The following is a 230,686-nucleotide window of genomic DNA, read 5'->3' as shown; positions in this document are numbered from 1 at the left end:
TTTTAAAGAAGAAAACAGAGCTATTTTATTTGTAAAAGAAGTCACTGAACATACATTAATCTGGGATGGAGATTTCTTGACCAAAGAAAAAGTTACGGCGCTTTCCGGAATTAAAAATGTAAAATGGATACACGAATTTGAAAAAGCCCTACAGCTGTTTGCCTTTGAGGCCGATGCCATTTATCTGGGGCACAACGAGCACATTAAAAGAATAACTTCGGAAATGAATACCCGTCAGGATCGAATGATTCAGTGGTGCAAACAAAAATATCCGTTGCATCACTACGAACGTGTAGCCAAAATAACAAGAGAGCTGCGTCCAATAAAATCAGCAGAAGAAATTGCTTTAATTCAAAAAGCAGTGGTAATAAGTATCGAAGGATTCAAAGCATTGTTAAAAGCAGTAAAACCTAATGTAAAAGAATACGAACTGGAAGCTGAGCTGGCGTACCATTACATCAAAAACGGAGGAAATCGTCATGCCTTCAAACCTATTATCGCTTCGGGTAAGAATGCCTGTGCTTTACATTACAATACCAATGATTCGGTTTGTCAGGACGGCGATATGCTTTTGGTCGATTTTGGGGTTTGTTATGGCAATTATAATTCCGATACTACGCGCTGTCTTCCGGTAAACGGAAAATTTTCTCCTCGTCAGAAAGAAGTTTACCAATCCGTTTTGCACTGTTTGAAAGAAGGATCAAAATTTTTAAAACCGGGTGTTTTATCGAAAGAATACGAATTGCAGATGGCAAGTCTGGTGGAAGCCGAACTGGTAAAATTAGGTTTGATTACTTTGGAAGAAATTGAAGCGCAAGACCCCGAAAATCCTGTGTATAAAAAATACTTCATGCACGGAACGGCTCATTTTTTAGGACTGGATGTTCATGATGTGGGATTGTATTCCAAACCTTTTGAAAAAGGAATGGTGCTTACCTGCGAACCCGGAATTTATATTCGGGAAGAAGGAATTGGCTGCCGACTGGAAAATGATTATTTGTTAACCGAAGACGGAAACATTAATTTATCTGAAGGATTGCCTATTGAAATTGAAGAAATAGAACAGCTATTAAATACTAAATAAACCATGATTAAAAAACACTTCTTACTACTTCTTTTGGTTTGCTCGGGCATTTGGGCTCAAAAGGATATTGATATTAACGAATTAAAGTGGCTGCCCAATTCACATTCGTTTTGGGTAAATTCCGGAAAGGATATTTTGGTATATGATGTGGATAAACTCAATCAGAATACCACTGTTTTAACCCAACAACAGCTCACAACAGCAGGTTTTAACGGAGAAGTAGAAGAATTAGTCTGGAACCAGAATAAAACTAAAGTTCTGGTGTATACCAACTCAAAAAAAGTATGGAGAGCCAATACCAGAGGTGACTATTGGTTTTTTGACTTAACCACCGGAAAAGGAAGAAAATTAGGAGCTAGTTTAGAAGAGTCTTCCTTGATGTTTGCCAAATTTTCTGCGGATAACGAAAATGTAGCTTACGTTTCAAAACACAATATTTACCTTGAAAATCTGGCGTCAGGAAAGATTACCGCTTTAACAACAGATGGAACTGATAAAGTAATCAATGGAACTTTTGACTGGGTTTACGAAGAAGAATTGGCTGCGCGTGACGGATTTCGCTGGAGTCCTGATGGTAAAAGTATTGCTTTTTGGCGTGTAGATGCTTCGGAGACAAAGTTTCACTTAATGATTAACAATACAGCTGCTCTATACCCATTTGTAGTTCCGGTAGAATATCCAAAAGCTGGAGAAAAACCTTCTGCTGTAAAAATTGGAGTTATTGATATCACTTCTTTAAAAACCAACTGGCTTGATATTCCGGGAGAACCGGATAATAATTATTTGGTTCGTATGGAATGGATAGCTAAAAATGAGGTAATGGCCATACAATTGAATCGAAATCAAAATCAGGTTTCGATTTACAATTGCAATACACAATCCGGGAAGGCAACTTTGGTATATCAGGAAAAGTCAGCAGAATGGATTGATGTTTTTGATATTTCCTCTGGCGTGTACGATGGTTTCCCATGTCAGTTTGTAGACAATGGTAAATCTTTTTTATGGAGTTCAGATGCCGATGGCTGGATGCATGTGTACAAAATAAGCCGTGACGGAAAAAAGAAAGAACTGATCACAACCGGAAATTTCGATGCTTATTTTAAAGCCTATAATGACAAGACAAAATCAATTTATTATATCGCAAGTCCAAAAGATGCTACGCAGCGTTATCTGTATGAGACGAATATTAATTCACTTAAAACCAAAAGAATAACTCCGGAAGTATTTGAAGGAACTAATGAATATGAGTTTTCGACAGACGGATCGTACGCTAAACACACCAATTCTAATATCAATCGCGATTTTAATGTACGTTTGGTTTCACTTTCCGATCATAAAAAAATACTGCCAAAAGAGGCTGATGTTTTTGTAAAACCAACACGTGACTTTTCATTAGAGAAATTCAAAGTAGCCACTGTCGACGGAGTTGAAATCGATGGAATCATGGCAAAACCTCTTGATTTTGATCCGACAAAAAAATACCCGGTGTTCTTTTATGTTTATGGAGAGCCAATGGCTTCGGTAGCGAATGACATGCCTTATTTTAATGGATTTATTGATTTGTTGATTCCGAAAGGATACATTGGGATTGCCATGGACAACAGAGGAACTCCGGTTTTGAAAGGAAGAAAATGGAGAAAATCAATCTATAAAAATATTGGAATCATCAACACCCGTGATCAGGCTATGGCGGCCAAAGAAGTACTGAAATGGAACTTTATTGATACGAACAGAGTGGCCATACACGGATGGAGCGGAGGAGGAGCCGTAACTTTGAACCTGATGTTTCAGTACCCTGAAATATACAAAACCGGTGTAGCAATTGCAGCAGTTACTGATCAGCATTTTTACGATAATATTTACACCGAACGTTATATGGGATTGCCGGACGAAAATGAAGCCGCCTACATTCAGGCTTCACCCGTAACACACGCAAAGAACTTAAAAGGAAATTTGCTTTACATTCACGGAACCGGCGATGATAATGTGCACTATAAAAATGCAGAAGTTTTGATTGATGAACTGATAAAATACGACAAAATTTTTAATTTAATGATCTACCCAAATCGTACGCACAGCATTCATGAAGGCGAAGGAACCCGAAAACATTTAGTCGATACTTTTATAAAATTTATTGAAGAAAAGTGTCCTCCGGGAGCGAAATAAAATCATTTTAAAAGCATAAAAAAAGGGAGAATTTCTGAAAAAAGGATTTCTCCCTTTTTTTATGGTCTAAAATCAATTAAAAAAGTATAAAAAGTAAGAAAATAAGCACGTATGTTGCGCGAATTTGAAAGGGTAAGATAATACATGTAAAATATTAAATGTGTAACAAAAGGGTAATATAATAGGTTTTTGCGATAATATATTATCATAAAAATTATCAAAAAAGCAAAACATTTGCCAATACTAATTATAAAACCATTTTATGAAATTCAAGTTTTTTCAAAGAAAAACGGTAGTACTTTTTTTTGTACTGCTAGCACAATTTGCGCTCGCACAGGAGCGGGTTGTATCGGGAATTGTTTCAGATAATGCAGGCTTACCTTTACCGGGTGCGAGTGTATTGATCAAAGGAACAAAAACAGGAGCTCAAACTGATTTTGACGGTAAATATTCTATAAAGACAAGTCAAAATGCTGTTTTAATCTTTAATTATATTGGCATGAAGGCTGTAGAGGTAACCGTTACGGGGAACACTGCCAATGTTTCTTTATCCCCTGCTTCAGAGCAGCTGCAGGAAATTGTCGTTACCGCTCTGGGGTTGAAAAGAGAAAAGAAATCTTTGGGATATGCCACTCAGGAAATTAAAGGAGAAGACCTGACCAAAGTAAACAATGGTAACGTTGCCAATGCGATTTCAGGTAAAATTGCCGGTGTACAAATCAGACGTAACAATAATATTGGAGGTTCAACGAATGTGGTGATTCGTGGTACTACTTCCTTAACTGGAAATAATCAGGCGTTATGGATTGTAGACGGTATTCCGTTGAATAATGACAATACCAATAGTGCCGATCAGAAAAGCGGAGGTAACACAGGAGGATACGATTACGGAAATGCCGCTTCGGATATTAATCCTGACGATATCGAAACGATGAACGTACTGAAAGGAGCTGCAGCTTCTGCTTTGTATGGTTCAAGAGCTTCAAACGGGGTGATCCTTGTAACACTAAAAAAAGGAAGTAAATCTAAAGGAGGTTTAGGCGTAAGTTTTAGCTCCGGAGTAACTGTTGGTGTAGTCGATAAAAAAACATTACCGGAGTATCAAAATCAGTACGGTGGTGGATATGGTGACTTCTATGGCACAGTAGATTTAGGAAGTGGAGTACATCCGTATGCTGCAACCGATGATGCTTCATGGGGACCTAAATTTGATCCTAGTTTGTTAGTGTACAACTGGAGTTCTTTCTACCCTGAATTACCGGGTTACGGAAAAGCTACTCCCTGGACAGCAGTAAAGAAAAATCCAAATGATTTTTATCAAAAGAGTTTAACGTTTATTAATAATATCGCTTTTACCGGATCAGGTGAAAAAGGAGATTTCAGATTTGGTTATACGAACTATAACATGAATCAGGGGATTTTGCCAAACAGTAACAATCGTAAAGACAATTTTAACTTCTCAGGAAGCTATAACATTCTGCCTAAAACTAAAATTTCGGCATCGGCCAATTATTTAAAAGCAAATGCGAAAGGAATGAATGAGACTGGTTATGGTGACGGTGGAAATAACTATCTGAGCAGTATCAGACAATGGTATTCTACAAGTGTAGATTTTCAGGATTTAAAAGATGCTTATGACCTTACAGGAAAAAATACAACTTGGAGTGTTGGAGGACCAAATGATTTAACATTGCAGTTTCATGACAATCCTTATTTTCAAAGATACAACAATTACAATACTTTAGATCGTGATCGTTTTTTCGGAAACTTTGCTTTGAGTACACAAATCACCGATTGGTTTGATGTTACAGGTAAGGGTGCTGTAGATACCTATAGTCAGTTACAGGAAGAGCGCATTGCTGTGGGATCAAAAAGAACACCAAATGCACTTGGACAGTATACCAGATTTGATAAAACGTTCAGAGAGATCAACTTCGATTTGATCATGAATTTTAAAACCAATATTACAGACGGAATTAAGTTCAACGGAATGCTTGGAGCTAATTCAAGACGTTCAGTGAGTAAGTCAATTTTTGCAGCAACAAATGGCGGACTGGTAGTGCCTGGGATTTATGCTTTGAGTAATTCTATTGATAAAATCAACAGCCCTGGTGAGTCAGAAGTAGCTATCGGTACCAACAGTGTTTATGCTAATGCGAGTTTCAATTTTATGGAAACTTATTTCTTAGAGGGAAGTTATCGTGTAGATAAGTCTTCAACGTTACCATCAAGTAATAGTACTTATACGTACCCTTCGATTACAGGAACCTATATCTTTAGTAACCACATTAAAACAAATTGGTTGTCTTTTGGAAAACTTCGTTTGAATTATGCAGAAACAGGTAATGATGCTCCGTTTGCTGTGATTGCAGCAACTTACCCAAAAGGTGATAATTTTGGACCTGACGGAATTCGTTTCTCTACAGAAAACAATAAAAGTAACTCTAATTTAAAAAGTGAGTTGACAAGAGGTGTTGAAGCCGGTATAGAACTTAAATTGTTCAATAATCGTGTAGGTCTTGATTTCTCTTACTACAAAAGTAATACAACCAACCAGATTCTTTCAGTTGAAACACCTACACAAACCGGATACACCAGAGCCTGGATAAACGGAGGAGATGTTCAGAATAAAGGATATGAGGTGACCTTGTCTGTAATTCCGGTAAAAACAGCCAATTTTAGTTGGGAAGCAAAAGTAAACTGGTCTACCAATAAAAATGAAGTAATTTCATTAGGAGGAGCTGACAGAATTTCGTTAGGATCTTTCCAGGGAGTAGGATATGTTGCTGAGGTTGGAAAACCAATTGGACAGTTGATCGGTTCCGGATTTACTTATTTAAACGGAGAAAAAGTAATTCGTTCAAACGGAAGATATTTACAAACGGCCGGAGCAACAATTGGGGATATAAATCCGGATTGGATTGGTGGTTTGAACAACGTAATTACGTATAAAAATTTCTCATTGAACTTTTTGATTGATGTGAAAAAAGGAGGAGACGTTTATTCATTAGACCAACGTTTCGGACATACTACAGGTATTTATGAAAGTACGGTTTCGAACAATCATTTAGGAAATCCACAAAGAAATCCGATCGCAAGCGGCGGAGGGATTCTGTTGTCTGGGGTTAAAGAAGACGGAACTCCAAATGATAAAGTGGTAAGTGTAGAAGGAGCAAATGGATATTCATTTTACAATTCCATGCCGGAACAGCAATATGTTTACGATGCTTCTTATGTGAAATTACGTGAATTAGGATTAAGCTACAGATTGCCATCAAAATTCCTTGCAAAGACTTTTATCACTAATATGATTTTGTCAGTTAATGGAAGCAACTTATGGATCATTCATAAAAATTTACCTTATGCTGATCCGGAAGCGGGACTTTCTTCAGGAAATCTTCAGGGCTTTCAAACCGGAGTTTTGCCTACCTCAAAAGAGTATAACTTTAATATGAAAGTTCAATTCTAAAAACAAAAAAAATGAAAATAGTAAAAACGATATTTTTTGCAGGAGCCATTTTACTTTCGGTAGCCTCTTGTGATAACTTAGAAGATTTAAATCAGGATAAAAAAGCATATACCACCGTTTTGCCGGGGGCGCTCATGACCAATGCGCAGGTAAATTATGCGTTTTTCCTGACCAATGCTTCAGTAAACAGCAATAATTTTAGAGGATATGCTCAATATTGGTCTACCACAACCTATACCGATGAGGTGAACTACAATATGGAAAGAAGAAATTTAGGAAGTTCTCTTTCAACGTTGTTATACAGAGACGTTTTGCAGGATTTGGTAAACGCTCAAAAAGACATAAAGAGCAAAGAAGCTTTAGGAGCTGTTGATACTGCAATTAAGAAAAACAAAATCGCAGTACTTGACGTTCAGATTGTGATGGCATATCAGGCACTTGTAGATTTATTTGGAAACGTGCCTTACAGTGAAGCTTTGGATATTAATCTATATCCTTATCCAAAATACGATGATGCCAAAACCATTTATTTAGATCTGGCTGCCAGATTAGATGCTGCTGTTGCTGCTATGGACAGCAGTAAAGAGAGCTTTGGTAAAGCCGATTTAATTTACAAAGGCGATGTGGCAAAATGGAAAACATTAGCGAATAGTGTGAAATTAAAATTGGGATTACACCTTGCAGACATTGAGCCTGCTAAAGCAAAAGCAATAGTAGAAAGTGCTTACAATTCAGGAGTAATGACCAGTGAAGATCAAACAGCATTGTTCCAGTATTTTTCATCACTTGTAGACATGAATCCGTTGTATGATACTTTGGTAAACGAAAGTCAAACTATCCCGACTGAATATTTTGTGAATCAGTTAAATGGAAAAAATGACCCAAGACGTGATATATTCTTTAATCCAAATTCTAAAAAGCAAGGAAATTATAAAGGAGCTCCTTATGCCAAACAAGTAAGTTATGGTGATTTTTCAAACATGGGATCAAGATTGAAAGAAAAAACAAACCCGGGAGTAATTTTTGATTACACCGAAACCTGTTTCCTTTTGGCAGATGCTGCAAACAGAGGATTTAGCGTAGGAGGAACTTCGGAAGAATATTATAAAAAAGGAATTTTGGCCAGTATGAATTTCTGGGGAGTTGCGAGTGCTGATGCGCAAACTTATTTGAGCAGAACCGATGTTGACTTTGCAACTGCTGCCGGAACGACAAAAGAAAAAATTGCTTACCAGCTTTGGATTGCTTATTACAATAGAGGATTTGAAGCCTGGACAGAATACAGAAGATTAGATTTCCCTGTATTGTTAGCCCCTTCAACTGCTGTTGATGCGGCAAAAGGAAAAGTACCGGTTCGTACTATTTACTCTCTTTTTGATAAAACCTTAAACAAAGAAAATTATGAAGCTGCCTCAGCTGCAATAGGAGGAGATTTAATGACTACAAAAATTTTCTGGGATAAATTTTAATTTGAATTAGTTTTCCTGTTTTTAACCGGGGCCTTTAATTAGGTTCCGGTTTTTTTTTTGTTTAATCCCATTGTCCGACTGAGTGAGGGTCAGGTCCTATTTATTGAATTACATTGTCCGACTGAGCGAAGTCGAAGTGTTTATTGAATCCCATTGTCGGACTGAGTGAGGGTCAGGTCCTATTTATTGAATTACATTGTCCGACTTAGCGAAGCCGAAGTGTTTATTGAATCCCATTGTCGGACTGAGCGAAGTTCAAGTTTTACTTATTGAATACCATTGTCCGACTGAGCGAAGCCGAAGTGTTTATTGAATCCCATTGTCAGACTGAGTGAAGGTCAGGTCTTACTTATTGAATTACATTGTCCGACTGAGCGAAGTCGAAGTCTCGGTTTTGTTTTATTTAAAAAATAATCAATTTTGTTCGCGAATGCTTGATTTATTTGGTTTATTTTTTAATTATGTGTTTTTTTAAAGTTAAAAAGTTGTTAATTATATATTATTTTTAAATAACATAGTATCAGTAAAATAGAAGCTATGCTGGTAAATTTGGTGGCAACAAATTAACCCAAAAAAAATGAAAACAAAACTACTAGTATTAATGCTTGTTTTTTCGATAGGGAAAATGAGCGCGCAGGGACTTCCTTGCCGGACGACAGAAGAAAACGCCAAAGTGTATCGGAATAGCCCCAAATCACTTCAGGAAAAAAAAGATTTTGAAGCCTTTACCAAAACATTTACCCTCCAGCGTAAAAGCAAAACTTCAAAAACAGCAGCAACACCTACTTATGTTATCCCCGTGGTTTTCCATATTTATGGAGACGTTCAAAGCGGAAAAACCATTACCTATGAAAAAATTGTCAATCATTTGGCTCAACTAAATGACGATTTCAATGGCAGGAATGCCGACTACCAAACAGTTGAGCCCTTTTTTCAAGCGAGAAGAGGAACATTAAACATCGAATTTAAACTGGCAAAAAAAGATCCTAATGGCGGATGTACGACAGGAGTTGTTTTCCATGCAGCTAAAAACGGTTACGGAAATGGCGGTGGCTACGATGATCAGATTGCTGCCGATGCCTGGGACAATAAAAAATATATGAACGTTTATATTCAGAACGATTTGTATAACGAAGGAGTTTTTAACAATTCAGGAGTTGCATGGTATCCTGATTCTGGTATGACGGCCAATAATACAGCACGTGTCGTTTTTAATGGAGCTTATCTTTACGACAACTCCTACAGCAAAGAATTTTCAGCAACCCTTACACATGAATTCGGACATTTCTTAAACCTTATTCATACTTTCGAAGGAGGATGCTCCGGCACAGATGAAGTTGCCGACACCCCTGCAGAAGACGGTCAGCACACCTTGGCTTGTACACCGGGAACCAATTGTACAGGAGATAAAGTAAATATAGAAAACTACATGGGGTACAATGGCGCACAAGGCTGTTACAAAATGTACACCCAAGGTCAGATTGACAGAATGCTGGCTGCATTGCAGCATCCGGCAAGGATCACACTCTGGCAGCCTCAAAACTTAATTGACACCGGAGTAAACACGACTGAAAGCAGTTTAGTGGCAACCGGAACTACTTTTAAAGAAGCCATTATCAATGATGGATCTTTTGATACAGCCTCAGTGGTAACTTTAAGCGGAGGAAAAACTTTTGCACTAAGTTCAGGAACTTTGTCAGCCGGAACCCATTTTACACATACTTTTCCAGCCGGAATCACACCGGTTGTTACTGTAAATTCAAATGGTCAGGTGACAGTAACACTTTCAGGAAAAGCGACAAATCACGCGGCAGCGCAAAATACAACTGCCGGAATAACATTTTTACCTGCGGCATTTACAGGAGGAACCACAGGATTGTCTTGTACTGCTTTGTTTTACAATTTAAGATTTACGGATCCTTATGGAATCTTCTTTGTAGACATGCCGGATATTAACATCTCCTCAAATTTAGTCTGGAAGTTTTTTGATATTGCAAAAGGAGACGACACTTCATTCGGAGGTTGGCGTTATGCGGCCAATGCGCTAAAAATTGAAACTTATGGCAAAAGATTAACTTGTGAAAGTGGCAGCCGAAACATTACCTTATTAGCACAAAACACCGCAGTTGGCCCGACAAGTAATATGACCGCTCCGGGAGCATACCCAAATCAATTAGATTTAAGAACAGCGAGTTATACCGCTTGGGATGGAAAATCCGGATATGTAGGTTTTGAATACAAAATCGATGGATTACCTTGCTATGGCTGGTTCAAAATAAGTGTTGCGGCAAATGGAGACGGTTACACCATTTCTGAATATGCCTATAATACACAACCCAATGCACCTATTTATACCGGTGTGACTAACAAAACGGCCGTTGTTCTATCAGAAAGTATACTGTACGAGGCAGAGGCAAATGACGGTGGTGTTACTACGACCAGTACAATTTCGTTATCTACTAACAATGGAACTTTTACAAAAAGCACAGGAACTTTAACAGCCGGAACTGATTATACGATTACAGGAGTTCCTTCAGGATTAACCGCTGTACTGACGCTTCAGGGAAATAGTAAAGTAGTGGTTTCCTTTACCGGAAAAGCAACCGCACATCTACCTGCAAATGATGCTGCTGTGACGATTACCTTTAAAGATGCTGCAATCACTGGAGGAATTGCGACTCTTGATATGTCATCAAAAACAATCAATTTGAAATTTGATGCGCCTTACGGAGTTTTCTATGTAAACAATCCTGATTATGTTGCTTCGGCAGCCCAAACCTGGCAGTATTTTGATTTAGGAATTGGAGATAATACGGAGTATGGAGCATGGCAGTTTGCCGCTGCCGCTTTAAAAGTAGAAACTTATGGCAAAAGACTGGTAGGACCTGCAGGTACACGTAACATTAGTTTAATTACAGAGGGAACTACAATTGGTGCTTCAAGTAATTTTGTAACCCCTGGAGCGGCATATCCGGATCAGTTAGATTTAAGAACGGCAAGTTATACAGCCTGGGACAATCAAACAGGTTATATCGGTTTTGAATATAAAAGCAGAGGGCGTACATGTTATGGCTGGATGCATGTTAAAGTAGAAGCGGGTGGAGTTGGTTATTCTGTTTTAGACTATGCTTACAATACGAAGCCAAACGAATCCATTCAGGCCGGAACTCAGGCACCTGTAACCGTTTTGGCACCTTCAAGTCTGACAGCTACAGTGAACAATACCAGTTTACAAGCACAATTGACATGGGTGAACAACGCAACTAATGCGACAAACATTGTGGTAGAAAGAGCAGGAGCAGATAATGTTTTTGCCGAGATCACAACATTAGCAAGTACAGCGGTTACTTATACCAACACAGGTTTGACAGCCGGAAGTACTTATAAATACAGAGTACGTGCAAAAGCAAACAGCATTTACTCCGCTTATTCTAATGAGGTTACAGCCACTCTTACGGCAGGCTCAGCGTATTGTACTGCTCAGGGGAATAATAATTACGAATACATTAATTCAGTAACTATTGGAAGTTTCACCAATACATCCGGTAAAGATGCAGGCGGCTATGCCAATCTTACTTCTAAAACCGTGACCGTAACTCCGGGAACAGCAACAAGTGTAAGTCTGGCAGCAGGTTTTTCCGGAGGATCTTATTTAGAATATTGGGGAGTGTGGATCGATTACAATAAAAACAATGTTTTTGATGCTTCTGAAAAAGTGATTGACGGAATTTCTTCTACCGGAACAGCCACAGGCAGTTTTACACCGATTGCATTTACCGGAACGACCAGAATGCGTATTGTAATGAAATATTATTCGAACCCGTCAGCTTGTGGAAACATTGGAGATGGTGATGTCGAAGATTATACAGTCGTTGCAGGTACAGCACCTAATCCGACAACTTTGCCGACACCAACAAATATTGGGAATTCAGGAGTGTATTCATCCGGATTTTATGCTTCATGGAATACAGTGGCGAATGCAACAAGTTATGAAGTGCAGTTGAATAATGCTGCTACAGGCTGGACCACTTTCGGAACTTCCACAACCTATTATTTATGGGTTCCGAAACAAGGTACGCAAACCGTTTATCAGTTTAGAGTTAGAGCTAAAAATGCAACTGATGCAAGTAACTGGAGCGCTCCGTTGACCATTGATTTGCAAAACGGAAGTGCAGGAGCAGATCAGACTGATTTTACAAAATCATTTACGATGTATCCTAATCCGGCGTCGGATGTGGTTAATTTCAATTTCGCTAATTTAAACCTGGCGGATACTAAAATCACCATCTACGACAGTACAGGAAATGTTATTGACATTGTAAAAAACACACTTTCTTATCCGGTAAACCGTCTTAGAAAAGGAGTTTATATAGTGGTAGCTACAGATGGAAGCTTCACAGATACTAAAAAGTTATTGGTTAAATAAATAATTTGGTTTGTAAAGAAGAAAAGGGAAACGATATTGTTTCCCTTTTTTTATGCTTTTTTAAATTAAATACAGCTTAATTGATACCAATCCCAAACGGATTATCAATACTGTGCATTGGAGTAGTGAACCATTTTGGACCTTCAGCGGTCATGTAAAAATGATCTTCATGACGAATCCCGAATTGACCCGGAATACAAAGCATAGGTTCGTTGCTTACTACCATTCCTTCTTGCAGAACAGTAGTATTACCTCTTACCAAATACGGATGTTCGTGAATATCTAATCCTGTTCCGTGACCAACGCGATGAGGTAATCCAGGCAATTCGTAATCGGCACTCAAACCGCCTGCAGCAATTACTTTACGTGCGGCATCATCGACCGAACCGCAGGTTGCTCCTAATTGTGCTGCATCAAAAGCGGCTTTTTGTGCAGCCTTTTCTAAATTCCAGATTTTGACGTGTGCTTCCGTTGGGGTTCCGTACACATAAGTTCTGGTGATATCAGACAGGTAACCTTCCAAACGACATCCTGTGTCAATAAGTACAACATCGTTATCTTTTAAATCCTGAGGAGTAGTAACCCCATGAGGATATTGAGAATCATCGGCAAACAATACAATACAAAAGTGAGAGCCTGAAGCAATTCCCGCTTTGATATGTGCCTGATTGATAAAATCGACAACCGTTTCGGCTTTTATACCCGGATGCAAAATACGTGCAGCGGCACGTTGAACCACCATCGTAATTTCTTTGGCTTGTTGGATGATCGCAATTTCATTTGCTGATTTCTGAATGCGACAGCCAGTTGTAACCGGTTGGGAATTTTCGAATTCGTAATTTGGATTGGCTTTTACGATAGCATCAACTAAAAAATAACCGGCAGATTCGTCCAGTGCAATTTTACCGTTGTTTATGCCTTTGGTCTCCAGGATCTTTCCAAATAAAACAGATGGCGATTCGTGTTCTTCCCAGCAATTTAAATGCCCTTCAATTTTCATGAATTTTCTAAAAGTACCTTCCTCAAATTTTGGAACAATATATTCCAGACTGCCGTCTTCAAACAATAAGGCTCCAACCATTCTTTCAGAGGGATTCCATTTGGTTCCGGTAAAATAGTATAGATTGGTTCCTGCGTTCACGAATAAGGACTTAAAACCTGCTGTTTTCATAAGTGACACCGCTTTCTGAATGCGCATTTGATATTCCTCCGGCTGAATGGACTTTACATTCAGGGTCATGTTTTGTATTTTTTCTAATTCTGCAATTGCGTTAGATCCGCCAACTCCAATGGTCATATTTGTTGTTTTAAGGTTAATAGTTTTTTGTTGTTTTTCTGGATTAAAAATAAGCCAATATTTTGGGATAGTGGTATTTTAACTTAAAGTAGATAAAATAGAATAATTTAAGGGTAATATACTATTGGATTCTGGGTTGTAATGCCTGTATTTTTAAAGATCAATTAAAACTTAAAAAATGAAAAGTATACAGCGTTTAGTATTGCTCCTGTGTGTTGTTCTGAGTTCGTATTTTGTGTCAGCGCAGAATAAATCAGATTTGTACCAGAAGCTCACGGTATTGTTTCCAAAAGCCGAAATCACAACGATAGAAAATTTAGAAGGTTATGCAGAGTCATACCAATTGATTTTAGACGAACCTTTAGATCATAAAAATCCGCAAAAAGGAACTTTCAAGCATTATGTTTACCTCTCGCATCTGAATTTTAGTAACCCAATGGTTATTGAAACTCATGGATACAATACCAATAATATCAAAAGTGAGGTGAGTAAACTGTTAAACGCAAATCAGATTGCAGTCGAATACCGCTTTTATGGAAAGTCGCGACCGGAACCGCTTCCATGGGAATATTTAACAAACGATCAGGCTATCGCCGACTACCACAATCTTGTAACAAAACTGAAGCAGTTGTATACAGGAAAATGGATTTCGACCGGAATAAGTAAAGGTGGTGAAACAGCTTTGATTTATAAATCAAAATATCCGGATGATGTGGATGTGGCAATGCCTTATGTGGCACCGTTAATTAATACTCAGGAAGATCCCCGAACAGTAGAGCATACTAAAACAGTGGGGACAGCAGAATGCAGGGCTAAAATTACAGCCTTTCAGAGAGCAGTTTTAGAAAATAGAGAAGCCGTTTTAAAGGAGTTTGAACAATATGCAGAAGAGAAGAAAATGACTTTTGCCGAAGTTCCTTTCGCTGAAGCATTAGAATATGCAGTTTTAGAATTTCCATTTTCTTTTTGGCAATGGGGAGGAAAATGCGAGGCTATTCCGTCAGTAACAGCGAGTCCGAAAGAGCTGTTTGCCTATTTGGATGAGGTTTCAGGTGTAAGAACTTATAATGATAAGATGTATTTTCATTACTTGCCGTCCTATTATCAACATTTAAAAGAATTGGGGTACTATGGATTTGATTTTTCTCCGGTTGCCGATTTGCTTCAGGTGGTAAAGAGTGCTTCCAATGATCGATTTGCACCCAAAGGAGTGGTTATAAAATACAATCCGAAATACATTAGAGAAGTACGAAAATATGTAGAAAATAAAGGCAGCAAAATTTTGTACATCTATGGTGGTTACGACACCTGGTACTCGTGCGCTCCAACACCTGATTCCAAATTAGATGCATTAAAAATGGTTCTTCCCGGGGGGAGCCACACTACGAGAGTGAAGGATTTTCCGGAGAGTGATAAGAAGCGAATCATGGAAACATTATCAAGATGGCTCGACTTAAAAGCACTTAACGATAAGGCCGAAATAAATTAAAAAAAAATAGCCACAGATTTCACGGATTGAAAAGATTTTAAAAATCGGTGTTAATCTGCGGAATCTGTGGCTAAAAAAAATCTTTGCGAACTTTGCGGTTAACTATTAAACCAGTAGTTTTTGTGTTTTCAAATAATCCATAGCAAATTTACCCTCATTAAAAAGTAAATCCAGAACGCTTAAATTGTTGATAAAACCATGTTTGTCATCAAAAACCTGAGTGTACTTTTCAAATGAATTAAGGTCTTTTTTTCCGTTAGCCAAAACCCTGAAATCGGAGATATTTTCTACCTCATGAAAATATTCTGTGGTTTTACCAAACGCTAATTTCATGCGCAGACATTTAGTGGTGATGTCCAGAACTTCCAGATTTAAATCCATTAAAAAAGTGTGCTGCTTTTCAAAAACAGGACGAATATCATCTTCAAAGAACTCAAAAAAAGGAGAACTTCTGTACGCAGCTTCCAATGATTTGAAATGCTGTTTTTGCCAGTCAAATTCATTCTCGATGATAACATCTTTTGTTTTCTGATGACCTGATTTCGAATGTTTAACCGGTATATTTAGTAACTGAATTCCGTTCGGACTATAGATGTAGGTACGGTTTCTGTTAGTTTGTTTCTGAAAATTATCTTCCATTTCAAAAGTAATATTTTCAGATTGTGCCATAACTGCAAAGTGGCTGATCGATGGAAAATAAGTAGGAAGTAATAGAGAGTTCATCTTTAATTGCTTTAAAAGTTTCAGGTTTCAAGTTTCAGGTTGTGAGTGAACCTGAAACTTGAAACCTGAAACAAAAATAACTTTTTTTATTTATGCTTTGTTTTGTTTTCTTTTTTTCCAGAAATATTCTCCAACAAAATAGGCTGCAAGAATAAACAAGAAATACTTAAAGTAAGATTGTGGTTGTCCTTCACCATCAACAGTTGTGAAAACTCTGCTCCAACGAATTTTGTTGATTCCTTTACCGTTAGTATCCCAGCTCATCCAGATGAAAACCGGTTTTCCTACAATATGATTTTCCGGAACGTAACCCCAGTAGCGGCTGTCTTCAGAGTTGTGACGGTTGTCTCCCATCATCCAATAGTAATTCTGCTTAAAAGTATAAGTTGTAGCAGGTTTACCATTAATTAAGAATTTAGAACCATCCAACTGTAAAGTGTTTCCTTCGTAAGTGGTGATGATGTCTTTGTAAAACGGTAATGATTCATTGGTTAAAGCAACTGTTTTCCCTGCTTCCGGAATATAAATCGGACCAAAATTATCCTGATTCCATTTGTTGATGTGCGGGAAAATAGCGTTGTCATTTCCGTGGTCAATTTCTCTTGTAACGGCAGTAATACCAGGCGTATTTTTCAGACGTTCTGCACTTGCCTCAGTCAAAGCTCTGAAATAAAGAGTATCTCTTTTTTCGCTTTTAAATCCTGCTCCATCTGTAATATCAAGTTCTCTTACTAAAGATTCAAAATCAATAGGGATTTTTGGGTCTATGGCTACGGAATAAGAATATTGAGGTTTTGCTCTTTCCGGTAAAACTAATTTTTTTCCGTTAATGAAAACAAATCCGTCTTTAATCGATAAGCTGTCCCCCGGAATACCTACGCATCTTTTTACGTAATTTGATTTTTTATCAATTGGTTTGATAACCCCCGGTCTTCCTTTTGGTTCGTAAAAATAGTGAACCGTATCTACCGGCCAGTTGAAAACGACAATATCAGTTCGTTTTATTTTTTCTAAAGCAGGTAATCTGAAATAAGGCAATTGTGGCCATTTCAAATAGGATCTTTGTTTTACAAACGGAATAGAGTCATGTACCATTGGTAATGCAACCGTAGTCATAGGGACTCTTGGGCCATAATTTACTTTACTTACAAACAGAAAATCCCCAATCAATAAAGATTTTTCTAAAGAGGAAGTAGGAATTGTATAAGGTTGTACTAAATAAGTATGTACCAATGTTGCTACGATAACGGCAAAAAGTAAAGAACTCAGGGTGTCACCTGCTTTATTTTCAGAAGTTAATTTTCGGTCAGCATTGTATACTAGTTTTTGAGTGTAGCTAACATAATAGATATAGAAACCTAAAGTGAAAATTCCTAAAAGAGTATCTAAAGTTGTTTTTTTGCCAAACGTTCTTAAAGTCTCCACCCAAACCACCGGAAACATAATCAGGTTAATAATAGGAATGAAAAGCAATAAAGTCCACCAGGTTGGACGACTGATTATTTTCATTAAAACGATTGAATTGTATACCGGAATCGCAGCTTCCCAGCTTTTTCTTCCGGCAGCCTGATATAATTTCCAGGTTCCGATAAAATGAATAACCTGAACGGCTAAGAAAAATACAAACCAAAGATATAGTGTCATAATATTTTATTTAAAGTTTTAGGTTCGGGACTTAATTTGAAATTTTACCTAAACCTTTCTAACTGTTTATTTTAAATTTAATACGTCTTTCATAGAATAGATTCCCGTTTTTCCGGCAAGCCACTCTGCTGCGATTACCGCTCCAAGAGCAAACCCTTCGCGGTTGTGTGCAGTGTGTTTTAATTCGATGCTGTCTACAGGTGAGTCGTAAGTTACAGTATGGGTTCCTGGTACTTCGCCAATTCTTTTAGCTTCAATATGAATTTCGTTGTTTTTTGCTTCGTCCAGAGTCCAATTGGTGTATTGGCTGTTTTCGATAACTCCTTTGGCTAAAGAAATTGCCGTACCGCTAGGAGCATCCAGTTTTTGTGTATGATGAATTTCTTCCATCGTAACTTTATACGAATCCAGTTGAGACATGATTTTAGCTAAGTATTCGTTCAGTTCGAAGAAAATATTAACCCCTAAACTAAAGTTAGAGCTCGAAATAAAAGCACCCTTCTTTTCGTTGCAAAGCGATATCATTTCGTCATAGTGTTCTAGCCATCCTGTAGTTCCTGAAACCACAGGTACATTAGCATGAAAGCAATTGGAGATATTGTCAACGGCAGCAGTAGGGACGCTGAAATCGATCGCAACATCGGCTGTTGAAAGTCCGTCGTAAGTACTGAATTCGTCTTTTTTCAAAACAATTTCATGACCTCTTTCCAAAGCAATTCGCTCGATTACTTTACCCATTTTTCCGTATCCTAAAAGCGCAATTTTCATTTCGTGTATTTTTTTTAAAATTCAAGTAACCGGAGTTATTTAAAAGTGGTAATTAAAAGTTAGTCCAACATTTGGTTTGAAAGTTACAGCGTCAGGGTAAATTTCCGGGCGCAATGATAATCTTTCGTTTACGTTAAACTGAATCAGTGCAGCGTCAACATTGGCGTCGATAATGTTTAAGGCATAAAAACCAACGACAAATAATAGTGATAAATCTCTGTTTCGCTGATAAAATTTCTGACCGGCAATAAGTCTGCTGTCGTCCAGGAATTTATATTTATCGTCATTGTAGCCTTCCAGTCTTCGTTTGTAGGCTTCGCGATAATCGTGGTATTTTTTGTTGTTGTCAAGATAGAAGTATAAACTCGTACCAATCGCTCCGTAGACCAAAGGGATTTTCCAGTACTTTTTATTGTATGCCTGACCTAAACCCGGTAAAATTGCCGAGTAGAATGCTGCTTTTGCAGGGGTAAGAGGATCGATTTCCTGCAATTTGCTAGTGTCTTTAACAACCAAAACCGTGTCTTTTTTTACCTGAGCAAAAAGAGAAACGGTTCCTATGAGAAAGAACAATAGACTTATGGGGACAATTTTATTCACTATCCGTTTATTAATTTTATTATTCTGTTAAAGTCGGCTTCAGAGTCAAATGGAATGGTGATTTTTCCTTTACCCGTGCCGGCGACTTTTATATCAACTTTCGAACCAAAATAATCGTTGAAAGTGTTTTTTTGTGTTTCTCTAACCACAAAAGAAGATTCTGCTTTAGGTTTTCCTTCTGCTTTTGGTTTTAAACTTTCATGATAGTTTTTTACCAGAGTCTCAGTTTCACGGACAGATAAATTCTGACTTACTATTTTTTGGTAGATATCAGTCTGAATGTCTAAGTCTTCAATATTAATGATTGCTCTACCGTGTCCCATACTGATAAAACCGTCACGGATACCTGTTTGAATGATCGGATCCAGTTTTAAAAGACGTAAATAATTGGCAATTGTAGAGCGTTTTTTTCCAACACGCTCACTCATTTGCTCCTGTGTAAGTTGAATTTCGTCAATCAGACGTTGATAAGAAAGTGCAATTTCAATCGGATCTAAGTCATGACGCTGGATGTTTTCAACCAAAGCCATAACCAATGATTCGTTGTCATTGGCAATACGAATATAGGCAGGAACATGCGTTAAGCCTACTAAAGTCGAAGCACGTAAACGACGCTCTCCTGAGATGAGCTGATATTTGTTGAAATCTAATTTACGAACAGTAATAGGTTGAATTACACCAAGTTCTTTAATAGATGTGGCTAATTCGCGTAACGATTCTTCATTAAAATTGCTTCGGGGCTGAAACGGATTTATTTCGATAGCACTTATTTCAAGCTCAATGATATTTCCAACAACCTTATCAGCATTTTTGTCTTCTACTGATGTAATGTCGTTTTCCGGATCTTTTAATAACGCTGATAATCCTCTTCCTAAGGCTTGTTTTTTAATTGCTTTTGTCATAAAAACTATTTGCTGTTTTTCTTTATAATCTCCTGAGCTAAATTAATGTAATTAACGGCTCCTTTACTGGTTGCGTCATAATTAATGATGCTTTCTCCAAAACTTGGTGCCTCGCTCAGTTTAACATTTCGTTGAATAACGGTATCAAAAACCATATCATTAAAGTGTTTTTGAACTTCTTCTACAACCTGATTAGACAAACGTAATCTTGAATCGTACATGGTTAGTAACAATCCTTCTATGTCAAGATCCGGGTTGTGTATTTTTTGAATACTTTTTATGGTGTTCAATAATTTTCCTAATCCTTCAAGTGCAAAATATTCGCATTGGATTGGGATAACCACAGAATCAGCAGCTGTTAAAGCATTCAGGGTTAATAAACCTAGAGAAGGCGCACAGTCGATAATGATAAAGTCATATTCGTCTTTTACGCTTTCTAACGCTTTTTTAAGCATGTACTCTCTGTTTTCTTTGTCAACCAATTCGATTTCGATGGCAACAAGGTCAATGTGTGCAGGTATTACATCGACATTTGGAGATGTACATTTTAAAACAGCTTCTTTTGGTGTTATACTGTGTTCCAGGATTTGATAAGTTCCGGCTTCAACTGATTCTACGTCAATCCCAAGGCCAGATGTAGCATTGGCTTGTGGATCAGCATCGATCAACAATACTTTCTTTTCTAAAACACCTAATGAGGCTGCAAGATTTACAGATGTTGTAGTCTTTCCAACGCCTCCTTTTTGATTAGCAATCGCAATGATTTTGCCCATTTATTTTCTGAATTTTGAACCGTAAAAATACAATTATTTATGGTTTCTGAAAATCTATTTTGTTAACATTTGTGAATCTTCGGTTAATCGTTGTATGGTGCGTGTTTTCTGGAATTGATTTTAACGATAATGAAAAAACAGGAACGAAATTTCGTTCTATTTTTCGATTTATTTTAGTCTAAAAAGAACAAAATCTTACTTTAGTCAGAAAAAGGGAATTAAAAGTGGGTGTAAATTTTACTGCTCATTTTTCTTTTTCAAAACTTTTACAAGGCTGGTTGTGAAAAATAAAATAGTTGTGGCCCCTAACAAAATACAATGCGAAAAATATTTCTTTCGCATTGGAGGGGATATGTATTTAAATAAAGTGAAATCCCTTCATTAAATAAGTTCAGAACTTACGAGACGATGTGTTAAAATGGAGTATATGTAAAGGACTGAATCGTTGTAATGTTTTAATCTGAGGGTATATTTATATTTTTTTGTGCTAATTGAAAAGTGAAGTGTTTGATATTCTATATTTTGAAGTTATTTTGAAAATAAAAAAACTGATATTTTTAAAATTGTTGTTGGATAAGTAAAAAATAGTTCTATCTTTGCACCCGCTTACGGGGTGTAGCGTAGCCCGGTTATCGCGCCTGCTTTGGGAGCAGGAGGCCGCAGGTTCGAATCCTGCCACCCCGACAAAAGTCTTTTCATTTTTTGGAAAGACTTTTTTTTTGCTTTAAACTGAAATCCTATAGCTAGAACTGTTATCGCGTCCCGATTAGAATCGGGAAGGCTGCAGGTTCGAATCGGGGCACCCCGACAAAAGTCTTTTCATTTTTTGGAAAGACTTTTTTTTTGCTTTAAACTGAAATCCTAATAGCTGAACTGTTATTGCGCCCCGATTAGAATCGGGAAGGCCGCAGGTTCGAATCGGGGCACCCCGAAAAAAGTCTTTTCATTTTTTGGAAAGACTTTTTTTTTGCTTTAAACTGAAATCCTATAGCTAGAACTGTTATCGCGTCCCGATTGGAATCGGGAAGGCCGCAGGTTCGAATCGGGGCACCCCGACAAAAGTCTTTTCATTTTTTGGGAAGACTTTTTTTTTCTTTAAACTGAAATCCTATAGCTGAACTGTTATTGCGCCCCGATTAGAATAGGGAAGTCCGCAGGTTCGAATCGAGGCATCCCGACAAAATTCCTCCCATTTTCTTTGTTTTTCACAAATAAGCATCTCAAGATAGCCGATGCACCAAATCTTTTTCATTACTCGCTTTCCCGTTTATTGCGTGAATCACCCAATTATTACATCTGCAGTTGTGTTTATTGAATTGCGAACTCTTCCTGATTTTTTACTTGTTACTTTGTTTTGTAGCTATTTAATTATTAAATAAATTAAAATGGATTGTCGAAAGTGCCTAAAGTACTAAAAATGACACTGTAAGAAATTTCGATTTAGTTTAAAAACTTAAAAAAAAAACATTTTGATATGAATCGTACTTTTACTTTCTTTTTTCCGAAAAAGCCTTTCTTGGTTTATGTGATCACTTTTTTGTCGGTTTTTCAAACAATGGCGCAGACAGTGCCTACTATGCAAGCTTCAAATCTTGCTTTTACCAATACCACATCAACCGGAACGACATTGAACTGGACAAATGGGAATGGAGGAGGAAGGATTGTATTTATGCGGGAAGGTATAGGTTCTGCTCCTGTACCGGATAATATTTATTTTGCAGAGAATAAGGTTTTCGGTTTAGGAGATCAGATAGGTACAACAGGCTGGTATACCATTGTTAAGATTAATACCGATAATAAGACAGTGATAACCGGTTTGACTCCCGGAAAGACTTATCAGGTAATCGTGATGGAGTTTAATGGCAACCCTGGATATCCTTCCTATTTAACAACAACAAGCACCGGTAATCCCGCAGCAATTACTACGTTGAGTAATGTCGCTACTTTAAGTAATTTAAATCTGAGTGCCGGAGCACTGACTACTGTTTTTCAATCAGAAACCACTGATTACTATGCCAGAGTTCCTAACGAAGTCAGTAGTATAACAGTAACGCCGGTGGCTTCTGATGCCAATGCGAAGATAAAAGTAAATGGGATAGCAGTGACTAGTGGAACACCTTCGCAAGTGATTGGTAATCTGGAAGTAGGTAGTCTTTATGCTAATTCTAATCTTATTACAGTAGAGGTCACAGCTCAGGATGGTACTGTAAAAATATATAGGATTAGAGTTTTTAGACTTTTGCCACAACCGACGATTCAGACCACGGGGCTTACTTTCACCAATACGACATCAACGGGCATTACATTGAACTGGACAAATGGGAATGGAGGGTCAAGAACCGTATTTATGCGGGCGGGTACCAATGCTGATTCTGTTCCGAACCCTAATCCTGTTTCTGAATTGAGAAATGGTAGTTATCAGGGTAACCCTGCTTTTGGTTTGGGAGATCAGATAGGAACAACTGGTTGGTATGTTATTACTCATATCAATGTTGATAACAAGATAATAGTCACTGGATTAACCCCTGGAACAACTTATCAGGTTATGATCATGGAGTATACAGGAAGTTCTTATTATCCTTCCTATTTAACAATAACAAGCACCGGTAATCCCGCAGCAGTTAGTACGTTAAGTAATGTCGCTACTTTAAGTAATTTAAATCTGAGTGCCGGAGTGCTTACTACAGTTTTCTCTTCCGAAACGACAGCTTATACGGCCAAAGTGTCTAGCGGAGCTGGCAGTATAAAAATAACGCCAATTACTACTGATAATCGTGCAACGATAAAAGTAAATGGGGTAGCGGTGACCAGTGGAAATCCTTCTCAGGAAATAAGTTTAGCTACCGGAGCCAGCACAATGATTACTATTGAAGTAACAGCTCAGGATGGCACGGTAAAAAACTATATCATAACAGTCGAAAAAAGTAGTTTAGGAGTGGTTGATAATAAAATTGAAGGTTTTGCGGTTTACCCAAATCCTGTACCACAAGGGAAGTTATACCTGCAAACTAAGCTAATTGCCTTAAAGGATGTAAAAATATTTGACATGTCGGGTAAAATGGTTTTTTCTGTTTCGACTACAAACAGAGAAGTGTTTATTGAAGGTTTGCAAAAAGGTGTTTATATCCTGAAAGTAAATCAGGATGGAGCTGAATCAACCGAGAAACTTATTGTAGAATAAGATTGAGTTTGTTTTTTGAGCTCTGTTTTGTAAGGAAAACAGGTGTCGAATTCTAAATTCCGTATTGGGTTGTATATTTGCACGAGGTAAAATCAATTGGTTTAGCATCCTTAAAAAAGTCTTTTCGGCCCTTTGAAAAGACTTTTTTGTTTTTTACCCGTTTTGTTTTATTGTAGAAAATATTCAAACGGTCTTGTACTTTTTATCAGGAAAAAAAATATTCTTTATTTACTTCTTACTTTTTTGCAACATTACAGCATGTTTGGCGGGTATAGTCTTTAAATTTGTTACTGGCTACCGTCAGTTGCGAAATACAACTATAAGTAGCGTGATTACAACTATAAGGAGCGGTATTTTTAAGGCTTCAGAGAATAGGTCAAACTAATTTTGCGGTATCACAAAAGATAGTATTTATGAAAGCTAACAAAATCGGCAACAAGATTGCCAAAGCACGAAAAGAGCAAAACATGTCTCAGGCGCAACTTGCTCAACTTTTATTTATCAGTCCGCAGGCAGTAGGGAAATGGGAACGTGGAGAATCCTTTCCGGATATTGCTACTTTAGACCGACTTGCAGAAATTTTAAACGTAGATCTTAATTATTTTTCAGAAAATCTTCAATCTTCTGAAAGTACGCCAATTTCTAAGGTAATTAATGATACTAACGTACAGGAACAAAAAGAATTTAAGGAAATGGGTGCTTCTGACAGATCGGAGCGGCCATTATTGATCAATTTTAGTGGCAGTGCCCTTGCAAAAACGGACTTAGCGGGAGTTAGTCTGGTCAACAGAAGATTTGTTGGAAGTGATTTGCGCGACAGCGACTTTTCGAATGCCGATCTAACCGGCAGTGTGTTTAAGGGTAGTGATGTGCGTGAAGCTAATTTTACCGGAGCGAATCTGACAGATTGTACTTTTTCTGCACTTGATCTTTCCAGTGCCAGTTTCATCAAGGCGACTCTCGTGCGCACCGAATTCAGTGCTTCAGAGTTAAGCGGAGTAAAGTTTATGGATGCAGAGCTGGTTGATGTAAAGCTAGCCAGATCTGATCTTCGAAAAATGACCTTTATAGATTGCATCTTTAATGGAGTTGATTTTAAATATTCAGATTTGTCGGGGCTCTGTCTTGACGGACATATTTTTATGGATGTGAACTTCTCTAATGCGGCATTGAATAAAGTTTCGTTTAAAGGAGCGGTTTTTAGAAATGTTTCGTTCCGTCCGACATTTGCATTGACAAACCGATATTACAAGACACTTCAGACCATTTGTTTTGACGGAGCGGTGATGGACAAATTAACTTATGCAGCACTCAAAGGTGTTGGAGTCGATTTGTCGAAGGTAACAACGATCTAGTTTGAAAATTTTAAAATCCGTAAAGTTTGATTGAAGCTTTACGGATTTTATGTACATCTCAATGACTACTTTTCTGTGATTTTAGTCAGCCATTCAAAGTAGATTTTATTGGTTTCTGCGTCAGGATATTCGTGGGTTTTGTCTTCGATTATTCTTCCGATGACAGGAATTCCATTCGATTTTAGTTTTTGTATTAATTCTTCTGCGACCGATACGGGTAAAGCACCATCTTTCTTTCCATGATAAACAATGACAGAAGTTTTTAAAAAGGGAACCAGAAATTTATCCTCCAAAAAATTAGGATGTCCTGCACCCAGCCACTCGTTTGCCAAATCGGGATGGCCTGCAAATACGGCTACTCCTTTATAGAATTCAGGATGTTGATAGTAGGTTCGCAAGGCGCCATAACCTCCCATAGAAAATCCGGCAATAACGATTTTATTTTTATCACCTGAAAAATATAGCAGTACATCTTCAATGGCTTCAATAATGTCATTTTGAGAACTTTCAGAATCATAACAGTTATACGTATCTCTGGCAAACGGAGCAATCTCAATAAAATTACCGCCGCTTCTGGCCTGATTTAAGACGGTTTGTTCATCTTGTCCGCTGCCATGAAGAAAAACCAGTAGAGGGTATTTTTTTTCAGGGTTGTAATCTTGTGGTAATTTTATAGTGTAAGGTTGAAAAGTAGCATCATATTTTGATTGGAAGGCTCTTCGATAAGGTTTTGCAATTCCTTTGTACGGATCACTGCCTTTTAAAAAGGAATTCAATTCCGTTTCAAATTGGAGATATTCTTTCAATACATTTTTTCCGTTTTCGTAGGATTTCAAATTGTTGAAATGCTGTTGGACTTCGTTTGTTTTAAACAACAGGGTATTTAAAGTGCCTTGCTGCAAATGGTAAGGATTTCTGGTAATTTGTGAACGAATGCTGTCGAAGTTAAACTTAGGGAAAATGACAAAATCGTATTGTGCAATTGTATCAGAGGCTGAACGAATGAGAAAATTATAATGACCCGATTTTAGATTATGAGAGTCAAAGGGGACTAATTTATGCTGCAGTTTGTTCTTAAAACTGATCTTTATTTTTTTATCAGGAAATATTTTGGAAGAATCATTTTGGATAGTAACATCAATGGTTTTATTCAGAGCTGTTTTTGCTATTGTTATTAGGTTTAATTGCAGAGGTTCATCAGCCTGAATATTTCTTTTGGCCAGTTGAGCTGTTATAATGGATTGATTTACTTTTTTAGGTTTTTCAAAAGCGATTGGCATGAAATTCCTTTTTGGAATTTCTTCATCCCAGATTCCTTCATCCTTAACAACTGAGTAGCCATTTGCAGCGTTGTTTGGTATGGCTTTTGCGAAATACAGATTATATCCTAATGGGTTAGAAAACCAGGGATGATAAGGGTATACGTCTTTCCATGCCAATAATACCTCAAAACCGCATTTACCCTTATAAGAGATTTCTTCATATCGGGTTTCACGACTTAGTTTTTTACCATGGTTTTGGTTTCGATTGTAGTCCCAGATTCTTTTTCGGGCCCAGTATTTTTTGTCTTTAGAAGGGGAGAAAGCAATGTCATAGTATTCGTCTGTAAGTGAATCATTTTGAGGTTTTGCCAGAAGTAATTTAAAGCCGTCACCATTGATAAAACCTCTATCGCGATAAGTAATACTATCTGCTTTAGTTTCGATATACAAATAAAGATGTGTTGCGGTATATCCCAACAGATAATTTACTTTAGTGGGCGTGACCGCAGGATTGTCAAACTGAAAAAAATGGTTGAATTCCTTTTTTTTAAGATTTAATAGCCTATCGTCCAGCTTTCCGTCAATAACAGGAGTGAAATCCAGAAAGGGTATCTCTTCAGATTTCGAAGATTGTGCCTGCATCAGTTGAAAAATAAACAGCACTAGACATATTAGCTTTTCTTTTGTTGTCATATCCTGAAGGTATAATTTTGTATTAACGGTACGTTTTATAAGAATTTAAGATAGAATAGATTGGTTTGATGTTTGTTAAGGTGTTGAAATGGAATGGTTAAGTTTTTGAAAATGAGCACTATTAGAGGTCAAATATAGTCAAAAGGAAAAAGTCTTCTGTAATTAGAAGCTGGCTTTTTAAAGCAGGAGTATTCTGTTTCCATTTTTAATTTCCCTTCGCAGGTTAAAGCCTCTATTGAGAAATAGTTAAAACTGATTTAATCTGTTCCGTTTTCCAACAATAAAAACTTATTTTTGTGACCATTAATTAATAATACAATCATATTATGTCAGATACAATCGAAAAAATTAAATGCCTTATTATTGGTTCAGGTCCGGCGGGTTATACTGCTGCTATTTATGCTGCCAGAGCAAATATGAATCCGGTTTTATATCAGGGAATGCAGCCAGGGGGTCAATTGACTACAACGAATGAAGTAGAAAATTTCCCGGGTTATGTGGATGGAGTTACCGGGCCGGAAATGATGATTCAATTACAAGAACAAGCAAAACGTTTTGGTGCTGATATCCGCGATGGATGGGCTACTAAAGTTGATTTTTCGGGAGATATTCATAAAGTTTGGATTAACGATACGATCGAATTACACTGTGAGACTGTTATTATTTCTACAGGAGCTTCGGCTAAATATTTAGGACTGCCTTCAGAGCAGCATTATTTACAAATGGGTGGAGGAGTTTCTGCTTGTGCTGTTTGTGATGGATTCTTCTACCGTAATCAGGAAGTGGTTATTGTAGGGGCTGGAGATTCAGCTTGTGAAGAAGCACATTACCTTTCTAAACTTTGTAAAAAAGTAACGATGTTGGTAAGAAGTGAGAAATTCAGAGCTTCAAAAATTATGGAAGAGCGCGTTCGTAAAACTGAAAATATTGAAATTTTAATGAACCATGATACCGTTGAAGTTTTAGGGGATGATAATGTTGTACATGCAATAAAAGCAAAAAACAAAACGACTGGTGAAATTTTCGACATTCCGGCAACCGGATTTTTTGTTGCCATTGGTCACAAACCAAATACAGATATTTTTGCAGATTATATCACACTTGATGAAACCGGTTATATTGTAAATGTTCCGGGAACTTCTAAAACAAATGTAGAAGGTGTTTTCGTAGCCGGAGATGCTGCCGATCACGTATACCGTCAGGCCATTACTGCTGCAGGTACAGGATGTATGGCTGCTCTGGATGCTGAGAGATATCTTGCTGCGAAAGAGTAGGGAGAAGGTTCTAAGAATCTAAGAATCTACCCCTGCAACGGCGTAAAAGGAGTTTCAAGTCTGAAAGTTTCAAGTTGTTGGAACTCTTAAAATAGAAAAAGTCCATTCGTTTTTGCGAATGGACTTTTTGTTTTTGTTTATCAGTTCATCAGCCCGATATATTTTAAAAAGTAAAAACTTTGCGTCTTTGCGTCTTTGCCAGATTAGGCTAGGTGTTCATCATCGCTTTATCAATTCCCTTCATTCCAACCTGAAACCTGAAACCTGAAACCTGAAACCTGAAACTTGAAACTTTAAACTTTAAACTTGAAACTTCTTCAAACCACACAAACTCTACCCCTGCAACGGAGTAGTTGCCTTCGCTTTTACAGGACTTGGTTTCTTGATGAGTTTTGCTTCTTCGCTAAAACGGGTAAGTTCGATTTTTGGGCTTCCAAATAGAGAGATCTCTGACTTATCGCCGGCTGCGATTGCTAAATTGTTCTCCGCCAAAATAGTAGCGACAGAAGAGCCTTCAGTGGTAACGTTAGCCTCTTTTAAAGTAAATTTTATTCCTGTAAAAACAGCGTTATTGTCTAAACGGATTGTTGCTTTTTCGGCGATACCTTCAATAGCGGCAGTTGTTTTTTGGTACAAATCACATTTGAATTTTATGGAAGAAACTAATGTTTTAATCGAAGCGTTTTTGCTTAGCTGTAAGGAAGCATCTTCTGATTTTAAGTTTAGTTCGGTTTTGGATCTGTCATCTGCAAACAAACTGAATTTTTTAGAATTTACGTTGAGCAGTAATTTAGAATAATCGAAGCTATGAAAAGTGATATCGTCTAATTTAAGTTCCTGAATGGCATAGACTACAGCCTCATTTTTGGCAATTACGGTTTTTAATGAACCGGTATAGATAACATGAACAACCAGTTTTTTGAAGATCGTACTTTCTTTGGCAGTATAGAGACGAAGTACTTTTTCTCTTAAATCCGTTCCAATGATTTCATGCAGATTGTCATCGGCTTCAATTCTAATTTCGTTTTTTTCTCCTCGTTCCAGGTAAACTTCCAGATTGTCATCTGCTTCAATGCCATCAAATTCACCAACTTCTTTTACCGAAGTGGTTACAATTTTAGATCCTTTTATTTTTTCTCTTCGCTGGGCAAAAGTTAAGGTCGTAACCAATAATAATAGAAGAAGGGCCGTATTCTTTTTCATTAATTCTAAGATTTGATTTGGACAAATATAAAAAAATCATCCACTTTCGATGAATGATTTTTTTACATTTAACAGATAAATAAGGTTTATCCCTGGCTAATCGTTCCTCCTGAACTTGAAGTTTTTTCAATTGTTTTTGGAGTGATGTCATAATTGACAGTTCCTCCGCTGCTGGCTGAGGCTTTAAGGTTTACAATTGGATGAACATTTACGTCTCCTCCGCTTGAGGCTTCGGCATGAATCTCATTTGCCAATAGTTTACGAGCACTAACACTACCGCCGCTTGAAGCTGAAGCCTGCATTTTTAATGCTTTTCCTTCTAGGCGGATAGAGCTCCCGCTGTCTGAATCACAAGTAATGTTATCCGATTCGATATTCACATCTACAGTTGAAGCACTGGAAGCTTCAATATTAATATCCTGACCCTGAATTAGGCCTTTACTCATAATAGATGCGGCGCTCCAGGCTGCTAATTTATCGATAACAGGCATTTTTACGGTTACCCTTTTTGTGGCAATATCCTGAAAACTATTGTATTTGCATTTGATGTATAGCGTTCCATTTTCCACTTTTGTTGTGATTTCCTGTTGTATGTTATCGTCAGCTTCAACAACAACTTCTGTAGAATCAGATTGGATAATAACAAGATCTATCGCATTGCTAACCGACACTTTTGTAAAATTACCGGATAGGGTTCTTTTTTCAGTAGTAACATTTCCGCTTCCTTTAATAGTATTCACATTAAGGTTACAAGAGGCAAACAATAATGCAGTAACTGCTGCAATAATGAATTTTGTAATATGAATGATTATTTTTATCATGGCCTAGTTAATTTTGATTACAACTCCGTTTTCATCAGTGGTTAATTTTCCTTTGGTTTTCTTTGCGTTTAAAATTTCTTTTCCGTTTACTTCGATGGAAACTCCATTTACGGTATCGTTTTCTATGAAACTTTTTTCGGTCGTATCATCATATTCGTCTCCATACTCATTTTCTTCGGCAGGGCAGTCAAGGCATTTGATTTTTGAACCTTGTACTTTGTAATTGTAGTTACCGCTAAAGTGTAAGTTGAAAAAATCATTGTCAGAATCGTCATAATCTTGTACAGATGAATCCGGCTTGAATAATTGCCCTTCAGGTAAGTATAAATATACATCTACTTCCTGTCCTCTGAATTTGTTTTTTACATCTGTAAGAAAATAATTATCCAAAATTAAGCGATTTCCGTTAAGCTCAAACTTGTAGTTGATTTTTTCTGCTCTTTGTTTGGCATTGATAAACGAGTTTCCTCTGGCTGTTTTTTCAATTTGAATGTAAGGAGTAGCTTCATCTGTAGGTAAAACATGTAAGCGAACATCGTTAGAATAGATTAACTGATTGTTGGCAGAGTCTTGTACAAATTCAAAATCGCTACGGTGGTCCAGATCTTTCGCATAGTAATCATTGTATCTGAATTTTACAAAAAGAGTATCTTTTGGAGTAATGTTGATTGATTTTTTCTCGACCATTTTGTTGTCGTATGAAAGTTCTGTCGCTTGTTTGATTCCGATGCTGATCGCGATAGCAACCGCTATAATCCAAATGGCTAATAAAGTATATTTGGTGATGTTTCCAATGGACTTCAGGTTTGGAGATAACAATTTGAAACCTAAAAGTGTCAAAAAGAAAAATGGAATTCCAACAGCAAAAAACATTAATAAACCAAATGACCAAAGCGGATAATCTGTAAAGTTTCCGGCATCTACAAAGTTTTGCCATGGAAAATCAACAAAAACATTAGTTCCTAAAGTAAAAACTCCAATCAATAACATAATCAAAGTACTGATTCCGGATATGATTAAAATGACTCCTAAAAATTTAGCGAATATTTTGAAAATCGTCATGATAAAGTCTCCAAATGAACTACTTATTCTCTCAGCTCCTGACTTTACCTGGTTTCCCATCGCATCATAATTGGCATTTTTAAATTTATCAGATAAGTTTTCAATTTCTTCACGAACTTTTTTCTCAATGTTTGAGATCGTTACCGGTTCACCAGTCATTTCCAGTTTCTCCGAAGTGGTAACGGCCTCAGGAGTAACAATCCAAAGAACGAAGTAAGCTAAGATTCCGGTTCCAAAACCTGCGAAAACAAATATTAAGAAGATAATTTTGATCCAAACAGCGTCAATTCCAAAATAATGCCCTAAACCGGTTGCTACACCACCAATCATTCCTTTTTCTTTATCACGGTATAATTTTTTGTGTTTTCTTGTTCCGTAATCATTAAAAGACTGACTTGTTTTTTCTTCATCTTCCAGAATATAGTCTTCAGGCTGCCCCATAACGGCAATCACCTCATCAACATCTTTCAGTCCTACAACATGTTTATCGCTTTTTTGTTTCTCAATTAATAATTCTGAGATACGCATTTCGATATCTTTGATGATTTCATCCTGTCCGGACGAGTTGGTAAGAGATCGTTTTATGGCGTCAAAATAGCGTGTCAGTTTTAGATATGCATCTTCATCGATGTGAAAAACCATACCGCCTAAGTTAATATTTACTGTTTTGTTCATGACTTATTGATTTTGATTGGTGATTAGTTTTACGGCGTCAGACAATTCTGTCCAGGTACCGCTAAGTTCGTTTAAAAATGTTTGTCCTATTTCGGTTAATCCATAATATTTCCTTGGTGGTCCAGACGTAGATTCTTCCCATCGATAATTAAGCAAACCGTCGTTTTTCAGCCTAGTCAAAAGTGGGTAAACTGTTCCCTCAACAACTAGTAATTTTGCGTTTTTTAAAGTGTCTAATATTTCTGATGTGTAAGCATCTTTTTCTTTTAATACAGATAGGATGCAAAACTCAAGAACACCTTTGCGCATCTGTGCTTTTGTGTTTTCAATGTTCATAATTTCATTTTGTTTTTTTTTGATTGAACAATTCGTTTTTTGATTGATGATGATTGATGATTGAGATGCCGGTTTGCCCTTCCGGCTCGGGTGATTGATGATTGATTTTTTTAAGGGGTTAAACCCTTTTTAACCTATAACTTTTAATTTTTATGTGAGGCTGAGCGAAGTCGTGGCCTACTTAATAAAAGGAATCGTAATTGGATATTTGTATAATTCTCCGTTTGATGCTTTTATCGAAGCGTAAATCACTAAAAAGAATTCAACAAATTTTAACAATCCAAAAAGCACTACTGCTGTGGCTCCAATAGTCAGCAAACCAATGTTACCCTCGAAGTTGAAATTGCGAATAACATAATTGTCATCATACATTAAAGCTTCAATCGGAATGTTTTGCAAGACTACAGTGATGAAAATCGGGATTGCAATTAAGGCCAAAACCAGAGTGTAAAGCAAAAGACTTAGTTGAAAATTTAAAGTCTGTTTTCCGTGATGGTTTACAAATTCTGATTTGTCTTTGTAACTCGTCCAGATTAATATCGGGAAAATGTAATTCCCAAATGGAATGATGTACTGACTTAAAGTGCTTAAGTGTGTGAACGTTGCAGTGTTCTTTTCTGATGAAGTTTCCATGATGAGTGGTGTTGTTGTTTCCATGATTAAAAGTATATAGTAATTTCTTATGCAAATATATATCTAAAAGACAGTATCTTGTTTTGCATAGTACTAAATATTAACAAAATATTAACAAGTTTAAAATTGTTTGAATGCCTATAAAACGCTGAAAATCATTCGGAGTGCCTGAGTTTATTGGTAGTCCTTGAAAGTATTTTAAATTTATTGTGCGCGCATAGTTTTTTTGTATTTTTACATAAAAAAATAAATACCATGGCATTATCCGTTTCCAAACTCAATAAATTTGTATTATTCAAACTGCCGTCGGCCTACATTTGTGGTGTGCGTGTAAAGGCAATCGACAAAGACAGATGTGTCGTAAGTGTTAAGCACCGATGGATCAATCAAAATCCGTTCAATTCGATGTATTTTGCCGTTCAGGCAATGGCAGCAGAGTTAACTACCGGAGCATTGGTAATCTCTCAGATTCAACAAAGCGGGAAAAAGATTTCGATGTTAGTCGCAAATAATAAAGGGAACTTTACCAAAAAGGCGACAGGAAGGATAACATTTGTTTGTAATGACGGACACTTAATCGCCGATGCAATAAAAGAGACAATCAAAACCGGTGAAGGACAAACCTTCTGGATGAAATCAATTGGAACAGACGAAAGTGGTACTCAGGTTTCAGAAATGGACTTTGAGTGGAGCGTTCGTATTAAATAATTTTTTCGCCAAATTCCGCCAAAGGGAACGCACGAAGTGATTTCGCAAATTATTTTTTGCAAATGTTCAGATATCTGGGAGGAGCAATGATGGCCTTTGATGAAATTTAGAGCTTGGTCAAGGGAATAGAGACAGGCATTTGGTCATGAATTAGTATGCAATTTAAAGTCAAATGATGAATGTCGAATGTAGTTTGTGACAATTGCTTTACGCGTTCCCTTTGGTTGGGGCATATTTTTACACAGAGATTTAACGGATTTCGCAGATTTTTTTCTGTTATCGTTGATCTTAATCGAAATGACGGGAAACAAAAAAAGAGGCTAATAACAGCCTCTTTTTTGTGGAAATTAAGTTTCGTTTATTTTTTAGCGCAACAAGATTTCTTATCTGTTTTTGCAGTATCTGTCTTTGCAGTGTCTGTTTTCGCATTATCCATTTTTTTACAGCAGGATTCTTTTTTAGCTTTTTCTTTTTTTGGAGCTGGTTTAGTGTCTTGAGCCTGAACACCAATTGTAAATAAAGCAACAGCTAAAACGGCAAATAAGTTTTTCATTTTTGTTTAATTTAAGGTTTTACGATTTTGTTTTTTAATTGAAGATAGAAATTCAAATATAGAAAGACTTTCTAAAGTTAACTCTTACGGTTTAGTTAATGTTTTTGTAATAATTCATTTTAAAATGGGGCATAAAGAGAAGGTTATTATAGCGCTTTAATGTTATAAATTTGGATAAAAATAAATACGCCGATTTGTTTAATAATTCAGATTTACTCCAAAACCAACTCCCATATCACTGTCATAATGCGTTGTGATTCCAAAGTTTCTTCCAACGATGTATTTCAAACCGGCCATATACTCCTTATCTGTATTCCACATCAAATTCATACGTAAGCGTCTGGCAAGAGGAATGTCTTTTCGTTCAAACTGAATTCGGACATTTCCATCAGTGAAAACCTCAACTTGTGCCTTTACCAGCATAGGCAAGGTATACTCAATACCGGCGCTTAGAACCGAACGATTGTCTTTGGTATTCTTTTGTCCGAACATATTTTGTTCTTGTTCGTCAATTCCCATTTTTCTGTAACGCCAGTCAAAACCGATGAAAGGCATAAACCATTGCATTTTGCCTATGTAGCGGCCAATATGAGTCTCTGTTTCGAAACCGTTTTTGTTGTTATAACCTAATCTCCATTCGGTACCAATACTCCAACGCGTACTGCTTAAAAGAGCTTCTCCGTCATTTCCGTTAGAGGCAAAGTCATTTTCGGCTCTAAAATGAAACATACGATCGTCCATCTTTAACATCTTATCGGCCATTTTTTTATCGTGAATTAGCGGATTGGGTGCCTGATTCTCATAAGTAAAAATACGTCCCATTCCGGCCATCATGTGGTACAGGATATGACAATGAAAAAACCAGTCTCCTTCGGCATTGGCCTGAAATTCGATGGTATCGGTTTCCATCGGCATAATGTCAATCACATTTTTTAACGGAGAGTAATCGCCATGTTCGTTCAAAATTCTAAAATCATGTCCGTGTAAATGCATGGGGTGACGCATCATTGATCCGTTGTACAATACGATTCGGACATTTTCGCCTTTTTTGATCAGGATTTTATCGGTTTCAGAAATAACTTTATTGTCTAAACTCCAAACATAACGGTTCATATTTCCGGACAACTCAAAGCGTAGTTCTTTTACCGGTGCATCTTTAGGCAGCGTTGTTATGGTTGGTGATTTCAGCATTCCGTAATTCAGAGTAGTAATTCCGGCAACTTCAGTTGTGTCTGTAGCCATGTTCATGCCTTCCATGTTGTGATTGGAGTGATCTTCCATTTTCATAGGCTCGCCACCTCCGGTAATCTCAGGATACATAACGGCATTCATATCCATTTTGTTCAGCGACATTTGCATGCCCATATCGTTCATGTCACCGTTCATTTTCATCATATCATTCATCATTTTCATTCCTTCGAAATATTTTAATTTCGGAAGATGGTTGACAGACTGTTTCGTTCCTGCTCCTAAAAATAATGAAGCTGATCCGGTTCTGTCTTCGGCTGTAGCCAAAAATGCAAAGGATTTTTTATCTTCAGGAATAGTGACCACCACATCATAGGTTTCCGAAACCGATATAATCAAACGGTCGACTTCTACGGGCTCAACATCATTTCCGTCACTCGCTACAACAGTTATTTTTCCACCGCCGTAGGTTAGCCAGAAATAACTAGAAGCGCCTCCGTTTGCAATTCTCAGTCTTACTTTATCGCCTGCTTTAAATTGTGAAAGCTGTTGTTCGTTTTTACCGTTGATCAGAAACTTTTCGTAATAAATATCACTAACGTCCATGGCATTCATACGTTTCCATTCGTTGGTTACCTTTGTTGCAAAGTGACCTTGTTTAATGGCCTCGGCATAACTTTGTGTCGTTCCTTTTTTTATGGCGAACCAATCGTCAGCATTGTGCAGCATTCGCTGTACATTTTCCGGTTTCAGATCCGTCCATTCGCTTAGAATAACGGGAATTGTCGGTAAATCATCGATTCCTTTTCTGATAGTTGGATCGTCTTTCTTTTTATTGATGATAAAAAGACCGTACAAACCAATTTGTTCCTGTAACCCCGAGTGGCTGTGGTACCAATACGTTCCATTTTGAATAATAGGAAAACTGTATTTGTGCGTTGTTCCTGGTTTTATGGGCATTTGGGTTAAGTAAGGAACACCGTCTTCTTTATTCGGTAGAAACAATCCGTGCCAGTGCAGTGCGGTGTTTTCTTTTTTTAAGTCGTTGTGTACGTAAATTTCTGCTATATCTCCTTCCGTAAAAGTCAGAGTGGGCATCGGAATTTGTCCGTTGACCGTAAGAGCTCTTTTTTCTTTTCCGGAAAAATTCACAATAGTGTCCCGGACATGCAGATCGTAACGAACCACTTTTTGCGCTTTTGTACTAAAAGTGATTAAAAAGAGGAGTATAATAGTCTGTAATTTCATATTGATTTTTTTAAGGTTTGGATTTCGTAATCGTAAAGTGTTTACCATTACTAAAACCGAACTTGATTTTTACCTGCGTTATTTGGGGACTTTCGATCTCCATTTCGGTTCAGGTTCCATTGTCGTAATTTTCCCCTCGGTCTGTAAATGTCATTTTTTCAATGTTTTAAGTATTACAATGCAAATTTCCGAAGTAAAGCTTACTTGGGGATTGTACAATTTTGAGAATGATTTGTAAGATTTTAAAAAATATCCAGTCACAAAGCTCGCAAGGGCTTATGTTAAGGGCGTAATCATTTATAGGGGCCGTAATTTTTTTGTCACGCAGATTTTAAAAGATTTTGAACAGATCTTACAGATTATTTAGGAGTAAATTTTTAAAATGTAAATCTGCTCAATCTGCAGAATCTGCGAGAAACAAATTCTTTCAAATTCTTTTAGTTACGGGTTAGAATAAATGAAAATGGATTACAAATTCTAAATATCAATGCGGTTTTTATCCTTCAATTGTTTAAAATCGGTAGGAGTAAAGCCTGTGATTTTCTTGAATTGATTGCTCAAATGTGCTACATTACTATAGTTTAGAGTATCTGCAATCTGACTTAACGACAGTTCATTATAAAGGAGCAGCTCCTTTACTTTTTCTATTTTTTGGCTGATAAAGTATTTTTCAATAGTTGTGTTTTCAATCTCTGAGAATAAATTGCTTAGCGTGCTGTAATCCTGGCTGAGGTTTTTAATTAAGTGATCAGACAAGTTGACTTTGTGGTCGTTGTTTTTAGAATGAATCAGGTCAGCGATGAGCTTTTTTATGCGCTCAACTGTCTTGCTTTTTTTGTCATCAATAAAATCAAAGCCCAGTGTCTGTAAACTTTTGAGCAGTACTTCCTTTTGACTTTTGGAAATAGAGTCCTGTAGTTTGACTTCACCTAATACCACAGAAATTGGATGGAGTCCGAGTTTTTTAAACTCAGACTCCACAACCATTATACATCGTCTGCACACCATGTTTTTGATGCAGAGTGTCATATTTACTTGATCGTTTCTACTACACTTCCGCAAGTTAACATTGACGAACCGTAATAAGGATTTTTAATCGTCTTTTCTTTGCTCAGCCAGTCGGCATCGACCATCGGGCAGTGTTGTTTGTATACCGCCTGATCTGATTTTGACACTTTAATAAGTTCGTAAGTGTTTTTGGAGAGCGATTTGAAAGTTTCGCGCTGTTTTTTAAGATCTGTGGTAGCCGAAATACTTTTAGCGTCAGCCGTTATTTTTTTCATGACTTTCATCCAGGCGTTGTGTTCTTCACTCTTCAATTGGTTCATTTTTATAGCTGTGATGGCATCCAGTAAATCTTTGGCTTTTGCCGAAGTGAGTTTGGCATCGCTTTTAATTAAGGCATCTTTTACCGTAAAATAAGCATCATAAACGGTTTGTAACTGACTTGAATCGGCAACTTCTATTGTTGTAGTTTCTCTTTTTATGGAAGTGGCCAGAATAATATTAGCAGAAAAAGCGACTAAGATTACTATTACTATGGTTAAAATTGATTTTTTCATTGTATCTGATTTTATTAGAGCGTTAAATTCCCTCTAAGTTAAATAATTTAAGATTGTTATTGCCAATTACGGCCTCATAAATAATCTGATGCACAGTGTGTTACTTTTTTTATGAGAAATAAAAGCTTCGTTACAAAGCGTAACTTTGGCTGTCAGAAATACAATTATTTTATTTTTGGGGGTGACCAAATAGAAGTAAAACCATCAGAAATACTGATGTTTTTGTAGTAAGGTATTGTTTTCTCCGGAGAGAAATTGAACAGATTTTTTTCAAATTCAAATTCATTCTTTGTCATTAAGCTGAATTGAAGTCCGGATGGGGTACAGCCCGAATGATCACATTTTCGGTTACAACCGTGTTCATCATTTTTTGAGCCGTTGTCTTTTTTGCAACAGTTTTTTTGAGAAGTATCAGCCGTCTCGTGTTTTGAAACCGCTTTCTTTTCGCAGGAATTTTTCGCGTTCGTTTTTCCGCAGGCATAACCTTCACTTGGCATCAGTAAGAAGCCAAAGGTCATGATTAGAAACACTATGTAAATTTTTCCTGTCAACGAAAATGTTTTAGAATTACAAATTTAGGTATTTTTTTTTTTACTCTTTAGTTTTTTGAAATTCAATACTCACAGTTTTTTATAATCGGTAGGTTTCATGTTTTTCCTTTTTTTAAAGTAATTGGAAAGGTGGCTTTCATCGGTAAAACCAAATTCATGAGCAATTTGTTTAATGGGCAGCTGATTGTTGTGAATTCGCTTTTCGATTAAAGTAGTTCTCAGATTGTGAATGTACTCACGATAGCTTATGGCAAAAGTTCTTTTAAAGTAAGCGCTGAAATAAGTTTGGGCAATATTAAAGTGATCTGCAATAACTTTAATCTGAACCAATTTGGGGTTGTAAATGTTTTGATGAATATAGGTTGCGATTTGTTCGTTGTCAATAGGAGTCGATTTCAGTTGCAGATTCATGCAGCGGATGGTTTCTTTAATCAATCCAAAAATGGAAAGGATCTGATAAAAAACAATTGGCGAGCTCGAAACATCCGTCTTACAATTATAAGCAGTAATGTTTTCGATCGTATTTTTTAAAATGGTTTTACAAGGATCGTCTAGTTTTAAAATGGTTTCCTTCAGCAACTTGTTCCGCATAAAATCCTCCGGAGTGTTCAGCAGTAAATCATCACAAAAAAGATTCCTGTTCGAATCAAAATAGTTGTCAGTAAACTTGATGTAAACAAAACGCGTTCTTTTTTTAATATCGAAATAATGCTCGTCTTCCGGAGAAATCACAAAGAGATCACCAGACTTATAAGGCAATAAGTTGTGGTTAAGATGGTGAATTCCGTTGCCTTTTTTGATGTAAATAATCTCATAATAGGTATGAGTGTGCGGAACATGGGGAAATACGTCATCTTCGAACTCATGAATGACAAGCTTTTCAAACTGATTGAATTTAGGCATAACTTAAATTTACAAGTTTATGTCGTAAATGTACAATTTATTTTCCGCTTAACGGTGTTAAATTTGCAGCATAGAAATTCTATTCCTTTCTATTACAAACAAATGAAAAAAAGTCTTATTGCACTCTCATTAGGAGGTTTGACTATCGGAATTACCGAATTTGTCATGATGGGTTTGCTGCCTGATATTGCTTCAGATATGAAAGTTTCGATTCCGGTTGCCGGATATTTAATCTCTGCTTATGCACTTGGTGTTGTCATTGGTGCGCCTTTATTGGTAATTCTGGGGAGAAATTTTGCACCCAAAAAAATGCTTTTAATTTTGGCTTTGATGCTGACGGTATTTAATGCTCTTTCGATTATTGCCCCTGACTATAATTTTCTATTCGCTTCAAGATTTCTTTCGGGATTACCGCACGGAGCTTTTTTTGGGGTCGGTGCTGTGGTAGCGAGCCGTTTGGCCGATAAGGGCAAAGAAGCTCAGGCGATCGCCATTATGTTTTCGGGTTTGACACTGGCGAATTTAATAGGTGTGCCTATTGGTACTTATATAGGACATAACTTTATCTGGCGTTATACTTTTGTTTTAATTGCCGCTGTTGGTCTGCTAACGTTTTTATTTATTTCGTTATGGATGCCAAATCTGGAAAAGAGCGGAACGGTCAATATGAAAACCCAGTTATTGTTCTTTAAGAAAACAGAAGCCTGGTTAATTATTGGAATTACAGCCATTGGATTCGGAGGTCTTTTTGCATGGATTAGTTATATCGCGCCTCTAATGACAAATGTTTCTAAGTTTGCGCCCGAGGATGTGTCTTATATTTTGATTTTAGCTGGTTTAGGAATGCTGGTGGGCAATTTTGCCGGAGGTAAACTGGCTGATAAATATTCTCCGGCACCTACTGTACTGGCGCTGCTTTTTGTTATGGCAATTGATTTAATTATGGTGTACTTTTTCTCCTTCAATCAATATGTATCTTTGTTTCTGACTTTTTTAACGGGGGCTGTTTCTTTTTCAGTGATTGCTCCAATTCAGATGTTAATGATTAAAACGGCTAAAGATGCTGAGATGATTGCTTCGGCAGCGCTGCAGGGTAGTTTTAATATTGGAAATGCGTTGGGAGCCTTTTTGGGAGGTTTGCCATTGTCTGCAGGGTACAGTTATGCTTCGCCAAATTTAATCGGTTTGGTTATGGCGTTAAGCGGAATGGTTATTACTTTTGCTTTAATGCAGAAACATAAAGGGAATTTGCAGTTGCAAAAAGCGTAAGGATTTTGTAGTAATCTCGAAAGCCTATTGTTGGTAGTCAGATTTAGACGATGGGAGAGAAGCGTAAGCAGTAAAAAGTTAGCTAACGTTAAGGTTTGCAAATTATATTAAAAAAGAGTCTTTGAACTTATCGGGTTCAAAGACTCTTTTTTTTGTCTTTTATTGTTTTTTGATTCCTCCTAAGCAGGGTTGTAGTATGTTGTTTTTCTTTTTAGTAAGAATATGGCGTCTTTACAGGGATAGCTTGACTTCGTACGCGATAATTTTTGTGACAGGAATACTGTTTTTTGTTATTTTTTTTGAAAAAACAACAATTAAAAAAAGCTGGAAAAAGAAGTTGATAATATCGCAAAGAGCCTTCTTGTAATCGATTGTTTTTTTTGTAAAACCACTGTAGTCCGCTAAAAAAATAAAAATATATTTACTATTTATATCGAACTTAAATTGCATTTGTGATATAAAAAGGCGGTTTTATTTTTGGTATGTCATTTATTTTGGGAAATTTTTATGACTTTTAATTTTTTATCTCAAAAAAATATTTAAGTTTGTGTAATCGATTACAACTTTTTTTAAGGCTAAAAAAATGACCTTGTTTGGAAGGTCAAAAACAACTCAAAAAAGAAACTGTTGTCTTAGAAGTGAGGCTTTGATAATCAGTTAAAAAAAGAGGGAACCTAATAAAAACGAAATAACCACTTAGAACAAACAATTAATAACTTAAACAATCAACCATGAATTTTAAAGATTTATTTAACAAAGGAGCAAATTGTTGCTTTGCAGTTGTTTTCTTATTGTGCTTACTGGCCGGCAATCAAATGCAGGCGCAAAGTATTACACTCGAAGGAACCGTTAAGGATGCTGCAGGACTTACATTGCCGGGTGTTAATATATTAGAGAAAGGAACAAAAAACGGAACTTCCTCAGATTTTGACGGACGGTACAAATTAAAATTGACCAATCCCAAAGCAGTTGTAACCTATTCGTTTATAGGTTTTAAAACCAAAGAAGTCAATGCTGCCGGAAAAACGAAAGTTGATGTTGTTTTAATTGAAGATTCAAATGCTTTAAATGAAGTGGTTGTGGTAGGTTACGGTACCGTTAAAAAATCGGATCTGACAGGGGCAGTTTCTTCCATTTCAGGAAATGACCTGAAAAAAGTTCCGGTTTCTAATATAGCCGAAGCTTTAACAGGGAGAATCGCCGGAGTTCAGGTTACTTCAAGCGAAGGTTCACCGGATGCCGATATTAAAATCAGAGTGCGTGGAGGCGGGTCTTTAACACAGGATGCTTCCCCATTAATTATTGTAGATGGTTTTCCGGTAAACAGTATGAATGATATTGCGGCTTCTAATGTTGAATCGATGACGGTTTTGAAAGATGCTTCTTCTACTGCAATCTATGGATCAAGAGGAGCAAACGGGGTTATTATTATTACAACTAAAACCGGTAAAGACGGAAAAATGGCTGTGAGCTATAATATGTTTTACGGAATGAAAACCATGGCCAAAGAAATCGAGGTTCTTCCGGTTGATGATTTTGTAAAATGGCAATACGAATATGCTTTATTGGATCAGACGGATAAAACGATTTTAAGCAATCCAAGTTCCTATACCAAGTATTTTGGCAGCTGGCAGGATCGTGATTTGTATAACGGTTTAAAAGGAACAGATTGGCAAAAGCAGATTTACGGCCGTCGTGGTGAAGTAAATAGCCGTGATTTAGGAATTCGTGGAGGGAATGAAAAGCTTAGTTACAACTTCAACTATGCGTATTACGATGAAAAAGCAATTATGGCAGGTTCGAATTTTAAAAGAAATAACCTCTCATTGGCTTTAAAAAATAAAGCAAGCGAAAAAATAGACCTTGGATTTACAGTACGTTACTCTGATACTGATATAAATGGTGGCGGTGCAAACGATCAGAATCAGGCTTCATCATTAGACAGCCGTTTGCGTCATAGTGTAGGTTATGCGCCTATTCCAATGCCGGGATTAACTACTGATAATGATGATCAGTCTGTGAACAGTTATCTGGTAAATCCATTTTTGGCAATAACAGACAATGACCGTCAGCAGTTCCGAAAAAATTATAATTTATTGGGAAGCTTTGGTTGGAAACTGGCTAAAGATCTAAAATTTCAAAGTGATTTAGGATTGGACAATTCCAACTATTCTGATTATCGTTTTTATGGGTCTTCTACTTATTTTTCAAGTACAGCCAAAATAGGTGCAGGAAAACCAGGTATGGTCATGAGCGATCGTAAAGACGTACGTTTCAGAAATGCCAATACTTTAAACTATGATTTTAAAAATATTTTGGGAGACAATCATCATTTGACGGCACTTTTAGGAGAAGAGATGATTACGACAACTTCAAACACCGTAACCACGACGATTTTAAATTATCCGAAATTTTTTGATTTAGATCAGGCTAAGAAATTAACGACACAGGGAACACCTTTTTCAGTGGACAATTTTTACAGTGCGGATGATAAATTGCTGTCCTTTTTCGGACGTTTAAATTATGATTTCAAAGATCGCTATTTAGTAACAGCTTCTTTTCGTGCGGACGGTTCCAGCAGGTTTTTAGGAAACAACCGTTGGGGGTATTTCCCGGCAGCAGCGGCAGCATGGAAAATTTCTGAGGAGGATTTCCTGAAAAATGCTTCCTGGTTAAACCTTTTAAAGCTAAGACTTAGTTATGGTGAGGCGGGTAACAATAACATTCCTGTTGGGCAAACCGTTCAGAGTTATTTGTCCAGTACAAACGGGTTCATAAACGGTTTTGATAGCTATTGGTCTCCATCGAGTGTTTTGGCAAATCCGGAATTGAAGTGGGAGACTACTGTAACGCAAAATATTGGTCTTGATTTCGGATTTTTCAAAAATCGTCTGAACGGAACTTTTGATGTGTATAAAAATGTTACGAAGGACTTACTGATCGAATTTCCGGTAGGAGGTACAGGTTACAAAACCCAATTTAGAAATATGGGTGAAACACAAAATACCGGTTTTGAAGCAACCCTGAATTTTATAGCCATCGAAAAGAAAAATTATGGTTTGAGCTTTTCTGTGAACGTTGGAATGAACAAAAACCGAATCAACTCTCTTGGAGTAATGGATAATTTTGGCACAAATACCAATTGGGCGTCTACTGATGTTGGGAATGATTATGTGGTAAATGTAGGTTCTCCAATGGGATTAATGTACGGGTATCAAAGCGACGGACGTTATGAAGTTTCAGATTTTGATTATGCAGGAGGAAAGTACACCTTAAAAGCGGGAGTTGTTGATGCAAGCAGTGTAGTAGGTGCTTTACAGCCGGGGATGATGAAGCTGAAAAATACAGATGGTTCTGCTGATAATAAAGTGACAGCATCGGATCAAAAAGTAATAGGAAATTCTAATCCTAAACATACCGGAGGTTTGGTTATTAATGCAAATGCTTACGGTTTTGATCTTTCTGCTGCTTTCAACTGGAGCGTTGGTAATGATATTTACAATGCCAATAAAGCCGAGTTTTCAACAGCAAACCGAAACGGGCAATACAAGAATTTAAGCACCGAGATGGCAGATGGCAAAAGATGGACAAATTTAGATCCTGCTTCGGGACAATTGGTAACAGATCCTACAGCTTTAGAAGCGTTAAATGCCAATACTACAATGTGGTCTCCTTACATGCAAAAATTCATGTTTACAGACTGGGCAGTAGAAGACGGTTCGTTCTTCAGGTTGAATACGCTGACTTTAGGATATAGTACACCGCAAGCCTTAACCTCTAAGCTGGGAGTAAGTAAATTGAGATTCTATTTTACAGCAACGAATGTGTTTGTAATTACAAATTACTCCGGTCCGGATCCTGAAGTGTCAACAAGAAGAAAAACTCCGCTAACACCGGGAGTAGATTATTCGGCTTATCCACGTAGCAGGCAGTTGGTTTTTGGTTTAAACCTTAATTTCTAATTTAAAACGTATCACAAAATGAAATATAAAGTAATAATAGCAGGATTGATAATCTCAGGTTTGTTGACTTCTTGTCAGGATTTCGGAGAGGAATATTTTGATACACCGGCACAGTCAACCTTAGACGAACAACTCATTTTTTCTACTGCCGGATTAGCTCAGGGTGCTGTCGATGGAATAAAAGTCTCGTTTGGAGAAGAGCAATCTTATAGAGGAAGACTTTTGGCTTACCAAGGACTAAATACAGATACAGAATGGCTTTTGACTTCTTCAAGTGATAATGTCAAATCGGATCTGGTAGTTTATGATGCAAAATCGGATAATACAGAAATGAATTCGCCAAAAAATGCCTGGGCCATGATGTATGAAGGAATTGAACGTGCTAATTTGTGTATCAGAGGTCTGCGCAAGTACGGCAATCCATTACCGAATACAGAGATGGGGCAGTTGTTAGGAGAAGCACTGACTTTACGAGCCATTTATTATGCCGATCTGATCAGAAACTGGGGCGATGTTCCAGCCCGTTTTGAACCAGTTTCTACGTCGACAATCTACGTGTCTAAAACAAGTCGTGACGAAATTTACAAACAGTTAATTGCCGATTTAGGCGAAGCTTCAACTTTAGTAGCATGGCCTAATGAAACTGCTGCTACAACAAGCACAGAGCGTATCAACAAGGCTTTTGTAAAAGGTTTAAGAGCCCGTTTGGCTTTGATGTCCAGTGGTTTTCAGCAATATCCGGACGGAGTGAGAAGAAGTACAGATCCTGCACTTTCAGTAGGGACGATGTACAAACTGGCATTAGACGAATGCCGTTCTGTAATTGCCAGTGGTTCTGCACATTTAGAGCCGACTTTTGAAGGTTTATGGAGAAAATACAATCAGGAAAGTACAACAGCAGGAGGAGAATCGCTTTGGGAAATTCCTTTTGCAGCCACACGAGGCAGAGTCCTGTTTACTTTTGCTGTGCGTCATGATGCTTCAGATCAGTTTCAACAGATGGGAACTAATAAAGGCGGCGTAAACGGACCGTTGCCATTTGTTTTTTATGACTACGATCAGGCCGACAGCCGCAGAGATGTTACCTGTGTGCCTTACAAATGGGGAGCTGCGGTAAACGGCAAGTCCAAACAAGAACTTACAGATTTACAAACCTGGTATTTTGGTAAATATCGTTTCGAATGGATGAATCGTATCGTTTCGGCGCCAAATGACGATGGGGTAAATAAAATTTATATGCGTTATGCCGAGGTACTTTTAATGGCTGCTGAAACGGCAAATGAATTAGAAGGCCCGGGATCTGCCGCAGTCTACTTAAAAGAAATCCGCCGCAGAGCGTTTGCTTCGCAAAACCAGGCGGTAAAAGTAGACGCTTATGTAGACGGTCTGACAAGTAAGCAAGCCATGCTAAACGGTATTATTGAAGAGAATAAGTATGAGTTTACCGGAGAAATGGAACGTAAGTTTGCCCTGATTCGCTGGAATTTATTGAAAACAAAATTAGACGAAGCTAAAGTTAAAATGGCCCGTTTGAAAGCGCGCAGTGATGAATATGCCAATGTGCCTTCAACACTTTATTATAAATACAAAGCAGATAATACTACACTTGAGATTTATGGTTTAAACCGTGGAGAAACGCAGGCGCAGGGTACTGATTATACCTCAAAAAGCTGGGATAAACTGGATGACAACAAAATAACCACACTATACAAAGCCGGAGTTAATCCTGATAAAAGACAATTTTGGCCAATCTGGCAAACTTTTATTGACGGAAGTAATGGACAGTTAGCCAATGACTGGGTTTTTGGAAACTAAAAACAATTAACAAATAAGAATTATGAACGCAAAATATATATTTAAAGGACTGCTGGCTATGTTTTTATTGGTAATTGCCGGTTGCGAAAGTTACAATGAAGCAGTGCTGGAGGATATAGGAGCCAATAGAGTATTTTCTCCAATCGAACTAAAAGCGGTAGTGAAAAATCAAACCACGGTCGAACTAAACTGGACTGCTAAGGAAGATGTTGATCATTATACGGTAGAATTCAGTGCTGATGATCCGGATTTCAAAACAATTTACAAAACGGTTAATGTTACCGCAAAAGAACTTCCGGTAAAAGTAGCGTTAGAAGGAGAAACGGTTTATTCGATAAGAGTAAAAGCAGTCAGTGCTTCAGGACTTGCCGATTCGAAATGGTCTGTAACAACAGCAGCAACATTAACGGAGCAAATCTTCTTCCCTGTGCAGCCTGCCGATATCGAAGCAAAACAAGTGACGTTAAGATGGACGCCTAACAGTTCTGTTACCCAAATTACTGCGGGTCCGGGCGGAATTACTCACACGATTACAGCAGCCGAAAAAACGGCCGGTGCAGCGATAGTTACGGGATTTACAGGAGAAACGGCCTATACTGCCACTTTATTTAACGGAACCAAAAAGAGAGGAGTGGTTACTTTTACTACAGGAATTGACATTGGAACAGCCACTTTAGTTAAACCTACGGATGATTTGAATGCAAAAATCGCAGCGGCAGATCCTGATGCAGTATTGGTATTGATGCCGGGAGAATACAATGTTTTTGTTGGTGAAATTATTTTGAATAAATCGATTACGATTAGAGGTCTAAGAAGCGATAATAAACCTTTGCTTCATAATAAGTTTACGCTAAACGCAGGAGCTAAATCCGTTAGTTTAATTGATTTGGATATCAATGGAGACAAAACTCAAAGTGATGCTGTAAAATACAATGAAGTAAGTACTGCTTATGGGGCACTTTTAATTAGTGGTTGTAAGGTTCATGATTTTGTGAAATCGTTTATAACACAAACGGCAACAGGTAGTACTAAAATTGTTTCGGTGACAGTTGAAAATAGTGTCGTTACTAACATATTAACGGTACAGGGTGATTGTATCGATTTTAGAACCTCGCATTTGGGATCGTTAACCCTTAAAAACAGTACTTTTAACAATTGTGCTACAGGTCGCGATTTTATTCGTATTGATAACGCACCTGGCATTACTGGGACGGGTTTAACAACTACAGTATTGGTAGATGCCTGTACCATTTCAAATAAAGCGATGACAGCTTCTAATAGAATTCTGTACGTACGTTTTGCCAGTAATGCTTCAACAATTCGCAACACGCTTTTTGAAACACCATTAGCGATGTATACCAATCAGACCTTAACGACACCACCTACTTTCTTAAATAATAACTATTTTAATTCGGCTGCATTACATACAGCCGGTGTTGCTGCGGTAAAATATGATGCTTCGGGAACTTACGGAACGTTGGATCCTCAGTTTACGAATAGTGCGACAGGAAACTTTACTCTTAAAAATCAAACGTTAATTGATAAAAAAGTAGGAGATCCGCAATGGAGACAGTAATTAGTTTATAAGTTGTTTAAAAAGGAACAGGGATGCAATTGGTTTTGCATCCCTGTTTTTTTGGTATAGAGGAAAAAATTGCCGACCATTTAAATCAAGCTTTTCTAACAAACAGACAAGTGTTGTATACTATACTTTTTTGAATTTATTCTAATTCGACACAATCGAAAATCGCATTCTTGAGAATCTTTTCATTTATTTCGGCCTCACTGTCAATTCTTAAAATATTATCGCAGTCCTCAAGGTCAAAATTCCATATCGCGTTTGGTATCAGTTCATCAAGTAATGCACTTGCGAATTCCAGCTTTGATGGTGTGTCAACAGATGTTTTGAAAACGTAAATCATAATTTGCTTTTTTTAACGGAACAAATTTCAATAAACGTTTTTCAAGTTTATAGGATGCAGGAAGCAATAATTAGGACTTATCAATCAATTTACGATATTGAATAGGAGTGATTCCTTCGTGTTTTTTAAAGAAACGGCTAAAGTAAGAATGATCCTCGTGTCCTACCTGCATGGCGATTTCACTTACAGAAAAGGTAGTTTGGTACAGCAGGTATTTTGCTTCTGTTAAAATGGTCTCATCAATCCATTTGACCGCAGACTTACCGGTTGCCGATTTGACCGATTTGTTTAAATGATTGGGGGTAACATTAAGTAAAGAGGCGTAATAATTTACCTGATGATGCGTCCTGATATTAGCGTAAATGAGTTTTTTGAACTTAGCAAAAATAACAGCTGCGGCTGTATTGCTTTTAGATGTTTTGGGAGCATTTTTATTCATCTCAAAGAACAAAGCCATTAAATAAGACTGAACGATATCAGCATTATCGATTTCAGTTTCAAGATAAGCAGCCTGTAAACGCTTAAAGAGATTCACTATAAAATGGAAGTTGTCCGGAGAGATTATAATTTTTGGATTTCCTCCAATTTTAAGAAAGTCGAAATCATTTAGCATTTCACTGTTGCCATATTTGCCGATCAAAACATCCGGATGAAACTGGCAAATAAAACCAATATGTTTCGTGTTAATATGCTCAATAGAGAAAATCTGCCCGGCCGGAACAATAAGCATTTCATTTGGATTGGTTTGGTATTCTTCGAAACCAACCTTTGCAACATGAACTCCGGAAGTCACAAAAAGTATAGTATGACAACTGTGTTTTGAAGGAGGAACAGCGTAACGAAGCTGCATCATTTCTTCCATTTCCAGACAAAAAAAATGGTCAGAGCTGGATTTAAACAATAAATGCATTGGATTTTCCTGTCCCAGAAATTTTTCACGAAACACTTTCGCGCCATAGGTTTTTATCTCTCCGTTGGCATTGCTTTTCATAATTTAATAATACAGTCTAAAATCAAGTAATTTGCAAAGAGCATAATGTTTTTGATAAAGTTCTTCCACCACTTCAGTAATGTCGTCATTTTCCTGATACAGGCTAAAAAAAGCTTTGTCGATGGTACTACAGCTCGCTATCTTATTATAAGTAGAGCCGTAACCCGAAATCGCCCGTGCACCGGTAATGTCTAAAAAGTACTGCGCTTCTTCGTCGTTTAAATCAAGTACTTTTAAATTGGCAAAATGAATAATTTTTCCTTTCATTTTTCCTTCAAAAAGTTCTGCGATTTCTTCCAGACTATAATAGTAATCATGCAGGCAGATATTGTTGGGGCCGCCTGGCATTACCAAATAAATAATTTCGTAATCTTTAAAATTGTGATCTTCATAAAGTAAAACATTCAGACTTTCTTCTAAGCCTTCAATGGTATCGCAAGTTTTGTAAATACTGGCGATACCCTGATCAATAGCGATTTCTTCCAGGTTTTTTACTACCTGGGTAACAAAATTGTTTTCGATGTCAGGAACACCTTCAAGGCAGAAGATGAATTTTTCGGAATCCATACCAATGTGTGTTTTCGTTCTCACAAAAGTATTTTTAATTGTCGAAGAATTGTTGTCCGAAAGCTATTTTAACGCATTTTTTACATTAAAAAAACAGCGGTATATTCCTGAAAGCAGAAAATCCACTTTTAGTACAACTAAAAATGGATTCCAGGATTGATTTCGTTTTTTTGATTTTTATAAATTTAAATCCAGTTTTGCAATTAAAGCACTAACCGCAAGCACTGGCTGACTAAAGGTGTTTGATTCCAATAGTTTTTGCCACCATTTTTGTTCCTCCTCTGTAAAGGTGTGATTGCTGTTGGTTACTGTTGCTGTTCTTTTGTGTCCGCAGGCCGCACAAAATTTTGCCTGAGGAGTTCGGTAAGGTTTAGAACAACATTCGCAAGGCGGACCGTAAAGATCAATTCGATGATGCATAATAGCATTGGGATTGGTTTCTTTAAATCCGGTTAGTTCTTTATAGTAATTTAGAAGTTCACTGAATCGCTCTGTTCTGGTCATATTACATTTTCCATGTTCAAAGCCATTACGATAGAGTTTAGTTGCAATTTGATATTCTTCTGTATGTAACATAGGAACTTCTGTTTTGCAACGCCAACACCAAAGTTTTTCCATGGTTCGTTTTTTTGGTTTTTATTTTATGGTTAAGTATTATAGTTTTCTTTTTGTGATTTTTATTCTTTTTAATACGCTAAGTTATATCAGTTTTCAGAGAATAACTTACGGTTTCACGTAATTTGGAACAAAAATCGTTTTTTAATAGATTAATTCACTAAGTAGAAATACCTGATTTTAGTTTGGATTTTGAAGTAAGTTTTTGATTTTAGTCTCGTAAAAAGACAGTGTAAGCCTCAGATTAAGGTTTTAGAGAAGTTGTTTTTTGAAGAACAAAAGCTGGAGATTAGAATTTGGATGTTCTGAAGTTGTTTGGAATCTAACAAAAAAACAAAAAAAAGAGAAAATCTCATGGTGTGGAGACTTTCTCTTTTTTAGAAAATAAATTTTCAATGATAAACTAACGATGGTTTATTTTTCCTGCTCCAGATTATCCGCAGCAGAAATCTGATCCAAAATGTTAGTTTGATTAGGTGAAATATAGTTTTTAATCTCAGGATGAGTTTCTTTTTTAAAAAGAAGGTCCAACGCATTGTAAAGTCTTAATAAAACCTCTCTGTCTTCTTTTTCAATCTCTAAAGCCGTGTTGAAATTAAAAACGTAGTTATTCGAATTGCGTACTTCTACTTTTATCGTTTTTGACGTGATTTTAAATTTAACTATATCCATGTTTTTATAAATGATTTAGCTTATAAAATACTATTCTGACCTGTCCGCATACTTTTCTTATAAAAAAGAAGAAGTACAAAGTCTGAAGTCCGCTGTCGTATTGTTTACATTGTTCGAATTTCAGTTGCTTTTTTTTAATTTCCTCATTCTAATTAGCTGGTTAGAGAGGGTGTAAATTTAAATAAAAACCCCTAATCAATTGATGATTAGGGGTTTGTTTTTTGTAGCGAGGACGGGAGTTGAACCCGTGACCTCAGGGTTATGAAACCAAACCCCTTTCCTTCAAAATTATATCGCCCCAGTAAACACAATGCTTTTCACATACGAAAAGTGCAAAAATTAGTATTTATTTTTGTTTATATTGTCGGCTTACATTGCCGGTTTGTTTTTTGTTTAAATGTCTGTTATTTCAATACTTCCAACGATATTGAAAACGTTTTTTTCGCGACCAAAGATCCAGTTTGCATTGACGTTAAATTTTTGGCAAATTGTTTCAATATGGGAAACAGTGAAATGTGCAACGCCTTTTTTAATCTTCGAGATAGTCTGCTGTTTCATTCCAATTACGTCACAAAAATTCCCAATAGTAGATATCACTTTTTGAAAAAGCAGAACATCCATTAACCTCAGAATTCTTTGATCAATTTTATTCATCTTTTTTGCATTATCTGTAAAGTTTCAAGTATTGTTTTAATTGTTCTTCCTTGAGATTCGATTAGATTGAAATGTAATTCTGTATTCGTAGTACTAATGACAAAAGCATCTTGAAGACTTTTTATTCTTTCATCTGTTTCTTTCATAAACTCCAATATTGTTTGATTGAACAATATTAGCTCTTCCATATTTTTACTATCGTTCTCAAGAAATAGAGTGTTTTGTTCATAAGCATATCGAATTACTTTAAGTTCTTCTTCTAGTTTTTCTATCCTTTCAATCATTGTTTTTATGTTATTCCCCCGAAATTTTTATTTAAAGTATCATTAAATCTTTGAATGCGCCAATATCTGTGAAAGTTGAATAAGCAGAACCATCTTTTTGCCCCCCATAATCGTTGCTTGCTATATAAGAAATATTTATCATCCAGGTTGAATCTTTTTCAACAAAAAAGAATGAAATTTTTTTAGGAACGTATGTTCTTCTATTTTTCATCTGGAACATAGTCTTAATGTTGGCTGTAGAAATCATTGAGTTTATTTGTTCTATGGATAATGATGAAAATCGGTTAAAGTCGCTGCCAAATGAAAAACTAGTTAAAACAGGTTTTTCATCTCCATTTAAAACATAAATTTCCTGATTTTTAAATTTTACGTATTCTTCAGTTTTAATAAAATCAGTTTCTTTAAGTACGGTGCTTTCAATATTTTTTGAACTGCTTAAATATTTATACGTGCCGTTTTTATTTAGTTGTACTTTTTTACCACTTTCAGTTGTAGCAATTTCTTGACTGTATATTACAGATGAAGTAATGATAAAAGCTAATAAATAAAATTGTTTCATAGTAAATTGTTTTTTGTCCGAACTTAATTAATATCGAGTTTTGTGTTTTACGGAAATCCGTAACTATCTTCTATTTCTTTTTCTCTGAATATCAACAATATTGAATATTTTGGAAACGTTTCTTAGATCAATATCGAAATCTTCGTAGTAATCATTCAGGGAATGACAAGTAATTATGCCATTTTCTACATCATGTTTGATAATTCGCTTTACACAAATTCCACTGTTTTTGTCAATTATAACAAAATCCCATTTATCAATATGCAGTTTACTTTTCCAGAAGTCTCTTCTCACATTTCGGCACAATAGGATATCTCGCTCTAAATAACTTTCGTGTGTTCCATTATCCATACTATCGCCTTTTACTTCAAAGCACATGTATTCTCCTTTGTGCTCTTTTTCAACGATAAACGGAATTTTAGGTAATTCTTCAATAAATTCTGGGTCATTAAAACCATTCATATAGCCTGCGTATGCGTATTGATTAACTAATGGTACATGCATAACATTAGTTGAAAATAAAAGGTTGTTTGCGTTACTTGTTATGTTTTGTTGGGTAATGTTGTTTCCGTTGTTAGGGTAATTAATTAAAAACTCTTCCAACATCTTTAATGTTGACTTTCTGGGGTTTTGTGAACTACCATTTAGAATTTTATTTATTCCAACCTCTGTTAATAGCGTGTTTTTAGCTATTTCATAGGCTGTTATGTTATGTTTTTTTATTAAATCAATGATCTCTTTTAACTCCATTTTATTTAGAACTATTATAAATTAACAACAAGTTATGTAAAAACTACATAATTAGTTTTGTAAATACATAACAAGTTATGTATATTTGCTCTGTACAAATGACCCGTGCAAATGTACTAAAAAAAGTTCTTTGAAATATTGGAGTTTAAATAATAAATATCTGACGAATAACGGCAGGGCAATGTAGAAAACGATTTACGTGTAAATCGCTAATAGGTGGAACTCCTTTCATACATCTTAAAATGTGGGCGGTGCAAGGATATGTAAGTTTAAACGAATCGCCACGAGGGGCGAAAATACCTGTCACATGCCCTTACAGAGGATGGTCAATCGGATCGATACCGGTTAGGGGGACTAATCTATTCTAAATTTCAGGTGCTGCTGCCTACTACGGATTAGGCCGATATAATGGAGATTAAAAAACACAAAACTAAAATGCGAAAGATATGGCAACAACTAAAAAAGGGAATAAAAAGAAAAGGCTTAAGGATGAAATCTATACTATCATCCGAAACGATATTCCATTACGTAAAAAAATAGCAGATGCACTTATTATTGAAGTGAGTTCTGTTTACGAGGGTGCAAAAAGAAAGTCTCCAAGATTTAGTTTACCTATGGTTTTGGAAATTATCGCGAAGCATACGGGGAAACTGAAAGAGGAATTGACAAATGAATAAACTGATATCAATTGATGATATGATTCTGTTTTTTATTGCTCTTATAATTTTTCTCGGAATTATAAACTTGATCTACTACATCATTAAAAAAATCAATTGGTGATGAAAAAACAAGATCAGATAAGATTCTATAGACGACAGTTAGAATCATCAAAAGAAATGCAGGCACTGGCCATGCAGAACTACAATATAGCTGCACAAATCGAAAGTGAGGCGACTTCTGCTTTAGAGGTGTTGGGAGCATCTTTAGAGCGGACCCGGAAGGGTGAACACAAACTATCTGATAAGGCTCGTATTTCCTTATTAGGTAGTTTGACAAAATGAAAAAGCCACTCTGACAAGTGGCTTTTATTAGAATTTAATAATCGGACCTCGAATCCTAAAATCAAATTAATTATGAGTGCAAATTTAGTACAAAGGTTTTGTAATACCACATTGTCCAATAACAAAACTAAAGAACTTTTAGGCAAGTGTCTAAAAAAAGCATTTGATGAAAGCATAGATGATGCTTTAGAATCTGAAAATATTCTGGGCTTGGCTTGGAAATTTCAAGTGCCACAGTTTGATGAAATGTTTAAAGATCATCAAAATCATTCATATCCACCTTTTACTTGTTAGGATATGGAGTTAAAGAAAAACCAAACCTTCAAAACGCCATCTGGATTGTTTTTGAAGGTAAAGACTATCCGGGAATCTGGTATTCACACACTGGAGCTGGTTGACACTAATGGCCATCCATTGCCAGAAAAACGGAACACATTCGGACATATAATTCAACGTTCAAATCGTCTGTGTACTGTAGAAACTATAAGATCATTTAAAAAAATAACTATCAAAGCAAAATCAAATGAAAACAATTAAAATAAAAGGTATTAACCTGACAAACTTTAAAGGAATATTGAAACTTGCAGTTTCATTTAATCATAATACAAATATTTATGGCGCGAACGGTACCGGAAAATCAACAATTTATGATGCTTTTTTATGGCTGCTTTTCAATAAAAATGCAGAAGAGAAAAAAGATTTCAGTATTAAAAATACAGTTGACACTTCATTGAACAGACAGGACCATGAAGTTGAAGGTTTCTTTGAAATAAATGGAGATTCTATATCTCTTAAAAAAGTATATAAAGAAAAGTGGCAAAAGAAAAAAGGTTCTGAGGTTGCTGAGTACACTGGAAACGAAACTGTTTATTTCTGGAATGAAGTTCCAATGCAGCAGAAAGAGTTTCAAGGAAAAGTTAGCAGCATAATGGATGAAACCATTTTCAAATTAATTACAAATCCTTATGCTCTTAATATAATGAAGTGGCAAGACCGCCGTGGTATTATTACTCAGATGGCGGGAGAGTTTACTGATGAACAAATTGCTGCAGGGAATCCTGAGTACGAAAAGCTTTTAGCTAATCTGACACAAGATAAAACATTGTCAGAATATTTAAAGCAAATCAAAGCTTCCGTTGAAAAGCAGAAAAAAGAATTAAAGGAGATTCCAACGCGGATTGATGAAATATCTAAAACTAAACCGCAAGGATTCGATTTTCAGAATCTTAAAAACTTGCTTGAAGCAAAACAAAACCTACTTGATCAAAAAGAAGTGTTGATTTCAAATAAATCGGAAGCTTTAAATGCAGTCTTACAAAGTAATGAAGGAGCTAAACGTACAGCATCAAATCTTAAATCGGAAATTTCACAGATTGAAACTGAGACAAGATCTAAAGCAAATAACTTGAACAAAGTTGACACTTCTGTTTTGACTGGGTTGGAATCCTCCTTTACAACCAAGAAAGGAGAACTTGCAACAGCTGAAACTGCTTTAATAACAGTGAATGGATTGATTGCTTCTAAGAAATCTGATATTGAAGCATTAGAAATTAAAATGTCAGCTAAGCGAACAGAATGGACAACCGAAAATGCAAAAGAATTAAGCTTTGAAGAAAATTCTTTCTGTTGTCCTACTTGTCAGCGTGCCTTTGAAGAATCGGATATCGAAACAAAAAAGTCTGAAATGATTATTAAATTTCAAAGTGATAAAACAGCAAATCTTGCTGAAATTAATCGTCAAGGAGGACTTCTTAAAACGCAAAAAGAGAATCTTGAATCTGAGTTAGAAGCATTAAAAACCAGATCTTCAAATGGTGAAATTTTAATCACAAATTTAAAAAGTGAAGTTGAAGCAATTGAAGCAAATTTAAATACTGAAAGAGCAAAAGCGAATTCTGCTGTTCCGGTTAATATTGAAGAGGTTTACAATAAATTACTTCTTGATAATGCAATTTACACCAGTAAGAAAACAGAACTTCAGAATGTTGAAGCAACAATTCAAGAAGAGCCAAAAGTTGATGATGCTCAATTGAAAGAAGAGAAACGAGTTCTTCTACAAGAAATGGAAGCAATAAAAGTCAATCTGAGAAACGAAGAGCAAATCAATGTAGTTGCTGGCCGAATTAAAGAATTGAAAGATCAGGAAACAAAATTAGCTCAGGAAATTGCTAATGTTGAGAAAACCCAGTTTTTAATTGAGCAATTTGAAAAGGACAAAATGACTGCAATTGAAAACAATGTCAATTCAAAATTCAGAATTGTGAAATTCAAAATGTTTGAAGACCAAGTAAACGGCGGCGAGAGTCCGGCTTGTGAAATTTTAGTCAATGGAGTTCCATTCTCAGATGCAAATACAGCATCAAAAATAAATGCAGGAATAGACATTATTTCTACACTTTGTCAATTCTATCAAGTTTCTGCTCCAATTTTTATTGACGGTGCCGAATCAATCCACGACATTTTAAGCACAGATAGCCAATTAATTAGATTGGTAGTAAGTGAACCAGACAAGTCTTTACGTGTTGCGTAATGAACGGCTATAAAGTCAAAAGAGACTCCGACGGAATCCTTCTTGAAGAATGTAAGGATAATGTCGGAGTTAAAATTGGAAGTTTTGATTGTACAGCAAATTGTCCACATAATCAAAATACCAAGAAAGAAATTCAAACGGAGGCTTTCGATCTACAATTTGTAAAGTGTTCCAAACTAATAATCAATCCACTTTTATTCGATATATAATGGAAAGTCTAGAAAGATTAAAAATGATAACGTCTAAATATTTAGAATCAAATCAAGACCATGATAATAAAGTTGAGATGGTTGCTTTTGAGATAAAACACTGGTGCAACGACTTTTTAAGAATACACCAAAATATAGAAGAAACGTCCATTTCTCATAATCACAGAGTTGAAAGAAAAGAAAAATTAATCAATGAAATTTTAAGTATTTAAACATGGCAACAGAAAACACACAAGTTGTAGAAAAAAAGAACAACAAATTTACTGAAGCAACAGTTACAAGCATTATTACACGTGTTGCAGAAATTCAAGCAACAGGAGAATTAGTTCTTCCTGCTGATTATGTTCCTGAAAATGCAATTAGAGCAGCATGGCTTATGTTGCCAGGAGTTGTAGATAGGTCAGGGAATCCAGCTTTAGAAGTTTGTACTAGAGAAAGTATAGCAAATGCTTTCCTAGATATGGTAACAAGTGGTTTAAGTGTTTCTAAGAAGCAAGGATATTTTGTTGTTTATGGAAATAAATTGCAATTTGATCAATCTTATATTGGAGATATAACAGTTGCAAAACGTGTAGCCAATGTTAAAGAAGTTAATGCTGTAACAGTCTATTCTGACGATATTTTTGAGTATCAAGTTGATTATTCCACAGGTAGAAAAAATATTACTAAGCATGATCAAAAACTGCAGAATATTGACTTATCCAAAATCGTTGGTGCATACGCAATTGTTACATACAACGATGGCAGTTCCGATTCGGAGATTATGACAATCACTCAGATAAGAACATCTTGGTCAATGGGAGGTGCGAAAGGAAATTCTAAAGCACATACATTATTTACTGATCAAATGTGTGAAAAAACAGTTATTGCAAGAGCTTTAAAAATTGAGACTTCATCATCTAGTGATAAAGGACTAATGACAGATAAAACAGAAATTGACGTTCAACATGAGATTAAGACTAAAGCAAATAAAGAGTCTCTTAATTTTAATGAAGTAGAGGAAGCTGTTATTGAGGAAATTACATCTGAAATAATCCCAAGTTCCACAGAAATTAATTTTGAACAGGAAACTGCACAAAACCAACCACCTTTCTAATGAAATTAAAAGTTATTTCAACAGGAAGTATTGGCAACGCTTACATTCTCGAAAACGAGAATGAAGCGTTGCTTATTGAATGTGGTGTGAATATTATGGATATAAAGAAAGCTCTCAATTTTGATTTTAGTAAAGTCGTTGGCTGTCTACTTTCACATGAACATCAGGATCACGCTAAATCATTTGATGAGGTTATGGGACTGGGGATTACCACTTACACTGGCGCTAAAACTTCGCAGTTTCTAAATCCAGATAATTTTCACAGATCCATGACAATTGCATCAAAAGAGAATGTCAGGATAGGTAGCTTTAAAGTGATGGCTTTCGATGTGCAACATGATGCAGCTGAACCGCTTGGTTTTTTAATTGATCATCCGGATTGTGGTAAAGTACTTTTCTTAACTGATACAAATTACTGCAAATACACCTTTCCCGGTTTAAACAATATTATCATTGAGGCCAATTTTTCAAAGGAAATAATAGATCGAAAGTTCGGCGCTGACAGTGGGAAAGAGTTTTTAAGAAATCGAATTTTAAGATCTCACTTTTCGCTGGAAAACTGCAAAGACATGTTGGCGGCGAATGATTTGTCGGCAGTTAATAATATTGTCCTAATTCACTTATCTGACAGTAATTCCAATGAAAAACAATTTGTAAAAGAAGTTTACGAGTTGACTGGAAAAAATGTAACAGCTGCCAAAAAAGGCTTGGAAATAGAATTTAATAAAACACCATTTTAAACAATACTTGTTATGCTTTACAATCCAGAAAAACCGATCGATATAAAAAGAGCTGTAGAGAAGTTCAACTATTTTGTAAAGCATAATAAAGTTTTTGAACTATCGGCCAAGAAAGTTCCCAAGACATATCCGCAGCTTAAATATGTGCATTTAATAATGTCTTGGTTTGCGTGGGAATACGGAGAATCTGTCGAGTACATAAAACTTGAGTTCTTCAAAAAACTTGTCAATCCTACCATTTTTAAATATGAGTTTGTAAATCGTAAAAGTGGAGAAATAAGAGATGAGTACAAAAGTTTAGCTGACCTTACTAAAGATGAATTGTCAATAGCAATTGATCGATTTAGAGATTATTCGAGCAAAGAAGCGGGAATTTATCTTCCTGAACCCTCTGATTTAGCTTTCATGAGAGAATTGGAAATTCAAGTTAAAAATGTAGAACATTTATTATGAATCAACAGGAAATAAATTTTGATGAGCTTTTTCATGTAGAAAATAAGATCAGTAACCAGGAACATTTTGAACGAAACAAAGAGCGCTTCTCCAATCAATGCAGAATTGTATATGAGGCACTTTTAAGAGGTGAAAGGTTAACAACTGCAGGTGCATTGTTAAAATACCAAATAGGCGATTTACGCCGGAGAATAAAAGATCTGAAAGATATCTGGAGCGTTCCTATAAACTGGGAATATAAAGAAGGAAAGTACAAAGAATTTTTTTTAACAAACAATACTGATATATCATGAACATTACAATTAAACAAGCAAACATCAAAAACAGTCTATTTCTGGCCTATAAATATGACCAGTATGTGAAAAATGCAAAAAAATCAGCATCCGAATCTTCTGACGCGCCAATTCATGATGATCTTAGAAGTGCTTTCCAGGATCTTATTCCGCATTTCGCATTTATTTGTGAAGAGATCAAAGAATCGGATTGCCGAGATAGATTAGATAGTCCTGATGTTGATTTACCTGAAGAACACTTTTTATTAAAATACAAGGTACATGGATTTACAATTGGCGGACAAGGAGATTCAGAGGGGGTTACAATCTCAGGGTCAAAGAAATTGGAATCGGGAAAGTATTTAAACCTAAATACTCCTTTTTTAAAATTCGAGGATTATCAGGATTATCCATTTATGGCGGAACTCCGAGAATCAATAGACGTTCTAAAGTCGGAAGTTTATGAGTATCTCGAAGGAAAACAAGCGCCACCTAAACAACAAGAAATGCAACTTGATGATGATGAAGTTGTAATGTAAAATTTATTAATCTAACAATTTACGAGTAATGCAGATAGTCGAATTTTTAAACGAGTTTCAAATTTCAATTGATTTTGGACGATGGAAAGATCACCATACAAAAATGATAAAAGGAATTTGCAATGTTTCTGAATGGAGTACAAATATTTTGACCGGTTTTAATATAGATAGCCCAAAAGATGTTTCTATGGCTATTAACATTAAGCCTGATCAATTCAATGTTCCATTTCAACACTTAAAAAATACAGAGAGAATTGTTTGGCGGAAATTTTTATCAGTTGCTAAATGGAATCACAAAAAAAAGGTATGGGTAATTCCGATTTCATTTAGAGAGCAGGTTTATGAAGTTGGCGGAAAATGTAAAGCATCTATAATTAAGATCGAAGATAACATTCCTGAACAAGTCGATGTTATTCCAGATTTGCCAAAATTAAATTTTGATTTAGGTATTGTAAATTCAATAAATGGTTATAAGCCTCGACCTTATCAGGAAGAAGGCATTGCTCGCGGATTAGAATTGAAAAGATTTATAAATGGTGATCAGCCGGGACTTGGTAAAACACTTCAAAGTATAGGTACCGTTTATGGAGCAGAAAAACAGGGGGAAATTACTTTCCCCTGTATTGTTATCTGTCCATCAGCATTAAAGATTAACTGGCAAAGAGAATTTGAAATGTGGACTGATAAAAAGGCTATGATTTTAGATGATAAAAATAAGGATACTTGGCACCGGTTTTATGAAATGGGAATGGCGGATGTTTTTATTGTTAACTATGAGTCGTTAAAAAAGTTTTTTGTCAATTCGATGCCGAATAAAAAGGATTTAAAGCATTCAAATCAAATCATAATGGACGAACGTATAAAAATATTCAAGTCCTCAATTATTGACGAAAGTCACCGTTTAAAAGACCCTAATTCGATTCAAGCCAAGATCTGTATTCAAATTACAAAAAACAAAAAATACATTATTTTATTAACTGGTACGCCAGTTGTAAACAAGCCAATCGATTTATTTAGTCAATTAGCAGTAATGTTTAAACTTCGCCATTTTGGGGGTGAAAATGGATTTAAGGCAAGATATTGTGAAGGTGGCAAAGGATCTGCAAACTTAAAAGAATTGAATTATTTGATGAATATGTCATGTTATTTCATGCGTAAAAAAGAGGATGTTCTGAAAGATCTACCTCCTTTATCACGTCAGACAATTCTTTGTACTCTTACTAACAAAAAAGAGTTTGATGTAGTCAGAGATGATTTTGCAAATTTCCTTAAAAATTCGGATTTAACTGATTCTGAAATTAAGAAGAAAGTAAGTTCAGAAACCATTGTAAAAATTACAATGTTGCTTCAAATTTCTGCTAAGGGCAAAATAGAAGCGGCTCAGGAGTATATTGATGAAATAATTGGTTCTGGGCAAAAAATTGTTGTTTTCTGCAAACATAAAATAATCGTCGATTTACTAAAGGTAATCTATCCTAAAGCGGTAACTGTTACAGGAAATGACGATTCTATTCAAAAACAAAATTCGGTAGATAGCTTTCAAAAGAATCCTGACACCAAATTAATTATCTGTAATCATAAAGCTGCCGGTGTTGGATTAACTCTAACGGCAAGTAGTGAAGTCCTATTTGTAGAGCTTCCGTGGACTCAGGCTGATTGTGAACAAGCTGAAGCAAGATGTCACCGTATGGGGCAGCCAAGTAATGTAAGAGCAACTTATTTACTTGGAGAAGATACTTTGGATCAATGGTTATATGATCTTATTCAGGAAAAGAAAGCAATCGCAAATGCAATCACAGGAACAGAAGATGTTGTTCCTACTAGTATTTTGAGTAGCGTTTTCGATTTATTCAAAAAGTAAAAAATATAGTATGGCAAGACCTGAAAGAAATAGTGTAGACTACTTTCCTTTTTTATGTGAAGAAGGAAAGAAAATGTTTTACCTCGAAGAGACTTATGGGAATGATGGGTTTGCAACCTTTGTAAAATTACTTAGAGAATTAGCAAAAACCGAATACCATTACTTAAATCTATCGAAACCAAGTACTATGATGTACTTGGCTGCGAAATGTAAAGTTCAAAAAACTGTCCTTGAAGCAATCATAAATGACCTTGTAGATTTAGGCAAATTTGATGCTGTTTTATGGAAGGAAAATAATATTGTTTGGTGTCAAGATTTTATTGATAGTGTTCAAGATGCCTATAAGAAGAGAAATAATAACTGTATCACTTTTGATGGTTTACTCACCCTTTTAGATAGTTTAGGTATACGTAAACTTAAAAAAGACCAAACTATAGACTCCATAAACACACAAAGAAAAGAAAAGGAAAGTAAAGTAGAAGAAAGTAAAGAAAAGTTAGATGCCAGAAAATTAAAATTTTCTTCCACACTCCAACCTTTTTTAGATCTCTATGGTAAAGATTTTTTAAATGATTTTTACCGGTATTGGACAGAACCAAATAATTCAGGAACAAAATTCCGCCGGGAACTTGAAAAAACTTGGGATTTAGAACGAAGACTTTCTACATGGGCAAAGAATAATAAAAACTTCAAACCGATTCAAAATGGAAGCGCACAATCATCCGGAGGATTCTCAAAAAACAGATAATTTAATGATTCCAATTATTGGAATTCATAAATACAATGAACTGAAAAGTTTTAGTTCAGATAAATTATCAGAATTTCAGAAAGCACAAATAGAATCTTACGAATCAAAAAATGCTGAGGCTACTTCTGAGCAAATTAAGTCTCGTGGCGACTACGCCAAGAAGGTATTTGAACCAAAAGAAAAAGTAGAATTTTCAATTAGTGCTAGAAAATTATTTGATTTGTTTAAAGCAAAATTTAAAGAAATTAACGGAATTCCATTTGTAAAGGTTGACGGAATTACAATTAAGAACTTAGAGCCTTTGATATATTATTTTTCTAAAGACGAAAGATTTTTTAGTTGTGATAATTTATCAGACATCTCTCAGCCAAGTTTTGACAAAGGTCTGTTGATCATTGGAAATTATGGAAATGGGAAAACATCAACAATGAAAGTTTTCGAAAGTATTTTTAGAGGAATTCCAAAAGTTGGTTTTAAAAGCTATTCTGCAAATGAGGCTGTGATTATGTTTGAAAAATGTACAGGTGAAAATGCGGATAATCTTAGATTAGAATTTGAAAAAACCATGTGGTATGGTATTAAAAATTTTGATGATCTGAAAACAGAAAGAATTGCCAGCAATTATGGGAAGGTAAACATTTTTAAAGAAATACTTGAAGAGCGTTATCGCTTAAAATCAAAAACATTTTTAGTGTGTAATTTCAAAGAAGGTTATGAAGATGATCTTCAGGCTGCAGTCGATGAGATTGGAGAAAAGTATGGTGGTCGAGTTTGGGATCGCGTGTATGAGATGTTTAATATCATTGAATTTAAAGGTAAATCATTTAGAAAATAGCAAATGGGAAATAGAGAAATATTAGAACAATTGGTTAGAATTAAAAAAGAGGTAACCGATTTGGGGCTAAAGCATATTGAGAATCAAATGCCGGTAGTTTTGAGTGATATTGGAAAGGTATTGAAGCCTTTTACAGATATTGATTCTTCAATAAATTTTGCTCTTAAAAAGTTATCTGATGAGTTTACAGGATCTATACCTAAATCAAATTCCATAAGATCATGATAGATGCAAAAGAAAAGTCGTGTAAAGGAGTTGGAGATGCAAAAGGGTGGGGTTGTGGTGTTCTTACCAAACATAGAGTTTATGGTTTAGGTAAAATGTGTGGTTGCTATTCAAATTGGTTGCTTAATACTGAAAAAGGCAAACAAAAGCTTGAAAGATCAATTCAATTAGGCAAAAACAAATTTCGCAAGGAGCAGCAGAAAAAGGAGGTCGCTGATAAAGCTATTCAAAAAGTTGCTATTTTGTCGCCAGATAAGTATAGAGCAAAACATCTTCAGCCAATAATCAATGAAATATCAAGATTAATTGATTTTGGACAATCTTGTATTGCATCTGGAAATTTTGGAAAGATGAATGGCGGCCATTTTATATCGGTGGGTGCTAATAGAACTACTGCTTTAAATCTTCATAATATTCACATTCAGTCATTCGAAAGTAATCATCACAAAAGCGGAGATCAAATCAATTACAGATTAGGTTTGATTGAACGATATGGTAAGACATATTTTGAATTTATTGAAACTCTCCAGCGACATCGTCCATTACATTTATCAACAGATCAAATGATCGAAATTGCATCCAAAGCATCGAGGATTAGGCTTCAACTAAAAAATGATCCGGAACAAAAAACTCCTTTTGAACGAATAGAACTTAGAAATAAGATAAATATCGAACTTGGAATTTATGATCGGAATTTCTGCGAATTCAAACATTAAAAGCTCTCAAAAATTTGAGGGCTTTTTTATTACCAATAAATAAAACTAACCTTGAAAACATTCTACATGAATTTAGAGAAATTAAACATAGAAAAAATCGAAACCGAAAAAATAGTTAAAAGTGTTTGGATCGCAAAAACAACAATTTACACTCCAACTAAAACGGATATAGAAATGAAAGGTGAAAGTGAGATCAACGCTTATGAAAAGCTAATCTCCTTTTTAAAATGCGATCAAAAGCCCAAAGAGGTTAAAACACTGCCAAATGGAAACAAAATCTATCACTTCAAAAAAATGCCAGATCATGATAAAGCCGTATGATGAATTTCTGCAATCAAAAATTAGAATAGCTCAAAAAGAGGGATTTGAATTAGATATTTCTGATATCAATCCAAAGCTTAAAAACCATAACAAACTAATGGTGAAGTGGCTTGTTGAAGGGGGGCGCCGCGCTTGTTTTGCTTCGTTTGGCCTTCATAAAACGGTGACTCAATTGGAAGCTATCAGATGTACTTTACTTAAAACTGGAGGTCGAGGATTGATCATTGCTCCTCTGGGGGTTAGGGCTGAATTTTCAAAAGATGCTGTTAATATTCTTGGATGGGATTCCGGTCCAAAATTCATCAGGAGAATTGAAGAAGCTTCCGAAACTGGAATTTACATTACTAATTATGAAACTGTTCGGGATGGGAAATTGGATCCTAGATTATTCCAAGTTGCAAGTTTAGATGAGGCTTCTATTTTACGTGGTTTGGGTGGCTCTAAAACATTTAGAGAGTTCATGAGATTGTTTACAGGTGATGCTGGTCCAAATGGAGATCGACGTGGAACAGAATGCGTTCCATATCGATTTGTTGCAACGGCAACCCCTTCGCCAAATGACTACATTGAATTACTTGCATATGCCGACTTCTTGGGGGTTATGGATGTTAGCCAGGCTAAAACAAGATTCTTCAAAAGAGATAGTACCAAAGCTGATAAATTGACGCTTCATGCACATAAAGAGGAAGAGTTTTGGTTATGGGTTTCTTCTTGGGCTTTATTCGTTTCAAAACCTTCAGACATTACTGGTGATGAGAGTGATGATCACGGATATATTTTGCCGCCACTGGATATCAGATGGCACGAAATTGCTTCAGATCATGCTGATGCAGGAAATGATAAACGTGGCCAGTTTCAAATGTACAATGAAGTGGCAATCGGTTTAGAAGGTTCTGCAAAAGAAAAAAGAAAAAGTCTTAAAGATCGAGTAAACAAAATGCTTGAATTGCGATGTGAAGATATTACAGCGCATAGAATTTTATGGCACGATCTGGAGGATGAGAGAAGGTTAATAGAAAAGTCAATTCCCGGCTGTAAATCTGTTTTTGGAAGCCAAAAACTGGAGCTAAGAGAAGAGATAGTTCTAAACTTTTCAAATGGAGATTTACAAGAATTAGCTGGAAAGCCTACAATGTTGGGTTCTGGAACGAATCTTCAGAAATATTGTTCATGGGCCATATACTTAGGAATAGGCTTTAAATTCAATGATTTTATACAATCCATCCATAGACTTTTGAGATTTGGGCAAACCGGAACAGTACGAATCGATTTAATCTATACTGAAGCAGAAAGAGAGATCAGGAAGCAGCTCGAACGAAAATGGAAACAACATAACTTAATGGTAATTAAAATGACGAACATTATAAAAGAATATGGATTATCTCAATCCGCAATGGCTCAACATTTAGCCAGAAAGATAGGAGTTGAAAGAATCGAGATCAAAGGCAAAAATTACACAGCTGTACAAAATGACAACATAAAGGAATTGCCTCTTATCGAATCAAATTCAGTTGGGCTGATTCTTTCGTCAATTCCTTTTGCTAATCAATACGAATATTCGCCAAACTATGCCGATTACGGTCATTCATCAAATATTGAGGAATTCTTTAATCAAATGGATTATTCTACGCCTGAAGCTTTTAGAGTTCTACAGCCGGGTAGAATAGCTGCAATTCATGTAAAGGATAGGATTATACCTGGGGGATTGTCTGGATTAGGGTTTCAAACCGTTTATCCTTTCCATATTGACACTGTGAACCATTATCGAAAACACGGTTTTGAATACATGGGAATGAAAACCATTGTAACAGATGTTGTTCGAGAAAATAATCAAACTTATCGTTTGGGATGGTCTGAACAATGTAAAGACGGTTCAAAGATGGGGGTGGGGATGCCAGAATATCTTCTTTATTTCCGCAAGCCGCCAAGTGATAACACAAATGCCTATGCGGACATTCCTGTTGTGAAGGAAAAGAGAGAGTTTGATAAAAAAAATGGTGAATTTAATAACAATGGATATTCAAGAGCCCGTTGGCAAATGGATGCTCACGGATATACCAGAAGTTCCGGAGATAGGCTTTTAATTCCTGATGAGGTAGCTAAACTTGAGGCTGATCAAATTTTTAAACTTTTCAGAAGTTACAGCCTAAATGAAGTTTGGGATTTTGAACAAGTTGTAAATATTGCAGAGAATCTTGAGATTCAAGGTAAGCTGCCTTCAGGGTTTATGTTACTTCAGCCGCAGAGTTGGTCACCGGAAGTATGGACTGATATTACAAGAATGAGGACTTTGAATGGTTCTCAGTGGAGTTTGGGTAAAGAAATGCATATCTGTCCGATGCAGTTTGATATAGCAGATCGTGTTATTGATCAAATGAGTAATCCGGGAGATCTTGTTTTGGATTATTTCGGTGGATTAATGACTGTACCACTTCGAGCTATAAAAAAAGGTCGTCGTGGTTATGGTATCGAACTTAATCCAACTTACTTTTTGGATGGAGCCAATTACCTAAAATCAGAGGAACTAAAACAAAATGTCCCAACTTTATTTGATATAGCAGTATGATAAATTCACAATTAAAAAGAGAAACAAAAGCGTTTATTAGACATGTGAAAAAACATGCAGATTCAACCAGTCAATTAGTGTTTTGGATTGATTTGTTTTGCGGAGCTGGTGGAACCTCAACCGGTATTCATTTCACTGATATTCCGAACATGTTTGTTGCTGCATGTGTAAATCATGACAGTAATGCGATATTAAGTCATGCTCAGAATCATCCTGATACTTTGCACTTCACAGAAGATATTCGAGATTTTAAAGTTGTTATAAAGCTTAAGTTTTTAGTTGATTCACTTCGAATTGCTTTTCCTGATTGTAGAATAAATATTTGGGCATCTTTGGAATGTACTAATTTTTCAAAAGCAAAAGGAGGACAGGCTAGAGATGCTGATAGTAGAACCCTTGCTGAGCACATGTTTATGTATTTAGTTGCATTGGATCCGGATTACTTTTGGGTTGAAAATGTGAGAGAGTTTATGTGCTGGGGTCCTCTTGATGAAAAAGGCAAGCCAGTATCAAGAACAGCGGGAAGAGATTATATACATTGGCTTAACAAAGTTTGTAGTCATGGGTATAAATATGATTCAAAAATATTAAATGCTGCCGATTTTGGAGCATATCAAAGCCGAGAAAGATTGTTTATTCAATTTGCAAAAGAGTTTAAATCTGGATTAAGTTTTAAATCTTTACCTATAGCTTGGCCAGAACAAACTCATACTAAAGATAAAGTTGAGAGCACATTATTTCCAATGGAAAAATGGAAGCCAGTTCGTGAAGTCTTGGAACTTGAAGATGAAGGTGTGAGTATTTTTGAAAGAAAGAAAGAACTCTCAGATAACACTTTAAAACGAATTTACGCAGGTTTATTAAAGTTTGTGGCAAATGGTGATGAAGTTTTTACTAAGCGATATAATGGCGGTAAAATCAACCCACATCAAAAAGTAAATTCCATTGAAAAGCCAATGGGTACAATTTGTACTAATGTAACTCATGCTTTAGTGAAATCTGTGTTCCTTAAAAAGTACTACTCCGGAAGACCTGAAGGAAAGGTTATTGGTATAGATGGACCTGCCGGAACTATTAAAACTGTTGATGGGCACGCAATTGTAACTGCTTCACATCTGAATACGTATTATGGGAATGGTGGTGTTCATTCAATTGATAACCCATGTCCAACATTAACAACAAAAGATCGAGTTGCTAAAGTTGATATCAATTTTATAGATCAGCAGTATGGCAATTCACTACCAACTGATATTGATTCACCAATTGGGGCCTTAACTCAAAATCCAAAGTTTGCACTTGTAAAAACAAAGCCGTGGATAATGGATACGAACTTCAATAATGTTGGTAAAAGTGTAGATGAACCAGCGGCAACAATTCTGGCCTGTCGTAAATATCCTTACCTGGTAAAAGCTCAACAATATATTTTCAATCCAGCATGGGGCGGAAACAATGGAAGTATCGAAAATCCATGTTGTACAGTTGTTGCGCGTCAAGATAAGGCTCCTCTATATTTGGTTTCAACTGAGCTTGGGCAAATTAACATACCTGTTTATGAAAGCGATTCTGAAACAATGATCCTTATTAAAAAGTTTATGGTTTCCTATGGAGTGATTGACATAAAAATGAGAATGTTGAACATTCCAGAGTTAAAACAAATTCAGGGCTTTCCAAAAGATTATAAGCTAATAGGTACTCAGACTGAGCAGAAGAAGTTTATTGGTAATGCAGTTGAAGTTAACCAAGCAAAAGCTTTGGTTAAAAATAACTACAGATTGTTACAGCAACACTCAATGAAAATAGCGGTGTAATGTGCCAGCTTAATATTTTCGAAGAATTCGAAATTGACCAGAGAAACGAAAAACTATCTATAGCTGCTGATGAAATATTGGCAGCTTTAAATGATGGTATGAAAGTTAAGTATGAGCCTCACTATTATTTTCAAGAAGGAGGGTTGATTGTTCTGATGGCTGTAAATAAATTTAAGGATGTCGTTTTTAACATCCTTGATTTAGATGGAAAAGTGCCGGCAGGACTTACTCCATGTTGGCGAAATGTTCAATACATAAAACAAGATATAACTAAAATTAAAAACTTATGACTTTAACACTAAACAGTAAAAATTTACTAGAAAAACTATTGGTATTGGTTGGCGTAATCAATTCATCAAATACTCTTCCAATCCTTGACTGCTTTTTATTTGATATTGATGGAAGTCAATTGAAAATTACAGCTTCAGATCTGGAAACAACAATTAGTTCCACACTGGAAATTACCTCAACTGATAAAGGAGCAATAGCGGTGCCAGCCAGAATGCTAATTGACATTTTAAAATCATTTCCGGACCAGCCGTTGACATTTTCTGTTTTGGAAAACAGCACAATCGATATTACCTCAGCATCCGGAATTTATTCAATTGCTTATTCTCCAGCAAAAGATTTTCCGAAACCGGTTTTAATTGAAGATGCTAAGGCAGTACAGCTAAATTCAAAAGTTATTGCTAAGGCAGTAAGTAAAACAGTTTTTGCAACTGGTACCGACGATTTAAGGCCAATTATGATGGGCGTTTTATTTCAGTTTACGACTTCTGGCTTAAATTTCGTTGCGACAGATGCACATAAGATGGTAAGATATACGCGAAGAGACGTTGTAATGCCGGAGCCGATTGATTTTATTGTGCCAAAGAAACCATTGAATGTTTTAAAAGGAATTCTTTCTTCACTGGATATCAACGTTGACATTTCATTTAATCAGACAAATGCAATTTTCAGTTTTGATGATTATGTAGTTATTTGCCGACTTGTGGATGGAAAATACCCGAATTACGAAGCAGTAATCCCGGTAGATAATCCAAACAAGGCACTAATAAACAGATCAACACTTTCAAGTTCTGTTAAATGTGTTTCTATTTTCTCCAACAAAACAACGAAACAGCTTGTTTTAGGCTTTAACGGAAATGAGATCCATTTGTCTGCGGAGGATATAGATTACTCAAACAAAGCAAATGAACGTTTAGCTTGCAGCTACCAGGGGGCAGACACTCGCATCGGATTTAATTCAAAATATCTTTCTGAAATGATTAGTAATTTGTCATCTGAAGAAATCAATTTTGAGTTTTCACTTCCAAACCGGGCAGCAATCATGACCCCGGCAGACGGTGAATCAGAAGAAGAAAGTACTCTGATGCTCATTATGCCAACACTTATTTCTTAAAACATCCTTACCGCCCTAATCAGGGCGGTTTTTATTAACTAATATTTCAACATCATGGAATTACCATTATATGATAGTAAAGTTGATTCAACCCGAAATGCAGTTGTTTCTAAATGTGAAAAATTCAGATATACATTATTTCGAAAATGGGACGATTCGAAACCATTGGTCATGTTTATCATGCTGAATCCTTCCACTGCTGATGCAATGTATGATGATCCAACAATCCGAAGATGTATTGGGTTTGCTAAAAGCTGGGGTTTTGGTGGCTTATATGTTGGAAATCTATTTGCATACCGTGCAACTGATCCTAAAAATCTTTTGACTTGTGAAAATATAATTGGAGCTGATAATAAATATTGGCTTGATAAAATGGCTTCTTTATGTGAATATGTTGTAGTTGCATGGGGTAACTCTACTATTATGAATAAGCTTACAAAAAAAATTAGTGCTAATTATAGACCTCTTAAAGGTATTGAAAATTTGCACTTTATAGAATATTCAAATGACGGAACTCCTAAACATCCTCTGTACTTGAAAGGAGATTTGAAGCCAAAAAAAGTATCAGAAATTAACTTTAAAATTTAAAAGTATGGAATACTTAAACGAAGATTTAGAAGAAATGGAGATGCCTACACCTTGCCAAAAATGTGACAACTGGTTTGACCTCAACAATGGAGTTGGTTCTGAAAGATGGTATCCTAGAACTGTTATTTGCTCGGAATGCGGTGAAAAGGAACAGAACATTATAGAACTCGAAAGTGACATTGATGATCTTCAGATCGAACTTGACGAGGCTGAAGGCGATATTGTTTCAGCAAATGAAAGCATTACCTCAGCGAATAAAGTTATTGCTGATAACAGGTTGAAAATTGAAGAACTGAAAGAAAAACTTAAAAATCTTGAGGATGAATAATGAAACAAAAGTATTTATGATAGGAGCCGGACCAACGGCGGAAGAAATGGCTATTGTGGCAAAGAAACTTTCTGCGGCTCTTGGTCGTTCTCTTTTTGAATGCAGAACTATTTTAGAAAATGCAGCCTCCGAAATGAACCAACTTAGTGAAGTAAATATTAAGAGTTTACAGGATCTAAGTGATTCATTGAATAAATTAAAAAAGACTCATGAGTTTGACAAGCCAAAGTCAAAGTATATCAATAAGCCTCAAATTAATTTCAGGAAAATAGGAATTCCGCAAAAACGTAATAATCAAAGATATTAAGTTATGATAAACGAGATAAAATTTAAAGCTAAACATCTATTTACAAAAGAGTGGGTCTATGGATATTTTGTAAAATATCCAGATGGTTCCGGATCAATATTCTTGGTAGATCAATATGATAGTTTTCCAGTTGATCCTAATACTGTTTGTCAATCTACATTGGAGTATGATAAAAATTACAAAGAACTTTTCATTGGTGACATGATCAATGATTTTGGAGGGGGGATAAGTTACGAAAATGAAGTAACTGGAGAATGGGAAGTTCGAGGAGATAATACTAGAATTGGAATTATAGTTTTTGAAGAAGGGCGTACATGTATAAAAACAAAAGAAATGAGCTATAGTTACAACCTTTCAAACGCTTCTAAATTATGTGATATGGAATACATAGGTAACATTTATGATGAGTAAAATGAAACGTTTTAACTATTACCAGGTTCACAAGAATAAAAAACCAAAACGAATAAAGAAACCTCAGCATAAAGTTTCTCACATTCCTTTGATTGCGATTATACTGGCTAATACAGCTATAAATGTTGCAATTATTCAAAGCTCGCCTTTTTTGGATTTAGTTTCCAAGCGTATTAAAATACTTAGTAATGTAATTGAGTCTGCTGCTGCAATTATTGATGTATATGACAAAATAAAAGATCAAAACCCTCGAAAATTGTATTATAGCTACGAGCGTGAATTATCCTCCAAATTATTTAAACAAGTAATTGAAAAATCATGAATAAAAAAGCATTATAAAATCAATCTGAAAAACAAAAGGCAAGTAAATCACCTTTGTTTGGGTATAGAAAACCAATTACTGATGATTGCGGAACTTGGTGTAATTGTTCTGTTCCTAACCTTGTTCATGCAGGAATAGAGAATAAACAGGCCTTTTGCCTTATATGTAGTAACTATTGGTATAACTAAAAAAAGTAAAAATGAAAAATAAAAGAATTGAAATTAAAAATCATCAAGATTTAAACTGTATTCTAAGTGAAATGATAGATGAATTTTTAGAAAGTATGATTGGATCTGAAAAATATACAAGAGAGCCAATTGAAGAAGAAATTGAAAAGTTTGAATTTAGTGATATCGAATTGGGATTTATCTATACTTCAAAAGCTGAAGCACTTTTAAAGCGATACGAATCCCGAGCAAAAAAGATCTTCTCAAAATACTTCGATGAAGATTTATTTGAATTAAACCTTTACAACATTACATACTCATGAAAGCACTATCAATAAAACAACCGTGGGCAAGCTTAATTGCTTACGGAATCAAAGACATTGAAAATCGCAATTGGCGAACTAATTTTAGAGGTAAAATTTATATTCATGTTTCAGCGCCAAAAAAGTTTGATATTACCTTGAATGATGAACAAACAAAACGCGCTCTTCCTGTATTAAAAACGGCAATTGACGGAGATATGCCTTTTGCAGCAATAATCGGCGAAGTCGAGATCGTAGACTGCGTAGTCAACCATCCAAGTATTTGGGCTGAGCAAACGGAAGTTATTGGAACCACAGTTGAAGGTGATCCGCTGTACAAAGGTAAACCAATCTGGAACTGGGTTCTTGCAAATCCGGTTCTGTATGATAAACCGATACTGAATGTAAAAGGAAAGCTTTCTTTTTGGGAATACAATCCTGATGAAGCTTTCAATTCTCGTCAAATTAGAGTGGATATAGTAAATCAAATCATTAATAAAATTGCAATTTCAGGAAGATTTTTCTTTAGCCATCAAGGGGAAATTGATAAAATACTTTTACTTAATGATAAGGTTTATATGACTGAGAGCTATTCAAAAAAGACTTTCTGCTTACAAACAAAAGACGGTCGTAGTCCCCAATACTTTCACATGGGTGGCACAATGTGGGCACTTACAAAAGACTTTGTCGATTTTATTCAAACAGGTAAAAAATCTAATCATAATAATGGTTATGGCGGATTATACTGTACGCATTGGGGATATCCGGTTTCAGAAATGGAAGAAATTCAAGAATTGGCTATATCACTTGGTTATTTGTAATATATGATACTATTCCCAACTAAAGTCTACAGCCGTAAAAACTCAATTGTTTATGATGAACAAGGTATTGAAGTTCTAAAATTTAATTCATATCTGCCTGATTTTGCAAAATTATCAGTTGATACAATTAATTACATGAACCGGTATTACCTAATCTCTCCTGAGAAATTTGAAGTACTAAATCAAGAAGAAAAAAAATAAATCAACAGTTTGTATTATTTTAAAAGCCACTCAATTTAGTGGCTTTTTTTATTACATTAGATCATATCCTTTTTTTAAATATGTAAAAAATGTTTTTCCTAAATTAGTAACTTTTCTTATTTTTTTGCCTGATTCATCAGAGTCAAATTCAACCAAATCTAAATCTCGGTATCTAAGTAAACTATTTAAATCTCCCTTATAATTTTCGTTTTCAAGTTCAGTTATTGCTTCCAAATAATGTGTTCTTCCTTTTTCAGTCATTACATTATAAATTTCATTCATTTTCTGGATGTCCTCACTGGTAACATAGAATTCTACATCATTATTTAAAAGTTCAGCAATAACATATTTTCTATTTTGTTCCTTTAGTTCTTTCTCTCTGGTTTGATATTGTTCTACTGTGGCATTATGTCTTTTCAAGTCTTCTTCCATTTGAATGACAGTATTGTTTAATTCTTTTACTAAAGAATCGTTTCTTTCTTTCAAATTGTTAATTTCACTTGTGCCAGCTTGTGCATCTGCAATTTCACGAAGTATAACTGCTTCGGCTTTACGTCTTACTAATTCTGTGTTTCTTTTATAGTTTATTTTTAGCATTTTCTTATTGGAATACATTGAAAGTAACCAGTCTAATCCTAGATTGATATATGGGAGAATTAAAACGTAAAAGATAGAAATTACAAAAGGCCAAACGAAATTCTTATTTTCACTATAATGATCTTCAACCCATTTAATACGAGTATGAATAGGCCAATCAGAAATAAATAAAATAGCGAATGCACGCCAATTGAAGATAATAAATGAAATCATAAAAGATCCGATTAAAGGATTTTTAATCCGGTCTTTGTAACTGTCATATACACTTTGAAAAAAATCTTTTACTGTTTCCATTTATCAAATTTTGACAAACATAGTATTTAAGATCTTTTGTGTCAAGATGAAGGTGTTATTTTTGGAAAAACAGGTATTTATACGTGTTTAGGTTTCATTTTTTAATTTATAGTTTTGAGAATGAATCTTGAAGTAGTTTAATAATTGTTTTTTATATTAATTATATGATGATCTAGTATTAAGTAATTGTTAAAAAAAGGTTATATTCGCTGCATTTTAACAAAAGCTTTAATTTATGATTGGAAAATTCGTTGTTACTGTATGGAAATGTGTTGCTGATTTTTTTGACAGACATTTTGTTGCTCTTACAATTTTAATAGGGGTTATTTGTCTTACATTAGGTATTTATCTTGGAAATGATAAAGTGTGGTTTTATAAATTACTTTTTACTGTAGGTTCAATATCATTAACAAGTGGGATATTTGCAGGAATTGCAAAAAGCAATCAATTTACTGAAATATATAAAAAAATTCTTCGGGATATAATTTATGCCCAAGAACATTTGGAAAATAGAAATGATTTAGAGAAGATCTGGGATAATGTAACTCAGACTTTAAGTAACAAAAAGTTTCAAAAGATAAGTGTTACGATGCGTAAAAACATCAAAAAGTATTTTTTACCATTAGAACACGACTATTATTATGATAACTTTATGGTAGATCTTACCATAGATTATGATGAGGAACATGAGGATTACATTAAAGTTAAAGAGATTACAACTTTTACAATTATTTGTGATGATGAAAATTTAAAAATTGAAAACAGATATCAGAGAATGTTAAAATTTGATCCAGCTAATAGAGAATTGTCTAAAAATCACTCGTTTAAATTAACAATTGACAATGTTGAGCAAAAAATAGTAGATATTAGACTAAAAAATGTCATAGATGGAAACAAAATTATTGAGTCCTATCAAAAAGATTTATCTGGAAAAAAAAGTTATGTAATCAAAAGAGAAGATATTAAAACTTATAATTATAAATACAATCCAATTAGAAAGCAAATTGCAGTATGGATTTATAATAATTGCACGGTTGACATAACATACCCATCAGAAATGTTAATTGACATACATGGACTAGGAGTTTTGGGAGAATTTAAAATTGAAGATAAAAGTAACACGAGAGTAAAAAGATTAAGAGCAGAGTATAAAGGCTTGATTTACAAAAACCAAGGCTTTTTTATTCATTTTAAAAACAATTAGATTATCTTTGTATAATAATAATCTATATTCGAAATTAATAAACAACATCTAAAAACAAATATCATGAGAGCAACTATTAATGACACAGTAATTGGATAGATTATTTAGTAAATTTAAATAAACTGATATTAGCCACTCAAATAGAGTGGCTTTTTTATTGTTCTTTTCGGTTCAATTTAATTCTATCATAATATGTGAGTTCTGGTTTCTGTTCAGGATATTGTAACCCCATTACTTTCTCATAGTAATTTTTTACAACATCTTCATCAATGTATATTTTATCTCTGCTCAGTTGAATATTTAGCCCCAAGTGTATACAACCTCTTCTTATATCAAGAAGCAATTCATATTTAAACATTAAATCCAATTCTTCCATTGAAAATAATTGTTGTATTGCTTTATATCCAACACTCTTTTCTCCTAATCCGGAAGCCTTCAAAATATGATTTTCAACTTCCTTTTTTACATTACTATCCATGATATTCAAATTTAGACATGCAAAATTATTGTAGATTGTAATAGGTACATTTGTACCGAGTGTTCTAAATTGGAACAAATTAGTTTGTGGAACTATTTAGTAGATAAAATAGTACTTATTGAAGTTGATGAAAAGTAATCTGATTAAGTACGTGAAAGCGTTGTTAGTGTAGAAGTAGTAAGGGGAAATAATAGTTATAAGAAATAAGAAGTAGCTATTGTTAATAAAATTAATGTTAACTTTTGACTTGAATGCGCAAATTTTTGCGCTGTTTGCATATATTTGTAAATGCAAAACCCGCCTATAAGACGGGTTTCATAATTGGTTTAGACAATCTTATTACTTTTGCATGTTTGTACAATTACACAAATCGTACTGATAACATAATAAGCAATAGATGAAATTGTTAACCAAATTTCTGGATTACGTAGGTCCATAAAAAAGGAATTTAAAAAAGCTACAGCGCCAACTGTGGCTTTTTTTATTAGTAGACTACAAAGATTGTTATTTGTAGTCTAAAATAAAAGTCAAACTTATGCACAATCGGGCGTAGTTTTTAACAACACCCAGAAAATGAGATATTTTTCATTCATTTCGTAAGTTACTAGTAATTAGCAAGTTGTTTTGTTTTGTTAATGGTTATAGCCACCGTATAATATAGAGTTTTTCTAATAATAAGCAATATTTTTTTAATGTTTTTAGAAGGCTTTTATCAGTTTTTCTATAGCTTATTTGCTTGAGTTTTAATAAATGAAATAAGGTCTTGGTAGTTTTTTTCATTGAACGAATGGCGTTCATTCTTCCCAGTCTTTTTACTTCTAAAAGTGTTATAGGTAATTCCCATCGCTTCGGCTGCTTTAACTCCGCTCATTCCAAAATCATCTAAGACTTTATTTATTTTTTCAATTGGTTCCATATTCTGTATATTTGTGCCAAATTTAATTGTAATAATTAAGTTTCCTTTCTACAAAAGGTAAAAACCTCTCGAAAGAGAGGTTTTTTTTTGATCATTATTCCCAAAGTTTTTTTGCAGTGGCCAGATTCTTTTCGGCTTCATTTACTGCCTTTTTTGCGTAGGTTAAAGAAAAAGAGTGTGTACGTTCGTACTTTCCAGACTTAAATCCTACATGACGCTCTTTTGTTTCCTCCACTTTGTACTCGTAGTATTCTATGCTTTCAGGCATTGATAAATTAATTAGATGTGCTTTCTGCTCCCAGTAATCGGCTTTACTTTCGTGCTGTTCGGCTATTTTAGTTTGCTCCACTGATTTACTCATTCTGTTATGATTCCTTTCAATTAACGCTCTATGTCGTTTCTCAGAATGATGTCCAATTTTGATTGGTTCGGCCAATACAAGAAAATCTTTGCCTTCGTGGGAAGCTTCCCAATATTCAGTGCTTTTTTTCTCAGCAGATGCGGACCATTTTTGGTATCTATCGGCTTTCTGTTTACAATATTCCTGATAATTGAAGCCATCCGCTCGGACGATTGAATAAAAGAAATTACCATCTTTATCTTTCGCAACTAGATTAAATACAATGCAATCGTGTTCTTTTCCATACTTAGTAGTAAGTGTTATTGTTTCGCCTTTTTCGTGCATTTCTGGGCATTTTGCAACAAAGACATTAGGGGCGTATTTTGAGTAAGTATTCATGATGTTATTTTTTAAGGTTTGTTTTAACCCGTCCTTAATGACGGGTTATTGATTTCTTATTATATGTTTTGATCTTCGTGAATAATAAAACTGTAGTCAATAAAGTATTTTCCTCCGGTCTCTTTGGCTATTGCTTTTGCTCTTTTTCTATAAGTGAAGCCGGTAATGTATTCACCATCATCGCCTTTTTCGCTTTTAATTCTGTAATATGGATATCCAAGTATTACGGCTTTCCACCAGATAATGATTCTTTTGAATGTATTTTTTATTATTGTAATCATCGATTTTTATTTTTAAAGAGAGGTCTTTCGACCTCCCTTGATTAGTACGTTTAAATTAATTTGAAGTGTTTATTTGAAAATCGGTGCCACTTCTTTACTCCGTTGTCATTCATAATTTGGAACTGTGTCCATTCGACTTTGAGTACTTCATACTTTTTGTCTTTTGTAAAGCTACTTGCGCCATGTACGTTGATACATTTTACTTCGTCATGCGGTTGAACATCTTTTAATTCTCTGAACGTTTCTTCTGTTTTGCGATTGATAAGTTCTTTAACTTCTATCGACTCTAATCTAATTTGCTCATGGAACCCTGTTACGATACTTAGAGCTTTTTCGTACTCTTCTAGTGAAATCATTGTTTTAAAATTTAATTGTTAATAATTGTTTCAATTCTACCCTACAAATATACGACGCATTGTTGTGTCGTGAAAGAAAATATTAAACTTTAACATATTTTATTTAAAAATTATATATTTTATTAATTTTGTAATTCAATTGGATCATATGAAAACGAACAATCTCACCATTTTACAAGAAGCAATTGCGCAGGCCTATGTTAGGACAGGTGTTGGCTCAGAAGCGTACAAAGAAGCCGGTTATTCTTATACGAATAAATCTGATAAGTCTATTCATGAATGTGCGTCCCGGGTATTGAATAATGTCAAGGTAGCGGCAAGGGTAAAAGAGTTACAATCCGAAGTAGCGGCAATCGCAAAAGAGAAGTTTCAAATTACATCTGAAGAAATGCTTCGACAGTTAGATCTGTTTCGTAAGGCCCGTATTGATGAGTATGTAGAGTATTGCGAATTTGAATATCCGGTTACTACCACAACTGGAACTGGTAAGAGTAAAATCACTACTACAACAATTGAAAAGCGGACAGAATTGCGTTTAAAAACATTTGACAAACTTACTCCAGAACAAAAAAGCTGCATTGAAGGCATAAAGCAGACAAAATATGGCATCGAAATAAAACTTCATGGTAAAGAGTGGTCTATCGAAAAGATCAATAAACATATTGGGTTCTATGAAAAAGATAATGAGCAAAAGAATCCTGGTTCAGATTTTAAAACACCGGAAGAACGCGAACAAAGAATTGCCGAGTTGAAAGCTAAAATGGGTTTGTAATTTGATAAATTTGTTTTTATAAAATATGTTATAAAATAACAAAATATGTTTAGATTTGTAATGTAATAAAACCGGGGAAATAGCTCAGTTGGTTAGAGTGGTGTTTCGCTGGTACGGAGACTCTGAAAACATGTAAAGTAAGGGCAGTCATAGCAAACGCAGGTCGCCGGTTCGAATCCGGCTTTCTCCACAACACTCAAGAAGAAGTACCCGCCGAAAGCATTGCTCCATTAAGTACGTAATTAATAGTCAATGTTTCCTGATTGCAAGCAGGATAGGCGGGGAAAAATGAAATTCAATTGGCCTTGTAGCTCAGCTGGTAGAGCAGTGGACTGAAAATCCATGTGTCACAGGTTCAAATCCTGTCAAGGCCACAAATCATTTTAAACAAAAGCAATGATCACCCTGATAAGTCAGGACAGAGAACCATTCGGGTAAGGACATAGGCTCGTTATATCATTCTTTGATACGTGGATTATTGGTATGGCACGTAGACAATCTGGACCGTTTAGCGTTAAGTGGTGAGTTATAAGTGGTAGCTGCTGAAAACCAGATGTGATTTTGCTTTTTGTTTAAGATACTAACTACTACGATCATGAACATATCAATCGAAAATGGACGCGTATTCGTCAATGGAAAAGAAACTGTTAATCCGGAGCTTATCGGATATGCAATATTAGATGCAGCGGAAAGCAGTGATACACTAATCTGTTCCTATCAAGAAATTAAAGATCTTGTATCAAAAGTTATCGAAACTACATTTGAAGTTAATGACACAATTGACCAGGTTATTAAGTCAATTGGTAAAACAAATGCTGCATGATCAAAAATATTCTTAACTACTTCAAAAAAAGAAAAGAACGCAAGAAAGCTCAAAAAGAAACAATTCATCGGGTTATAAATAATTATAATGAATTGATCAATGAATTAAGATTAATACAGGAGAAGAAGAGCAAATTATCAAAAAAGGAAAGAGATTTCGTTGAACTACGAATTATGCACCTAATTTCAAAAGGCCATATTCAAGTAAGTACTTAACCACCAGAATTTATAAATGGACATTACTGATGAGGAAATATTAGAACTCGAGAATCTTTTAAAAGAAAGAGATATCGATATTGCTCGTGGCCGTTTATGTGTATTGAATGAAGGAACAAACCCTAATTATCGCATTTTATACAATGCAATCACAGATCAACACTATAACGAAAATGGAGAGTTAGTCAGAGGTTTCAGAGGATGTGCGCTTGAAGGATCTTCAAGATCCGGTAAAACTTGGTCCGGTGTTGACATTATTATTTGGCTTTGTCTGTTTGTTGAGGTTGATGGCTGTACAATAAACATTTATCGTGAGACATATAATGAGTTTAAGACAACTTTATATGACGATTTTAAAAGACGTTTAGATGATTATTCCCTTCCAAACCCTTTTCATAATGCCAAAGAAATAAGGAGTTTTAAAATTGGCAAGAGCACTATTTACTTTCTTGGTGATGGTAAACACGGTGCTAGTTGTGATTATGCTTTTTACAATGAAATAATGTTTCTTGAAAATTCGGTATTTGATCAATCTGAAATGCGTTGCAGAAAATTTTGGTGGGCGGATTATAATCCAAGTGTGACTGAACATTGGTTTTTTGATAAAGTTCTGTCACGTCCTGATGTTGGATTTTTAAGAACGACGTACTTAGATAATAAGTTTGTTTCTGCTCAGGAACGAAATAAAATATTGTCTTATGAACCATGGAAGCCTGGTTCATACATAGTCAAGAATAACGTCATTTGTTGTTATAACAAAGAGACAAAAAAAGTTGAGCCTATAGGTAAAACCAATCAACCGCCTCCGCATCCTGCCAATATTTCAAACGGTACTGCTGATGAATTCATGTGGAAAGTTTATGGACTTGGTTTGAGAGGTGCAATGAAAGGAGTTATTTTTCCTTTTGTAGAATGGATTGATAAATTTCCAGAACATATTGCGCCAATATATCCAAATGACTTTGGTTTTACTACAGATCCGAATACGCTTATAAAGTATGGTGAAGATGAATATAACATTTGGATTGAACCGCTGTCTTACGAACCTATAGAAAACCCTGAAGATCTGTCTGATTTTATAGAAGCAATTGGACTTGAAAAAGATATTATAATGCCTTGTGATTCGGCAGACAAATACACCGGAGAAAACAAAGGTACTGTTGAAATGGTGAAAGGACTTAAGAAACAAGGATATGTAAATGCTTTCAAGATTAAGAAAACCAAATCAGTTATGTATTGGTTAAACTCAATGAAGAAAAAGAAAATACACATTATTAAAAACCATTTGTACCAACAAGCAAAAAAAGAACAGGAAAACTACAGAATGAAGGAGATAAATGGAATTGCAATTAATCAGCCTATAGATCAATTCAATCATATTTGGGATGGTAGTCGTTATGGGCACATTGCTCACAACTCGCCAACAATTGTATTACAATCAAGTCAAGAATCAATCAATAATATAAATTATTAGTCATGGAAGAAGAATTCTTATTGCAATTAAAATCAGAGCCAGATAAAGTAATTGCAAAAATTAAAGAACAATCAAAAGATAGTGCTAAAATTTTAGCGTACCAGAAAGAATACAAACAACATGATAGAACTATTAGAGATTCTCAAGTTGGAAACATTCAAAAAGATAAAGTTGTTGGAACTGGAGAAAAATCAAAATCAGTTAAGACTGTTAGAATTCCTATTGATTTTGCGAAAAAAATTGTTTCAACAGCCACTGCTTTTGAAGTTGGTAAACCAGTAACTCTTGTTCCTTCTGAATCAAATTACCTTTCGGATCTTGTAAAAATGATTTGGAAAACAAATAGGATTGATGCTTTACTTCAAAAATTAGTTTCACTAAAGAAGTCAGAAACACAAGGAGCAATTCAATTCTATATTACCGATATAAAAGACAATTCTCTATTTAAAAAAATATTGAATTTCTTCAAATTAGGAACGCAAGCCAAAGAAATAAAGTCAAAAATACTTGATAATACAAAAGGATCTATGACGCCATTTTTTGATGCAACTGGAAACATGACTCTATTCATGTGGGAATATAAAGCAAAAAATACGAATGGAAAAGAATTAAACCACGTTGAGATTTGGGATGAGGTTAATTATCACTACCTAAATGATGAAACAGGTAAGTTAGCTTATTTTGACAAAGTTATTCCTCATGGATTTGACAGAATACCTATAGTTTATGTTGAACAGGAGGAACCGGAATGGTTTATAGTAAGAGAATTGATTGATAGATATGAAACAACTCTTTCCAAGCTTGGAGGCTCTAATGACTATACAGCTTATCCTTTACTTCAAATATTTGGTGAGGTTAATTCATTTCCTGAAAAAGATGATTCAGGAAAAGTGTTACAATTTCCAATTAAAGTTGATGATGATGGTAAACAGATACATGGTAAAGCAGAGTTTCTAACTGCAGATAACTCAGCTGAAAGCGCAAAACTTGAATTTGACAGTGTGAAAGACCTTATTTACTCTATTTCGCATACTCCAGATCTTTCATTTAATAACCTGAAAGGAATGGGGGATATTTCCGGCGTAGCATTAAAACTAATGTTCTTGGATGCTGTTATAAAATCAACAATGAATGAGGGCGATAACAGGACTATGATTGAACGAATCCTAAATATTATAACTTCAGGAGTGGTCAAGACCACCAATACAAACCTTGTTAAATTTTCTGAAGCATTATTTTACGAGATTGTATTTAATTCAATTATTCCGGATGATGTTAAAACAGCAACTGAGATAATAACCTCACTTAAAGCAGCAGGATTACTTTCGACTACAACAGCTATTAAGTTAATTGATATGGTTGAAAATCCTGAAGATGAACTTAAACTAATTCAGGAAGAAGTTGCTTTAAAGCCTAAAGAAAAAGAGGCTGCAGTCGTCTAATTATAAACAAAAAACATTATAAAATAAAATCCTTATTTAGAATGATTCTAAATAAGGATTTTTTATTTACATTTGTCTCTATAAAAATGTAACAAAATTATTTCAACATGGCAGTAGACAAACAAAAGGTGATAGCAAGACTTAAGGTATTATTTCCTAAGGCTAATTTGTCACAAAAAAGGTTAGACGCGATAGCGGATAAACTTGCAAAAAAACCAGCGGATGACGCAGACGATACAGCTATTGATGCAGTAATCAATGACTTTAATGATGTTATGAGTATTGAGGATATCGCCAAAGATGATGATAGAACCAGAACACTTGAAGCAGAAAAACAAAAAGGAATTGAAGAGGCAAGGAAAAAAGCTGGATTAGATCCAATTGAAAAGAAAGATGAAAAAGTTGAGTTGCCGGACAACACTCCAGATTATGTAAAACTAATCATGGGTAAATTGGACAGTGTATCAACTGAGTTAGAGGCTATAAAGGCAGGAAAAGCGACTGAAACTAAAAAAGCATCTGCATCTGAACAATTCAATAAATCAGAAATTCTTAAAAGAATTCCAGAAAGTGTAAAGCCGAACTGGATAAACAGAATTGATGTTAATTCCGAAACCTCATTTGAAGATCAAATTAAAAATCTTGAAACTGAGTATGGTCAATTGGTTCAGCTGTCTGCTGACACAAATCAATATGCTCCACCAGCTGGAGGCGGCAACCCTTCTGATATTAAAGTTGATGATGCAGTTGTTGAAGGCATGTTGAACATTTAAAAATTGTTTAATCTAAAAATTTAAAAATTATGTCGGGAACTACCGCAAATTTAAATAACACCGGAGCAAATTTCGATACTGGCAATGACAGTATTGTGATTGTTTTAAACTTGGAAACTATTCCAGGTGGAAAAACTTTAGATACTACAGGATTCGCACCAGAAGTTATTCCTGCCGGGCATGTTGTTATTGAAGAAACAGCAACGGGAATTTTAAAACCTATGCCTGTTTCTGGCTCAAACTATGGATCATTACCAGCAAACCATACTTACAAGGGGATTGTTATTTCAAGCGTTTTGACAACAAAACCTTTTGTTGGAATTTTGGTAAGAGGTTCTGTAAACAAAAACGCTTCTAAATATGGCATTGCTTCTATCCTTTCGGCTTTAGCAAGTGCTTTACCATTAATCAGATTTACTAAAGACTAAGCTATGAATCAATCATTATTTGTACAGTTTATGGCTTATTTTAAAGCCATTGCCAAAACCATTGAAGAAAAAGTAAATGGTAAAAAAACAGAGTTGACCTATCTATATAAAGAAATGTTGACAGAGGAATTAAGTGTTGATTTACAATGGAAAAGTTTGACTGTAAACTCAAACATTGTCGCAGCTGATATCGTAGCATTAGATTCTGCTCTACCATTAAAGAAAAGAGATTCATTTGGTACAGCTTCCGGAGATATTCCAAAGTCAGGTATGAAATTACAATTAACTGAAAAGCAAATGACCGATATTGATGTGTTAAAGGCACGAAATGTTGAAACAGCTGTTTTGGTTGATAAGATATTTCAAGATGAGGTTAAATGTACTATGGGGGTTCATGAGAAAATGGAGCTTATTTTCCTTCAAGGGTTGTCAACTGGAATTGGATTAGTAGAAGATGAGAATAATGTTGGTACAGGTGTACGTGTGGATTACGGTTATGTTGCTTCTAATAAATTTGGCGCTTCAGTTGTATGGTCTAATGCAAACGCTAAACCAATTGATGATATAAGCAGAATTGTTAAAGTTGCCAAATCAAAAGGAGATCAGATCAAATTTTTGATGATGTCAGATGATACTTTCGACAAATTTGCTAGTAATCAACAAACTAGAGAACAATATGCATTCTCTCAAAATTTTGTCGGAACAGCTATTCCAGTACCAGATCTTGAACAAGTAAATGCGATGCTACAGCGTAAATTCAAGTTGTCTATAATTGTTGTAGATAGAACTGTAACAACAGAACGTGATGGTATAAGAACAATTCACACCCCATGGGCAGTTGATAATGTTATATTCTTGACATCAAACAAAGTTGGAAAGCTTGCATATGGTATTCTTGCTGAAGAAACTCGTAAATCATCTAAAGTGATGTATGAGAAATCAGGTTCTTTCATTTTGTTGAAGAAATGGAGTACAGAAGAGCCCTTTGCTGAATTTACATCATCACAAGCTTTGGCTTTGCCGGTAATCAATAATGTTTCATCGATTTATTTATTGAATGTTGAAGAGGCTGTTGCTGATGTTCAAACAGAAGGGGATGGCAATTTTGCATACAAAGGGACTAATTACACAAAAGTGTCTGTAGTTGCTGCTTATAAAATGATTAAGCCGAATAGTACAATTACTACAAGTACTTCTGATGCAAACATTATGTCCGGTATTAATAAATTATCTGATGAACAGGTATTGATTTTTGAAGCGAACATTGTAGCTGCTTAATATGTACAGTCAAGAAGCAATAGATATACTCATAAACCGAATTGGTTGGTCTGAATTATCATCGGGCCTGCCATTTGGTTTAACGGCAAGTAACAAAACAGCTGACTCTGGGAAGATGTTTAACTGGTATCATTCTTCTGTGCTCGTTGACAATGTTTATGCCGCAGTTCCTGAGGTAGAAATGAATGAAGTAGACTTTAATGATTACTTGGGAACTATTAGAAAGCAAGCAGTTTTGACAGTGTTAACGTCGATTCTTGATACATACGTTGATTATGATCCAGTAGTTGATTATTCCAATGTTATTCTGCAAAGACCGGCATTATTTGATGACTCAATTGGGTACTCAGTATCAATTAAAATGTTGGAATTATACCTTTCTACTTCACGCTCAAATTTCTTTGAGAGAAATGCTAAAATGAGTTATCAGAGTTTGAAAGTTGAGTTGGAAGGCGCCAGGAATGACAATGGTCATTTCGTCGCAAAAGGAATCATATACAAGCTGGAGCAAAGCATTAAAAAGGCTCAAAAAATAATTTTCCCCTATAAGATTGTAGTAAACAATGCTAACGCCTGGTAACATGAATCATACAATTGTAAATCCAAAAGGAATTGATAAAGAAATACAAGTTATCCAAAATGCTTTGTTTTCAAAACTAGGCTGGCCCAAAATGGATATTTATGGCCGTGTTCATAAAAACTTATCAAAGGATAAAGGTTATGTTCCTGAGTTCTATATGGGTAAAAATGAATACAAGGATGTATTTACAAATGATCTACAGGCGTCGAACATCTTTTTCATTGATGACGAGACTCATACTACTGACAACCGGGTATTTTATTTCAGTGATGTTAAGATTGTGTTTATGGTTGATCTGCGAAAGATTAAACCAAACATTAATCACCGGGCTGATATGGAAGTTGAGGTTGAGGCATTGAAAGTTGTGAAACAACATCGAATGTTTCAGATAGATGGATTTGAAAAAGGAGTTGAAGCTGTTTTTAAAGGGTTCAATATTGATCACATTAGAAAGTTAAACATACAGCCTTATCATGTTTTCGCTTTGACTGGAAAATTGAAGTACAAAATTAATTGTTAATTAAAAAAATAGAAATCATGGTTTACCAAGAGTGTAAAAACAAGAAGAAAGCCAAAAAAAACACCGGTGCCAAAGAGCAGTGTCTTGAAGGGCTTACAATAAAAACTGCGGTGCACGTTCTGGGATTTAAGTTTGACAGCATCGAAGATGCAAAGGATAAGACAAAATGGAATGCCGCGGTTGCCGAGAAACAAATAATTCCTTTGTATGAGGTTGAGGAATTGGCTTCTGCAAATACGGAAGATACTGTTTTTGAAGGTAGAAGAAACCAGTATATTACTTCAACTGGTAAAAAAGTAACTACATATAATAGCTTCTTAAGCCTTTGCTCACATTCGGCACTTAAAACATACCACAAAGCTGATTTAGGTTTGTTTGAGTTTACTGAAGATGGCGCTATCAAAGGAGTCATTAACGAAGATGGAACAGTAAAAGGCCAGGCTATTGTTATGAATGTTGGGAAACGTATTGATCCGACTTCAGATCGCCCAGCATCAACACAAGTAACCCTCAATTACAAAGATTACAACGAGTTTGAAGATGATGGTGCGATTTTCCGCCCAGAGGGTTGGGGCGCTGACGACATCTTTGGAATCTTTGACGTTACACTAAAACAAGTATCGGCTACAACAAGTGAAATAAAATTCACTGCAACTGATGGTTGTTCCGGTGGTGATGAAGAGATTACCTCATTTGTGGGCTTAAACTTTCTATTGAGAGATACGGCAGGTGCAGTTGTAACACACTCATTTGTGCCGGCAGCTCCTGATGGTATTTATACGCTCACAGGAACGGGATTCACAGATGGGTTTACTTTAACGTTAAAAGGTGTTGTTACTCAAACTGGTACCGGTACTTCTTATGAGTCACCAACTCCACTAATCATTAAGGTTACACCGTAATGCCAGAATATAAAGGGATCACTTTTGCGGAGGGCTACAACAAGCCCTTCGCAGAGTTTAAAGAAGATTTTGCTTCAACTCATATCTTTAAAGATATCCCATCCGGAGAAAGGGAAGCCGAATTGATAAAAGCACACAAAATCGCTACTAATGGCAACATTTCAGCAACAGTTAGAAAGGGCAAGGAAACTGACACCGAAAAAGCTGGAGATTGATCTTTTTAAATTCATCAGAAGTATTGAAAAGGATTTACTGGATATTCAGAAAAAAAGAATTTCACAAGACAGTAAAGATATTTTCGGAAATCCAATTGGTTTTTATTCATACTGGACGGAAGTAATTACTGATGGCAGGAAAAAACAAGGTCAGCCCTTTTCCGGTATTGATTCCGGAGATTGGATGAAAGGTTTTTACATGCAAGAAGTTTCCGGAGTGTTGAGGTTTAGTTCAAGAGATCCTAAAAATCAAGACATTTTAAATAGTGATCATTGGCTTTCGGACGAACTTTTTGGACTTTCTGACAAAGAATTAAAGGAAGTGATCACATCTCGATTGCTTCCTTTTTTTATTAAAAACTCACGCAACATACTTAAGTTATGATTTACGATTCTTTAGATACAATCCCATATAAAACATTTCTCAAAATAGTAGATACAGGAAATCTGCAGCTTCTTTCACCAACTGAAACTGACGAGGAAGTTTTGATAAACACCTGGGCCGCAATTTATGAAGAACATGAAAATAGAGAAAATGCGACTCCACAAGGAAAGAAATTATTCAGGATCTCTAAGGAAATAGAGTCTTTGGAGTATCAACTTAAAGTTGTTTTGTTTTCATGTGATGCTTTGAAATTTGCTTACGATGAAGATTTGGATCAATTACTAACTGTAGAGTATGGTTTCATTTTGAGAACTACAGATGAGGTTGTCTATTATGAAGATATTGCCCAAATAGAACGAGAGTCTAATGCTTTTAAAGTAAAGATCGGAGTGCTTAAGCAACATCTACCAAAGATAGAATCCGGACAACAATATACTATTGATGATATCATGGCTTCATATTGCTCAATACTAGGCTTCCACATAGGAGATTTTAATGCCATAACCTACAACGCTTACTTCGGGTATGAGAAACAAGTAAATGCCAAGATAGAAGCGATCAAGAAACAAGAGACAACAAAAAAGAAGTAAAATGGCAAATTCAAAAGGAATAATTACTCGTAAAGAAATAATTGAAGAGGAAGCATTGACCTGGGGAAAAGATTATGCCAATCAGACTCAAATTGCCATCGACAAAAATAAAGAATTTGTTCAGGGCATTCTTCAAATTGCAGGTATTCAAAAACAAATCAAAGAAGCGTCAAGTAATTCTACATATAATGCGGCTTTACAACAAGGAATTTTGGCAACTCAGAAAGCCATACTTGCTATAAAGGAGCGGGAAGCAGCGGAAATATCAGCTAATAAAATCAGGATGTCAACAATTGCGCTTGAAGATAAAGAGCGAAAAGCAAAAGAGTCATCAAATAAAGCAACATTAGAAGAAAAAATACTTCTTGCAGAAACTAACAAACAATTAAAGCAAGCAGCAAGGGAGCGACTTGGACTTGTTGGCGCATATGCGAAATTGAACCAAGCGAGGCTTGATGCACAAAAACGATTGGCAGAGTTAATTTCCGCTGAGAAAAAGAATACGGCTGAGATTATTGTCGCACAAGCAGAGTTTGACAAACTTGATGCCAGAGTAAAGGCTGTGGATGCAGCAATTAGAAATTACACCAAAAATATTGGTAACTACGGAAGTGCTTTTGAAGGTCTACGTGGCACTCTTAAAGATCTTATTGCAACATTTGGATTAGTAACCGGTTTAGAACTGTTTGGAGTAGTTGTAAAAGACATTTTTAGTATTGTCTTAGATTTTGACAAACAGTTAATAGCAGTTGGTAAAACTACGAATATGACTGGCGAAGAACTAAAACAATTTGGACGAGAACTTGTTGAGTTGGGAGACAAGAGTAATGGAATTACGGTTGCTGGTCTTATAGAATCTGCGGAGGTTGCCGGTCAGTTGGGTGTAACCGGTACTGCAAATATTCTAAAATTTTCATCTGCCATCGAAAAGTTAAAACTAACTTCAGATATTAACTCCGAAGAAGGTGTCGCACAATTTGCAAAGTTTATTGAGGTATCATCTGACAGTTTTGAAAATGCAGATCGATTGGCTTCAGTAATTACTCAATTAGGAAACTCTTTTTCAACTACAGAAAAGGAAGTGTTATCCAACTCAACAGAAATTCAAAAAGGGGTTGCAGTGTACAATACTTCCGCACAGGGAGTTTTGGCACTTGGTGCTGCAACTTCTTCTTTAGGATCTGAAGCCGAAGTTTCAGCAAGTTCAATTCAAAAGACATTTGGAGTAATTAATCAGTCAATAGCGACTGGTAAAAATTTGGAAGCAATCTTAAAATTAACAAATTTAACTCAAAAGGAACTTTCGAAACAATTTAACCAGGACGCAACAGGGGTTTTCGTAAAGTTTGTTAAAGGTTTGAACACTGCTAAAAAAGAGGGACAAAATCTGGCAATTGTTCTTGGTGAACTGGGATTGGATGAGGTTAGATCGTTTAAAACTATCGGTTCACTGGCTGCAAATTATGATCTTTTGGCCAGTGCAATGGCTCAGGCTAAAAAAGAGTATGAAGAAAATGTTGCATTAAACAAAGAAGTTGAAGCTGCTTCCGAAAGTTTATCTTCTATTCTGGCTGACATAAATGATCGATGGGAAGCGTATGTTTTAATGGCAAACGACGCCAGCTCCGGCTCCATCTACTTGGCTAAAGTTTTAAAGTTTGTGCGAGACAACTTTAAGGAAATTATGGATTTCATAGTAAAATTTGGAACGGTTTTAATTACCTACGTAGGAATTTTAAGAACTGTAAATTTTGTTATGGTAACGTATAGTGCTTTACAAGCAGCTGCAACTGCGGCACAGATACGTTTTGCATTAGCAACAGGTATTGGTACCAGATCCATTCTTGCACAAGCTGCAGCGGCTAGGCAAGCAATGGTTGCACAGGAAGGGTTAAATGTTGCTACAAAAGCAACTCCATGGGGATTAATACTGGCTTTTTTGTCAGCGGCAATTGTCGCTTATATGGTTTTTAATGATGAGATGAGTGATGCAGAGAAAAATATTAAAAAAATTGTTGATGCAAATAAAGAATTAGAGGAGTCTGAAAAAGCGTTTTCTGATGCCCGGGATCAATCAAATAACGAAAGATTTAAAGATATCGAACAAGATATAAAGCTTAGAAAAGCCCAGGGTGAAAATTCAGATAAATTGGATAAAGAGGAAATTGCGATGAAAAAAAAGATTTTGGTAGCCTCTTTAGAAGTTTTTACTGAGTTGAAAAAAGCTGAAGCTGATAGGACCCAAACTGAGATTAATAGTTCTAGACAACGCATCGCACAGTTTCAAATAGAAAAGAACTACCTCGCAAATGGAAACTGGCGTGTAAGTAAAGAAGGTCACAATAGTGATGAACTGGACGATCTTATAAAGACAGAAAAAGATAAAATATCCTTCAAAAAAGCTACAGCAATTAAGAATGCTCAATTAACTACCGACGAGAAGAAGAGACTTGAAAAGCAATTAGCTGATTTAGATAAAGATGCTGCGATTAAAGACGCTGAATTTAAGAAGGAAATGAGCAAGAAGGAGTTGGCTGCTTTAAGAAAGAAATTAAAGGATGCTTTTGAACTTTGGAAAAAAGGACTTGACGACCAATTTAAACTGCAACAGTTTCGCCTTCAAGTTGGTTTAGATATGGATGATGAGATTTTGGAAAATGATAAAATGTCATACGATAAAAGACTTGATTCTTTATCGGATTACAACCAATTAGCATCTGAACGAATCAGAAATGCTGCGGAATATGAATTGTTTCAATTAGGTAAATACAACGAGAAGACTGGAAAATTTATAAGAGAACTTTCTGATTTGGAAATTAGTGAACTTTTAGAAACTGGTAAGATAAAAAAAGAACTAACGAACGGTCAGAAGTTAATTCTGGAGAAGTTTCAAGATGACCAAAAAAAAATAACGCTAAAAGGAGTCAAGGATCGTCAAAAAATTATTGATAGTGAGGTTGAGGAAGTTAAAAAGAGGATTGATGCTGACTTATTAACAAATGACACTAAACTTAACAAAGCCTTAGAAGCGGAGAATATACTATATAATGCGTCATTAAATAAGAATACAAATTTAGAAAAGGCTCAAGAAGAACACGAAAGAAGAATCATTGAAATTAAAAGATCAGCTGCAAAAGAAGCAATAGCTATTCAAATAAAAGCAATTGAAGATATATTGGCTGCTCAAGACAAGCTTCCTGAAAACGAGCGTATTTCCGTTCAAAAAAGGAAACAGTATGATAATGAACTCTCAAGATTAAAATTAGAAAACTCGGAGCTAAATGTTTTAAACAATGATCAAGCAACCAAAAAAATACTTTTTTTCAATGAAGAGTATTTTAAGAAGGTTGAAGAGTTATCACAAAACTTAACTTTTGCTCTCCAAGATCTTGGGAATGCAATTTTTGAAAGAAGAATACAAAATATTGAGGCTGATCAGCAAGCTAATGATGCATATTATGCTAAACAAATTGAACTTGCAAAGAACGATGAAAGGCAGAAAGATCTTCTTCAAAAGGAACGTGACAAGAAAAACGATGCTTTAGAAAAAAAGAAGCGTAAAGAGCAAGAAAAGCAAGCAATTTTCAATAAGGCTATGGCAATTGCAGAAGCATCCATGAATACTGGAAAGGCAGTTACTGCAGCATTAACAGCAGGGCCAGGTATTGGACTTGCATTAGCTGTGATTACTGCAGCAGTAGCAGCTGTACAATTAGCAGCGATTGTCGCGACACCACTTCCAAAATACAAAGATGGACGTAAAGGCGGTAAAAAAGAAATCGCAGTTATCAATGATGGTATCGGGCCATCCGGAGGATATGTTCAGGAGGTTATTGAACGTAAGTCCGGAGCAATTGAAGTTCCAACTGGAAGTAATAAAATTGTTCAGTTATATGAAGGTGATACTGTTCATAAGTCGGTAGGTGATTTTAACAAAATGCAACGTGCTGCAATGATGGCCAGTCTTAATATGCAGGGGCAAAAAATGAGTGATTTTCAAGCTACCCAATATTATGAAACTGCTTATGGCAAAGAAATGCTGGAGGAAATGAAATTGACAAGAAAAGTAATTGAGAATCAAAAACAACCGATTATCAAAATTCCTAAAATAGATATTCCCCACGAAGTATGGAAGTCTAAAAATACAAACTGGAGCTAATGGGAAATATTAATCCACAATATAACGATCGTGTACAGTACATCCTAAAAAGCAAAGAGATGGGTGAACTTATTATTGTTGAACCAATTGGTTGGAACGATGATGATAAGGAGTATTCCAGGAATGAAGAGTATCATGGTATTTTTCCAAAATTCTCAAATTCACTGCAGTTTGTAAAAGAAGGGGCAGATTATATCCAGTTAGGATATGATATCTATGGAATTATGATGGAAATTGAGTTGATTAGAAACGAAAGACATCCGCAGAATGATGTTTGGACCCTTACTTACTCTGGGTATCTTGATTTGTCAACATGGGGCCGCTCCAATGGTCAAGTTAAAGTAAAATTTAACTCCGGAGGGCTTGAACAGGAGTTAAAAGCAAGGAATTCTGAAACTGTGGAAGTTGATAGAACAACTACAATCAACGATTCTATAATTCCGGAACTGCAAACAATAAATGTTGAACTTGATGGTAGAAAAATTTTCCTTCAGACAAAATTTGTAACTAAGGAGAGTGAGAATTCGGCTGACCTTGTGAATACTTCTTCGGATGGTAATACAAGAGGTTCAACCATATCTGTTCCTATGGCTCTTATTAACAAGTCACATGAAAGTGCTCAAGCGCCGATAGCTGGTTCATTAGTTGGAGATAACTCATGGGATAGAACCGGAAACGGCGACGTAAGTAATTTGTTTTTTGCAATTTCCGATAGGGATCGTGATTTAAAAATAAAGATTAAGTTACAATTCAAAGCTAATATATATACGTTTGACGACGTCCAAAACTTTAAATTTTGTGTCAGATTGGCTACCTATAAAAATGGGGGTGATTTTATTCTAAAGGAAAATAGATTTTTGTTTGAGAAAACATCACATGCTGAACTGCATGGCAAGACATTTCAGGTTGATTTTGACGATACTGTAAAAATACTTGCAAATGAGAGTTTAGGATTGCTTTTTGACCAAAATGTTGACTTTGCAAATACCAGATCACAAAGGCTTGAAATTTCCGCGGAGAACATTGTTTGTAGTTTAGATGTTGATGAAGAGAGTTTTGAGGAAAAATCGACAACAAAGGCAATTTTAGCCCATGAATTAGCTGATAGATTAGTGACTATTGCAACCAATAAACAAGGTGCTTTCTACTCAGACTACTTTGGAAGAAAAGATTTAGGTTACCCGGTGAACGGAAAAGGAGCTTATGTTGCATTTACTCACGGATTTTGGGTGAGACAGTTCGATAAATTGCCATTGCCAAAAGAAGAAACTAGCACTTCGCCAAAAGTCACAAATTTATTTAAACCGGTGACTACCTCATTTAGTGATTTCACAACTTCAACTAAAGCTGTTTTCAATTTAGGCATAGGAATCGAAAATATTGGAAATAAAGAAAGAGTGCGAATTGAAGAACTAAGTTATTTCTATAACAAAAATGTAACAATTCGGCTTCCCAATCAGGTTAAAAACGTGGACCGGAATACGGCGCCGGATAAATATTACTCAGCAATTGAAATAGGGTATGAAAAGGGGGGAGATTATGAAGAAGCTTTTGGATTGGATGAATTTAATGTAAGATCAAATTTTTCAACGTACATAAGTAGGCTTAAAAATGTCTATACTCAAATTTCAAAGTATAGGGCCGACAGTTATGGGATGGAATTCGCGCGCAGAAAGCCTAAATCATTAAATGAAACTGAAGATTCGAGTTACGATGAAGATATATTTTTTCTCGATTTGAAAAAAACAAGTTCAAATACTTTTTCTCAACGCAAATGGCAGGATGATTTTGAAAAAGCGCCTACCGGTATTTTCAGCCCTGAAACAGCTACTGGTCTTAGATTGTCACCAGTAAACTCTTTATTGCGGCATGGGTGGTGGATATCCGCTTCAGTTATTAAGTATGCGACGAATAAATTGAAATTTGGTTCGTCCGCTGCCAACAGACAACTAAGAACGAAGCTTTCCGGGAAGCATGAATATGCAGAGAATGGAGATGTGATCAACGCAGAACTTGAGCCGGCCAGATTTATCCCGGAAACAATAGACTTTGAGCATGTATGTGATTTTGATGTTATGCAGCAAGTCAACGGATTTACAATGATTTTGGGCAAAAAAGTGATGAATTTGTACGGTTTAGTTGAATTCATAAATGAAGATGGTGAAACTGAGAAAGGATTTTTATTAAACCTAAAACCTAACGGAAAAGGATCTTGGAAAGTATTAAAATTTAATAGATAAAACATGGCAAATTCAAAAATAACAATTCAGTTTAACTCGGTGCCTATTTATAATCAGTCTGTTTACTTTGACCAACATAGCGATATTACTTCAATGTTCGCTAGAGAAACATTTGTTGGCCAAAGGTTAGGACAATATCAGGCTGAGTTACCAAAAGATATTACAACAGAAACTTCGCCTGAAACTATATATTCCGGATATGCATCAGATTTATACAAACGAGCATTTGATTTAGATTTCAATACATCTAATTTGTACACAGTCGAATCAACAAGAGGACCAGCTGGTTCCGGAATAGGTACAGTAATCATCACAGCAAATTTTGCAGGTGCTGTGTTTTTAAATGAATCTGCCGATGGAGATGTTACATTCATTATTGAAAATGAACCGGCATTGCCAGCATTCAATATTACGGAAGTTAATTTCGGTCAAGCTTTATCAACTCCATGCCAGAAAGTACGTGTTTTAGTTACAACAGATAATTTAGCTGTAAAAGTAATTAGTCCAGTTTCGATTGATCCAAATACCAATAATCCATTTGCTCTCGATTGGCTGCGTGGTGATACGATTAACGTGATTGTGGAAGACGCAAATGGAAAACAAGCAAGTAAAAGTATAGTATTACCAAGTTTACTTTCGGCTGCTAATTTTACGATCAATGTGAACAACAGCCCCAACGGCGCGACAGTTTTGGTGGAAAATGCTAATTCGACCGGGTTAGTTTTGCAATACTCATTAGATAATGTTTCATGGCAATCGTCTAATATTTTCACTGGTCTTGATGTCGGTGATTTTGTTTTAAATGTAAAAGATCAATTAGGCTGCTCTTTTACTAAAGCATTTTCAGTGAATGAATTTGGTATTCAATCACCATATTTTTACATCTCGAAGTCAAATTCGATTAGATACGCGAAAAGAATTACCTGGGGCGATTCGGAAAATTATAAAACGGATGAAAATACTTTAAGCTGTGAGGTTGATGTTGATGTTGTTTACAAAGAGGTGCAGCAATTTCAAAGTGCCGACATTGTGCCCACTCAGTTTAAATCAAACTACAGTAGTAATGTTGCCAAAGTAATTAGAGAGGATCTAAGCGAAATTGTAATACCGATTGAAAAAAAGTCAAATAATATTGGAATAAAGGATAAACGAGATGCGCGAAAATACAGTATTGGAGGTGGTAAGGCCGGCATTTATTTTATATCTGGGAATACATATGATTATAATACGAGTTCAGTTATTGGAAACTACTCTTTAAATGGCAGTCTTCCGGAATGGGGCGTTTCCGGGAATTATATTGTAATCTCGAATGCTTGGTTTTTGATTGAGGAGATTGTTTTTGATGAATCAAAGAATTCAGACGTGATAATTATTTCAGAAAACTTTTCCGGATCTGAAATTAGTATTGTAGTAGGTTCTATTTTTAACCGGTTCAATTATGAAATATATGAGTATTTCATTGATATGGTAAATTTTATTGATCAAAAGTTTCACGTTCAGCTTGTGAATTCAGATCCTAACTTTGCAACTATTACTCATTTAAGCGAGGAATTATGGTGTCAAGTAAAACATGAAGATGTAGTTGAAATCAAATATCATAATACAACAAATACGGATGTTTTTTATGCAACCGGGATTGAATTTAAGATTAGGATTCCGCTTACAAGTAAAAAGGGACTTCCAGAAGAGAATAGTGAGATCCATAAAACAGATACTGCAGCTTTGCTTTTAAGTGCCGATCTGTATGAAGTTGATCAATTTGTTTTTGAACCAGTAACCAAAGAAATCTGGCGCAAAATAATGATTGCACTATCACATGAAAAAGTGTGGTTAAATGGAGTAGGTTATGTGAAAAATGGCAGTTTTAGTACTGAAGGTCCGTTGGAGAAATCAAATCTATACGTTTTAACTGCAAATATGATCAAGACGGGAAATGTTTACAACTCTATTGGAACTGGAAATTTTGATTTAGATGAAGGGCAAGTTGAAGTACCAGGTTTAATTTCTACTGAATCTGGATATGTAGCGTACTAGTAATATGAAAAAAAAGAAACCCGCTTTATTTAGCGGGTTTTATAAGTTTAAATAAACGGTTGTTAATTTCCTGTGTTTTACTATAAACATCTTCTAATTCATCACTATGAATTTTTAGATTATTTTGTTTAACCAGATCTAAATATATTTTGTCTGCATCAGGATAGAATATTTCTTCGTCTCTTTTTGTCGGATTTTCAATTTTATTAAATTGTAAAATTTGCGATTTTAAATGTATCTCGTAATCTTGAACAAATTTATCCTTATTAAATGTGTTCATTATTTCAAATCTTTAAATTGTTTTCCATCTACATGAATACTGCGATTGTCATGATAGTGATGGTGATGATGATGAACAATATTGGTAGATCTATCTATAAATCTTGAAGAATTCTGATCTGGAAATAATGCATTACCGGCTACTTTGCCAAGTTTCCAGCAACCGCCAACAATAACTACAAAAAGGATAAATATAAACATCATATAAGCAAAGTTATTAAATATTAATCTCTTACATAGGCAATTTTGTTATTTAGAATGATTCTAAATAAAATAATAATTTTTACATTTGTGGGATAAAATATTTATCATCATGAGCTTCCAATCTATTATCACAAAACAAGTAGCTTTATTGACAGATCGGTTAAATGCAATTGCAAATAATGCTAAAAAAATTGTAGAACTACCATGGCAATCGGTTCTGCGCCCAAATTCTGAGATTCATGTAAGTGATTCCGGTACCTCATATAAAATTAAGATTCAACAGATATTTGATTGGTTTAATTCAGTTCGACAAAATCAGTTGGTGTCTGCTAATGTTTCAATTATTGCAAATGATATTGTTGTTGCAACTGGCGCACAATGGATCATTGGGAATGTAAATTATGCAACAGTGGGTAACACATCATTTACTATTGAGTATGCTGAAACTGGTTATACTAGAAATGATATTTTGGTTGCAAACAAAAACAATCAAATAATTCGAATTTTAGGCCCTGAAACAGAAGGTACTTCTCCAACGCCTCCAACGCCAATTGATACAGTCCTGGTTACAATTATTAATGTAACAGATTCAACTATTGGCAATACACCTCCAATAATAGGAGGTGATTATGAAAAAGTAGTCAATAAACAGAATTCTCTAACTGTAGATGGTACCGGCAAGAAGTATCCAACTGTGGATGCTGTTAATTCGATTTTAGTTAGCAAGGAAGATTTACTGAATAAAGCAACTAACTTCACTACAGTAAATGATATTTTGTATCCGTCTGTCGCAGCTGTAAAAGCATACGCAGACAATTTACTAGTTGGTGTTATAAATCTTAGAGGTGTTTGGGATGCTTCAGGTAACCTATTTCCTATTACTGGAGGAAGCGGGATTTCAGGAGCGATACAAAAAGGAGATTTATGGTATGTTTCAGTAGCTGGAGTGTTGGCAGGGAAATCTGTAAACGTAGGTGATAGTTTTTTTGCTCTTGTAAATTCCCCTAATCAAGTATCTACTAATTGGAATGTGATAGAGTCTAATATTGGGTATGTTCCAGCAAATGATGCAAATGTACTACACACTTCAGGTAATGAAAGTTTTACAGGCGTGAAATCTTCAACAAATACAACTAATTCCCAATCTAGCGGATTAGATTTGACAAATAATGGAGGAGCACCTGGATCTACTGTGTTTAAAATAACTAATTCATCAACAGGAAGAGGAGGGCAGGTTATTAATAGCGGCGGAGGATCTGGTTTTTACATAATAAATAACAGTAATGGGAACGGCTTGGCTTCCGTTAATAATGGAATAGGAAACGCATTCACATCTGCAAATAACTCATCAGGTACTGGATTTGCTGCCTCTAATACTTCCACCGGTAGTGGTATTTATTCTGTGAACGATTCGACCGGAATAGGTGTCGTATCTAACGGGTCATCCGGATCTACTGGATTTATTTTTGCGGGTCAAAATAACGGAGTGAATACTTTCACGATAAATAAGTCAGGAGATACTGTTTTAAATTCTGCTACAATTACAACAGTACCAACTACAAGTGCTGGAGCTTATGATGTATTGACTCGAGATAGCTCTACAGGAGTTGTCGAAAAAGTGCTTAGTTCATCGTTTGCTGCAGACTCTAACGTTGTCCATAAAAACGGAAATGAAACAATAGCTGGGGTTAAATCTTTATCTGAGAGGCTGCAATTCGCAACAGATCAAGGATTCACTAGTGGGGGCTCTATGCCTTTCATTCATAGATCGGGGGATCATATCGCGGTTTGCTCCACGACTTTAGCCGGAACTGCTAGATTAGATACCAAGAATATAACGACATCCTCTCCTAAAACATTTTCCTTTCCAAACAAAGACGGTACGTTTGCTATGACGTCAGATTTACTCGTAATATTAACGGGAGCCGCTACTTTAGACTTCCCTAATACAGCACCTGGCACTTCACAAGATTTAAATATTTCTGTTCCTGGTGCTGCTCTTGGAGATGTTGTATCACTTGGTGTCCCTTATGCTTCGGTGGAACCAAATAGTCAATATACTGCTTTCGTTAGTGCATCTAATGTCGTAACTGTACGATTTGTAAATTTTGACACGTCAACTGCAAGAAATCCTGTTTCAGGTGACTTTAAGGTTAAAATAATCAAGTAGTAAACACTTTGATAAACTACAATTCATAAATTAATTATCATATGATTTTAAAATACATACCAGACGGTTCTTTGCTTATAGGTCTTTTTGTTCTCTTCTTTTTGGATTTTGCATTTGGCGTCACAAAGGCAACGTTGACCAAAACAATAAGAAAATCCGAAGGGTTTCGAAAAACATTTACAAAATTCATTCAATATGGCGGCTCTATTATAATAGGAATGGTTTTGTTGAATATCAAAAGTGTTAGTGATAGCAAATTGGGAAATCAGTACTCAGGTGTATTTGGTGATTTTATGATAGGAATAATGATCTATATCGAAGTTGTTTCTATTCTGGAAAATATGGAAGTGATCGGAAACAATAATGATTTCGTTAGGTATTTCATACGACCTGTTCGCCGGCTAATCACATTTCAAATTAAAAACTTATTCTCAGATTCTGGGAATATAATAACTAAATAAGATGGATAAAGTAACAAAAGAAAGAATTGCTCTGTTGCACCCAGCTGTGCGTGCAGAAATGACAAAAATTATTGATGAATGTAACAAAGTTCTAACCGGGCGTGCCCAGATTAGAATAACACAAGGTTTGAGAACATTTGCTGAACAGGATGATCTATATGCACAAGGGAGGACTAAGCCTGGTAAAAAAGTAACTAATGCTAAAGGTGGCCAGTCAATTCACAATTATGGTTTCGCTGTTGATGGTGTTTTAATCATTGACGGGAAAACGGCAAGTTGGGATTTTAAAAAAGATTTCGACGGGGATGGTGTGTCGGACTGGGATGAATGCGTAAAAATATTCGCGAAATACGGCTGGAGCTGGGGCGGAAATTGGACTTCCTTTAAAGATTTTCCACACTTTGAGAAAATTGGGTTTAATAACTGGCGCATTCTCCAAACAAAACCTCAAAATAATTCTAATTATATAATTTTATAAGATGCAAATATCAGTAATTATGCAGAATTTTAAAACTATAGCGATATGGCTTTCTATAGTGGTCATTGTTTGGTTTTACAAAGATTATCAATTTCAAAAAAAAGAAAATATCCGGCAGACAGAAAATGTGAGTCAGTTAAGAAAATCGGACAGTTTAAGATTTACAAGTCAGGTATTGACTCATAAAGAAATTGAAGAGCATCTCAATTATAGCGATCCGGAGTTAAAGAAAAAATTAGATGCTGCCAACATAAAAATTGCCAGGATTGAAAGTATTGTTTCGCAAACCTTGAAATATCGAGACACCACTAAAAAGGAAACGGATGTTTCCGGATTAGTGGATGCAATAAAAAATTCAATTCCAAAAGAACAGTCTTGGAGTGATACAACCAAGTGCATGACTGTTGCAGGAGTTGCTTCTTTTGATGGCCAAAAGTTAAAGGTTATCGTTAATGAACGCCAATTTAAAAACAAATCTGACGCTGTCGCTTATTGGGAGCGTCGGGAGTGGAACTTTTTAGGTATTAAAACTCGGTTTTTAGGAAAGAAACAATTTACTGCCAAAACTTTTGATGAATGTGGGGAAAGTCGAATTATGAAAATTGAAAAGAAAAAGTAATTAAAAAAGCGATCAATAAGATCGCTTTTTTTTATGCAAATTTATTTTGTAGAGTTTTCAACCTTTCAAATTGTCGTTCTTCTTCTCCAACTGCATAGTGTTTTTGAACCATTGAAATAGTTTTGTGCCCAGCCATTCTTGCCGCATCTTCCAGAGAAAGAATGGCAGTTGTTTCGTCAAGGTTCAAATGTTTCAAAGCGTAAAAGTCTGCAGTTATTCCCAATTTGTCCTTTACATGAGTTTTCCAACGCCTATTAATTTGTTCTCGTCTGATTTTGTTTGGTCCAGGTTTTAAACCAACAGAAAAAACATAGTCAGATTTGTTTGCACCATATAAAGACTTAATCCAAAAACCTAAAGCTACATCTTTTATTATGCGGTTTACCCATTTATACTGTTTTCCTTTTTTTACGAATACCTGGTATTTTTGTTGGTCCAGTTTTACATCTTCAATTTTTAAATTTAGTAGTTCCGATATTCGGCCTCCGGAATGGAAGAACAAAATAGTAAATCTCCAAAAATCTGGGAAGTGTTCTTTTAAGTGATTATTTACTCGTACTCTTTCATCTTCAGAAAGTATATCCCGGGTCTTAGTTTCATGTACGCGTTTTTGAATTTGAAGAACAATGTCGTTTTCTACTGCTTCAAACTCGAGAAGTTCTTTAAATAGAGTTGAGAGGTATCCACGGTACTTATTGAATTTGTGGGCGGAGAAAGTTTCTTCAGTTTTCTCAAGATGATCTAAAGTGAACCGGATGTGTTTTCTTTTTACCTCACTAATTTTTAATTCATGGTACCGGAGCTGTTCCGCGGCAGGAATAAACTTGGCCAACATGTATTTTATATCCTTGAAAGTGCTTTCGGCAACTTTAATACTCTTATGTGCTAAGTCAAGAGCAATCAAAAAAGGAGTTTCCGGACAAATTTCAGTTAAAAACTTATCTTCTGTCGCCGGTTCAGGTTCCTGGTCAATCATGTATTTTTTAGTGATTGGGTTGTATCCTAAATCTTTGAAAAGTTTTGGAATTTCATCAATTAACAACTTGGCAGCTGCTTTTCGATCTTCTAAAGTTTTGAATTTGTTCAGTTTTTTTCTGAACGGGAAGCCTTTGGGGTATTTTTCTTTAAACAAAGGATCATAGTAAGTACATTGAACATACCATTGTTTGTTTAAGGAGGCCTTTGAGGTAGTTGTTAGCCAATTTTCTGGTGATACCCATACTTCAGTACAGGAGCATCCGTTCGGTAAAATTTTCATTGATTTGTAGTTTACATTGCCGTTTACATTGTCGTTTACTGTAACTACACATTTCGAAAGTGATTTGAAGAAGGCTTAAAACCCAAGTTGGGAGTGGGTTTTAAGCTATTTTCTTCTAGTAGCGAGGACGGGAGTTGAACCCGTGACCTCAGGGTTATGAATCCTGCGCTCTAACCAACTGAGCTACCTCGCCAAGACTGCAAGTAGAACCGTGTTCCTCATTGCGGGTGCAAAGATAGAAATAATATTAAAGCTTGCAAGCATAAAATGAAGAAAAAAAAATATTTTTAAAAATGTGTTGTTTTTGGACATATATTCTTATATTTCCAAAAAAATTAAAAGTAGCACATGGATCCAAAAATACGTTACGAAATCGAGTTTCCGATCAATTCTTCGCCGCAACTATTGTATCAATATATATCAACTCCGTCAGGATTATCAGAATGGTTTGCTGATAATGTAAATTCAAGAGGAGAATTTTTCACTTTTATCTGGAACGACTCACAGGAAAAAGCGCGTTTGGCTTCCAAAAAAACAGGTGAAAAAGTCAAATTCAAATGGGTGGATGAAAGCAGTAAAGACACCGAGTATTTTTTTGAATTGCACATTCTGGTTGATGAACTTACCAAAGACGTATCGTTAATGGTAGTAGATTTTGCTGATAAAGAAGAAGTAGGAGAAGCTAAACAATTGTGGGAGAATCAGATTTCAGATCTGAAACATCTTATCGGATCTGTTTAGTAAAATTCTATTTTATACCTTATATTTGCCCTGAACAAAATTCAGGGTTTTTTTATGATTAATTTTAACGGAAATATAGTAGCAGAAGAAGATAATATATTAACTCAAAACCGCGCATTTTTATACGGAGATGGTGTTTTTGAAACAGTAAAAATTATCAATAATAAAATCTTGTTCCTGGAAGATCATTATTTCAGATTAATGGCTTCTATGCGTGTGGTTCGAATGGAAATTCCGATGAATTTTACCATGGAATATTTTGAAGAGCAGATTTTAAGTCTGGTTCAGCAAAAAGGAATTTCAAAATCTGCCAGAGCCAGAATTACTGTTTTTAGAAAAGAGGGCGGACTTTATTTGCCTAAAACAAATGAGGTTTCGTATTTAATTCACGCAACAACACTTGAAGATGTTTTATATGCTTTAAATTCAGTTGAATACGAAGTAGATTTGTATAAGGATTTTTATGTGACTAAGCAATTGTTATCGTCTATCAAAACTACTAATAAGATGATAAACGTTACCGGAAGTATTTTTGCTCATGAAAATGGTTTGGCCAATTGTATTTTGCTTAACGATACTAAAAATGTAGTTGAGGTATTACAGGGGAATTTATTTATGGTTGTGGGTAAAAAACTTATAACTCCGCCAATTTCTGAAGGTTGCCTTAACGGTGTGATGCGCAAGCAGATTTTAGCTTTGGCTAAAAAAGTAGAGGGCATAGAAGTAGTGGAAGAAATAATTTCACCATTTGATCTTCAAAAAGCAGATGAATTATTTCTGACTAATGTGATCATGGGAATTCAGCCGATCACGAAATATCGAAAAAAAGACTTTACAAGTAATTTGGCTCATCTGTTATTACAAAAGCTGAATGAATCCATTTCTGAAAATTAATTCAGATATGGATTTTCAGGTGCATTTGACCAAATAAGATAGTCGCCTCCAAGTTCAATGATTTGCTCTTTCCAGAAATGGGTGGTTGATTTTCCGATAATTTTGTTTTTATAACTATTATCGGCAATGATCCAGGAGTTTCCCTGCATTTCATTCTCAAGCTGATTTTCATCCCAACCGGTATACCCTAAGAAAAAACGAATGTTATTTTTACTGATAGATCCGTTGTTTATTAAGTCTTTGGTCGATTCAAAATCACCTCCCCAATAAATTCCATTAGAAATCTCAACACTATTCGGGATTAACTCTGGAATATTGTGAATAAAATAAAGGTTGTCCTGTTCAACAGGACCTCCGTTATATATCTTGAAAGAGGCTTCAATCTCAGGAATCAGGTCATTAATAGTGTACTTTAAAGGTTTATTAATGATAAATCCTATTGATCCTTCTTTGTTATGGTCTGCTAATAAAATTACCGATCTATTAAATGATAAATCTCCAATTATAGAAGGCTCGGCAATAAGCAGGTGTCCTTTTTTTAATTTTTCTGAAATCATACGGCTACAATTTTTATTAAATTTAATCATAAAATTTCTAAAATCCCAAATAAAATCGTTGAAGCGCAAAAAAAAACCCTTCATAAGAAGGGTTTTGATTATATTATTAGTTTGGAGAACTTTCTTACTTAGTTCACCGCACCTTCTAATTCAGCACCAGCTTTGAATTTTACAACATTTTTCGCAGCGATTTGAATAGTTTTTCCTGTTTGCGGGTTTCTACCGTCTCTTGCAGCTCTAGCAGATACAGACCATGATCCAAAACCTACTAATGAAACTCTCCCACCTTTCTTTAGAGTAGCTCCTACGTTCCCTAAAAATGACTCTAAAGCTAATTTTGCCGCAGCTTTTGTGATTCCTGCATCAGCAGCGATAGCATCGATTAATTCTGATTTGTTCATAATATTAGTTATTAATTGTTGGTTAAAAAAAATTGTTAATACACAAATTTAGTAGGAAATCCGTTCCTTGCAAGTGTTTTCTTTATTTTTAGCAAAAATTGTTAATAACTTGCTTTTTTTGTTCATAAAGCAGAGCGTTAGTTGGTCAAAATCAGGTAGAAACCCCTGTTTTATTGACCTTAATAGACTTTGGCGCTTTCAGAAAAAGTTATTCCGTTTAGTAATTCTGCCACCTGCATTCTTTTTTTTCCGGGTAACTGTAAACTCAAAATTTGAATGTAACCGTCTTTAACTGCAACTTTGATTTCTTTTTTACTGCAAATCAGACTTCCGGCTTCTTGAGAATGTGTCTCAGGAAGTAGTTTTGCCTCATATATTTTGATGGTTTGTTCTTCTTCTTTATCTTTTAAGAAGCACCAGGATGCAGGATACGGACTTAAACCGCGAATGAGATTGTTGATTTCTGCACCTGATTTGGTCCAGTCAATTTTGCAGTTTTCCTTGTTTAATTTGTAAGCGGTTTTTATTTCGGCGGTGTCTTCCTGAATGGTAGTTTTTACATTTCCGCTTTCAATAACTTTTAAAGTATCAATAACAGTTTCACTTCCTAATAGCATAAGTCGGTCGTGTAATTGTCCGGCATTTTCTTCCGGCTCAATTGCAATTTCCGAATTCAGGATCATTGCTCCGGTATCAATTTTGTCATCGATAAAGAAGGTGGTGACTCCGGTTTTGGTTTCTCCGTTAATAATGGCCCAGTTAATTGGTGCAGCACCACGGTAATTTGGTAATAAGGAAGCGTGAAGGTTAAATGTTCCAAATTCCGGCATTTCCCAGACTACTTTTGGAAGCATTCTGAAGGCAACAACAATTTGTAAATTCGCATTCAAAGCTTTTAACTCCGCTAAAAAACTCTCGTCTTTTAAGTTTGTTGGCTGAAGTAACGTAAGGTTGTTTGCCAGTGCATATTCTTTTACTGCAGAGTATTTTATTTTTTGTCCGCGTCCTGCAGGTTTGTCTGCTGCAGTAATTACGCCCACGACATTGTAGTTGTTTTTAAGAATGGTGTCCAAAATGCCGACAGCAAATTCGGGAGTCCCCATGAAAATAATTCTCAATTTTTCCATTATGATTTTAAAGTGTATTTATTGTTCGCCAGTATGGTGATATGATTGTTTTCTAATAATTGCTGAAGTACCAAAATAATATCATTGGCATCCAGTTTGATTTGAGACTGAATTTCTCTAGAAGTCAAAGCGGTTGATTTTAACAAATACAGAATTTTATCAGCAATCGAATCGGCTTCAGTTATTTTTCCTTTCAGTGTAATGCAATAGGAACAAACGCCACAGTTTTCGTTGGTTTCTTCTCCAAAATAATCCAGAATCAATCTGTTTTTACAGGTTTTGTTTTCTTTTATATAATAGAGGACGGAAGAAAGCTGCTCTTTTTTGAGTTCATTCTGTTTTTCCAGATATTTAGAAACGCGATTTATAGTTAATTCGTCTTCACGTACTTCATTGAATAATACAGTTGAATCGTTGTTTTTGGCTTTGTATTCGATAATTTCTTTCTCTTTTAATTTTTCTAAAAGAGCTAAAACCTGTTCTTCTGTATGGTGTGATTTTTTTGCAATCAGCGAAAGATTAAAAGGAGTTTTAATGTCATAAACTCCGGGGTAAGTTCTTAGGATTGCTAATATAATTTCCTCGTCGTTTGGGTTGAGACTCATGTATCGAATTACCTCTTTGGATTCGATTATAAATTGTAAAGTAATTTTTTCTGAGAACTCCTGCGACAAAGTAATGATTCCCTGTTGGTTTAAAAACTGCAAGGCATTGTATGTTTTTAAAGTGGGAAAATCGTATTTGTTGCAAAAGTTATTTAGTTTAAAAGAAAAGGACTCGTCTAAACCTTCTCCGTACGCAATTTGAAAATAGTTACAGAGTTTTATATACATCGCTTTCAGAAACTTTTTATCGGGCAGAATGCTTAAAAACTGCTGTTCAGTCTGAGTGGCATCTGAATTATTAAAAAGCAATACTGAGAAAGCTTTTTCTCCGTTTCGTCCTGCTCTTCCGGATTCCTGATAATAGTTTTCTAAGTTTTCCGGTAGTTGTGTATGAATGACTGTTTTTACGTTGTCTTTGTCGATTCCCATTCCAAACGCATTGGTTGCTACAATAACCTGTGCTTGTTCCGACATCCAAAGCTGCATGTTTTTGTCTTTTTCTTTAGCTGAAAGTCCGCCATGGTAATAGGTTGCGGTAAAACCTAATGATTGTAATTGAGCGGAAAGGTTGATGCACGATTTTCGATTTCGTACATATATAATAGAAGGCTGCGGGTTTTTCTTTAAGATTTGTTCGGTGCGATACAACTTGTCTTCGACTTCAAAAACCATGTAGGCAATATTTTTTCTTTCAAAAGATTGCTGAAAAAGTACGGGGTCTTTTAATTCCAGTTCTGTTTTAATGTCTTCGATGACTCTGGGTGTTGCTGTTGCAGTTAAAGCTAAAAACGGAATCTTTGGAAAATATTTTTTAAGTTCTGAAATTTTCAGATAGGCAGGGCGAAAATCGTGTCCCCATTGCGAAACACAATGCGCTTCGTCGATTGCAATTAAATTAATCGGAAGGTTTTTAATGCGTTCCAGTATCCAGTCTGATTGCAGTCTTTCGGGAGAAAGGTATAAAAACTTGTAGTTTCCGTATTGGCAATTGTCAAGAAGATCTATGATTTCTTCGGTATGAATACCTCCGGTTAGTGCGATAGCTTTTATGTTGCGTTTCTGCAGGTTGGCAACCTGGTCTTTCATAAGAGCAACCAAAGGTGAAATGACTAAGCAAATGCCTTCCAGCATCATACTTGGAACCTGGAAACAAATCGATTTTCCTCCACCTGTTGGCAGTAGGGCAAAGGTATCCTGACCGTCCAAAACAGAGTCAATAATCTCCTTTTGCAACGGTCTGAAACTGTCGTGTTTCCAGTATTTTGAAAGAATTTCCTGCGCTTGTGGCATTGGTCGTGTTTTAAAGTTAAAAAATTTAGAAATCAGTTTCTAGTTTTGCAACTTTAAACGCCTGCCTAAATTTTATCTAAGATATAAAGAATTCTGTTTTCAACCGTATCTTTAGGTACTTCAATTAAGTTGTAGCCATATTTTTTATAGGTATCAACAAGATGTTTTTGGATTTTTTCGGCCTGCTCAAAATTTTCGTAGCGTTCGGTGTCGCTTTCGTAAATTTCTTCCCATGGCGGTAAAATGAAAGTTTTTGAATATTTATAATCCTCACAGGCTTGTACAAAACTCTCAGGATAATCATCATTAATGTAATCCATGTAAGCTGTTACATCAGGAATTCCACGATCTATAAAGACTACTTCATGCGGTTCTTCAACTGCGTCTTTGAATTGTTTAATTCGACCATTCAACAACATTTCACTAAATAATAAAGGTTGTTCAAGGAACAATTGTTCGATGCCTCTTTGCTGTGCTTCGAGTGTAACTTGTCTTGAAATTTCTGGGTAACAACAGTAGCCACGAGCTACCAATTCGTTGATTAGAGTAGATTTTCCCGTTCCCGGGCCACCAATGAGAACTATAATTTGTTTTTGCACTTTCTAAAAATAAAGCGCAAATTTACCTAAACTTATTGGTATTTAAAAAGATTATTTTGCCTTAACCAGATGATTTCGCAATTTAAAATAAATATAAGGTTCAGCTGTTTATTAAAATTCTTTTGTTTTTTGAATTTCAAGAAGCTCCGGAGGAGTGATATATTTATAGAAAATAAGAGGTTGCAGAAGGAGAGCCCCATCGGGGTGAAATAATTTTTGGCTGAGATATTATATTTAAATTTCAGGATTTTTTGAAAAACGAATATGTTTTAGAAACTATTGATAAGTCCCATCGGGACGAAATATTTATAGAACCCCATCGGGATGAAATAATTATTCACAAAATAAATAATTGCCGGAGTTTTTCTTTTGAGAAGGAATAATCAAATGCGATTCGATTTTTTTGCCTTTCAAAACGTTATTTACAAAATCCAGAACATATTGCTGTCCTTCATGAAATAAATATCCTGAAAATTCGTGCCCGCCTCCACAAAAAGTAATCAATTCTATATTTTTATGTAAGTCTTTCATGTGATTGTACACGGCATAAGATCCAAATAAAATCAGCCAACCGGAAGCATTTGTTAGGCAGGAGCGATGCGAGCCTGCATTGTAAGGGACTGTTTCGTCGTTGTTTCCGTGTGCTAACAGCATTGGGATGGCTTTTTCTTTGGTCATTAGATTAATGTCCATAATAGCACCCGAACCTCCAATGAAACCGGCATATTTGAAATCGGGAGATAAATTGTTTGGGTACAAATTCATCAGTTTGTAATCCCAGAACGAAGCGTGAAAGCCAATTTCGGCACCTGCACTGATTCCTGAAATAAAGAATTTTGAAGTGTCGAGATTGTATTGATCTGCATTTTTAACTAGAAATGAAGTGGCTTGCCACATATCACTAACGCCAATTTGAATTGCTTTTATCTTTTCGGTTAAAGCACCTTTGCATCCAAAATCTTTTCCTTTCATGTATAGGCTGTAGGAGATGCTGGCAACCGCGTAGCCGTTTTTCGCCATAAAAAGCCCAAAATCTTTTTCACTGGTTCGTTCTCCACCCGAAAACCCTCCTCCAAATGCGAATAAGATTAAAGACGTTTTTTTATTGGCTTTTTTCTGGGGCAGGTATAAATCTAAATCCAGTTTGAGTGTGTCGTTTTGGAAATAGGTTAAAGTTTTAATTTCCTGTGCGTGAATGTTGTGAAAAGTGAGAGTAGTAAAAAGTAAGATGATAATTTTTTTCATTGTGGTGTGGTTCAATCCCGTAATCCTGATAGCTATCGGGAACAAAGGTGTGAAGTTTTTCAAATATAAAAGTTTGCCACGAATTCCACTAATTTTCACTGATTTTTTTAGGTATTAACTTGTTTTAAAATGGTACAAAAACTAAAGTTTTTATCAGTATGTTTTATTTAGTAATAATTAGTGGAATTTGTGGTAAAAAAACAATCATTATTTCCTTCTGAAAAATCTAAAATCTAAAATCGAAAGTCTGAAATCAAAACCGTATATTTGCGTTTATTTTTAATTACGAATGGAGAACGATAAAGAAAAAAACACCGCTGAATTTTACGAAAGATTAAAAGTTGAGTTAGACAATTCAAATACCTGGCCAGCAGAATACTTGTATAAATTCATAGTACCTTCAGTAGACGATAATGTTGAGCGAGTTGAAAAAGCTTTTGACAGTATGGGAGCGGTTATCAAAACCACAAAATCTAAAACCGGTAAATTTACCAGTGTTTCGGTTGATGTTACCATGCATAGTGCTGACCAGGTGATTAGCAAATACAAAGAAGTTTCTACTATAGAAGGTATAGTTTCATTATAACTTATGAACGAAAAATATAAAAAAGAAAGTGCGAATGATGTTGTTTTTAATTTAGAATACAATTCTGAAAGACAACGATTAATCATTCCGGAATATGGTCGTCATTTGCAAAAACTGATTGATCAGGCTACTGCAATTGAAGATGCCGAAACACGCAACAAAGCTGCTAAGTACATTATTCAGGTAATGGGAAGTCTGAATCCGCATTTGCGTGATGTGCCGGATTTTCAGCATAAATTATGGGATCAGCTTTTTATTATGTCTGATTTCAAATTGAATGTTGATTCACCATACCCAATTCCGTCTCGCGATGTTTTGCAATTAAAACCAGATGCTTTACAGTATCCGCAGAATTTTCCAAAATACAGATTTTACGGAAACAATATCAAGTACATGATCGATGTTGCCAATAAATGGGAAGATGGCGAGATGAAAAATGCTTTGGTAATGGTGATTGCCAATCACATGAAAAAGTCGTATTTAAGCTGGAACAAGGATACCGTTAAAGACGATGTGATTTTTGAGCATCTGTATGAGTTGTCGGGAGGTAAAATCAATTTGCTTCAAAGTTCTGAAGAGCTTTTAAATACAACTGATTTATTGCGTACCAATAAGCGTATGTCGAATAAGATTACACCGGCAGGACAGCCAAAAATCCAAAATAATAAAAACAATAAAGGCTCGGGAAAACCGAAACCTTTTCAGAAAAATAATAATCAGAAGTAAAAAAGAGACTAAGATGCTAAGGGGCTAAGATATTAGCTTAGAACCTGAGAATCTCAGAACCTTAGAACCTAAAAAAGAAATATGGGAATTTTTAAAATCGAAGGAGGAACACCTTTAAAAGGAGAAATCACTCCGCAAGGAGCAAAAAATGAAGCATTACAAATTTTATGCGCCGTGCTTTTAACGGGGGATAAAGTGAGAATTAATAATATTCCCGATATTATTGACATCAATAAATTAATTACTTTATTGGGTAATTTAGGTGTTAAAATCCAACGAAATGAGCCGGGTTCGATTACGTTTCAGGCAGATGAGGTTAATGTAGGTTATTTGGAAACTGAAGCTTTCAAAAAAGAAGGTGGAGCTCTTCGTGGTTCTATTATGATTGTCGGACCGCTTTTGGCACGTTTTGGTAAAGGATATATTCCGAAGCCTGGAGGAGATAAAATTGGACGTCGTAGATTAGATACACACTTCGAAGGTTTCATTAATCTTGGAGCAAAATTCAGATACAACAGAGAAGATCATTTCTATGGAGTAGAATCTCCTGAGGAAGGTCTTACCGGAACAGATATGTTGCTTGATGAGGCATCAGTAACCGGAACAGCAAACATCGTCATGGCTGCTGTTTTGGCAAAAGGAACAACAACTGTTTACAATGCTGCATGTGAGCCTTACTTACAGCAGTTGTGTAAAATGTTAAACTCTATGGGAGCTAAAATTACCGGAGTAGGTTCAAACTTATTGACTATTGAAGGTGTTGAAAGCCTTGGTGGATGTGAGCACAGAATTCTTCCGGATATGATCGAAATTGGTTCATGGATTGGTCTTGCGGCGATGACAAAAAGCGAAATTACGATCAAAAATGTAAGCTGGGAAAATTTAGGTTTGATTCCAAACACCTTTAGAAAATTGGGAATTACCATTGAAAAACGCAATGACGATATTTACATTCCTGCTCATAAAGACGGGTACGAAGTAAAAACAGATATTGATGGTTCTATTTTAACTATTGCTGATGCACCATGGCCAGGATTTACTCCTGATTTATTGAGTATTGTTTTGGTTGTAGCAACACAAGCCAAAGGCGATGTTTTAATTCACCAGAAAATGTTTGAAAGCCGTTTGTTTTTCGTAGATAAATTAATCGATATGGGAGCAAAAATTATGTTGTGCGACCCGCACAGAGCGGTAGTTATGGGACATAATTTTGAGTCTCAATTGAAAGCAACAACCATGTCATCTCCTGATATTCGTGCAGGAATCTCATTGTTGATTGCCGCTCTTTCAGCAAAAGGAACTAGTACAATCCAAAATATCGAGCAAATTGACCGTGGTTACGAACGTATCGATGAGCGTTTGAGAGCAATTGGAGCAAAAATCGTGAGAGCGTAAACGTAGAAATATTTGCCACGAATTCGCGAGTTTAAACTAAGATTATAATTTTTTGTATAATTCGTGAATTCGTGGCTAAAAAAATATAAACGTAGTTAAATGACAGATGAACAAAAAGCTGTAAAAGCTACTTATTTCAGTATTGTAGGAAACACCTGCTTAGCCATTTTAAAAGGGCTGGCAGGTTTTTTTGGCAATTCATATGCCCTAATTGCCGATGCAATCGAATCGACAACCGATATATTTTCGTCATTTTTAGTTCTGTTCGGAATTAAGTATTCGAATAAACCGGCAGACGAGAATCATCCTTATGGTCACGGTCGCGCAGAACCTTTAATTACGTTTTTGGTGGTTGGTTTTCTGATTACTTCAGCGACTATTATCGGATATGAAAGTATTGCTAATATCCAGACTCCGCATGATTTACCAAAATCTTGGACACTTTATGTTTTGGGAGCTATTATCATATGGAAAGAATATTCGTTTCGTCTGGTAATGAAACGAAGCAAACAAACCAACAGCTCATCATTGGCGGCAGATGCCTGGCACCATCGTAGTGACGCGATCACTTCGGTAGCAGCGTTTACCGGAATTTCTATCGCCTTGATTATGGGGAAGGGGTATGAATCAGCAGATGATTGGGCGGCACTTTTTGCTGCTTTTTTTATCTTATACAACAGTTATAAAATTTTCAGACCGGCCTTAGGTGAAATTATGGACGAAAATCTGAACGATGATTTAGTAGAAGAAATTCGTGTAAAGGCTTTAACTGTTCCGGGTATTCTGGGTACCGAAAAATGTTTTATCCGTAAAGCAGGAATGCGATATCACGTAGACCTCCATGCCATAGTTTCGGCTAAAATTTCGGTGAAAGAAGGACATGAGCTATCACACAAACTACAAGATACTTTAAAAGAAAAAATTCCACAATTGGGCAATGTGTTGATTCATATTGAACCGGATGATTATCATTGAGGTGAAAGACTCTAAGCGGTTAAGGCTCTAAGATGCTAAGGAAAACTTAGAATCTTAGGACCTTAGTTTTTTAGTAGCTTTTGTTAATCATTTTGCTGAATTCTTCCTATAGAATAGGAGATGATTATATTGAGGTGACAGATTCTAAGTGGCTAAGATTCTAAGATGCTAAGAAAAAACTTAGAGTCTTAGGGGCTTAGTTTTTCAGTAGCTTTTACTAATCATTTTGCTGAATTCTTCCTATAGAATAGGAGATGATTATATTGAGGAAAAAGACTCTAAGTGGCTAAGGTTCTAAGATGCTAAGGGAAAAATTGGAGCCTTAGAGCCTTAGTTTTTCAGTAGCTTTTGCTAATTATTTTGCTGAATTCTTCCTATAGAATAGGAGATGATTATATTGAGGGGAAAGATTCTAAGTGGCTAAGGTTCTAAGATGCTAAGAAAAAACTTAGAGTCTTAGGGCCTTAGGGCCTTAGTTTTTCAGTAGCTTTTGCTAATCATTTTGCTGAATTCTTCCTTGAGGGGAAAGATTCTAAGTGGCTAAGGTTCTAAGATACTAAGAAAAAACTTAGAATCTTAGAACCTTAGTTTCTCAGTAACTTTTTCTAATCTAATACATTCAAAATCTTCAATCCAAAGACAACGCCATTTTGCTGAATGCCTCCCTGATAAGAATGAACATAATCTACTCTGAAGATTTTGAACTTCCCGAATCCTAAATTATCTAAACCAGCTGTAAACTCAGAATAAGGCTTTCTTTGTGGTATGGCCAACGAGTGAAAACCAATATTTAGAGTTGATTTTAAAAGATTTAGCAGCGGTATTTTATTCATAATATAGCCTTTGTCGTTGTGTTCCAGATGCATTTCAAAATAACTGTCATTAGTGCTGTTGGTGTAGTAAGGCATCAGGTTGAAAACGTTCAGGTAACGGCTGCTTGTGCCAATGTGCGTCTGGTTTCCGTTAAAATGTTTATAATCGACAAACGAAATGTTATCGGCATTAAAGAATTTGGCGGCTTTAAAACTCATTCCCAAAACACCTTTATTGCCTAAAGATAAATCGTAGAGAACTGCCGCTCCTATTTTTTCAAACTCATATTTCTTTTCGCTTGCTGCAAATGCTTTCTCAATATTTAAGAAGAGTGTTGGAAATTTGTCGTTTTTAAAATTATATCTCCCATCTGGTCTCGAAATGTATTTGTTTCCAAAGTTAATTCGGGCGCTTAAGGAGGTTTTAAACAAATGATGTTTTTCAAATGCAGGAGTGGTAAAGTCGTTTGGAGCTAATGGATTATTGGAAGAGTATAAGTCCTCTCTTTTAAAGAAAGAATAATCGGTGGTGTTAAAAAGCGGTTTTCGCTGCTCATAACCCAATTTTGCGTTGAGACTAACACCATTTAGCACATTTTGCGAATAGTTGATCTGTGCAAATTCTAAATTATACAGTTTCATGTAATTGTCTTTAAAAAATAAAGAACTTACAGAGTTGACCAACTTGGTTATAGGTTCGGCACTATTGAATTGTGCTACTTTAGTCCCTCCTGAGGCACTGATCGTAGCGTGATTTATAGTATTGAATTTATGGCTGAATTCTCCGGTAACCCTAAAGCGTTGATCTGAAAAACCATAATTAAAAGTGGTGCTTAACGAAGTCGTTTTACTTTCGTCTTCACTCCATTTCTTAAAAGAGAAACCGGAATCCAGATTAAATCCCTGAACGGTATTAAAACTTAGCGAAGCCAAATTCAACAATCCTTTATATTCGAAAGAATGTCTTTTGTAGGTGTTTTTATAGTCGTAGCCCATTAAGACATCCAGAACTTTAAATTTGTTGTTTTTGGCATCAACGGAGTCCGTATATTTTTGAGATTTTCTGATTATTTGCAGACTATCCTTTTTAGTGTAATCACTACTTTCTTCAATGGTTAGAGGAATTGGACGAATGTTGTTCCAGAAAGCATCATCCTTTTTATTTGCGTTGAGTTCGAAAGAGACAATTTCATTACCGAATGTTTTATTTTCAAATGAAGCAGGAAAGTCGTAATTGGAATATATATAAGCAAATTTTCCGGAGAATTTAATGCCAAAAAGGCCAGCAGTGAAATCTAAGGTTTGCGCATTTTTAATCCAGATTTTATTTTGTGTATTGTAGGTAAAATTTTGTTTTAGATTCATTACCTCCGTGAATTCGTTTTTCATGCGATAGCCTTTGATGTCCAAATCGATGGCGTAAATGGCAAAGCTGTCATCTACAATGTAAATGTAGCCTTCAAAAACAGGTTCTTTATCACGTTTTGGGATTACCTTGATTTTATATATCTGTTGTTTATTGTCGTCAAAAAAAGTGCCTTCGAGTTTGTATTTATAATAAGCGAAAGCATTGTCGGCAATAGGAGAAATGAGTTTGGTGTCGAAGTTTATCGTGTTTTCATAAAAATCATAAGTCGACCGTGAAGCAGTATTGTAGCTATATCCTCTATTGTTTCCTGAGATTTTAGAAGCAATAATGCGTTCTTTTAATTTGTTAGGTTTTTCAAAAGTAACCTTAGAAATGGTTTCTGATAAATACAAAATACCAGTTCCGGTAGAATCTAAATTCGATGCAAGATCGTCACCCAGATCTACTTTTTGTCCCAGAATTTTCTTCGGTAAGTCTTTTACCTTAAACATTCCTTTGGAGTAGAAATCGGCGATATATCGTGCAATTTTGTCGGAGTTGTCTTTTTTTGCTGCAATAGCACTTTTAATAATGGTGTTGGCAGGATTGTTTTTCGGATCAATTACCACCTCGTTTAAAGCAAAACTTTCCTCAGTCATTTTCACATCCGGCAGCGTCGTTTTTGCGTTAGCAGAAATGGTTATTTTTTGAGTTTTATATCCCAGATATTGAAAAACAATTTTGTTTTTGCCTGGCTCTTTTACGGTAAGCTGATATTTTCCCTGCTCATTAGAAGTAGTTCCGCTATAGGTGTTTTCTTCAAAGATGGATACAAAGGGCAATGGAGTCCCTTTTTCATCGGTTACAGTTCCTTTAATTTGGGCAAAATTTGAAATTGAAAAGAATAAAAAGGCAAGTAAAGTATAGTTTTTCATGAGAGTTGTATCTCTCACAAAAATAGAATAAGTTAAAAATGAGGCTATTAAAAATTTGTTAAATGTAAGATGTTAAATGTAAGATGTTAAGTGAGAAATGTGAGATGTGATCTGAAATGTTTTATTGGTTTAAGTTGTAAATCCTGGAACACTGCATTTGGTTACGTTTTAAGAATCAAAATAGTATCGGTAAAAATTAATCTGTTGCCTACAGCTCACATCCTGCAGTTTACATCTGACATTTCGCATCTGACATTTCACATCTGACGTTTTACGTCTCACAGAAAAGACTGAATGGCCAGTTCGTAGCTTTTTAGTCCGAAACCAAGGATAACACCTTTGGCATTTCCGGATAAATACGACTGATGTCTGAAACTCTCTCGGGCGTAAGTATTCGAAATATGTACTTCGATTACGGGAGTTGTAACAGCTTTCATGGCATCGCCCAATCCTATAGACGTGTGGGTATAGGCTCCGGCATTCAGAATAATTCCGTCAAAAGTAAAACCACATTCCTGAATTTTCCCAATCAATTCGCCTTCAATATTGCTTTGGTAATACGAAAGTTCAATGTTTGGAAATTTAGCCTGCAACGTTGCAAAATAATCTTCAAAAGTTTGACTTCCGTAAACTTCCGGTTCTCTTTTTCCTAAAAGATTCAAATTGGGTCCGTTGATAATGCAGATTTTCATGGATAGTAAGGTGTGATATGTGAAATGTAATATGTGAAATGTAAAACAATTGATAGTATCATTGAATTTTGACATTGACATTGTCATTGATTTTTGCCATTGCCACTGAACAGTTGTAAAAATAAAAAAACCGTTCCAATTAATAGAACGGTTTTGGTAAAAGTATGTGATATATTTTTTAGAACAAGAATCCGGCAGAGATCTGGAAAGTTGAGTTTTTAACATCAGCATTTTTAGAAGCTTCAGTTAATCCTAGACCATAACGACCTTGAACAAAAATGCTTTTAGTAAGTTTTACTCCTAATCCGGCATTAAGACCGAACTCAAAAGTTTGTGCATCTTTAACATCAAACTTATTCTTTTCACTCAATAAAAAGGAAGCCTGAGGACCTACTTCTAAGCTAAAAGTATCGTTTAAGTAAAACTTAGCCATTACAGGAATAGATAAGTAGCCTAATTCATTTTTAAATTCATTTACAGCATTTTTGTAAGTTGCTCCCTGAGTAGAATATAAAAGCTCCGGTTGAATAGCAAATTTGTCTAACAATTTAAGTTCTGCAACAACCCCTACGTGGTAGCTAGTGATTCCCTCTTTGTCAAATGCTACACCTTGAAGACCTGCGTCTCCGGTTTGGCTCGCAAAGTTAACCCCTGCCTTAACTCCAAATTGTACTAATTGTGCCTGAATTGTAGCTGAAGTTGCGATAAACAATACAGCTGCTAAAATTATCTTTTTCATAAAAGTGTTTTTAAAATTTGATTTTTTTAAATGTTATTTATTAGTCAAAACTACAGAATTAGGAATTTATTGTTTTATATTTTGGTTTAAATAATTACTAAATTTCCCATTTTTATTGATTTTAGGCCTGTAATTGGCTCTATTTAAGAAGTTTATTTGGGATCGGTTTTTTGAGATGTATTTATTATTTAGTCAGATTTATACTTCAAATTGTGTTTTTGAATTTTTTTATTTCGTAAGTTTATTTTGATATTATAGATTTGATATTGGGCTGTAATGAAGAAGAAAGGTCTGTTGATCGGGTGATAAAACAGTATTTACCAATTTATTAATTAGCATACAAGTTCTTTTTTAATAAGGTTATCTTTATATTTGTTTTGAATAACTCAAAAACAAATTGTAATGAAAAGAATAATTTTGGCTGCTATGGCAGTAATGGTATTTGGTTTTGCTAATGCACAAAAGACCAGATTCGGAGTAAAAGGAGGTCTTAATATTTCGACAGTAGTTGGAGGAGATGTTGAAGATACTAAAGCTCTTGTTGGTTTTCACGTTGGAGGTTTTGCAGAAATTCATGTGGTTCAAAGATTTTTTATTCAGCCGGAGCTTTTATTTTCTGCTCAGGGAACTAAAGTTGACGGTTCATTGAATGATACGGATATTAAGTTGAACTATTTGAACATTCCTGTAGTTGCTAAGTATTATATCATTGATAAAAAATTCAATGTTGAAGCGGGGCCACAGCTTGGTGTTTTGTTATCGGCTAAAGTAAATGGTAATAATATTAAAGATTTTACCAGATCGGTAGATCTTGGTTTTAACTTAGGAGCCGGATACAGTTTTACGGATAATCTTTCAGTAGGTCTTCGTTACACAATCGGATTATCTCCGCTTTCTGATAAAGATATTGATAATTCAGATGATTATTATGACAGTGCTAAAAACAGTAATCTTGCGTTATCTTTAGCATACAAATTCTAATTTTATCCAACAATAAAATTTGCAACCTTCCCTAATCCGGAAGGTTTTTTTATGCCTGAAAATGTTTTACTTTGTAGTTATGAATTGGAACCGTTACATAAAGGACTATCAGTCGTATTTGCGCATCGAGAGAGGTTTGTCTAAAAACACGATCGAAAACTATGGTTTTGACATTGAACGCTTGTGTCTTTTTCTGGAAACCAATAGTATAGAGATCTCTCCCATAAAAATTGATGACGAAACGGTTCAGCAGTTTATTTATGCGGTAGCTAAAGAAGTCAATCCACGATCACAGGCGAGAATTATTTCGGGCTTGAAAAGTTTTTTTAATTATCTGGTTTTTGAAGATTACAGAAACGACAACCCGATGGAACTGATCGAAACTCCTAAAACAGGGCGGAAATTGCCCGATACGCTGTCTTTAGATGAAATTGATTCTCTTATTGCGGCAATTGATTTGAGTACCAATGAAGGGGAACGGAATCGCGCTATGTTGGAAACTTTGTACGGTTGCGGACTTAGGGTCTCGGAATTGGTTTCTTTGAAAATTTCTGATTTGTTTTTTGAAGAAGGGTTCGTTAAAATTACCGGAAAAGGAAATAAAGAGCGTTTTGTTCCGGTGGGTAAATTTGCTCAGAAATACATTCAGATTTATCAGAAGGAGATTCGGGTGAATCTTAAAATTAAAAAAGGTTGTGAAGATACTTTATTTTTGAACAGGCGAGGAAATCAGCTTACACGCGCCATGATTTTTACCATTATAAAAGATCTCGCGGTAAAAATAAACCTCCATAAAAGTATCAGTCCGCATACATTAAGGCATTCTTTTGCCACTCATTTACTTGAAAATGGTGCCGACTTAAGATCAATTCAGTTGATGTTAGGGCACGAATCGATTACTACGACTGAAATTTATGTGCATTTAGACAGGAGTTTTTTGAAAGAGGTAATGTTATCTTTTCATCCACGGAAGTAATTTTTGAAGCCGGAAGTCGTTTTTAAATCAAAAAAGTGATATATTGTATAATATTTTGTGGTAATTAGGGAATAAAAGAGCCAATTTCAGCTTTTGTTTTTTACTATTGGGATCATTGTTTTAATATTTCAATCTACATAAATAAGTGATATATGGTTTTTGATTTATATGGAAATGAGAATTGCTTAGAGGTAAATAATTTTTATAAAAAATTGCTTGCCGAAATGCCGGACTTGCTGTTTCAGTTTGTTGTTGACAGCGAAAACAGGTATACTTTCCCTCTGGTCAGTAAATCAGCTGACGATATTTTTGAACTTAGTGTAAAAGAGTTTACCAATGATATTAAATTGGTAATTTACGACCGTATTTTTCCTCAGGATCGTGATCTGTTTTTTCAGTCTTTAGTCAAAGCACGTAAAGAAGCAAAGCCCTGGAATGTCGAATTTAGAGCTGTTTTACCCAAAAAAGGAATGCGATGGTTTAAGGTCTCTGCCAAAACAGAGCAGTCCGATGACGGGCGTGTTAGCTTTTTTGGACATGTTTCGGATATTACGGAACTAAAAGATAAGGAAGAAAAACTACGTATTTCTGAAGAGCGTTTTCAATTTGCTCTGGAGGCCTCTACTGCCGGAATCTGGGATTGGGATATGGTGACTAATAGGGTTTTCTATTCGTCATTGTCGTTAAAGATTTTGGAATTGGATTCTGCTGATATTTTCGATGATCCGGAACGTTGGGATAAGATTGTGCATCCCGAAGATCTTCCAAAGTACTATTCGGATATACAGGAGCATTTTGATAATAAGATCCCATATTACGAAAATTACCATCGCGTCATGACTTCAAGTGGTAATTATAAATGGATTCTGGATCGCGGAAAGGTTATTGAAAGGGATGAAAATGGAAAACCATTGCGTGTAATAGGGACACATACTGATGTTTCTTTGCAGAAAGAGAAGGAGTTGGAACTCTTAAAAACGATGAAATTGTACAGTGATCAAAATAGCCGATTGGTGAATTTTTCTCATATCGTTTCACATAATTTGAATACGCAGGCCGGAAATATAAAGTCGATCCTGGATTTTATTGACGCGGATGTTGACAAACAAACTGTAAACGAAATGTTGGAACATTTACGAACTGTTTCTAATGATCTGAACGATACGATTGCCAATTTAACCCAGATTGTAAAGACACAAAGCAATATCAATATTGCTGTGGCGCCATTAAAGCTTTCAGAATATATTGAGAAAACAATTTCAACCATTAGAGGGTACGACAAGCATAAGAAAGTCACAATTGTAAATAATGTTCCAAGGTATTTGACAATTAATTTTAATCCCGCTTATCTGGAAAGTGTTTTGCTGAATTTTACAACAAATGCTATAAAGTATGCGCATCCGGACAGAGACCCTGTTATTGTTTTTGATTTTTCAATCGAACCGGACGGCTACAAGTCATTAAAAATTACAGATAATGGTTTGGGAATTGATTTGGCGGTGTACGGTGATTTATTATTCGGGATGTATAAAACTTTTCACAAAAATCAAGAGGCAAGGGGAATTGGGCTCTATATTACCAGAAATCAAATTGAGGCAATGAAAGGAAGTATTTCGGTAGAAAGTACAGTGGGAGTAGGAACGAGTTTTAAAATTATCTTTAACGATATTTAAAAGGATCAAATTGGTATAAAAAATAAAGGCTATCTGTTTTAGAAGATAGCCTTTATTTTTTATGAATAATATATAGAGATTACTTTGCAATATTAACCGCTCTGGTTTCTCTAATTACAGTAACTTTTACCTGCCCCGGATAAGTCATTTCAGTCTGGATTTTTTGTGAAATCTCAAAAGATAAATTCGCAGCATTGTCATCAGAAACTTTTTCGCTTTCTACAATTACGCGAAGTTCTCTACCGGCCTGGATTGCGTATGCATTTTTCACACCGCTAAATCCGTAAGCTACTTCTTCAAGGTCTTTCAAACGCTGAATGTATGAATCTAAAACCTGACGTCTCGCTCCTGGTCGTGCGCCTGAAATAGCATCACATACCTGAACAATCGGAGAAAGTAATGATTTCATTTCGATCTCGTCGTGGTGAGCTCCAATAGCGTTGCAAACTTCTTCTTTTTCACCATATTTCTCTGCCCACTGCATACCTAATAAGGCGTGAGGTAAATCACTTTCAGTATCCGGAACTTTACCAATATCGTGAAGTAAACCAGCTCTTTTAGCTAGTTTTACATTTAAGCCTAATTCGGCAGCCATGATACCACAAAGTTTAGAAACTTCTCTCGAGTGCTGTAATAAGTTTTGTCCGTAAGAAGAACGGTATTTCATTCTACCTACAACTTTAATCAATTCAGGATGTAAACCGTGAATTCCTAAGTCGATAACAGTACGTTTACCAACTTCGATAATCTCGTCGTCAATTTGTTTCGCTGTTTTAGCAACTACTTCTTCAATTCTTGCAGGGTGAATACGTCCGTCTGTTACTAGTTTATGCAAAGATAAACGAGCAATTTCTCTACGAACAGGGTCGAAACAAGAAAGAATGATTGCTTCAGGTGTGTCGTCAACAATGATTTCAACTCCCGTTGCGGCTTCAAGAGCTCTAATGTTACGTCCCTCACGTCCAATGATTCTACCTTTTACATCATCAGATTCAATGTTGAATACTGAAACGCAATTTTCAACTGCTTCCTCAGTTCCAACTCTCTGGATCGTATTGATGATGATTTTCTTCGCTTCTTGCTGAGCAGTAAGTTTTGCTTCTTCGATAGTGTCCTGAATGTGAGACATCGCTTTGCTTTTAGCTTCGGCTTTTAATCCTTCTACTAATTGCTCTTTTGCTTCTTCGGCAGAAAGTCCTGAGATTACTTCAAGCTGCTGCAATTGACTTTTGTGTAATTTGTCAACTTCAGTTTGTTTTTTGTCTAAAACTTCAATTTTGTTATTGTATTCCTGTGTTTTAGATTCAAACTCGTCGTTTACTTTTTTGGCCTTCGAAAGTTCGTTAGAAACTTGTGATTCTTTATCGCGTACTCTTTTTTCTACCTCTGCTACTTTTTTATCTCTTGCTAAAATAACTTGTTCGTGCTCTGATTTTAGTTCGATAAAACGTTCTTTTGCCTGAAGGATTTTATCTTTCTTAATATTTTCGGCTTCTAAATTAGCATCTTTTAGAATGGAAGCTGCTTCTTTTTTAGCGTTTTTGATGAGGTTAGAAATATTGCTTTTTTCGATGATTTTAGCAATTGCAAAACCTGCTGCAATTCCTATAACGCCTGAAATAATGATCGTTATTATGTCCATGTTTGTTAAAATTTATATATAAAAAAAGCCTACATTAATTGCTTGAATAAACTCGTAAAGACAAGTTTTGAGCTAACTCACTGTTCAAGTTTCCAAGCCGAAGCATGGCATACTATAGTAGCGACGATTTGCTCATTCTAAATTGTTAGTGTTGAGTTTACCAATTGTGAACTAATGTAGGCAGTATCTTAGTTGTTGTAAAAGAACGTTTAATTTTCGAGATATTGATCTAATAGCGCATTTAATCTTTTAATTCTTTCGATAGTTTCTTCTCCATCGATTGCATTGTCAATTTGTTTTTGTTCGACTTGCGATGCAAATTGCAGGGCACACATCGCCAGAACATCCTGTTTGTCACGAACCGCGTAACTTTCTTCGAATTGCTTAATCATAGCATCAATTTTTTTAGAAGCACTTCTGAGTCCTTCTTCCTGAGCAGGTTCCACCGTTAAAGGGTAAACTCTGTCTGCAACTGATATTTTAATTTTAAGCTTTCCGTCCATGTCGTCTTGGTTAATCGGATAACTGTGCTATACAGTAGTCAATTTCGCGAATTAATGAATTTATTTTAAGCTTTGTCTCTCTCTTGTTGTTGTCACTGCCGAGTAATGAATTGGCGATCTTAAGTGTTTCATGTTGCTTTTTCAAAGCTTCAATTTCTTCAGATTGTTTCTGGATAATTTGCGCAGCTTTGGCTAATTCTAATTGTAAAGCCTGATTATTGTGCTCCAAGCCTTTTGATTTCTCAAAAAGCTTTTCGACTTTATATTCAAGAGTATCAATTATTTCGGCAATTACACTCATTATAAATCCTATTCATTACTTAATCCTACAAAGTTAGTATTCCTTTTTATTAATGCAATTTTTTATCGATTTTTTTACATTAAAAATAAACAAACGAATGAAATTCAATCGATTGTATTTTTGTGGCGTTATACTCGGTTTTCGCTTCTTAATTTTTTATCTTAGCAAAAATGTTACTTATGAAATTTTCGTTACTTGCTCTGCTTTTTAGTCCGTTTATTTTTGCGCAGACGCAATATCCAAAAGATTATTTTCGTCCGCCGCTGGATATTCCGATGCAGCTTTCCGGTAATTTCGGGGAGTTGCGACCAAATCATTTCCATGCGGGGTTTGATTTGAAAACGAATCAAAGAGAAGGATTAAAGGTGTACGCCATTGCTGACGGATATGTGTCGAGAATTAAAATTTCGACTTTCGGCAACGGTAAATGCATCTACATTACGCATCCAAACGGATACACTTCGGTATATGGACATTTGCAAACTCCGGTAGGACCAATTTTGGATTATGTAACCAAAACACATTATAAAGAAAAAGCATATGAGATTGAAATGTTTCCAAAACCCAACGAACTGCCGGTTACAAAAGGTGATCTGATTGGGCTTTCCGGCAATACAGGTTCATCAGAAGGACCGCATCTTCATTTTGAAATTCGGGATACTAAAACAGAATTTGTAATTAATCCCATATTTTTTGGCTTCGATAAAAATCTAAAAGATACTAAAAAGCCTAGTATTTCGAGTGTGTATGTTTATCCTATGGATAATGCAACGGTAAATCAGTCCAAACAGCCTTTGTTGCTGAATGTTGCCCTGCAAAAGGACGGGACTTATCTGGCTGGTAAAGTAAAAGCCAATGGTAGGATTGGTTTCGGAATTTCTGCGGTAGATTATGATGATGTTTCGTTTAATAAAAATGGTGTTTTTAATGTTTCTACTTTTCTGAACGGAAATCAAAATTACAATTATCAATTCAATACCTATTCCTTCGATGAGATGCGATACATAAATGCTTTTATCGATTATGGTAAATATAAAAAATCGGGTCAGCGGGTTCAGAAACTCTTTATGAAAACACCTTATGCGTTGAGTATTATTAAGACCGATTCCTTGCGTGGAATTGTTTCGGCCGAACCTAATTTAACATCCACTTACAGAATTGAGGTTTCGGATTATTTTGGGAATTTAAGCGCTGTTACTGTTCCAATTGAATACGACACGGCGACGCCAGTTGTAAAAGAGGAGCTAATAACTTCAAAATACTTTATTAAAGTCAATAAAGATTCAAATTTTGAAAAAGATAATATGTCTGTGTTTTTTCCGGCTGGAACTTTTTATGACGATTTTAATTTAAACTTTGATGTTAAAAATAATCGTATTTATATCCACGACGATACCGTTCCGGTACATTCCAATTTTACCATTACGATTAAGGACAGCTCGTTTCCGGAGGCTTTAAGAGATAAACTTTTTATTGGAAGATTTAACGGAAACTCTGCCAGCTATAACGGAACAGTAAGAAAAGGAGATGTTTTTACTGCCAAATCAAAAACATTAGGGCAGTTTGGATTAGTTCTGGACACTATTGCGCCCATCATTAAAATTGTAAAACCAATTCAGGACAAGTGGATTACCGGAGTTAAAAAGATAGAATTTACCATTAATGATGCTTCTTCCGGAATCAAATCGTACAACGGTTATCTTAATGGAAACTGGATTCTGTTTGAATATGAAAGTAAATCAAGAAAAATAACGCATACTTTTGATGACACTCTCCTTGCTGAAGGAGCAAATGATTTAAAAATTGAAGTGATTGATAATGTAGGAAATTCTGCTATCTTTGAGACTCATTTTTTTAGAAGCCAACAAAAATAAAACCCAAACACTTGAATCAAATTAAGTTAATAGCCGTTTTCCTTTTTTTATGCATGACCTTTATTTCATATGCTCAAAAGGCTCATGTAAAAGGTGTTATTCTGGACGAGCAGAAACGTCCTGTGACTGGAGTTAATGTCAGTTCTTCCGGGAATGTTTCGCAATCTGATTCAAATGGTTTTTATGAAATCATAGTGCCGTCAGGTAAAAAGATTTCGTTGATTTTTACCCACGTTTCTTTAAAAATGATGAGTCTGACCGTACATTTAGCCTCAAATGAGATTTTCGTTTTTAATCCCTTAATGAGCAGTTCCGAAGAACAAATGGGAGAAGTTTTTGTTTCTTCTAAAAGTAAGAAGAGGATTCAGGGTATCGCAAATGTCGATGTCTCCACTATTAAGAAAATACCGGGAGCCAATGCCGGAATCGAGAATATTTTGAAAACACTGCCGGGTGTAAATTCCAATAATGAACTGAGTACACAATATGCGGTTCGGGGTGGAAATTACGATGAAAATCTGGTTTATGTGAACGAGGTCGAAGTCTATCGCCCATTTTTAATTCGTTCCGGACAACAGGAAGGGTTGAGTTTTACCAATACCGACTTAGTACAGAATGTTGACTTTTCGGCAGGAGGATTTCAGGCAAAGTTTGGAGATAAATTATCCTCTGTTTTAGACATCACTTACAGAAAACCAACGCAGTTTGGCGCTTCGCTTGAAGCCAGTTTGCTTGGAGGAAGTATATCGGTCGATGCTGTTTCTAAAAATAAAAAATGGTCGGCTGTAACCGGAGTTCGTTATAGGAATAATAGCTTGTTGGTGAATAGTCAGGATACACAAACCAATTATACTCCAACTTTTGCAGATATTCAGACCAATATTAATTATGATATTTCTGCAAAATGGCAAATGAGCTTTTTAGGGAATATCTCCCAAAACAAATATTTGTATCAGCCTTTAACCCGTGAGACAAAATTTGGGACCATAGATCAGCCAATGGCACTTGCTGTGTATTATGAAGGCAGGGAACGGGATCAGTACAATACCTATTTCGGTGCCTTGAAAACGACTTACAAAGTTTCGCCCACTTTTACTTTGAAATTAATTGGTTCCCTTTTTCATACCATAGAACAGGAGCATTTTGATATTCTCGCACAATATCGTTTGGGTAGTATAGAGAATGAAGACATCTCAAATGTCGATTTTACTCGTGGAATAGGTTCGCAATTGAGCCATGCCCGAAATGACTTGGATGCTTTAATCGCTAATATAGAGATTAAAGGTTTTAAAGAATGGAAAAATGACAGCCAGCTGGAATTTGGTTTGAAATATACGCGTGAATCAATTAGGGATCGAATTGTAGAGTGGGAGATGATTGATTCGGCAGGATTCTCGATTAATCCACCAATCGCTTTTTTACCAAAGAACAATCAGCCTTACGAGCCTTATACTGGGCCATTATTACCGTATCAGGAGGTACGAGCGACAAATTTTAATAACATAAACCGATTTTCGGGATATACGCAATGGAATAAAAAATCAGAAATAGGATCCAGTCAGGTTTGGTATAATCTCGGAGCTCGTTTTCAGAGTTGGAATGTTTCAGGAGGGGCTGTTGAAGGTAAGACTCAAACCGTTTTCAGTCCGCGTGCCCAATTTGCTTTAAAACCGGATTGGGATATGGACATGCTCTTCCGACTTTCCGGAGGATTGTACCATCAGCCCCCTTTTTATAGAGAACTTAGGGATTTAAATGGTGTGGTAAATCCAAATGTGAAAGCGCAGGAATCCGTTCATATCGTTTTGGGGAACGACTATAATTTTAAAATGTGGAACCGTCCTTTTAAATGGGTTACAGAACTTTATTATAAATCGCTGTCGGATGTAAATGTGTATTCGATTGATAATGTCAGAATTCGATATGTTGCCAATAATAATGCAAAAGCTTATGCGCAAGGAGTTGATTTCAGACTGAATGGAGAGTTTGTACCCGGAACAGAATCATGGATTAGCTTTGGATATTTAAAAACCGAAGAAAACTATGAAAACAAAGGTTATATCGCGAGGCCTACAGACCAGCGTTTGAAGTTTGCGATGTTGTTTCAGGATTATATGCCAAGTATTCCAAGTGTAAAGTTGTATTTGAATCTGGTTTATAATACCGGTTTACCCGGAGGAGCACCAGCTTATTCAGATCCATATCTGTACCAAAGAAGATTGAATGATTATCGTAGAGCCGATGTTGGTTTTGCGAAAGTTTTTGTGGATGGAAACACGAAAGTTGCTAAGGCTAAATGGTTGAAGAACTTTAAAGAATTGTCTGTTGGCGTTGAAATTTTCAATCTTTTCAATAATCAAAATGCGATTACCAATACCTGGGTTCGTGATGTGTATTCTAAAAACCAGTATGCAATTCCAAATTATATGACCTCGAGGGTTTTTAATGTGAAGCTGAATGCGAGATTATAAAATATTGATTTCGTTCTTTCTGCTGAGTATGCAAGTATCTGCGTGAACAACTTATAGAAGTGGTTCTAGTAAAATTCAATAAAACTAGATAATACAATCAAAAATACTATATTTGATATCCTAATAGAAGTAGCATACATGAAAAAGATCTTAACCTATATAGCCCTGGCAAGCATCGGAACACTTACAAGTTGTAAAGATGAAGTGAAGAAACCTAAAGTAATTTACGATACCGCCAGTAAAACGAATACTGTTGCAAAAACAGATTCTACGCAGATTGAAATAGCTGATTTGCCTATTCAAATGGAAGGAACAAGTTATTTGATTCATCCGGTTGGAGACTTGCGTGTTTTTGAAAAAGGAACAAAAGCCCGTTATGGCTCTTCGAGTGTAAATGATGTAAGTTTTACAATCTCTAATTTAGGAGAATTTGAAATCACGGGGTATTTACAAAACCTGAAGTTCCAGAAAGTTGATTCAGATTCCATACGTCCTTTGACAGATAAACCAGCCCTGATTTTGACGGCTACTTATTTAAAAACGGTTGCCGATAAAACACAGAATCAGATTATGGTGTATACTCTGGCCGACTCAGATACCAATAAAGATGGTAAAATTGACACCAGTGATATTAAGACGTTGTATTTAAGTAATATCAGCGGTGAGCGTTTTACTAAAATTTCAGAAGACTTTCAGGAATTGGTAGACTGGAATTTAATCGAATCAAGAAATCGTTTGTATTTCAGAACGATTGAAGATACGAACCAAAATGGACAGTTTGATAAAAATGATGTTTTACATTACAATTATATCGACCTAGCTTCTAAAAAATGGGAAGTTAAAAGTTATAAACCTATTTAGAAGGTTCTAAGGTGCTGAGATTCTAAGATCTTAAGATTTTTGAACCAGAAAAAAAGGTTTTTAAAAATTAATTTACTTAATTTTTAAAAACCTTTTTTTCTTTTAGATGATGCGTAAAATCCTTTTCATCTGTGCAATCTGTGGCAAGAAAACTCAGCAGCTTAGCACCTCAGAATCTCAGCACCTTTAAAAAAAACTATATCAAAATATCACTTTCCAGATCCGATTTCTCGATTTCGAGATCAAACCCCAGACGTTCCGTTAAATCGATTACCAGTTTTTTGTACCAGTTTTCAGATTTTGGATGAATGTAAATCTTTTCGATCAATTGCCTTAGGTCAACATTGATTTTTAAGCCATCGTTTAGTTTAATGTCACTTTTTGAAGTATCGGTAAGAATTCGAACTTCGCGCTCATACTGAAAGCTTTTACGCTTAAATAAAAAGGGAAAGAATAAATCATCAAACGGGATGTACTCTTTTTTGTAGTCGATATAGTTTACCTCGCCAATATATTGATCGAAATTGTTTTCCGGTTTTACAGCATTTTGCAGTCTTCCTATGGTAGACTGAATAGCTAAACCCTCATTGTTTTTGGTGAAAATCTGCCACATGGCAAAGGATTCATATTCGTTGATGTGCCAGCTGCTTATGGCTACCTGTTCGCGATGGGTTTTGTAGTAGTTTAAGAAATCCGGATTGTCTATGGCCAGTTTTTTAATCTCTTCAAAGGTAGGTTCGCTAAAAGTGCCCTCGTACTGATCCTCAAATTTGTCAGAACGGGACATGAATAGTTTTTTGGACATTAATAAATCAAGGAATTTAGATAAGTCTAAGTACTTCCAGACAATTGTATCCGGGTCATCCGGAAGTTTTATGTTTGAATTATTAAGGTACATTTTTACGGATTTAAGATTATTCGAAATAAAAAAGCCACAAATTATACAGATAAATATAAGATTTTAATTCGTTGAGAGAAAAATAATCTGTGGTAATCTGTATAATTTGTGGCTAAGCCTGTTTGCTTATGTTTAGGACTCGAAAGACTGCATGGTCACCAGTTTGTTGTAGGTCCCGTTATGCGCAATCAGCTCTTCATGTGTTCCTTGTTCTACGATTTTTCCTTTTTGCATAACAACAATTAGATCTGCTTTCTGAATGGTTGAAAGTCGGTGAGCAATTACAATCGAAGTTCTGTTTTGCATCATATTCTCTAAAGCTACCTGAACAAATTTCTCGCTTTCAGTATCCAATGCCGATGTGGCTTCATCCAAAATCATAATTGGCGGGTTTTTCAAGACCGCTCGGGCAATTGATAATCGTTGTTTTTGTCCTCCTGAAAGTTTGTTTCCGCTGTCGCCAATGTTGGTGTAAATGCCTAATGGAAGTTCTTTTACAAATTCAAAGGCATTTGCGATTTTTAGTGCCTCGATAATCTCGTCGTCCGTTGCGTCGAGTTTTCCTAAGGCGATATTGGCTTTGATGGTATCATTGAATAAAATACTGTCCTGCGTTACCAGCCCCATCAAACTGCGAAGCGACTGTAAGTTCATGTCTTTGATATTAATGCCGTCAATTGAAATTGTTCCGTCGTTTACGTCATAAAAACGGGTTAACAAATTGGCAATCGTACTTTTTCCACTACCGGATTGTCCAACAAGCGCAACAGTTTGTCCTTTTTTAATGTCAAGAGAAAAGTCTTTCAGAACCGTTTCGTCTTCGTATTTAAAGTTGATATTTTGAACGCTGATGTTACTGTCGAACGTTGTTTTTTCAACTGCTTTGTCTTTAGAGGTAATGGTATTTTCCTGTTCTAAAATTTCAAGAACACGTTCTGCGGCGGCGTTTCCTCTTTTTACTCCGTAAGAAGCTTTAGAGATTGCTTTTGCAGGCGTTAGAATGTTATAAGCTAATCCCATATAGGCAATAAAAGATGGGCCGTCGAGTGTTTTTTCAATCAGAACCATTTGGCCTCCGTACCAAAGTAATATCGCAATTACGGTGATACCCATAAACTCACTGGCAGGCGAGGCTAAGTTTTGGCGATTTCCAATACTGTTGGACAGTTTGAAAAAACGTTCCGTTGAATTTTGAAAGATAGTGTTGAAGTAATTCTCAGCATTGTATCCTTTTACCACTTTTAAACCACCAATCGTTTCTTCAATAGTAGATAAAAAGCTGCCTTGTTCCTGTTGAGCTTTACCCGATTGTTTCTTTAATTGTTTTCCGATTAAGGAGATAATATATCCCGAAACAGGAATAAAAACAAATACAAACAGGGTAAGTTTAGCGCTGATGATTAACATAGCACATATCGTAAAAACAATAGTTAAAGGCTCTTTTACGATAAGTTCTAAGATTGCTAAAAACGAAGTCTGAACCTCATTGACATCGGCAGAAATTCGGGAGATAACGTCTCCTTTTCTTTTTTCAGAATAAAAAGCCAGCGGCAATTCCAATGTTTTTTTATACAGCGCATTTCGCATGTCTCTCAAAACACCATTTCGCAAAAAGTTAATGAAAAACATAGCCAGATAATCGGCTAAATTTTTCAATAAGAATATCGAAATGATAAGTGCCACCATCACAGAAAGTATAAATCCGGGATTATTAGGATCTGTATTTTTTGTAATGTAATAGCTTAGGTAGTTTTCGGCAAATTCTTTTGCATGGGTAATTCCTTCATAAGTCGGCATCACATAATTCTTCTTCGTTTTGTCAAACAAAACCTGAAGCATCGGAATTAATGCCATGAAAGAAAGCGTGCTAAAAAGTGCATACAAAATATTAAAAAAGATATTTAAGAATGCATATCTTTTATAAGGATATATAAAAGGAACTATTTTTTTGAAATTACTCATTTATTTTTGATGTTATTTTCTGCTATGGCAATTGCTTTTTCTAGCTTTTCTAATAATAATTTTTTTTCAGGTAATTGGGTTAAATAGGCTGATACTTTGATTTGTTCGTCATTGTCCAGCATTAGATAATTAATTTGTTCAGGTGATTTTTCACTGCATAAAATTAATCCAATTGGTTTGTTTTCTCCTTCTTTTTGTTCGTTTTTCTCTAACCAGCGTAAATACAATTCCATTTGGCCTTTATAGCCGGCTTTAAATTTTCCTAGTTTTAGATCGATAGCGACCAGAGATTTTAATCCCCTATGGTAAAAAAGTAAATCAATATAAAAATCTTCATCATCAATAGTAATTCTTTTTTGGCGGGCTAGAAAAGCAAATTCACTGCCCATCTCTGTGATGAAGTTTTGTAATTGAGCTAAGATGGAACTTTCTAAGTCTTTTTCGGAATAAGTGTCATGTAATCCTAAAAAATCTAAGAAATAAGGATCTCGAAAAGTTAAGTCCGGACTAATTTGTTTTTCGTTTTTCAGTAAAGCTAAATCATTAATGATTGTTTCTTCTGGTTTTTTGCTGATCGCAGTTCTTTCAAAAAGCATGCTGTCCATACGTTCTTGTAAAGTTCGAACACTCCATCTTTCGTGAATACTCATTTGGATGTAAAATTCACGTTTTATATCATCTTCAATGTAAATTAATGATCTGATATGAGACCAGGTCAATTGTGCACACACTGTGTGCACAATTGTAAAGTCTTGTATTACAGTGTTTAATTTGATGAAACTATGTAAGTTTCTTTTGTTGAAACCAGTTCCGTATCTGTTTGAAAGATTAATGCTTAGATTCTGAATAAGTCTCTTTCCATAATCAGCCCGATCATTTTTTAAGATCTCTTCATTAATCGTTTTTCCAATCTTCCAGTATAAGAGCGTTAATTCCTGATTAACCGTTTTGGCAACAAAATGACGTGTTTGATCTATTAGCCCAATTATCGAGTCTAATAGTTCAGGTTTGTCATTTGTGTCAAGCTTGTCACTCATTGTTTTATTTCAATTGCATACCTGCAATAATGCTTTGTATCTTTTCGTCCAGGTAGCTTTCTGCCGCATCAAAATCCTCAACGGAATCCAACTGTGCATTAACGCTAATGTAGAATTTAATTTTAGGCTCAGTTCCACTTGGTCTTGCGCAAATTTTAGAACCGTCTTCGGTATAATAAATCAATACATTTGATTTTGGAATATCCATTACCGATTCTTCTCCGGTCAATAAATTTAAAGCAATTGATGTCTGGTAATCTTCCATCATGATCACACGCTGTCCGCTGATTTCTTTTAACGGATTGTTGCGCAAACTGATCATCATTTGATTGATTTCTTCCAGACCCTGCATCCCTTTTTTGGTTAAAGAAATCAAATGTTCTTTATAAAAACCGTTTTCAACATAAAGCTGAAGAAGCTCTTTGTAAACACTATTTCCCGCTGCTTTTGCCTGAGCGGCAACTTCGCAGATTAATAAGGTTGCAGCAACGGCATCTTTGTCTCTTACGGCATCACCAACCATGAAACCAAAGCTTTCTTCACCACCTCCAATAAATTGAAGTTGAGGAAAATCTTTGATCATTTTGGCAATCCATTTAAAACCTGTCAATCCTACTTTGCATTCAACACCATAATTGGTGGCTAATTCCATCATCATCGGAGTCGAAACAATGGTTGAGCCAATGAATTGTTTTCCGTTAATTTTACCTGCTTTTTTCCATTGTTTCAATAAGAAAGCAGTCATCATAACCATGGTCTGATTTCCGTTTAGTAAAATCAATTTGCCTTCGTTGTTTCTAACAGCAACACCAAGACGATCACAATCAGGATCCGTTCCGATTACAATGTCTGAATTCGTTTTATCAGCCAAAGCCAGAGCCATAGTTAAAGCTTCAGGTTCTTCCGGATTTGGAGATTTTACCGTTGGGAAATTTCCATCAGGAATAGCTTGTTCCGGTACGATGTGTACGTTTTTATAACCTGCCTGTGATAAAGTATCAGGAATAGATTTTATAGAGGTTCCGTGCAAAGAAGTAAAAACAATATGTAGGTTGTCTTTTGCTTTAGCAGGAGTATTGAAGCTTGCGTTTTCGATAGACGATTTTACAAAAGCTTTGTCGAGTTCGATATCGATATACTCGATGAGGCTTTCGTTAGCTTTAAATTTAATTTTATCATAGCCTAAATTCTCGATCGTGTCAATAATTGCAGTATCCTGGGGAGGAACAATTTGTCCGCCATCTTCCCAGTATACTTTATAGCCGTTATATTCCGGTGGGTTGTGAGAAGCAGTTAATACAATTCCGCATTGGCAGCCTAAATATTTAAGTGCAAAGGATAATTCCGGAGTTGGTCGCAAATCTGAAAATAAATACACGTGAATTCCGTTTGCCGAAAAAACATCTGCAACAACCTTTGCCAGAGTATTGCTGTTGTGACGACAATCATACGCAATGACTACTTTTAAAGGTTGATTTGGGAACGCAATATGTAAATAATCAGATAAACCCTGAGTGTTTTTCCCAAGGGTGTATTTGTTAATTCGGTTGCTTCCAACACCCATCACACCACGCATTCCGCCAGTTCCAAATTCCAGATTTTTATAAAAACTTTCCTCTAGTTCCTTTGGTGAGGTGGTCATTAATTCTTTAACAGCAGCTTGCGTTTCGCTGTCAAATGTAGGGGTTAGCCATTCGTTTACTGCATTTAGAATATTCGGTGCTATATTCATCATTCGTGTCTTTTTGTATTAAAATAATAAGTTTTTTATAGAGCTTATTCCCGCTATCTGTTTCAATCTTTTTCTTTTTAAAGGAAAAAGAAAAAGGATTTCCACTACTATCGGGGCTAGGGTTTTGCGTTAAAAATTAACCTCACGGGCTACTTTGTAACGAGCTTCGTTATTTTTGGTTCTCAGGATAATTTCACCCAGAAAACCAGCCAGAAACAATTGTGTTCCCAGTATCATGGTAGTTAAAGCAATGAAAAACCATGGGTTATTGGTGATTAGGCTGTATTTCATTCCATTATACATGTGGTATAGTTTTGAAATTCCGATATAACCCGCCAGTAAAAATCCGATGATAAACATTAAAGATCCAATGGCACCAAACAAGTGCATAGGTCTTTTTCCGAATCGGGATAAGAACCAAATAGTAATTAAATCAAGAAAGCCGTTTATAAAACGTTCCATTCCAAATTTAGTTTCACCATATTTACGGGCCTGATGAATAACCACTTTTTCTCCGATTTTATTAAAACCAGCATTCTTGGCCAAAACCGGAATGTAACGGTGCATTTCGCCCGAAACTTCAACGTTTTTAACTACTGCATTTTTATAAGCTTTCAGTCCGCAGTTGAAATCGTTTAACTCGACACCTGAAGTTTTTCTGGCGGCCCAGTTAAATAGTTTTGAAGGAAGATTTTTTGCTACAACAGAATCGTAACGTTTCTTTTTCCATCCTGAAACCAAATCAAATTTCTGAACTGTGATCATTTCATATAAACCAGGAATTTCGTCCGGGCTATCTTGTAAATCCGCATCCATAGTGATGATAACATCTCCTTGTGCTTTGGCAAAACCAGCATGCAGAGCCTGCGATTTTCCAAAGTTTTTCATAAAACGAATTCCTTTTACATTCGGATTTTCGTTAGAGAAACTTTCAATGATATTCCAAGAATCATCTGTACTTCCATCATCCACAAAAATGATTTCATAAGAGTAATTGTTAGATTGCATCACTTTAATAATCCATGAATAGAGTTCTTTTAGTGATTCCTCCTCATTAAGAAGCGGTATAAGTATAGATAAATTCATTTATTTTTTTATTCTTGTGTAGTTTTGCTTTTAAAAAATGCGGCGAAAATTAATCCAAAAATGGCACTGATAACAATTGCAAAAACAGATCCCTTTAATAATTCAATAGTCGAGTAAGGGCTGCTTTCTTTCATTTTGCTAATGGCCTCATTAATTGATGAAGCAGGTGCTCCAAATTTCTGCATCATGTTTGCAGTGTATTTGATCATGATTTCGTTTAAAGTATCTTTTGCTCCCGGATCAATAACGTTAAATAAAACAATATTAAATAAAGTAGAAATTAGAACCCCAATTACAGCAGCTATAAAGTAAGTGGTAAAAGCATCTTTGAAAGGGAAAACTCCTTTTAATTCTTTCTTAGTTTTAGAAAGTAAAACAATGCTGATTGTCAGACTGATTACAATACCTATGATACCCATCCACCAGGCTGTGAACAGATTCAGATCAATCGCGTATATCGTAGCAGTAAATAATGCAGATGCAATTCCAATCATTACACCGTAAGTAATTCCATTCTTTTTAATAACTTCATTGATCATATTTCTATATGTTTTAAAATTAATCCACAAATATAGTAATTACGAGTACACACCAGATAGATATTAAAAATTTTAATGCAAATCGCCAACTCGTTAAAAATATTGATTAAAAGATTTGTTAATTCGAAAAAAGTTGTAAATTTGCGCACTTAAAAATAATTAAAAGTTTTAAACAAAAAAAGAGTAGTGTTGTTTACACCTTTTTCTAACCATGGAAAAGCTTCAAAATAAAAATGCTCTAAACAATAAATAAAATAAAAAGATGAAAAAAGGAATTCACCCAGAAAATTACAGATTAGTTGCATTTAAAGACATGTCAAATGACGAAGTTTTTATCACTAAATCTACTGCAGATACAAAAGAAACAATTGAAGTTGACGGAGTTGAGTATCCAGTTGTAAAAATGGAGATTTCTAGAACATCTCACCCATTTTATACTGGTAAATCTAAACTTATCGATACTGCAGGACGTATTGATAAATTCAAAACTAAATATGCAAAACACGCTAAAAAATAATAGCGGTTTAAAATTATACAAAAGCCTTCCATTCGGGAGGCTTTTTTATTTAATACAAACAAGTACAAGGTTTCATGTAAAGCCTCTGTTTACAAAGCTTTGCGAGCTTTGTCCCTTTAAAAAGGCATACCTGCAAAAAAAACTTGGCGAACTTTGCGTAAAATCTTAGCGCACTTAGCGGTTAAAAAAAATGTACTATATCTGTTACAGTACAAATGACACAAATAAAATAATTGTAACTTTGAACCCGATAACCAAATCAAGATTTTAACAAGTATCAAATTTAATTATTTATGAATTACATTCTTTTTGACGGTCCCGTCCGGAATGCATTATTACCTTTTACTTTTACAAGACCTGTTGCCGACATATTAATTGGAATTATGACGATTCGCCAGAAATGGGAAGCACGTCTAGGTTCGACTATAACTACCATTACCGAAGATTATTTATCGCAAAAATTTCCGATGGTAGAAATGGAAGAGAATGTAATGATCAATGCAGCGTATTTACCAAATGATACACTTGCGGAGATGGTTTCAGATTTAAAGGCTAATCAGGCTATTTTTAAAGGGGATGATGTAATTGCTTTTTTTACCAATGAAAATCAGGAAGAAGTTGATTTTGATTCCTATGAAATCATTCCATACAATGACGCTTGTCTGACCGTAGAACATACCTGGGATATTTTTTCTAAAAATGATGCCGCGATCCGTGAAGATTTTCAGTATTTGACCGAAGACAGAAAATCGCAGCCAATTCCGAAAAGTGTAAATGTTATTGCTCCCGAAAACATATTTCTGGAAGAAGGTGCAAAATTAGAGTTTGTAACACTGAATGCTTCTAATGGGCCAATATATATAGGTAAGAATGCAGAGATTATGGAAGGGACTGTAATTCGCGGACCTTTTGCTTTATGCGAGAATGCACAGGTGAAACTAAACGCCAAAGTTTACGGAGCTACAACAGTAGGTCCCGGATCGAGAATTGGCGGAGAAGTGAAGAACTCAGTGCTTTTTGCAAATTCAAACAAAGGCCATGATGGGTTTTTAGGGGATTCTGTTTTAGGCGAATGGTGTAATATTGGAGCCGACAGTAACAATTCGAACCTGAAGAACAATTACGAAGAAGTGAAGCTATGGAGTTATGAAACCGAAGGGTTTGCTAAAACCGGACTTCAGTTTTGTGGTTTAATGATGGGAGATCACAGTAAATGTGGAATCAATACCATGTTCAATACCGGAACAGTAGTTGGAGTAAGTGCTAATATCTTTGGAAGCGGTTTTCCACGCAATTTTGTTCCAAGTTTTTCTTGGGGCGGGGCAGCCGGTTTTACAACTTATGTGACCAAAAAAGCTTTTGAAACAGCGAAATTAGTTATGGGACGCCGAAATATTGAATTTGACGAAACAGAAGCTTCAATTTTAGAACATATTTTTGAAGAAACTAAAAAATGGAGAAAAGACTAAATTAGATAATTAAGTAATTAGTCAATTAGATAATTTTAGCAAACCCGACAGGATTTAAAATCCTGTCGGGTTTTGTTTTGGAATAGGTTTTGAAAAATTATCACATTGCCACATTTTCTAATTATCTAATTGCCTAATTATCTAATTAATCTATCTTTGCACCACGAAAAAAATGGGTTATCAAATAAACGATTAACCGATTAAACAAATTCACAGAAAATAATGATTACAGTTAACGATATTTCGGTTCAGTTTGGTGGAACTACATTATTTAGCGATGTTTCTTTTGCTATCAATGAAAATGATAAAATTGCCCTTATGGGGAAAAATGGTGCGGGAAAATCGACACTTTTAAAAATAATTGCCGGTCAAAGTAAGCCTTCTACCGGAAGTGTTTCAACTCCGAAAGATGCCGTTGTGGCTTATTTGCCTCAGCATTTGTTAACAAAAGATGGTTCGACTGTAATGGAAGAAGCTTCTAAGGCTTTTGGAGAAATTTTTAAAATGAAAGCTGAAATCGATGAAATCAATGAGCAATTAACGGTTCGTACCGATTATGAAAGTGATGCTTACATGAAATTAATCGAGAGAGTTTCAGATTTAAGTGAGAAATACTATGCGATCGAAGAAGTAAACTACGAAGCAGAAGTTGAAAAAATATTAACAGGTTTAGGTTTTGAGCGCGAAGATTTTACTCGTCAGACTTCTGAATTTTCAGGAGGATGGAGAATGCGTATCGAATTGGCTAAAATTCTTCTTCAAAAACCGGATTTGATTTTACTGGATGAGCCAACCAATCACATGGATATTGAAAGTATTCAATGGTTGGAAGAGTTTTTGGTTAATTCGGCAAAAGCAGTAGTTGTGATTTCACACGATAGAGCATTCGTAGATAATATTACGAATCGTACGATTGAGGTAACCATGGGAAGGATTTATGATTACAAAGCGAAATATTCTCATTATTTAGAATTGAGAAAAGACCGTCGTATACACCAACAAAAAGCATACGATGAGCAGCAAAAAATGATTGCTGATAACAGAGCTTTTATTGATCGTTTTAAAGGAACATTCTCAAAAACAGACGCCGTTCAGTCTCGTGTAAAAATGCTGGAGAAGCTTGAAATTGTTCAGGTTGATGAAGTAGATACTTCTGCATTGCGTTTGAAATTCCCGCCAGCGGCACGTTCCGGACAATACCCTGTTATTGTAAAAGAAATGTCTAAGGCTTATGGAGACCATGTGGTGTTTAAAGATGCTAATGTTGTAATCGAACGCGGTCAGAAAGTTGCATTTGTGGGGAAAAATGGAGAAGGAAAATCGACCATGATCAAAGCGATCATGAAAGAAATTGGTGTTGATTCCGGAAGTGTTGAGATTGGACATAACGCACAAATTGGATATTTTGCACAAAATCAAGCATCATTACTAGATGAAAATGCTACAATTTTTGAAACGATTGATGCTATTGCGGTAGGAGATATCCGTACTCAGATTAAAAATATTCTTGGAGCGTTTATGTTCCAGGGAGATGATATTACCAAAAAGGTAAAAGTGCTTTCAGGAGGAGAAAAAACTCGTTTGGCAATGATTAAACTATTGTTAGAGCCTGTAAACTTATTGATTCTGGATGAGCCTTCGAATCACCTGGACATGAAAACCAAAGATATTATTAAAGATGCCTTACGTGATTTCGACGGAACTTTAATTTTGGTTTCTCACGACCGTGATTTCCTTGACGGATTGGCTACTAAGGTGTTTGAATTTGGAAACAAACGTGTAAAAGAGCACTTTGAAGATGTTGCAGGATTCCTGGCACACAAGAAAATGGATTCTATGCGAGAAATCGAAAAGTAATTTTCGTTTACTCTTAAGATATAAAAGCACAGGAATTGAGTTTTCTGTGCTTTTTTTATGTCTCGCAGTAAAGGAATTAAATTTCCTTAAGGGCTTCTTTCTTTTTAAAGTACAAGGCAATGTAGGCAGCTACGGCACACACGAGTCCAATGATGATCATGTTGCGGATAGAGGCTGTGGTTTGTGAAAAGGTACCGTTCTCTATAATTAATATTCTGAAAGCCTTTAAAAAATGGGTGAGTGGAATTACATTGGCAATGGCTTGTATAGTCTGTGGCATTTGACTTAAGGGCCAGGTAAAACCGCTTAGGATAAAGCTTGGGGTGGCTATTACCATTAAAATCTCGGTTGCTTTTAACTGATTCGGAACTACGATGCTGACCAGAATTCCGATGAAAGAAGCCGCCAGCACAAAAATTCCGGCAATAAAAGTAAGAGGGGCTAAGTTTTCGTAAAAGGGAAGTCGGAACCACAAAGTGAAAAGCCAGTAAATGATCCAGATTCCAAAGCTCATGATCAGGTAAGGGATTATTTTTACTGCGAGCATTTTCAGAAGAGAAGGGCATTTTTTTACGAGGTCTTTAAAAGTTCCATTTTCAAATTCTGATGCAAATGAAAGCGCCAGTCCTAATAGTAAAACTTGTTGCAGAACAGTCGCCAAAACCCCTGGCCAGAGAAAATACATATAATTGGTGCTTCGGTTGTATTTTTTGATAAATGTAGTTTTGAAGGGTTCGTATTGTGAGGCAAGCAAGTTTTCCGGAACTCCTTGTTTTCTTAAGGTTTCGATCTGAACTCCTGCTTTTAGAGTGCCCAGGCAAATTTGTATGGCTGTTGAGGCATAGTTAGCAGTGAGTACATTAGAGGTGTTAACGATAGTTGTAATTTCAGGATATTTTTTGGTGAGAGTCATTTTCTCAAAATCTTTCGGAATGATAACGACACAAGTGGCATCTTTTTGTATGGCTATTTTAGATAGGTTGTTCTGGTCGTATAAAATGGATGAGACGGATAATACTTCGTTGTCTTCAAACATCTGAATGGCTTTTGAGCTTAGTTCAGAACGGTCCTGATCGACTACAAGAATGGGTAAGTCGGTAACTTTGCCTTTTCCGTAAACGTAGCCTAATAAAACACCATATAAAATAGGTGCACCGATAAAAAGGATTCTCAGGACTTTGTTTTTCCAGAACAATTGAAATTCCCGTTTAAGCAATGAAAAGAAATTTTGCATAGTTAATGAGATAAGGTGACAGTCGTTTTTGTAATCAGATCCTTGGTTTGTTCCATATTAACAGGTGTTATTTTTATTTCAAACAAGCTCTCCTGCATTTCATAGTCAGGGTAAGCTGTAGCAATATTTCCGTAGGCTCCCAGTTGTTTTATCGTTGAGATTTTCCCTTTAATGTTTTCTTTTTTATAGGGAACATGAACGGTAATTTCCTGTCCTTTTTTAAATTCGCCCAATTGATTTTCAGGAATCGTAAAACGAAAATAGATACTGTTGTCGATATAACCATTGAATAAAGTATAACCGGGTAGGGCCAGCTCGCCAAGATTTAAGGTGATGGTTTCGATACTCATATTTTGAGGAGCAATGATGTAACGTTCCTTGTTGGCGGTTTCTACTTCCTGCAAAGCTCCAAGCGCCCGGTCCTGTTGTCCTAGTGCCATTGTTTGCTGTTCGATTCGGGCTCCTTTTTTAGCATCGTCTAATTCTGCGACAACAGCGTTGTATTGTGCTTGTGCACCCTGATATTTGGCAAAAGTTTCATCGTAAGTTTGCTGTGATATAAGAGAATCTTTAAGCATATTGGTCAGTCGTCTGATTGATTTTTGAGCAAATTCGTATTGTTCTTTCAGCCCCGTTTTTTTAGCTTCCAGTTGCTTGATCTGGTTTTCGGTGGCCCCTTTTACAGCCATTTTGTATTGTGCCTTTGCTGAGACAACAGCTCCTTCGGCCTGACTTTTTTTAGCGTCTACTTCAGGAATATCTAAAACAGCGAGCGTGTCTCCTTTTTGAACCAAATCGCCTTCTTTGACCCATATTTTTAAAATCTTGCCCGGAATTTTACTAACAACGGCAATTTGTTCTTTTTCTATTTTTCCCTGAATTAAATTTCCTTTTTCTGTCTTTTGACAGGCTATGAAAAGAAAAATGATTGTGGTGCTAATGATTGCTTTTTTCATAAAACAGAACTTTTATTTGGATAGTTTTTTCGACAGATCGCCAGTGGCAATTATGGTTTCAATAGCGGCAAGTCTTTGCTCGATTAAAGTGGTGGTTTTATTTACTGCCGCTTTATAAGAATCGTTTTCTGCTTCAAGCCGTTCCGATATGTTGATGAGACCTTCTTTGTATTGTTTTATAGCCAGATTCAAATTGTTACTGGCGACTTTTTCCTGTTGCTGAGTGATGTCTATTTTTTGAGTCAGAACTGTATAATCGACAAGATTTTTTTCAAGAAGAAGTTCAAGTTTTTCTTTCGTATCATCAATTTGATTTTGTACCTGTTCAATATTAATCTTTGCTTCGTGTACTTTGTGCTTTCTTTCAAAACCGGAAAAGACTTCCCATTTCATAGCGGCTCCCACGATCCAGTTCTGACTTATGGTTAGTTCGTTAAGACCTAAATATAAGGCCTGATTGATTCCCGTGACAATGGGAGTCGTAGCATTGGCATTGAATAAACTTGAATAGGATACACCTCCAAAAGCTCCGAGTGTGGGTAAGTAAGTTCCTTTTTCCTTCTTTAATAAATATTCATAAGCCAATTTGAAAGATTCTAAAGCTTTTATTTCCTGCTTGTTTTGTGTGCTTAATTTCTCATCCGTAATCAAATAAGGGGTTAAAGTATACTGAACATGATCTATCTCGCTAATCGAATAACCAGTTAAATATTGAATTTTTTTATAAATTAGTTTCCGTTTTCCATCCAGTTCAATCTTTTTAGAGGAAAGTTCCAGTGCCGCTAGTTTGATCTTATCCCTGTCATACGGAATAGCAAGTCCTTGTTCAATTGCTTTTGTAACACGTTTGGTTTCCGTGTCCAGTCGGTTTTCGCTTTCTTTAATAAGTTTGTCTATTACTTTTAGTAGTTCCAGTTGGTCAAAAGTGTTGATGACTTCTTTTGTGATGGCATCTTTTTCGGATTCTTTTAAAAACACCGTTCCTTTCGTTTTCTCTTTGATGGCTTTCGCTCCGTTTGGGATTTGCATGCCACTGAATAGTACTGTTTTGGCCATGACACTTCCTGTAAAAATGTTGCCATAGTTTTTAAAAGCGGTTTTTCCGTCAAACAAAGGATAGTTTACAATTGGAATGGTAGCTGTAGGAAGATCGACCGTGAGTTTGTTATCAAAATAAGAATATAAGGCACTGGCTTCAATTGTTGGAATGTATTTGTTCCAGACGCCTTTCTCCTGAAGATTTAATTTTTCAATATCTAAATCTTTATTTTTTAAAGAAGTGCTTTTTTCAATAGCCTTCTGAATGGCTTCTTCCAGAGTTGAAGAAACTGCAATCTGACTTTGTACAGAGTGGAAAGAAAGAAAAAATAGAAAAGGGAATAAGTGTTTTTTCATTACAATTTTTATTTCTGTTATTGGACAAATCATGACACAGGTTTTGTAAGATAGTACAAGAAATGGGAAGGAATCGAAAGAACAATTATTACAAAGTTAAGAATATAAGTCTTACATTAGTGCTGTTGAGATATTTAAAAAGTAAAATACATTTAAAACTTTTTTAGTACTTTATGTTTGTATTGCAGAAAGTTATCGGCTTGTATTAAAGTTTGTCTGTTTTTTCATACCTTAGTAAATGTATTTCCAAATTAACTTATTTTTAACATGAAAAAGAGTTTTTTATTTTTGGTAGTTTTGATAGCCTATTTGTTTAGTTTGCCATTGTTTTCTCAAACTGATAACGAACCTGTTGCTTTAGGTTTGCCGGGCGATAATCTTAATTTGTATGCTGTTTTAGATGTCTTTCAGAAATCCAAAACTTTAGAAGAATTTGAAAGAGTCTTAAATGAACAGGATAGTAAGGTAAATAATCTGGATTTGAATAATGATGGCGAGATTGATTATATCGAAATCGAAAGTCAAAAGAAAGGGAATACACATGTGATTGTACTTCAGGTCGCGGTAAACAGTAAAGAAAAGCAGGATGTTGCTGTTATTGAGGTAGAAAAAGATAAAAAGAATAATGTACATGTTCAGATCATAGGAGATAGGGATTTGTACGGCAAAAATTATATTGTAGAACCTTCAGATGCTACAGCCGGAACACCTAATCCCGGATATAAAGGAGATGCTCCCGTAATTGTAAATAATAATACAATCAATAATTATAATACAACAGCCGGTAATCCGGGTTATGTGACAACAAACATAAACGTGTGGCCGGTAGTATTGTATTTGTTTTCTCCTGTATATGTAGTGTACCGATCTCCGTGGTATTGGGGATATTATCCTTCTTATTGGCGTCCGTGGCGTCCGGTTTATTATCATGATTATTGGGGATATCATGGGCATTACTATAGAAATCCTTATTATAGAAGAACTGTCAATATAAGAAACCAGCGCTATTATAATAATTATACAACCAGAAGAAATTCATCAGCTGTAGTTCGAGATTATAGAAGCAGCGGCCGTTACAATGCAACTTACAATGGAAGGGATTATAAAAGACCCGCTCCGGTTACCAATACAAGACCCACGAGACCTGCTACCACCCGTCCCGCAAATCCGTCAACAAGACCGGTAACACGCCCGACAAATCCAACGACGAGACCAACAACGCGGCCGGTAGCCCCAACAAATCCATCAACCCGACCAGAGGCGAGACCATCTCGACCAGTGAATCGGCCAACAAATCCAACTACAAGACCAACGACCCGGCCGGTAACACGCCCTGCGACCCGACCAGCAGGTAATAGAAGTATAGCAGCGCCACCAAATTCCAATCGTGGTTCCGGTGCCAATAGAAGGTAAGGTTAGATTATAGATATTAGGCTAATTTTTGATTTACAGCATTTATGAATAAAGCGCTACTACTAAAAATTATTTTTTTCTTTATAACGTCATTTTTTATGAATGCGCAAACAGCCGCTGATAAGGAAAGTGATGTTAAGTACCCACAATTTCAGTTCAAAGGCCTTCTACAGGCGCGTTATTTGGAAAGTACCGGTAAAAATGTTGATGTTTTGGGAGTTCATCATTCTACAGGTCAAGTAACACAAAGCTCCTTTGATATTAAAAGAATGCGTGTTGGACTCAATACCAAATTAAGCGAAGCCACAGAAGTCGTAATTCTGGTAAATCTTGCCGATTTTAAGTCTGATCCCAAATCTAAAGTTCTTGAAAATGCTTACGGAAAATATACTTTTAGTAAATATTTAGCCTTGACAGGTGGTCAGTTCCGTCCTGCATTTGGTATAGAAGAGCTGGTGCCTGTTGATATTATAAAGTCATTTGATTTTTCCAATCAGTACTATGAGTTTGGTAAAAACGGATGGACAAGTTTTCAAATTGGAGCGTCGGCAACGGGAGCTTTCGATATTGGAAAGATTCCGGTTAATTATGCAATTTCTGTTTTAAATGGTAATGGAAAAAATCAGGAAATGGATAATGATAACGGAAAATTGTACACGACCAGATGGGGTTTTGGTCTGTCTAAAGAACACAAGATCAATCTGGGTCTAAATGGTGGAATCGGGAAAAGAGCCAATCAGAAAGTTTTCGCTTTGGGGATTGATATTACCAGTGATTTTAAGCTTACCGACAGATTGACTTTTGATTTGCAAATTGAATACAAGCAGGGGACTAATCATAATTTGTATTTTTCCTTACCTGCAGATGCCAGAACGTCAAATGTTGGCGATTATCAAATGCGGGGAATTTATTTTTTACCCAATTTGCGATATTTGGTCGATTATAAAAAATTAACTTCATTGGAACTGTCCTGTCGTTTTGAATCATTTGACAATAATTATAAAGTCAATTCAAATGTACGTCAGACGTATACGCCTATGTTGAGTCTTGAGTTTGGGAAAGCGTATACGGGACGAATAGAATTGGGATTTGAAATTGATCGTTTCGACAAAAATATTCCTGACACCTCATTTTATAATGACAACTTGTTTTTGCTTCAGTTACAACTCCGTCTATAACACAATTTAATTTCCTTTTTTTATGAAAGAAGTACAAATACCTCAAACCTTGATTACACTTGCCGTTGGACTTGCAATTTGGTTTATTCCGGCACCGGATGGTGTTGTTGCAGAAGCCTGGCATTTGTTTGCCATTTTTGTGGCAACTATTCTTGGAATCATTTTAAAAGCAGCTCCTATGGGTACTATGTGTATGATTGCGATTGCATTAACCGCTTTTACACAGGTGCTGGCTCCCGGAGATGCAGGAAAATCGATCACTTTGGCTCTGAAAGGCTTTGGTGATAAGGTAATTTGGCTTATCGGAATTTCGTTTTTTATTGCGAGAGGATTTATCAAAACAGGTTTGGGGAACAGAATTGCTTTTTTGTTTATCAGGATATTTGGGAAAAGTTCACTTGGATTGGCTTATGGCCTTGGCCTTGCCGATTTAGTTTTGGCTCCGGCAGTGCCAAGTAATACGGCAAGAGGAGGGGGGATTATTTACCCAATTATGAAATCAATGTCGATGAGTTTTGGTTCGATGCCGGATCAGCCCGAAACACATCGAAAATTAGGATCGTATCTTACCTTGAGCAGTTACAATGCAAATTTGATCGCATCATCAATGTTTTTAACAGGAACGGCAAGTAATCCAATGTGTCAGAAGTTTGCATTGAATCTTGGAATTAAAATTAGCTGGATTTCGTGGGCGACAGCTGCGATAGTTCCGGGTCTGGTAGCTTTTTTTGTAATTCCTTTGGTACTGTATAAGATTTATCCGCCTGAATTAAAAAAAACGGGAGATGCTCCGCAAATTGCAGCTCAGAAACTAAAAGAAATGGGAGCGATCACCCGTAACGAATGGATGATGCTGTTAACCTTTTTTATTCTGTTGTTTCTTTGGATGACTGGCGATTTGTTTTCTATTGATGCCACAACCACCGCTTTTATCGGGTTGGTTATTTTATTATTGACTTCGGTATTAACCTGGGATGATGTAAAAGCCGAAAAAGGAGCCTGGGACACCATAGTGTGGTTCTCGGTTTTGGTGATGATGGCAAGTTCGCTCAATGAACTTGGGTTTATTGGCTGGTTTAGCGACGTGGTAAAAGCTGAAATAGGAGGTTTGAGCTGGCAAATGGCATTTCCTATTATTGTATTGGTATACTTTTTTAGTCATTACCTTTTTGCAAGTGCAACAGCTCACGTGGCTGCTATGTATGCTGCATTATTGGGTGTTGGAATTTCACTTGGAATCCCAGGCTTGCTATTGGCTTTTATGTTGGGATTTGTGGGTTCTCTTTATGGAACTTTAACGCATTATGGACACGGGCCGGCACCAGTTTTCTTCGGAAGCGGTTATGTCGACCTGAAAAGCTGGTGGGTCAAAGGTTTGATAACCGGTTTGGTTATGCTCTTTATTTATATGGTAATAGGAGGGTTATGGCTCCGATTGATTGGGGATTTCTAAATACGGATTCCCGGAGGAAGTAATTCTTTATATTCCGGATTTTTTTTAATAAACAATACAATTTTTGGGTGGATAGGCATTATTCGGAATTTCTTTTCGCTAACCACTTCCATGATGCCTTTTAGTAAAGTGTCAATTGTGGCTTGATTATCAAAGCCTTCAGGGGAGTTGATTTTGGTTAAGAAAATTTTCTTTTCCTGAAAAGAATACTCCACAGAAAGTAAGCCTTCAGGGACTATGGTTTCAAATTGTCTTGCAAAAGTATTGTCTTTGATTTCCATAGTTTCAATGTGTTCCATATTTGTCATGTTTTGGGGGATTGAATTAAAAAAAATAATAGAAAAGAACATTTGGTAATTTTATAAAGAGCATTCTGGAAAAAATGTTTCAATATAAGTTAACAGGATTGCAAAGTTAATCATTTGATTTTCAATATAAAATTATTTTTTAATCCCATGAAATAGCTCTGAATTGTGCATGTTTACTAATGTTATTTGGTTTGTGGAGTAATTTATGGTGTAAGATTTGCATTGGATATTGCTAAAAAAAGTAATTTTAGCTTAAAAAAAAGCGGTAACCTTAAATTCTCTTGCAGTCAAATGAGTAAAATTCCTGTATATTTTATGCCCGGTCTTGCGGCAAGTCCCGCTATTTTTGAGAGAATCAGTTTAGACGAGTCAGTTTTTGAAATGTGTTTGCTGGAATGGGAGATTCCGCAGCCAAAAGAATCTTTATCAGATTATGCTCTTCGAATTTCGAAAAATATTAAACATGAGAATCCGGTCCTGGTAGGGGTTTCTTTTGGAGGTGTTTTGGTTCAGGAAATAGCAAAACATATTAATGCCCGAAAAGTAATTATTATTTCGAGTGTAAGAAGTAATAAAGAATTTCCAAGGCGAATGAAAATCGGAAAAACAACAAAAGCGTATAAGCTCATTCCGATGAAGTTAATTTTGAATATCGAAAATCTGGCGAAATATTCTTTTGGAGAAAAAGTAAACAAGCGTATTAAGTTGTATGAAAAGTTTCTCGCAGTACGGGATCTCAATTATTTGCAATGGGCGGTCGAATCGATTATTTTATGGAACAGAAGTGAAATCGATCCTAAAGTGATTCATATTCACGGAGATCAGGATGATGTTTTTCCTATAAAGTATATTAATAGCTGCATTGTAGTCAAGGGAGGAACACATATTATGATTCTTAATAAATACAAATGGCTGAATGAAAATCTGCCTTCGATCATTTTGGAAAATTAAAATTTCAAATTCCAAGTTTCAAGTTTCAAGTTTCAGGTTTCAGGTTTTCAGGTTTTCAGGTTTTCAGGTTTTTATGAGTAATATTGTTGTCCCTCATTCCTCGGGATGACAATATTGGGCGAAATGACAAATTCAACGTTAATCTTTATAGTAGAAAGAAGATCTAAATAAAAAATCCCAAACTCTTGTGGAATTTGGGATTTAGAATATTGTAGTTGAAAAATTAGATTTTTTTCATTTGCTCTTTCATCATTGAGATTTGCTCTTTTAGCATTCCCTGTTTGTCTAATTTTTTAGCTTCGTTTAATAGATTAGTCGCTTCAAGCTTTCTTCTGCGTGACATTGCAACTCCGGCAAGGTTTAATTTTGCAACTGCAAGATCCATATCCATTGATAATCCAAGTTCGATTGCTTTTTTGAAATGTTTCTCAGCCAGATTGATATTGGTTTGAGATAACATGATACCGTGCAGGTAATTGAAGTATCCTTGTTGCTTTCTTACTAAGGCAGCTTCAGGGTTTTTGATATAAGCAAGCCATTTTTTAGCGCCTTCAAAGTCTTGTTTTCTTAATTTAAGGAAGGCCAAAAGGATAAATTCGTTTTTGAAGTAAAGAAAAACAGGAATTGCAGTTAATAATATAAGGAAAATACCATTCCCGATATTACTCTCTGTAAATTGCCAAATACCAGCGACTACAAGAAGTCCGGCTAAAATAAGTTTAATATTTTTGTGAAACATAATTATTGTAAATTTGTGATTGCAAAGATAGCAAAAGGAATTAAAAATATTTTTATAAAACTACTTGCCAGAAAAAAAAGTCTTTGTATATTTGCACTCGGTTTTGGAATAATGATATTCAAAAACAGAAAAAGATATTAGATACCATTTTAAAGATACAAAACAATGAGCAAAAGAACATTTCAACCATCGAAAAGAAAAAGAAGAAATAAGCACGGATTTATGGACAGAATGGCTTCAGCGAATGGAAGAAAAGTTCTGGCGCGTAGAAGAGCAAAAGGAAGACATAAATTAACTGTTTCTAGCGAACCTAGACACAAGAAATAATGTTTCTATAAACATAAATAAGGCGTTACTTTTTTAGTATCGCCTTTTTTTATACCTTGTCGGTAAAAAAATCTGCAACGTTCTAGTTTAGAATACACTACGAATGTTTTTTGAAGTACTTTTATAATAACTACACAATACAAATAAAATGCCTAAAGACACATCAATAAAATCAGTTTTAATAATAGGGTCAGGACCTATTGTTATTGGCCAAGCTTGCGAATTTGACTATGCAGGTTCTCAATCTGCACGTTCTATTCGTGAAGAAGGGATTGAAGTTATCTTGATAAACTCGAATCCAGCAACAATTATGACCGATCCAAGTATGGCCGATCATATTTACTTGAAACCATTAACCACAAAATCGATTATTGAAATTCTGAAAGAACATCCACAAATTGACGCCGTTTTGCCTACAATGGGAGGACAAACTGCACTGAACTTGTGTTTGGAAGCTGAAGAAAAAGGAATTTGGCAGGATTTCGGAGTGAAATTAATTGGAGTTGATGTCAATGCAATTAATATTACAGAAGACAGAGAGCAGTTCAAACAGCTTTTAGAAAGAATAAATGTACCAACTGCACCTGCAAAAACGGCCACTTCTTATTTAGAAGGTAAAGAGATTGCACAGGAGTTCGGTTTTCCGTTAGTAATTCGTCCTTCTTTTACTCTTGGAGGAACCGGAGCTGCGGTAGTTTATAAAAAAGAAGATTTTGATGAGCTTTTAACCAGAGGTCTTGAGGCTTCTCCGATACATGAAGTTTTAATTGATAAAGCTTTAATGGGGTGGAAAGAATACGAGTTAGAGCTTTTAAGAGATAAAAATGATAATGTTGTGATCATCTGTTCAATCGAAAATATGGACCCAATGGGAATTCATACCGGAGATTCGATTACAGTTGCACCGGCGATGACATTATCGGATACAACATTCCAAAAATTACGTGACTATGCAATCCTGATGATGCGTAGTATCGGAAATTTTGCAGGAGGCTGTAACGTACAGTTTGCAGTTTCACCAGATGAAAAAGAAGATATCGTAGCGATCGAGATCAACCCTCGTGTGTCGCGTTCATCAGCTTTAGCATCAAAAGCAACAGGATACCCGATCGCTAAAATCGCTTCTAAACTGGCTTTAGGATACAACTTAGACGAATTACAAAATCAAATTACAAAATCAACTTCGGCACTTTTTGAACCGACTTTAGATTACGTAATCGTAAAAATACCACGTTGGAACTTTGATAAATTTGAAGGTGCCGACAGAACTTTAGGACTTCAGATGAAATCTGTTGGAGAGGTAATGGGAATCGGACGTTCGTTCCAGGAAGCATTACACAAAGCCACCCAATCTTTAGAAATTAAAAGAAACGGTTTAGGAGCTGACGGAAAAGGATATAAAAACTACGAGCAGATTATCGAAAAACTGACTTTTGCAAGTTGGGATCGTGTTTTTGTAATTTATGATGCAATTGCAATGGGAATCCCATTGAGCCGTATTCATGAAATCACAAAAATCGATATGTGGTTCCTGAAACAATACGAGGAACTGTATACTTTAGAGAAAGAAATTTCAAATTATAAAGTAGAGACTCTTCCGAAAGAGCTTTTGCTTGAGGCTAAGCAAAAAGGTTTCGCCGACAGACAAATTGCTCACATGATGAATTGTCTGGAAAGTGAAGTACACACTTTGCGTATGGACAAAAATATCAACCGTGTGTTTAAACTGGTAGATACTTGTGCAGCTGAGTTTAAAGCTAAAACACCATATTACTACTCGACTTTTGAGGCAGAAATTGAAAAAGCAAACGGGGAGCGTTATGTAGATAACGAAAGTATTGTAACGGAGAAAAAGAAAATCATCGTTTTAGGTTCAGGACCAAACAGAATTGGACAAGGAATTGAGTTTGATTATTCTTGTGTACACGGAGTTTTAGCAGCCAAAGAGTGTGGCTACGAAACTATCATGATCAACTGTAATCCTGAAACGGTTTCGACTGATTTTGATACGGCGGATAAATTATACTTCGAACCGGTTTTCTGGGAACATATTTACGACATCATTCAGCATGAGAAACCGGAAGGTGTTATCGTACAGTTAGGTGGACAGACTGCTTTGAAACTGGCAGAAAAATTATCTAAATACGGTGTGAAAATCATCGGAACTAGTTTTGATGCACTTGATTTAGCCGAAGACAGAGGAAGATTCTCAGATTTGTTGAGAGAATTACACATTCCTTTCCCACAATTCGGAATTGCAGAAACGGCTGACGAAGCTTCTGCACTGGCAGATCAGTTGGATTTCCCACTATTAATTCGTCCTTCTTATGTGTTAGGAGGTCAGGGAATGAAAATCGTAATCAACAAGAAAGAGTTAGAGGAGCATGTGATCAATTTATTGAAAACTATTCCAGGAAATAAATTGCTCTTAGACCACTATTTGGCAGGAGCAATTGAAGCGGAAGCGGATGCGATTTGTGATGCAGACGGAAACGTTTACATTATCGGAATTATGGAGCATATCGAACCTTGCGGAGTTCACTCCGGAGATAGTAATGCTACTTTACCTCCTTTTAACTTAGGAGAATTCGTAATGCAGCAAATCAAAGATCACACGAAGAAAATTGCCAGAGCTTTAAAAACAGTGGGTCTGATCAATATTCAGTTTGCGATAAAAGACGATACCGTTTACATTATCGAAGCAAACCCAAGAGCTTCCAGAACAGTACCATTTATTGCTAAAGCTTATGGTGAGCCTTATGTGAACTACGCTACAAAAGTAATGTTAGGACACAATAAAGTAACTGATTTTGACTTTAACCCACAATTGAAAGGATACGCGATTAAACAACCGGTCTTCTCCTTCAGTAAATTCCACAATGTAAACAAAGCATTAGGACCTGAAATGAAATCGACAGGAGAGAGTATCTTGTTTATTGACGATCTAAAAGACGATCAATTCTACGAATTGTATTCCAGAAGAAAAATGTACCTGAGTAAATAATCTCAAGTCTTACTATAAAAAAAGCTCCAGTGATGGAGCTTTTTTTGTGGTTAATTTTGGAAGTTGTTTTTGATTAATTCTAGTTTGAAATATTATTCATTTGAAGAGTACGCCATATTGTCTCTCGTATTTTTTTGTACCGAAATAGCTCCAAAAAGAGCCAATAAAAAAGCAAAAGCATAAAAACCTTTTTCACTTGGTAAGATCGTAGCATTCCATAAGCCAACGATTAATAATACAATAGATAAAAGAGTTCCGAACCAGCAGATTCCGTAATACATATCAGTTACCGGAAGTTTCTCCAGTCTGTCTCTGACACTTTTTTGTAAGGAGACAACAGCAAAAAGACCAAACATTAAAACGGTGAAATAATATCCTTTTTCGTTTAAAAGCATTTCGGCTCTTGCAAGTCCTACTATAAATCCAACTGTTCCTGCTCCAAGAGCTACCCATGATGCCGCAATAAAGGCGTTCGATGTTTTTTGTACCATACTTATTTTAATAATTTTGTTTTGGTTGATGAACAAATATAGATAAATTCGGGTCATCTCAAAACAAACGCAAGTAATATTATTCAGTATTATCTTCTAAAAATGTTAAATAAAAAAGCTCCGGATTACGGAGCTCTCTTGTTTTAATATAAAGTAAGATATTATGGTTTCATTAATTGCTGCAAAGGTTTTAATTGATCCATGTTAATATTGGATTGTTTCATAACCGACATCAAGGTCATAATATTGTTAGGGTTCATGTTTTTTCCTAACACACGCACCACTACAAAACCACTTTCTTTTTTGTTGGCAAAAACTACAAATTCTTCGATGTTGTCGTCGGCTCCTACATAACTTATTGATGCACCGTCTTTACCAGAACCAACCTTCATTAATTCCTGGTATTTTGGATTTTTCAGGATCTCTTTCAGTTTGCTGCGTTCTGTTTCAAATTGCGCCTGATTTTTAGACGTCTCTTTGAAAGCCAGGATATTCATTTTGTCAAATGATTTTAAAGCTTCATTTTGCTCTGCAGATAATTTTGCTTTTTCCACATTTAGAATCGATGATGAAATGTCAAGTGCAATAAAATCTTTGTTGTCTGTGTTTTCAACAAAATACTTCTGCAATGAAGGGGTAGAATTACAACTTACTAAAGTCAGTAAAACTAATAGGGCTGAGGTAATAACGCTTGCTTTCATCTTATTTTTTGCCTTTAGAAGCTTTTTTTAAGTCAGACCCACCAGGAAGCTGCATCTTATCTGTTAGTACTGAGATTTCGTTTAAGTCAAAGTTACCAATAAGAGACAGTAATACAGTTTCACTGCCCTTAGCTCCGTCGATGTACATTAGTAATTCTTTTACCTGCGTATCACTTGATCCTGATTTGATCAGGATTCTAACATTTTTACCGCCATCGTTTACTCTCATTAGTTCCTCTAAACCGGCAGTTTTTACATATTTGTCTGCAGAAGCTTTCATGTCAGCTTCAATTTTAGGATTTTTAGTGGTAAACACTTTTAAGTAGTCTAATTTTTTAATCAGATTAATGTACTGTTGCGTTTCTTTATCAGAAGTGTCGGCCTTTACTTTACTCATTAAATCAAACATTTTTTTGTTTACGATTACTGAGGTTACATCGTCCTGACCATCATATTTATCAAATGCTCCCTGAGCATAAAAAGTGTGGCTAACGAATGCTAAAACTAGTGTTATGATGAAATTTTTCATTTTGATTGAGATTTAAATTACTGTTTAAAAATTTTGTTTTTTGATTGTTCGTATTCTTTAATGTATTGTACACTTTCAATACCTACATTAACATTGTTTGATAATAAGGCCAAAGCTTTTTGCGTTGCGGCAAGTGCTTCTTCCGGATCATCATAGGTTCCTAATTCTGATTGAGCTGTAACCGGAGTTGCATTTTTTTCGCTCGTATAGAAATAGGTTCCAATTCCCAGTAAAACAACAGCTGAAGCTGCAATCGATAACCACGCCACTTTTCGTTTTTTAGTTTTTAGTGGGATCGCCTGCGTCGATTTCTGTTCTTTTACCTGAGAGAAATAACCAAACATTGGTTTGTATTGCTCCAAATGCTGCGCAACATCCGGTGAAGAAAAATATTCTTTTAATTGATTTTCTTCGGCAATCGTGGTTTCTCCCTGAAAGTATTTTTCTAATATATCTTCTATTTTATTGAATTCCATAACTGTGTGTATTAACCATTGATTCTCTAATTTTTTTTCTCGCTCTTGAAAGGGCTACACGTATAGCCGTTTCGTTCATGTTGACAATTTTCGCAATTTCATCAAATTCATATTGCTCTACATCTCGCAACTGAATTAATATTTGTAATTGTTCAGGTAATTGGCTTATAATTTTTTCAACCCATTCTAGACTATTCGAATCCTCCAGTTTTTTGTCCAATTGAGGCTCCCGGTCCGTATAATTATTATGTACAATTTTAAGATTTCCGGCCCTTTTCGATTTCAACTGATCCAGACAATAATTCTTGGTCATTGTCATTGCAATAGCTTCAACACTATTATAGGAGTCCAAAGAATCTTTTTTGTTCCATAACTTTACCATAACTTCCTGAGTGGCATCTTCAGCCTCCTCGGTACTGGTTAACAATCTTTTTGCCAGACGAAAAACTTTGTCTTTGAAAGGATTTATTAATTCTATAAACACATTCTGATTCATAAAATTTGTTGGTTATTCGTTAGCTTATATAGTGAAGACGAGACACTATTATTTTTGTTACACGGGGTATTAAATTTTTTTTACAATAAAAAAAGCAATAAAATTCTTAGAGTTAAAACTAAAGATAGTATTTTTACGTTACTACTACATAGATATTTACTATATGAAGACAATATTAAGAAGCGTACTGTTATTATTTTTACTTGCTTTTTCTTTACAATCCTGTGAAGATCAGGATGATGTAGCGGCTCCGGCCTCGTTGCAGGTTAATGATTTTGTCTGGAAAGGACTGAATCAGTTTTATTTGTGGCAAGCTGATGTTCCTACTTTGGCAGATGACCGTTTTAGCAATCAGGAAGCATTAAATGCTTTTTTGAGAGGATATTCTAAACCGGAAGAATTATTTCAGGATTTATTGAATAAACCTATAAGCAAATTTCCAAAAGGTCAGGCAATTGATCGTTTTAGCTGGATTGTTGACGATTATACGGTTTTAGAACAGGAACTTCAGGGAACTTCAAAAAATAATGGTGTAGATTTCAGATTGAGTTATAAACCGGGAAGTACTACAGATTTAGTGGGTTATGTACGTTATATTATACCTAATTCTGATGCTTCTAAAAAAGACATCAAAAGAGGGGATCTTTTTACAGGTATTAACGGAACTTCTTTAACGGTTTCAAATTATCAGTCGCTATTGGCAGCGGATAGTTATACATTGAATATGGCTACTTTTAACGGTACCGGTTTTGATAGTAACGGAAAAACAGTTGCATTAGTAAAAACAACTTTAGATGAAAATCCTGTTTTTATCAATAAAGTGATTACCTCCGGAAGCCGTAAAATCGGTTATCTGATGTACAATGGTTTTTATGGAAATTATGATGCACAGCTTAATGCGGCTTTTGCAGAACTAAAAGCGCAGGGTGTTACTGATTTAGTTTTAGATTTAAGATATAACGGAGGAGGTTCGATTCAAACTTCAACCCGTCTGGCGAGTATGATTACCGGACAGTTTACCGGCAAAGTTTTTTCGAAAGAGAAATGGAATGCCAAAATCAACGAATATTACCAAAGTGAAGATCCTGAATCATTGCTGAATAAATTTGTAGATAAAATGGACGGTGCGGCGATTAATAGCCTGAACATGACTAAAGTTTATATTATAACCACAAGCGGTACAGCATCGGCAAGTGAATTGGTTATAAACGGTTTAGTGCCTTATATTTCTGTAGTTCAGGTAGGAGAGACTACTGTTGGTAAAAATGTAGGATCGGTAACCTTATATGATTCTCCAACTTTTGGAAAAACGAATCGTAATCCAAATCATAAATATGCGATGCAGCCTTTGGTTTTAAAAATTGTAAATGCAGCTGATTTTGGAGAATATACAGACGGTTTGAAACCAACGTATGAAAAATTAGAACGCATTACGAACTTAGGAGTTTTAGGAGATCCAAACGAACCGCTGTTGAGTGTAGCAATATCTCAAATAACAGGAATCAGTGCGAAAAAAGCAGGAGATGACAGTGGGGTAACGCTGAAAGCATTTACAGATGCTAAAGCAATGGACGGAATTAAAAATCAAATGTATATTGAAAAAGCTCCGGAAGGACTTTTACGAGCATTGAAATAAAAGAAAAGGCTTTCAGAAATGAAAGCCTTTTTTTATGTCATAATCTAAACGAATTACAGGAATTAATCGTTGAAATAGAAACCGTTTGGTCCAACACCAACAGTTAATTCTTTTTGTAATGTTCCTCCTAAGTTGTAGATGTAAGCTTTACTGTTTGAAGCAAAATCCCCTCCATCAGCAATAAAAATTCTGTCATTTTTTACAGCAAAACCATACATTTTTCCATACTCAGAAGTTGAGCTATATTGAAAAATAGGAGTTGTTGAAGCTGTAGTTGCAGTGTAGTCTATTGCATAAACTGCAGTGTTTAAAGTGTAGTATATCTTGTTGTTGTAAATGTCTAAGTTTTTAACTCCGTCAAGTGACTCCGGGAAAGTGATTTTCGTGATAGAGTTATCAGATAACTTTACTTTTACAATTTCGCTTCTTTCTCCGAAAGAACTTCTAATGGTATACAAAACACCATCTTTTACTTCCATAGTATCTGCACCATAACCAATCGTTACAGGAGTTTCCAGTTTATTTGTAGTTGGATTAACTACAAGTAATTTATCGTTGTTGTAAGGCTCAGTTACATAAAGTTTGTTGTTGAAAATTTCAATATGATTTCCGGTCGCATTTAACGGTATGGTAGTTTCTACTTTGTTTGTAGACAAGTTGATTACAGCGATGAAATCATCTGTGTTACCAGCCGGATTTGTTTTAGACCAATAGGTATTTGCATTAGTTACATAAGCTTTTCCGTCTTTTACAACTCCATATCTTGGGGCTGTTAAACCGGTTTCAACTTTAGCAATCAATTTAAAACTATAACGGTCTACTACATTAATAACATTTGAACCGCCGGCAATAATATAAGCTCTGTCTCCGTCAAAAAAGATGTTTTGAAGATATTTCCCAACAAAATCACTAGTATTCACAGTTTTGTAAACATCTTTCGTGAAAGTATTTAAATCGTCAGATATGAAAGAAACGGAACCACCATCAGTAAAGTTTCCTTCATTTAAGATGAAAACGCCATTATCATAAACTCCTTTAGGTCCATCAGAGTCGTCATTAGAGCAAGAAACAAAAAGCGATGCGCTTAATGCTAATAGGAATAATCTAGTTAGTTTCATTATATTAAAATTTAAAGTTTAAGTACAAGTTGTAATTTCTTCCGGGCATCGGTCTGTGTTCCAGACTTTGATAGAAGGTATTCCAAACATTTAGAACCTGAAAACCTACTTTGAAAGAAGATAAAAGTTTAAAATCGTAGTCTACACCAATATTAGAAACGGTGTAAGCCGATACAATTTTTTCCGGATCATTGTCGGATTGCGTATACACAAAGCCATTATAAAGAAATTGATAATTGGCGGATAGGTTATTTTTTGAGTAAGCAATGGAAGCAGTAGCTTTATGAAAAGGAACAAAAAATAATTGCTTTTTGGTTTCTACATTTTCCGAAACAGAATAAGCATAAGTAGCATTTGCAGTCAGGTTGTTTTTTCCAAAATTTTTCTTCCAGCTCAATAATGTTTCAGCACCATAACTGTTTACTTTATCTGTGTTTTGCGGCATCCAGATCCCATTTGTACCGGGAACCCATCGCAACAGATCTTTTATTTTGATGTAGTAAAAAGTTTGAGTTAAAGAGAAGTTTTGAATGGTAAAAACGTTTCCAATTTCGGCCTGATAAGAACTCTCCGGTTTTAAATTAGGATTTCCGCCTTCTTCCCAATACAAATCATTGAAAGTTGGGATTCTGAAATTACGGGACACATTCAATTTTAAATTATACAGTTTTCCAAATTGATAGGAGGAACCTGCAGAGAATAGAACGGGTGATTTGTAATTGTCTGTAAACTCTTTACGAACCCCAAATTCGTTTTTCCAGTCCGCAGAAATATCTTGTTTTATAAGTAAAGCAGCAGAACTTATTTCTCTAACATTATCACCAAAACCACTTCCGTATCCTTTAGTTCGGTTGTAGTCCAGAATACCATTTAGTTGTATCGATTCCAGTAATTGATAGCCTAAATCTGCCTTAGAGATGAAGTTTTCGGTCTTTCCATAAGTGAAAATATTGCTCGAATTGTCGGCATAATATTTATAGTTTTCGAAAATATAGGCTGTTTTTAAATTGGTTTTGAATCTGCCAAAATCACCATCATATTCCAATAAGTTCCGATTAAAACCATTTACATATTTGCTTTTAGTTTCAGATTCCGAAACTAATGAGGTATTTCGGTCTGTGTTTGAGGTTTGGGTATATAGCTTTAAACTGTTTTTGTCGTTGATTTTATATCCTGCATTGGCACTTAGGGTAATAACATCATATTGGCCGTTTTGATTCCAGCGCTGTTCGCCTTTCCAGTTGTATTGGTTCAGGTATTTATAATCGTTTGTAGAACTGTTTTTGGAAAAACCAATCTGAGTACTCCATTTTTTATTCGAGATACTCGTTTTATAATTAATTCCGATAGTGTTGAAACTTCCGTAATCCAATCTTAAACTGTTTTCAAATTTATTGTAAAAGGCGAGATCCGTATTCAAGTGTACGGTTCCTCCAACGGCTCCGCTACCGTAAATAACACTTCCTCCTCCTGCTTTTACACTAATAGAATTATAATCGGATCCGGAAATGGTATTAAAATCAGTACTTCCATTCATTTGGGAATTAATGTTAATTCCGTTCCAGATTACAGCCGTTTGCGATGATGTTGTACCTCTAAAAGCAACTGTAGAAAGCATTCCGCGGCCGTACTCTTTAAAATAAATGGTCGAATTAAAGTTTAATAAATCCGTTAATAAGGCTTCATTTTTGCCAATAACAGAGTCATTTAGTTTTAAAACAGATTGTGAATTGGAGTATTTTTTAAGATTAGCGTCAGAAACGACAACCGTTTTAAGTTTCGTAATAGAATCGTTCTGCGCCACAGTAATCTGGCACAACAATAAGAAACAAAGAGCAAAAAGTTTTTTCAAAGTCATAATTTCTACACTCTTTTTCCCGAGAGCTCGATATTGATTACAAAGGCAGGTCTCCTGGCTTGCGTCTTGTTGTTTACCTTCCCATTCGTCAGCGCGAGCAGTGGTTTTGTAGTTAACAACAAGCATTCTTTTCAGAACAAAGCTTACAGTTGCGGGTACAGCTCAAGATTTATTACTTGATTCCCTTTTAATGTGTATGAATGAACACAACCTTAATTTTCTGCAAAGATAAAGTTAAAATTATTGAATTTTCAAATTTGTTTTCGTTTTAGAGAGGGATTCTGAACAAATGATAATTTAATTCACTATTTTAATAACCTGTCCGAACGCTACTTTATTGGTAAAAGCGTCTTTTAGTGGTAATCCGGACTGATGACATAAAATACTTCTGATCACACCGGCATGTGAGACAATGACTACAGGAGTTGTCTGGTTGAAAACATAATCTTCTAAAAACGTACCCACTCTTTCATGAAGTATTGTAAAAGACTCCCCATTTGGGACTTGCGTTGTGACAAAATCTTCCATCCATGGATTAAGTTCTTCCGTAGGAATTGCATCCCAGTTTTTCAATTCCCAATCGCCAAAATTCATTTCCATCAGCCGATCGTCCATAATAAAGGAAGCTGGTTTTATAGTATTCTGAATGTATTGGGCCAGCATAGTACAACGTTTCAATGGACTTGAAAAGAGTAGGGCCTCAAGAGGTAATTGCGAGACAATATCCTTAAAGATTTCTTCGTATGGAACAGCCAAATCTACATCAGTCTGGCCGTAGCAGATTCCTTTTTCGCAGGTTGTTTCGGTATGACGAACTAGATAAATTTCCATATCAGAAGAATGCTTAAATAGTAAATAACTTCACAAACCTGTTGCGTTGCTCCCAGGCAGTCTCCTGTATAACCATCAATCCATTTTTGGAAGTAGCGGGCTAAAAAATAGCGCATGATGAATACCGGAATAATTGCCAAAAGAAATTTAGATTGAAAAAATGAAAGTACCAATAATGGAATTAGTCCGAAGAAGAACGAACCTGTAATTTCTTTCCAACTGTGTTTCTTAGCTATAGGCTTGCTTTTACTTGTCGCATCATCGCGGGAGTATTCGTGAGTAAAAATAATTGATATTGCTGCGAGACGACTTAAAGAATGGGCCGAAATGAATAAGAGGAAAATTAGAAAAATGTTAGTAGTAAAAAGTGAAATGGATTCTGAAAGCAGTTTGAATTTTAATAGAAATAGTAAAACTAAACCAATCGCTCCGTAAGCTCCAATCGCACTGTCTTTCATGATAAGCAGAATTTTTTCTTTGGTCCAGCCGCCTCCAAAACCATCACAGACATCGGCGAAACCGTCTTCATGAAAAGCTCCCGTGGTTAATATTGAGGCGATAATAGCCAAAAGTACTGCGGTTTCAATAGAGAGAAAAAGCGAGAAAAGATAAAAAGCCAGAAAGGAAATGCTCCCAACAATCCAGCCAATGAAAGGAAAATATCGTGTTGCCTTATTTAAATAGTCTGGATCATGATTGATGTTTTTAGGGCACGGGATTCTGGTGTAAAACATTAAACAGGTAAAGAAAATATGTAGTTCTTTTTTCATTTAAGATAATTGATTAAGGCAAAATTAAAGGATGAAACTATAAACTGAGACTGAAAACTATTTTCTGCTAACGCCCGCGCTTTCGAAACTGGCCATTTCATTCAGAAAAACTTCAGCTGATTTCAAAATTGGAAAGGCAATCGCACAGCCGGTACCTTCTCCCAAGCGCAAATCCAGATTCAGAATAGGTTTTGCATTTAAATAATCTAATAATTTCTGATGCGCTTTCTCGGCAGAACAGTGACAGAAGACCGCATTTTTATGAATAGCAGGATTTATTTTTGAAGCAATTAAGAAGGCCGTACTGCAAATAAAGCCATCCACCAGAAGGAGCATATTGTTCTCAAAAGCAGTTAACATCCCGCTGACAATTTGTATAATTTCAAAACCTCCAAAGTAGGCCAACTGTTGTTTTAACTCGGCCGGACCGGTATAATTTTCAATAGCTTTTCGCAGTAAGTCTTGTTTTTGAAGTAATTTTTCATCTTCAACACCCGTTCCTTTTCCTACGCATTCTTCGATAGAAAATCCGGTTAGAAGGCTCATCAATACCGAGGCAGTAGAGGTGTTTCCAATTCCCATTTCACCAAAACCAATACAATTGGAACCTTTTCTTGCAATGTCTTCCACAATTGATTTTCCTTTTTCGAAACACAATTGTAACTCTGCTTCACTCATTGCGGGAATGTGCAGAAAAGATTGTGTTCCTTTGGCTATTTTGGCATTAATCAGATTGGCATTGGTTGGAAAATCATAATTAACACCGGCATCAACGATAGATAACTGAATGTCATTTTGCTTACAGAAGACGTTAATGGCAGCGCCGCCTTCCAGAAAATTAGTCACCATTTGTCTTGTGACATCCTGCGGGTAAGCGCTTACGCCATGGTTGGCAATACCATGATCAGCAGCAAAAACGACGATAAAAGGATTTATGATTTTTGGGTTTAACGTTTCAAAAACAGTTCCCATCTGAAAGGCTAAAATCTCGAGAGTGCCTAAAGCGCCAATGGGTTTGGTCTTCGAATCTATTTTGTCTTGTAGCTGAGTGCTGAAGTTGAAATCTTTTGAGCTTTCTGTTTTTGAGTTTAAATTTAAAACCGGAATTAGATTTTCAACGGTAGTTTTGATTTCCGTACAATCCGGAGCCTCTGATTTTTGTTTCCAGTGTAATTGCTGCAACATGGGTTGATTATCATAATTTGTAGCAGGTTTTCCGATACAGAAATACCCCAACGGCTCAATGTTTTCAGGTAAATCGAGAATCTTTTTAAACTGATAATAGTTCAGAATAGACACCCAGCCCATTCCGTAACCCTGCTCAGTGAGAGAGAGCCAGATGTTCTGAGCAGCACAAACCGAACTGAATTTTACCGCTTCATTACTGCCAACCGTTCCAATGGTAAATTGGTTCAGTACAGATCGATCATAAGCAATAATGAGTCCGATTGGAGCTTCCTCAATGGCCTCCAGTTTTAAGGATTTATAGTGTTCCTTTTGTTCGTGATTGTCGGTAAGTTCCTCAGCTTTTTTGTTGTAATCTAAAAAAAGCTCTTTAATGGTACTTTTAACCGCAGTAGATTTAATAAGATAATATCGGGTAGCATCTGTTAATCCAACTGACGGTGCCCAATGTCCGGCTTGAAGTGCTTTTTGAATGACTTCGTCAGGAACTTCGTCATTTGTAAAATGGCGGGTATCACGACGTGATTTTAGTATATCGTCTAAATGACTCATAATTTCTAAATTCCAATTTTTTAAATTCCAATTTCCAAATCAATTCAAATGAGAATTTTAAAGTTTAAGTAAAGATAAAGTATAGTGTTGGAATTTGAGATTTAAAAATTTGGAATTTCATTACTATCCCTTTATTTTAACAGGGATGCCGGAAACCATCAGAACCACTTCATCTGCGTTTGAAGCCAAAAACTGATTCATCCAACCCTGAAGTTCGGTAAATTTTCGGCCGATATGAGTTTCGGCATGAACACCCATTCCGATTTCATTTGTGACAATAATCAGCGTTGCATTTTTCTGTTGCGCTATGGATAGAAATTCTTTTTTTGCTTCCTCTAAACTTAAAGTAACCTCATTTTTATGGTCGACAAAAAAGTTGGTCAGCCAAAGGGTAACGCAATCTATTAAAGCCACTTTTCCGGAAAAGTCAATTTCACTTAAGTATTTCTCTTTTTCAATATTGGTCCAGCGTTCGTCGCGCTCCTGTTGATGTCTGTCAATTCTGTTTTGAAAATCAGAGTCCCATTTCCTAGCTGTCGCTACATATATAGGGGTATCTGAAAGTTGTAAGGCCAGGCTTTGGGCGTAACTGCTCTTTCCTGATCGTTCGCCTCCTGTAATTAGGTAGATCATTTTAATTGTTGATTGTTAATTGTTAATTGTTGGTTGTGAAATGTTGATTGTTAATTTAAAGAAGAGGCTGTTTAGGAGGAATTTGACTTTTGGTCGTTTTGATAATACTTGTTATTAATTTTAATATTGAAATGGCGTCATTATTAATAGTCGCAAACTCTTTTTCATTTAAGTAATTGGTTGCTTTTAGTAATTCTAACCAATAAACAGCTTCATTGGCTTCTTTTTGGGCAATTGCAAATTTATGAATAAAATCATTTTTGCTTTCGGCATGTTCTGCTTCCCTTACCATAGCTCCTATACTTGTTCCAGATCGCAGAAGCTGTTTAGAAAGGATAAATTCTTTTTTCTCCGCGGATAGGTACTGATATAATTTAACTATTCGAATCGCAAAATCAAAACTCTTATCTTTGATTATATTCTTTTTCATAATTCACAACTAACAATTTATAATCAACAATTAACAATTAGTAAGGGCAATGTCGGCATTCGTTTCCGCAGCAGCTTCCTCTTTTTAAGTGAAACCAGGCTTTGAAAACATAATTTCCGTCTTCCAAATAATAATCAATTCCTTCGATTAACTTTTCTTGTTTGGGTAAAGATATGGCTTTATTTTTAAGAGCTTTTTGTGGGGTAAGCGTTTCTACGTAAGCGTCGATTTTATCTTCGCAGGCTTCTTTAAAACAAACGGGGCAAAGACAGTCGCCTCCTTCGGAAAGATTAAAAATAGGGGGGAAATCATTACACCAACACTTGTTTTCATTTGAAGTATCTCCACAGCTGAAAGAAGATTCACAGCTCGAGCAGACTTTGGTTTTTATGGGATTCATTAGGGAAAAATGATGTTTATTTGATTTTGTAGGAATAAAGGTAGATAAAAAAAATAGAAATTGCGTTACCTTTGTCAGTAATGAAATTGTAAAATTTATAAGGAAGACGATTCAAATTATATGCCATAAAAGCAGCATGATGAAACTGAGCCCTTTAAAAAAAATAACAGAACCTATATATGAGACATTTACTGCCAAAAATGATTTTTGTTTTACCTTTTTTTCTTCTAATCGGATGCAAAAAAAATGAATCTTCGGAGATTGTTAAAACAGAAACCGAAAAAAATAGTATCGAATATGCGTCCGGACTCTCGATTATAAAGCACGAAGGATATTCGGTAGTAACTGTTTCAGATCCTTGGCCGGATGCCCATACCAAGTTTACTTATGTACTGAAAGAGAAAGAAGCGAAAGCACCGGACAGCTTACAAAAGTACACAACTATCAAAGTTCCTTTGGAGTCAATTGTGGTGACTTCAACGACTAACATTCCGTTTTTGGAGATGTTGGAAGTAGAGAATAAATTGGTAGGTTTTCCGCATACCGATTACATTTCTTCAGAAAAAACCAGAGCATTGATAGACAAAGGTGCCGTTAAAAATGTGGGGCAAAACGAGAAATTAAATATCGAACAATTAATAGAGTTGTCTCCGGACTTAATAGTGACTTTTGGAGTAGACAATAACAATGCGATGTTTGATAATTTGAAAAAAAGCGGTTTAAATGTTTTGATTCAGGCCGACTGGATGGAGCAATCTCCCCTTGGAAAAGCAGAGTGGATTAAACTCTACGGTGCTTTATTTGGTAAAGAAGAACAGGCGAAAGAGTTGTTTGATAAAATTGTTTTGAGTTATGACCAGGCTAAAAAATTAGTAGCGGGAAAACCAGCAACTTCAAGTGTTTTATATGGTTCTATGTACGAAGATATCTGGTATGTAGCTAAAGGAAACAGTTGGGTGGCGCAGTTTATGAGAGATGCTCAGGCCAATTACCTATGGGCCGATTTAAAAGGTACGGGAAGCGAAGGCTTGTCTTTTGAAAAAGTCTTAGTGAAAGCCAAAACAGCTAATTTCTGGATCGCTGCAGGTTCCTTTAAAAGTCTGGACGAATTCGGAAAGAGTAATCCTCATTATACAGAATTTGATGCCTTCAAGTCTAAGAATGTTTATACATTTGAAGGTAAATCAGGAGCAACGGGAGGAACCGTTTATTATGAGCTGGCGCCAAGCCGTCCTGATTTAGTATTAAAAGATTATATCAAGATTTTTCACCCGGAGTTGCTGCCAAGTTATGAATTCACTTTTGCCTCTAAATTAAACTAAGTTCATTGATTCATAAAAAACGAAATATAATACTGTTTTCGGTACTCGGTCTGGCATTAGTGTTTATGTTCTTTTTAGACATTAGCCTGGGATCAGTAACCATACCTTTTAAGGAAGTATATAACAGTATGACGGGAAGCCATGCCAGTAAATCGACCTGGGAATATATTATTGTCAATTATCGTCTGCCAAAGGCTATTACAGCCATGTTGGTTGGTATTGGTTTATCGGTGAGTGGTTTGCTGATGCAGACTTTGTTTAGAAATCCACTTGCAGGACCTGATGTTTTAGGTTTAAGTTCGGGAGCAATTCTGGCAGTTGCGATCGTGATTCTTGGGGCAGGTTTTTTACCTTCATTTTTAAACTCGATTTTATTGTCGCCGTATGCAATTGTACTGGCTTCGACAATAGGAAGTGTTTTGGTTTTACTATTGGTTTTATTGGTAGCACAGCGTTTACGAAATACGATGGCAATTTTAATCGTCGGATTAATGTTTGGGAGTTTTACCAGTGCTATTGTTGGGGTCTTGACGTATTTTAGTTCAGCAGAACAATTGCAGAAATTCACCTTTTGGTCTCTGGGAAGTCTTGGGAACCTTTCGTGGACTTCGATTTCGATTTTGGCGGTTTGTGTTGCTTTTGGTCTGTTTTTGAGTGCCGGAAGTATTAAACCTTTAAACGCCTTGCTTTTAGGTGAAAATTACGCCAGAAGTATGGGGTTGAATTATAAGAGAGCCCGATTGATCATTATTTTTGCAACAAGTATTCTGGCCGGAAGTGTTACTGCTTTTGCAGGACCGGTTGCATTCATAGGTTTGGCAGTGCCACATATTGCAAAATTGACTTTCCAGACGAGTAACCACACGGTTTTATACTGGAGTACTTTTTTCTACGGAGGAATAATCATGTTGTTTTGCGATATGGCATCACAAATGCCGGGACTGGAGACCACATTGCCCATTAATGCAATCACGTCTATAATTGGCGCACCAATTGTCGTTTGGCTGCTCATGCGTAAAAGAAATTTTCAGTAAATAAATTAGCCACAGATTAAGTGGATTCAACGGATTTTCGCAGATTGATTTTTAAAAATTAAAAGCGGTGAAGAAAAAACTTAGAACCTTAGCACCTTTAAACAATGACTACCATTTTAAAAACAAAAGATCTCAACATCGGCTACAAGTCAAAGAAAGGAGTTGTGACCATTGCTGAAAATCTAAATCTGAATTCAGCTTCGGGGAAACTAATCTCGTTAATTGGTGCAAACGGAATTGGGAAATCGACTTTGCTTCGCACGATTACCGGAATTCAGCAGCCGTTGAAAGGACATGTTTTTCTAAATGAAAAAAATATAAGTAGCTATAAGCCTCTGGAATTGGCTCAAAATTTAAGCTTAGTTTTAACCGAAAAGCTACCGCCGAGTAATTTGTCTGTTTTCGAATTAGTAGCTTTGGGACGTCAGCCTTACACCAATTGGATTGGGACTTTAAGTCAGAATGATATCGAGAAAGTTCAGGAAGCTTTAGAGTTGACTCAAATAGAGCATCTGGCACAGAAAAAGCATTTCGAAATTAGTGACGGACAATTGCAGAAGGTTTTAATTGCGCGAGCTTTGGCACAAGATACTCCGTTGATTATTCTGGACGAGCCGACAACGCATCTTGATTTGCTGCACAAAGTTTCGCTGTTCAAACTCCTCAAAAAATTAACAGAGGAAACTCAGAAATGTATTTTATTTTCGACTCATGATATCGATCTGGCAATTCAGTTAAGTGATGAAATGATTATTATGACTCCTGAATTGGTGGTACAGGATGCGCCATGCAATTTAATTTCAAAAGGAAGTTTTGCCACCCTATTCAAAGACGAACATATTATTTTTGATGCCGAAAAAGGAAAGTTCGTAATTACGTAGCAGACTTGTCGAGTACTTTACAAAGTGACCGGATTACCGTTTAAAACTAAAGGAATTAAGGACTAATTATTTTTTCAGTCCGATTTGTCTTTTTGCTTCTCCTACCACAAAAGCCACAGAATTGGCAATATTAAAACTTCGGATTAATTTTGACATGGGAATGGTGAGGTGATTCTCAAAACGTGCCAGAACTTCTTTACTTAAACCTACACTTTCTTTACCAAATACAAGCCAGTCTCCGTCCTGAAAATCAGTTTCGAGATATGATTTTTCGGCATGAGAACTCATCAGAAAAACACGTGACTGATCAGGAATCTGTTCAATCCATTCTTCTATATTTTGGTATTCGGTAACGTCAAGATGTACCCAGTAATCCAGTCCCGAACGTTTCAGGTTTTTATCGTTAATTACAAATCCGAAAGGATGAATTAAATGTAATCTGCTTTCTGTACCCACACACAAACGTCCAATGTTTCCGGTGTTATTAGGGATTTCAGGCTCTACAAGAACTATGTTTAGCATTTTTTTTGAGTTATGGGTTATGAGGTGTGAAATGTAAAGTGTGAGATGTGAAATGGGTATGAGTGTTTTATTCTTTTAAATAATAATTGTCACATTATCTAATTATCTAAATTAAAATCAGTCACTTCCATCACTTCTCCGGCTTTTAAGTTTTGCAAAGATACATTTCCTATGCGAACACGAACCAGTCTTAAAGTTGGAAATCCAACAGCCGCGGTCATTTTTCGAACCTGACGAAATTTTCCTTCTCTTATTGTAATAGAAGCCCAGGAGGTTGGGCCATGGCGTTCATCTCTGATTTTTTTGGCTCTTGGACCAAAGTCAGGAATTTCAGTAACGATAAAAGCAGTGCAGGGTCTGGTTTTGTATTTACCGCCATCAAAACCTATTTCAACGCCTTTTTGTAAGGTCTCGATTGCTTCGGGAGTGATGATTCCGTCGACCTGAACATAATATTCTTTGTCTACTTTTTTGCTTCTTACCAGTTCGCTTATCCTTCCGTCTGTCGTCAATAAAAGTAAACCTTCAGAGTCTTCATCAAGTCTTCCGATGGCCATAGTACCATCAGGGAAATGGTATAATTCACCTAAAAGCTTTTTCTTTCTCTTCAATTCATAAATAAACTGACTTAGATAGCCGTAAGGTTTAAAAAGAAGAAAATGGTGATGCATATTTGTTTTTTGACTGCAAAGATAACTTTGTTTGCAGAGTTTAAAAGGAAATCTTAAGATTTAGATTTTTCATGCTTCATTTTTTTTAGCCATTTCAGAACAAACCAGATTGCCGTAATTGCAAATAGGACTAGAATTGGGAAATAATAATTTTTGAAAAAATCATGAAAATAACTTCCAATTAATACGTAAGCTGAAGCGATACACAATTTGATTCCAATAAATTCAGCATTAGACCAGGAAGTTTTGATTTTGAAGAAGTTCATAATTCTGGCTTGAATCGTTAGTAAATACTGTTAAAGAGGTTATTTTTTTAAAGTCAAAAAGTAGTTTAGATCAGATTTAATCCTTTTTCTGTCTTTATCCAGCAGATAGATCTTTTCAGGATTCGAACTATAATAGCCATAGTACAACTGTTTTTCCTCCGGCTGATCCCAGTTTAGGACATAAATTGTACCGTCCGGATCTTTATCTAATCCTCTTTCTGTATTAAAATTTCCTTTCTGGGTAAAGACATTTCCGGGTTCTTTTCCCTGATAGACACTTATGAGTTCGAATTTATTGTTCTGTGAAACACTATAATCGTTGTAGATTTTCAAGGTCATTTGAATTCCGCTGCAATCAGCACACGGAATTATTCCTTCATAGATTGTTGTTTTGCTGAAACTGTTGTCGGTTTTAGTGACCGTTTCCTTGTTTGTAGTGTTGTTTTCTTTAGTTGTTTTTGTATTGCAGGACAGCAGCAGAGAAAATAGAGCCGAAAAGATAAATAACTTTTTCATGTTGTATCGTATTAGTTAATGCCTAAAACGACTTAAAGGTAAAGAAAATTGTACAGATAGAAAGTGAAATTAAAGGATTCATTTTTCAGTTTTAGGAGTGCTAATAGTATAGGCTAATGAGAAAAAATAATGTCGTTAAAAATATTTAGGGGTAAATTAAGTCCTGTTGATTTTTGAGATAGAGAATTTTTAGAAAAGAAATAACTTGTTAAATTGTTGTAACCTCTTAATTCGTACAAAAACAAAATGTTTTGTGAAGTCGCACCAGATCTAAGAATAATTGAAAGAACTGACGGATAATTTATTTTTTGCTGGAAAATTTTCACAAAAGTGCGATACGATAAGTTTATGTTTTCACAATATTCTGTTAACTTTAAAGAATATAAATTTGATTTCTAAAAACTCTATTTTTTTAAACTTTATGAAAAACAATTACTCTGTACGCCATCTCATGGCTTTTTTAAGTTTTTTTTGTTGGTCAGGTCTAAGTCTTGTTGCGCAAACGATGCCAACAGTTCAGACTTTGCCTTATGCACAAAATTTTGATAATTTAACTGCCAATTCAACAACTTATCCGGCAGGTTTTCAGGGATGGAATGCAGCCGGAGCTCCTGGTAGTAATTATGTTACAAATGCGACTTTAGTTGGTGACAGAGCTCTGGTAGCAAGCAGCACATCGTCAACGAATAGTGGTAATGTCCATAATTACAATGGTAAAATTGGTTTTCTAAATAACTCATCGCTCGATTTGGCTATTGGTTTTGCTTTTTCTACAACAGGCAAAAGTAGTATTGAAATTAAATATGATGCGATGGTAGTTCGTAATCCTTTTGGTAGTACTGTTAGTGATACCAGAATAAACGAAATGGTGCTGCAATACAGAATTGGAGATAATACTGCTTTTACATCACTATTATCGACAGCCTATCAAAATAACAATGTTATTCAGGTTACACCGGCTACTACTGCACCACAAAATCTTCAAACCATAAAAGTAAGTTTGCCGGCAGAATGTAACAACCAGCCGGTAATTCAGATACGATGGATTTCGAAGCAAGTTTCAGGAGGTGGCGCACGTCCTTCATTTGCGGTGGATAATATCAATATTGATGTAAAAGCAGATACCAGTGCGCCTGTAAGCGATTCCGGTTATCCAAAAGCCGATAATATTTTATTGGATAGTTTTGATTTCTCTGATAAATTAAATGAGGTGGGGAAAACGTATTATGTTTTAGTACCGGGAGGAAGTACAGCACCAACAGCGGCACAAATTAAGGCAGGTCACGATGCTAGCGATGCGGCGGCTTTACAATCAGGATTTTTGGATGTTACGAATGCTGCTAATGTGTACACCAAAACCTTCTCAGGTTTAACGCTAAATGCAAATTATACTGTTTTTTCTGTTTCAGAGGATGCTTTAGGAAATTTACAGGCTACCCCTGCTAAAGTTGATGTTACAATTTCGAGTGCACCAATTCCTTCTTTAACGACAACGGTTTCTACTTTAGATTTTGGATTTTCGGAGGCTAATTTGAGTTCGGATAATTTGAGTTATCAAATTCAGGGAACTAATATATCAAATCCTGTTACGGTAACAGCAAATGACAAATTTACAGTTTCAAAAGACGGAAATACATTTAGTACTTCGGTTTCTTACCTTGCAGCTGATTTTGCTTCGGGTGCTACGCCAACAGTTTATGTGAGGTTTACACCGGATGCTATTGGAAGTTTTTCGGGACAAATAACACATGATGCGACCGGAGCAACAACCAAAATAGTGACGCTTACAGGAGTAGGAATTGATCCGTACCAACAAGGTTTTAACGATGCAAATGTTTTAAGCAATAGCGGATGGACGCAATACAATGTTGCCGGTACTGCAAATAAATGGACTCCAACTACTGTGGCCAGAAATGTAAACTCAGGAGCGGGAGCGGTAATTATGAACGGCTATTCCGATAGCGGAGCTAGTAAAGACTGGTTGATTTCGCCAAAATTGCGTTTAGATAATGCAGCTAAATTTGATAAAGCGATCTTACTTTCTTTTTATTCCCGTAAATTCTATGCGGGTACCGATCTGAAATTAATGGTTTCTACCGATTATGATGGAAAGAGTAACCCTGAAAATGCAACCTGGACCGTAATTGATGGTAAATTTCCAACCATAACAGGAACCTATGCACAATCGCAATACATTAAATTAGACAGTTACAAAACAAGTCATACCTATCTGGCCTGGGTGTATGAAACTACAGCCGGAGGAGCAAATAATGCTGCAGAATGGTCATTTGATGATTTTGCAATTACAAATACAACAGGTTATATAGATGCAAATCCTGTTTTAGATTTTGGAGATGTAAATGTAAGTGGAGTTTCGGGAACCCAGACTTTTCCTCTTAAGGCAGAAGGATATGGAGATATTACCGTTACTGCTCCTGCAGATTTTCAATTGTCTTTGGACGGAAGTTCATTTCAATCGACTGTAGTAGTTAGTGCAGCTGACGCCGCAGGAAGTAAACAGATTTATGCAAGGTTTACACCATCTGTAAAAGCATTAACGATTTCAGGTGTGTTAACAGTTACAGGAACTTCTTTAAATAAGCAAATAGGTTCGTTTACCGGTTCATCTATACCAAAGGCAGATACTTTTGATGTAGTGACCTATAACTTAGAGTTTTTTGGTACAGATGTGAAAGATAAGTCAAACAAAGAATTCGGACCTACCGATGATGCTCTGCAAATTGAAAATGTGGCCAAAGTAATGAACAAGTTAAATGCTGATGTTTATGTGGTTCAGGAAGTTTCTGATGAACCGGCTTTAGATGCTTTAGTGCAAAAAATTAGCATTAATGGTAAAACGTTTGATAAAGTAATTTCACCTTCATGGTCGTATTCTTTTAATCCTGCAGATCCGAATTTTCCACCTCAGAAATTGGTGGTGATCTACAATACACAGACAGCAACGGTAAAAAATACCAGAGTAATGTTTAAAGATCTATACGATCAGATACGTGCTAAAACGGTTACGTTGAATAATTATCCAAGTCCTGAGAATAAGGATGAGAATTTTTTCTCATCAGGACGTTTACCTTATATGGTGCAAATTGAGACGAATGTTGGCGGAGTAAAAAAACTAATCAATTTAGTAGACCTTCATGCCCGTGCGAATAGTGGGTCTGATATCAGTAAATACAATATGCGTAAGTATGATGCACAAGTATTGAAAGACAGTTTAGATACTTACTATGCTAATTCGAATCTGATTATTTTGGGAGACTATAACGATGATGTAAGTAAATCAGTTATTACGCCAAATCCATCTTCTTATAAGATGTTTGTTGATGATCAGACTAATTATAATGCACTTACTTTAGAAATCAGTAAAGCAGGAGCATATACTTATTTAAGTTCGGGCGGATTTTTAGATCACATCATGATTTCAAACGAATTAAACGACCAGTACATCGCAAATTCGATTGCAGTTTATGATCCTCGTAACGATATTAATAATTATACCAATACAACTTCAGACCACGGTCCGGTAATTGCCCGTTTTGAATTGAAATCTTCGAATCTGTCGACTATCGATTTTGAAACTAAAAATGGTTATGCGGTTCAGGCTTATCCGAATCCAACTACCGATGTGGTGAATGTGATTGTAAAAACCAATACTGATAAAAAACTGAAATTGAAGTTTTACGATGTTTCAGGCCATTTATTAGGGAATCCGGTTGATATTAATGCAACACAGGATGTAAGTACTACGGCTGTCCCGGTAAGTTATTTGCAAACGGGGATTTACTTTTATACGCTAACCGAGAATAATAAAGTAGTTTATAAAGGGAAGATTATTAAAAAGTAAGAAGTGAAATGTAAAATGTGAGGAGGAAATTGATTTGTGGTTTCTTTTGAACAGTTTACAATAGCTTTCAGTAAAAAGTAAAAGCAGTCCAAAGTAAAATTTGGGCTGCTTTTTTATTTAAAACAATGTTTTGAATCGTTTCAGATTTGTTTCGGGCGTAATGAAGTAAAAGTAATTCAATTGCCATTGCTGCGTTTTCTGAGCTTGTTTACTTGTTGTTTCATCCCACGGAGGATACACTCTTGTGGCTCTTTTGCCTTCTTTTTTCGAAGTGGTAAAAATACCTTTCTCTAATAGAATCGGTTTAGGAAAAACAAATTGTCCAAATAGTTCGTTCTTTCGAACACTGACAATCACAAAGTCAATAGCGTCTGTGAAATCAAAAGGCTCAATAATTCCCGTCGTATTGCGTTTCCATAAAGTTACAAACTGACCTGTTTTGGTGGGTGTGATTTTCGCTTTCCTGTAACAGATGTTTTTCTGATTCAATCGAAAACGGTAAGCATCATACTCATTGCTTTCAGCTTCCGGCTGAGGTTGAGTGAGGTCAAAATCGCAACAATCGTAAAGTATTTCTTTGGCAATTATAAGATCTTTAGGTAGTGACTCCGGATCGGTCTCATTGTTTTTGAGGATCATTTTATCGTTTTTTCTAAGTAATTTTTTGGTAAAACTACCACAAAAAGAACTTTAAAAAGTAACATTCAATCCAAAATTTAATCCCCATTGAAACTGATTAAAAGATTGGCTGCTTAGCGGATTAACGTAATAGTTCATAGCAGGCTCCACAAAAACACTTGTTTTCTTGTAAACGCGATATTGCAAAGTACTGCTTAATGTAGAACCGTAGATGAAATCATTGGCATTGACATTCTGACCAATCGAATTTCCGTTTAAGGCCATGTTATTTGAAATCAGTTTCCCCACAAAACCACCGGTATTGATGTTGATGTTGGTCCTGTTTTTACTGAAAACAGAATACGAAACCTCTAAAGGCATTTCGATATATCTTAAGTTTTGATCCAGATTCCCACTCTCAATAGAATTGCTTTCAATGTTATTTTGTTTTAACGCATTTGTAGTGTTTTTAGAAACAAAAATGTAACCTGAACTAGTGCTAATTTGGGGAGCTGCTGCGACTACTGTTGCATTTTGATTAAAATAGTCATTAGAAGTCATGGCAGCATTAGGCGGACCATTGCTTATGTACGATACATCGGCAACACTTTGTCCTAATTCGTTGATCTTAAAACCTGAACCAACGGCCCATTTTTTGTTGATTTTATATTTTGTTTTAACACCGTAAGTACTTCCCTGTTTTGAGTCGTTTACATTGCCCAGCGTTTTGTCATTTTTATAATTTTCCGAGTTGGCTAATCCGGCAAAAACTTCAACGGCCCATCTTTCTCCTTTAGAAATTGTCGTTTTCTTTTCTTTCTCGTTTTTCTCTTCCGGATTAATTATACCTTTTTCTAAGTTTTGAAGTTCTGCCAACTGAACGGAATCCTGCTTGCTTAAAACGGTACTGAATTTCGAATTGTTTTTTGAATTACCTGTTAATTCTCTGCCCGGGAATGCATTTTCAATAGCAGTTTTCTGATGCTTATCAGAAAGCGGGTTCACAGCACTTAAAGCTGTACTAATGTTATTTTTAGCAGGCAATTGCTCTTCGAAAACAGAAGCCGACACCTTATTTTTTGAATTTGGATAGAAAGGGTTGGCTTTTCCTGCACTAAAAGTTTGTTCCGCTACTATTTGATTAGCAGCTTTTTTATCAGCACTAATAGGATAATTTTTTGAATAAGAACCCAATCCATTATTTTTGCTGATAGTATATACTTTCTCAGCTACATTTTGATTGGAACTCTTTCCCTTTGGATTTAAAAATTGATTTGTTGACGCAGAATTGAATGCATTTGATGGATTTGAATGGGCTGTATTTGTTTTGGCAGAAACAATTACTTTTTGGGTTGCAGTATGATCTTCATTTTTCTTTTGAAGAGTTGAGTTCAGATTTGCATTCCCTGAATTAGCCTTATTCGTTACATCAGAATGAGCAACTGCCGTTTTTTGATTGTGATTTTTTATAGAAAGCTCAGACGAATTTGTACTGTTCTTCAGAGAAGAGTTACTAACGGTATGATTTGATTCTTGTTGAGGGGTATTTACAACAGCATTATTCTCTTTACTTTGAATTGTTCTGTTAGAGTTTTCATTGTCTTCTTTCTCATCAAGAACCACACTATTGTTTTCTATAGAGCCATTTTTTACTGTTTTGATTGCAGAAGTTGAGGTAAAATGTAAAACAGAAGGAAGCAGCAAACCTAACAATAAGCATGCAGCAGCCGACCACCAAAGAATAGCTTTCTTCTTTTTCTTTTTGGGCTGGTCTAATTTTTCTTCAATCTGACTCCATAATTCAGGAGGAGGAACACTTGAAAAGTTTTCCATTGATGAAAAAAGATCTTCTATATTTTGCTTTTTCATGCTATTTTAAAATTTTTTATGCTCATTATTTTTTTTTGCAAAATGCTTTTGGCCCGATTTAGATTTGATTTTGATGTTCCTTCAGAGATTTTTAAAAGTTCGGCTATTTCTTTATGCTTTAGTTTTTCAAAAACATACAGGTTGAAAACGGTGCGGTACTGATCCGGTAGATCCCGGATATATTCCAGCAGTTTCTCCTGTTCGACCGGAGCAATATCCAATTCCTCCTCCTCAACAAAATCAGTATCCGGATCAAAAACGTCCAAAAAGAAACTCTCTTTTTTCTTCTTGTTCAGAGTTTCAATCAGTTTATTAATGAAAATACGTTTTAGCCAGCCTTCAAAACTTCCTTCAAATTTATATTGGCCGATTTTCTGAAAAACGATGACAAAAGCCTCCTGAAATACATCTTTGGCATCGTCTTCATTTCTCATATACTTCAGGCATATACCATATAAAACAGGAGAGAACAACTGATAGATTTTCAGTTGCCCTTCTCTGTCATTTTTGATGCACAGTCGTATGTATTTATCTAAATCGTCTTTCAAAAAAGTGGTTTGTTTGGTTTTGCAAAAATAGTTCTTATAAGCTTATAAAACTACCTTTTGTAAATAGTACGTGATGCATCGGTATTATTGCTGACAATGGTTAGGTTTTGATTGTCAAGGTTTTCTATGACATAAGTCTTGCCTTCAAAAGTGATTAAGTCATGTTCGGCCTGATCAAAGTAACCAACACCTTTTTCAATTGTATAGGTGCTATTTCTTATTTCAACATTGTTTTTGTACGTGATTATTCTTCCGTTTGGTGTAAAAACGACTTTTTTGTTAAATCCGATCGTTTTAGGAGTTGCCGTATAGGGATTACTGTTTCCTCCAATCGATTTTTCCCAAATCCAGGTGTTTACAATCGAACCCGAATTTATACCCGTAGATTCCAATGAATATGCCGACGAAAAGAGACCGCATACGATGATAAATAAGAAATATTTTTTCATGAATCAGATTATTTTAGACTTGTTATTTTATCCTGAATAGCCTTTTTGAATGCTTTTATTTCGGCACTTTGATCGGCAGTATCTTTGTTGTCGATGGTAATTTTAGTAACATTTATGCCCTGACGTAATTCAAAATATACGCCTCCCTGATCTGCAGCATCCGGAGAACCATACGTTTTAGTTTTTCCTTTTAAAGCTAAAATTTCAGCAGGTACCGATTTTAAGAAAAGCGTGTAATCTCCTTTTTTGGTAGTCGCTGTATAGCGGTATTGATCGAAATCATAGGCGCCGGCTTTAACGTTTAAGAATTTTTGAATATTAAAATCGTTGATCTGATAGAATTTTTGACAATCAGCACCTGTACATTGACCGCTGAAACTTCCTATTACGACATTGTCACGGTTGTCTGCTACTTTATTGAATAGTATTGTTTTAGTTGTTTTTGGGATTAAAATGAAATCTGACGGATACGTTGCCCCGGGTGCAATTGTCTCGCCCACTTCAGGTTCTTTTTCGTAGTAATTAACCAGAATCTGACATTTGTTTTGAACAATGCTGGTTATTTTAATTTTAAAACCGCCTGTAGGTTTAAGTCCTGAGAAAATACCAACGATCATTTCTTTATTAAAATCGATAGGTGTAATAGTAGCATTTGGACATGTATTCTCTTTTTTGGTGAAGTAAGCATTCAATCTTTCTTCAGAAGCAGCTAAAAATGCAACAGGATTGGTAGGTAAAGATTTAACACTATAGTTGCATAAAAGTGGAATTCCTGTAAAAGCTAAGTCTTCACTTTCTCCGCAAACCACATTCATATCTTCATTATTAAGGGAGCAGGCACTGAATCCAAAAGCTATAAACAAGCTTAGCATTAATTTTTTCATAACAATATTTTAATAGTTTATAATTAGTAGATGTCTTCTTTTAGAAATGGTTGCGTGAAATTTTTTATTTTTTTCAATAATGATTTCATTTTTCGAGATTAGGGATTCGTGAAATTTCTAATTTTGAATAAAGCACTGCGTATTATTGTGTACTTTTACTTTATATAAAAATGTAATTATGTTTGAATTTCTTCCGTATTTGTTAGCCTTCACAGCTGCGTTATTTCTAGGGATATATTTAGGAAAGACGTTATTTGCTGCACGATTTCAATCCGAAAAAGTGAGTCTGGAAGAAAGGTTGAGTGCCACCACAAATCAATTACAAATTCAGAAAGAGCAGTTTGAAAACGAAAGAAGAAATTTCGAAAAACAGCTTCATCTGAGCAGTTCTGAAAAAGAGAATATCCGAACCGAAAAAGACAGTCTCGCAATTCAGCTTTCTAAAAAAGAAGTTGATTTTGAAAACTTGTGGGAACGTCATAAAGAACAAAAGAATGAAGTAAGCGAACTTCAGGAGAAATTTACCAAAGAATTTGAAAACCTGGCGAATAAAATTCTGGAAGAGAAATCGGCAAAGTTTACGGAGCAGAATAGCGAAAATATGAAAAGCATCCTGCTGCCTTTGCAGGATAAAATTCAGGGATTCGAAAAAAAGGTAGAACAAACTCACAAAGAAAGTATTGATTATCATGCGGCTTTGCGTCAGCAGATTTTAGGATTGAGTGAAATGAATGCCCAAATGAGTAAAGAAACCCTAAATTTAACCAAGGCTTTGAAAGGTGACAGTAAAATGCAGGGGAACTGGGGCGAATTGGTTTTAGAACGTGTTTTAGAAAAATCCGGTTTAGAAAAGGGGAGAGAATACGAAGTACAGCAAAGTTTTACAAATGCTGAAGGAAACAGAGTTTTGCCCGATGTTGTAATCAATTTACCCGACGGTAAAAAGATGATCGTCGATTCAAAAGTTTCTCTGGTTGCTTATGAAAAATGGATCAATGAAGAATCTGAAATTCTTAAAATAGACTTCCTGAAAGAACATGTAAACTCTATTAAAAGACATGTCGAGCAGTTGGGAAGCAAAAATTATCATGATTTGTATCAAATCGAGAGCCCGGATTTTGTCTTATTGTTTATCCCCATTGAACCTGCTTTTGCGATTGCTTTAAACGAAGATTCGACCTTGTACAATAAAGCGTTTGATCGAAACATCGTTATTGTAACTCCTACAACGTTACTGGCGACTTTAAGAACTATTGATAGTATGTGGACCAATCAAAAACAACAGGAAAATGCCTTTGAAATTGCCAGACAAGCAGGAGCATTATACGACAAATTTGAGGGATTTGTTACCGATTTGGTGCGTATTGGAAATAAAATAAAAGACACAAAAACGGAATACGAAAATGCCATGAGCAAGTTGGTAGACGGAAGAGGAAATCTGATTTCAAGTGTCGAAAAATTAAAGAAAATGGGAGCGAAGGCTAAAAAATCGCTTCCTGAAAATATTATTGCCAGAGCTTCTAATTCAGATGAAAATCAATCTTTAAATTAAAAACATAGTTTCATTAAGGCTGTTCGCAACGAAACTTTTCCATTCAAATACAAATAAAAAATTATGACTGCAGATTTCAAACACGTTTCTTCATCGAAAATAAGTATATCAGAATTAATGTTGCCTTCGCATACTAACTTTAGTGGAAAAATTCACGGAGGATATATTTTACAGCTGTTAGACCAGATTGCTTTTGCATCAGCCTCAAAATTTAGTGGCAACTATTGCGTAACCGCTTCTGTGGATACGGTAAACTTTTTAAAACCTATTGAGGTTGGAGAATTAGTAACTATGAAAGCATCGGTAAATTACGTGGGAAGAAGTTCTATGATTGTGGGAATTCGTGTGGAAGCTGAGAATATCCAAACGGGAGCCATCAAACATTGTAATTCATCTTATTTTACCATGGTGGCTAAAGATAATGAGGGGAAAAGTGTACCTGTTCCCGGACTTATTTTGTCAAATTTAGAAGAGGTGAGACGCTTTAGGAAATGCATCAAACAAATTGAATCTAAAAAAGAAGTAGAAGAACATGCAAGAATGACGGACGTTAATTCTATCGAAGATCTGGCAAATTTAAATCAGTACAATGTGCTTTTAGAAATTCACTAAGGTAGGGCTTTAGAGGTGAGTTCTTTTGATAAATAGTGAGATGGGTTTTTTAAAAAGAAAAAAGAAGAAAGAGAAAAGAAAAGAGAGAAATATAGTCTTCTGCGTTTTATTAGAAGTGAAACGCTTTTTTCGGTTAGTAAACTATGTTTCTATGTGTTAAAAAAGATTTTTTATGTACATACACCCAATTAAAATAATTTACAATCAAATCAAATACAAATGGTAAAGTTTGGCTATACAATTCTATACGTTGAAGATGTAGAAAAATCAATTTCGTTTTATGAAAATGCATTTGGATTTTCAAGAAAATTTGTAACTCCGGAGGCGGATTATGGCGAATTGAGTACAGGAGAAACAACCCTTTCGTTTGCTTCAAAAGAATTAGCAGCCCAAAATCTGAAAGACGGTTTTATCGAAAGTAAACCGGAGCAGAAACCTTTTGCCATCGAATTGGGTTTTATAACCGATGATGTCGAGGAATTAGTACAGAAAGCAATTTCAGCAGGAGCGACACTGGTCAAAGAAACTACTCAGAAACCATGGGGACAAGTAGTGGCCTATGTACGTGATCTGGATGGATTTTTAATTGAAATCTGTACACCAGTGCAATAAGATTTCGTGGAGTTTCTGATGTCATAATTGGAGTGCCAGTAAACGGTATCAGAATTGATTTTTAGGCAGGTAAAACATTCACAAATATTTAGCAGTAAATAGGCAACCGTAATCCTGAAAAAATCGTAACTTTAAGTATAAATGATTGGGTTACTGTTTTTTCACGGAGTACTGCCATTCTATTTTTTAACTTATCTTAAGTCCAGTTGTTTCTCTTCTTAAAAATAGAAAAAGATCGAATGACATAATTGTTTAATTGTTAACGATTATGAAAAAAATTACATTACTTATTTTACTATTTACAGCTCATTCCGTTATGGCTCAGGATAAATTTTTTACCAGTACGGGAACCATAAATTTTGAAGCATCAGTGCCCTTTTTCGAAGATGTAAAAGCTGTAAACAGACAGGTCACAATTATTGTTGAGCCCAAAACGAGTACTTTTATCTGTACCGTTTTTATTAAAGATTTTCGTTTTAAATTAGACCTGATGCAGGAACATTTTAATGAAAATTATATGGAAAGCCATCGTTATCCGAAAGCTGTTTTTAAAGGAAAAATTCAAAAATTTGATTTAAAAAACATAGACGAAATCGAAAAGGAATATCAAATTAAAGGAAAACTTTCGATGAAGGGAAAATCAAGAGAAATTCTGGTAAATGCACTCATTAAAAAAGTGGGTGACGGAATCCAGATCATTTCCGATTTTCCAATTTTGATCTCTGATTATAATATCGAAATTCCGAACAGAATAGCCGCTAAGATTGCTAAAACGGTGAATACCGAATTAACGGGAGTAATTAAAAGTGATGATCCGGTATATCTAACGCTAAAATGACTAATTGAGGCAGTTGACCAGCGCGCCTTCTAAATCGGTAAATTGAAATTCAAATCCTGTCTTTTGTATCTTTTCAGAGGAAACCCTCTGTCCTTTTAAGACAGCCTCGCTCATTTCGCCTAAAACAATTTTAAGAATAAAGGCGGGTACTTTTGGGAGCCAGATTTTATAACCGTATAAGCTGGCAAGCATTTTTGAAAAACTAAGGTTCGTAGTATTGTCTGTCACGCAGGCATTGTACGGACCTTTTATCGTTTCATCAGTAAGTGCTTTTAGATAAATCTGACATAAATCATCGATATGAATCCAGGGAAGATATTGTTTTCCTGTGCCCAAAATGGCCCCGAAACCGGCTTTGAAATTGGGTCCCAGTTTTTTTAGAAATCCTTCATTTCTTCCCAAAACAATCCCCGTTCTGATTTTAGCAGTTCGAATTCCTAAAGAAGTAATTTTATCTGTGGCCTGTTCCCATTCAACGCAGGTTACCCCTAAAAAATCGGTTGCTGGGGGCGTGTCTTCCGTACAGATAACAGAACTGGTGACAGCTCCGTAAATTCCAACCGCCGAAGCCGAGATAAAAGCCTCCGGAACTTTATTGTTTTTCTTTAAGATCGAATAAATAAGATCGATGGGTTGTACACGGCTTTCTACAATGACTTTTTTACGTCTTTTAGTCCATCTCTTCTCAACAATTCCTTCGCCTGCTAAATGGATAATATAATCAGCCTGAAGAATTGCTTCTTCGTTGATATAATTCGTTTTTAAATTCCATTTATAATAGGTGATTAATGAGGTGTTTTCTCGTGCGCTACGGCTCAAAATCGATACCGTAAAACCACTGTCAGTGAGTAGATCGGTAAGTTGTTTTCCAACAAATCCAGTGCCTCCGGTTAATAAAACATTTTTTGCCATGATAGTTTATAATATATTTAACAGTGCATTTTGTTTAAGGCAAAGTAAAGGTACTTAAACATTCCTTACCTTTAAGGCAAATTCTAAATTTTAATGAAATGGCAACTAAAAATAAGGCTATCACAAGAGAAGATATCGTTTCAAAATACATGGATGAAGTTTTAGAAAAGGGGCAAAAACCAAAATCGGTTTATCATTTTGCAAAAGAAAATGGTTTTACTGAGGCAGAGTTTTATGCTTTTTTTGGAACATTAGAAGGTTTAGAAAAAGAAATATTCAGACTGTTTTTTGCGAATACAGTTGATTTGCTGCACAAAAACGCAGATTATCACGAGTATGATATGAAAAACAAGATGTTGAGTTTCTATTATACATTTTTTGAGATTTTAACGGCCAACAGAAGTTATGTCCTGCAATCTCTCAAAATAGACAGAAATCCACTTAAAAATTTAGTACAACTGACTTCGCTTCGCGAGGCTTTTAAAGAATATGTTTCGGAAATATTGACTGATGATTACAGACTGGAACAGGAAAAATTTCAAAAATTTCAGGAAAAAGCCCTTCAGGAATCGGCCTGGCTGCAATTAATGATGACCATAAAATTCTGGATGGAGGATTCTTCGGCAGCATTCGAAAAAACGGATATTTTTATTGAAAAATCAGTTAACGCATCCTTCGAATTGATGAATGTAGCCCCAATGAATCATTTAATTGATTTTGGAAAATTTCTGTTTAAAGAAAAAATATACAGTAAGTAATGAAAACGATCGATTATATACCTACCTCAAAAATAGAAAGAGCCAGTAAATTAGTCCAAACCGGTGCAAAAATCGGAGTGAACTATATTAAGCATTATGCGGAGAAAATGGTAAACTCAGATTTGACCCGTGACAAGCTGAATGAAAACAATGCGGAAGATATTTATGACGGACTCAAAAGTTTGAAAGGAAGCGCACTTAAAGTGGCTCAAATGCTGAGCATGGACAAGAACTTTCTGCCTCAGGCTTATGTAGAGAAATTTTCATTATCGCAATTTTCAGTACCGCCGCTTTCTGCACCTCTGGTTTTGAAAACTTTTAAAACCAATTTCGGAAAAACTCCCTATGAAATTTTTGATGAGTTTAATGCCAATTCGGTCAATGCAGCTAGTATCGGTCAGGTACATTTAGCGGTTAAAGACGGTAAAAAACTAGCCGTTAAAATTCAGTATCCGGGAGTTGCCAACAGTATCTCGTCTGATTTGGCTCTGGTAAAACCTATTGCGATCAGAATGTTTAATTTGCAGGGAAAAGATTCTGATAAATATTTTAAAGAAGTTGAAGATAAGCTGATTGAAGAAACCAATTATTTGTTGGAACTTCAACAAAGTCAGGAAGTGGTACAGGCCTGCAGTAAAATCGAAAACATACTTTTTCCGAATTATTATCCTGAGTTTTCATCAGAGAAAATCATTACCATGGACTGGATGAGCGGTCTGCATCTTTCGGAGTTTACCGCTAAAAATACAGATCAGAAAGTGGGTGACAAATTAGGTCAGGCGCTTTGGGATTTTTATATGTACCAAATTCATGTTTTAAGAAAAGTGCATGCCGATCCGCATCCGGGAAATTTTCTGGTGGATGAAAACAATCAGTTAATTGCGCTGGATTTTGGCTGTATGAAACAAATTCCGGATGATTTTTATGTGCCTTACTTTGAATTGATCAATAAAAATGTAATCACTGACGAAACACTTTTCAATCAGAAATTATTTGAACTGGAAATTCTTCGACCCGATGATTCGGCTTCTGAGATTGCCTATTTTACTGAAATGTTTCATGATTTATTGTCTCTTTTTACCCAGCCGTTTCAGAAAGAAACCTTTGATTTTTCAGATGAGACTTTCTTTGACAATATTGCCAAATTAGGAGAGCGTTTTACTAATGATACCAATCTTAAAAAAATGAACGGAAATCGTGGTTCCAAACATTTTATCTACATGAACAGAACTTTCTTCGGATTGTACAATCTGATGTTTGATTTGAAAGCGAAGATTGTTGTAGAGAATTATATGAAGTACTAAAATAGTTTCAGGTTTCAGGTTTCACGTTGCAATAAAACTTGAAACCTGAAACAAAAAACTATTTCAAAATCCCTTTTTTATAAGTTTCAATGGCACGATCTCTTGCAAACGCATGGTCTACCATTGGTTCGTTGTAGCCTAAATCAAATTCCGGAATCCATTTGCGAATGTAGATTCCTTTCTCGTCAAACTTCTTTTGTTGAATTTCGGGATTGAAAACTCTGAAATAGGGTGCAGCATCACAGCCTGTTCCTGCTGCCCACTGCCAGTTACCTACATTGGAAGCTAATTCGAAATCCAATAATTTTTCGGCAAAGTACGCCTCACCCCATTGCCAGTTGATGAGTAAATGTTTGCATAAAAAGCTGGCCACCACCATGCGAACCCGATTGTGCATATACCCCGTTTCGTTTAGCTGACGCATTCCGGCATCAACCATTGGGTACCCCGTAGTTCCGGAACACCAGCGTTTAAAATCTTCTTCGTTATTACGCCATTGAATGCCGTCGTAAGCCGATTTAAAATTGTGATTCACAACATTTGGAAAGCTAAATAAAATCTGGATGAAGAATTCTCTCCAAATCAGTTCGCTTAAAAAGGTTTGGTTTTTTCGATTAGCCCAATTAACCAGTTTGCGAATACTAACCGTTCCAAAACGTAAATGCGGTGAAAGGTAGGAAGTACTGTCCTCAGCCGGGAAATCGCGTGTTTCTTTGTAATTAGAAATTTGACTTAGATCCGGAGGAAGTACTTTTATAGCGCTTTTCTCAAAACCAATTTCGGCTAATTCCGGAAAAGTAAATTGATTTTTACTGAAGTTTTCGTAACCAATTTTGGTGTCAAATTCCGGAGCCTGTCCTGAAAGATGGTATTTTTCCAGCCACTTGTTTTTGTAGGGTGTATAAACGGTGTAAGGAAGTCCGTCCGCTTTTGTAATTTCCTTTTCTTCAAAAATCACATGATCTTTGAATGAGGAAGCTGTGATATGGTGTTGTGCTAATAATTGCTGAATAGCAGCATCACGTTTGATGGCAAAAGGTTCGTAATCTTTATTGAAAAAAACCTGCTGAATGTCAAATTCAGTTGTAAGTGATTCCCAAACCTTATTTGTAGTTCCTTTTTTAATCAGAATGGAGGAATCAATTGCTTTTAGTTGTTCGTTTATTTTTTGAAGTGACTCCAGAATAAACTGAACGCGTGCATCATTTTTGGGAAGGTTTTCCAGAATTTCATCATCAAAAATAAACAGCGGAATTACCGGAAAATCCGATTGCAGGGCATGGAAAAGTCCGGTATTGTCTTCTAAACGTAAATCACGTCGGAACCAGAAAAAAGAAACTTTTTGTTTTGTCATTGTATGATGTTCTGCTTGATTTTTTATCACAGTCAAAAAAAATATATTGATTTAAGCTTTTGAATTGAATAGTTCTTCGATTTTATTGTAGCGATAATCAAAAATAGTTTTGAGTTTATTTTTAACAATAAGACTGTTCATGATTCTGCCCAGATATCCTAATGGTAAAGCGTAATGCACCACATCAATCATTTTTGTTCCGGTTGCTGTGGGCTCGAAAAAGTGTTTGTGATGCCATAAAGCGTAAGGGCCAAATCGCTGTTCGTCGACAAAGTATTGGTTCTCCTTTGAAACCGTGATGATGGTCATCCAGTTAATTTTAATGCCCAAAAGAGGTTTTAAAGTATAGCTGATAATTTGTCCGGGATACATGCGTTTGTTGTCAAAATCCTGAATTTCGAAACTCATATTATCCAGTGTTATCGTTTGGAGATTTTTCGGACTTGAAAAAAAATCCCAACATTCTTCAACAGTAGCGTTTACATGCTGTACGGTTTCTATTTTGTATACTTTCATAAAATCAATTTAAATTTTATAATATTTAAAAGGAACAAACAACATTCCGAAACATTCCCCGTCTTCTTTGCCTAAGTGCTTGTGGTGTATTTTATGTGCTTTTCGCAAGCCAATTAAGTATTTGTTTTTGGTGTTTTTAAACCATTTAAAACGCTGATGAATCAGAACATCGTGAATCAAAAAATAACACACACCATAAAGCGTTACTCCACAGGCAATAAAAAATAAGTAGTTGAATCCGCCCTCAACACCAAAGTAAAAAAGAATAATACTGGGGATGGCAAATAGGACAAAGAAAATGTCGTTGCGTTCAAAAGTGTTTTCGTATTTGGGTTGATGGTGATCTGCATGAAAATACCACATCAGCCCGTGCATGATGTACTTGTGAGTGAGCCAGGTGACACATTCCATGAATAAAAAAACACCTAAAAAAATTAAAAAAGAAACCATTTTGTATGTCTTGAATTTACATTTTAGCTTATAAAAGTTAATTTTAGCTGTATTAGAAATTGATTTTAAACTAACTTTAATTTGTAGGTTACAAAAGACTGTGCTAAAAGTCCGGCTTTGGTATAATTAGAAACTCTGATTCTCGAATTTCCAATTTCGTAATAAGGTGTATTCTTAAGCTTCTGAAGCAGTTTTCGGTAATAAATATAAGCAGTATAAACACCAAATTTAGCGTCGATAGGAAGTTTTACAATACCCTGAAAAGCGATTCTGAAATCTTCTTCGATTTCGGCAATAATATTCGTTTTAGCTTCTTCGTCAAAGGAATTTAAGTTAATTCCCGGAAAGTAATTTCGGTTCAAAATCAAATTATCCTCTTTTAGGTCTCTCAGGAAATTAACCTTCTGAAAGGCCGATCCCAATCGCATTGCTTCATTTTTGAGTTGTTCGTATTTTTGCTCGTTTCCTTTTACAAAAACCTTCAGACACATTAAACCTACTACATCTGCCGAACCGTAAATGTAATCTTCATATTCAGTATGGGTAGGGTAGCTCGACTTCACAAGATCGAGTTTCATGCTTTTTAAAAAGGCCTGAACCAGATCATCAGTAATGTTGTACTGCTTTACGGTATGCTGAAAAGAGTTGAGAATAGGGTTAAGACTGATACCTGTTTGCATCGCTTTGTAATATTCTTTTTCGAAATCATTGATGAGATTCTCTTTTTCAAAATCATGAAAAGAATCGACAATTTCGTCAGCAAAACGTACAAACCCGTAAATGCTGTAAATAGCATCGCGAATACCTGGTGACAACATTTTGACTGCTAATGAAAATGAGGTGCTGTAACTCTGAGTAACCAGTTTGCTGCATTTGAAAGAAACAGTGTCGAATAGTGATTTCATTTGTTAAGAACTAAAAGATTTTTGAATTAACTCAGCTGCTAATTTTCCTGAAATTAAAGCAGGTGGAACACCAGGGCCGGGAACCGTTAACTGTCCCGTAAAATATAAATTACGAACTTTTTTACTTTTTAGTTTGGGCCTTAGAAAAGCGGTTTGCAATAGTGTATTGGCCATTCCGTAGGCATTGCCTTTATAGGCATTGTAATCGTCGACAAAATCGTTCTTGCAAAATGATCTCTTAAATATAATGCTATTTTTTATTTGTTGATTGGTTAATTGTTCAAATCTGGAGATTATTTTTTCAAAATAGACTTCATGAAGTTGTTCATTGTCTTGTATTCCGGGGGCTAACGGAATAAGAAAAAAACCGCTTTCCATTCCTTCCGGAGCAGCTGTTGAATCTGTTTTAGAAGGGAAATTGGCATAAAACAACGGCTGTTCGGGCCATTTCGGATCGTCGTAGATGTCGGCTGCGTGTTGGTTAAAATCAACGTCAAAAAACAAAGAGTGGTGTGTGACGTTGGCTATTTTTTTATTGAATCCCACAAAAAAGAGAAGAGAAGAGGGAGCAAAAGTGCGGCTTTCCCAGTATTTTTCTGAATAAGCGCGATGTTCAATGTCCAGCAAAGTTTCAGTATGATGATAGTCGGCGCCGCTTAAAATAATATCCGCCTCTATCGTTTTTCCATCTATTAAAAGTCCTGTGGCTTTTTTGTCTTTAACAATAATCTTTTCAATAGGAGAGTTGGTTTTAATCGTTACTCCTAATTCCAATGCCAGTTTTTCGATTCCGCGTACCACATCGTACATTCCGGTTTTAGGATGCCAGGTTCCTAAGCCAAAATCGGCATAATTCATAAAATTGTAAAAAGACGGGGTCTTTGTAGGCTTTGCACCTAAAAACAAAACGGGAAACTCCAGTATTTGGATGAGTTTTTGGTTCTTAAACTGCTTTCGGATATCGGTGCTGACAGTACTAATAAACTGATTGAGTTTGAAAGCTGTTTCGATTGTGATTAACTCCAGTGGCGAAACTCCGGGACGATAGACCAAATCTTTGATGGCAATGTCATAATTGCTTTTGGCGTGATTGATGAATTTTTGAAGTTTTTCACCACTTCCTGTTTCGATCTCTTCAAAAGTGTTTTTTATTTCTTCTAAATTGTCATAAATACTAATGAAGTCATTCAAACCAAAATACACCCGGTAAGCCGGATTCAGTTTGATGAGCTTGTAATAGTCGGAAGAGTTTTTATTGAAATCCTGAAAAAAACGTTCGAAAACATCCGGCATCCAATACCAGCTTGGTCCCATGTCGAAAGTAAAGCCTTCTTTTTTAAACTGTCTGGCTCTGCCTCCAATAGTTTCGTTTTTCTCATAAATAGTTACCGTATTACCTTGCTGTGCGAGATAACATGAAGCGGCTAGAGAAGAAAAGCCTGAACCTATTATTGCTATAGTTTTTTTCATTTGTTTAACAAATATACAAAAACTTTAAACAAAAAATATTACAGCATACTGATTGTTTCGTCCATAGAATCAAAAACGCGTATTCTTTCTGATAAAATTTTCTGATCGATATGTTCGACCATGTTTCCCATAAGCCAAATCTCATTGTTCTTTTGGAGCAACTTTTGTCCCATCGATTTGACATATTGGTTGATTACGTTGCGATCCGGTTGAACAGTCATGAAAGATACAAAGGTAATGTTCTCGAAATGTTTGGTTAAATCCTGCAGGTTTTCAATAGGCATGCTTTCGCCCAGATAAATGGTTTTGTATCCTTTTAGTAAAATCTCGTACTGCAAGTAAAGTAAGCCTATTTTATGGATTTCATTCAACGGAAGAGAAAGTACAAAAATTCGATCGGTTTTCGTGGGTTTTAGAATCTGCAGGCTTTCTGTATAAATTAAGATCTTCTGCTTGATCAGATGACTCATAAAATGCTCATTCGCCGGAGTTATGGTTTCAGATTGCCATAGTAAGCCCAATTCTTTTAGCAAAGGAAGAAAATTGTCTTTAAAGACTTCTCTAAATGATTTTTCAGAAATAAGCCAGTCGAAAGTATTGAAGAAGATTTCCTGATCAAAATTCATCATTGCCATTTTGAACGAAGTGATGGCGTAATTTTGTGAGTTTTTCTTTGAGATGATTTCGCGAACTAATTGTGGAATTTTTTCTTCGGGATAGGTTGCTATTTTAGATATTTTATAGCCGTATTCGTGTAATAATGTGATGTTTAAAAGTTTCTGAAGATTCTGCAAATTATAAAGCCTGATATTGGTGTCAGTACGCATGGGCTCTAAGATATTGTATCTTTTTTCCCAGATGCGAATGGTATGTGCTTTTATTCCGGATAAGTTTTCAAGATCTTTTATGCTGAAAACAGTTTTAATATTGTTTATCATTTTTCGCTAATTGGTGAACAAAAATAGAATAAAATCTCAAATTACCTTTATAACTTGGTTGAAATCCACAGGTTACGAGAGATTTACAGATTGATAATGATTTAATTTGTCTAAATGAAGGATCGTTTTAGAACCGTCTTTACTTCTGTTATACATTGTTTCAAATTTGGCGCCGTAAATTACTTCATCAAAAGTATAAGAAGTTCTTGCAGCTACAGTATTGCTGTACATGTCGTCGAAAGTGGTAATGAAAACCAGTATTTCGCCATGTAGCTTTTTAAAATCTTCTTCTGTAAAATTATATAACGGACTGCTTTCTGTGATGGGATGTACCAGCGTCCAGCTTAATGAAAGAGCATTTATACGTTCCAGTTCAAGGTCTAGGCTGTAGAACTTATTGGTTTTTTGACCATTTTCTTCCAAACTTAATCCCAGAGTCATTCTGGCAGTTGCGTCAGTAAAATTGGTGTTTTTAAAAGGAACAAGGCGTACCATGAGCCCTCTCTTATCTTGGTAAGGTGAAATTAATGCATGATCGGCAAACTTTAAAAAAGCGGTTGGTTTGCTGAATCTTCCAAAGAACAGACCGGTTGCTATGGCAAAGCTCAGCAATCCAATCAAAGCTTCGGCAGCAGAAAGAGCACTTGTTAAAAATCCGGTAGGGCTGATATGTCCGTATCCTACAGTGGTAAAAGTCTGCGCGCTAAAAAAGTAAGCCTGTCCGAACTGAATCAGTATGCCTTCTGATTGCTTAATTCCGTTAAGATTTTCAATTCCGATAGCATAATAAGCAAGCGCAAAAATAAAATTGATACCGATATAAAACGAAAAAAGGATAAGCATGAATTTCCAGTTGGGCATATCGATCATGGTATGGTACCAGCTAATGCGACGAAGTAGATGCATTCCTCTTTTTTCGACATTAGGCGTTCCGTTTTTGTTCACAAAACGGCTTCCGTAGCTGTTTGCATTTGATCCGAAACCGGAGTTAATGTCGGGTTGAGCTTTTTTGTTTATTTTCTTGAGAAGCGCCATTGCAGATTGGATTTAACAACAAATGTAAAAATATCTGCGAGATCAGGAAATGGGCTGTAAAGAAAAAGCAATCTGTAAATAGAAATACTACAGATTGCTTTTGTTTTTATTGCGATAAGATTTTACTCTATTTGCAAAAAGTTGATTTGTTTTTGATAGCGCTTTGACTGCCTAATTCTATTGCTTTTGTAAAATCTTTGCAGGCATTTTTCTGATCTCCGATTTTGTTATAAGCCAAACCTCTCAGGTTGTAAGCGATATAATCTTTTGGATTTAAACCTAGAGATGAGGTACAGTCCGCAACGGTTTCTTTAAAATTCGTTAACTTGTAGTTTACGTTTGCTCTTCCGGTAAAGGCGTCGGCATTCATGCTGTCTAAATCGATGGTTTTGCTAAAATCAGCAAGGGCGCCTTTAAGGTCATTGAGTTTTAGTTTTGCAACACCTCGATTTTGATAGGCCTCTACAAATTTTGAATTCATGCTGATGGCTTTTGTATAATCGGCAATCGCTCCTTTTGTATTGCCGGCTTCAGCTTTTTTCAGGGCTTTATCAAAATAGCCGGTTGCAGATTGTGCCCAGGTAGAGCAGGTGATCATAATAAATGATACTAATAGAAATTTTTTCATAAACCAATTTGGGATTAGTTAGTAGGTTAATAATTCAGGAAACGAATTTAATGAAGTTTTGTTTTGCGAGAGAAGTACTTTTGTCAAAAATTTATTATTTTTTTTTGAAGAGAAGGATCGATATTTTATTCCGGTTTCTTCTTACTTAAAAAAGGGGTGGTGTTTAGCCTCCAAATGGCGCCAATCTGGAAATTTCCAGAAGACAAGCCAATGTTGTTTTTGTTATTGTCAGAGAAAGCGGAGAATGTAGAATTATTGAGATAGGACATACCAAGTGACCATCTCTCTTTGTTGTAGCCCAAGGCAATTCTGGGAAAAAATGTGGGGTAAATTTCGATTTTTTGTTTTCCGAAATCATTTATTCTTTCGGTGCCAACATTTGCTCCTAGGGTTACTGATCCGCTGGTAAACCATCTTTTGCTAATTGCCCAGGTGTACGCATAGCCTCCGCTAATTCCAAATTGAAAATTGCGCAGTGAATTTTTAGATTTGTGTACAAAAGAGCTATCAGAGCCTATTTTTGAAAAATAAACTCCTCCGCCAAGCAGGAAACTTCCGGCTGATTTTAATTGTCTTTCGTTTTGAACAAAGGCCGCTTTATAGGAGAATTTTTTGTTGTTAAAAACATATTGTCCAAAAGCGCCATATTGCTGGATTTTGAGATCAGGGTATAATTGTATGTTTTTGTCGGCATCATCGGCCGTATAGAAACCGTGGTATTTTTGAATGAAAAGATCAATTATGAATTTTCTTCCGTAGTTATGAATCTGAAAATCGAGTGCTTTGGTTCTTCCTTTTTCTTTGTCTTTCAGAAAACTTAGTCCGTAACCGTAACTAAAATCGATTATGGTGTTTTTTACAGAAACACCAAAACCTAAGCTCATTGGTGTATTGGGCATGAATCTTTTCATATCGCCTCCTGTTTCCTGTTGCAGCGAAATGAATTTCATCGACAAATAGGTTCTTACGGAAGCTTTATTTTCAAAAGGTTTGATGTAAGTTGTGTCAATCTGTGCAGTGCAGAAATACGGAAAAACAAAAATAAGCAGCAGCGAAAAATAGAATTTCATTAGATTCTCGAAAAGTAGATGATTAAGGTTGTGCTTTGTTTAATTTGTTTTGGCTGTGTTGATAGGTTTATAGTTCAAAGATATTTAAAACATTCTATCTTCTGTTAAGTTTTCTGGCTTCAAATCCGGATTTGTTGATTTCAAGGTTGTAATAGGGAGTGGCTTTAAAGGATTGTAAACTTTGGGGCTCAATTTACCACAATAGCGTCTAATGTTTTAAGGTATGGCTTAGAAATAAAAAAAGGTCAAGTAAATTAATACTTGACCTTTTGTGACCCGACTGGGGCTCGAACCCAGGACCCCATCATTAAAAGTGATGTGCTCTACCGACTGAGCTATCGAGTCATTGCTTTCAAGAAACTTGTATTGTGAATCACAGTTTGTGACCCGACTGGGGCTCGAACCCAGGACCCCATCATTAAAAGTGATGTGCTCTACCAACTGAGCTATCGAGTCATATTCGTTTCTTGAACGCGGGTGCAAATATAAGAAGTTATTTTGGATATATCCTACCTTCTTTGAAGTAAAATTTAATAAAGAATTAATGATCTGATAAAGAGGTGGTAAGGATAAAAAGGTAATTGCTGTTTGACGTGTTTTTCTTTTTATTAACGATAATGACGTACAATTTAATCGATTTTTTGGAGAGGATAAAAGGTTTTTAATCAATGGCTGCTATGTAGTTTCATTTTCTTGTAAGGGAATAAGTCTTAAAAATCAAATGAAACTAATACTAATACTGTGTTTTTATTTGATTATTATGGAGCTTCCGCTTTTTAAAAACGATAATTTGTAATTCAGTTCTTTTTTAACTTGTAATTTCGTTTAAAATTACCGCCAGTTAATTAAACAATTTTATACTTTTTAAGGTAATGCTACAGAGTGTTGTCTTTTAATCGTACATAAAATGGATTTCTTTATATAAGACAGAAAAGGAAATACGTGATAAAAAAAAGCCTGCAAAATAGATGTTTTGCAGGCTTTTGATTTTTGATAAGGGAGTAATTCGTTTAACCTATTTCAGGACACCTTACCGTGAAACTTTATTTGTTTAATCTTGAGATCCAGTTTACATAATCTAATCCTTTAACTTCGATGCCTTTAGTTAAGCTGCCGGAGTTGATATCATAGGTGTAAACAAAATTTCCGTTTGCTTTAGATGATACTAAAATATAAGCTTTGCCATTTTCAACCAGAACAGGTGAAGCACTTACATATTGGCTTAAAGGTAAATTTAATTTTGTTTTAGTTTTGGCAACTACGTCAACAACATAATACTCAAATACATCCGAAGAGTTATAATCATCAAAAGTTAAAAGAACGTCTTTTTTCCCTAAACGAGTTATCCCTTTTCCGTTTCCTAAATCGTAAAGACCGTAGAATTCTTTGTTTCCATTGCTGCTGGTTGATAAATCAAAAAAGTAATCAGCATTAATTTCTGTTGAGCCGTTGCTTACTTTGAAAATAGCACTTGGTTTATCAGCAACTGATCCCCAGCGATCACCACAGTCAGTAATAATGTAAAGATCATTATTGTATTTTATTGTACCTCCCATTAAAGTAGAAAATGTACCTAGAGCACCGGAACGGTTGTCCGTGTCAATTTTTAAATTGCTCATAGAAGGGTAGTCTACAGAAGCCAGGTAGGCTACAGAAGTACTGGTCCATCCGGAGTGGTATACCGTATAAGGTAAATATAGTTTGCCATTGTTTAAAACACATCCTGAAAGGTAAATAGCTTTATCTGTAGCTTGTAATCCTGTAACTGTTAAAGTTCCTGATTTTGCTATCGATAGATCATCTGTATTCACAATGTTGTAGGTAAGATCAGCATTTGGAGCAGATGTTGTCCCGTTCCACACAATAAGAGTGTTGTCATTTAACCAGTATGACCATAAAGCGTTACCGGCTAATGTTATTTCTTTTGATATAGTCAATAAATTCTTTTCAAATTTGTATTTAGAAAGTTTTCCACTGGCTATTTTATAATAAAATCCATTTTTGAATAATCTCCCGTTTCCGGTTATTTCTGCACCATTTCCATTAGCAGATGTAAAACCGGTGGCTAATGTTCCCGCTGTAAGCATATAATTTGCTGATGGATTATTTACGCCTCCTGAAAAAACAAATTCTTCTCCGGTTGTTGTTGCATCAGTTTCTTTTTTGTCATCATTGCTGCAAGAAGAAAAACCCATCAATGCAATGCTTAACAGTCCCAGGAATTTTAATTTAGTATTCATTATTAGTTGTTTAAGTTAATTTTTATTTGATTTATTATTTAATGAAATATCTTAGTTTTATATAGAAGCCTCTTCCGGCTTTTTGTAATTTGTAATTATCATAGGCTTCTGTATTAAAAATGTTTGTACAGTCTAATGCTATATTATAAGTTCCGTTTTTTAAGGAATAGCTTATGCTTGCATTTTGAATAAACTGGGTTGGGATTCTGCTTTTGCCCGCTTCGAAAGCTTTACTTGGCCATGTTAGATAAAACCAGTGAATATATTGAGAGTACCAGTCAAATTGAATTTTGGTGTCTTTTCCTAACCAGTTTTCTTTTCCATATCCCAGACTTCCGTTAGCAAAGAGCCAAGGTTGATTTGGTAGTCTGTCTAAATAGGCAGAGGAGGCTTTGTCTTTATTTATAGAATTATTATAACTTGCGTTAAATGAAGCATTAAAGGTTTTATAATTGTATTTAATATCAGTATCAATACCTGTGATATCTACTTTGCCGACATTATTGTAATTAGAGAAAATGCCTCCTGGAAGTAAAAGAATAAAATCCTGTGCCTTTCTCATAAAACCATTTGCTTCAATCGCAATAGAGTGGTTATTCTGTAATATAAATTTATAGTAAGCTCCAAGATTAAAATTATCGCTGCTTTCAGGCTTTAATTTTGGATTTGCCAGTATGTTTATACCGTCACCTAATAACTCTTCAACTTCTGGAATCCTATACGTATGTTCAAAAGAAGCCTTAATACCGCTGTTGTCATTGAATTTGTATCTCAAAGCGGTACCATATCCAAAATAATTATTGGTAAGTTCTGATTCTTCTTTTTTATAACCTGTAGAATTGTAAAATACCGCTTCCCGGATATAGGTATGCAATCGGTAATTTTTTAGGAATACAGAGGTGCTTAATCGATTATTAAAAGCCTGATTTTCCCAGCCCAATCCTGCAATTGATTTGTTTAATTTGTTGGGTACGTCTAAGGCGTTCGACTCTTGATTGCTTAAATTATAATGATTTATTCCTTTTCGGGTACTGTTGCTTAAATTGTAATTAAAGCTGAATACGTTATTATCATTCAATTTATAGCTAAAGTTTGCTCGGGCAATTGCAAATTTATTCTCGTACTTAAATATTTGAAATGATCCCTGCTCTCCAAAATTTGGATGAGTATCAATTACTTCGCCATTCCAGTCATATTTATTGATGGAGGTGTCGGTATTTGTGCTTTTGTCAATTGCATAAGAGGCATACAAATTAGCGCTTAACCCATTGGTTAAAAAATTGTCTTTTCTATATTTTATGCTTGGCAGAATAAAATCGCCTGAAGAATGTACTTTTCCAAAAACAATTTCCTGATCAGCACCAGTCTGACGTTCTTTATAGCGGTTGGCATATTGAAATCCGATAAGGAAAATATCTGCCCATTTTTTATTTCTAAAGCCAGTTTCAGCCTGTATCATAGTGGATTCGAAACCATCATTGAATCTTCTGAAATTGCGAGGTGTGCTTTCTCCGGATAGAGTGATATTTTTCATGATGTAATTGTTATCCGAAAAATTGTAAAAGCCATTCACGCCAATTGTAAATCCGCTTTTCTTGCTGGTGTATCTGCTTGATAAAGCCGCTCTGTGGGTGTTAAATGATCCATAGCTGTAACTTGCATCCAGAAAAGTATTTATATTTTGGTTGGTGACAATATTCACGGCACCCCCTAACGCATCTGCTCCTAAAGAAACCGGGACTACACCTTTATAGACTTCGATACGTTCGGCTAAGTTTATTGGTATATTATTTAAAGACATGGTGCTTCCAAAGTTTTCCATCGGAATCCCGTCAATAAAAAACTTGATTTGTTTACCGGATAATCCGTTTACAGAAAAGTTGAAATCGCCTCCTAAACCACTTGTTTCTCTGATTCGAATTCCTGAAGTACGATTTAGAACCTGATTTAAATCGGCAGATGTATTGTAGAGTTTCTTAAGTTCAATAGCGTTCACATTAAAAGCTTGTTCGCGTGCACGTTCTTCCTTCGATTTTACGGTTACTTTAACTTCATCTAAAGAGGCGGTGTCTTCCTCGATAATTACATCGGTAAGCCTTTTGTTCGATTCGTTTATGTTGATCTTAATTTGTTTAGATTTAAAACCTACATAGCTTATTTGTAGTATATAATTTCCTGGCTCTGCAGTAATCTCGTATTGACCGTTTTCATTTGTTAATGTAGAATAAGGTGTTCCTTTTAATGCTACCGAAACACCTTCGGCAGGTTTACCATTATTTGCAAAAACGACACCGCTTAATATTACTTTGTCTTTTTGTGCGAAACCCTGAATTGAACAAATCATGATCAACAACAAGGTTACAATTCTTTTTACCTGCATTAGTTTGAATTATTTGGAATTAGATTTTGACGCAAAATTAATCCCAACAATCGTGTTTGGCAAATTATTTTTAATTATTCTAAATAAAAAAATTAATGACTGAAAAATATGTATTTTGTTTTGAAAAATTAAGCAAATCTTAAAATATAATTAATTTTAAATTAAAAAAAACTTAAAATTCGAAATGAGTTAAGAAGAGTATTGAAAATCAGTGCTGTTAAAAAACTTACAAAAGCTTAGAAAAATATCTCAGATAAAAGATTAAAAAAAGTATTATCAAATCAGTGTTTTGTTGATCTGTTTGGAATCGATTATCGGTAGTTTTTTGTTTTTTAAAATATTGTATTTCTATTTTGAGTATGATGATGAAGGGTTAAGGGGAGTGTATTTTATTTGTATGTTTCAATGGTATTTCTTGGTGAATTCAGATATATGAAGTGGTTTTGTTGTTTTAATATTATTCAGATATTTTATTTGGAACAAATTAAAATAATTTACTTTTGGCAAAAAAAACATAAAAAGAATGAGGGAATGTTACTTGATAGTTTTGTAATCACTTCTAGTCATATTTTGATGCGAAATGCTTAGGTGAGAATATAGGTGTCAGGGAAATTTTATCGACGTATCAGGTAGTTTTCTTTTTAGTGTTGAGGTTAAATTTTAATTTTTGGAATAATTTAGATGAGAAAAGTATTAAATAAAATACATCTATGGCTTGGGCTTATGTGTGGACTTGTTGTATTTGTAAGTATGTTGGCAGCTAGTATTTATGTATGGGAAAAAGAATTGTCTTCATGGTATCATAATGAAAAAATATTTGTACCCGAAGTAAAAGAGGTGGTATTACCATTGGATAGTCTTATGGTGATTGTTCAGAAAAAACATCCACTTGCTGATTATGTGGAAATTAGTAAAGACCTGAAGAAGTCCTATGTTTTTACAAGTTATGAAGAGAATACTAAACCGCATTGGACGGCCGCTTCTGATTATGCAAATTATAGTAGTATTTATATAGATCAATATACGGGGAAAGAATTAGGTGAAGTTGATTTAAGGTACGACTGGATATCTAATATGAGGTTGCTGCATCAGAACCTATTGTTGACCTACGAGGTAGGACATTATATCGTGGGATTTTCAACTGTGTTTATTTTTATCCTGGTCTTAACTGGTATTTATTTGTGGTGGCCTAAAAATAAAGCAGCATTGAAACAAAGGATATGGTTTAAATGGAAAAATACCACTAGATGGAAGCGTAAAAACTATGATATTCACAACATAGGAGGGATTTATACTTTTGTATTCATTCTGATTTTTGCTATTACTGGTTTAGTTTGGACTTTTGACTGGTGGACGAATGGGATATACAGACTTTTAGGGAACGATCCGGAAAAGGTATGGGCAAAAGTTCCTGAAATTTCCAATAAGAAGGTTGTACGGGTAAAAGATCCTTTAGAGTATATTGTTAGAGATTCGAGGTTTAAGACATCTGAGTGGATTTCTGTTGGTTTGTCTTTGCCTGAGAAATCTTCTAAGGAAGCGGTTCCGGTTACTACTTATGTTAAACATGAAGGGAATTCAGGTTGGGATGAATCTGACAGTTACACTTATAATAGTCTTTCGGCTGAAAATTATTTTACGGTAACTCAAAATGATAAAACCCTTGGGGCAAAATGGAGGAATAGTAATTATGCTATTCACACGGGTAGTATTTATGGTTTTCCTACAAAAGTATTGGCGACATTTATTTCTTTGTTCTGTGCGTTACTTCCGGTGAGCGGTTTTTTGATATGGTGGGGACGACATAAAAAGAAGCGATAATTTAGGATCGTTTTGTGATTGTTTCTAAGGAGATTAACAAGACGTAATTATCAAAAAAAAGCCTGCAAAAATATATATTTTGCAGGCTTTTTAATTTAAAGTGACCATGGAGGGATTTGAACCCTCACGCCCTTGCGAGCACCACCCCCTCAAGATGGCGAGTCTACCGTTTCTCCACATGGCCGAAAATTAAAAAAGGTCAAGTAAATTAATACTCGACCTTTGTGACCCGACTGGGGCTCGAACCCAGGACCCCATCATTAAAAGTGATGTGCTCTACCGACTGAGCTATCGAGTCAATGCTATCAAGAAACTTATATTGTGAGTCACAATTTGTGACCCGACTGGGGCTCGAACCCAGGACCCCATCATTAAAAGTGATGTGCTCTACCAACTGAGCTATCGAGTCATATTCGTTTCTTGAACGCGGGTGCAAATATAAGAAGTTTTTTTTATTATTTCCAAGCTTATTTATTATAAATTTGTCTTTTTTTAAGTAAAATTTACAACGTCTTAGTTTATAAGGTATTATTAAAATGAAAAAAATTATATTGTTAGGATATATGGGGTGCGGGAAGTCAACGATTGCCCAAAATATGTCAAAAATTACAAATATTCCATTTCTGGATTTGGACAAATGCATCGAAGACAGAACCAATTTATCAATAAATGAGATTTTTGAGAAACATGGAGAGATTTATTTTAGAAAATTAGAACATGAAATGTTTGTAGAATTGCTCCAGTCTCCTGAAAAAAGTATAATAGGTTTAGGAGGAGGAACACCCTGTTACGCCAATAATCATGAATTATTAAAAGGTGATGATGTCGTTTCAATCTATTTAAAGGCTTCTATTGAGACTTTATATGGAAGATTGGTTCATAATAAAAGCAAACGTCCTTTAATTGCTGAAATGAATGAAGAGGAAATGAAAGAATTTATCGCGAAACATTTGTTCGACAGGAGCTTTTATTACAACCAGGCCCAATATAAGGTTACGGTTGATGATAAAACTGTCGAAGAAACGGTTCAGGATATTTTAGCTATTTTAGCTTAAGAAAGCGTAGTTGTCGCCATTGTCATCAAAAACAACTTGTACGTGTTCTAATAAAGAAGTAGACAAAGAGATTCCTTTGAAATCGGCTTTTACCGGATACTTCTTGTGATTTCTGTCAACCAATACTGCTGTTTTGAATTTCTTAAGCGGAACATCTAAGAAATGACGAACAGCATATATTAATGTAGTACCGGAATTTAAAACGTCATCTACTAAAACAAGGCCTTTGTTTTCGTATTCTTCTTTGGTTAATGACGTATGTATAGGTAATTGAGGATTTTGTTTGTCGACTTTAACTTCGCAAAGGGAAATCTTTAGAGTTGAAATACTTCCTAAAGATAAGGCAAGCTTTTGAGCAAAAACAGAACCATTTGAAGCAATTCCTGCAATAACAACTTCGTCTTCATCAACAAAAGTTTCGTATATCTGATAAGCGATACGCTTTATTTTGTGTTCGATTTCCTGATTGGTTAAAATGATATTTTTGCTCATGATTTATTTTTTTGCTAATATAATTAATTTAAATTCCAATATGAAAAATCCAAATTCCAATTTTGATAATGGAATTTTATGATTTTAGCTGTTTGAAATTTTTACGGACGTGAAATTTGGAATTTGAATTTTAAACGTCTTCTTCCTCGTCAAAAATCTCATTTCCATATTCGTCAATATCACGACGGTCTTTTTTGGTCGGTCTTCCGGTACCGCTTTTGCGATAATGTTCTTTTGATAGTTTTAGTAATTCCAGATGAGCATATGCTTCAGGCGGAGTTTCGTTTTTTCGGTATATATCAACCAGTTTTGCTCCAACACGGCTTTCAGGAATATCGAGTACAGTTATAATTTGTGTAATCTGATCCTTTCTAAAAGTAATTCTGTCGGTTGGAAAAACCTCTTTAGATGGTTTGGCAACTTGCCCGTTTACAGTGATATGGTTCTTTTTGCAGGCCTCCGTAACCATGTTTCTGGTCTTGTAATATCGTACACACCAGAGGTATTTATCTATTCTCATAATTTTTCTAAAATCGAAGTTAAAATCTTTACAAAAATAAATCAATATTGTATCTTGCGCACCTAAAAAATTAACAATAATGAATAAATTTAAATATTATTTTATTTTATTGCTTGCAGGTATTTCGTTTGTTTCTTGTAGTAAAAAGGATGATGATGAGGTGGTGATTACTCCGTTAAGAGATTATGCTACGCAATATAAAGCTGATAATGATTCTATTGTCAAATATTTAAAGACAAATTATATCATTGTGACAAATAGTCCAGGTAATCCGCAAGATCAGGATGTAGTGATAAAGAAAATAGTTCCCGGCGACGGAAATGTTTCCATTTGGGATCAGAAAACGTATGTTTTAGATACAAGAGACGTATATAGTAATGATGTTACTTATAAAGTCTATTATTTAACCTTGAGAAAAGGAGTTGGCAGTTCTCCAACAAATACAGATAAAATTGTATCTTCTTACTCTGGTAATTTATTGAATGGGACAGTTTTTGATACTTCTAACAATAATCAGGTAGTTTTTAATTTGTTCCCATATGCGGTTGAAAAGACAGTAATTGAAGGCTGGTCAGAGATTTTCCCGAAGTTTAAAACGGGTACTTCAAGTACGGATAGTAATGGGGTTATTACCTACAGTGGTTTTGGTGCCGGAGTGATGTTTTTGCCTTCAGGACTGGCATATTATGGTGATGTTAAAGATGCTATCCCGGCATATTCTCCAATAGTTTTTAGCTTTAAATTGTATGATCTTCAAAGAATGGATAATGAAGTAAGTACTTCAGCAAATGGTGACAGACTTGTAGTTGGAGATGGTATTCCGGATTATTTAGAGGATCTTAATGGCGATGGTTATTTGTATGATTTTGGTATCAATAAAACAAAATATCCAAATCCTCCAGCCGGATTAGCAGATGATACAGATGGTGACGGAATTTCAGACTTCCTTGATCTGGACGATGACGGAGATGGTTTTACAACCCGATTTGAAATTACGAAACCAGCAACTGAGGTGGGGATTGTAAATGGAATTAATTATGGTGCTAGTAAGTATTATCCTTGGGAGCCAACTGTAGATAATCCTCTAACTCCAAATGTTGATGAAACAGAGCCGAGAGGTATTCCTAGAAGGCCAACAGGGGCGCTTACTGACCCTAGCAAGCCGGAATCGTATACCAATGCAAGAAAATTTATAGAAGCAGATTATACGGATAAGCCAAGACTAAAGATTCATTTAGATAAAACATATCCTTTTAAGCAGAATTAAAATTTTAGCTTATAGTAAAATGTAAAACCTCGAAAGTGATTTCGAGGTTTTTTTTATGACTTGAATGACGATGCTTTTTATCTGTTTAATCAGGGATTTGAAGATATGTTTTCACGCAGATTTTGCAGATTTGTGCTTAAAGAAAGTAAATCAGTTTTAAGATTCGGTCTGAATTCCTGTGAAAATATATTTGAAATAAAAGCGTATTACAAAATGTTGTAAACCCTAATCTCAATAGATACAGGGTCTTTTTTGTTTTATACAGATTTAGAAAGAGGCATTACGAGTTTCTAAAATTAAAATCTGCAAAATCTGCGTGAAGTAAAAAGAAATTTTATAAAGATGAAGGTAAGATGAAATATGTTCTAATTCTCTCTTAAGGAGAGGTTTTAAAATGAAAGACCCCGAAAATTGCTTTTCGGGGTCTTTTTATAAAGTAAGAAAATGAAGTGATTATTTTCTTTTGATTACTCTTTCTACAGCTTCAACGATCGCCTGATTGTTTAATTTGTATTTTTCCATTAGCTGCTCCGGAGTTCCAGATTCACCAAAACTGTCGTTAACAGCAACAAATTCTTGCGGTGCAGGATTGTTTAGCGCTAATACTCTTGAAACGCTTTCACCAAGACCTCCAAGAATGTTGTGTTCTTCGGCGGTTACCACACATTTTGTTTTAGCTAATGATTTTAGAATGGCTTCTTCATCAAGAGGTTTAATGGTGTGGATGTTGATTACTTCAGCAGAGATTCCTTTTGCTTCAAGAGCTTCGGCAGCAATAAGTGCCTCCCAAACCAAGTGTCCAGTTGCAACGATAGTTACATCAGTTCCTTCGTTTAATAAAATGGCTTTTCCAATTACGAAAGGCTCATCAGCAGGAGTGAAGTTAGGTACTACCGGACGACCGAAACGCAAGTAAGCCGGTCCGTGGTGATCTGCTAATGCTAAAGTAGCAGCTTTAGTCTGATTGTAATCGCAAGTATTGATTACAGTCATTCCAGGTAACATTTTCATTAACCCAATATCTTCAAGAATTTGGTGTGTTGCTCCGTCTTCACCTAGTGTTAAACCAGCGTGAGAAGCACAAATTTTTACGTTTTTATCAGAATAAGCAACTGATTGACGGATTTGGTCATAAACTCTTCCTGTAGAAAAGTTAGCGAAAGTTCCTGTAAAAGGAATTTTTCCTCCAATAGTTAAACCTGCAGCGATTCCAATCATATTTGCTTCAGCGATTCCGATTTGAAAGAAACGTTCCGGGTGATTTTTTTTGAAATCATCAAATTTTAATGATCCAATTAAATCCGCACATAATGCTACAACATTTTCGTTCTTTTGACCTAGTTCAGTCATTCCCGCTCCAAAACCCGAACGAGTATCTTTACTTCCTGTATTTGTATATTTTTTCATTTTTGTTTTTTTGCTGTACGCAATAGGCTGTAGGCAATAGGCATAAAGCTTACTGCTTAAGGCTTAAAGCTGTTTTTAATAGTCTGCTAAAGTTGATGTGTTTTGAGCCAGAGCACTTGCCAACTGATCGTTGTTTGGTGCTTTACCATGCCATGCATGTGTGTGCATCATAAAATCAACTCCGTTACCCATTTCTGTATATAGCAAAATACAAACTGGTTTTCCTTTTCCGGTTCTTGATTTTGCATCGTTTAAACCTGCAATAATAGCTTCGATATTGTTTCCTTCTTTAATTTCAAGAACGTCCCAGTCAAAAGCTTCAAATTTTGCACGAAGACTTCCCATTGCTAAAACTTCGTCAGTTGTTCCGTCAATTTGCTTTCCGTTAACGTCTACAGTTGCAATAAGGTTGTCTACTTTTTTAGCAGAAGCATACATGATCGCTTCCCAGTTTTGACCTTCTTGTAATTCACCATCTCCGTGTAAGCTGTAAATTAAATGATTGTCTTTGTTTAGTTTTTTTGCTTCGGCAGCGCCAATAGCTACAGATAAACCTTGTCCTAATGAACCAGAAGCCATGCGAATTCCAGGTAATCCTTCATGAGTTGTTGGATGTCCTTGCAAACGAGAGTTTAGTAATCTGAAAGTGGCAAGTTCTGAAACAGGGAAATAACCGCTACGTGCTAATACGCTATAAAAAACAGGAGAAATATGTCCGTTTGAAAGGAAGAAAAGATCTTCTCCAATTCCGTTCATATCAAAACCTTCTTTGCGTTCCATAATGTTTTGGTAGAGTGTTACCAAAAATTCAGTACAACCTAATGAACCACCTGGGTGACCTGAGTTGACAGCATGTACCATTCGAAGAATGTCTCTTCTTACTTGGATAGTTAAATCGCTTAATTGTTGTGTGTTAGGCTTCATTTTATGTGTAAAAGTTAAACTGGTGCAAAAGTAATTTTTATTTTGCGGGGAGACAAATGATTTTTCGCTTTAGTTTCCTGTAAAAATGAAATAATCACTCTTTTTTGTCTTCCTACAGAGAAAAAAAGGGAATGTTTCGATTTTATAAAGTAAAAAAGAGGCGTCACCATGATTTCAAAGCCCGTTTTGTGTGTCATCCCGTTTTTATGAGATTGCAAAAAGGAGAAATGACTAATTGCCAAATTATCTCATTATCCAATTGATCCAATCTCTCGCCAGGTCACCAGTTGAATGTTATTTTCTTTCAGCTTTGTACCGCATTCTTCACTGGTAAAAAAGTCAAAGTCAATTTGTCGCCAGGCCGAACCAAAATTAGGATGATTTAGGGTGATGCCCTGCATTTCAAAATCGTCAAAAGCAGGGTGAAGCAGAAATACATTTAATCCCGGGAGGGCATTATCCAGTGCCTTGGAGTATGATTTTCTTAATTCCCCTTTATCAAAGTCCGAAAAATATCCAATCAATAAATGATCAGCGAGAAGAGTGTCTTCAAAATTGTATTTTTCGTTAGATAAACTTATGGATTCAACAAATTGTTTGTTAATGAAAACCGGAAGATTGTACTGTTTTCCAAGTTCTTTATAAATTTCTAAAATTTCAGGAGTTACACCGATGCTACACATGTGTGAATCAAGATGGGTAGGCTGTATTCCGAATTGTAAAGCTTTTTCGATCTGAGCAGTAAGTTCTTTCCTGATTTCAGGAAGTTTTGCATTATTTTTAAAATCAGTTCTGTTTTTGTAGAAATGACCATTTTGATCTGTTAAACTTGAAACCTCAGAAAGTGGAAGAACCGGACCAAATTTGTAATTCTCCCATTCGCAGGTTAAGGTGAGGTGAATACCACAATCGTACTGCGGATTGTCTTTGGCAAAATTAGCCATTTCGAAAAACCATGGACAGGGAACCATTATGCTGTAAGAGTTTACAAAGCCATTTTGCAGTGTTTTTATGGTTGCTTGATTTTCAGAATGCGACAGACCGGCATCATCAGCATGAATAATTAATAGTTTAGTATTTTCAGGATATCCAAGTTTTTGTGCTAGGTTCATTTTTTAGTTGTCTTTTTGTGTAGAGGAGATTAAGCGGATTTTCTGTTTTATCAAAATTAGATTTTTTTCATGATAAATACGCATTATGGTTTCAAGTTTCAAGTTTCAGGTTTCAGGTTTAAAAGTTTCAAGTTTCAAGTTTCAAGTTTCAGGTTTCTGTCTGCATTAAAAATAAAGTTGTCTAAATAATCTGACTATCTAAAATTCCAGCGATCCAATAATCTAACAATCCAACATCCAAATTATCTAATTTTCTAATTGCCAAATTATCTAATTAATTTTCTCTGAAATTAGCTTATCTTTGCCGACTGAAAAAAGAAACAGATGAAGTTTGATTTATTACAAAGAGATCCGCAATCTAAAGCAAGAGCGGGAAGTATTACTACAGATCACGGCGTAATCGAAACGCCTATTTTTATGCCTGTCGGGACGGTGGCTTCTGTGAAAGGAGTGCATCAGCGAGAACTTAAAGACGATATCAATCCGGATATTATTCTTGGAAATACCTATCATTTGTATTTACGTCCGCAGACCGAAATTCTGGAGAAAGCAGGTGGATTGCATAAATTTATGAATTGGGATCGTAATATTTTAACGGATTCTGGAGGATATCAGGTGTATTCCCTTTCTAATAACAGAAAAATTAAGGAAGAAGGAGTAAAATTCAAATCTCATATTGATGGTTCGTACCACTTTTTTTCGCCGGAAAGCGTAATGGAAATTCAACGTACTATTGGAGCCGATATTATTATGGCTTTTGATGAATGTACGCCTTACCCATGTGATTACAGATATGCGCAGCGTTCGATGCACATGACCCACCGCTGGTTAGATCGTTGTATCAATCATTTGGATAAAGTGCCTTATAAATATGGATACGAGCAAACATTTTTTCCAATTGTTCAGGGAAGTACTTATAAAGATTTACGTCGTCAGTCGGCAGAATATATAGCAAATGCAGGACAACAAGGAAATGCAATTGGAGGTTTGTCTGTAGGAGAACCTGCAGAAGAAATGTATGCCATGACCGAAGTAGTTTGCGAAATTTTACCTGAGGACAAACCACGTTATTTAATGGGAGTTGGAACTCCGATTAATATCTTAGAAAATATTGCTTTAGGAATTGATATGTTCGATTGTGTAATGCCAACCCGTAATGCCAGAAACGGTATGTTGTTTACAGCAAACGGAACTATTAACATCAAGAATAAAAAGTGGGAAGCTGATTTTTCTCCAATCGATGAAATGGGACATACTTTTGTGGATACAGAATATACAAAAGCTTATTTACGTCACTTATTTGCGGCTAACGAATATTTAGGAAAACAAATTGCGACTATTCACAATCTTGGTTTTTACATGTGGTTGGTTCGTGAAGCCAGAAAACATATCTTAGCAGGCGATTTCAGACCATGGAAAGAAATGATGGTTAAAAATATGAGTCAGAGACTTTAAAATAAGTTGATTTGTTTAATCGTTTATTCGGTTAAACGGTTAAACAAATAATCGATTAAACTTTACTATGTTAACGATAATAGATAAGTATATTTTAAAAAGATATTTAGCCACTTTCTCAGTGATGATTTTATTATTTATTCCAATTGGAATTGTAATCGACGTTTCTGAAAAGGTGAATAAGATGTTGGAAAATAAAATTCCGTTTACCGCAATTGCGATCTATTATTACAATTTCACGGTTTATTTTGCGAATTCCTTATTTCCGATCTTTTTGTTTTTATCTGTAATTTGGTTTACCTCAAAATTGGCCAATAATACAGAAATTATTGCCGTTTTAAGTTCCGGAATTTCATTTTCCCGTTTTTTAAGACCTTATATTATTGGCGCTTCGATCGTTTCGGTTTTTGTACTTTTAATGGGGTTTTTTATTGTTCCCGCGGCCAGTGAAGGTTTTAATAATTTTAGGTATACGTACTTGAAAGGAAACGGAAAACAGTTAATGCGTGGCGAGAATACCAATGTTTACCGTCAGATTAATGACAACGATTTTATTTTTGTCAATAGTTTTAATGAAGAGTCTAAAACGGCTTTTAATTTTACATTAGAACATTTCGAAAATGAAAAGCTAACATATAAAATTACTGCCAGCCGTATCAAATGGGATCCTAAATCTAAGACTTATGCTTTGTATGATTACACCAAAAGAACTCTTGGAGAATTAAACGATCAGATCGAAAAAAGTCCTGAGAAAAGAGTTGCTTTCAAATTTGAACTAGCCGATTTAACACCTGTAGTTTACATTGCAGAGACCCTGCCACTTGGAAAATTGATCGATTTTATTGAAAAAGAACGCAAAAGAGGCTCAGGAAATATTGATATGTATTTGGTTGTGCTTTACAAAAAGTACAGTGTACCCGTTTCGGCTTTTATCCTGACTATTATCGCTGTGGCCGTTTCGTCGATGAAACGCCGTGGAGGTATGGGGACTAATTTAGCGATCGGAATTGCAATTGCCTTTTCATTTGTGTTCTTTGATAAAATATTCGGAACACTTGCCGAAAAATCTGCTTTCTCACCTTTATTTGCTGTCTGGCTCCCGAATATTGTTTTCGGAATCCTGGCGGTTTACCTATTACGTAATGCGAAACGATAATTTAAAAAGTTATTTAAATCTTCATTTAATTGTTTTTATTTGGGGTTTTACGGCCATTCTGGGCGCTTTGATAACCATTGATGCCGAAAATTTGGTCTGGTTCAGAATGCTTCTTGCAGGAGTTTTTCTGGCGGCATTTATTGTGTACAAAAAACAATCGTTTGTAATCTCAGCCACTTCCTTTGCGAAACTGATTTTTGTGGGATTACTGATTGCGCTTCACTGGATTTTCTTTTTTAGAGCGATACACGTTTCCAATGTTTCTATAACACTTTCGATATTCTCACTCGGGGCATTTTTTGCGTCGTTACTGGAACCTCTTTTTTACGGAAGAAAGATCTTATTCTACGAAGTTTTCTTCGGATTGATTATTATTGCCGGTTTAGCATTGATTATGCAGGTCGAAGTAAAGTATCTGCATGGAATGTATTATGCATTAGCAGCTATTATTCTGGGGGTTTTATTCACTTTAATGAATGGGAAATTAATAACAGAACACGATCCTTCGGTAATTACTTTTTATGAGTTTGCTGCCGGAGTATTCTTTATTTCAATTTATTTTTTAGTACAAGGAAAATTCACTGCCGATTTTTTTACAATGTCACTAAACAACTGGGCTTTATTGCTTGTTTTGGCTTCAGTTTGTACCGCTTATGCCTTTACTGCTTCAGTGAAAGTGATGCAGAAATTAACGCCTTATACCGTAATGTTAACGACTAATTTAGAGCCTGTTTACGGAATTATGCTGGCTTATTTTATTCTTGGAGGAAAAGAAAAAATGAGTACAGAATTTTATATTGGCGCCCTGATAATTGTAATTACCGTTATCTTAAACGGTGTTTTGAAACATTATAAAAACAAGAAACAAGTGTAATAATTTCCTTATTTTTAAATTACATTTTTATATTTTAAATACGATTTAATTCAACCAATGATATAATATTTTTATATTTGCGGTTCGATTTACAAACAAAATTCAAAAATCCATGGAATATTTAGATTTTGAGCTTCCAATTAAAGAACTTGAAGAACAGTTAGAAAAGTGTGTCATAATTGGAAAAGAATCTGATGTTGATGTAACACCAACCTGCAAGGAAATCAACAAAAAATTAGAGCAAACTAAGAAAGAAATATACAAAAACCTTACAGCCTGGCAACGTGTTCAGCTGTCAAGACATCCAAATAGACCTTATACTTTAGATTATATCAAAGCACTTTGCGGAGATACATTTTTAGAGCTTCACGGAGACAGAAGCTTTAAAGATGATAAAGCGATGGTGGGTGGATTAGGAAAAATAAACGGACAGTCGTTTATGATCGTAGGTCAGCAAAAAGGTTTTAATACCAAAACCCGTCAGTACCGTAATTTTGGTATGGCAAACCCTGAAGGATATCGTAAAGCTTTGCGTTTGATGAAAATGGCAGAGAAGTTCGGAATCCCGGTTTTAACTTTAGTAGACACTCCGGGTGCATACCCAGGACTTGAAGCTGAAGAAAGAGGACAGGGAGAGGCAATCGCCAGAAATATTTTCGAAATGGTTCGTTTGCAAGTGCCTATCATTACAATTATTGTGGGTGAAGGAGCTTCAGGAGGAGCATTAGGAATTGGTGTAGGGGATAAAGTGTATATGTTAGAGAATACTTGGTATTCTGTAATTTCTCCGGAATCTTGTTCGTCAATTTTATGGAAAAGCTGGGAGTACAAAGAACGTGCTGCCGACGCTTTAAAATTGACTTCATCTGATATGAAAAAACAAAAATTAGTTGATGATGTGATTCCTGAACCATTAGGAGGAGCACACTACGATCGCGAAACAACTTTTAAAACAGTAGCGGAGTACATCACTAAAGGATATAATGAATTGAAAGACTTATCAACACATGATCTGATTGCCCAAAGAATGGACAAGTACAGTAAGATGGGGGAGTATAAAGAGTAAATTCTTACAAAACGAATTAAAATCCGAAGCCTTACAGTTTCGGATTTTTTTTTGGTTATGAACAAAAAAACATATTTATAAACAATTAATAGTTATAACTCAATAGCAATTTTTTTTTAAATTTTGTTACTTTCGCTATATGGAAAATTTCAAGAATGTAAATCCTGTAAAGGTAGATAAAACCACAATTATTAATTTAGAAAAAGGAAAACTTCCGCCGCAAGTGCTTGAATTGGAGGAGGCTGTTCTTGGGGCGATGATGATTGATAAAAAAGGGGTTGATGATGTAATTGATATTTTGCAGGCTGATGCTTTTTATAAAGATGCGCATAAATTTATTTTTGAAGCGATCGTTCAGCTTTTTACCGAAACACAGCCAATCGATTTGCTGACGGTTTCGGCACAATTGAAGAAGAATGGAAAATTGGAGTTAGCCGGAGGAGATTTTTATTTAATTCAGCTTACTCAAAAAATTGCTTCTTCTGCGCATATCGAATTCCACTCTCGTATTATCCTTCAAAAATTCATTCAAAGAAGTTTGATACGAATTTCGTCCGAAATTATCGAAGCCTCTTACGATGAAACGGCAGACGTGTTTGATTTGCTGGATCAGGCCGAATCTAAACTGTATGAAGTAACACAAGGAAATATCAAACGTAGTTCTGAAACTGCTCAGAGTTTAGTACTTCAGGCTAAAAAGAAGATTGAAGAGATTGCGAAAAAGGAAGGATTGAGTGGTGTAGAAACCGGTTTTCATAATCTGGATAAACTGACTTCGGGATGGCAGCCTAGTGATTTAATTATTATCGCGGCGAGACCTGCGATGGGAAAAACGGCCTTTGTACTTTCAATGGCGAGAAATATAGCCATTCAGTATGGGCATGGGGTGGCTTTGTTCTCTCTGGAGATGGCATCCGTTCAGTTGATTACAAGGCTAATTTCGTCAGAAACAGGATTGTCATCAGAAAAACTTCGTACCGGTAAATTAGAACCCCACGAATGGGAAATGTTGAGTACCAAAGTAAAAGATCTGGAAAAAGCACCTTTGTTTATTGATGATACACCTTCGCTTTCTATTTTTGACTTGAGAGCAAAATGCCGTCGTTTGGCTTCACAGCACGGAATTAAAATTATTATTATTGATTATTTGCAGCTGATGACTGCCGGAGGAAATAATAAAGGAGGAGGAAATCGTGAACAGGAGATTTCTACAATTTCCCGAAACTTAAAAGCCCTTGCAAAAGAGCTAAACGTTCCGGTAATTGCACTTTCGCAGTTATCGCGTGCGGTTGAAACGCGTGGATCCAGTAAACGTCCGTTGCTTTCGGATCTTCGTGAATCTGGAGCTATTGAGCAGGATGCCGATATCGTTTCGTTTCTGTACCGACCGGAATACTACAAAATTGAGGAGTGGGATGACGATGAAGCATCACCAACTGCAGGTCAGGCAGAGATTATGATCGCCAAACACCGTAACGGGGGTATCGAAAACATTCGATTGAAATTCTTAGGGCATCTTGGAAAGTTTGATAATCTGGATGATTTTTCAGGTAGTTATGATGATTTGCCATCAAAAATGAATCATGACGATAATTCTTTCATCACTAAAAGCCTGCCTTCGGCTAATGAAGCTTTCGGAAGTAATTTAAATGATGACGACGACGACAACGATGTTCCGTTTTAATAAAACAATTTAGCCTCATTTTGAGGCTTTTTTTATGCCTTTATATTAATACTTTTCCTAGAAAATTCTGTAGTTTAGCTAAACAATTGCGTAAAGCGATTAATGAATTAAATTTTAACCCAAAAACAAATTTAAATTATGTCAGAAGAAAAAAAATTAGGATCAGTTGAAGTCAGTTTGGCTGTTGGTCAGGAATGGGCTCGGAAATTTCGAAAGTCTCAGGAAGGTAAAGGAAAAGTAGATGCTTATTTAATTCCGTTAGAAAGTATCAAGCTGGTGTTAGATCAGGATATTGATGCTGTGCGTGCTTATGTAGGGATTAATAATGCCGGAGAGCAAAACTTAATGCTTGTGGGGACAAAACTGGACCCAAAAACAGGTGTTTATGTAGATGTTTTCAAAAAACAACTAGCCGCAGCCGGAGCAAGAACTGCCGGAGATGGTGAAGATGTACTTTATGATGCTTCTCGTCCTTGTCCTCCATACACCGACCCGGATAGTCCAATGAATCAATAATTGATGGATAATTTTCTAATATATTCTGGTTATTTGGTACTCTTACTTAACCTGATTTTATATACATATAGCTTTTTCCTACGGGAAAAAGCTAATGTTTTTTTTACAGTTTATGTCGTGTTTTTATGTGTTATTCAATTCACGATGGAGCTGTTATACCGTTTTCAGATTGAAAATTTATTTTTTGTAAACACCTATTTTATTGGTCAAATGGTTTTATTAGGACTGTTTTACAAATCAATTTTAGGACTAAAAAGACAAAAAGCATTTGTAAACTGGAGTCTGACTTTAATGTTGTTCGTTTTGGCCGTCCAGTGTTTGATTAATACAGAACAATTTTTTAAATTTAATTTGTTTGCCATTACGGCGACTTCTTTACTAAGCGTTGTATATGCTTTATTGCATTTTTATAATATGCTGACCGATGACAGGAAGTACTATTATTTTACAGTGGGATTGTCTTCTTATTTGTTAGTCAGTACGGTCCTTTTTTTAGTGGGTAATCTTACCCTCGGATTAAGCGATGATTTAAAATATTTTACATGGAGACTAAATGCTTTTTTCGTACTGTTGTATTATCTATTTATTTTGTACGAATGGAAAGTAAGTTTTAATCCAAAAAATAAAATTAATAATCAGATATGATATGAGTGGAAGCCCGGTTTATGAAAAAGAGATAGTTGCCATCATCTTGTACACGTCATGTTTTTTTATGGTTGTGGCATTTTTCTTAGTGGCCTTCTTTTATTTTTCGAGAAAGAAAATTATTCAGAAGGAAGTAGAGAAAAGAGATTTGGAAATTCAGTATCGAAAGGAACAATTGCATGCAGTTATTGTTACTCAGGAAGAAGAGCGAAAAAGAATTGCTCAGGATTTGCATGATGACATCAGTTCTAAGCTCAATATAGTTTCATTAAATTCACATTTACTATCCTCCCCAAATTTAACGGAGGGCGAGACAAATGAAATTACGGATACAATTATAAGTCTAACGGCTAAAGCATTAGAGAATTCCAGGAAAATTGCCCATAATTTATTACCCCCGGTTTTTGAAAAGTTTGGTCTGAATGCCGGAGTTCGGGAACTTTGTGACGAATTTGAAAGTTCTAAGGCAGTAAAAGTGCATTATCATAATGGAATTGATTTTGACTCGAATCATAATGACCGACATTTGCATATTTTTCGAATCCTGCAGGAATTAATGAACAATTCTTTGCGCCATGGAAAAGCGACCGAAATTTGGATTGATTTTAAAGTAGAAAATGAGATTCAGACTTGTTATTATAAAGATAATGGAATTGGTTTTGATAGCGAAAATGCCGAAAATCAGAAAGGATTGGGTATGAAAAATATGGATAGCCGTATTTCGTTTTTGAAAGGAACAATCGAAATTCATTCGGAAATTGGTAATGGTATTAGCGTAGTTTTTACTTTTTAGGTTAAAAAAGGACAATAAAATAGGTTTTTACCTAATATATTATGGTTGTAGTACTCTTTTCTGATTCATATTTTGTAATTTCGGTGTACCAAAAGACCAAAAACAAAAAATCAAATGAGTGCCGCTATTAAAATTGCTTTAGTAGATGACGAAGTTTTGTTCCGTAAAGGAATTTCTTTTTTATTGCAAAGAGAAGATAATATCGATATTATTTTTGAAGCATCAAACGGAGAAGAACTTCTGTTAAATTTAGACAACAGCGTGATCAAACCTGATATTATTATCATGGATTTGAAAATGCCCATTTTAAATGGTGTCGAGGCTACAAAAATTATCCGGAAATCATTTCCCGAAATTAAAATTATTGCGCTAACCAGCTATGATACAAAATCATTTATTGCCAATATGATTCAGGTGGGAGCTGTGGCTTATTTGATAAAAAATACTACTCCAAAAGATTTAATTCATACCATCAATCAAGTAGCAAAAAAAGGGTTTTACTATAATGAAAGTGTGTTGCAAACCATTCAGGAAACTATTATCTCCAGTAAAACTTCAAAAGGAAATCTGGAAACCGGTTTTCTTTCACAACGGGAAATAGAAATACTTCAGCTTATTTGCCAGCAAAAAACAACTTCAGAAATTGCAGATCATCTTTACTTAAGTCCCAGAACTGTAGAAGGGCATCGTAACAATTTATTACTTAAAACAGAATCTAAGAATATTGCTGGTTTAGTAGTATATGCGATTCAGAATGAAATCGCTGTTTTAACGCTGTAAATCTAAGCTTGCTAAATATTGAATGGAGAGTACGTAGTATAAAATTATAATTAGCACGAGTATAACTATTCCTATTTTTTGTATCATACTTAATCCCTTAGGTTCTTGGTTGCTATCATTAAGCTTCATGCCTTTGTCTTTTTCATTGATTAAATTTACGCCCGGGGGACAGCAAATGTAAGAATAATGTGCTGTTACAAAATAGGTGTTTCTACGTGATTTTAGCCGTGTATTTAATTATTTTTAGGTATTTTTTTAACATTTGTTTACTTATAAAAGGGAAAGAACAATGGTGTTTTTTGAAGGTTCCTTTATATCTTTACTAAAATAATTTTCTAATGAAGAAGTGCTTAGTTTATATTTTCATATTGCTACTTTCATTCACGGCAAAAGCCTCGTTTATCTTACTTCCGATGGACGAAACCACACAGCAGAATCATCTTAAAGCATACGGAATTACCTATTGGTGTTTAAGCAGAGACTATAAAGCAAGTTGGTTGTTAAATTACCGAGGAGGTTCATTTTTACTTCCGGATGCCGATGAAATTCGTAAAGAATGTAAAATTAGAGGAGTAAGTTTTGAAGTTCTTTCAGATGCTGAGGAGGCTTCGATATTAAATGATATTTCAAGCCCCTCCCAAAATATGGAATCTGTTATTTTAGAAAAAGCACCTAAAATTGCTGTTTATACCCCAAAAGGGAAACAACCTTGGGACGACGCCGTAACTTTAGTTTTAACGTATGCCGAAATTCCTTTTACACCAATTTACGATGAAGAGGTTTTAAGTGATCAGCTGCTTCTTTATGATTGGCTGCATTTGCACCATGAAGATTTTACCGGACAATATGGTAAATTTTACTCTGCGTATAAAAATACACCCTGGTACATTGAACAAAAAAAAGATGCCGAGGCTCTGGCTGTAAAATTAGGATATCCTAAAGTGTCTCAGGAAAAAGGAGCAGTTGCAAAAAAGATTAGAGATTTTGTAATTGGTGGTGGATTTATGTTTGCCATGTGTTCTGCAACAGATAGTTTTGATATTGCACTTTCGGCTGATGGAGTTGATATTTGTGAAGCCATGTTTGATGGAGATGCCAGTGAATCCAATTATCAGTCAAAATTGAATTACGGAAATTCATTTGCCTTTAAAGATTTTACTTTGGAACGAAGACCGGAGGTATATGAATTTTCAGATATTGATATGACTGGAAAACGCAGAATTCCTATGGAGAAAGATTATTTTACTTTAATGGAGTTTTCAGCAAAATGGGATCCGATTCCCAGTATGTTGTGCCAGAATCATACACAATTGGTAAAAGGCTTTATGGGACAGACGACTGCATTTGATACCAATTTGGTAAAATCAAATGTACTGATAATGGGTACTTGTGAATTGAATGGAGAATCAAGATACATTCATGGCGAGAAAGGAAAAGGGATGTTTACTTTTTTTGGAGGACATGATCCTGAAGATTTTCAGCATCAGGTTGGGGACCCGCCTACCGTTTTAGATTTACACCCAAACTCTCCGGGTTACCGTCTTATTTTAAATAATGTTTTGTTTCCTGCAGCAAGAAAGAAAAAGCTGAAAACATAATCTAGTTCAGTGAAAATTCAATCCAGATTGGAATATGATCGGATATTTTTCGGGCCTCCTGAAGCGAGTTAAAGTTTTTATAGAACGAAACAATACCGGAGTTTATATAGTTTACGGACTTTTTATGATAAAAAATATTATCAAATTCTGATGCCAGACAAACGGTTTCTTTGCATTGTTGTTTTAAAGTAGTCTTTTGATTCTGTAAAGTAGAATTGTATCCCATTTTTTTTAATGGAGTAAATACAGAGTGAGATTGTGGACAGTTGAAATCACCAACAAACACCAAATTTAAATTGGAATAGTGCTCAGGCAGAAATTTAAAATATTTAATTTCCTTCTCTGGTTGCTTCGTCTTAGTGATGGCATGAAAATTGACTAAAGTAATGCTCTTTTTATTGATTTCAAAAGTGCCCAGATAAGGCTCACGATCAATTTCTGAATGGTATTTTTTTTCCAGCCAGGCATTTCCTTTCAGTTTTACTTTACTGGTTTTCCAGATATAAGCGTATCGTTCGGTTTTATAGCTGTTTCCGCTTGTTGGATTGCTTATCGTATAATCCCATTTTGATCCCTTATTGTTTAAAATTGCAGCAAGTTTTGCAACAGCCTGCGAACCGCCATATCCGGCAACAACTTCCTGAATTGCGATAATATCATAAGCAAGAACAGTATTTGCAATGAAATTCAGTTCTGATTCGGATTTTGATTTTCCTAAGTTCTCAATATTCCAGGATAGAATTTTAGTTTGTGAGTACGTGAGAACAGAAAAAAGGAAGAAAGTAAGACTTAATAAGTATTTCATGCTGTATTTAAAAATTCAAATATAGGCATTTCAAAATTCGATTACTGTTTAGTCGAACTCTGTTTTTAGTTTCAATGAGAATCTGTCTTAAAAAAGATTCTCATTGAAATTTCAGCATCAATAAATTTAAGGTTAATGCTTTTTATACCTGTTTTTTAGAGCAGTACCAATTATAATGATTTGCAAAACAAGCAGAGCCGGAATAAAAATAATTTTCCAATCTACTTCCAGCCATCCTGTTTTTTCAGAAACGAAAGCAAAACTTAAGGATAGAAAAAGACAAAGTAACATTGTTTTCATTATGATCTTGTTTTTAGTTGTATTAATCTTTGAAACAAAAATCTGTAGAAAATTTCTTTTAGAGCTATTTTTGTATTTGATTTTCATTAGTTGACTAATAGATTACAGACAAAAATAGATTTATTAAAAAACATTTCCTTACGGGAAACCGTAAAATCAGTTAAAAATTAAATCAGGCCAAAATCTTTTGCAATAGCAATTAAATGCACATTGTTGTTTGCCTTAAAGTAAATTTTTAGTTTATTAATGCGTTTTTCGATACTACTGGTCCCGTTTGGAGTGATCGAAGTCGCTTTAAATTCGTTTGATATGTTATCTAAAATATAGCCTTGCGACAAAAGTTTTAAGATTGAAATGTCGTACGATTCAATTTCAAACAATGATTTTTCGTTGAAATTAAAAGACAAATCCGAAGAAAGTATTTTTTCTTCATTTCTAAAAGTTCCTTCAATCGCTTTTTTTAATTCGACGATACTATTACGCCCTTTAGAAACATAAGCACTAATACCTAAATCATAAAAAAGAGTTTTTATACGATAAGATTTATCTTCTATGGAAAATACTATCTTTTTTATTTTAGGCTGAACTTCATTAACCGCTTCGATTAACTCTTCGCCACCATTTAAAATAGTTTTGCGATGGTCTTTTTTAAAAGATAAATCAGTGATTAATAAATCATATGGCTCATTATCCATAATAGCTTTTTTTACTTTATTTAATCCGTCGTCGCAATATTTGACATGGTCAATTACAGGAACGTTGAGTTCTTGAAGTGCTTGAATTACGGCAATGCTGATACTGTCTAAATCTTCGGCAACTAAAACTTTTTTGAACATATTACTTTGTTTATTTGGGGAAATTGAAACTTAATTTAAAACCTGTTTTAGAATTGGAGTCAAAAATAATATTTCCATTTATGGTTTTAATACGGTTTTCCACATTTTGTAGTCCATTTTTTAAAATTATTGATCTATTATAGGCTCCGACCCCGTTGTCACTGTAAATTATAACTATTTTTTTTTCAAAATTTTTAAAAGTAAGACTAACTAATGTCGCCTGACTGTGCTTTTTCATGTTCACAAATAGCTCCTGAAGGATTCTGTAAAGTATAATTTTTTTACTTTTTTCAAGTTCGTTCCAGGAAATTGCATCAAAACCATTGAGAATAATATTTAAATCGGCAGTTTTAAATCCTGAAATCATTTCTTTTAACGAGGTGGAGTAGCTTTCATTTGTAGGTACCGAGCCATTTTCTTTCGAAATGTTTCGGGTTTTGGTGTAAATCGCATGTAAATTATTTAAAAGCCTTTCTTTATTCTCACGTTTTTCCAAATCAACAGTTTCAGCAAACGTTAAGCTGTGATACACATCATTGGTAAGTTCATCTTTCAATTTTTGTGATATTCGTATTTCACTCTCAAAAACAGCATCGTCTTTTTGTTTTGTTCCTTTTGATTTGAGATAGAAGTAAACAAAAGCAATAAGACTTAGAATAAGTACAATGATCATATACAAATAGATGTTGCGTCTTTTTTGCCTTGCCAGTTCCAGCTCATTTTCTGCTTTTTGTGCTTTAAGTAGTAGGTTCTCTGTTTTGTCTATTCGGGATATATATTTAATATTGGTGAATTGATTCTTTGTTTTACACCTTGCATGAGTAATGCTGTCAATAAGTTCAATATAGGATAAGGAGTATTTTTTTAGATCTGATCCCTCGCTGGTTTTAATTAATAGTGATAGCGAACTAATTCTGTCCGTCAGGATCTTTATTTTTGTGGCTACTTTATGTGATTTTAGAGCGTATTCCTTTGCTAACTTAGGATTGGTTTTCATGTAAAAAAGGCAAAGATGTCTGTAAATTCCAACCAATGAGTATTCGTATTCTGACGAGAGTGAAAGTCGGATCTTTAAGGCTTCATTTACATATTTGAGTGCTTTATCAGGATCTCCCAATCTGAAATAGCACAGGCCTAAATTATCAATTGCCCGGGCATAATTATCTTTATCAATATCCTCATAATTTGAAGTTCTTTTTTGTGTCGATAGGATAAATAAAATTTGTTCTGCTTCCTTATATCGATGTTGATCCATATAAACAGTAGCCAGATTGTTTAAAGCCATGTATCTTCTCCAGGTACTTGATTTTAGATGTATTGCTTTTTTTAGGTAAAGAATGGCATCACTATAGTTATAGGTATTAGAGTAGTTAATTCCTAGTTGATTGTAAAGGATTGATGCATGTCTTGGATTTTTAATATACTTTAAGTAAGGTAAAGCTTCGGTTGCATGTGCTTCACTGGTAATATAATCCCCCTGATCGTATTTGATTTGAGACATCGAGTACAAAGTGTAAACATAATCAATAGTATTGATTTTAGGATTACAAAGAAGCTTGGCCTTATTGTAGTAATAGTAAGAACTGTCCAATTTATAAGCATCATATAAAGAGTCGGCCAGATCTGAAAATTTTAGAATTTCTGCTGAATTATTCTTTTGACCAGAATCTGATGGTGTGTTGAACTCGTCGGATTGCAATAATGTTATACCGGCTATTGCTATTGATAGCAGTAGTATCAAACGCTGTAAAAAAACTCTTCTATGAAGAAAGTAAAGTGGTTTCTTCATTTTTAAGCTGGAAAATTAATAAAAACTTTAAACCCTTTTTCGGGAGTAGAATCGATGGTGATTTCTCCTTTTATTGATAGAATTTTGTTTTCTATATTATAAAGGCCATTTTGAAATTTTATGGCAGCAAGGTCGATTCCTATTCCATTGTCAGTATAGGTTATCATTATATTTTGGTCTGTTTTTTTAAAGGTGATCGTAACAAGAGTTGCGGCGCTATGTTTTTTCATATTTACAAGCAACTCCTGTACTGTTCTGTAAACAGTCATCTTTTTATTCTTTTCAATTTCGTTCCAATCTATAGTTTCTAAGTCATTTACAAAAATATGAATGACGGGAGTATTAAATCCTTCAATCATTTCCTCTAAATTAAGAATGAAATCTTCTGAAGTTATAATTTGATTGTTCTCTTTCGATATATTTCGGGTTCGGGAGTATATGGCTTCCAGGTTGTTTAATAATTGTATTTTATTCTCCTTTATAGAAAGATTTTTGCTTTCAGTAAAAGCCATCGTGTGATAAATGTCGTTAGCTAATTCGTCATGAAGTTTTTTTGCGATCCGGGTTTCACTATTATAAGTAGCTTCTATTTTCTCTTTATTTCCTTTTGAAGTCAGGTAGAAATAAAGTACAGTGACTAAACTTAAACTAAGGGTAATTATGATATAGGAGAAAATGTTTCTGTTTCGTTGCTTTTCTATTTGTATTTCATTTTCGACTTTGTATGTTTTTAGTCTTAAATTTTCATTTTTCTCTTTTGTCGAGTCGTATTTAATTTTGGCATATTGATTTTTAGCTTTTTGTTTAACTTCAAAAATGCTGTCGATTAGATTTACATAAACAATAGAATATTTTTTTAATTCACGATCAGAGCTATTCTTGATAATTAGTTTTAAAGAAGACAGACGCTCGTCGATAGTATGGGCAAGAGTAAATTTCTCATAGCTTAAATGCATGTATTTTTTGGCTAATAACAGATTGCTTTCTTCGTAAAATTTAGCAAAATGCAGATAGCTTTTTCCTAAACCGAAAGAATCGTTTTGTTTTTTCCTTATTTCAAGACTTTTTTGGAAATAATACAGAGCTTTATCTGAATGGTATATTTTAAAGTAGCAGAATCCAATATTGTCCAGTGCTTTCCCTTGAAACTCATTATTATTAAGAACTTCTTTCTTTGTTGTCAAAGACAGGAAGATCTGGAGAGCCTCATTGTATTTTCCTTCTTCCATTAAGATAACAGCCATGTTATTTTTTGCGGCCAGTTTTCTCCATTCTTCAGTTTGCAGCTGTAGTGCCTTTTGATTGTAGCGTATAGCATTTTTGTAATCGTAGGTATTCAGATAATTGATACTTAAAATGACATAGGTGTTCCATATCTGAGATTGCTTTTTTACATACTTCAGATAAGGCAGTATTTCTTTAATGGTATTTTCGCTACCTGCATAATCAGCTTGATCTTGCTGTATTTCTGCCATGCGGTTCAGAGAAGTAATGTAGTTTTCCGAATCTGTTACCGGATTGCAGATCGATCGTAGTTTGTTGTAATAGAAAAAAGCGCTGTCAAATTCTTTTTGGCTGTAAAAGCGATCTGCGGTTAGTATCGCTTGTTCAATTTCGGGTTTTGTATTTTTTGGCTTGGGAGTATTTGAGGTTTTTTTCTGACAGAATTGCAAGGATAAAATAGTGAATATAATAAATAGGAAAACGCGCATTCTGTAAGGTATCATGCGCCAAAAGTAAAGAATTAAAGTTCTTAAAAAAGCGTATAAATACCTGTTTTTCCATAAATTTTGATTTTATTTTTTATGCTTGATTTCCAGGTAAATACAAAAAAAGCTTTCATACCTGAAAGCTTTTTTTGTATTGTGGAGTATTATTTATTTCTGAAACAATTATGAAACTCTTAATCCTGTTGTGATAGCAATTCTATTCCAGGAGTTAATAGTAATAATAGTCAGGATAATTTCGGCAAGATATTGATCATTGAACAGGCTTGCAGCATTTTGATAGGTTTCATCAGATACGTGATGGCTAATTAGTGTTACTTCTTCCGTCAGAGCTAAAATTGCTTTTTCCTCCTCCGTATAAATATCAGTATCTCGCCAGGCGCTAAGTAAATAAATATACTGTTCTGATATACCCTGTTTTCTGGCATCGGTGGTATGCATATTAATGCAATGCGCACAGCCGTTTATTTGTGAAGCACGAATTTTAATCAGCTCTTTGTGTACGGGTGTAAGTGAAGTAGTAGAAATGTATTTTTCTAAATTAAGTAATGCTTGGTACGCTTGAGGAGCAACTGTTGGAATAACGATTCTTGGTTTCATTTGAAGTGTTTTTAAAAGTTTGATACAAAGATCATATATATCATATTTGAAAAACTTGAACTACTTCAAGAAAACTATTGAGTCGCTGAGATTCTGAGGTAATAAGGTTCAGAGCTCACTAACGATGTATATAAAAGAACAGGATTTATTTTTTTGATACTCTAAAACCAAAAGAAGTTTAGTGGCTTAGTATCTGAGAGCTCTAGTTTTTCAGAATTAAACTTTTCCAGCCCTGATTTTACTCATAAATTCAGCCGAAAAATCAAGATAGGAGGCAAGCATATATTGGGGAACGCGCTGAACAAACTCAGGATTGAGGTTATTGAAATGATGATACCTTTCCTCTGCAGACATGGTGAATAGAAACTTAATTCGCATTTGTGCAGCTCCAAATGACTTCTGGGAAACAATGCGAAAGTAGCGCTCCAATTTCGGAACTTGAATTAGTACAGACTCCAGTACAGATTGTTCTAAGGCAATAACCTCAGAATTCTCTACAGCCTGAATATAAAAATGAGAAGGAACATGGTTGTGATAACTTAAGTAATCGGTAATCCACCAGCTTTCAATTCCAAATTGAAGAGTCTGTTCCGTCCCTTTTGAATTAATGATGTATTGACGCATGCATCCTTTAACGATAAAATAGAGAGTGTTGCATACTTGACCTTCCCGAAGTACGTGATCTTTCTTTTTAATATTTGATAAACTTAAAACAGATTCTAGGAGATCAATCTCAGAAGCTTCGAGAGTTACAAATTTTTCGATGTGTGCAAAAAGAGCAGTGTACATTGCTATAAGTTTTATACAAATGTACCTTTAAAAATTAGAATTTAGCAAACCGGTATAAAGCAAAAAACCATCCCGTTTCAGCGGGATGGTTTTTCTATGATAAGTAAGTAATCTAAATTGAGTTTATAAAACGTTTATTTTACTTTATTAAGTATTGCTTTGAAAGCTTCAGGGTGGTTCATCGCTAAATCTGCAAGAACTTTACGGTTCAATTCGATTCCGTTAGCTTTTACTTTCCCCATGAATTGAGAATAAGACATTCCTTCTAATCTAGCTCCAGCGTTGATACGTTGAATCCATAAAGCACGGAAATTTCTTTTATTCTGTTTTCTGTCACGGTAAGCGTAGCTCATCGCTTTCTCTACCGCATTCTTAGCAACTGTCCAAACGTTTTTACGTCTACCAAAGAAACCTTTGGCTTGCTTCATTATTTTTTTTCTTCTTGCTCTTTTAGCAACTGAATTTACCGATCTTGGCATAATTTTAATGTGTTTTTGTAGCAGGCGTCCTGAATTGAATCAAAGGAACTTAAAAGCCATACTCCAAGGTTATATAAATAATTTTAAACCTAAAGAATTATTAGATAATTCTTAATTGTTGTTTGATGCTTTTCATATCTGTAGAGTGAACTAGCGCTGAGTGTGTCAAAGCTAATTTACGTTTTTTAGATTTTTTAGTCAAGATGTGACTTTTAAAAGCATGCTTTCTTTTAATCTTTCCAGAACCAGTAACTTTGAAACGTTTCTTGGCGCTAGATTTTGTTTTCATTTTAGGCATTTTTCCTAGTGTTTTAATTTATTCTTACTTACTTATATCTTCAAAAGCTTTAGGCTTTAGGCTTTAAGCTTTAAGCAAATAGTTTATTTAAACTCCTGCTTAAAGCTTATTGCTTATTGCTTAAAGCAAATAATTATTTTTTCTTCTTCGGAGCAATGAACATAATCATTCTCTTTCCTTCTAAAACTGGCATTGCCTCAACTTTACCGTGCTCCTCAAGGTCTGTTGCCAAACGTAAAAGTAAAATCTGACCTTGATCTTTATAGATGATAGAACGTCCTTTAAAGAATACAAATGCTTTTAGTTTAGCACCTTCTTTCAGGAACTTCTCCGCATTTTTTCTTTTAAATTCGTAATCATGCTCATCCGTTTGAGGACCGAATCGAATTTCTTTTACGACAACTTGCGTAGACTTAGCTTTTAACACCTTATCACGTTTCTTTTGTTCGTAAACGAATTTCTTGTAATCCATGATTTTACAAACCGGTGGCTCAGCGTTTGGCGAGATCTCAACTAAATCAAGTTCAAATTGATCTGCTAATCGTAAAGCTTCAGCAAGCTTAAATACACCAGGTTCGATGTTTTCGCCTACTAATCTTACTTCTTGTACGCCACGAATATTATTGTTTATTCTGTGGGCATCCTTTTTTTCTACTCGAGGTTGGTAACCTCTGTTGCTTCTTATTGCTATGACTTTATAATTTAAGTTAAACTGTAAAAACTTTTAATGTCTTTTTTATTTCTTCGTTTACAATAGCGACAAATTCATCGATTGTAACTGTAATATTACCTTTTCCTTCTTGCCCGTGACGACGGATAGAAACCGTTCCGTTTTTTTCCTCTTCCTCACCTACAATCAGCATAAATGGAGTTTTTTGCATCTCAGCATCTCTAATTTTCTTACCGATAGTCTCATTTCGGTTGTCAATTAGGGCGCGAATTTCGTGATTTTCTAGCAAATCTAAAACTTTTTTAGCATATATTTCGTATTTCTCGCTCAAAGACAAGATTATAGCTTGCTCCGGCATTAGCCAAAGTGGGAAATTTCCTGCGGTATGTTCTAGTAAAATTGCGATAAAACGTTCCATTGATCCAAAAGGAGCTCTGTGAATCATAACCGGACGGTGTAATTCGTTATCGGCACCTTTATAAGTCAATTCAAAACGTTCCGGAAGGTTGTAATCTACCTGAATAGTTCCTAGCTGCCATTGTCTGCCTAAAGCATCTTTAACCATGAAGTCAAGTTTCGGACCATAAAAAGCAGCCTCACCATATTCTACAACCGTATTCAGTCCTTTGTCGGCTGCAGCATTGATAATAGCGTTCTCGGCTTTTTCCCAGTTCTCATCAGAACCAATGTATTTCTCTCTGTTTTCCTGATCTCTCAATGAAATCTGAGCTGTAAAGTTTTCAAAACCTAAGGAACCAAATACATAAAGTACTAAATCGATTACCTTTTTGAATTCTTCGTCCAACTGTTCCGGAGTACAGAAGATATGTGCGTCATCCTGAGTAAATCCTCTTACGCGAGTTAGCCCGTGTAGCTCACCAGATTGTTCGTATCTGTAAACTGTACCAAATTCTGCGTAACGTTTTGGTAAATCTTTGTAGGACCAAGGTCTTACATTGTAGATTTCGCAGTGGTGAGGACAGTTCATTGGTTTTAATAAGAATTCTTCACCTTCGGCAGGAGTGTGTATAGGCTGAAAACTGTCAGCTCCATATTTCGCATAGTGACCAGAAGTAACATAAAGCTCTTTTTGTCCAATATGTGGAGTAACAACTTGTTCGTATCCGGCTTTCTTTTGAGCTCTCTTTAAAAATTGCTCTAAACGATCTCTAAGTGCCGCACCCTTAGGTAGCCATAAAGGTAAACCTTGTCCGACTTTCTGAGAAAAAGCAAACAATTCAAGTTCTTTACCAAGTTTACGGTGATCACGACGTTTAGCTTCTTCAAGAAGTTCAAGATATTCAGTCAAATCTTTTTGCTTAGGGAAAGAAGTTCCGTAAACTCGAGTTAACTGCTTATTTTTTTCGTCACCTCTCCAGTAAGCCCCTGCTACACTCATAACTTTCATGGCTTTGATAATTCCTGTATTCGGAATATGTCCACCACGGCATAGGTCAGTAAAAGTAGCATGGTCGCAAAATGTAATAGTACCGTCTTCAAGATTTGAAATCAGTTCCGTTTTGTAAACGTTGTCTTTGTACATTTCTAAAGCGTCAGCTTTGCTAACCGGACGCATTTTGAATTCATGTTTCCCTCTTGAGATTTCAAGAACACGATCTTCAATCTTTTTGAAGTCAGCATCAGTAATTTTTTGATCTTCAAAATCAACATCGTAATAAAAGCCATTTGCAATTGCAGGTCCTAGAGTTAGTTTAATTCCAGGGTACAATTCTTCAAGGGCTTGTGCCATTACGTGTGAAGTGGAATGCCAAAAAGCCTTTTTTCCTTCCGCATCATTCCAGGTATATAAAGTAAGACTACCGTCGGTCGTCAATTGGGTTTCGGTTTCAATTGTTGTACCATTAAAAGATGCAGAAATCACGTTTCTTGCAAATCCTTCACTAATGCTTTTCGCAACCTCCATCGGAGTTACGCCTGAAGCGAACTCTCTAATTGACCCGTCGGGTAAAGTAATCTTAATCATTGTTTATAATTTTGTGAATGCAAATATAGCGCATTACGTAAATACATACAATATATAAATTCATGTTTATACTATAATATAATAGGTGTTGATTAGATGGGCTGGTTTTCTTTGTTTTTGTATACTATAATATAAGGTATTGTTGCGGGTTAAGTTGGGAAGGATATGATTGGAGTTGTTTTGGAGTCTGCTATGTTTGTTTCAATATGGGTTTTAGTGGTCGCTTGAGAGCGGGAGATGTCAAAAATAGGAGGAGTGAGGTTGTGTATGGGTGAAATTTGGTAATATAATGGTAGGATATGTAAGGAAGGGTGTGAAAAGAACATGTTGTTGAGGGGGTAAAATGTGGTAAACGGACGTTTTTAAGAAAAATCGTATAAATTTAAAAAGAATAACAATGTGTAAAACCGATATTATCAGAGTGTTAGGAAAAAGTTTCGAAAAAGATTAAAAATAAGTTTAGAAAAAGCTTGTAAAAGCGGATAAAGTGACTACTTTTGCACCCGCAACAGCGATAAACGTTCACTGAAATACTGACAAGCGAAGGAATTAAAACGAAAAGAAATTTTCAGAAAAAGATTCTAAAAAGCTTGCGAGTAAAGAAAGAAAGTTTTAAGTTTGCACCCCGCAAAACAAGGGAAGTTCATTGAGAGATTGGTAAGGAGAGGAGTTAAAAACGAAAAGAAATTTTCTAAAAAAAAACTTCAAAAAACTCTTGCCGATTAGAAATAAGTTTTCTACTTTTGCACCCGCTTTGAGAAACAAGCGAAATTAAGAAAAAAGAATACGTTCGTAGACATATTGAATTGACAGCCGTTTCGATGCAAATCGGAACAAAAGAATAAGAGTAATAGAATCGTAAGATTCGAAAAGAACCGATAGATATCATCGAGATATAATATAAAAATATACGATGAAGAGTTTGATCCTGGCTCAGGATGAACGCTAGCGGCAGGCTTAACACATGCAAGTCGAGGGGTATATGTCTTCGGATATAGAGACCGGCGCACGGGTGCGTAACGCGTATGCAATCTACCTTTTACAGAGGGATAGCCCAGAGAAATTTGGATTAATACCTCATAGTATAGTGACTCGGCATCGAGATAC

218 protein-coding genes, 9 tRNA genes, 1 rRNA gene and 1 riboswitch (1 of these 229 cut by a window edge) are annotated in these 230,686 nt (G+C 35.5%); of the genes, 111 read left to right on the top strand and 117 right to left on the bottom strand.

The features are described 5' to 3' along the window. The 5 genes from BHE19_RS14665 to BHE19_RS14645 form a co-directional block, all read left to right on the top strand. On the top strand, positions 1-1,084 hold the 3' portion of the coding sequence (locus tag BHE19_RS14665) for an aminopeptidase P family protein (protein WP_070907771.1). Its footprint begins 212 nt before the window's first position; the window shows 1,084 of its 1,296 coding nt (coding positions 213-1,296); its start codon lies off the left edge, out of view; it ends in the stop codon at positions 1,082-1,084. A gap of 3 nt (positions 1,085-1,087) precedes the next feature. After that, positions 1,088-3,250: a S9 family peptidase gene (locus tag BHE19_RS14660; RefSeq protein ID WP_070907770.1), complete on the top strand. Its 2,163-nt coding sequence runs from the start codon at positions 1,088-1,090 to the stop codon at positions 3,248-3,250. 262 nt (positions 3,251-3,512) lie between these two features. Next, positions 3,513-6,719 (top strand): SusC/RagA family TonB-linked outer membrane protein, encoded by a 3,207-nt coding sequence (locus BHE19_RS14655; protein ID WP_070907769.1) that lies wholly within the window; start codon positions 3,513-3,515, stop codon positions 6,717-6,719. An 11-nt stretch (positions 6,720-6,730) separates the two neighbouring features. Then, positions 6,731-8,188, top strand: a complete 1,458-nt coding sequence (locus BHE19_RS14650; RefSeq protein ID WP_070907768.1) for a SusD/RagB family nutrient-binding outer membrane lipoprotein — start codon at positions 6,731-6,733, stop codon at positions 8,186-8,188. A 577-nt stretch (positions 8,189-8,765) separates the two neighbouring features. Further along, complete coding sequence (locus BHE19_RS14645) at positions 8,766-12,614, top strand: M43 family zinc metalloprotease (protein WP_070907767.1); 3,849 nt, start codon at positions 8,766-8,768, stop codon at positions 12,612-12,614. A gap of 76 nt (positions 12,615-12,690) precedes the next feature. Here the strand turns inward: BHE19_RS14645 and BHE19_RS14640 are convergent, their stop codons facing one another. After that, the gene (locus BHE19_RS14640) at positions 12,691-13,911 is read right to left on the bottom strand and encodes a M24 family metallopeptidase (RefSeq protein ID WP_070907766.1); all 1,221 of its coding nucleotides are present in this window, start codon (positions 13,909-13,911) and stop codon (positions 12,691-12,693) included. Between the two features lie 178 nt (positions 13,912-14,089). Between BHE19_RS14640 and BHE19_RS14635 the strand changes: the two genes are divergently transcribed. Next, complete coding sequence (locus BHE19_RS14635; protein ID WP_070907765.1) at positions 14,090-15,400, top strand: S28 family serine protease; 1,311 nt, start codon at positions 14,090-14,092, stop codon at positions 15,398-15,400. A 105-nt stretch (positions 15,401-15,505) separates the two neighbouring features. Here BHE19_RS14635 and BHE19_RS14630 read toward each other — a convergent pair whose 3' ends face one another. The 6 genes from BHE19_RS14630 to BHE19_RS14605 all read right to left on the bottom strand — a co-directional run bounded on the left by BHE19_RS14630 (position 15,506) and on the right by BHE19_RS14605 (position 20,810). Continuing rightward, positions 15,506-16,123 carry a WbqC family protein gene (locus tag BHE19_RS14630; protein ID WP_070907764.1) on the bottom strand — a complete coding sequence of 206 codons (618 nt, stop codon included), beginning with the start codon at positions 16,121-16,123 and terminating at the stop codon, positions 15,506-15,508. A 90-nt stretch (positions 16,124-16,213) separates the two neighbouring features. Next, positions 16,214-17,767 carry a signal peptidase I gene (lepB, locus tag BHE19_RS14625; RefSeq protein ID WP_070907763.1) on the bottom strand — a complete coding sequence of 518 codons (1,554 nt, stop codon included), beginning with the start codon at positions 17,765-17,767 and terminating at the stop codon, positions 16,214-16,216. A gap of 66 nt (positions 17,768-17,833) precedes the next feature. Beyond that, positions 17,834-18,535 carry a 4-hydroxy-tetrahydrodipicolinate reductase gene (gene dapB / locus BHE19_RS14620; RefSeq protein ID WP_017494832.1) on the bottom strand — a complete coding sequence of 234 codons (702 nt, stop codon included), beginning with the start codon at positions 18,533-18,535 and terminating at the stop codon, positions 17,834-17,836. Between the two features lie 39 nt (positions 18,536-18,574). Beyond that, the gene (locus BHE19_RS14615) at positions 18,575-19,135 is read right to left on the bottom strand and encodes a DUF5683 domain-containing protein (protein WP_051041425.1); all 561 of its coding nucleotides are present in this window, start codon (positions 19,133-19,135) and stop codon (positions 18,575-18,577) included. Next, the gene (locus BHE19_RS14610) at positions 19,135-20,037 is read right to left on the bottom strand and encodes a ParB/RepB/Spo0J family partition protein (protein WP_070907762.1); all 903 of its coding nucleotides are present in this window, start codon (positions 20,035-20,037) and stop codon (positions 19,135-19,137) included. Before BHE19_RS14610 ends, BHE19_RS14615 begins: the two co-directional genes overlap by 1 nt. A 5-nt stretch (positions 20,038-20,042) precedes the next feature. Continuing rightward, positions 20,043-20,810 (bottom strand): ParA family protein, encoded by a 768-nt coding sequence (locus BHE19_RS14605; RefSeq protein ID WP_070907761.1) that lies wholly within the window; start codon positions 20,808-20,810, stop codon positions 20,043-20,045. 609 nt (positions 20,811-21,419) lie between these two features. Here BHE19_RS14605 and BHE19_RS14600 point away from each other — a divergent pair. The 3 genes from BHE19_RS14600 to BHE19_RS14590 all read left to right on the top strand — a co-directional run bounded on the left by BHE19_RS14600 (position 21,420) and on the right by BHE19_RS14590 (position 25,346). Beyond that, a tRNA-Pro gene (locus BHE19_RS14600) sits at positions 21,420-21,494 on the top strand. Positions 21,495-22,284: 790 nt separating this feature from the next. Beyond that, complete coding sequence (locus BHE19_RS14595; RefSeq protein ID WP_070907760.1) at positions 22,285-23,991, top strand: cadherin-like beta sandwich domain-containing protein; 1,707 nt, start codon at positions 22,285-22,287, stop codon at positions 23,989-23,991. Between the two features lie 413 nt (positions 23,992-24,404). After that, complete coding sequence (locus tag BHE19_RS14590; RefSeq protein ID WP_070907759.1) at positions 24,405-25,346, top strand: pentapeptide repeat-containing protein; 942 nt, start codon at positions 24,405-24,407, stop codon at positions 25,344-25,346. A gap of 65 nt (positions 25,347-25,411) precedes the next feature. Here BHE19_RS14590 and BHE19_RS14585 read toward each other — a convergent pair whose 3' ends face one another. After that, a complete protein-coding gene (locus tag BHE19_RS14585; protein WP_083342558.1) occupies positions 25,412-27,301 on the bottom strand; it encodes a carboxylesterase family protein in 1,890 nt (629 codons plus the stop codon). Between the two features lie 326 nt (positions 27,302-27,627). On the opposite strand from BHE19_RS14585, the gene trxB reads away from it, so the two are divergent. Continuing rightward, positions 27,628-28,575, top strand: a complete 948-nt coding sequence (trxB, locus tag BHE19_RS14580) for a thioredoxin-disulfide reductase (protein ID WP_017494826.1) — start codon at positions 27,628-27,630, stop codon at positions 28,573-28,575. 333 nt (positions 28,576-28,908) lie between these two features. Here the strand turns inward: trxB and BHE19_RS14575 are convergent, their stop codons facing one another. The 5 genes from BHE19_RS14575 to BHE19_RS14555 all read right to left on the bottom strand — a co-directional run bounded on the left by BHE19_RS14575 (position 28,909) and on the right by BHE19_RS14555 (position 33,329). After that, positions 28,909-29,778, bottom strand: a complete 870-nt coding sequence (locus tag BHE19_RS14575) for a GIN domain-containing protein (protein ID WP_070907757.1) — start codon at positions 29,776-29,778, stop codon at positions 28,909-28,911. Positions 29,779-29,864: 86 nt separating this feature from the next. Further along, a complete protein-coding gene (locus BHE19_RS14570) occupies positions 29,865-30,599 on the bottom strand; it encodes a head GIN domain-containing protein (protein WP_017498070.1) in 735 nt (244 codons plus the stop codon). A 3-nt stretch (positions 30,600-30,602) separates the two neighbouring features. Continuing rightward, positions 30,603-32,336 (bottom strand): PspC domain-containing protein, encoded by a 1,734-nt coding sequence (locus BHE19_RS14565; protein WP_070907756.1) that lies wholly within the window; start codon positions 32,334-32,336, stop codon positions 30,603-30,605. 3 nt (positions 32,337-32,339) lie between these two features. Next, positions 32,340-32,672: a PadR family transcriptional regulator gene (locus BHE19_RS14560; protein WP_017498072.1), complete on the bottom strand. Its 333-nt coding sequence runs from the start codon at positions 32,670-32,672 to the stop codon at positions 32,340-32,342. Positions 32,673-32,849: 177 nt separating this feature from the next. Beyond that, positions 32,850-33,329, bottom strand: coding sequence for a DUF4870 domain-containing protein (locus tag BHE19_RS14555; protein ID WP_083342557.1), 480 nt, complete (start codon positions 33,327-33,329; stop codon positions 32,850-32,852). A gap of 231 nt (positions 33,330-33,560) precedes the next feature. Here BHE19_RS14555 and BHE19_RS14550 point away from each other — a divergent pair, with 231 nt between their 5' ends. After that, on the top strand, positions 33,561-34,013 hold the full coding sequence (locus tag BHE19_RS14550; protein ID WP_070907755.1) for a DUF4442 domain-containing protein: 453 nt from the start codon (positions 33,561-33,563) through the stop codon (positions 34,011-34,013). 358 nt (positions 34,014-34,371) lie between these two features. Here the strand turns inward: BHE19_RS14550 and BHE19_RS14545 are convergent, their stop codons facing one another. The 6 genes from BHE19_RS14545 to BHE19_RS14520 form a co-directional block, all read right to left on the bottom strand. After that, entirely contained in the window at positions 34,372-34,566 is a 195-nt protein-coding gene (locus BHE19_RS14545; RefSeq protein WP_070907754.1) for a hypothetical protein, read from the bottom strand. A gap of 198 nt (positions 34,567-34,764) precedes the next feature. Further along, the gene (locus tag BHE19_RS14540) at positions 34,765-37,002 is read right to left on the bottom strand and encodes a multicopper oxidase family protein (RefSeq protein ID WP_083342556.1); all 2,238 of its coding nucleotides are present in this window, start codon (positions 37,000-37,002) and stop codon (positions 34,765-34,767) included. 477 nt (positions 37,003-37,479) lie between these two features. Beyond that, complete coding sequence (locus BHE19_RS14535) at positions 37,480-37,989, bottom strand: helix-turn-helix domain-containing protein (RefSeq protein WP_394332183.1); 510 nt, start codon at positions 37,987-37,989, stop codon at positions 37,480-37,482. 44 nt (positions 37,990-38,033) lie between these two features. After that, positions 38,034-38,564 carry a DUF3347 domain-containing protein gene (locus BHE19_RS14530; protein ID WP_070907751.1) on the bottom strand — a complete coding sequence of 177 codons (531 nt, stop codon included), beginning with the start codon at positions 38,562-38,564 and terminating at the stop codon, positions 38,034-38,036. Between the two features lie 164 nt (positions 38,565-38,728). Then, positions 38,729-39,115, bottom strand: coding sequence for a hypothetical protein (locus BHE19_RS14525; protein ID WP_233431381.1), 387 nt, complete (start codon positions 39,113-39,115; stop codon positions 38,729-38,731). Between the two features lie 69 nt (positions 39,116-39,184). Continuing rightward, on the bottom strand, positions 39,185-40,018 hold the full coding sequence (locus tag BHE19_RS14520) for an AraC family transcriptional regulator (protein WP_070907749.1): 834 nt from the start codon (positions 40,016-40,018) through the stop codon (positions 39,185-39,187). A gap of 102 nt (positions 40,019-40,120) precedes the next feature. Between BHE19_RS14520 and BHE19_RS14515 the strand changes: the two genes are divergently transcribed. The 4 genes from BHE19_RS14515 (at position 40,121) to BHE19_RS14495 (ending at position 48,640) form a co-directional block, all read left to right on the top strand. Next, positions 40,121-41,287 carry an MFS transporter gene (locus BHE19_RS14515; RefSeq protein ID WP_070907955.1) on the top strand — a complete coding sequence of 389 codons (1,167 nt, stop codon included), beginning with the start codon at positions 40,121-40,123 and terminating at the stop codon, positions 41,285-41,287. A gap of 731 nt (positions 41,288-42,018) precedes the next feature. Then, a complete protein-coding gene (locus BHE19_RS14505) occupies positions 42,019-45,249 on the top strand; it encodes a SusC/RagA family TonB-linked outer membrane protein (protein WP_070907747.1) in 3,231 nt (1,076 codons plus the stop codon). Positions 45,250-45,267: 18 nt separating this feature from the next. After that, a complete protein-coding gene (locus BHE19_RS14500; RefSeq protein WP_070907746.1) occupies positions 45,268-47,064 on the top strand; it encodes a RagB/SusD family nutrient uptake outer membrane protein in 1,797 nt (598 codons plus the stop codon). 22 nt (positions 47,065-47,086) lie between these two features. Then, entirely contained in the window at positions 47,087-48,640 is a 1,554-nt protein-coding gene (locus BHE19_RS14495) for a DUF4957 domain-containing protein (protein WP_070907745.1), read from the top strand. 145 nt (positions 48,641-48,785) lie between these two features. On the opposite strand, the gene BHE19_RS14490 is transcribed toward BHE19_RS14495, so the two are convergent. The 9 genes from BHE19_RS14490 to BHE19_RS14445 form a co-directional block, all read right to left on the bottom strand. Then, the gene (locus BHE19_RS14490; protein ID WP_070907744.1) at positions 48,786-48,986 is read right to left on the bottom strand and encodes a hypothetical protein; all 201 of its coding nucleotides are present in this window, start codon (positions 48,984-48,986) and stop codon (positions 48,786-48,788) included. A 70-nt stretch (positions 48,987-49,056) separates the two neighbouring features. Beyond that, entirely contained in the window at positions 49,057-49,977 is a 921-nt protein-coding gene (locus BHE19_RS14485) for a helix-turn-helix domain-containing protein (protein ID WP_070907743.1), read from the bottom strand. A 3-nt stretch (positions 49,978-49,980) separates the two neighbouring features. Beyond that, positions 49,981-50,544, bottom strand: a complete 564-nt coding sequence (locus tag BHE19_RS14480; protein WP_017498088.1) for a DUF6642 family protein — start codon at positions 50,542-50,544, stop codon at positions 49,981-49,983. Positions 50,545-50,721: 177 nt separating this feature from the next. Continuing rightward, positions 50,722-51,120 (bottom strand): hypothetical protein, encoded by a 399-nt coding sequence (locus BHE19_RS22910; RefSeq protein ID WP_207544129.1) that lies wholly within the window; start codon positions 51,118-51,120, stop codon positions 50,722-50,724. Positions 51,121-51,573: 453 nt separating this feature from the next. Next, on the bottom strand, positions 51,574-51,831 hold the full coding sequence (locus tag BHE19_RS14465) for a hypothetical protein (RefSeq protein ID WP_017498092.1): 258 nt from the start codon (positions 51,829-51,831) through the stop codon (positions 51,574-51,576). A 393-nt stretch (positions 51,832-52,224) separates the two neighbouring features. Next, positions 52,225-52,485: a helix-turn-helix domain-containing protein gene (locus tag BHE19_RS14460; RefSeq protein WP_070907741.1), complete on the bottom strand. Its 261-nt coding sequence runs from the start codon at positions 52,483-52,485 to the stop codon at positions 52,225-52,227. Continuing rightward, complete coding sequence (locus tag BHE19_RS14455; RefSeq protein WP_070907740.1) at positions 52,482-52,769, bottom strand: hypothetical protein; 288 nt, start codon at positions 52,767-52,769, stop codon at positions 52,482-52,484. The genes BHE19_RS14460 and BHE19_RS14455 overlap by 4 nt, the downstream gene beginning before the upstream one ends. 31 nt (positions 52,770-52,800) lie before the next feature. After that, on the bottom strand, positions 52,801-53,328 hold the full coding sequence (locus BHE19_RS14450) for a hypothetical protein (RefSeq protein ID WP_070907739.1): 528 nt from the start codon (positions 53,326-53,328) through the stop codon (positions 52,801-52,803). Positions 53,329-53,391: 63 nt separating this feature from the next. Beyond that, positions 53,392-54,078 carry a LexA family transcriptional regulator gene (locus BHE19_RS14445; protein WP_070907738.1) on the bottom strand — a complete coding sequence of 229 codons (687 nt, stop codon included), beginning with the start codon at positions 54,076-54,078 and terminating at the stop codon, positions 53,392-53,394. Between the two features lie 446 nt (positions 54,079-54,524). Here BHE19_RS14445 and BHE19_RS14440 point away from each other — a divergent pair, with 446 nt between their 5' ends. From BHE19_RS14440 to BHE19_RS14430, 3 genes are all read left to right on the top strand, one after another. After that, positions 54,525-54,755 (top strand): hypothetical protein, encoded by a 231-nt coding sequence (locus BHE19_RS14440; RefSeq protein WP_070907737.1) that lies wholly within the window; start codon positions 54,525-54,527, stop codon positions 54,753-54,755. A 102-nt stretch (positions 54,756-54,857) separates the two neighbouring features. After that, positions 54,858-55,079, top strand: coding sequence for a hypothetical protein (locus BHE19_RS14435; protein WP_070907736.1), 222 nt, complete (start codon positions 54,858-54,860; stop codon positions 55,077-55,079). Between the two features lie 72 nt (positions 55,080-55,151). Next, on the top strand, positions 55,152-55,373 hold the full coding sequence (locus BHE19_RS14430; RefSeq protein WP_070907735.1) for a hypothetical protein: 222 nt from the start codon (positions 55,152-55,154) through the stop codon (positions 55,371-55,373). Between the two features lie 9 nt (positions 55,374-55,382). Here BHE19_RS14430 and BHE19_RS22815 read toward each other — a convergent pair whose 3' ends face one another. Further along, a complete protein-coding gene (locus BHE19_RS22815; RefSeq protein ID WP_165607930.1) occupies positions 55,383-55,523 on the bottom strand; it encodes a hypothetical protein in 141 nt (46 codons plus the stop codon). Between the two features lie 79 nt (positions 55,524-55,602). Here BHE19_RS22815 and BHE19_RS14425 point away from each other — a divergent pair, with 79 nt between their 5' ends. The 24 genes from BHE19_RS14425 to BHE19_RS22905 all read left to right on the top strand — a co-directional run bounded on the left by BHE19_RS14425 (position 55,603) and on the right by BHE19_RS22905 (position 74,646). Beyond that, positions 55,603-57,609: an AAA family ATPase gene (locus BHE19_RS14425; protein WP_070907734.1), complete on the top strand. Its 2,007-nt coding sequence runs from the start codon at positions 55,603-55,605 to the stop codon at positions 57,607-57,609. A 208-nt stretch (positions 57,610-57,817) separates the two neighbouring features. Further along, entirely contained in the window at positions 57,818-58,030 is a 213-nt protein-coding gene (locus BHE19_RS14415; protein ID WP_070907732.1) for a hypothetical protein, read from the top strand. A 2-nt stretch (positions 58,031-58,032) separates the two neighbouring features. After that, on the top strand, positions 58,033-58,914 hold the full coding sequence (locus BHE19_RS14410; protein ID WP_070907731.1) for a recombinase RecT: 882 nt from the start codon (positions 58,033-58,035) through the stop codon (positions 58,912-58,914). Then, entirely contained in the window at positions 58,914-59,654 is a 741-nt protein-coding gene (locus tag BHE19_RS14405) for an MBL fold metallo-hydrolase (RefSeq protein ID WP_070907730.1), read from the top strand. The genes BHE19_RS14410 and BHE19_RS14405 overlap by 1 nt, the downstream gene beginning before the upstream one ends. 12 nt (positions 59,655-59,666) lie before the next feature. Further along, on the top strand, positions 59,667-60,107 hold the full coding sequence (locus BHE19_RS14400) for a hypothetical protein (protein ID WP_070907729.1): 441 nt from the start codon (positions 59,667-59,669) through the stop codon (positions 60,105-60,107). Next, entirely contained in the window at positions 60,104-60,400 is a 297-nt protein-coding gene (locus BHE19_RS14395) for a helix-turn-helix domain-containing protein (protein ID WP_070907728.1), read from the top strand. The genes BHE19_RS14400 and BHE19_RS14395 overlap by 4 nt, the downstream gene beginning before the upstream one ends. Then, positions 60,397-60,918, top strand: coding sequence for a hypothetical protein (locus BHE19_RS14390; RefSeq protein ID WP_070907727.1), 522 nt, complete (start codon positions 60,397-60,399; stop codon positions 60,916-60,918). The genes BHE19_RS14395 and BHE19_RS14390 overlap by 4 nt, the downstream gene beginning before the upstream one ends. Before the next feature lie 28 nt (positions 60,919-60,946). Beyond that, positions 60,947-62,779 carry a DEAD/DEAH box helicase gene (locus BHE19_RS14385; protein WP_083342554.1) on the top strand — a complete coding sequence of 611 codons (1,833 nt, stop codon included), beginning with the start codon at positions 60,947-60,949 and terminating at the stop codon, positions 62,777-62,779. Between the two features lie 10 nt (positions 62,780-62,789). Beyond that, positions 62,790-63,527 carry a Lin1244/Lin1753 domain-containing protein gene (locus BHE19_RS14380; protein WP_070907726.1) on the top strand — a complete coding sequence of 246 codons (738 nt, stop codon included), beginning with the start codon at positions 62,790-62,792 and terminating at the stop codon, positions 63,525-63,527. Beyond that, entirely contained in the window at positions 63,484-64,362 is an 879-nt protein-coding gene (locus BHE19_RS14375; RefSeq protein WP_070907724.1) for a P-loop NTPase family protein, read from the top strand. Before BHE19_RS14380 ends, BHE19_RS14375 begins: the two co-directional genes overlap by 44 nt. 3 nt (positions 64,363-64,365) lie before the next feature. Beyond that, the gene (locus BHE19_RS14370) at positions 64,366-64,587 is read left to right on the top strand and encodes a hypothetical protein (RefSeq protein WP_070907722.1); all 222 of its coding nucleotides are present in this window, start codon (positions 64,366-64,368) and stop codon (positions 64,585-64,587) included. Further along, entirely contained in the window at positions 64,584-65,303 is a 720-nt protein-coding gene (locus tag BHE19_RS14365; RefSeq protein WP_070907720.1) for a recombination protein NinG, read from the top strand. Before BHE19_RS14370 ends, BHE19_RS14365 begins: the two co-directional genes overlap by 4 nt. A gap of 66 nt (positions 65,304-65,369) precedes the next feature. After that, positions 65,370-65,624, top strand: coding sequence for a hypothetical protein (locus BHE19_RS14360; protein WP_070907718.1), 255 nt, complete (start codon positions 65,370-65,372; stop codon positions 65,622-65,624). Beyond that, positions 65,569-68,190 carry a DNA methyltransferase gene (locus tag BHE19_RS14355; RefSeq protein WP_233431380.1) on the top strand — a complete coding sequence of 874 codons (2,622 nt, stop codon included), beginning with the start codon at positions 65,569-65,571 and terminating at the stop codon, positions 68,188-68,190. Before BHE19_RS14360 ends, BHE19_RS14355 begins: the two co-directional genes overlap by 56 nt. Further along, a complete protein-coding gene (locus BHE19_RS14350) occupies positions 68,187-69,998 on the top strand; it encodes a DNA cytosine methyltransferase (RefSeq protein ID WP_083342553.1) in 1,812 nt (603 codons plus the stop codon). Before BHE19_RS14355 ends, BHE19_RS14350 begins: the two co-directional genes overlap by 4 nt. Then, positions 69,998-70,288, top strand: coding sequence for a hypothetical protein (locus BHE19_RS14345; RefSeq protein ID WP_070907713.1), 291 nt, complete (start codon positions 69,998-70,000; stop codon positions 70,286-70,288). Before BHE19_RS14350 ends, BHE19_RS14345 begins: the two co-directional genes overlap by 1 nt. Beyond that, positions 70,285-71,400: a DNA polymerase III subunit beta gene (gene dnaN, locus BHE19_RS14340; protein ID WP_070907712.1), complete on the top strand. Its 1,116-nt coding sequence runs from the start codon at positions 70,285-70,287 to the stop codon at positions 71,398-71,400. Before BHE19_RS14345 ends, dnaN begins: the two co-directional genes overlap by 4 nt. 54 nt (positions 71,401-71,454) lie before the next feature. Next, a complete protein-coding gene (locus BHE19_RS14335; RefSeq protein WP_070907710.1) occupies positions 71,455-71,988 on the top strand; it encodes a DUF1643 domain-containing protein in 534 nt (177 codons plus the stop codon). Positions 71,989-71,992: 4 nt separating this feature from the next. Beyond that, entirely contained in the window at positions 71,993-72,316 is a 324-nt protein-coding gene (locus tag BHE19_RS14330) for a coiled-coil domain-containing protein (RefSeq protein WP_070907708.1), read from the top strand. Beyond that, positions 72,309-72,623, top strand: coding sequence for a hypothetical protein (locus BHE19_RS14325; protein WP_070907707.1), 315 nt, complete (start codon positions 72,309-72,311; stop codon positions 72,621-72,623). Before BHE19_RS14330 ends, BHE19_RS14325 begins: the two co-directional genes overlap by 8 nt. 3 nt (positions 72,624-72,626) lie before the next feature. Beyond that, a complete protein-coding gene (locus BHE19_RS14320) occupies positions 72,627-73,034 on the top strand; it encodes a YopX family protein (RefSeq protein ID WP_070907706.1) in 408 nt (135 codons plus the stop codon). Position 73,035: 1 nt separating this feature from the next. Further along, positions 73,036-73,356, top strand: a complete 321-nt coding sequence (locus BHE19_RS14315; protein WP_123923465.1) for a hypothetical protein — start codon at positions 73,036-73,038, stop codon at positions 73,354-73,356. 199 nt (positions 73,357-73,555) lie between these two features. Next, the gene (locus BHE19_RS14310; protein ID WP_070907703.1) at positions 73,556-73,846 is read left to right on the top strand and encodes a hypothetical protein; all 291 of its coding nucleotides are present in this window, start codon (positions 73,556-73,558) and stop codon (positions 73,844-73,846) included. Continuing rightward, positions 73,843-74,646, top strand: coding sequence for an ASCH domain-containing protein (locus BHE19_RS22905; RefSeq protein WP_207544128.1), 804 nt, complete (start codon positions 73,843-73,845; stop codon positions 74,644-74,646). Before BHE19_RS14310 ends, BHE19_RS22905 begins: the two co-directional genes overlap by 4 nt. A gap of 252 nt (positions 74,647-74,898) precedes the next feature. On the opposite strand, the gene BHE19_RS14295 is transcribed toward BHE19_RS22905, so the two are convergent. Beyond that, positions 74,899-75,738, bottom strand: coding sequence for a hypothetical protein (locus BHE19_RS14295; protein WP_070907698.1), 840 nt, complete (start codon positions 75,736-75,738; stop codon positions 74,899-74,901). Positions 75,739-75,973: 235 nt separating this feature from the next. Here BHE19_RS14295 and BHE19_RS14290 point away from each other — a divergent pair, with 235 nt between their 5' ends. Further along, positions 75,974-76,942, top strand: a complete 969-nt coding sequence (locus BHE19_RS14290) for a hypothetical protein (RefSeq protein ID WP_070907696.1) — start codon at positions 75,974-75,976, stop codon at positions 76,940-76,942. Between the two features lie 154 nt (positions 76,943-77,096). On the opposite strand, the gene BHE19_RS14285 is transcribed toward BHE19_RS14290, so the two are convergent. From BHE19_RS14285 to BHE19_RS14265, 5 genes are all read right to left on the bottom strand, one after another. Continuing rightward, positions 77,097-77,420: a hypothetical protein gene (locus BHE19_RS14285; protein WP_070907695.1), complete on the bottom strand. Its 324-nt coding sequence runs from the start codon at positions 77,418-77,420 to the stop codon at positions 77,097-77,099. A gap of 721 nt (positions 77,421-78,141) precedes the next feature. Beyond that, positions 78,142-78,336, bottom strand: coding sequence for a hypothetical protein (locus tag BHE19_RS14280; RefSeq protein ID WP_089059946.1), 195 nt, complete (start codon positions 78,334-78,336; stop codon positions 78,142-78,144). Between the two features lie 94 nt (positions 78,337-78,430). Further along, positions 78,431-79,075, bottom strand: coding sequence for a DUF3560 domain-containing protein (locus BHE19_RS14275; RefSeq protein ID WP_070907691.1), 645 nt, complete (start codon positions 79,073-79,075; stop codon positions 78,431-78,433). A gap of 59 nt (positions 79,076-79,134) precedes the next feature. Then, positions 79,135-79,356 (bottom strand): hypothetical protein, encoded by a 222-nt coding sequence (locus tag BHE19_RS14270; protein ID WP_070907689.1) that lies wholly within the window; start codon positions 79,354-79,356, stop codon positions 79,135-79,137. A gap of 50 nt (positions 79,357-79,406) precedes the next feature. Continuing rightward, complete coding sequence (locus tag BHE19_RS14265; RefSeq protein ID WP_070907687.1) at positions 79,407-79,712, bottom strand: hypothetical protein; 306 nt, start codon at positions 79,710-79,712, stop codon at positions 79,407-79,409. 148 nt (positions 79,713-79,860) lie between these two features. On the opposite strand from BHE19_RS14265, the gene BHE19_RS14260 reads away from it, so the two are divergent. The 18 genes from BHE19_RS14260 (at position 79,861) to BHE19_RS14180 (ending at position 98,542) form a co-directional block, all read left to right on the top strand. Then, positions 79,861-80,484, top strand: coding sequence for a terminase small subunit (locus BHE19_RS14260; protein ID WP_070907684.1), 624 nt, complete (start codon positions 79,861-79,863; stop codon positions 80,482-80,484). A 73-nt stretch (positions 80,485-80,557) separates the two neighbouring features. Further along, a tRNA-OTHER gene (locus tag BHE19_RS22810) sits at positions 80,558-80,674 on the top strand. A 111-nt stretch (positions 80,675-80,785) separates the two neighbouring features. Continuing rightward, positions 80,786-80,858 (top strand) — tRNA-Phe (locus BHE19_RS14255). Between the two features lie 194 nt (positions 80,859-81,052). Continuing rightward, positions 81,053-81,307: a hypothetical protein gene (locus tag BHE19_RS14250; RefSeq protein WP_124020467.1), complete on the top strand. Its 255-nt coding sequence runs from the start codon at positions 81,053-81,055 to the stop codon at positions 81,305-81,307. Between the two features lie 231 nt (positions 81,308-81,538). Next, positions 81,539-82,996 (top strand): terminase family protein, encoded by a 1,458-nt coding sequence (locus tag BHE19_RS14240; RefSeq protein ID WP_070907678.1) that lies wholly within the window; start codon positions 81,539-81,541, stop codon positions 82,994-82,996. Positions 82,997-82,998: 2 nt separating this feature from the next. Further along, the gene (locus tag BHE19_RS14235) at positions 82,999-84,438 is read left to right on the top strand and encodes a phage portal protein (RefSeq protein WP_070907675.1); all 1,440 of its coding nucleotides are present in this window, start codon (positions 82,999-83,001) and stop codon (positions 84,436-84,438) included. 107 nt (positions 84,439-84,545) lie between these two features. Next, on the top strand, positions 84,546-85,211 hold the full coding sequence (locus BHE19_RS14230; RefSeq protein ID WP_070907673.1) for a hypothetical protein: 666 nt from the start codon (positions 84,546-84,548) through the stop codon (positions 85,209-85,211). 29 nt (positions 85,212-85,240) lie between these two features. Next, positions 85,241-85,639: a hypothetical protein gene (locus BHE19_RS14225; protein ID WP_070907670.1), complete on the top strand. Its 399-nt coding sequence runs from the start codon at positions 85,241-85,243 to the stop codon at positions 85,637-85,639. A 3-nt stretch (positions 85,640-85,642) separates the two neighbouring features. After that, positions 85,643-86,917, top strand: a complete 1,275-nt coding sequence (locus BHE19_RS14220; RefSeq protein ID WP_083342552.1) for a major capsid protein — start codon at positions 85,643-85,645, stop codon at positions 86,915-86,917. 1 nt (position 86,918) lies between these two features. After that, positions 86,919-87,497 (top strand): hypothetical protein, encoded by a 579-nt coding sequence (locus BHE19_RS14215; protein WP_070907665.1) that lies wholly within the window; start codon positions 86,919-86,921, stop codon positions 87,495-87,497. Position 87,498: 1 nt separating this feature from the next. Then, complete coding sequence (locus tag BHE19_RS14210) at positions 87,499-88,017, top strand: hypothetical protein (protein ID WP_070907663.1); 519 nt, start codon at positions 87,499-87,501, stop codon at positions 88,015-88,017. A 17-nt stretch (positions 88,018-88,034) separates the two neighbouring features. Next, the gene (locus BHE19_RS14205; RefSeq protein ID WP_123923467.1) at positions 88,035-88,919 is read left to right on the top strand and encodes a hypothetical protein; all 885 of its coding nucleotides are present in this window, start codon (positions 88,035-88,037) and stop codon (positions 88,917-88,919) included. Continuing rightward, positions 88,919-89,134 carry a hypothetical protein gene (locus BHE19_RS22805; protein ID WP_123923469.1) on the top strand — a complete coding sequence of 72 codons (216 nt, stop codon included), beginning with the start codon at positions 88,919-88,921 and terminating at the stop codon, positions 89,132-89,134. Before BHE19_RS14205 ends, BHE19_RS22805 begins: the two co-directional genes overlap by 1 nt. Beyond that, entirely contained in the window at positions 89,070-89,519 is a 450-nt protein-coding gene (locus BHE19_RS14200; protein ID WP_070907660.1) for a hypothetical protein, read from the top strand. The genes BHE19_RS22805 and BHE19_RS14200 overlap by 65 nt, the downstream gene beginning before the upstream one ends. Further along, complete coding sequence (locus BHE19_RS14195; protein ID WP_070907658.1) at positions 89,516-90,109, top strand: hypothetical protein; 594 nt, start codon at positions 89,516-89,518, stop codon at positions 90,107-90,109. The genes BHE19_RS14200 and BHE19_RS14195 overlap by 4 nt, the downstream gene beginning before the upstream one ends. A 1-nt stretch (position 90,110) precedes the next feature. Continuing rightward, positions 90,111-94,268, top strand: a complete 4,158-nt coding sequence (locus BHE19_RS14190; RefSeq protein WP_070907656.1) for a hypothetical protein — start codon at positions 90,111-90,113, stop codon at positions 94,266-94,268. Continuing rightward, a complete protein-coding gene (locus BHE19_RS14185; protein WP_070907654.1) occupies positions 94,268-96,508 on the top strand; it encodes a hypothetical protein in 2,241 nt (746 codons plus the stop codon). The genes BHE19_RS14190 and BHE19_RS14185 overlap by 1 nt, the downstream gene beginning before the upstream one ends. A gap of 3 nt (positions 96,509-96,511) precedes the next feature. Further along, the gene (locus BHE19_RS14180; RefSeq protein ID WP_070907652.1) at positions 96,512-98,542 is read left to right on the top strand and encodes a hypothetical protein; all 2,031 of its coding nucleotides are present in this window, start codon (positions 96,512-96,514) and stop codon (positions 98,540-98,542) included. Between the two features lie 25 nt (positions 98,543-98,567). Here the strand turns inward: BHE19_RS14180 and BHE19_RS14175 are convergent, their stop codons facing one another. Both BHE19_RS14175 and BHE19_RS14170 read right to left on the bottom strand, forming a co-directional pair. Then, positions 98,568-98,822 carry a hypothetical protein gene (locus tag BHE19_RS14175; protein ID WP_070907650.1) on the bottom strand — a complete coding sequence of 85 codons (255 nt, stop codon included), beginning with the start codon at positions 98,820-98,822 and terminating at the stop codon, positions 98,568-98,570. Next, complete coding sequence (locus tag BHE19_RS14170; RefSeq protein WP_070907649.1) at positions 98,822-99,025, bottom strand: hypothetical protein; 204 nt, start codon at positions 99,023-99,025, stop codon at positions 98,822-98,824. Before BHE19_RS14170 ends, BHE19_RS14175 begins: the two co-directional genes overlap by 1 nt. Positions 99,026-99,134: 109 nt before the next feature. On the opposite strand from BHE19_RS14170, the gene BHE19_RS14165 reads away from it, so the two are divergent. Genes BHE19_RS14165 through BHE19_RS14150 form a run of 4 tightly spaced genes read left to right on the top strand, consistent with a single transcriptional unit; the run spans position 99,135 to position 102,753 of the window. Continuing rightward, entirely contained in the window at positions 99,135-101,195 is a 2,061-nt protein-coding gene (locus BHE19_RS14165; protein WP_070907647.1) for a hypothetical protein, read from the top strand. Between the two features lie 41 nt (positions 101,196-101,236). After that, the gene (locus BHE19_RS14160) at positions 101,237-101,656 is read left to right on the top strand and encodes a phage holin family protein (RefSeq protein WP_070907645.1); all 420 of its coding nucleotides are present in this window, start codon (positions 101,237-101,239) and stop codon (positions 101,654-101,656) included. 1 nt (position 101,657) lies between these two features. Next, positions 101,658-102,134 (top strand): M15 family metallopeptidase, encoded by a 477-nt coding sequence (locus BHE19_RS14155; RefSeq protein ID WP_070907643.1) that lies wholly within the window; start codon positions 101,658-101,660, stop codon positions 102,132-102,134. 19 nt (positions 102,135-102,153) lie between these two features. Beyond that, on the top strand, positions 102,154-102,753 hold the full coding sequence (locus BHE19_RS14150) for a hypothetical protein (protein WP_123923471.1): 600 nt from the start codon (positions 102,154-102,156) through the stop codon (positions 102,751-102,753). Positions 102,754-102,784: 31 nt separating this feature from the next. Here BHE19_RS14150 and BHE19_RS14145 read toward each other — a convergent pair whose 3' ends face one another. Both BHE19_RS14145 and BHE19_RS14140 read right to left on the bottom strand, forming a co-directional pair. Continuing rightward, complete coding sequence (locus BHE19_RS14145) at positions 102,785-104,011, bottom strand: tyrosine-type recombinase/integrase (protein WP_070907640.1); 1,227 nt, start codon at positions 104,009-104,011, stop codon at positions 102,785-102,787. 119 nt (positions 104,012-104,130) lie between these two features. Next, a tRNA-Met gene (locus tag BHE19_RS14140) sits at positions 104,131-104,204 on the bottom strand. A 155-nt stretch (positions 104,205-104,359) separates the two neighbouring features. On the opposite strand from BHE19_RS14140, the gene BHE19_RS14135 reads away from it, so the two are divergent. Together BHE19_RS14135 and BHE19_RS14130 are read left to right on the top strand one after the other, a co-directional pair. Next, positions 104,360-104,752, top strand: coding sequence for an START-like domain-containing protein (locus BHE19_RS14135; RefSeq protein WP_017498093.1), 393 nt, complete (start codon positions 104,360-104,362; stop codon positions 104,750-104,752). 54 nt (positions 104,753-104,806) lie between these two features. Next, positions 104,807-105,646 carry an aminotransferase class IV gene (locus BHE19_RS14130; protein ID WP_070907638.1) on the top strand — a complete coding sequence of 280 codons (840 nt, stop codon included), beginning with the start codon at positions 104,807-104,809 and terminating at the stop codon, positions 105,644-105,646. Here BHE19_RS14130 and BHE19_RS14125 read toward each other — a convergent pair. From BHE19_RS14125 to BHE19_RS14100, 6 genes are all read right to left on the bottom strand, one after another. After that, positions 105,643-106,203: a YqgE/AlgH family protein gene (locus BHE19_RS14125; RefSeq protein ID WP_026110149.1), complete on the bottom strand. Its 561-nt coding sequence runs from the start codon at positions 106,201-106,203 to the stop codon at positions 105,643-105,645. The two genes, BHE19_RS14130 and BHE19_RS14125, sit on opposite strands and share 4 nt — an antisense overlap. Positions 106,204-106,331: 128 nt before the next feature. Further along, positions 106,332-106,604: an HU family DNA-binding protein gene (locus tag BHE19_RS14120; RefSeq protein ID WP_017498096.1), complete on the bottom strand. Its 273-nt coding sequence runs from the start codon at positions 106,602-106,604 to the stop codon at positions 106,332-106,334. A 179-nt stretch (positions 106,605-106,783) separates the two neighbouring features. Continuing rightward, positions 106,784-107,731 (bottom strand): methionyl-tRNA formyltransferase, encoded by a 948-nt coding sequence (fmt, locus tag BHE19_RS14115; protein WP_070907636.1) that lies wholly within the window; start codon positions 107,729-107,731, stop codon positions 106,784-106,786. Next, on the bottom strand, positions 107,731-109,626 hold the full coding sequence (locus BHE19_RS14110; RefSeq protein ID WP_070907634.1) for a RecQ family ATP-dependent DNA helicase: 1,896 nt from the start codon (positions 109,624-109,626) through the stop codon (positions 107,731-107,733). Before BHE19_RS14110 ends, fmt begins: the two co-directional genes overlap by 1 nt. A 65-nt stretch (positions 109,627-109,691) precedes the next feature. Then, complete coding sequence (locus BHE19_RS14105) at positions 109,692-110,225, bottom strand: AAA family ATPase (RefSeq protein WP_070907633.1); 534 nt, start codon at positions 110,223-110,225, stop codon at positions 109,692-109,694. 333 nt (positions 110,226-110,558) lie between these two features. Continuing rightward, positions 110,559-111,470: a carboxylesterase family protein gene (locus BHE19_RS14100; RefSeq protein WP_070907951.1), complete on the bottom strand. Its 912-nt coding sequence runs from the start codon at positions 111,468-111,470 to the stop codon at positions 110,559-110,561. Positions 111,471-111,759: 289 nt separating this feature from the next. Between BHE19_RS14100 and BHE19_RS14095 the strand changes: the two genes are divergently transcribed. From BHE19_RS14095 to BHE19_RS14080, 4 genes are all read left to right on the top strand, one after another. Further along, positions 111,760-112,056, top strand: a complete 297-nt coding sequence (locus BHE19_RS14095; RefSeq protein ID WP_017498101.1) for a DUF493 family protein — start codon at positions 111,760-111,762, stop codon at positions 112,054-112,056. A 3-nt stretch (positions 112,057-112,059) separates the two neighbouring features. After that, positions 112,060-112,782: a DUF4290 domain-containing protein gene (locus BHE19_RS14090; RefSeq protein WP_017498102.1), complete on the top strand. Its 723-nt coding sequence runs from the start codon at positions 112,060-112,062 to the stop codon at positions 112,780-112,782. A gap of 81 nt (positions 112,783-112,863) precedes the next feature. Next, positions 112,864-114,177 carry a UDP-N-acetylglucosamine 1-carboxyvinyltransferase gene (gene murA, locus BHE19_RS14085; protein ID WP_017498103.1) on the top strand — a complete coding sequence of 438 codons (1,314 nt, stop codon included), beginning with the start codon at positions 112,864-112,866 and terminating at the stop codon, positions 114,175-114,177. A 99-nt stretch (positions 114,178-114,276) separates the two neighbouring features. Further along, positions 114,277-115,152, top strand: a complete 876-nt coding sequence (locus BHE19_RS14080) for a cation diffusion facilitator family transporter (RefSeq protein WP_070907630.1) — start codon at positions 114,277-114,279, stop codon at positions 115,150-115,152. 605 nt (positions 115,153-115,757) lie between these two features. On the opposite strand, the gene BHE19_RS14075 is transcribed toward BHE19_RS14080, so the two are convergent. The 3 genes from BHE19_RS14075 to BHE19_RS14065 all read right to left on the bottom strand — a co-directional run bounded on the left by BHE19_RS14075 (position 115,758) and on the right by BHE19_RS14065 (position 119,678). Next, positions 115,758-118,247 (bottom strand): DUF5686 and carboxypeptidase regulatory-like domain-containing protein, encoded by a 2,490-nt coding sequence (locus BHE19_RS14075; protein ID WP_070907628.1) that lies wholly within the window; start codon positions 118,245-118,247, stop codon positions 115,758-115,760. 278 nt (positions 118,248-118,525) lie between these two features. Beyond that, positions 118,526-118,939, bottom strand: coding sequence for a type II 3-dehydroquinate dehydratase (gene aroQ / locus BHE19_RS14070; RefSeq protein WP_070907627.1), 414 nt, complete (start codon positions 118,937-118,939; stop codon positions 118,526-118,528). Between the two features lie 178 nt (positions 118,940-119,117). Beyond that, positions 119,118-119,678 (bottom strand): porin family protein, encoded by a 561-nt coding sequence (locus BHE19_RS14065; protein ID WP_017498107.1) that lies wholly within the window; start codon positions 119,676-119,678, stop codon positions 119,118-119,120. Positions 119,679-120,080: 402 nt separating this feature from the next. On the opposite strand from BHE19_RS14065, the gene BHE19_RS14060 reads away from it, so the two are divergent. The 3 genes from BHE19_RS14060 (at position 120,081) to BHE19_RS14050 (ending at position 123,308) form a co-directional block, all read left to right on the top strand. Continuing rightward, positions 120,081-120,659 (top strand): porin family protein, encoded by a 579-nt coding sequence (locus BHE19_RS14060; RefSeq protein ID WP_070907626.1) that lies wholly within the window; start codon positions 120,081-120,083, stop codon positions 120,657-120,659. A gap of 79 nt (positions 120,660-120,738) precedes the next feature. Then, positions 120,739-121,635 carry a site-specific tyrosine recombinase XerD gene (gene xerD, locus BHE19_RS14055; RefSeq protein ID WP_017498109.1) on the top strand — a complete coding sequence of 299 codons (897 nt, stop codon included), beginning with the start codon at positions 120,739-120,741 and terminating at the stop codon, positions 121,633-121,635. A 152-nt stretch (positions 121,636-121,787) separates the two neighbouring features. Continuing rightward, positions 121,788-123,308, top strand: a complete 1,521-nt coding sequence (locus tag BHE19_RS14050; RefSeq protein WP_070907625.1) for a PAS domain-containing sensor histidine kinase — start codon at positions 121,788-121,790, stop codon at positions 123,306-123,308. Between the two features lie 79 nt (positions 123,309-123,387). Here BHE19_RS14050 and rny read toward each other — a convergent pair whose 3' ends face one another. The 3 genes from rny to BHE19_RS14035 form a co-directional block, all read right to left on the bottom strand. Further along, positions 123,388-124,950, bottom strand: coding sequence for a ribonuclease Y (gene rny, locus BHE19_RS14045; RefSeq protein WP_017498111.1), 1,563 nt, complete (start codon positions 124,948-124,950; stop codon positions 123,388-123,390). 209 nt (positions 124,951-125,159) lie between these two features. Continuing rightward, positions 125,160-125,453 carry a cell division protein ZapA gene (locus BHE19_RS14040; RefSeq protein ID WP_017498112.1) on the bottom strand — a complete coding sequence of 98 codons (294 nt, stop codon included), beginning with the start codon at positions 125,451-125,453 and terminating at the stop codon, positions 125,160-125,162. 10 nt (positions 125,454-125,463) lie between these two features. After that, positions 125,464-125,754 carry a Mis12-Mtw1 protein family gene (locus tag BHE19_RS14035; RefSeq protein ID WP_017498113.1) on the bottom strand — a complete coding sequence of 97 codons (291 nt, stop codon included), beginning with the start codon at positions 125,752-125,754 and terminating at the stop codon, positions 125,464-125,466. A gap of 179 nt (positions 125,755-125,933) precedes the next feature. On the opposite strand from BHE19_RS14035, the gene BHE19_RS14030 reads away from it, so the two are divergent. The 3 genes from BHE19_RS14030 (at position 125,934) to BHE19_RS14020 (ending at position 130,960) form a co-directional block, all read left to right on the top strand. After that, positions 125,934-127,628: a M23 family metallopeptidase gene (locus tag BHE19_RS14030; protein WP_083342551.1), complete on the top strand. Its 1,695-nt coding sequence runs from the start codon at positions 125,934-125,936 to the stop codon at positions 127,626-127,628. Between the two features lie 53 nt (positions 127,629-127,681). After that, complete coding sequence (locus BHE19_RS14025; protein WP_070907623.1) at positions 127,682-130,099, top strand: TonB-dependent receptor; 2,418 nt, start codon at positions 127,682-127,684, stop codon at positions 130,097-130,099. Between the two features lie 138 nt (positions 130,100-130,237). Next, positions 130,238-130,960 carry a hypothetical protein gene (locus BHE19_RS14020; RefSeq protein ID WP_070907622.1) on the top strand — a complete coding sequence of 241 codons (723 nt, stop codon included), beginning with the start codon at positions 130,238-130,240 and terminating at the stop codon, positions 130,958-130,960. A gap of 196 nt (positions 130,961-131,156) precedes the next feature. Here the strand turns inward: BHE19_RS14020 and BHE19_RS14015 are convergent, their stop codons facing one another. The 6 genes from BHE19_RS14015 to BHE19_RS13990 form a co-directional block, all read right to left on the bottom strand. Further along, positions 131,157-131,858 (bottom strand): DUF2971 domain-containing protein, encoded by a 702-nt coding sequence (locus BHE19_RS14015; RefSeq protein ID WP_070907621.1) that lies wholly within the window; start codon positions 131,856-131,858, stop codon positions 131,157-131,159. 132 nt (positions 131,859-131,990) lie between these two features. Next, positions 131,991-133,820, bottom strand: a complete 1,830-nt coding sequence (locus tag BHE19_RS14010) for an ABC transporter ATP-binding protein (protein WP_070907620.1) — start codon at positions 133,818-133,820, stop codon at positions 131,991-131,993. Beyond that, complete coding sequence (locus BHE19_RS14005; RefSeq protein WP_070907619.1) at positions 133,817-134,857, bottom strand: PDDEXK nuclease domain-containing protein; 1,041 nt, start codon at positions 134,855-134,857, stop codon at positions 133,817-133,819. The genes BHE19_RS14010 and BHE19_RS14005 overlap by 4 nt, the downstream gene beginning before the upstream one ends. A gap of 4 nt (positions 134,858-134,861) precedes the next feature. After that, the gene (locus BHE19_RS14000) at positions 134,862-136,589 is read right to left on the bottom strand and encodes a phospho-sugar mutase (RefSeq protein ID WP_070907618.1); all 1,728 of its coding nucleotides are present in this window, start codon (positions 136,587-136,589) and stop codon (positions 134,862-134,864) included. Positions 136,590-136,718: 129 nt separating this feature from the next. Next, on the bottom strand, positions 136,719-137,675 hold the full coding sequence (locus BHE19_RS13995) for a glycosyltransferase family 2 protein (RefSeq protein WP_070907617.1): 957 nt from the start codon (positions 137,673-137,675) through the stop codon (positions 136,719-136,721). Between the two features lie 8 nt (positions 137,676-137,683). After that, positions 137,684-138,214: a DUF4199 domain-containing protein gene (locus BHE19_RS13990; RefSeq protein WP_070907616.1), complete on the bottom strand. Its 531-nt coding sequence runs from the start codon at positions 138,212-138,214 to the stop codon at positions 137,684-137,686. Between the two features lie 262 nt (positions 138,215-138,476). Here BHE19_RS13990 and BHE19_RS13985 point away from each other — a divergent pair, with 262 nt between their 5' ends. From BHE19_RS13985 to BHE19_RS13975, 3 genes are all read left to right on the top strand, one after another. Continuing rightward, entirely contained in the window at positions 138,477-138,731 is a 255-nt protein-coding gene (locus BHE19_RS13985; protein WP_008464817.1) for a type B 50S ribosomal protein L31, read from the top strand. Between the two features lie 293 nt (positions 138,732-139,024). Continuing rightward, entirely contained in the window at positions 139,025-140,200 is a 1,176-nt protein-coding gene (locus BHE19_RS13980; protein ID WP_070907615.1) for a GlmU family protein, read from the top strand. A 222-nt stretch (positions 140,201-140,422) separates the two neighbouring features. Further along, positions 140,423-142,057, top strand: coding sequence for an ABC-F family ATP-binding cassette domain-containing protein (locus BHE19_RS13975; protein WP_017498126.1), 1,635 nt, complete (start codon positions 140,423-140,425; stop codon positions 142,055-142,057). 76 nt (positions 142,058-142,133) lie between these two features. Here the strand turns inward: BHE19_RS13975 and BHE19_RS13970 are convergent, their stop codons facing one another. The 3 genes from BHE19_RS13970 to BHE19_RS13960 are packed head-to-tail and all read right to left on the bottom strand — an operon-like array spanning position 142,134 to position 145,642. Next, positions 142,134-143,291, bottom strand: coding sequence for an ABC transporter permease (locus tag BHE19_RS13970; protein WP_070907614.1), 1,158 nt, complete (start codon positions 143,289-143,291; stop codon positions 142,134-142,136). A 2-nt stretch (positions 143,292-143,293) separates the two neighbouring features. Next, the gene (locus BHE19_RS13965; protein WP_070907613.1) at positions 143,294-144,247 is read right to left on the bottom strand and encodes an HlyD family secretion protein; all 954 of its coding nucleotides are present in this window, start codon (positions 144,245-144,247) and stop codon (positions 143,294-143,296) included. A 12-nt stretch (positions 144,248-144,259) separates the two neighbouring features. Next, positions 144,260-145,642 carry a TolC family protein gene (locus BHE19_RS13960; RefSeq protein WP_070907950.1) on the bottom strand — a complete coding sequence of 461 codons (1,383 nt, stop codon included), beginning with the start codon at positions 145,640-145,642 and terminating at the stop codon, positions 144,260-144,262. 267 nt (positions 145,643-145,909) lie between these two features. Between BHE19_RS13960 and BHE19_RS13955 the strand changes: the two genes are divergently transcribed. The 3 genes from BHE19_RS13955 (at position 145,910) to BHE19_RS13945 (ending at position 149,686) form a co-directional block, all read left to right on the top strand. After that, positions 145,910-147,055, top strand: coding sequence for a hypothetical protein (locus BHE19_RS13955; protein WP_070907612.1), 1,146 nt, complete (start codon positions 145,910-145,912; stop codon positions 147,053-147,055). A 98-nt stretch (positions 147,056-147,153) separates the two neighbouring features. After that, positions 147,154-148,233: a porin gene (locus BHE19_RS13950; RefSeq protein ID WP_083342550.1), complete on the top strand. Its 1,080-nt coding sequence runs from the start codon at positions 147,154-147,156 to the stop codon at positions 148,231-148,233. Positions 148,234-148,255: 22 nt separating this feature from the next. Then, the gene (locus tag BHE19_RS13945; RefSeq protein WP_017498813.1) at positions 148,256-149,686 is read left to right on the top strand and encodes an anion permease; all 1,431 of its coding nucleotides are present in this window, start codon (positions 148,256-148,258) and stop codon (positions 149,684-149,686) included. On the opposite strand, the gene BHE19_RS13940 is transcribed toward BHE19_RS13945, so the two are convergent. Further along, positions 149,683-149,967 carry a GNAT family N-acetyltransferase gene (locus tag BHE19_RS13940; RefSeq protein ID WP_026110230.1) on the bottom strand — a complete coding sequence of 95 codons (285 nt, stop codon included), beginning with the start codon at positions 149,965-149,967 and terminating at the stop codon, positions 149,683-149,685. The two genes, BHE19_RS13945 and BHE19_RS13940, sit on opposite strands and share 4 nt — an antisense overlap. 318 nt (positions 149,968-150,285) lie before the next feature. Here BHE19_RS13940 and BHE19_RS13935 point away from each other — a divergent pair, with 318 nt between their 5' ends. Beyond that, positions 150,286-150,945, top strand: a complete 660-nt coding sequence (locus BHE19_RS13935; protein WP_017498816.1) for an alpha/beta hydrolase — start codon at positions 150,286-150,288, stop codon at positions 150,943-150,945. Positions 150,946-151,168: 223 nt separating this feature from the next. Here the strand turns inward: BHE19_RS13935 and BHE19_RS13930 are convergent, their stop codons facing one another. Further along, positions 151,169-151,684, bottom strand: a complete 516-nt coding sequence (locus BHE19_RS13930; protein WP_017498817.1) for a hypothetical protein — start codon at positions 151,682-151,684, stop codon at positions 151,169-151,171. Positions 151,685-151,849: 165 nt separating this feature from the next. Between BHE19_RS13930 and rpmH the strand changes: the two genes are divergently transcribed. Together rpmH and carB are read left to right on the top strand one after the other, a co-directional pair. Continuing rightward, complete coding sequence (rpmH, locus tag BHE19_RS13925; protein WP_008464848.1) at positions 151,850-152,011, top strand: 50S ribosomal protein L34; 162 nt, start codon at positions 151,850-151,852, stop codon at positions 152,009-152,011. A 148-nt stretch (positions 152,012-152,159) separates the two neighbouring features. Next, complete coding sequence (gene carB, locus BHE19_RS13920) at positions 152,160-155,015, top strand: carbamoyl-phosphate synthase large subunit (RefSeq protein WP_017498818.1); 2,856 nt, start codon at positions 152,160-152,162, stop codon at positions 155,013-155,015. Between the two features lie 92 nt (positions 155,016-155,107). On the opposite strand, the gene yiaA is transcribed toward carB, so the two are convergent. The 5 genes from yiaA to BHE19_RS13895 form a co-directional block, all read right to left on the bottom strand. Then, positions 155,108-155,506, bottom strand: coding sequence for an inner membrane protein YiaA (yiaA, locus tag BHE19_RS13915; protein ID WP_017498692.1), 399 nt, complete (start codon positions 155,504-155,506; stop codon positions 155,108-155,110). 161 nt (positions 155,507-155,667) lie between these two features. Then, positions 155,668-156,207 carry a DUF4252 domain-containing protein gene (locus tag BHE19_RS13910; protein WP_070907610.1) on the bottom strand — a complete coding sequence of 180 codons (540 nt, stop codon included), beginning with the start codon at positions 156,205-156,207 and terminating at the stop codon, positions 155,668-155,670. 1 nt (position 156,208) lies between these two features. Further along, positions 156,209-156,736 (bottom strand): DUF4252 domain-containing protein, encoded by a 528-nt coding sequence (locus BHE19_RS13905; protein ID WP_070907609.1) that lies wholly within the window; start codon positions 156,734-156,736, stop codon positions 156,209-156,211. Positions 156,737-156,753: 17 nt separating this feature from the next. Then, positions 156,754-157,212, bottom strand: coding sequence for a hypothetical protein (locus BHE19_RS13900; protein WP_070907608.1), 459 nt, complete (start codon positions 157,210-157,212; stop codon positions 156,754-156,756). Next, positions 157,199-157,708, bottom strand: coding sequence for an RNA polymerase sigma factor (locus BHE19_RS13895; RefSeq protein ID WP_017498688.1), 510 nt, complete (start codon positions 157,706-157,708; stop codon positions 157,199-157,201). Before BHE19_RS13895 ends, BHE19_RS13900 begins: the two co-directional genes overlap by 14 nt. Before the next feature lie 163 nt (positions 157,709-157,871). Here BHE19_RS13895 and BHE19_RS13890 point away from each other — a divergent pair, with 163 nt between their 5' ends. Then, entirely contained in the window at positions 157,872-159,344 is a 1,473-nt protein-coding gene (locus BHE19_RS13890) for a S41 family peptidase (RefSeq protein WP_070907607.1), read from the top strand. Positions 159,345-159,406: 62 nt separating this feature from the next. On the opposite strand, the gene BHE19_RS13885 is transcribed toward BHE19_RS13890, so the two are convergent. The 8 genes from BHE19_RS13885 to BHE19_RS13850 all read right to left on the bottom strand — a co-directional run bounded on the left by BHE19_RS13885 (position 159,407) and on the right by BHE19_RS13850 (position 167,121). Further along, the gene (locus tag BHE19_RS13885; protein ID WP_070907606.1) at positions 159,407-160,462 is read right to left on the bottom strand and encodes a YncE family protein; all 1,056 of its coding nucleotides are present in this window, start codon (positions 160,460-160,462) and stop codon (positions 159,407-159,409) included. 4 nt (positions 160,463-160,466) lie between these two features. Then, complete coding sequence (locus BHE19_RS13880; RefSeq protein ID WP_070907949.1) at positions 160,467-162,320, bottom strand: TonB-dependent receptor plug domain-containing protein; 1,854 nt, start codon at positions 162,318-162,320, stop codon at positions 160,467-160,469. A 27-nt stretch (positions 162,321-162,347) separates the two neighbouring features. Next, positions 162,348-162,550: riboswitch (cobalamin riboswitch) on the bottom strand. A gap of 67 nt (positions 162,551-162,617) precedes the next feature. Beyond that, the gene (cobC, locus tag BHE19_RS13875) at positions 162,618-163,151 is read right to left on the bottom strand and encodes an alpha-ribazole phosphatase (protein WP_070907605.1); all 534 of its coding nucleotides are present in this window, start codon (positions 163,149-163,151) and stop codon (positions 162,618-162,620) included. Continuing rightward, positions 163,136-163,921, bottom strand: a complete 786-nt coding sequence (locus BHE19_RS13870) for an adenosylcobinamide-GDP ribazoletransferase (RefSeq protein WP_070907604.1) — start codon at positions 163,919-163,921, stop codon at positions 163,136-163,138. The genes cobC and BHE19_RS13870 overlap by 16 nt, the downstream gene beginning before the upstream one ends. Before the next feature lie 57 nt (positions 163,922-163,978). Continuing rightward, a complete protein-coding gene (gene cobT / locus BHE19_RS22325) occupies positions 163,979-165,658 on the bottom strand; it encodes a nicotinate-nucleotide--dimethylbenzimidazole phosphoribosyltransferase (protein ID WP_083342549.1) in 1,680 nt (559 codons plus the stop codon). Between the two features lie 123 nt (positions 165,659-165,781). Further along, positions 165,782-166,291 (bottom strand): bifunctional adenosylcobinamide kinase/adenosylcobinamide-phosphate guanylyltransferase, encoded by a 510-nt coding sequence (gene cobU / locus BHE19_RS13860; protein WP_070907603.1) that lies wholly within the window; start codon positions 166,289-166,291, stop codon positions 165,782-165,784. A gap of 55 nt (positions 166,292-166,346) precedes the next feature. Then, positions 166,347-166,721 (bottom strand): four helix bundle protein, encoded by a 375-nt coding sequence (locus BHE19_RS13855; RefSeq protein ID WP_070907602.1) that lies wholly within the window; start codon positions 166,719-166,721, stop codon positions 166,347-166,349. Positions 166,722-166,758: 37 nt separating this feature from the next. Continuing rightward, on the bottom strand, positions 166,759-167,121 hold the full coding sequence (locus tag BHE19_RS13850; RefSeq protein WP_017498679.1) for a DUF5522 domain-containing protein: 363 nt from the start codon (positions 167,119-167,121) through the stop codon (positions 166,759-166,761). Between the two features lie 179 nt (positions 167,122-167,300). Between BHE19_RS13850 and BHE19_RS13845 the strand changes: the two genes are divergently transcribed. The 3 genes from BHE19_RS13845 (at position 167,301) to BHE19_RS13835 (ending at position 170,358) form a co-directional block, all read left to right on the top strand. Then, positions 167,301-168,443, top strand: coding sequence for an ABC transporter substrate-binding protein (locus tag BHE19_RS13845; RefSeq protein WP_070907601.1), 1,143 nt, complete (start codon positions 167,301-167,303; stop codon positions 168,441-168,443). A gap of 5 nt (positions 168,444-168,448) precedes the next feature. After that, positions 168,449-169,477 (top strand): iron chelate uptake ABC transporter family permease subunit, encoded by a 1,029-nt coding sequence (locus tag BHE19_RS13840; RefSeq protein ID WP_394332180.1) that lies wholly within the window; start codon positions 168,449-168,451, stop codon positions 169,475-169,477. Between the two features lie 104 nt (positions 169,478-169,581). Next, complete coding sequence (locus tag BHE19_RS13835; protein WP_070907599.1) at positions 169,582-170,358, top strand: ABC transporter ATP-binding protein; 777 nt, start codon at positions 169,582-169,584, stop codon at positions 170,356-170,358. 66 nt (positions 170,359-170,424) lie between these two features. Here the strand turns inward: BHE19_RS13835 and BHE19_RS13830 are convergent, their stop codons facing one another. The 4 genes from BHE19_RS13830 to BHE19_RS13815 form a co-directional block, all read right to left on the bottom strand. Next, positions 170,425-170,880 (bottom strand): tRNA (cytidine(34)-2'-O)-methyltransferase, encoded by a 456-nt coding sequence (locus tag BHE19_RS13830; protein ID WP_070907598.1) that lies wholly within the window; start codon positions 170,878-170,880, stop codon positions 170,425-170,427. Positions 170,881-170,978: 98 nt separating this feature from the next. After that, complete coding sequence (locus tag BHE19_RS13825; RefSeq protein ID WP_070907597.1) at positions 170,979-171,551, bottom strand: pseudouridine synthase; 573 nt, start codon at positions 171,549-171,551, stop codon at positions 170,979-170,981. Positions 171,552-171,604: 53 nt separating this feature from the next. Further along, complete coding sequence (locus tag BHE19_RS13820; RefSeq protein WP_070907596.1) at positions 171,605-171,817, bottom strand: hypothetical protein; 213 nt, start codon at positions 171,815-171,817, stop codon at positions 171,605-171,607. Between the two features lie 39 nt (positions 171,818-171,856). After that, a complete protein-coding gene (locus BHE19_RS13815; protein WP_070907595.1) occupies positions 171,857-172,333 on the bottom strand; it encodes a copper resistance protein NlpE in 477 nt (158 codons plus the stop codon). Between the two features lie 421 nt (positions 172,334-172,754). Between BHE19_RS13815 and BHE19_RS13810 the strand changes: the two genes are divergently transcribed. Then, positions 172,755-176,195 carry a T9SS-dependent choice-of-anchor J family protein gene (locus tag BHE19_RS13810; protein ID WP_070907947.1) on the top strand — a complete coding sequence of 1,147 codons (3,441 nt, stop codon included), beginning with the start codon at positions 172,755-172,757 and terminating at the stop codon, positions 176,193-176,195. A gap of 117 nt (positions 176,196-176,312) precedes the next feature. On the opposite strand, the gene BHE19_RS13805 is transcribed toward BHE19_RS13810, so the two are convergent. Genes BHE19_RS13805 through BHE19_RS13785 form a run of 5 tightly spaced genes read right to left on the bottom strand, consistent with a single transcriptional unit; the run spans position 176,313 to position 180,563 of the window. Continuing rightward, a complete protein-coding gene (locus BHE19_RS13805; protein ID WP_070907594.1) occupies positions 176,313-176,834 on the bottom strand; it encodes a MepB family protein in 522 nt (173 codons plus the stop codon). A 51-nt stretch (positions 176,835-176,885) separates the two neighbouring features. Continuing rightward, positions 176,886-178,682, bottom strand: a complete 1,797-nt coding sequence (locus tag BHE19_RS13800) for a hypothetical protein (protein ID WP_070907593.1) — start codon at positions 178,680-178,682, stop codon at positions 176,886-176,888. Continuing rightward, positions 178,679-179,230, bottom strand: a complete 552-nt coding sequence (locus BHE19_RS13795) for an RNA polymerase sigma factor (RefSeq protein ID WP_017498834.1) — start codon at positions 179,228-179,230, stop codon at positions 178,679-178,681. The genes BHE19_RS13800 and BHE19_RS13795 overlap by 4 nt, the downstream gene beginning before the upstream one ends. A 50-nt stretch (positions 179,231-179,280) precedes the next feature. Continuing rightward, complete coding sequence (locus BHE19_RS13790) at positions 179,281-179,679, bottom strand: hypothetical protein (protein WP_070907592.1); 399 nt, start codon at positions 179,677-179,679, stop codon at positions 179,281-179,283. 8 nt (positions 179,680-179,687) lie between these two features. After that, positions 179,688-180,563 carry a protease complex subunit PrcB family protein gene (locus BHE19_RS13785; protein WP_070907591.1) on the bottom strand — a complete coding sequence of 292 codons (876 nt, stop codon included), beginning with the start codon at positions 180,561-180,563 and terminating at the stop codon, positions 179,688-179,690. A gap of 178 nt (positions 180,564-180,741) precedes the next feature. Here BHE19_RS13785 and rmuC point away from each other — a divergent pair, with 178 nt between their 5' ends. The 4 genes from rmuC (at position 180,742) to BHE19_RS13765 (ending at position 184,177) form a co-directional block, all read left to right on the top strand. After that, complete coding sequence (gene rmuC / locus BHE19_RS13780) at positions 180,742-182,115, top strand: DNA recombination protein RmuC (protein ID WP_070907590.1); 1,374 nt, start codon at positions 180,742-180,744, stop codon at positions 182,113-182,115. Between the two features lie 63 nt (positions 182,116-182,178). After that, positions 182,179-182,727 carry an acyl-CoA thioesterase gene (locus BHE19_RS13775; RefSeq protein WP_026110234.1) on the top strand — a complete coding sequence of 183 codons (549 nt, stop codon included), beginning with the start codon at positions 182,179-182,181 and terminating at the stop codon, positions 182,725-182,727. Between the two features lie 219 nt (positions 182,728-182,946). Further along, positions 182,947-183,339: a VOC family protein gene (locus tag BHE19_RS13770; RefSeq protein WP_070907589.1), complete on the top strand. Its 393-nt coding sequence runs from the start codon at positions 182,947-182,949 to the stop codon at positions 183,337-183,339. A gap of 268 nt (positions 183,340-183,607) precedes the next feature. Continuing rightward, positions 183,608-184,177, top strand: coding sequence for a YceI family protein (locus tag BHE19_RS13765; RefSeq protein WP_017498466.1), 570 nt, complete (start codon positions 183,608-183,610; stop codon positions 184,175-184,177). Here the strand turns inward: BHE19_RS13765 and BHE19_RS13760 are convergent, their stop codons facing one another. Next, on the bottom strand, positions 184,178-185,089 hold the full coding sequence (locus BHE19_RS13760; protein WP_070907588.1) for a TIGR01777 family oxidoreductase: 912 nt from the start codon (positions 185,087-185,089) through the stop codon (positions 184,178-184,180). Between the two features lie 98 nt (positions 185,090-185,187). On the opposite strand from BHE19_RS13760, the gene BHE19_RS13755 reads away from it, so the two are divergent. Both BHE19_RS13755 and BHE19_RS13750 read left to right on the top strand, forming a co-directional pair. After that, the gene (locus tag BHE19_RS13755) at positions 185,188-185,847 is read left to right on the top strand and encodes a TetR family transcriptional regulator C-terminal domain-containing protein (protein WP_070907587.1); all 660 of its coding nucleotides are present in this window, start codon (positions 185,188-185,190) and stop codon (positions 185,845-185,847) included. After that, entirely contained in the window at positions 185,847-187,151 is a 1,305-nt protein-coding gene (locus tag BHE19_RS13750; protein WP_070907586.1) for an ABC1 kinase family protein, read from the top strand. Before BHE19_RS13755 ends, BHE19_RS13750 begins: the two co-directional genes overlap by 1 nt. A gap of 58 nt (positions 187,152-187,209) precedes the next feature. On the opposite strand, the gene BHE19_RS13745 is transcribed toward BHE19_RS13750, so the two are convergent. The 13 genes from BHE19_RS13745 to BHE19_RS13685 all read right to left on the bottom strand — a co-directional run bounded on the left by BHE19_RS13745 (position 187,210) and on the right by BHE19_RS13685 (position 200,137). Continuing rightward, entirely contained in the window at positions 187,210-188,505 is a 1,296-nt protein-coding gene (locus tag BHE19_RS13745) for a cryptochrome/photolyase family protein (protein WP_070907585.1), read from the bottom strand. A 51-nt stretch (positions 188,506-188,556) separates the two neighbouring features. Then, positions 188,557-189,021 carry an SRPBCC family protein gene (locus BHE19_RS13740; RefSeq protein ID WP_070907584.1) on the bottom strand — a complete coding sequence of 155 codons (465 nt, stop codon included), beginning with the start codon at positions 189,019-189,021 and terminating at the stop codon, positions 188,557-188,559. Positions 189,022-189,030: 9 nt separating this feature from the next. Further along, positions 189,031-189,471, bottom strand: coding sequence for a sterol desaturase family protein (locus BHE19_RS13735; protein ID WP_017498460.1), 441 nt, complete (start codon positions 189,469-189,471; stop codon positions 189,031-189,033). Between the two features lie 65 nt (positions 189,472-189,536). Beyond that, positions 189,537-190,376: a phytoene/squalene synthase family protein gene (locus tag BHE19_RS13730; protein ID WP_070907583.1), complete on the bottom strand. Its 840-nt coding sequence runs from the start codon at positions 190,374-190,376 to the stop codon at positions 189,537-189,539. Positions 190,377-190,379: 3 nt separating this feature from the next. Continuing rightward, a complete protein-coding gene (locus BHE19_RS13725) occupies positions 190,380-191,846 on the bottom strand; it encodes a phytoene desaturase family protein (RefSeq protein WP_070907582.1) in 1,467 nt (488 codons plus the stop codon). 38 nt (positions 191,847-191,884) lie between these two features. Continuing rightward, positions 191,885-192,784, bottom strand: coding sequence for a MerR family transcriptional regulator (locus BHE19_RS13720; RefSeq protein WP_017498457.1), 900 nt, complete (start codon positions 192,782-192,784; stop codon positions 191,885-191,887). 72 nt (positions 192,785-192,856) lie between these two features. Then, positions 192,857-193,819 carry an ion channel gene (locus tag BHE19_RS13715; RefSeq protein ID WP_070907581.1) on the bottom strand — a complete coding sequence of 321 codons (963 nt, stop codon included), beginning with the start codon at positions 193,817-193,819 and terminating at the stop codon, positions 192,857-192,859. A 127-nt stretch (positions 193,820-193,946) separates the two neighbouring features. Continuing rightward, entirely contained in the window at positions 193,947-194,447 is a 501-nt protein-coding gene (locus BHE19_RS13710) for a tetratricopeptide repeat protein (protein ID WP_165607929.1), read from the bottom strand. Positions 194,448-194,572: 125 nt separating this feature from the next. Next, positions 194,573-195,517, bottom strand: a complete 945-nt coding sequence (locus BHE19_RS13705) for a DUF4421 family protein (RefSeq protein ID WP_070907580.1) — start codon at positions 195,515-195,517, stop codon at positions 194,573-194,575. 272 nt (positions 195,518-195,789) lie between these two features. After that, positions 195,790-195,862, bottom strand: a tRNA-Lys gene (locus tag BHE19_RS13700). 38 nt (positions 195,863-195,900) lie between these two features. Next, positions 195,901-195,973: transfer RNA gene (locus tag BHE19_RS13695), tRNA-Lys, on the bottom strand. A 587-nt stretch (positions 195,974-196,560) separates the two neighbouring features. Beyond that, positions 196,561-197,757, bottom strand: a complete 1,197-nt coding sequence (locus BHE19_RS13690) for a hypothetical protein (RefSeq protein WP_070907579.1) — start codon at positions 197,755-197,757, stop codon at positions 196,561-196,563. 34 nt (positions 197,758-197,791) lie between these two features. Further along, entirely contained in the window at positions 197,792-200,137 is a 2,346-nt protein-coding gene (locus BHE19_RS13685) for a TonB-dependent receptor (RefSeq protein WP_070907578.1), read from the bottom strand. 723 nt (positions 200,138-200,860) lie between these two features. Here BHE19_RS13685 and BHE19_RS13675 point away from each other — a divergent pair. Beyond that, positions 200,861-201,958 carry a PepSY-associated TM helix domain-containing protein gene (locus tag BHE19_RS13675; RefSeq protein ID WP_165607928.1) on the top strand — a complete coding sequence of 366 codons (1,098 nt, stop codon included), beginning with the start codon at positions 200,861-200,863 and terminating at the stop codon, positions 201,956-201,958. Positions 201,959-202,059: 101 nt separating this feature from the next. Here BHE19_RS13675 and BHE19_RS13670 read toward each other — a convergent pair. The 3 genes from BHE19_RS13670 to BHE19_RS13660 all read right to left on the bottom strand — a co-directional run bounded on the left by BHE19_RS13670 (position 202,060) and on the right by BHE19_RS13660 (position 202,367). Then, positions 202,060-202,142 (bottom strand) — tRNA-Leu (locus BHE19_RS13670). 41 nt (positions 202,143-202,183) lie between these two features. Then, positions 202,184-202,256 (bottom strand) — tRNA-Lys (locus BHE19_RS13665). 38 nt (positions 202,257-202,294) lie between these two features. Continuing rightward, positions 202,295-202,367 (bottom strand) — tRNA-Lys (locus tag BHE19_RS13660). A 127-nt stretch (positions 202,368-202,494) separates the two neighbouring features. On the opposite strand from BHE19_RS13660, the gene BHE19_RS13655 reads away from it, so the two are divergent. Next, positions 202,495-203,013, top strand: coding sequence for a shikimate kinase (locus tag BHE19_RS13655; protein ID WP_070907575.1), 519 nt, complete (start codon positions 202,495-202,497; stop codon positions 203,011-203,013). On the opposite strand, the gene BHE19_RS13650 is transcribed toward BHE19_RS13655, so the two are convergent. Continuing rightward, positions 203,005-203,505: a phosphoribosyltransferase domain-containing protein gene (locus tag BHE19_RS13650; RefSeq protein ID WP_017498452.1), complete on the bottom strand. Its 501-nt coding sequence runs from the start codon at positions 203,503-203,505 to the stop codon at positions 203,005-203,007. The genes BHE19_RS13655 and BHE19_RS13650 overlap by 9 nt on opposite strands. A gap of 130 nt (positions 203,506-203,635) precedes the next feature. Next, on the bottom strand, positions 203,636-204,025 hold the full coding sequence (locus BHE19_RS13645) for an RNA-binding S4 domain-containing protein (protein ID WP_017498451.1): 390 nt from the start codon (positions 204,023-204,025) through the stop codon (positions 203,636-203,638). A 79-nt stretch (positions 204,026-204,104) separates the two neighbouring features. On the opposite strand from BHE19_RS13645, the gene BHE19_RS13640 reads away from it, so the two are divergent. Next, positions 204,105-205,292, top strand: coding sequence for an FKBP-type peptidyl-prolyl cis-trans isomerase (locus BHE19_RS13640; protein WP_070907574.1), 1,188 nt, complete (start codon positions 204,105-204,107; stop codon positions 205,290-205,292). 453 nt (positions 205,293-205,745) lie between these two features. On the opposite strand, the gene BHE19_RS13635 is transcribed toward BHE19_RS13640, so the two are convergent. The 3 genes from BHE19_RS13635 to BHE19_RS13620 form a co-directional block, all read right to left on the bottom strand. Next, positions 205,746-206,699: a transketolase family protein gene (locus BHE19_RS13635; protein WP_017498449.1), complete on the bottom strand. Its 954-nt coding sequence runs from the start codon at positions 206,697-206,699 to the stop codon at positions 205,746-205,748. Between the two features lie 75 nt (positions 206,700-206,774). Beyond that, a complete protein-coding gene (locus BHE19_RS13630; protein ID WP_017498448.1) occupies positions 206,775-207,623 on the bottom strand; it encodes a transketolase in 849 nt (282 codons plus the stop codon). Between the two features lie 251 nt (positions 207,624-207,874). Then, a complete protein-coding gene (locus BHE19_RS13620) occupies positions 207,875-208,735 on the bottom strand; it encodes a polysaccharide deacetylase family protein (protein ID WP_070907572.1) in 861 nt (286 codons plus the stop codon). A 324-nt stretch (positions 208,736-209,059) separates the two neighbouring features. Here BHE19_RS13620 and tgt point away from each other — a divergent pair, with 324 nt between their 5' ends. The 10 genes from tgt (at position 209,060) to BHE19_RS13570 (ending at position 219,302) form a co-directional block, all read left to right on the top strand. After that, entirely contained in the window at positions 209,060-210,190 is a 1,131-nt protein-coding gene (tgt, locus tag BHE19_RS13615; protein ID WP_017498446.1) for a tRNA guanosine(34) transglycosylase Tgt, read from the top strand. Between the two features lie 67 nt (positions 210,191-210,257). After that, positions 210,258-211,346, top strand: a complete 1,089-nt coding sequence (locus BHE19_RS13610; RefSeq protein WP_026110191.1) for an LptF/LptG family permease — start codon at positions 210,258-210,260, stop codon at positions 211,344-211,346. Next, positions 211,333-212,220 carry a DMT family transporter gene (locus BHE19_RS13605; RefSeq protein WP_070907571.1) on the top strand — a complete coding sequence of 296 codons (888 nt, stop codon included), beginning with the start codon at positions 211,333-211,335 and terminating at the stop codon, positions 212,218-212,220. Before BHE19_RS13610 ends, BHE19_RS13605 begins: the two co-directional genes overlap by 14 nt. A gap of 112 nt (positions 212,221-212,332) precedes the next feature. Continuing rightward, a complete protein-coding gene (locus BHE19_RS13600) occupies positions 212,333-213,286 on the top strand; it encodes an acetyl-CoA carboxylase carboxyltransferase subunit alpha (RefSeq protein ID WP_017498443.1) in 954 nt (317 codons plus the stop codon). Between the two features lie 139 nt (positions 213,287-213,425). Next, entirely contained in the window at positions 213,426-214,970 is a 1,545-nt protein-coding gene (dnaB, locus tag BHE19_RS13595; protein WP_017498442.1) for a replicative DNA helicase, read from the top strand. A 138-nt stretch (positions 214,971-215,108) separates the two neighbouring features. Further along, on the top strand, positions 215,109-215,486 hold the full coding sequence (locus BHE19_RS13590; protein ID WP_017498441.1) for a hypothetical protein: 378 nt from the start codon (positions 215,109-215,111) through the stop codon (positions 215,484-215,486). Positions 215,487-215,630: 144 nt separating this feature from the next. After that, the gene (locus tag BHE19_RS13585; RefSeq protein WP_017498440.1) at positions 215,631-216,131 is read left to right on the top strand and encodes a hypothetical protein; all 501 of its coding nucleotides are present in this window, start codon (positions 215,631-215,633) and stop codon (positions 216,129-216,131) included. A 1-nt stretch (position 216,132) separates the two neighbouring features. Beyond that, positions 216,133-216,924, top strand: coding sequence for a sensor histidine kinase (locus tag BHE19_RS13580; RefSeq protein WP_070907570.1), 792 nt, complete (start codon positions 216,133-216,135; stop codon positions 216,922-216,924). Positions 216,925-217,038: 114 nt separating this feature from the next. Then, the gene (locus BHE19_RS13575; RefSeq protein WP_017498438.1) at positions 217,039-217,704 is read left to right on the top strand and encodes a response regulator transcription factor; all 666 of its coding nucleotides are present in this window, start codon (positions 217,039-217,041) and stop codon (positions 217,702-217,704) included. 338 nt (positions 217,705-218,042) lie between these two features. Further along, entirely contained in the window at positions 218,043-219,302 is a 1,260-nt protein-coding gene (locus BHE19_RS13570) for an asparagine synthetase B (protein ID WP_070907569.1), read from the top strand. Between the two features lies 1 nt (position 219,303). On the opposite strand, the gene BHE19_RS13565 is transcribed toward BHE19_RS13570, so the two are convergent. From BHE19_RS13565 to thrS, 11 genes are all read right to left on the bottom strand, one after another. After that, positions 219,304-220,107, bottom strand: coding sequence for an endonuclease/exonuclease/phosphatase family protein (locus BHE19_RS13565; RefSeq protein ID WP_070907568.1), 804 nt, complete (start codon positions 220,105-220,107; stop codon positions 219,304-219,306). A gap of 132 nt (positions 220,108-220,239) precedes the next feature. After that, a complete protein-coding gene (locus BHE19_RS13560) occupies positions 220,240-220,494 on the bottom strand; it encodes a hypothetical protein (protein ID WP_017498435.1) in 255 nt (84 codons plus the stop codon). An 80-nt stretch (positions 220,495-220,574) separates the two neighbouring features. Continuing rightward, positions 220,575-221,243, bottom strand: a complete 669-nt coding sequence (locus BHE19_RS13555) for a response regulator (RefSeq protein ID WP_070907567.1) — start codon at positions 221,241-221,243, stop codon at positions 220,575-220,577. A gap of 10 nt (positions 221,244-221,253) precedes the next feature. Beyond that, positions 221,254-223,032, bottom strand: a complete 1,779-nt coding sequence (locus BHE19_RS13550; RefSeq protein ID WP_070907566.1) for a tetratricopeptide repeat-containing sensor histidine kinase — start codon at positions 223,030-223,032, stop codon at positions 221,254-221,256. A gap of 2 nt (positions 223,033-223,034) precedes the next feature. Beyond that, positions 223,035-224,759, bottom strand: coding sequence for a tetratricopeptide repeat-containing sensor histidine kinase (locus BHE19_RS13545; protein ID WP_233431379.1), 1,725 nt, complete (start codon positions 224,757-224,759; stop codon positions 223,035-223,037). 165 nt (positions 224,760-224,924) lie between these two features. Further along, on the bottom strand, positions 224,925-225,359 hold the full coding sequence (locus BHE19_RS13540) for a carboxymuconolactone decarboxylase family protein (protein WP_017498431.1): 435 nt from the start codon (positions 225,357-225,359) through the stop codon (positions 224,925-224,927). Between the two features lie 216 nt (positions 225,360-225,575). After that, a complete protein-coding gene (locus BHE19_RS13535) occupies positions 225,576-226,148 on the bottom strand; it encodes a Crp/Fnr family transcriptional regulator (protein ID WP_017498430.1) in 573 nt (190 codons plus the stop codon). Positions 226,149-226,282: 134 nt separating this feature from the next. Continuing rightward, the gene (gene rplT / locus BHE19_RS13530; RefSeq protein WP_017498429.1) at positions 226,283-226,627 is read right to left on the bottom strand and encodes a 50S ribosomal protein L20; all 345 of its coding nucleotides are present in this window, start codon (positions 226,625-226,627) and stop codon (positions 226,283-226,285) included. 100 nt (positions 226,628-226,727) lie between these two features. After that, positions 226,728-226,925, bottom strand: a complete 198-nt coding sequence (gene rpmI / locus BHE19_RS13525; protein ID WP_007810722.1) for a 50S ribosomal protein L35 — start codon at positions 226,923-226,925, stop codon at positions 226,728-226,730. Positions 226,926-227,058: 133 nt separating this feature from the next. Further along, the gene (gene infC, locus BHE19_RS22320) at positions 227,059-227,610 is read right to left on the bottom strand and encodes a translation initiation factor IF-3 (RefSeq protein ID WP_072974136.1); all 552 of its coding nucleotides are present in this window, start codon (positions 227,608-227,610) and stop codon (positions 227,059-227,061) included. Positions 227,611-227,632: 22 nt separating this feature from the next. Next, positions 227,633-229,579: a threonine--tRNA ligase gene (thrS, locus tag BHE19_RS13515; protein WP_017498427.1), complete on the bottom strand. Its 1,947-nt coding sequence runs from the start codon at positions 229,577-229,579 to the stop codon at positions 227,633-227,635. A gap of 910 nt (positions 229,580-230,489) precedes the next feature. On the opposite strand from thrS, the gene BHE19_RS13510 reads away from it, so the two are divergent. Then, positions 230,490-230,686: ribosomal RNA gene (locus tag BHE19_RS13510) — 16S ribosomal RNA — on the top strand; the annotation flags it as partial.

Source organism: Flavobacterium tructae, assembly GCF_001853485.1.
Lineage (GTDB): Bacteria > Bacteroidota > Bacteroidia > Flavobacteriales > Flavobacteriaceae > Flavobacterium > Flavobacterium tructae.
Note: the sequence above shows the minus strand (reverse complement) of the source record. Positions and strands in the feature narration are given on the sequence as shown.

Bases quoted from the DNA above. Each gene is read 5' to 3' on its own strand.
- BHE19_RS14660 (WP_070907770.1), top strand. From the start codon at position 1,088: ATGATTAAAAAACACTTCTTACTACTTCTTTTGGTTTGCTCGGGCATT.
- BHE19_RS14655 (WP_070907769.1), top strand. From the start codon at position 3,513: ATGAAATTCAAGTTTTTTCAAAGAAAAACGGTAGTACTTTTTTTTGTA.
- BHE19_RS14650 (WP_070907768.1), top strand. From the start codon at position 6,731: ATGAAAATAGTAAAAACGATATTTTTTGCAGGAGCCATTTTACTTTCG.
- BHE19_RS14645 (WP_070907767.1), top strand. From the start codon at position 8,766: ATGAAAACAAAACTACTAGTATTAATGCTTGTTTTTTCGATAGGGAAA.
- BHE19_RS14640 (WP_070907766.1), bottom strand. From the start codon at position 13,911: ATGACCATTGGAGTTGGCGGATCTAACGCAATTGCAGAATTAGAAAAA.
- BHE19_RS14635 (WP_070907765.1), top strand. From the start codon at position 14,090: ATGAAAAGTATACAGCGTTTAGTATTGCTCCTGTGTGTTGTTCTGAGT.
- BHE19_RS14630 (WP_070907764.1), bottom strand. From the start codon at position 16,123: ATGAACTCTCTATTACTTCCTACTTATTTTCCATCGATCAGCCACTTT.
- lepB (WP_070907763.1), bottom strand. From the start codon at position 17,767: ATGACACTATATCTTTGGTTTGTATTTTTCTTAGCCGTTCAGGTTATT.
- dapB (WP_017494832.1), bottom strand. From the start codon at position 18,535: ATGAAAATTGCGCTTTTAGGATACGGAAAAATGGGTAAAGTAATCGAG.
- BHE19_RS14610 (WP_070907762.1), bottom strand. From the start codon at position 20,037: ATGACAAAAGCAATTAAAAAACAAGCCTTAGGAAGAGGATTATCAGCG.
- BHE19_RS14605 (WP_070907761.1), bottom strand. From the start codon at position 20,810: ATGGGCAAAATCATTGCGATTGCTAATCAAAAAGGAGGCGTTGGAAAG.
- BHE19_RS14595 (WP_070907760.1), top strand. From the start codon at position 22,285: ATGAATCGTACTTTTACTTTCTTTTTTCCGAAAAAGCCTTTCTTGGTT.
- BHE19_RS14590 (WP_070907759.1), top strand. From the start codon at position 24,405: ATGAAAGCTAACAAAATCGGCAACAAGATTGCCAAAGCACGAAAAGAG.
- BHE19_RS14585 (WP_083342558.1), bottom strand. From the start codon at position 27,301: ATGACAACAAAAGAAAAGCTAATATGTCTAGTGCTGTTTATTTTTCAA.
- trxB (WP_017494826.1), top strand. From the start codon at position 27,628: ATGTCAGATACAATCGAAAAAATTAAATGCCTTATTATTGGTTCAGGT.
- BHE19_RS14575 (WP_070907757.1), bottom strand. From the start codon at position 29,778: ATGAAAAAGAATACGGCCCTTCTTCTATTATTATTGGTTACGACCTTA.
- BHE19_RS14570 (WP_017498070.1), bottom strand. From the start codon at position 30,599: ATGATAAAAATAATCATTCATATTACAAAATTCATTATTGCAGCAGTT.
- BHE19_RS14565 (WP_070907756.1), bottom strand. From the start codon at position 32,336: ATGAACAAAACAGTAAATATTAACTTAGGCGGTATGGTTTTTCACATC.
- BHE19_RS14560 (WP_017498072.1), bottom strand. From the start codon at position 32,672: ATGAACATTGAAAACACAAAAGCACAGATGCGCAAAGGTGTTCTTGAG.
- BHE19_RS14555 (WP_083342557.1), bottom strand. From the start codon at position 33,329: ATGGAAACAACAACACCACTCATCATGGAAACTTCATCAGAAAAGAAC.
- BHE19_RS14550 (WP_070907755.1), top strand. From the start codon at position 33,561: ATGGCATTATCCGTTTCCAAACTCAATAAATTTGTATTATTCAAACTG.
- BHE19_RS14545 (WP_070907754.1), bottom strand. From the start codon at position 34,566: ATGAAAAACTTATTTGCCGTTTTAGCTGTTGCTTTATTTACAATTGGT.
- BHE19_RS14540 (WP_083342556.1), bottom strand. From the start codon at position 37,002: ATGAAATTACAGACTATTATACTCCTCTTTTTAATCACTTTTAGTACA.
- BHE19_RS14535 (WP_394332183.1), bottom strand. From the start codon at position 37,989: ATGGTTGTGGAGTCTGAGTTTAAAAAACTCGGACTCCATCCAATTTCT.
- BHE19_RS14530 (WP_070907751.1), bottom strand. From the start codon at position 38,564: ATGAAAAAATCAATTTTAACCATAGTAATAGTAATCTTAGTCGCTTTT.
- BHE19_RS14520 (WP_070907749.1), bottom strand. From the start codon at position 40,018: ATGCCTAAATTCAATCAGTTTGAAAAGCTTGTCATTCATGAGTTCGAA.
- BHE19_RS14515 (WP_070907955.1), top strand. From the start codon at position 40,121: ATGAAAAAAAGTCTTATTGCACTCTCATTAGGAGGTTTGACTATCGGA.
- BHE19_RS14505 (WP_070907747.1), top strand. From the start codon at position 42,019: ATGAATTTTAAAGATTTATTTAACAAAGGAGCAAATTGTTGCTTTGCA.
- BHE19_RS14500 (WP_070907746.1), top strand. From the start codon at position 45,268: ATGAAATATAAAGTAATAATAGCAGGATTGATAATCTCAGGTTTGTTG.
- BHE19_RS14495 (WP_070907745.1), top strand. From the start codon at position 47,087: ATGAACGCAAAATATATATTTAAAGGACTGCTGGCTATGTTTTTATTG.
- BHE19_RS14490 (WP_070907744.1), bottom strand. From the start codon at position 48,986: ATGATTTACGTTTTCAAAACATCTGTTGACACACCATCAAAGCTGGAA.
- BHE19_RS14485 (WP_070907743.1), bottom strand. From the start codon at position 49,977: ATGAAAAGCAATGCCAACGGAGAGATAAAAACCTATGGCGCGAAAGTG.
- BHE19_RS14480 (WP_017498088.1), bottom strand. From the start codon at position 50,544: ATGGATTCCGAAAAATTCATCTTCTGCCTTGAAGGTGTTCCTGACATC.
- BHE19_RS22910 (WP_207544129.1), bottom strand. From the start codon at position 51,120: ATGTTACATACAGAAGAATATCAAATTGCAACTAAACTCTATCGTAAT.
- BHE19_RS14465 (WP_017498092.1), bottom strand. From the start codon at position 51,831: ATGGATATAGTTAAATTTAAAATCACGTCAAAAACGATAAAAGTAGAA.
- BHE19_RS14460 (WP_070907741.1), bottom strand. From the start codon at position 52,485: ATGAATAAAATTGATCAAAGAATTCTGAGGTTAATGGATGTTCTGCTT.
- BHE19_RS14455 (WP_070907740.1), bottom strand. From the start codon at position 52,769: ATGATTGAAAGGATAGAAAAACTAGAAGAAGAACTTAAAGTAATTCGA.
- BHE19_RS14450 (WP_070907739.1), bottom strand. From the start codon at position 53,328: ATGAAACAATTTTATTTATTAGCTTTTATCATTACTTCATCTGTAATA.
- BHE19_RS14445 (WP_070907738.1), bottom strand. From the start codon at position 54,078: ATGGAGTTAAAAGAGATCATTGATTTAATAAAAAAACATAACATAACA.
- BHE19_RS14440 (WP_070907737.1), top strand. From the start codon at position 54,525: ATGGCAACAACTAAAAAAGGGAATAAAAAGAAAAGGCTTAAGGATGAA.
- BHE19_RS14435 (WP_070907736.1), top strand. From the start codon at position 54,858: ATGAAAAAACAAGATCAGATAAGATTCTATAGACGACAGTTAGAATCA.
- BHE19_RS14430 (WP_070907735.1), top strand. From the start codon at position 55,152: ATGAGTGCAAATTTAGTACAAAGGTTTTGTAATACCACATTGTCCAAT.
- BHE19_RS22815 (WP_165607930.1), bottom strand. From the start codon at position 55,523: ATGTCCGAATGTGTTCCGTTTTTCTGGCAATGGATGGCCATTAGTGTC.
- BHE19_RS14425 (WP_070907734.1), top strand. From the start codon at position 55,603: ATGAAAACAATTAAAATAAAAGGTATTAACCTGACAAACTTTAAAGGA.
- BHE19_RS14415 (WP_070907732.1), top strand. From the start codon at position 57,818: ATGGAAAGTCTAGAAAGATTAAAAATGATAACGTCTAAATATTTAGAA.
- BHE19_RS14410 (WP_070907731.1), top strand. From the start codon at position 58,033: ATGGCAACAGAAAACACACAAGTTGTAGAAAAAAAGAACAACAAATTT.
- BHE19_RS14405 (WP_070907730.1), top strand. From the start codon at position 58,914: ATGAAATTAAAAGTTATTTCAACAGGAAGTATTGGCAACGCTTACATT.
- BHE19_RS14400 (WP_070907729.1), top strand. From the start codon at position 59,667: ATGCTTTACAATCCAGAAAAACCGATCGATATAAAAAGAGCTGTAGAG.
- BHE19_RS14395 (WP_070907728.1), top strand. From the start codon at position 60,104: ATGAATCAACAGGAAATAAATTTTGATGAGCTTTTTCATGTAGAAAAT.
- BHE19_RS14390 (WP_070907727.1), top strand. From the start codon at position 60,397: ATGAACATTACAATTAAACAAGCAAACATCAAAAACAGTCTATTTCTG.
- BHE19_RS14385 (WP_083342554.1), top strand. From the start codon at position 60,947: ATGCAGATAGTCGAATTTTTAAACGAGTTTCAAATTTCAATTGATTTT.
- BHE19_RS14380 (WP_070907726.1), top strand. From the start codon at position 62,790: ATGGCAAGACCTGAAAGAAATAGTGTAGACTACTTTCCTTTTTTATGT.
- BHE19_RS14375 (WP_070907724.1), top strand. From the start codon at position 63,484: ATGGAAGCGCACAATCATCCGGAGGATTCTCAAAAAACAGATAATTTA.
- BHE19_RS14370 (WP_070907722.1), top strand. From the start codon at position 64,366: ATGGGAAATAGAGAAATATTAGAACAATTGGTTAGAATTAAAAAAGAG.
- BHE19_RS14365 (WP_070907720.1), top strand. From the start codon at position 64,584: ATGATAGATGCAAAAGAAAAGTCGTGTAAAGGAGTTGGAGATGCAAAA.
- BHE19_RS14360 (WP_070907718.1), top strand. From the start codon at position 65,370: ATGAATTTAGAGAAATTAAACATAGAAAAAATCGAAACCGAAAAAATA.
- BHE19_RS14355 (WP_233431380.1), top strand. From the start codon at position 65,569: ATGGAAACAAAATCTATCACTTCAAAAAAATGCCAGATCATGATAAAG.
- BHE19_RS14350 (WP_083342553.1), top strand. From the start codon at position 68,187: ATGATAAATTCACAATTAAAAAGAGAAACAAAAGCGTTTATTAGACAT.
- BHE19_RS14345 (WP_070907713.1), top strand. From the start codon at position 69,998: ATGTGCCAGCTTAATATTTTCGAAGAATTCGAAATTGACCAGAGAAAC.
- dnaN (WP_070907712.1), top strand. From the start codon at position 70,285: ATGACTTTAACACTAAACAGTAAAAATTTACTAGAAAAACTATTGGTA.
- BHE19_RS14335 (WP_070907710.1), top strand. From the start codon at position 71,455: ATGGAATTACCATTATATGATAGTAAAGTTGATTCAACCCGAAATGCA.
- BHE19_RS14330 (WP_070907708.1), top strand. From the start codon at position 71,993: ATGGAATACTTAAACGAAGATTTAGAAGAAATGGAGATGCCTACACCT.
- BHE19_RS14325 (WP_070907707.1), top strand. From the start codon at position 72,309: ATGAATAATGAAACAAAAGTATTTATGATAGGAGCCGGACCAACGGCG.
- BHE19_RS14320 (WP_070907706.1), top strand. From the start codon at position 72,627: ATGATAAACGAGATAAAATTTAAAGCTAAACATCTATTTACAAAAGAG.
- BHE19_RS14315 (WP_123923465.1), top strand. From the start codon at position 73,036: ATGAAACGTTTTAACTATTACCAGGTTCACAAGAATAAAAAACCAAAA.
- BHE19_RS14310 (WP_070907703.1), top strand. From the start codon at position 73,556: ATGAAAAATAAAAGAATTGAAATTAAAAATCATCAAGATTTAAACTGT.
- BHE19_RS22905 (WP_207544128.1), top strand. From the start codon at position 73,843: ATGAAAGCACTATCAATAAAACAACCGTGGGCAAGCTTAATTGCTTAC.
- BHE19_RS14295 (WP_070907698.1), bottom strand. From the start codon at position 75,738: ATGGAAACAGTAAAAGATTTTTTTCAAAGTGTATATGACAGTTACAAA.
- BHE19_RS14290 (WP_070907696.1), top strand. From the start codon at position 75,974: ATGATTGGAAAATTCGTTGTTACTGTATGGAAATGTGTTGCTGATTTT.
- BHE19_RS14285 (WP_070907695.1), bottom strand. From the start codon at position 77,420: ATGGATAGTAATGTAAAAAAGGAAGTTGAAAATCATATTTTGAAGGCT.
- BHE19_RS14280 (WP_089059946.1), bottom strand. From the start codon at position 78,336: ATGGAACCAATTGAAAAAATAAATAAAGTCTTAGATGATTTTGGAATG.
- BHE19_RS14275 (WP_070907691.1), bottom strand. From the start codon at position 79,075: ATGAATACTTACTCAAAATACGCCCCTAATGTCTTTGTTGCAAAATGC.
- BHE19_RS14270 (WP_070907689.1), bottom strand. From the start codon at position 79,356: ATGATTACAATAATAAAAAATACATTCAAAAGAATCATTATCTGGTGG.
- BHE19_RS14265 (WP_070907687.1), bottom strand. From the start codon at position 79,712: ATGATTTCACTAGAAGAGTACGAAAAAGCTCTAAGTATCGTAACAGGG.
- BHE19_RS14260 (WP_070907684.1), top strand. From the start codon at position 79,861: ATGAAAACGAACAATCTCACCATTTTACAAGAAGCAATTGCGCAGGCC.
- BHE19_RS14240 (WP_070907678.1), top strand. From the start codon at position 81,539: ATGGACATTACTGATGAGGAAATATTAGAACTCGAGAATCTTTTAAAA.
- BHE19_RS14235 (WP_070907675.1), top strand. From the start codon at position 82,999: ATGGAAGAAGAATTCTTATTGCAATTAAAATCAGAGCCAGATAAAGTA.
- BHE19_RS14230 (WP_070907673.1), top strand. From the start codon at position 84,546: ATGGCAGTAGACAAACAAAAGGTGATAGCAAGACTTAAGGTATTATTT.
- BHE19_RS14225 (WP_070907670.1), top strand. From the start codon at position 85,241: ATGTCGGGAACTACCGCAAATTTAAATAACACCGGAGCAAATTTCGAT.
- BHE19_RS14220 (WP_083342552.1), top strand. From the start codon at position 85,643: ATGAATCAATCATTATTTGTACAGTTTATGGCTTATTTTAAAGCCATT.
- BHE19_RS14215 (WP_070907665.1), top strand. From the start codon at position 86,919: ATGTACAGTCAAGAAGCAATAGATATACTCATAAACCGAATTGGTTGG.
- BHE19_RS14210 (WP_070907663.1), top strand. From the start codon at position 87,499: ATGAATCATACAATTGTAAATCCAAAAGGAATTGATAAAGAAATACAA.
- BHE19_RS14205 (WP_123923467.1), top strand. From the start codon at position 88,035: ATGGTTTACCAAGAGTGTAAAAACAAGAAGAAAGCCAAAAAAAACACC.
- BHE19_RS22805 (WP_123923469.1), top strand. From the start codon at position 88,919: ATGCCAGAATATAAAGGGATCACTTTTGCGGAGGGCTACAACAAGCCC.
- BHE19_RS14200 (WP_070907660.1), top strand. From the start codon at position 89,070: ATGGCAACATTTCAGCAACAGTTAGAAAGGGCAAGGAAACTGACACCG.
- BHE19_RS14195 (WP_070907658.1), top strand. From the start codon at position 89,516: ATGATTTACGATTCTTTAGATACAATCCCATATAAAACATTTCTCAAA.
- BHE19_RS14190 (WP_070907656.1), top strand. From the start codon at position 90,111: ATGGCAAATTCAAAAGGAATAATTACTCGTAAAGAAATAATTGAAGAG.
- BHE19_RS14185 (WP_070907654.1), top strand. From the start codon at position 94,268: ATGGGAAATATTAATCCACAATATAACGATCGTGTACAGTACATCCTA.
- BHE19_RS14180 (WP_070907652.1), top strand. From the start codon at position 96,512: ATGGCAAATTCAAAAATAACAATTCAGTTTAACTCGGTGCCTATTTAT.
- BHE19_RS14175 (WP_070907650.1), bottom strand. From the start codon at position 98,822: ATGAACACATTTAATAAGGATAAATTTGTTCAAGATTACGAGATACAT.
- BHE19_RS14170 (WP_070907649.1), bottom strand. From the start codon at position 99,025: ATGATGTTTATATTTATCCTTTTTGTAGTTATTGTTGGCGGTTGCTGG.
- BHE19_RS14165 (WP_070907647.1), top strand. From the start codon at position 99,135: ATGAGCTTCCAATCTATTATCACAAAACAAGTAGCTTTATTGACAGAT.
- BHE19_RS14160 (WP_070907645.1), top strand. From the start codon at position 101,237: ATGATTTTAAAATACATACCAGACGGTTCTTTGCTTATAGGTCTTTTT.
- BHE19_RS14155 (WP_070907643.1), top strand. From the start codon at position 101,658: ATGGATAAAGTAACAAAAGAAAGAATTGCTCTGTTGCACCCAGCTGTG.
- BHE19_RS14150 (WP_123923471.1), top strand. From the start codon at position 102,154: ATGCAGAATTTTAAAACTATAGCGATATGGCTTTCTATAGTGGTCATT.
- BHE19_RS14145 (WP_070907640.1), bottom strand. From the start codon at position 104,011: ATGAAAATTTTACCGAACGGATGCTCCTGTACTGAAGTATGGGTATCA.
- BHE19_RS14135 (WP_017498093.1), top strand. From the start codon at position 104,360: ATGGATCCAAAAATACGTTACGAAATCGAGTTTCCGATCAATTCTTCG.
- BHE19_RS14130 (WP_070907638.1), top strand. From the start codon at position 104,807: ATGATTAATTTTAACGGAAATATAGTAGCAGAAGAAGATAATATATTA.
- BHE19_RS14125 (WP_026110149.1), bottom strand. From the start codon at position 106,203: ATGATTTCAGAAAAATTAAAAAAAGGACACCTGCTTATTGCCGAGCCT.
- BHE19_RS14120 (WP_017498096.1), bottom strand. From the start codon at position 106,604: ATGAACAAATCAGAATTAATCGATGCTATCGCTGCTGATGCAGGAATC.
- fmt (WP_070907636.1), bottom strand. From the start codon at position 107,731: ATGGAAAAATTGAGAATTATTTTCATGGGGACTCCCGAATTTGCTGTC.
- BHE19_RS14110 (WP_070907634.1), bottom strand. From the start codon at position 109,626: ATGCCACAAGCGCAGGAAATTCTTTCAAAATACTGGAAACACGACAGT.
- BHE19_RS14100 (WP_070907951.1), bottom strand. From the start codon at position 111,470: ATGAAAAAAATTATCATCTTACTTTTTACTACTCTCACTTTTCACAAC.
- BHE19_RS14095 (WP_017498101.1), top strand. From the start codon at position 111,760: ATGGAGAACGATAAAGAAAAAAACACCGCTGAATTTTACGAAAGATTA.
- BHE19_RS14090 (WP_017498102.1), top strand. From the start codon at position 112,060: ATGAACGAAAAATATAAAAAAGAAAGTGCGAATGATGTTGTTTTTAAT.
- murA (WP_017498103.1), top strand. From the start codon at position 112,864: ATGGGAATTTTTAAAATCGAAGGAGGAACACCTTTAAAAGGAGAAATC.
- BHE19_RS14080 (WP_070907630.1), top strand. From the start codon at position 114,277: ATGACAGATGAACAAAAAGCTGTAAAAGCTACTTATTTCAGTATTGTA.
- BHE19_RS14075 (WP_070907628.1), bottom strand. From the start codon at position 118,247: ATGAAAAACTATACTTTACTTGCCTTTTTATTCTTTTCAATTTCAAAT.
- aroQ (WP_070907627.1), bottom strand. From the start codon at position 118,939: ATGAAAATCTGCATTATCAACGGACCCAATTTGAATCTTTTAGGAAAA.
- BHE19_RS14065 (WP_017498107.1), bottom strand. From the start codon at position 119,678: ATGAAAAAGATAATTTTAGCAGCTGTATTGTTTATCGCAACTTCAGCT.
- BHE19_RS14060 (WP_070907626.1), top strand. From the start codon at position 120,081: ATGAAAAGAATAATTTTGGCTGCTATGGCAGTAATGGTATTTGGTTTT.
- xerD (WP_017498109.1), top strand. From the start codon at position 120,739: ATGAATTGGAACCGTTACATAAAGGACTATCAGTCGTATTTGCGCATC.
- BHE19_RS14050 (WP_070907625.1), top strand. From the start codon at position 121,788: ATGGTTTTTGATTTATATGGAAATGAGAATTGCTTAGAGGTAAATAAT.
- rny (WP_017498111.1), bottom strand. From the start codon at position 124,950: ATGGACATAATAACGATCATTATTTCAGGCGTTATAGGAATTGCAGCA.
- BHE19_RS14040 (WP_017498112.1), bottom strand. From the start codon at position 125,453: ATGGACGGAAAGCTTAAAATTAAAATATCAGTTGCAGACAGAGTTTAC.
- BHE19_RS14035 (WP_017498113.1), bottom strand. From the start codon at position 125,754: ATGAGTGTAATTGCCGAAATAATTGATACTCTTGAATATAAAGTCGAA.
- BHE19_RS14030 (WP_083342551.1), top strand. From the start codon at position 125,934: ATGAAATTTTCGTTACTTGCTCTGCTTTTTAGTCCGTTTATTTTTGCG.
- BHE19_RS14025 (WP_070907623.1), top strand. From the start codon at position 127,682: ATGACCTTTATTTCATATGCTCAAAAGGCTCATGTAAAAGGTGTTATT.
- BHE19_RS14020 (WP_070907622.1), top strand. From the start codon at position 130,238: ATGAAAAAGATCTTAACCTATATAGCCCTGGCAAGCATCGGAACACTT.
- BHE19_RS14015 (WP_070907621.1), bottom strand. From the start codon at position 131,858: ATGTACCTTAATAATTCAAACATAAAACTTCCGGATGACCCGGATACA.
- BHE19_RS14010 (WP_070907620.1), bottom strand. From the start codon at position 133,820: ATGAGTAATTTCAAAAAAATAGTTCCTTTTATATATCCTTATAAAAGA.
- BHE19_RS14005 (WP_070907619.1), bottom strand. From the start codon at position 134,857: ATGAGTGACAAGCTTGACACAAATGACAAACCTGAACTATTAGACTCG.
- BHE19_RS14000 (WP_070907618.1), bottom strand. From the start codon at position 136,589: ATGAATATAGCACCGAATATTCTAAATGCAGTAAACGAATGGCTAACC.
- BHE19_RS13995 (WP_070907617.1), bottom strand. From the start codon at position 137,675: ATGAATTTATCTATACTTATACCGCTTCTTAATGAGGAGGAATCACTA.
- BHE19_RS13990 (WP_070907616.1), bottom strand. From the start codon at position 138,214: ATGATCAATGAAGTTATTAAAAAGAATGGAATTACTTACGGTGTAATG.
- BHE19_RS13985 (WP_008464817.1), top strand. From the start codon at position 138,477: ATGAAAAAAGGAATTCACCCAGAAAATTACAGATTAGTTGCATTTAAA.
- BHE19_RS13980 (WP_070907615.1), top strand. From the start codon at position 139,025: ATGAATTACATTCTTTTTGACGGTCCCGTCCGGAATGCATTATTACCT.
- BHE19_RS13975 (WP_017498126.1), top strand. From the start codon at position 140,423: ATGATTACAGTTAACGATATTTCGGTTCAGTTTGGTGGAACTACATTA.
- BHE19_RS13970 (WP_070907614.1), bottom strand. From the start codon at position 143,291: ATGCAAAATTTCTTTTCATTGCTTAAACGGGAATTTCAATTGTTCTGG.
- BHE19_RS13965 (WP_070907613.1), bottom strand. From the start codon at position 144,247: ATGAAAAAAGCAATCATTAGCACCACAATCATTTTTCTTTTCATAGCC.
- BHE19_RS13960 (WP_070907950.1), bottom strand. From the start codon at position 145,642: ATGAAAAAACACTTATTCCCTTTTCTATTTTTTCTTTCTTTCCACTCT.
- BHE19_RS13955 (WP_070907612.1), top strand. From the start codon at position 145,910: ATGAAAAAGAGTTTTTTATTTTTGGTAGTTTTGATAGCCTATTTGTTT.
- BHE19_RS13950 (WP_083342550.1), top strand. From the start codon at position 147,154: ATGAATGCGCAAACAGCCGCTGATAAGGAAAGTGATGTTAAGTACCCA.
- BHE19_RS13945 (WP_017498813.1), top strand. From the start codon at position 148,256: ATGAAAGAAGTACAAATACCTCAAACCTTGATTACACTTGCCGTTGGA.
- BHE19_RS13940 (WP_026110230.1), bottom strand. From the start codon at position 149,967: ATGGAAATCAAAGACAATACTTTTGCAAGACAATTTGAAACCATAGTC.
- BHE19_RS13935 (WP_017498816.1), top strand. From the start codon at position 150,286: ATGAGTAAAATTCCTGTATATTTTATGCCCGGTCTTGCGGCAAGTCCC.
- BHE19_RS13930 (WP_017498817.1), bottom strand. From the start codon at position 151,684: ATGTTTCACAAAAATATTAAACTTATTTTAGCCGGACTTCTTGTAGTC.
- rpmH (WP_008464848.1), top strand. From the start codon at position 151,850: ATGAGCAAAAGAACATTTCAACCATCGAAAAGAAAAAGAAGAAATAAG.
- carB (WP_017498818.1), top strand. From the start codon at position 152,160: ATGCCTAAAGACACATCAATAAAATCAGTTTTAATAATAGGGTCAGGA.
- yiaA (WP_017498692.1), bottom strand. From the start codon at position 155,506: ATGGTACAAAAAACATCGAACGCCTTTATTGCGGCATCATGGGTAGCT.
- BHE19_RS13910 (WP_070907610.1), bottom strand. From the start codon at position 156,207: ATGAAAGCAAGCGTTATTACCTCAGCCCTATTAGTTTTACTGACTTTA.
- BHE19_RS13905 (WP_070907609.1), bottom strand. From the start codon at position 156,736: ATGAAAAATTTCATCATAACACTAGTTTTAGCATTCGTTAGCCACACT.
- BHE19_RS13900 (WP_070907608.1), bottom strand. From the start codon at position 157,212: ATGGAATTCAATAAAATAGAAGATATATTAGAAAAATACTTTCAGGGA.
- BHE19_RS13895 (WP_017498688.1), bottom strand. From the start codon at position 157,708: ATGAATCAGAATGTGTTTATAGAATTAATAAATCCTTTCAAAGACAAA.
- BHE19_RS13890 (WP_070907607.1), top strand. From the start codon at position 157,872: ATGAAGACAATATTAAGAAGCGTACTGTTATTATTTTTACTTGCTTTT.
- BHE19_RS13885 (WP_070907606.1), bottom strand. From the start codon at position 160,462: ATGAAACTAACTAGATTATTCCTATTAGCATTAAGCGCATCGCTTTTT.
- BHE19_RS13880 (WP_070907949.1), bottom strand. From the start codon at position 162,320: ATGACTTTGAAAAAACTTTTTGCTCTTTGTTTCTTATTGTTGTGCCAG.
- cobC (WP_070907605.1), bottom strand. From the start codon at position 163,151: ATGGAAATTTATCTAGTTCGTCATACCGAAACAACCTGCGAAAAAGGA.
- BHE19_RS13870 (WP_070907604.1), bottom strand. From the start codon at position 163,921: ATGAAAAAAGAACTACATATTTTCTTTACCTGTTTAATGTTTTACACC.
- cobT (WP_083342549.1), bottom strand. From the start codon at position 165,658: ATGAGTCATTTAGACGATATACTAAAATCACGTCGTGATACCCGCCAT.
- cobU (WP_070907603.1), bottom strand. From the start codon at position 166,291: ATGATCTACCTAATTACAGGAGGCGAACGATCAGGAAAGAGCAGTTAC.
- BHE19_RS13855 (WP_070907602.1), bottom strand. From the start codon at position 166,721: ATGAAAAAGAATATAATCAAAGATAAGAGTTTTGATTTTGCGATTCGA.
- BHE19_RS13850 (WP_017498679.1), bottom strand. From the start codon at position 167,121: ATGAATCCCATAAAAACCAAAGTCTGCTCGAGCTGTGAATCTTCTTTC.
- BHE19_RS13845 (WP_070907601.1), top strand. From the start codon at position 167,301: ATGAGACATTTACTGCCAAAAATGATTTTTGTTTTACCTTTTTTTCTT.
- BHE19_RS13835 (WP_070907599.1), top strand. From the start codon at position 169,582: ATGACTACCATTTTAAAAACAAAAGATCTCAACATCGGCTACAAGTCA.
- BHE19_RS13830 (WP_070907598.1), bottom strand. From the start codon at position 170,880: ATGCTAAACATAGTTCTTGTAGAGCCTGAAATCCCTAATAACACCGGA.
- BHE19_RS13825 (WP_070907597.1), bottom strand. From the start codon at position 171,551: ATGCATCACCATTTTCTTCTTTTTAAACCTTACGGCTATCTAAGTCAG.
- BHE19_RS13820 (WP_070907596.1), bottom strand. From the start codon at position 171,817: ATGAACTTCTTCAAAATCAAAACTTCCTGGTCTAATGCTGAATTTATT.
- BHE19_RS13815 (WP_070907595.1), bottom strand. From the start codon at position 172,333: ATGAAAAAGTTATTTATCTTTTCGGCTCTATTTTCTCTGCTGCTGTCC.
- BHE19_RS13810 (WP_070907947.1), top strand. From the start codon at position 172,755: ATGAAAAACAATTACTCTGTACGCCATCTCATGGCTTTTTTAAGTTTT.
- BHE19_RS13805 (WP_070907594.1), bottom strand. From the start codon at position 176,834: ATGATCCTCAAAAACAATGAGACCGATCCGGAGTCACTACCTAAAGAT.
- BHE19_RS13800 (WP_070907593.1), bottom strand. From the start codon at position 178,682: ATGAAAAAGCAAAATATAGAAGATCTTTTTTCATCAATGGAAAACTTT.
- BHE19_RS13790 (WP_070907592.1), bottom strand. From the start codon at position 179,679: ATGAAAAAATATTTCTTATTTATCATCGTATGCGGTCTCTTTTCGTCG.
- BHE19_RS13785 (WP_070907591.1), bottom strand. From the start codon at position 180,563: ATGAAAAAATTAATGCTAAGCTTGTTTATAGCTTTTGGATTCAGTGCC.
- rmuC (WP_070907590.1), top strand. From the start codon at position 180,742: ATGTTTGAATTTCTTCCGTATTTGTTAGCCTTCACAGCTGCGTTATTT.
- BHE19_RS13775 (WP_026110234.1), top strand. From the start codon at position 182,179: ATGACTGCAGATTTCAAACACGTTTCTTCATCGAAAATAAGTATATCA.
- BHE19_RS13770 (WP_070907589.1), top strand. From the start codon at position 182,947: ATGGTAAAGTTTGGCTATACAATTCTATACGTTGAAGATGTAGAAAAA.
- BHE19_RS13765 (WP_017498466.1), top strand. From the start codon at position 183,608: ATGAAAAAAATTACATTACTTATTTTACTATTTACAGCTCATTCCGTT.
- BHE19_RS13760 (WP_070907588.1), bottom strand. From the start codon at position 185,089: ATGGCAAAAAATGTTTTATTAACCGGAGGCACTGGATTTGTTGGAAAA.
- BHE19_RS13755 (WP_070907587.1), top strand. From the start codon at position 185,188: ATGGCAACTAAAAATAAGGCTATCACAAGAGAAGATATCGTTTCAAAA.
- BHE19_RS13750 (WP_070907586.1), top strand. From the start codon at position 185,847: ATGAAAACGATCGATTATATACCTACCTCAAAAATAGAAAGAGCCAGT.
- BHE19_RS13745 (WP_070907585.1), bottom strand. From the start codon at position 188,505: ATGACAAAACAAAAAGTTTCTTTTTTCTGGTTCCGACGTGATTTACGT.
- BHE19_RS13740 (WP_070907584.1), bottom strand. From the start codon at position 189,021: ATGAAAGTATACAAAATAGAAACCGTACAGCATGTAAACGCTACTGTT.
- BHE19_RS13735 (WP_017498460.1), bottom strand. From the start codon at position 189,471: ATGGTTTCTTTTTTAATTTTTTTAGGTGTTTTTTTATTCATGGAATGT.
- BHE19_RS13730 (WP_070907583.1), bottom strand. From the start codon at position 190,376: ATGAAATCACTATTCGACACTGTTTCTTTCAAATGCAGCAAACTGGTT.
- BHE19_RS13725 (WP_070907582.1), bottom strand. From the start codon at position 191,846: ATGAAAAAAACTATAGCAATAATAGGTTCAGGCTTTTCTTCTCTAGCC.
- BHE19_RS13720 (WP_017498457.1), bottom strand. From the start codon at position 192,784: ATGATAAACAATATTAAAACTGTTTTCAGCATAAAAGATCTTGAAAAC.
- BHE19_RS13715 (WP_070907581.1), bottom strand. From the start codon at position 193,819: ATGGCGCTTCTCAAGAAAATAAACAAAAAAGCTCAACCCGACATTAAC.
- BHE19_RS13710 (WP_165607929.1), bottom strand. From the start codon at position 194,447: ATGAAAAAATTTCTATTAGTATCATTTATTATGATCACCTGCTCTACC.
- BHE19_RS13705 (WP_070907580.1), bottom strand. From the start codon at position 195,517: ATGAAATTCTATTTTTCGCTGCTGCTTATTTTTGTTTTTCCGTATTTC.
- BHE19_RS13690 (WP_070907579.1), bottom strand. From the start codon at position 197,757: ATGAATACTAAATTAAAATTCCTGGGACTGTTAAGCATTGCATTGATG.
- BHE19_RS13685 (WP_070907578.1), bottom strand. From the start codon at position 200,137: ATGCAGGTAAAAAGAATTGTAACCTTGTTGTTGATCATGATTTGTTCA.
- BHE19_RS13675 (WP_165607928.1), top strand. From the start codon at position 200,861: ATGTGTGGACTTGTTGTATTTGTAAGTATGTTGGCAGCTAGTATTTAT.
- BHE19_RS13655 (WP_070907575.1), top strand. From the start codon at position 202,495: ATGAAAAAAATTATATTGTTAGGATATATGGGGTGCGGGAAGTCAACG.
- BHE19_RS13650 (WP_017498452.1), bottom strand. From the start codon at position 203,505: ATGAGCAAAAATATCATTTTAACCAATCAGGAAATCGAACACAAAATA.
- BHE19_RS13645 (WP_017498451.1), bottom strand. From the start codon at position 204,025: ATGAGAATAGATAAATACCTCTGGTGTGTACGATATTACAAGACCAGA.
- BHE19_RS13640 (WP_070907574.1), top strand. From the start codon at position 204,105: ATGAATAAATTTAAATATTATTTTATTTTATTGCTTGCAGGTATTTCG.
- BHE19_RS13635 (WP_017498449.1), bottom strand. From the start codon at position 206,699: ATGAAAAAATATACAAATACAGGAAGTAAAGATACTCGTTCGGGTTTT.
- BHE19_RS13630 (WP_017498448.1), bottom strand. From the start codon at position 207,623: ATGAAGCCTAACACACAACAATTAAGCGATTTAACTATCCAAGTAAGA.
- BHE19_RS13620 (WP_070907572.1), bottom strand. From the start codon at position 208,735: ATGAACCTAGCACAAAAACTTGGATATCCTGAAAATACTAAACTATTA.
- tgt (WP_017498446.1), top strand. From the start codon at position 209,060: ATGAAGTTTGATTTATTACAAAGAGATCCGCAATCTAAAGCAAGAGCG.
- BHE19_RS13610 (WP_026110191.1), top strand. From the start codon at position 210,258: ATGTTAACGATAATAGATAAGTATATTTTAAAAAGATATTTAGCCACT.
- BHE19_RS13605 (WP_070907571.1), top strand. From the start codon at position 211,333: ATGCGAAACGATAATTTAAAAAGTTATTTAAATCTTCATTTAATTGTT.
- BHE19_RS13600 (WP_017498443.1), top strand. From the start codon at position 212,333: ATGGAATATTTAGATTTTGAGCTTCCAATTAAAGAACTTGAAGAACAG.
- dnaB (WP_017498442.1), top strand. From the start codon at position 213,426: ATGGAAAATTTCAAGAATGTAAATCCTGTAAAGGTAGATAAAACCACA.
- BHE19_RS13590 (WP_017498441.1), top strand. From the start codon at position 215,109: ATGTCAGAAGAAAAAAAATTAGGATCAGTTGAAGTCAGTTTGGCTGTT.
- BHE19_RS13585 (WP_017498440.1), top strand. From the start codon at position 215,631: ATGGAGCTGTTATACCGTTTTCAGATTGAAAATTTATTTTTTGTAAAC.
- BHE19_RS13580 (WP_070907570.1), top strand. From the start codon at position 216,133: ATGAGTGGAAGCCCGGTTTATGAAAAAGAGATAGTTGCCATCATCTTG.
- BHE19_RS13575 (WP_017498438.1), top strand. From the start codon at position 217,039: ATGAGTGCCGCTATTAAAATTGCTTTAGTAGATGACGAAGTTTTGTTC.
- BHE19_RS13570 (WP_070907569.1), top strand. From the start codon at position 218,043: ATGAAGAAGTGCTTAGTTTATATTTTCATATTGCTACTTTCATTCACG.
- BHE19_RS13565 (WP_070907568.1), bottom strand. From the start codon at position 220,107: ATGAAATACTTATTAAGTCTTACTTTCTTCCTTTTTTCTGTTCTCACG.
- BHE19_RS13560 (WP_017498435.1), bottom strand. From the start codon at position 220,494: ATGAAAATCAAATACAAAAATAGCTCTAAAAGAAATTTTCTACAGATT.
- BHE19_RS13555 (WP_070907567.1), bottom strand. From the start codon at position 221,243: ATGTTCAAAAAAGTTTTAGTTGCCGAAGATTTAGACAGTATCAGCATT.
- BHE19_RS13550 (WP_070907566.1), bottom strand. From the start codon at position 223,032: ATGAAGAAACCACTTTACTTTCTTCATAGAAGAGTTTTTTTACAGCGT.
- BHE19_RS13545 (WP_233431379.1), bottom strand. From the start codon at position 224,759: ATGATACCTTACAGAATGCGCGTTTTCCTATTTATTATATTCACTATT.
- BHE19_RS13540 (WP_017498431.1), bottom strand. From the start codon at position 225,359: ATGAAACCAAGAATCGTTATTCCAACAGTTGCTCCTCAAGCGTACCAA.
- BHE19_RS13535 (WP_017498430.1), bottom strand. From the start codon at position 226,148: ATGTACACTGCTCTTTTTGCACACATCGAAAAATTTGTAACTCTCGAA.
- rplT (WP_017498429.1), bottom strand. From the start codon at position 226,627: ATGCCAAGATCGGTAAATTCAGTTGCTAAAAGAGCAAGAAGAAAAAAA.
- rpmI (WP_007810722.1), bottom strand. From the start codon at position 226,925: ATGCCTAAAATGAAAACAAAATCTAGCGCCAAGAAACGTTTCAAAGTT.
- thrS (WP_017498427.1), bottom strand. From the start codon at position 229,579: ATGATTAAGATTACTTTACCCGACGGGTCAATTAGAGAGTTCGCTTCA.